Source organism: Pseudomonas sp. 2024-210 (assembly GCF_045062345.1).
GTDB lineage: Bacteria > Pseudomonadota > Gammaproteobacteria > Pseudomonadales > Pseudomonadaceae > Aquipseudomonas.
Map to the genome: position 1 here is coordinate 1 of NZ_JBJGEJ010000001.1, position 230,686 is coordinate 230,686.

The window sequence follows — 230,686 nt, forward strand, 5'->3', positions numbered from 1 at the left end:
CCGCCGAACCGGCTGACAAAACCTGCACCCAGGGCTGCCCGGTGTCGATGGTCACCGGCGAAGAACTGCTGACCCTCACCGACACCGTGCTCGATGGCGTGCTGCCCTTCGAATGGACGCGCCTGTACCGCACCAGCGCCGTCGAAAGCCAAAGCAGCCTGGGTTTCGGCTGGAGCCACAGCCTGAACCATCGCCTGCAAGAAGACGGCGACGAACTGCTGTGGACCGATCACGAAAACCGCCAGACCCGCTTCCCGCGCCCCACCGCGCAACGCCCGGCCATCACCAACAGCCTGGCCCGCGCCGCAATTTACCTGGGGGAAAAAGACGGCGAACTGATCCTCGCCCAAGCGGGCAAAACCCGCCGTTTCTACCACTTTCAGCACTTCAAACTGATCGCCATAAGCGACGCCTACGGCAACCGCCTGACCATCACCCATCGTGACGGCCGCCTGCACCGCATCGAAGACAAGTTCGAACGCGCCCTGATGCTGCGCTACCACAACAACCGACTGTGCGCCGTCGACTACCAGTACTACGACCACAGCCGCGAATTCATCGAACGCTCCGACGAGCACTACGCCAAACACCGCGTGCGCCTTGAACGCTGGACCACCCTGCACACCGCCGTCTCCTACACCTACAACGACGCAGGCCAACTGATCGGCGCTGCCAACGCCCTGCAAGAAACCGAGCACTACCGCTACGACGCCGACCACGTCATCCAGGAACGGCAACTGGCCGGTGGCGCGACGTTTTACTGGGAGTGGCAACACCGCGGCAAACAGGCCCGCTGCATCCGCCACTGGAACAACTTCGGGCAAATGCACGCCCGCTACGAATGGGACGACGCCGGCACCGTCACGGTCCACCATCAGGACGGCAGCCGACACATCTACGCACACGACAGCAACGCCCGCCTCGTCAGCCAGACCGACCCGGACGGCGCCACCCATCAAAAAATCTATGACGAACAAGGCCGCCTGATCGCCGAAAAAGACCCGCTCGGCGCGGTGACCGAATACCAGTACAACGAAAGCGGACGCCTCACCGCCCTGATCCCGCCCCAGGACGAACCCACCTACTACAGCTACCTCGACGGCCACGTGCGCAAAATCAGGCGTGGCTTGGCCCAGTGGTATTACGAGCGCAACGCCCAGGGCGACATCACCCGCCAGACCGACCCCGATGGCCACATCACCCGCTACACCTACAGCCCGCAAGGCAAAATCACGCTCATCCAGCACCCCGACGACAGCTACCACAAACTGACTTGGAACACCCTCGGCCAACTGACCGGCGAACGACTCCCCGACGGCAGCCAGCGCCACTACGCCTACGACGCCCAAGGTCGCAAAACCACCCAGCAGGAACCCGACGGCGCCCTCACCCACTACAAATGGGACGCCGCAGGCCGCCTGAGCCAAATCACCCTGCCCGGTGGTAAAACCCGCGCCTGGAGCTACAACGCCTACGGCAAAGTCACCGCCGAACGCGATGAACGCGGCCACATCACCCGCTACGAATACGCCGACCACCTGCACCTCGTCAGCCGTCGCATCAACCCCGACGGCAGCCAGCTCAACTACCGCTACGACAACGCCCGCCTGCTGCTCACTGGCATCGAAAACGAACACAACGAGCACTACCAACTCGACTACCACCCCAACGGCCTGCTGCGACAGGAAATCGGCTTTGACGGCAGCAAAACCGCCTACGCCTACGACCTCAACGGCCACCTGCTGGAAAAAACCGAATACCCCGACACCCTCTCCAGCGACACCCCACCGCTGAAAACCGCCTACCAGCGTGACAGTGCCGGACGCCTGCTGATCAAAACCCTGCCCGACGGCAGTGAAATCACCTACACCTACGACAGCCTCGGCCGCCTCACCGAAGTCGACGACGGCAAGTGGCCACTCGCCTACGAATACGACCTGCAAGACCGCCTCATCACCGAGCATCAGGGCTGGGCCACCCTGCGCTACCGCTACGACGCCCTCGGCCAACTCAGCCACTGCACACTGCCCGACGGCAACCGCCTGCACTACCTCTACCACCCCGGTGGCGCGCTAAAAACCATCAACCTCAACGGCCAGCGCCTCACCGGCCACCGCTTCGAACACGGGCGCGAAATCATGCGCCAACAAGGCTCGGTGCTCAGCGAATACCACTACGACGAACAACAGCGCCTCAAGGAACACCGCGTCCACCCGCTCGACCACAACGACGAAGTCAGCGGCCACTACCACTACCGGCGCACTTACCAATACGACGCCAACAGCAACCTGAGGCTGCTCACCGACAGCCGCAAAGGCCAAAAAAGCTACGCCTACGATCCGCTCGACCGCCTCACCGAAGTGCTCGGCAACGCCAACAATGTCGAGCACTTCGCCCACGACCCGGCGGGCAACCTCCTCGCCCAAAGCTACAACGGCCAGGGCCGCAGCCACGGCAAAATCAGAGGCAACCGCCTACTCATGCAAGGCGACTGCCACTTCGACTACGACGCCTACGGCAACCTCCTCCGCGAACGACGCGGCGCCGGCCAGCGTCTGGTCCGCCATTACCGCTACGACAGCCAACACCGTCTGATCGGCATCACCCTGCCCGACGGCAGCGACGTCGCCTACCGCTACGATGCCTTCGGCCGACGCATCGCCAAAGACATGGACGGCAAGACCACCCAATTTATCTGGCAAGGCGACCGGCTGATCGCCGAAAACATCTACCAAAAAGGCGTCTACGGCTGGCCGCTGTACCGCAGCTACGTGTACGAACCCGGCACCTTCAAACCGATGGCCCTGCTAAAAGGCCACGGCACGACCAACGAGGTTTATTACTACCAACTCGACCACTTGGGCACCCCACAAGAACTCACCGACGCAGGTGGGAAAATCGTCTGGTCGGCGTATTACCGGGCGTACGGCAACGTCATCAAATTCGACATCAGCGAAATCAGCAACCCGTTGCGATTTAAGGGGCAGTATTACGACGAAGAAAGCGGACTACACTACAACCGCCATCGCTACTACAATCCCAACACCGGCCGCTACCTGACCCCCGACCCGATCAAACTGGCGGGTGGACTCAACAGCTACCAGTACGTACCCAACCCAACGGGGTGGGTGGATCCGTTGGGGTTGATGAGTGTTGAGGGGGATTGTCCGGGCGAAAGAGGAGTGGTAATTAACCCTAGAAAGTTTGATTACTTATTTGGTCGTGTTACTAGCAACGCTCATAATGCAGCCCGTTCGAATCAGCTTGCGCTGGAAATGAAAAGACTCGGCGTCCCAGACAATGCAGAAGGACATCAGATGTTGATTCACCACTTAACTCTATCGACCAAAACTAACGGGAATGTGCTAGAAAACTTCTCCAACCAACATGGAATATTTGAAGTCAGGGAGTCTTTTTTCATCGGGCCATCAGGAAAAGCGGCTAATTTTCAGAGCACATTTCTAGTTCTGAAAAACGGAACCAGAAAACTAAGCACAATCATACCCCGTCACTGAGGACGTAATATTGATTTTTCCAAGCGAACTTGATTTCCTAGAAGCATTCGGTCTCGATCCTGTAGAGACGGATACAAGCATTGGAATGTGTCGATATATCCAAAATTCTAAGACGTCAGGCATTGAAATTGATATTTCTTTTAGTGCTGTAATGAAGTCATTTCAAGTTGCCTTGAGGCTTTTCAAGCATGAAATAGCCACTATCTCTTCAGAAAATGTTTCATCAATAGAAATAGTAAACGACGCACAAGGCGAAGGTATTCACATAATTTTTGACATCTGCGATTCAATTTCAGAAGCAAGAGTAACTTTATATCCTGAAATAACATGCAGATGGTGGACGCTTCGCAACAATTAGCTCCTACCGCAGACACACCTTGACACTCAAGCCATGGAAGTTCCAAAAGCCACGCCGGGCAGCGTTTACATTCACACACAAGAAATCATTTTCTTGAAGAGTGCTGGTGTAGAAATTCGCGAACCCAATATATGGAAAACCATAAAGATAAAAGACAGTGAGTCTATTTATATCGGGCCCGATAATTATAATCCAAAAGAAAAAACACATATTGAATTTTCCACCAACGCAATTATAGGACTCGAAAAGGGCAGCATCACTTGCATATCCCTAACACCAGAAAACCAAAATAAATAGAGGCGCTCTTATTACTCAATAAACTCCCAAGCTAAAACTCACGCGGTCTATAACGAAGAAGCTAGTCAGCGGTTTCAGAAATAAATTTCTCATCTGAGTTTCGCTTTCAGAAGATCTCCTGATCGGCATCCACCTGCCCGACGGCAGCGACGTCGCCTACCGCTACGACGCCTTAGGCCGACGCATCGCCAAAGACCTGGACGGCAAAACCATCCAATTTATCTGGCAAGGCGACCGGCTGATCGCCGTAAACATCTACCAAAAAGGCGTCTGCGGCTGGCCGCTTTACAGCAGCTACGTCTACGAACCCGGCACCTTCAAACCGATGGTCCTCGTCTGGCGACGTATTACCGGGCGTTCGGCAACATCGTCAAATTCACGGATGGACTCAACCGTTAACACCCAGTCCCCGACTGCCACTTGGGCGTCTCTCGCCCAACAGATCAAAGCGCCTTAAAGGCGCTTCGACCACAGGACACTCACTCTTTACGCTCAGTCTCTTGGGTAACGTCTTGCGGGTGAACTTCAGGCTGCGGCTCCGGTTCATCGTGCGGCTCCACGTTATCCACCATTTGATCCTGTACCACTTGTTCATCCACCCGCGGGTCAAGCGCAGCCACCAGCGGGGAGCTGGACATGCTGTCCGGCATGGCAACGTGTTGCAGCGGTGCGTCGTCGACTTGGTGCAAATTGGTCACGGCATTCGGGCGGATGCGCCACACCAGCAGCAAACCCGCCACGCTGAAGAAGGCGTAGAGCATTTGGCTGCCCATGACTTTCATCAGTACACCCGCCAGCAGCGGCCCGATGCTGGCACCGATGCCGTAGGTCACCAGCAGCATGGCGGTCAAGGACACGCGCCGCTCAGGTTCGATGTGGTCATTGGCAAAGGCAACGGCCAGCGGGTAGATGCAGAACTGCAACAGCGCGCTGAGAAAGCCTGCGGCAAACAGCACTTCAACAGGCACCGACGGTAAAAGCGCCAGCGGCAATGACGCCAGGGCCAGCAAGAACGCCAGGATGCGGATCAGCAGCGGCCGGTCGTAGCGATCAGACAACCATCCCAGCGGCCATTGCACCAACAGGCCGGCGAAGATGCAGCAACCCATGTACAGGCCGACCAGTTCGGTGGACAGCCCTTGTTGGGAGGCGTACAGCGGCGCCAAGCCGTAGAACGACCCGACCAGACAGCCCGCACCCAGTACGGCGATCAATGATTGCGGTACGCGCTGGATAAAGAACTTGGGGTCCATCGGTGCCGGGTGCAAGGGCGCCGGGTGAATGCGTCGGGTCATGGCCACGGGCACCAGGCACAAGGCAAAACACATGGCGACCAGCATCAGCAATTCAAGACCGAGCTGGGGGTGGATGACCAGTATCAGTTGACCCAGTACCAGCCCCAGGTAGGAGGCGATCATGTACAGGCTAAAGACCACGCCACGCTGTTTGGCCTCGGCCTGCTCGTTCAACCAGCTTTCGATCACCATGTATTGGCACATCATGCCCAGGCCAACGATGACCCGTAGCAGCAGCCACATGGGCAGCCAGTCGGTCAGGCCGTGGCACAGCACCGCAGCGCCGACAATGCCGGCACAGGTGGCGTAGGCGCGGATATGCCCCACTCGGGCAATCAACCGGTGACCGATTTTGCCGCCCAGTACCAGACCAAAATAGTTGGCGGCCATCAAGGCGCCGACCCACAAGCCGTCGACATTGTCGGCGGCCAGACGCAGCGCCAGGTAGGTGCTTAACAGGCCCGAGCCAATCAACATCATCAGCGAAGCAAAATACAACGCGCGAAAAGATTTCCAGATTTGATGCATGGCGTTCCTTGCGACTCCTGCTTAAGCCTGAGCCGCCAATACACGGCGTTCCCAGGGAGTGATTTCATCGTAGAAGCTGGTGAGCTCCAGAGTCTTGGACGCGATGTAGCCTTCGATGAACTCAGTGCCGAACAGTTCAATCGCCAAACCACTGCGCTTGAGCCGCTCCAGAGCGGCATGCAAGGTACAGGGCAATAACAAGGCATCCGGCACCTCGAATTGGCCCTGGATGGCAGGGGTCGGCGCAAGCTTATGTTCGATGCCATGCAAACCGGCAGCCAGACTGGCGGCAATGGCCAGATAAGGGTTCGCATCTGCCCCCGGCAAGCGGTTTTCGACGCGCCGTGCCACGGGAGCACTGGCCGGAATGCGCAACCCGGCGGAGCGGTTATCCAGTGACCAGCAGGCATTGTTCGGCGATGCATACGGGTGACACAAACGCTGATACGAGTTGACGTTCGGCGCAAACAGCGCCGTGAAGTCGGCCATGCACGCTTGCTGCCCGCCGATAAAGTGGCGAAACATCGCGGTGGGTTGCCCCGCCTCATCGCTGAACACATTAAGCCCGCTGCCCTGCTCCACCACGCTTTGGTGGATATGCATCGAGCTGCCCGCCGTGTGCGCCAGCGGCTTGGCCATACACACCACGTTCAGGCCGTGCTTGAGCGCGACTTCCTTGAGCAGGTGTTTGAATAAAAACGTATGATCGGCCAGCAGCAATGGATCACCGTGCAGCAGGTTGATCTCAAACTGACTGACGCCCATCTCATGCATAACGGTGTCACGTGGCAACCCCAGCGCTGCCATGCTCGCATACACCTCGCTGAAGAAAGGTCGCAGGCCGTTGTTGGAACTGACGCTGAACGCAGAACTGCCGTCTTCGCGGCGGCCATCCAGGCCAACGGGCGGGCGAAAGGGTTGAGTCGGGTCGGGATTGGGCGCAAAGACAAAAAACTCCAGTTCCGTCGCCACCACCGGCGCCAGCCCAAGCGCTGCGTAACGGGCAATCACCGCCTTGAGCTGAGAACGGGTCGACAGGGATGAAGGGCCACCCGAGAGTTCATTCGCATCGCAGATGGCCAACGCTCGTGGCTGTGCACTCCAGGGCAAACGATGAAGGTGCGCAGGGTCTGGCACCAGCACCAGATCACCGTCTTCGCCGCCATAAAAATGAGCTTCAGGGTAGCCGCCCATGATGCATTGCAGCAGCACGCCTCGGGCCATTTGCAGACGCCGCCCATCAAGGAACCCCGCCCCCGTCATGACTTTGCCACGCGGGACGCCATTAAGGTCCGGGGTCACACATTCAACTTCGTCGATGCCAGCCAATAGCTGCATGAGTGGAGCCTGACAATGGGTGGACATGACGCTTTCCTTGTTGAGCACGCCGCGAGGGGCAATGGGCACAAAATACGCAGCACTGACTGGGGATTTCAAGCAATGGCCGCAGGATCCTGGTAATTGGCCCCTGCGCAGTCGTTGACTCACCGAAAACGCTGGAACAAAGGCTGCACAGGTTTTGCGGTAGGTGAACCGTTTGCGTCTAGACTCACCGCGCAATGGTGTCCAGGATGACCAAAAGGAAAACCGATGAAAGCGTTTATCCCTCTCTGCACAGGCCTGTTGCTGGCCAGTACGCTCAGCCCGGCAGCCGTTGCTCAGACCCCGACCCGTGATGGTTATGTACTGGATAAAGTCGTTCAGATCAGCCGTCATGGTGTTCGCCCGCCTACAGCCTCCAATGAAAAACTGCTGACCAAGGTCACAGAGCGCCACTGGCCCGTGTGGCTGGTGCCTTTTGGCAACCTGACCGGCCACGGCTATACCGGCGCCGTCGAAATGGGCCGCTACCGCGCCGAGGTGTTGCGCAGTGCAGGTCTGATCCCCAAAGGCTGCCCAGACGCCAAGCAATTGCTGACCCATGCAAGCCCCATGCAGCGCACCAAAGCCACCGCACAAGCCTTGCTCGACGGGATGTTTCCCGGCTGCGGCTTTCAACCCACCTACGTCAGCGGCAATCAGGACCCGTTGTTCCAGGCCAATGAAATGCCCTTTGCTGCCCTCGACCCCGAAAAAGCCCGCGCGCAAATCCTGCAAGCATTGGGCGGCAGCGTTGAAGCCGCGCAAGCCCACTACAAACCCTACGAAGAACAGCTCAAGGAAGTCGCCTGCCTGCCCGGTGCCGACTGCCCTTACGGTAAGGAAAAGTGGACGCTGGAACAAAACGCCAAAGGCCGCTTTTCGATCAAGGGCCTGAGCGCCGGTGCCAATATGGGTGAAGTATTCCGCCTGGAATACAGCCAGGGACTGCCGCTGGATAAAGTCGCCTTTGGCCATGCGCGCACCGCAGCTGAAATTTCCAGCCTGATGGTGCTGACCAAAGCCAAATACGATTTTCTCAATGACATTCCCTACATCGCCAGTCGCGGAGCCTCCGAGCTGATGAACCAGATTTCTCTGGAACTCAAACAAGGCACCTCACTGGCCGGCAAAGCCGAAGAAAGCACGCCACCTGACGTCCGGCTGATGCTGCTGGTGGCCCACGACACCAATATTGCCTACCTGCGCACCATGCTCGGCTTTGGCTGGAAGCTCGGTGACTACATTGAAAACAACATCCCGCCCGTGGGCACGTTGCAGTTTGAACGCTACAAGGAAGTGAAAACCGGCGAGTACTTTCTGCGTATAGCCTTTGAAGCGCAGTCAATGGATCAAATTCGCAGCCTGGCTCAACTGACCGGTACTGAAAAACCCCTCAAGGCTGATTTCGAAAGCGCCAAAGACTGCCGAAAAACCAGTGTCGGTCTGCTGTGTCCGCTCAAAGAAGCCATGAGTAAAGTCGATCAAAACATCGACCCGACGGCGCTGAAGCCTTACACCTTTGAATAGACGAAACCAGGGCGGTACTGGCCGACGGGGTGCCCAATAGGCACTTAGCCATAAACCCTGGGTAGAAACCCCCGGTGCACGTGAGCTACATTGGGGGCAGCCTCAAATAACAACACGCACAGGGGGAACCGTGAATACACATCAAAAAATGCGAACCTTCGACCGGATCCGCGATGCCGTGCTGTCGGAATATCGCGAGCGGGTGTCTGAATACTTAGTGCTTTACGAGGACGTTCTAAACGACCCGACCGCCAGCCAAGAAGCCGTGCGCTCTACTGCTCTTCAGCTACGCGGCTACCTGCGCGGATTGAACACAACGCGGGTATTGGGCATGGCCGAACTGGAAGATTTGGACAGCCGCATCATTGAGTCCTGGCTGTAGCTGTCTTCCCTCACCCCAACCCTCTCCCAAAGGGAGAGGGGGCTGATTGGGGGGCATTGGAGATTTGTGACTGACTGGAAGGGATACCCGAACCTCTATTTCTATTTGACGCGGTCGTCTTGCTCAATGAGCATCCAGCAACAACACGATCAGCCCCCTTTCCATCAGGGCATAGGTATCTACCCATCTTTTATGAATGACGAATATCTCGCCTGAGAGCTGCCGCAGCTGCAAGCTTTTGATGTTGCTTTGGCTTTGGCTTTTGATCTTAGGCGCCCCATTAAATCACGCTGGCCGAACACAGGTAGGGCGCAGTAGGTAACCCGGCAGGACGCCGGGTTAGCCGCGACACGGCCATGGATGGCCGATCGCGGCGGCCTACGGAGCAATGCCTGGGTGAGGGCATGCCGAGCCAAAGCGAGGCACCGAGTGGTAGGGGCAAGAGCGTTTGGTTACTTTGCGCTTCTCAAAGTGACGCGGCGTAAGGCCGCAACCCTGAGTGGCCGTTACCGCAGCAATGGATGTACACCCAATAACACCGATCGCAGCCTTCGTTCCTCGTCAGCGACAAGAGCTGCGGCCACTCAGCCCTTAACCCGCATCCGCCATATCCCGTTGTGGCGCAAATCAATCATCGACAACGGTTCGATATCAATCGTGTGAAACGCCGACGGCGGACATTGCAGTACGTTCATCAGTGCCGCACGCATAACCAACGGATGTGTCACCGCAACGATATGGCCACTCCCCGTCAGCGCTGCCATCCACTCCCTCGTGCGCTGACACAGTTGCTCAACAGACTCGCCCCCGTGCGGTACGGCCTGCCAGTCAGCCATCCACACACCCAGCGCTTCGGGCTCAATGTCATCGAGCAAACACCCCTTCCACCGCCCAAAATCACAATCGCGCAAGCCGTGATCTATCTGTGCATCCGCTGAAAAGAGTGCCGCTGTCTCTCTCGCCCGCGCTTCCGGCCCACACAGGTAACGTGTCGTGCGGGATGAAAATGGATGACGTGAATAAGCCTGCGCCTGCCAGTCCATTTCCACGGACTCATCTGCCGCAAACCGCGCTTTTTTCTGCGCAATCGTGCGGGCATGGGCGATCAACGTTAAGCGTAAAGCCATTAAGTAATTCCAGATCCTGAGACACGCACTGGCGAGCTGACAGGCTATGTTACAAGGAAAAGCGCCTAGACCACTGCAGGCAGGGCCTCCAGACGCATCACCGGGGCTGCCGGTTCTTTGAGCAGTGCAAAGTAGGCAAAAGCTGAGCACGCCGCGACCACGGCACTGATCACAAAGGCTGAGGAGAACGAGCCACTCTGCTGCACGCTGAAGCCGGTCAGAATCGGGGCGATGGAACCGGCCAGATAACCGCCAAAGTTCTGGATCGAGCCAAAAGATGCCACCCGCTCTGACGGTACGATGGTGTTGACGATCATCCAGGCCGTGGCACTGGAAATATTGATAAAGAACATGGTCAGGCACAGCAACACAACACAGGCCACCACGTTGGTGGTAAAGGCCACGATCAGGGTAAACAAGGCCCCGCCGAGCAGCCCCAGAATGACCATCAGTTTGCGGCTGGCCAGCACACGCATGCCACGCGCCACCAGACGGTCACAGCATTTACCCGCAACGATGGTGCCCAAGGCGCCAAACAGATACGCCAGCGATACCACCCACGCAGTGCGATACAGATCAAGGCCGTGCTCGCGTTCGAAGTAGCCGGGCAGCCAGGTGAGGTTGAGCCAGATCATGTAGATCACGCCCATAAACCCGAGAAACGCCCCCCAGGTATTGCGGTCTTTGAACAATGAAGTCCAGGGCACTTTAGGCCCCTTGGCTTGCTGAACAGGCACCGGTTCTGCACGCCCGGTCTCAGACATGTATTGCGCTTTGCTTTTGTAGAACTTGAACCAGCACACCGCCAGCAACAAGCCCAATACACCGGTCAGGATAAACATCCCGCGCCAGCCCAGATGCACCATGAAGACAGTCAACAAAGGGGGCGCCAAACACGGACCAATACAGGTCGACGACCATACCCAGCCGGTGGCCGTGCCACGTTCCTGCGTGTCGAACCATTCGGACAAGGCCTTGGCCGCCGAGGGAAAAACCGGCGCTTCGCCAATCCCCAGCAGCACCCGCAACCCCACCAGATGGCCGTAGCTGCTGAACAAGCCAAACGCCGCTTGCGCCACCGACCACACCACCAGTGAACCGCCCAGCGCGAGTTTGCTGCCCAGTTTGTCGATCAGGGCGCCGAGAGGGAGTTGCGAGAACGCATAGGCAATGGAAAAAGCCGACAGCATCACCCCCATTTGCATCGGGCTGATGGCCAAGTCGGTCTGGATCGTGGTGTTGGCGATGGACAGGGCACTGCGGTCCAGGTAGTTGACCACGCCAATCAGGAACAGAAAGAAGATGGTCAGCGTTTTGTAGTTTTTTATTGTTTTCATGCGCGCCTCTAGTGAGCGGTTTTTTATCCTCTTCTTTATAGTTGCCAATAGGGACGGTGCCCAATCACAAGATTCCATCGGTTGATAACCCTGCGTTATCAACCTGTCTGCTGAGCGCCACGTAAGGCATCAGGCCCCGTCAACAGCGCGTCGATAAAGGCTTTGGCCGACCACTGCGGCGGTTCATTGCGCCGGGTGATCACCCCATAGTCCGCCAGCACCAATGGAAACGGCAACGCCAAGCGCACCAGCCGCCCTGCCTGAATTTCCGGCTCGACCATGGATTCGGCCAGCATCGCCACCACCGGCGTGGTTTGCAGCAATTGCATGGTGGTGTGCAGGGATACCGTTTCGACGGTGTTTTCCGGGGTTTGCATGCCCGCCTCGACAAAGGCCTTTTCGACCCGTGCGCGCATCGGTGTGCCCGTCGGGTAGATCACCCACGGCCAACTGCCCAGATCGCTTAACGGCACTTCGGTGGCCCCGGCCAACGGGTGCTGGCTGCCCGTGACCAGACACAGTGGCTCCGGGGCCAGGGCTTGAAAATCGAACAATTCACGATGACGGTCGAGGGTGAAACGGGCGACCACCAGATCCAGTTCTTTATGCTCAAGCAAGGTCAGCATGTTGGCGCTGGTGCCCTCCAGCACTTGTACCGTCAACAGCGGCCAGTCCTGCTTGACCCGCACAATCGCTGCGGGCACCGCCACCGCCGTGGCGGCATAGATGGTGCCGACTTTGAGCAGGCCATGCCCGCCCTGACGCAGATGGTTGATCTGGCCGACAAACTGCTGGGTATCGTTCAAGGCGATCTGGGCGAAACGGGCCACGTGGCTGCCCAGATCCGTGAGGGTCATGCTGCGCGGTAAACGGGCGAACACCTCAAAGCCCAATTGATGCTCTATCTCGCGCAGCATCTTGCTCACGGCGGGCTGGCTGATGCTCATTTCCTGTGCAGTGGCGTGCATGTTTTGCGTGCGCGCCAGCGTGTTGATCAGCACCAAATGGCGAAACCGCAGCCAGTTGCACAGTTGATTAAACGCCACATCGGCCATTCGATAACCTCCGGTTATTAAGGCTTGAGAATATCTCATTGGCGCTTATCGCCACGCAACATTAGGGTGAGTTCATTGAGCCCAATAAAAATAAGGGTCTGCCCATGAACCTCGCTAACAAACGCGTACTGATCACTGCCGCGGCCCAAGGCATTGGTCGTGCTTCGGTACTGGCCCTGCGCGATGCTGGTGCCCGGGTGATCGCCACCGACCTGCACATCGAAGCGCTGCTGGACATCCCCGGCATTCAAGCCCTGCCACTGGACGTGACGCGGGCCGCGGACATCGACGCCCTCAGCCGCCAAGTGGGCACCCTCGACGTGCTGTTCAACTGCGCAGGCTACGTGCACAGCGGCGCCTTGCTGGAATGCGACGAGCACGCGTGGCAGTTTTCTTTCGACCTCAATGTCACCGCCATGTACCGGATGATCCGCGCGTTTCTGCCGGGCATGCTGGCAGCAGGCGGTGGCAGCATCATCAACATGGCGTCGGTGGCTTCCAGCGTTAAAGGCGTGCCCAACCGGTTTGCCTACACCGCCAGCAAAGCCGCCGTTATCGGCCTGACCAAATCCGTGGCCGCCGACTATGTGGGTCAGGGCATTCGCTGCAACGCGATTTGCCCCGGCACCGTTGACTCCCCTTCGCTGCGCCAACGCATTGCCGAACAGGCTCGCGAACAAGGGCGCAGCGAAGCCGAGGTGTATCAGGCGTTTGTCGACCGTCAGCCCATGGGCCGCATCGGCACCCCGCAAGAAATCGCCGGGCTGGTGCTGTATCTGGCCAGCGACGCCAGCGCCTACACCACGGGCACTGCCCAGATTATTGATGGCGGCATGAGTAACTGAATAAAGGAGCGTGTATGAAACTGCTGCGTTACGGCGAAAAAGGCCAGGAAAAACCCGGACTGCTGGATGCTCAAGGCAATATCCGCGATGTGTCCGCGCATATCTCAGACGTCGCAGGCACGGCACTCGACCCCGCCCGCCTCGCCCTGCTGAGCAAGATTGACCCTTCAAGCCTGCCCTTGGTCAGCGGCTCACCGCGCTTGGGCGCCTGTGTCGGCCAGGTCGGAAAATTTATCTGCATCGGCCTCAATTACGCCGACCACGCCGCCGAATCAGGCATGGCCGTGCCGACCGAGCCGGTGCTGTTCAACAAATGGACCAGCGCCATCTGCGGCCCCAATGACGATGTGCAAATTCCTCGCCATTCGACCAAGACCGACTGGGAAGTCGAGCTGGGCGTGGTGATCGGCAAAGCCGGTCGCTACATCGATGAAAGCAACGCCCTGGAACACGTGGCCGGTTATTGCGTGATCAACGATGTGTCCGAGCGCGAATGGCAGCTGGAGCGCGGCGGTACCTGGGACAAGGGCAAAGGGTTCGACACCTTTGGCCCCCTTGGCCCATGGCTGGTCACCCGCGATGAAATTCCCGATCCGCATCAGCTCAACCTGTGGCTTGAGGTTGACGGGCATCGCTATCAAAACGGCAACACCCGCACCATGGTGTTCCAGATCCCGGCTTTAATTGCTTACCTGAGCCGCTGCATGTCGCTGCAACCGGGCGACGTCATTTCCACGGGCACGCCGCCGGGGGTGGGTCTTGGCATCAAGCCAGAACCGGTATTTTTGCGTGCGGGGCAGGTCATGCGCTTGGGCATTGAAGGCCTGGGTGAACAGCGCCAACGCACGGTGCAGGCTGACTGATTAACAACCCAAGCACCCCATAACGATAAGAAACAGGAGCATCCATGCGCATTTTGATCACTGGCGGTACCGGCTTTATCGGCAAGCAACTGGCCCAGCGCCTGCTGGATTTGAACACGCTGACCCTGGAAGGTCAGGCGCCCCGCCCAATTGAGCGCATCGTATTGTTTGACGCCTTCGCGGGCGAAGACGTGCCCAACGACCCGCGTATCGAGCTGGTGACCGGCGACGTCGCCGACCCTGACGTCATTGCCCGCGTGACCGATGGCGTGGATGTTGTGTGGCATTTGGCCGCCGTGGTCAGCTCGGCGGCCGAGGCCGATTTTGATCTGGGCATGCAGGTCAATTTGCACGGCCTGATGCTGCTGCTCGAAACCTTGCGCAAACAAGGCAACGCGCCGCGCTTTGTCTACGCCAGCGGCTTTGCCGTGTTTGGCGGCACACTGCCGGACGTGGTCAATGACGACACCGCCCTCACCCCGCAATCGTCTTACGGCATGCAAAAAGCCGTGGGCGAATTACTGGTCGCTGACTATGCACGCAAAGGCTTTGTCGATGGTCGCGTGCTGCGTCTGCCGACCGTGGCGGTACGCCCCGGCAAACCGAACAAAGCCGCTTCGACCTTCTTCAGCTCGATCATTCGCGAACCGCTGACGGGCTTGTCGGCGGTGTGCCCAGTGCGCCCGGACACGCAGGTATACCTCACTTCGCCACGGCGCATCATTGAATCGATGCTGCTGGGCATGACCCTGTCACCGCAGACACTGGGCAGCCAACGGATCATTCCGCTGCCGGGAGTAACCACCACCGTGGCCGACATGGTCTCGGCGCTGCAACGCGTGGCCGGCGATGAGGCGGTCAATCTGATTCGCTGGGAGCCGGACGCGACCATCCAGCGCATCGTTGAAAGCTGGCCGAGCACCGTAGAAGCCCCCCGCGCCCGCGCCCTGGGCTTCACCGCTGACCCCGACTTCGACGCCATCGTGCGCGCCCATATCGAGGACACCGCCCCGCGCCGTAGCAGCTGAGGAGCGCAGCGAGGCTGCGTCCGGTTGCGAAGCAGCCGTAAATTCTGGAAACCAGGTTTTACTGACACTCTGCAGGTCAATGGTTTAGCGACTGCTTCGCAGCCGGACGCAGCCTCGCTGAGCTCGTCAGCTGCTACGAGCAGTATTTGAAGTCCTTACATAACAATAAAAAACTGAGGTCGTGCGACATGACTATCCCGCTCACGGATGTCTCGGACATCGAACAACAAACCATCAAGCGTGTGACCAAACGCCTGATCCCCTTTCTGGTCCTGCTGTTCGTCGTCGCTTTTCTGGACCGCAACAACGTCGGTTTTGCCGCCCTGCGAATGAACGCCGACATCGGTATCAGCCAGACCATTTATGGTTTGGGCGCAGGGATTTTCTTCCTCGGCTATTTCATGTTCGAAGTGCCGAGTAACATCCTGTTGCACCGCTACGGCGCGCGAGTGTGGATCGCACGCATCATGGTGACGTGGGGCATCATCGCCGGGGCCATGGGCTTTTTGCAGACACCGGTGCACTTTATCTCCCTGCGCGTGCTGCTGGGCATTGCCGAGGCCGGGTTCTTCCCGGGGGTCATCTACTTGCTGTCGCTGTGGTTCCCGAGCCGTTACCGCGCCCGCATGATCGCGTCCTTTTACCTCGGTGTACCCATCGCTCAAATCGTTGGCGCGCCGCTGTCGGTGGGCCTGATGGAACTGGGCGACGCGTGGGGCTTTGTCGGCTGGCGCCTGATGTACATCGTCGAAGCGGTGCCTGCGGTCATCCTCGGCGTGGTCTGCTTCTTCTACCTCACCGACCGCCCGGCCGATGCCCATTGGCTGACCGATGAACAACGCCTCTGGCTGATCAACACCCTCGAACAGGAAGAACGCAGCAAGCCGCTGGTGGTGGGTGTGCAGCCGACCAAAGGGCAGATGATCCGCAAGGCCTTGTCCAGCCGCCAAGTGTGGATGCTGGCGCTGGTGTATTTCGGCATTACCTCCGGCTCCAATGCGATGAACTTCTTTATGCCCACCGTGCTGGCCTCGTTCCGGGAGTCGTTCGGTCTGGAAATCGGCCTGATGCAAAACGGCCTGATCACCGCCGTGCCTTACGCGGTCGCGGCCGTGGCGATGATCTGGTGGAGCCGTCGCTCTGATCGCCTGCAAGAGCGCCACTGGCATGCCGGTGGCGCTGCCATGCTGGCGGCTATCGCCATCGCGCTGGCCCTGCTGATCAACCAACCGTGGATCATCGTGCTGGGCTTTATCTTCCTGGCGATGGGCGTTTACAGCGCCATTAACGTGTTCTGGGCGGTGCCCGGCCAAGTGCTGACCGGCGTTGGCGCGGCCGTGGGGATTGGCCTGATCAACTCCATCGGCAACCTCAGCGGGTTTGTCGGTCCGTACCTGACAGGTTTTCTGTTCAACGTGACCGGCAGTTACACGCCGGGCTTTCTGGTGATTGCGGTACTGGTCGGGCTGGGCGGCCTGGGCATGGTCTTGATGCCGCGCAATAAAGTCTCGTCCCTTGATGCAGAACTGCCACCGGCAGTCGTGATTGGAGGTAAAGCATGAACTTGCCCACCGTCGCCTTTATAGGCACTGGGATCATGGGCCAGCCGATGGCCCGCAACCTGCTGCACGCCGGTTTCCCGGTGCGGGCATGGAACCGTTCAGCGGCCAAAGCCCTGGAACTCTCAGCCCACGGCGCCGACGTCGTCAGCAGCCCCGCGCAGGCCGCCACCGGGGCGCAGGTGCTGATTTGCATGCTCAGCGACGGCCCCACCTGCGACGCCGTGTTGTTTGGTGAAGACGGTGCGGCGCTGGCGCTGGCACCGGGTTCGCTGGTGATCGTGATGAGTTCCATCCCGGTCGACACGGCGGTGGAACAGGCGCGATTGTGCGCCGAGCACGGTCTGCGCTACCTCGACGCCCCGGTGTCGGGGGGCGAACGCGGGGCGCGGGACGCCAGCCTGGCGATCATGGTCGGTGGTGAAAATGCGGCCTTCGAACAAGGCCGCGAGGTCTTGAGCGCGATGGGCCGCCCGGTGCATGTCGGCCCGGCGGGCACCGGCGAGCTGGCCAAGCTGGTCAATCAACTGATCGTCGCCAGCACCATCGCCACCGTCGCAGAAGGTCTGTTGCTGGCCGAACGCGGCGGCGCCGACCCGGCCAAAGTCCACGAAGCACTGTTGGGCGGCTTTGTTGATTCGCCGATCTGGCGCCAGCACGGCCAACGCATGCTCAACAATGACTTCACCCCCGGCGGCCCGGCCAAGTGGCAACTCAAAGACACCCGCACCGCCCTCACCCACGCACAAAAACTCGGCCTGTCGCTGCCGGTCGGCAGTCTGGTCGACAGCCTGTTTGCCGCGATGGTCGAGGCCGGTGACGGCGAACTCGATCACGCGGGGCTGATTCGTCAGTTGCGCCGCAACAACCCCTTACCCGAATAATTTGCTGGAGCCTGCCATGACCGATTCAACCCCACGCCGCCTGCGCAGCCAGCTGTGGTTTGACGACCCGAGCCACGCTGACCTTACCGCGCTGTACGTGGAGCGCTACATGAACCAGGGCCTGACCCGGGCCGAACTGCAATCGGGGCGGCCGATTATCGGCATCGCCCAGACCGGCAGCGACCTCACGCCTTGCAACCGCCATCACATCGAGCTGGCCAAACGGGTCAAGGACGGCATTCGCGATGCGGGCGGCATTCCGATGGAGTTTCCAGTGCACCCGATTGCCGAGCAATCACGCCGCCCCACCGCGGCACTGGATCGCAACCTGGCCTATTTAGGTCTGGTTGAGGTGCTGCACGGCTACCCGCTCGACGGCGTGGTACTGACCACCGGCTGCGACAAAACCACCCCGGCCTGTTTGATGGCGGCCGCCACCACCGACCTGCCCTCCATCGTGCTGTCAGGCGGGCCAATGCTCGACGGTTGGCACAAAGGTCAGCGCATCGGCTCCGGCACGGTGCTGTGGCATGCGCGCAACCTGCTCAGTGCAGGCGAGATTGATTACGAAGGCTTTATGACCCTCACCACCGCGTCATCACCGTCAGTGGGCCACTGCAACACCATGGGCACCGCGCTGTCGATGAATGCGCTGGCCGAAGCCCTGGGGATGTCATTGCCCGGTTGCGCCAGCATTCCCGCGCCGTACCGCGAGCGCGGGCAAATGGCGTACGCAACGGGCATGCGGATTGTCGATCTGGTGCGCGAAGACGTGCGCCCGTCGCAGATCATGACCCACGCCGCGTTTGAAAATGCCATCGCTGTGGCCTCGGCACTCGGCGCTTCAACCAATTGCCCACCGCACCTGATCGCCATCGCCCGTCACAGCGGCATCGACCTGTCACTGGAAGACTGGCAGCGTGTCGGCGAGGACGTGCCTCTGCTGGTCAACTGCATGCCGGCCGGTGAATACCTGGGCGAAAGTTTCCACCGCGCAGGCGGCGTACCGGCCGTCATGCACGAGCTGGACAAGGTCGGCTTGCTGCACCGCGACTGCCGCACCGTGAGTGGCCGCAGCATCGGTGAGGTTGTGGCCGACTGCGTGACCGGTGACCGTGACGTTATCCGCCCGTTCGAAGACCCGCTGATGCACCGCGCCGGGTTTATCGTGCTCAGCGGCAACTTCTTCGACAGCGCCATCATGAAAATGTCGGTGGTGGGCGAGGCGTTCCGCAGCACCTACCTCAGCGACCCGCTGCAACCCAACAGCTTTGAAGCGCGGGCGATTGTGTTTGAAGGGCCGGAAGACTATCAAGCGCGCATCAACGACCCGGCGCTGGACATCGACGAGCGTTGCATTCTGGTGATTCGTGGCTGCGGCACGGTGGGTTTCCCAGGCAGCGGCGAGGTGGTCAACATGACCCCGCCCTCGGCCATGATCAAAGCCGGTATCGACTCGCTGCCATGCATGGGCGATGGCCGCCAAAGCGGCACCTCGGCCAGCCCGTCCATTCTCAATATGTCTCCGGAATCGGCGGTCGGCGGCGGCCTGTCACTGCTGCGCACGGGCGACCGCCTGCGGGTGGACCTCAATGCGCGCAGCGTCAACTTGCTGGTGGATGACAGCGTGCTCAATGAGCGCCGCCAGGAACCGCTGCCGCCGCTGGCACCGTCGCAAACCCCTTGGCAGGAGTTGTACCGCCAACTGGTCGGCCAACTGTCCACCGGCGGCTGCCTGGAACCGGCGACCCTGTACTGGCGCGTGATCCCGGAAAACGGCCCGCCCCGCCACTCTCACTAAGCCATTGAGTCGTCGCTGGCGCAGGGTCATCGCAGCCTCGTACCTCGTCAGCGACGACGGGAAATGAATCGGTAAAAAGGATCGTCTCTATGCAAACGCTAACGTTGAACGCTGAAAACTCCCTGCCCCACGACTGGCAGCGCGCCACACTGGTGGGTCGCGTCTGGCTGCCGGGCGAGAACGGTGGCCCGGCCGTGGTGGTGATTCGCGACGCCGAGGTGATCGATTGCACCGCTCACTTTGCGACCCTGAGCCTGTTGCTCGACAGCGACAACCCGCTGCAAGCCGTGCGCGAAATTCGGGGTTCTTCACTGGGATCGATCCACGCGCTGCTGGCCAACAGTGGCGAACAGCGCGATTTGAATAAACCTTTCCTGCTGGCCCCCGCCGACCTGCACGTGATCAAGGCGGCAGGGGTGACGTTTGCCGCCAGCATGATCGAACGGGTCATTGAAGAAAAAGCCGGCGGCGATGCCCTACGCGCTCAAGAAATCCGCGCACTGGTGCAGGACGTGATTGGCGATAACTTACGCGATCTACGGCCCGGCTCGCCCGAGGCCATGCGCCTTAAGCAGGTGCTGATCGAACAGAACATGTGGTCGCAATACCTCGAAGTCGGCATTGGCCCTGATGCAGAAATTTTCACCAAGGCGCCCATCCTCGCTGCGGTGGGAAGCGGCAACGCCATTGGCGTTCACCCCGGTTCAAGCTGGAACAACCCCGAGCCTGAGGTGGTGTTGGCCGTGGACAGTCAGGGACGAATCCACGGTGCAACTTTGGGTAATGACGTCAACCTGCGCGACTTTGAAGGGCGCAGCGCCCTGCTGCTGAGCAAGGCTAAGGACAACAACGCATCCTGCGCGCTAGGGCCGTTTATTCGTTTGTTTGACGAACATTTCAACCTCGACCATGTGCGTCAGTGCGAAGTGACCCTGCGGGTGGAGGGGGTGGACGGCTATGTGCTGAACGGCAAAAGCTCGATGAACCAGATCAGCCGCGACCCGGCGGATCTGGCGCAGCAGACCCTCAATGAAAATCACCAGTACCCGGACGGCTTTGTGCTGTTTCTCGGCACCCTGTTCGCCCCCACAGACGACCGCGATCAGCCGGGGCAAGGGTTCACCCACAAGGCCGATGATGTGGTGAGCATTTCATCGCCCACCTTGGGCGCCTTGCACAACCGGGTGACAGGCAGCGATCAGGCGCCGCAATGGGCGTTTGGGGTGGGCGCGCTGATGAAGAATCTGGCAGTGCGCGGGCTGCTGGCTTAGGGCCTTGCAGGATGTCAGGCGCAAGGCCCTCTGTGGGCCGTGCGCCTGACACGACCACTGGTCACACGAGCGTTCAAAAAGGTTGAACTTCATCACTTAAACCTCTCTCTGCTGTTAACACAGGCCAATCAGTCAGAGGAGTACACGCATGAGAGCACTCACTTACCACGGCGCTCATAACGTCAAAGTCGATACCGTGCCGGACCCGGTCATTGAAGAAAATGACGACCTCATTCTGAGGGTGACTGCCACGGCCATTTGTGGCTCTGACTTGCACCTGTACCGCGGCAAAATCCCCAAGACCGAACACGGTGACATTTTCGGCCATGAATTCATGGGCGTCGTGGAAGAAACCGGCTCGGCCGTGACGGCGGTACAACCCGGTGACCGCGTGGTGATCCCGTTCGTGATTGCGTGCGGCAGCTGCTTTTTCTGCAACCTGGATCTGTTTGCTGCCTGTGAAACCACCAACACTGGCCGTGGCGCAATCATCAACAAAAAAGCCATCCCCTCGGGGGCGGCCTTGTTTGGTTTCAGCCATCTGTATGGCGGAATACCGGGCGGACAAGCCGAATATGTGCGCGTGCCCAAAGCCAACACCGGGCCTTTCAAAGTGCCAGGGACATTGGCTGACGAGAAAGTGTTGTTTCTGTCAGACATTCTGCCCACGGCTTATCAGGCCGTGACCAATGCCGGTATTGGTCAAGGTTCCAGCGTGGCCATTTATGGCGCAGGCCCCGTGGGCTTGATGAGCGCAGCCTGCGCCCGAATGCTGGGTGCCGACCAAATTTTCATGGTTGATCACCATCAGTACCGACTGGACTTCGCGCAAAAAACCTATGGCGTGATCCCCATCAACTTCGATGATGACAACGATCCAGCCGACACCATCATTCGCCAGACCAAAGGCATGCGCGGTGTTGACGGTGTGGTCGATGCGGTGGGGTTTGAGGCCAAAGGCAGCACCACTGAAACGGTACTGGCCACCCTCAAGCTTGAAGGCAGCAGCGGCAAAGCGTTGCGACAGTGCATTGCCGCGGTTCGTCGTGGCGGCGTGGTGAGCGTGCCTGGGGTCTATTCCGGATTCATTCACGGCTTCATGTTTGGCGATGCGTTCGACAAGGGGCTGACGTTCAAAATGGGCCAGACCCATGTGCAGCGTTTTCTGCCAGAGCTTTTGGGCCATATCGAGACCGGTCGTCTTGCCCCCGAAGTGATCATTAGCCACCGCATGAACCTGGAACAGGCCGCCGAAGGCTATAAGATGTTTGATAAAAAAGAAGATCAATGCCGCAAGGTTATTCTGACGCCAGGTAATAACAAGACGGGTATTACAGAGCCTTTGGTTGAACCCGAGGGCGCTTTTAATCCACGGCCTTTGGCAGAATAAACAACCTATCGGCGAACTGTGGGAGACTGCCGTTCGCCGGTTATACCGTTATCCCAGCCTGCTTATTTCTTTTATACACGTACTTATATAACCGACATAAATAACCCCGGCCGGAGCCGGGGTTATTTACTTTCACAATTTACTTCTTGCCAGCATGACTTTTGTCATCGGCCTTTTTCCCTGTGTCGTGCGCTTTGTCTTTATCGTGGGCACCTTGGGTGGTTTTTTTATCGTCCGAATGTGCGCCTTTTTTATCCGTGGCTTTATCGGAAGAATGGTCTGATTTATTTCCGCCAGTCGTCATTTTGTATACCTTCCTGTGGTTAACGTTTACGAACTCCAGGGCTCGTATCATTCCGATACTTCGCTGCTCAGAAAGTTTTAAACAGTATTGTTTATCGGACGAGCGGATGAAAACATTATTAAGTCGACCGATGACCAGTCCCCTCTCCCCTGCAACAGCTGGATAAGTTCACGATATAAACAGGGAGAGGGCTAGGGTGAGGGAAAAGTTTTATTCGATTTGAACGGTGTACATATCCATTCGGCCTCCCGCAGGGCGGCAGTTCAAATCAAAAACCAGATCAAAACGGGGCGAAGGCCGGATCAAATCGCCAACTTAAGAAAATCAAAGGCCACCCGCCGGCCACTCTCCAAATGCGGTATCGCGTCCAGCAAGGCCACCGTATAGGGATGCTGCGGATGATCAAACACCTCGCGCACCGGGCCACTTTCCACCGCCACGCCGTCTTTCATGACCAGCACGTCGTCGCTCACGTGGTTGATCACGCCCAGGTCGTGGGAGATAAACAAGCACGCCAGCCCCAGTCGCCGCTTGAGGTCGTCCAGCAGTTCAAGAATCTGCGCTTGTACCGAAACGTCCAGCGCGGACACCGGTTCATCACACACCAGAATCTTCGGTTCCGCCGCCAACGCACGGGCTATCGCAATGCGCTGGCGCTGGCCGCCCGAGAGTTCGATGGGACGGCGCTCCAGCAGGTTGGCATCGAGGTGCACCAGCCTGAGCAGTTCTTCTGCACGTCGTGGCCATTCGCCGCGCTGATTCCCGGCTACCTGTAAGGCTTCAAACAGCACCTTGCGCACGCTGTAACGCGGGTCAAAGGAGCTGAGCGGGTCCTGAAACACCACTTGGATGCTGCGCCGCACTTGACGTTTTTGCGCCGCAGACAAGGTTAGCCAAGGCTGGCCATTGATCTGAATGTCGCCACTGTCGGGTGTTTCCAAGCCGAGGATCATGCGCGTCAAGGTGGTTTTACCGGAGCCGGATTCGCCCACGATGCCCAGGGTCTTGCCACGGCGCAGTTGCAAAGACACTTGATTGACCACTGTGCGCCGTTGCCCGTCAGGGCCTTTGAAGGCTTTACTCAGCGCGTTCACGTGCAGCAGCGGCGCCTCTTGCTGGGTCGGCACAAAGGCCAAGGGTGGCCGCGCAGCCCCCGGCGTGCGGCGAAAGTGCACCGCCCTGCCCGCGTGCAACAGGTATTGGGTATAGGGATGTTGCGGGTCGTGCAGCACTTGGTCGACGCTGCCTTGTTCGACGATCACACCGTTGTGCAGAACAGCCACCCTATTGGCCAGACGCGAGACCACGGCCAAATCATGGCTGACGATCAGCATCGCGGTGCTGTCGCCCCGCAGTGATTCAAGCAAGGTCAGTACTTGCGCTTGCACCGTGGTGTCGAGCGCGGTGGTCGGTTCGTCAGCGATCAGCAAGCGCGGGTTGCAGGCAATCGCCGAGGCGATCAAGGCCCGTTGGCGCAAACCGCCCGAGAGTTGATGCGGGTATTGACGGGCGCGCAACGCGGGCTCCGGCACACCCACGGCGCGCAGCAGTTCAATCACCTTCGCCTCGCGCTGCGCCCGATTCAGCTCGGTATGCAAGAGCAGAGGCTCGACAATTTCCTTGCCGACCGGGCGCAAGGGGTCGAGCGACCCCAGTGCGTCCTGCATCACAAAGCCTATCTGCGCGCCACGCACCTGACGCCAGCTGCGTTCATCGAACTGGCGCAGATCGCGCCCGGCAAACGCCAGTCGCCGGGCCTGAATGATGGCGTTCGCACCGGTCAGCCCCGCCAGGGTGCGCGAGGTCACGCTTTTGCCCGAGCCGGACTCGCCCACCAGCGCCAGGCATTCTCCCGCCTGTAGCTCAAAACTGATGCCTTTGAGGGTCGGTGCAGCCTGTGCACCAAAGCGAACGTGCAGGTCTTGCACCTCGATCAGGGGGACGTTAATCATGGGCGTTTTCCTTCGCTGCGGCGCAACAGCTCACGGCCGATCGCGCTGATTGAAACCACGGTCAAGGTGATGGCTAACGCGGGCCATGCCACGAGCCACCCGGCGTTCGCCAAATAGTTGCGGCCCATCGCGAGCATGCCGCCCCACTCCGGCGCTGGCGGCGGCGCGCCAAAGCCCAGAAAACTCAGCGCGGCACCGTTGACGATGTTGCCGCCAATGCCGATGGTGGCCAAAATCAGCACCGGTTTGATCGCATTGGGCAGGATGTGCCGAACAATCACTGCCGCTCGGCTCAAGCCCAAGGTAGTGGCCGCTTCAACATACCCGGCACTGCGTACCCCCAAGGTTTGCGCACGCACCAGACGGGCGTAACGCGGCACGCTGGCGATGCCCACGGCCAGGATCAAGTTGAGCTGGCCTTGGCCGAAGAAGGTGATGATCACCAGTGCCAGTAACAGATCAGGAAACGCCAGCAACACATCCACCGTGCGCATGACGGCGCCGTCCAGCCAGCGCGGCCCCAACCCCGCCGCCAACCCGAACACGGTGCCCACCAGCAGACCGATGGCCGTGGCGCTCACGCCCAGCACCAGTGACGGGCGCACCGCGTACACCAGCCGGGTAAGGATGTCTCGACCATTTTCGTCAGTGCCCAGCCAATACAGGCTGTCTGGGGCACGAAAGGCCTCTCGGGCGCTGGCCTGCAGTGGATCGCCGCTCACCAGCAAAGCGGGCTGGAACGCGGCAATCAGCAAAAACAGTACGAACACTGCGGCCAACGCCAGCCCCGGACGCACCGTCCAGCGCCGTGAGCGCACCCCGTGGGCCGCGAACACGGGCGCGACGTCGATCAGGCCAAAGCGTGCGGTGTGATTGACGGGCGGATTCATGGCTACGACTCCTGAGGGGTGGGATCAAACCGCACTGGCTTCATCACGGGTGGCAGCGTTTGCGCCGTCTTGCTCATGCAGTGCACGCCACGCAGCGCCGGGGCTGATGCCGTTGAGGTAGTAATTGCCCAGCGCCCGCTCGCGGTAGATCGCCGGGTTGTGCGAGGCCAGTGTGCGGGCATTGCGCCAATGGCGATCAAGGCGCCGCGCCTGACTGGTGGCAGAAGCACCGCCCACCTCGAACAGCAGCGTGGTGGCTTCCAGCACCTGTTCAAGCACCACTTGCTGGGCCTGGAAGGTACGGATGTCGGCTTCAACGTAATCCGCCTCCTCTGCACGGCCCTCAAGTTCGCGCTGGTGGACGGCCTCAAGCACTTCGGCAGTCGCCAGCACCAGTGTTTCGCTGGCGTAGGCCAGGCTCGACAGGCGACCGATGACCCGTTGCACCAGCGGGTCATTCTTGGGGCTGGATTGACCCGGCACGCCGAAGGCGCGGGTGCGTCCTTGCACAAACGCAGTGGCGTCGCGCAGGGCCGCACGGGCGATACCGGCCAGCGTGGCGAGGTGGAACAGTTGGTAGAACGATGAAAGATACGATTCGGCCCGCAGTTCACCCGGTTTGAAACGCCGCAGGATGTGCGCGTGCGGTACGTCTACCTGATCAAAACGGGTGGTGCCGCTGCCGCTCAGGCGCTGGCCAAAACCGTCCCAGTCGTCTTCGCGGGTGACGCCGGGGGCGTCCACTGCCACGACCACGCTGACAAAGTCCTCGTCGTGCATGGCCACCGCGGCCACCCAATCGGCATAAATGGTGCCCGTGCAGTAATACTTTTCACCGTTCAAACGCCAACCATTGCCCTGCGCGTGAAGACTGACCGAGTTGGTACTGCTGTCGCTGCGTTCCGCCATCGCCGCGCCCCACAATTGCCCTGCCGCCACTTTGGCAAACCAGTAATCCTGCGAGGCCGCATCTCGGCTGGACAAGCGTCCTTCGACAAAGCCGAAGTGCGCCCGCACGATCTGCGGCAGGTTTGAGTCGGCTTCAGCCAGATCAATCAACAGGCCAAACAGCACCGGCAGGCTGACACCGGCACCGCCGTGCGCCTGGGGCACACGCAGGGCGCTGAAGCCGCTGGTGCGTAATGCGTTGACCGCCTCGAAGGCCAATTGGCGATGCTGTTCACGCTCGACGGCGCCCGCGCCGATCTGCTCGAACAGCGGCTGGAAACGCGCCTTGAGCGCGCGGTATGAAGTGAGATCAGTCATGGCAGTTCCTTGCTTGGGAGTGGCATCACACGGCGGTGGCTCGCGGGTCCACCCAATGGTTGATCAGGTCGACGAACAGGTTCACGACCGCGTAAATGGTTGCCGCCAGCAAGGTGATTCCCAGCAGCAGCGGCACATCCTTGGACACGGCCGAGTCAAGCATCAGACGGCCAATACCCTGACGGGAAAACAACAATTCGATCACCACGGCACCGCCCAGCAAGCTGGCGAATACGAAGCCGGACAACGTGACCAACGGCACCAGCGCATGGCGCAACGCGTGCTTGAGGCGCACGCCGGTTTCGGACATGCCACGCGCACGCGCCATTGCGATAAAGGGTTGTTCGAGGATATCTTCAAGGGCCTGGCGCAGCACTTGGCTCAACACGGCCGCCACCGGCAAGGCCAGCGCCACACTGGGCAGGATCAACGCCTGCCAGCCGTGGGAGCCGGACGGCGGCAACAGGTGCCAGCCGAAGGCAAATACCAATAGCAGTCCCAGCCCGATCACAAAGGACGGCGCCGAGGCCACCACCAGTTCGGTGCCCGACACCAGCGAGCGAATCCACGGCGCCCGATGGGCACTCAGCACCGCGACCAGCACGGCCAGCAGCACAGCCAAGGCTGCGGCGCTGAGCGACAGTTGCACAGTGGCGCCCAATTGCCCGGCAATCACTGTGCCGACCGGCGTGCCCAGACGGTAGGAATCGCCTAAATCACCCTTAACCAAGCGCCCCAAATAATGGCCGTATTGCACGACCAGCGATTGGTCCAGGCCATATTCGGCGCGCACCTTAGCAATCAGTTCAGCCGTGGGCATAGCACCGGGGCCGCCGAGGATGGCCAGCGCCGGGTCGCCGGCACTCAGGCTCATGGCTAAAAACGTGAGGGTGGCAGCGCCCCATAACACCCCAATGCCGGACAACACCCGACGCACAAGCAAGCGCAACAGATTCATGGGGCCTCCTGATCGAGCCAGACCGTGGTGAACACCGGGGTGTTGTGCGAAGTATCAAAGATCAATCCCTTGACCGCTTTGCGGTAGGCCACCAGCACATAACTCTCGAACACCGGCACCGCTGGGACGTTCTCCACCAGTTGCTGCTGGGCAATCCGATACAGGTGGGTCAGCGCTACCGGGTCGCTGGTCTGGCGCGCCGCCGTCAAGGCCGCGTCCAGCGTGGCATCTCGAAAACCACCGACGTTTTGCCCGATAAACGTGGGGGTACTGACAGCATTGCTGTGGTAAAGGATGTAAAGCCCGTCCGGGGTGTTGGTGTGCCAATAACCACCGCCCAAGAGCTGGAAATTACCGGCGTATCGCCGTTCAGTCAGCTGTGCCAGTGGCAACATGTCAATGGTCAGTTCGAAGCCGACTTTTTTCAGGTCGGCCTGTATGGCCACCGCCACGCTGCTGGGATAAGCACCGGACTCATAAGTCGCCAACCGCGCCGCCAGACGCTGGCCGTCCTTGATCCGATAACCTTCGCCATCACGCTGCTGCCAACCGGCGCTGTCGAGCAGACGATTGGCTTCCCTCACGTCGTAGGCCAGTACGTCTTTGAAGTCCGGGGTGTAGTAACGGGTGTTGGCGGCCAGAAAATCGCCTTTGGGCTGGTATTCACCAAACCCGGTGATCCAGGCCAGCCCGTCACGATCAATCGCCTTGGCCACCGCCCGGCGTACCACCACGTCTTGAAACGGAAATTTCTCAACGTTGTACGTCAGGCTGCGAAACGGATTGCCCTTGCGAATGCGGGTGTGCATCTGCAACTGCGGGTTGTTGCGAATGGCCTGCGCATTTTGTGCGGGGGCATCGACGGTAAAATCCGACTGCCCCGATTCCAGGGCGCTAAAGCGGATCATCGGCTCGGGAATAATGCTCACCTCCAGACGATCGAGGTAGGCCTCGCCCTGATGCCGGGTGACCGCAGGCGCCCAGTGATAGCCCTTGCGCTTGACGAAGGTGAGGCCTTGATCGCGAGTGTAACTTTCGAGCACAAACGGCCCCGTACCGATGGCATGCTCGGCAATGGATTTAGGCGCTTGAGTCATCTGGCGCGGCGACAACATGCTCAGGTAAGACTGCGCCAGCACGTCGAGAAAAGGTGAATAGGGTTCGCGCAGATGGGCTTCGAAGGTGTACTCATCGACGATTCGCCCGTCTACATAAGGCGCGATATAGGCAGCTGCCAACGGCGACTTGGTCGCCGGGTCGCGCATTTGTTCAAGGTTGACTTGCACCGCACGAGCGTCGAATTTCTCGCCGTCGCTGAAGGTCACGTCGTCGCGCAAGTGGAAGGTGTAGGTTTTGCCGTCAGGCGAGATGTCCCAGGACTTGGCCAGCCAGGGCGAAATATTCCCGTGCTCGTCCTGGTACACCAGACAGTCGAACAGAATGCGCCCCAGCCACTGCGTGTTGCCGTGTGAAATGGAGTGAACGTCCAGGGTGGTGGTGTCAGACGAGGTCGACAGCCGCAGCGTTCCACCCGGCTTGCCGAGGCTAACTTCGCGATAATCATCAGGCGCGTCGCTGATGCTGGCGGCGTTCGCAACCCCTGCACGGGGCGCTTCGTTGGCCGGTTTACAAGCACCCAGCGCCAGCACACTGGCGAGTGCCGCTAGCTGAGCGAGCCGTGTGATCAGGATCATGTGCGTTCTCCACCCGGGCCGCATGGCTTAGAAGTTGTAAGTAATACCGGTGAAGGCACCAAAGCCGTCGCCCGGATACAGCGCCGCAACGTCCTTGCCCTGCGCGTTGTAGACCGGCGATACGGCGGTGACGTAATCCTTGTCGGTGAGGTTTTTCAGGTCCAGGTACACCTGCCAGGTTTTGCCCGGATCGTCATAGCCCATGCGCGCGCCCCACAAGGTGTAGGACGGTGCGTAGAAGGTGTTGGCGTAATCGACTGCCGTACTCGATACGGAGCGCACGTTGACCCCGGCATAGAAGCCGCTGGCAAACTGGTACTGCAACTCGCCTTGATACACGTGCTTGGGCAAGCCGGGCAGTTCGTTCTTGTTGAACAGCGGGTCGTTTTCGTAATGGAAGTTGTTGAGGGTGTAAGCCTGACGCCACGTCAGGGTGTCGCCATTGCTGCCTTCCCACAGTCGCGTGCTCAAGCCCGCTTCAATGCCCTGGTGAATGGTCGGGGTGGCATTGGAGGTGGAGACCACCGCCGCCGAGGTGGTCGTGGCCGGTAGCACTTCAACGCTCAGCAGCTCGTTTTTAATCCACGATTTATAGAACGCCAGACTGCCATCGAAAATGCCCGACTGACCCTTGATGCCGAATTCCACGGTGTTGGCCGCTTGCGGCACCAGCGGCTTGGCGTAGTTGCTGGTGACCCCGGAACCGGAAATGGACCACGAGCTTGGCGGGTCGATGGAGCGGCTGACGTTACCGAACAACTGCACGTCCGGGGCGATGTAGTAACGCAGGCCAATGCGCGGCGCGAGCTTCCACTCGTCGTAGTCGTAATGGTTGGGCAAGCCGCTGGTGTTGGCGCGGTCGCTGAAGGTCACGTTCACATCGCGTTTGATCTGGATCGCCGAAACACCGGTGGCCAGGTACAGGTTATCGGTCAGGCCCAAGTCATTGCCGAGGCTGAACACGTGGTCGAACGAACCGTCGTACTTGACCTGTTTTTGCAGGATGTCGAGGTCTTTATCGCCCTGATACGTGCGCACTCCGGCACGAACGTGCTCGGTACTGCTCCAGCCTGCCGTGCTGGTGCTGGACAGGCCGAACACTTCGTCATTGCGGGTGTATTTGAGCGAGTAGTTGATGTCACGCCAGTCCCAGTAGTTGGGGTTGACCGTGCTTTTGCGGCTGAGAATCTGCGGGTAATTGTGGTAGACCAGCCCGGCTTCCAGCGTGGCGTCATCGTCAAAGGTGTAGGTGGTTTTGCTGCCCACCCAGGTTGAGCCGGGCTTGGTCGAATCGCCACGGGTGTCGCGGGTCGCAATGTTGGTCTGGCGGGAGTCCTTTTTCAACTGCTCCAGTGTCAGCAAACCGGCGTTTTCGTGATATTCCTCGCGGTAGCGAATGATCAGGCGGGTCTCCAGCTTGGGGTTGAAGCGGTAGCCGAAGTTACCAACCACACCTTGGGCCTTGGCCAAGGTGAAATCCTGATAACCGTCGCGACGTGAGTTATCGACGCTGACAAAATAATCGCCGTCCCCCACTACCCCACCGGTGCTCAGCGTCTGCTTCTGCCAGCCAAAACTGCCGCCTTCAAGCTTGACCCGATTGCCCGGCGCGGTCAGCCCGGACTGGGTGACAAAGTTGATCGCCCCACCCAACGACAAGGCGCCGTACTCAAAAGCATTGGCACCGCGCAGAACTTCGGTGTAGTTCAGGCCTTGGGTATCGAGCAGCTCATAAGGTGTGCCGCCCGCACCGGTCAGCGCGAGCCCGTCGAAGAGAAATTTGGTGCCTTCACGAAAATAACCGGGCGAGGTATTGGCCCCGGAACCGCGGATCGAAATCTTGATCGCGTCGTTACCGCCAGCCGCCTGCGCATAGACACCCGGCTGATAGGCCAATGTATCTTCAAGGGTGGCCGAGCGACCTTTTTCGACTTCAGCCTGAGTCACCAGACTGGTGCCGCCAGCGACTTCGTCGAGCTTGGCCTGAGCGGCCTGCACATCACTCTGTTTGGCGGCTTGCACGGTGACCGTACTTAAGCGCTTTTCGGCATTGGGGTTCACATCATCAGCCGAGACAAAGGGGGCCAAGGTTAATAAAGCGCTGCTGACAGCGAATAAAGATGAATGTCGGAATACTGCCGAAGTTACCAATTGCGCGCGGTTCAAAGTCTTGCTCCCCACCTGAATTAAGAGATAGGCGAGTTTCTATGGGCATAGTCAATCTCACGATGACTGAGCCATTGCAGCGAGCGTGCCAACTGGCCAAGTGCCTGTTTTCAGGAGGGTTAAGGGCAAGTTACAAGACGTGGTTGTGTTGCAATGGCCGTCGAATGTTCAGCCAGTGTTGGCTGAGCAACAGTGCTGAAATGCAAAAAGGCCTCGCCTGATGATTTCAGTACGAGGCCATTGAGGCAGTGCGCAGACTGATGTGAATGTTCATCAACCGTCGACGATTATGGCTGGGTTGTTTTCTCCGACGCCAAGGCTTGAGTCAGTGCTTCATTCGCGCGATCCGCTACAGCCTTATCCACACGCTCGGTGAGCACCCGGGTGACCTGGCGCAATTGTTCAGCCGTCAAACCGACCCGCAGACTGGCCAGCATGTGGGCGTGCAGTTGAGGCTCCGCACCGGGTGTCGCGGCCAAGGCACCTACGGTGGCCAGCTCACGGCTTTGCCAGTCAAGGTTGTCACGCTCAAAAATGTCGCCGAACAAATGGGTTTGCAGGTATTGATTGATGACCGGCGCGAACTCGAACAGCGGCCCCTTCACCACACCACCCGAAATGCGGGTTTGATTGGCAATCCCTGCCTCAAGCAAGGCATCACCTGTGGGGATTTCCCGTACCGGGTCACGCCCCTGTGCGTCCTCGATACCGCGCTGTTTACGCGCCTCCAGCACCTTCATCAGCTCGCCGAGTGCGTTGAGGCTGCGCGGAAACCCCGCATAGGCATACAACTGCACCAGAATTTCATTGGTTTCACTGACGGTCAGCCCCGCATCCAACCCTTGGTTCAAGGCCTGATTAAGCCGTGGAAGGTCACTGGACGCCATAAACGCGGCGATCACAGGAATGGCCAGCTGTTTGTTCGACAGCGTGCCGCTGGCAGACGTTGTACTCATTGAAGTGGAAGATGCCGCCATCAGTGTCAAGGCAACCAGTGGTGCGATAAAAGGTCTCATCAACGCGACTCCTGTCAAAGAACATCCAGCGACTGCGCGGGTGCAATCGCGTACCGCCTCGAATATCGACGCGTGTGCATGACGTATCGCCCTGTCAGCGCGGGATCGCCATAGCGCGATAGCGAACAGTCAGGCTCAGAGCCACCCGGCGGATAGCTGTGCGCTGCAACGTCGCGAAGAACGTTAGACGATAAAGTGGATTGAGAGTAGGCGGGAAAACGACAAGGCCTTATGAAAAAGGCTCATCAATACGGCGAGATTCAAGCAACCTCGTTCACGGCTTAAAGAGGATTAAAACCGGCAAGCGAGAAAATATGGTGTCCCAGGCGGGGTTCGAACCTGCAACCTTCCCCTTAGGAGGGGGATGCTCTATCCAATTGAGCTACTGAGACAAATAACGGCGTGCATGGTAACGGGCATCCCTTAATTTGTCATGTCGTCCTTGGGCTTTTTAACTGTCAGGCGTTGCGCGACAAGGCCACCCCTCCTGTGCATCCTGCAGCCAATATCGATACGGACAATAAATCACACTCCACTCACATCGTGCAATTTGCACTGCAGCCAAATGCCATCATTGCAATTTGCAATCCAAGAGCGCCTAAAACTAACCGTAAGACACTGTATTTAAAGGCTTTTATCGACTTTCAAAGTTGGCACGAAGACTGCTCTATTAACCGTATTCCGTCCATGCCCTCAGAGGTGGCAGCCATGAACAGCACCCTGATTCTATTAAACGCCGTCGCTCTAGTCGTGCTGGTTGTTTTTCACTTTCAACCCGTGACGACCTCGTCCGAGCAGATAGCCGATGTGGCTGGCACTTACGAAAAACCTCTCAAGGTTCTGCCCCAACGCGCAGTGATGTCAGGCAATGCCCACCTATCGCCGCAACTGGCCGCCGAACAGGCGGCTGCCATTCAGAACAGCCAAGATGAGCGCTGGGCCTTTTAAAGAGAGCGTAAATATTCATGTCAAAAATTGCTTGGGGATTGTTGTTAATGGCGTTGCTCAGCCTGGCGTTTGATGTCGTCACTCAGGGCGCGTTTGGCAATGCGCCCTTAATTGCGGCAATCGTATTTTTTGCGAGCTGGCTGGTTGCACGCATTATCGGACACCGGATCAAGTTCGACCCTCAGCTACGCTAACCCTCTTGTGCCCTCATCGATGATGGCCAGAAGTCTTTGCACTGCACTCGACAAGGCTGCCGAGTTATCCAGCAGGTGAATTCGCTCACCGCGCATCGCCTGCGTCGTGTCAAGAAATGAACGATTACGCTCAAGTCGAGCGAGGATTTCTTCTCGCGTCTCCCGACCCCGCGCCAACAGGCGCTGATGCAATACCGGGGTATCAACTCGCAACATAATGGGCAGCAAGTCAGGATAACGTTCCCGCGCACGCTTCAAGTGCCCCCGCGACCCGTTGACCAATACATGGCGACCCGCCCTCAACCACTCATCAAGCTGCACGGGAATGCCGTATTCCAGCCCATTGGCTTGCCAATGCAAGGCAAACGCCCCCTGCGCTTTGAGCATTTGAAAATCATCGAAAGAGACACCGCGCGCCTCCTCCCCTACCGCCTCCCTGGAGCGAGTGATGACACGCTGAATGACTTCACAGCCGCGCCGCGCCAGATAAGGCCGAACCGCGTCAATCAGGCTATCCTTGCCGGAGCCCGAAGGGCCCATCAAATATATCAATTTGCCTGACATGCTTTGGATCTCCGGGGGCTTGACCGCCCGTTAAACTGCGCCCAACTTCTTTCTTTTGATCAGGTAAGGGGCCGGGTACAGGCTTTCAAGCGCTTGATGTCGTGCAGACCTGTTCAAACGGATATTTTTTAAAGAAAAATGAAGAAGTACACCTCAATTCAGCGCATATTTTGATAATGGCTACTGGCATAAAGCCTCTATCCGGTTCAATATTTGTCACAGAATTGACGCCAGGGAAGTGGCTGATATGAGGCATGATGCGCGCCTCTTAACAATTCAGGTTGAACATTTGGTCAAAACGATGGTCATAAGTGCCATCCTGCGGCCAATTCCGAGAACCGCTCCCCTGAACTAACCGGTTAACTATAATGCGCCCATTGAAACAGGCAATTTACTCAAGCCGTACGGCTGACAAGTTCGTCGTACGCCTGCCAGACGGAATGCGCGAGCGTATTGCCGAAGTGGCTCGCGAACATCACCGCAGCATGAACTCAGAAATCATTGCTCGATTGGAGCAAAGTCTTATTCAGGAAGGATCCCTGGGTGATGATCTGAGCATGCGCCTGGACAGCCCAGAGCTTTCCCTGCATGAACGCGAATTGCTGCAACGCTTTCGCCAGCTGTCGCACCGTCAACAAAATGCGCTGGTCTCTCTGATCGCTCACGATGCTGAAGCAGCCTCCAAAGCGTCCTGATCGACCCGCCATAAAAAAAGCCAGCTCAGCTGGCTTTTTTTATGGGCGTCATTTGCGCCTGAAGTGGATCAAAGCAAGAAGATCGTTGCCAACCCAAGGAAGATAAAGAACCCACCACTGTCCGTCATGGCGGTGATCATGACACTGGCACCCATTGCCGGGTCACGCCCCATTTTGGCCAACGTCATGGGGATCAGCACACCCATAAGCGCGGCCAGCAACAGATTGAGGGTCATTGCCGCCGTCATCACTACCCCCAGCGACCAACTGCCATACAACATATAGGCAACTACGCCAATCACACCGCCCCACACCAAACCGTTAATCAGGCCTACGGCCAGTTCCTTGCGCATCAAACGCGAAGTGCTGCCGGTGTTGACCTGATCAAGCGCCATGGCCCGTACGATCATGGTGATGGTCTGGTTACCGGAGTTGCCGCCAATCCCTGCAACAATGGGCATCAGCGCGGCCAGCGCCACCAGCTTTTCAATGGAACCTTCAAACAGCCCGATAACGCGCGAAGCGATAAATGCCGTCACCAGATTGACCGCCAACCAGGCCCAACGGTTACGCAGGGACTTCCAGACTGACGCGAAAATGTCTTCTTCTTCGCGCAAACCCGCCATATTGAGGACTTCGCTTTCGCTTTCCTCACGAATCAGATCGACCATTTCATCGATGGTCAAACGACCGATCAGCTTGCCGTTCTTGTCGACCACGGGTGCCGAGATCAAGTCATAACGCTCGAAGGCTTGCGCAGCATCATAGGCGTCTTCATCTGGCTGGAAACTGACCGGATCGCTGGCCATCACATCGACCACTTGCTTTTCGGGATCATTGACCAACAAACGCTTGATCGGCAGCACGCCCTTGAGCACGCCGTCATAATCGACCACAAACAGTTTATCGGTATGGCCAGGCAACTCTTTAAGCCGGCGCAGGTAGCGCAATACCACTTCAAGGCTGACATCCTCACGGATTGTCACCATCTCGAAGTCCATTAAGGCGCCGACCTGGTTCTCGTTATACGACAGCGCGGAGCGAACACGCTCACGCTGCTGGGCATCGAGGGTCTCCATCAGCTCATGGACAACGTCTCGCGGCAGCTCAGGGGCCAGGTCAGCGAGTTCGTCAGCGTCCATCTCCTTGGCAGCGGCCAGGAGCTCATGATCGTCCATGTCGGCGATCAAGGTTTCACGTACGGAGTCAGACACTTCAAGCAGGATGTCGCCATCACGGTCAGCCTTGACCAGCTGCCAGACCGTTAAACGGTCTTCCAGGGGCAATGCTTCCAGAATGTAGGCAACGTCTGCGGAGTGCAGGTCTTCCAGTTTGCGCTGGAGTTCAACAAGATTTTGCCGATGGACCAGGTTTTCAACCCGGTCATGGTGATGGCCTTCCTGACGGTGAGTCAGGTCTTCGACCACACGCTGGCGATTGAGCAGCTCAATTACTTGAGCAAGACGGCTTTGCAGGCTGTCTTGGGTTTTCTTTACTTCAACTTCGGTCATAGGCGAGCTCCACTCCCAGCAGCAGGGCACGCCGGAAGGATCAATCAGTCAATTCATGATTGGAAAAACAGGATGCTGAGTAACTACTGGGTAAGTCCATGGAGGTATTCCACAAGCCCCGGCGGGGCTGACGGGCGCAATCATACACGGCTTAAAAATTAAAGACGCTAAAAATCTCGGCGATAACAGACGCTTGCGAGGCGTTTTTAGTATTTACCTTGAAAGCTCACTCTGCGACGAACGCCAAGCGGCGTAGAGCACATACCCAAGGACTCTCCAGTGGCCTGCGATACAGGCAACCCATCCTTTATTGACAACGACCCTACGCAAAACACCCACACGAGATAAATGCCCAAGGCATGGTCTCTATCGGACATCGCTCTGGCAGGTTAATTCAGGAGCAGTTGCTGCTCGTGAAGTTTCTTAAATCGCAGACAGCAAAAAGCCCGCACAATGTGCAGGCTTTTTGGTGTTTGGTGCACTCGACAGGATTCGAACCTGTGACCGCTCGGTTCGTAGCCGAGTACTCTATCCAGCTGAGCTACGAGTGCAAGTTGTGTTTGTTAAACCAGACCACCCTGGTTGAAGCAAAGTTAACCGCAGAAGCAACTAACTCTTAATTGGTGCACTCGACAGGATTCGAACCTGTGACCGCTCGGTTCGTAGCCGAGTACTCTATCCAGCTGAGCTACGAGTGCAAGTTGTGTTTGTTAGACCAGACCACCCTGGTTGAAGCAAAGTTAACTACCGAAGCAACTAACTCTTAAATGGTGCACTCGACAGGATTCGAACCTGTGACCGCTCGGTTCGTAGCCGAGTACTCTATCCAGCTGAGCTACGAGTGCATTTGAAGCTGCGTATTATAGACCGTTAAATCTCTCTGCCAAGCTTTTTTTTCAATAATTTCAACAACTTACTGAAACCGGCTAGATTTGAACGTGCTACATAAATAATGGCGGAGAAGGGGGGATTCGAACCCCCGACACCCTTTTGAGATGTACTCCCTTAGCAGGGGAGCGCCTTCGGCCACTCGGCCACCTCTCCGCAACACGGGGCGTATAATAACCAGCCTTTTCCCCGTATGCAACTAAAAACTTAAATAAAATTAGAGACTTGGTTCTTCGTCCTTTTCCTTCTTGATCCTCAGGTAGATTTCCTCACGGTGCACAGCCACTTCCTTGGGGGCATTCACACCAATACGCACTTGGTTTCCTTTAACCCCAAGCACGGTCACCGTAATCTCACCATCGCCTATGATCAGGCTTTCCGCGCACCGGCGAGTCAAAATCAGCATACGTTTCTCCTCACGCTATTCAATTCAGGGACAACAGTCTGCAAAAAAAAGGGGCTTGGGACTACTAGCTAAACAGCTATAGCCCACCGCCCCCAGTATTGACCAGCTTGACGGAGTGCGTTCACGCGGATCAAAAAAACAAAGGGCGCGGATCAACCTCGCCCTTGGCAACTCTTACTCGCCCTGACGGGCAGGTGCATCCAGTTCAAAAGCGGTGTGCAGGGAACGCACGGCCAGCTCCAGATACTTCTCTTCGATCACCACCGACACTTTGATCTCGGACGTCGAGATCATCAGGATGTTGATGTTCTCTTTAGCCAACGATTCAAACATGCGGCTGGCAACACCCGCGTGAGAACGCATGCCCACGCCGACAATCGAGACCTTGGCAATGTTGGTGTCGCCCACCACTTCGCGCGCACCGATCTCTTTAGAGGTGTTTTCAAGCACCTGATAAGCCGCCTGGTAGTCATTGCGGTGCACAGTGAAGGTGAAGTCGGTGGTGTTATCGTGCGCAACGTTCTGCACGATCATGTCGACTTCAATGTTGGCCGCGCTGATAGGCCCGAGAATCTTGAACGCCACGCCCGGGGTGTCTGGCACACCACGGATGGTCAGCTTGGCTTCGTCGCGGTTGAAAGCGATGCCAGAAATGATCGGCTGCTCCATGGATTCCTCTTCATCAATAGTAATGAGGGTGCCCGGCCCCTCTTTGAAGCTGTGCAATACGCGCAGCGGAACGTTGTACTTGCCTGCGAACTCGACAGCGCGAATCTGCAACACCTTGGAGCCAAGGCTGGCCATTTCGAGCATTTCTTCGAAGGTGATCTTTTCGAGACGCTGCGCCTTGGCCACCACACGCGGGTCAGTGGTGTAAACACCATCAACATCGGTGTAGATCTGGCATTCGTCAGCTTTCAAGGCTGCCGCCAAGGCCACACCGGTGGTGTCAGAGCCACCACGCCCCAAGGTTGTGATGTTGCCGTGCTCATCGACCCCCTGGAAACCCGCCACCACGACAACGCGCCCGGCGCTGAGATCGGCGCGGATCTTTTCATCGTCAATCTTCAGGATGCGGGCTTTGGTGTGCGAACTGTCGGTGAGAATACGCACCTGGCTGCCGGTGTAAGACACCGCGGGCACGCCACGCTTGTTCAGTGCCATCGCCAGCAAGCCAATGGTCACCTGCTCGCCTGTGGACACAATCACATCCAGCTCACGGGGCAACGGCTGATCGCTGATCTGTTTGGCCAGTTCGATCAGGCGATTGGTCTCGCCACTCATCGCAGAGAGCACAATCACCAGATCGTTGCCGGCTTCGCGAAACTTCTTAACTTTATCGGCGACCTGCTCGATTCTCTCGACAGTGCCGACCGAGGTGCCTCCAAATTTTTGTACGATCAAAGCCATTTCAAAGCAGCCTCAGCCCATAAAGGGCGCCCATTTATCATTCAAACGACGCGCGGCCACTAGACGACCGCGCGTACTGGACCTCAGATACCCTGTTCGACAAATGGCGCAGTCAGGGCCAGCGCGGCATCCAGAGCGGCGGCATCAACACCACCACCCTGCGCCATGTCAGGACGACCACCGCCCTTCCCGCCCACTGCCGCAGCGGCCTGTTTCATCAAATCACCGGCTTTGAGTTGGCCAGTCAGGTCTTTGGTTACGCCTGCAACCAATACAACCTTGTCTTCATGAACACTGCCCAGCAGGATCACTGCACGGCCGAGTTTGTTCTTCAGCTGATCAACCAGCGCCAGCAGCGCTTTACCGTCTTGACCGTCCAGGCGGGCAGCCAACACTTTTACGCCTTTTACATCCACTGCAGACGATGACAGGTCATCGCCTGCCGCGCTTGCGGCCTTGGCCTGCAATTGTTCGAGTTGCTTTTCCAACTGGCGATTACGCTCAAGCACGGCCGACAGTTTGTCGATCAAGTTCTCGCGCGAACCTTTGATCAGGCTGGCGGCTTCTTTTAGCTGCTCTTCAGCGGCATTCAGATACGCCAGTGCTGCTGCGCCTGTCACCGCCTCAATACGACGAATGCCCGAGGCGACACCGCTTTCGCTGGTGATTTTGAACAGACCGATATCGCCGGTACGGCTGGCATGGATGCCGCCGCACAACTCAACCGAGAAATCCCCGCCCATGCTCAGTACGCGAACGCTGTCGCCGTACTTCTCGCCAAACAGTGCCATGGCACCTTTTTGCTTGGCGGTTTCGATGTCGGTTTCTTCCATCTCAACCGGTGTGTTATTGCGAATCTCGGTGTTGACGATGTCTTCCAGCGCCTTGATTTGCTCAGGCTTGATGGATTCGAAGTGACTGAAGTCAAAACGCAGGCGCTGACTGTCGACCAACGAACCTTTCTGCTGCACGTGCTCACCCAGCACTTGGCGCAAGGCCGCGTGCAACAAATGAGTGGCCGAGTGATTCAATGCCGTAGCGTGACGTACATCCGCATCAACCTCAGTCGTAACGGTTTCGCCGACCTTCAAGGCACCGGCTACCACAGCGCCGTGATGCAGGAATGCGCCACCCGTTTTAGTGGTGTCGCGCACATCGAAGCGGGCTGCGCCGGCTTGCAGGTAACCGCAATCACCGACCTGTCCGCCCGACTCGGCGTAGAACGGCGTCTGATCGAGAACCACCACGCCTTCGTCGCCTTCATTAAGGAAGTCGACCGATTTGCCTTCTTTATAGAGAGCAATCACTTTGGCCGAACCTTGTGTGGCGTGGTAACCGATGAACTCGGTTGGCACGTCCACTTTGACCAATGTGTTGTAGTCCAGACCGAACGAGCTGGCCGAGCGCGCCCGCACCCGCTGGGCTTCCATCTCGCGCTCAAAACCGGCTTCATCCACGGTCAGATTACGTTCACGGGCAATGTCTGCGGTCAGGTCCATCGGGAAACCGTAGGTGTCGTACAGTTTGAACACCACGTCGCCCGGCACAACGGTACCCTTCAGTTCAGCCAGATCCTGTTCAAGGATCTTCAGGCCTTGCTCCAGGGTCTTGGAGAATTGCTCTTCTTCGGCTTTAAGCACGCGCTCGATGTTGGCCTGTTCGCGCACCAGCTCCGGAAAGCTCGCGCCCATCTCTGCCACCAGGGCCGCGACGATCTTGTAGAAGAAATTGCCAGTTGCGCCCAGTTTATTGCCGTGACGGCAGGCGCGACGAATGATGCGGCGCAGCACGTAGCCACGACCTTCGTTGGAAGGCAGCACGCCGTCAGCAATCAGGAAGCTGCACGAACGAATATGGTCGGCCACGACTTTAAGCGAGGCCTGACCTTCGTTGGCGCAACCAATCGCTTGGGCAGCGGCTTTCAGCAGGCTCTGGAACAGGTCGATGTCGTAGTTGGAGTTAACGTGCTGCATCACCGCACTGATCCGCTCCAGGCCCATGCCGGTGTCTACCGACGGCGCTGGCAACGGATGCAACACACCATCGGCGGTGCGGTTGAACTGCATGAAAACGTTGTTCCAGATTTCGATGTAACGGTCACCGTCTTCATCTGGCGAACCCGGTGGGCCACCCCAGATTTCAGGGCCATGATCGTAGAAAATCTCGGTGCACGGGCCGCACGGGCCGGTATCGCCCATGGTCCAGAAGTTATCGGACGCGTACGGAGCACCCTTGTTGTCGCCGATACGGATCATGCGCTCAGGCGGCACGCCCACATCTTTGGTCCAGATGTCATAGGCTTCGTCATCACTGGCGTAAACCGTTACCCACAGTTTGTCCTTTGGCAGCTTCAAAACGCCGGTCAGGAACGTCCAGGCGAAGTTGATCGCATCCTTCTTGAAATAGTCGCCAAAGCTGAAGTTGCCGAGCATTTCGAAAAAAGTGTGGTGACGTGCGGTGTAACCGACGTTTTCCAGATCGCTGTTCTTGCCACCGGCACGCACGCATTTCTGGCTGCTGGTTGCACGGGTGTAGGCACGTTTTTCCTGACCCAGGAAGCAGTCCTTGAACTGATTCATCCCCGCGTTGGTGAACAGCAGGGTTGGGTCGTTATTCGGCACCAAGGAGCTGGAAGGGACACGGGTGTGACCTTGCTCCTCGAAGAAGCGAAGGAAGGCTTCACGGATTTCTGCGCTTTTCATAGGTTCTTCCACGGAGGCTGCGGCCAGAGGCAAGTCAATCATGTCCAACGACAATGCGACTCGCAAAGGGCCGCATTATATCGGCCCTTCGCCTTGGGTACAGCGTGTTTATACGATAGGCGCAAGCAATTGGACGGCCTGCGCACTCATTGACGGTTAAATTCAGTGAAAACGTCAATCACTCGCTCAATTTGCCCGCGACTGACATCCATATGCGTCACCATACGCAAGCGCGGTGCGGCCGTCAGCTTGATGCTGTGTTCGCCAGCCATGGCCTTCAAGGCTTGCGAACGGTCGCCCAACTGCACGTACACCATATTGGTCTGTACCGGCTCAACCTCGTAACCCGCCGCCCGCAACCCTTCGGCCAGCCGTTGAGCATTGTCATGGTCATGCGCCAGACGCTCGACCTGGTGGTCCAGTGCATACAGTCCCGCAGCCGCTAACTGGCCAGCTTGGCGCATGCCGCCGCCGACCATCTTGCGCAACCGCCGCGCCTTACCGATCAACTCGCCACTACCACACAGCACTGAACCCACCGGCGCACCCAGCCCTTTGGACAGGCACACCGAGACCGAATCAAAATGGCGTGTTATGTCGGCGGCATCGACGCCCAGTTTAATGGCCGCGTTGTACAACCGGGCGCCATCCAGGTGCAACGCAAGGCCACGTTCGCGGGTCAGACGGCTTGCCGCGGCCAGATATTCAACCGGTAACACCTTGCCTTGCATGGTATTTTCCAGCGCCAGCAGGCGCGTGCGGGCGAAATGAAAGTCGTCCGGCTTGATCGCCGCCGCTACTTGATTCAGATCCAGACTGCCATCTGCCTGGTTCTCCAACGGCTGGGGCTGGATTGAGCCCAGTACCGCCGCCCCGCCCCCTTCATATTTATAGGTATGAGCCTGCTGCCCCACGATGTACTCGTCGCCCCGCCCACAATGCGCCATCAGTGCCAACAAGTTACTCATCGTGCCCGAGGGCACAAAGAGCGCCTGAGCGAAGCCAAGACGCAAGGCCAGTTCGGTCTCAAGCGTATTCACCGCTGGGTCTTCGCCATAGACATCGTCCCCCAGCGGCGCACTTGCCATGGCTTCGCGCATGCCGGCACTGGGTTGGGTCACGGTGTCACTACGAAGATCGATAACAGTCATTGAACAAGCCTCGGCAAAGTGAGATCAGCACAGGATGCCAATCGGAGAATTCCATTTCGGATAGGGGTACAGCCGGCACGACTACGCACACTCAAGCACTAATATTAGGAATGGCTCGATAAAACAATCGGGAATTTTGATGGCTATTAGCAAAAAGCATCAATGCATCCTTGAAACAGATGTGATACAAAATGTCCGCCGCCAGAAAGGCTGGCGGCAACGTTCTCAGGGCGGGGTGCAACTCCCCACCGGCGGTAATTGCGCGCAATGCGTATAGCCCGCGAGCGCTTGGCAGACCCGACAGCTTTGGCTTCGGAACGGTCAAGGTCAGCAGACCCGGTGTGATCCCGGGGCCGACGGTCATAGTCCGGATGAAGAGAGAACGGGATTGGCGCCAAAGGGCCGTCAACCAGGCGGGTTTGCACAGTACTTATTGCACACTGCAACCCGTCTGAACGTACCCTTTAATCCCATTCGATTCATATGCCCTGTTTTTCACACAAACAGGAATCTGAACATGCAACCCACAGCAATTCACCACAACGAGCGTGTCGCGTTTATCCAGGCTTCCTGGCACAAAGAGATTGTCGACCAGAGCCGTAAAGGCTTTCTGGCTGAAATGCTGGTGCAGGGCTATCAGGAAAGCGACATCGATTTCTTTGAAGTCGGTGGCGCCTTTGAAATTCCGCTGCACGCCAAACTACTGGCCAAGACCGGTCGTTACGCCGGGATTGTCGGCGCAGCGCTGGTTGTCGACGGTGGTATCTATCGCCACGATTTCGTTGCCCAGTCGGTCGTCAGTGGCCTGATGCAAGTGCAGCTCGAGACCGAAGTACCGGTGTTCTCGGTCAGCCTGACCCCACACCACTTCCACGCGGGCGAAGAGCATCAGAAGTTTTTCTTCGACCACTTCGTGCACAAAGGTCAGGAAGCAGCGAAAACCTGCGTAGATACCCTGCAAAAAATCCGTGCCATCAAGCGCCTGGATACCCAGCAAAAACGCGCGATGTAAGTGATGTGATCTCGACTGGCCCGTCCTCGGGCCCGTCGAGGTAGGCTGCATAGCTATGTAACGCACACTCAAAAGGACAAAGAGGTTCAATCGCCAGTCATGAGCGCAAACGCTCGCGATTGTTGACTACCACTCTTTGGAATTCAGTGTATGTGTCCAACTCCCCCTTCTGCTACGTCTTCCCCTGCCCCTCATCATTTTGAGCTCGATGGCAGCGCTAAAGCCGCACCTGAGCGAACTCATGTTGAGGTGTCCAGGCCTTTGCCCGGTGTCTCAGAGACCACCACACGCAGCATCCTTCACCTGGGCGACCACGCCACCATCGTGCGCCACGTGACCGAAGGCGCTCTGTATCCCACACCGATTGATCGACTTGTTTTCACCGCCTCATCGTCGCGCGCGTCGATTTTCGTCACTAAAGGCGATCAGGACACGCTTTTGATCGACCTGAACCACGAGCGCTATCAAATAAAACCGGCCAGCGCTAAACAAATTATTGAGATACATACCGGCCATGAGGACGACACGGTCTATATCGTCGACAGCTTTAAAAATCCGTTCCATATTGAAACCGGCGCCGGTAATGACTCCGTCGTCAGTAACGCTGAGGAAACCACGGTTATTACCGGCCAGGGCAATGACAGGGTCATGACAGGCGCAGGGAATTCCTATGTCAACACAGGAGACGGCAACGACATTGTCAACGCCAACGGCTCAGGCACAACGGTTGCGTATACCGGCAAGGGGGAGGACTTCATTAGAGCTGGCACTGGCATGGCATTTATCGATGCAGGCGAAGGCAATGATGTCGCGGTTGGCGGCCAGGGTCACACTGTCTTGTGGGGTAACGAGGGCGACGACTTGCTCACCGCAGGCTCCGGATCTAACGTTATCTATGCGGGCAAAGGCCAAGACATCCTTGATGGCGTGAAGGGTAGTGACACAATTTTTACTGCCAGTGATCCTGCCTTTATTACTGAGGGCAAGATCGACTTTAGCCAAACCATGAAAACCCCATCACGCCGCCCAAACACAAACATTATAAAAGTCACCTCAGAACCCCTGTCAGAGTCAGGTCTCATTGTTCAAGGTAACGAGGCGTTCATTGAACGGGTTCAAGATGATTTAAGGCTGCTACTCAGTTCTGAAGCGGGGCATCAACTGATCTCAGCATTGACCAACAGTATCCGCAAAAGCCAAAAGCCCATCACCATTGCCGAACTCAAACATATTAAGAACGGCCTTTACATACCGAATATTGGCGACGGGAGGTCTTTTATTCAGGTGGGTCAGTCGGGCATTCCAGATTTTGGCGGCACGGTCTATTACAACCCGGCATTTTCGACCAAAAACTCATTGCCGATTGCGGCGCTCTACCATGAACTGTGTCACGCCTATAACCATGTGACGGGCACACGGTTTATGGGCGCGAGCCCAGACGGGCCTAGCGGCGTCAAACAAGCCCCGCAGGTCAACAATATTGAGCTTCAAGCCGTAGGCCTGCCTTGCAACGTAGAGCCTTTTGACTTTGATGGTGATCCCACCACCCCTGCCAGCACGACCAACCCCAAGCCCTATAGCGAAAACGGAATACGCGAGGAGCTTGGACTGCCTCTGCGCAAAACCTATATTTATTATTCAGATGTCTAATCGAGGTTTTTCAGGGTGGCAGGCTCAATGATCATCCCGGCGCGCAAGCCATTCTTGACCTTGGGATTGGGAAATATAATTCGGGCACCCTGCTCTTCAATCACCCAGCGCGCATGCCCCGGATCATCGGCCAGCACATAGCCTTTGGGCAGTTCAGAAAAGTTTTCGACATGAAGCGGCAAATGCAGCATAAATCTGTCGCTGTGCTTGATCACTTCACGGGCTACGCGAAACAGCGCCAGACCATCAATGGAATCTTCAAACGGTTCAGTGCCCTCAATGATGTGTTTCAAGCGCCGCTCAAGAGGTTGCAGGTTCAACCCCTCGTTCTGACCAAAAGGCCGTGCCTTACCCAGTTCGAGGGTAAACGCCTCAACCTGCAGCTGTTCGTAGGTAAACGCACTGAATACGATGGAAGGCTTGTTTTGCAGCAAAACGGCCTGCATACCGGCGGCACGTAGCCTTGCAAGCTCACGAAGGGAATGCGGGCGGCCTTCTTTAAAGGGATAAAGTGCGAATTGTTCGATCATGGAGCCACGAATGGCAGTGTGCAGATCGTAGTGCAGCCGGGTACGCTGGGGCACACTGAAGAACGTTGTCGCCAACCGCTCCAGCTCATGGGCACGCATGGCCTCATAACCGCTGCTACTTTCGTGACGACCGTTGAACAATCGGTTGAGGTCTTCTTCAACGAATCGGGCACCCGTGCGCATGGCGGCCGGGTTACCAAACAAAAACAAAATACGGACACGGGGTTTTATAACGCCCCCTGCGATGTCGTGTAACAAACGATCAAGCAATTCAATGGGCGCTGTTTCATTGCCGTGAACACCCGCCGACAACAGCAAGTCCATTCCGCTGTCCCGGGCTTCAGGAGGGCGCACCTCAAGTGCCCCCTCGGCCAGCCAGCGCATACGCACGCCATCGACAGTCAGTTGAGTTTTCTCGGCCGGTTCACGTCCGGCCAGGGTCAGATCAAGCAGTTTGCCGAGAGCGAGCATAGAGCACCTTTAATCAGTGATTGCAGTCTGGACCATGCACGTGACCTTCTTCGTCATCGCTCGGATCAGCCGGTTCCATTTCGAGTTGCAGGCTGACCAGGTTAGTGGCCAACGGACGTAGCAACAGGTTGGCGTATTCAGCGTCACCTTCTTCCACATCCACACCGATCAGCAACTGGCCGCGGCCGTCTTGTTGAATCCAGACTTCCTTGCCCTGCCAGATGATCGCCACGCGCGTGCATGAGGTTTCAAGCTGTGTGCCGTCAGTGTCTTCAAGAATCAGTTGCAGGGAATCGCTCATAATTTCGCTCTCATCTTTAGTAATGTCGCCTGCCTGCGGTCTACGCCGCGAGCACACGTTTGATCAATTGATCTGAAAAGGATAAACCGAACCCAAATCCAGAATCTGCGTCAGTTCATCCAGCGCCGTGCGGCATTCGTTCAACAACTGAGGGTCGGCCAAATCGTTTTCGCGCAAGGCGTCACGGTAATGCTTGCTCACCCACTGAGTCAGTGTTTCGTACAGCGCTGGCGTCATGATAACGCCCGGATTGACCGCCGACAGTTCCTTTTCATTTAACGCTACCCGCAGACGCAGGCAGGCTGGGCCGCCGCCATTCTGCATGCTCTGCTTGAGGTCAAACACCTTGACCTCGGCAATCGGCCCGGCCGAGGCGATCAATCCTTGCAGATACTGCCAGACACGAGGGTTGGCACGACACTCTTCGGGAACAATCAGTAACATTGAGCCGTTGGCACGGGTCAGTAACTGGCTGTTAAACAAATAAGAGCGCACCGCATCCTCAACCGCGACCTGATCACGAGGCACGCTGATTGACTGGAAGTTCGCGCCACGTGCCGCCAATTTGCCGTGCAGTTCAGCGAGTGTTTGCTCGGTATTCAAAAAAGCATCTTGGTGATGGAACAACAACTCTGCGTTGCCCACCGCGATCACGTCGTTATGAAACACGCCCTGATCGATGACCGCCGGGTTTTGCTGAGCAAAGACTACGCCCTCTTCGCTCAGGCCATGGAGCCGGGCCACGGCTTGAGATGCTTCCAGTGTCTGACGCGCCGGATACTTTTGCGGTGCCGGGTAGCGGCTGTCGAACGCGCTGCGGCCGAATACAAAAAACTCAACGCCTGCCTCACCATAATCACGACAGAAACGCGTGTGGTTGGCTGCACCCTCATCGCCAAACTGAGCCACCGCAGGCAAGGCGGCGTGGTGGGCAAAGTGGTCTTGATTGGCAAACATCGCGCTGAGCACACGGCTGGTAGTCGGGTGCTCGATGCTGCGGTGAAACTTGCAGTTCAAATTGGCCGCGGTGAAATGCACGCGGCCATCGGCCGTGTCCGCGCTGGGGCTGACCGTCGCCGCATTGGCCACCCACATGCTGGATGCCGAGCAACTGGCCACCAGCAAGGGCATGGCCTCTTTGGCCGCCCGCTCAATCACTTGAGCATCCGAACCGCAAAACCCCACGCTGCGTAATGCCGCCACATCCGGCCTTTCTTGCGGTGCAAGTACGCCCTGGACAAACCCCATGTCCATCAGCGCTTTCATTTTTTCCAGGCCTTGCAGCGCGGCCTCCTTGGGATTCGAAGCCTGCTGACTGTTGCTCTGGGACGCGACGTTGCCAAACGACAAGCCGCCATAGTTATGGGTCGGCCCCACTAAACCGTCAAAATTGACTTCAAAGGACTTCATCGGTGAGGCTCCAACAAACTGTTCTAAAAAAGACGCTACAAGAATACGTCTGGGGTCGCAGCCTTCGGCAGCGACCCCAGGGCTCTTGTCAGGACAAACGCACGCCGGGGGTCAATGTGGCGGGCACCGTCAGGGTCGCGGTTTCTAGCGACGCCACCGGATAGGCGCAATAGTCGGCCGCGTAATACGCACTGGCGCGGTGATTACCCGACGCGCCAATACCACCAAAGGGCGCACTGCTGGCCGCCCCCGTCAGCTGCTTGTTCCAGTTGACGATGCCTGCCCGGCTTTCCAGCCAGAATTGCTGGTAGCGCGCCTGGGAATCAGACAACAGTCCCGCCGCCAAACCAAAGGCGGTGTTGTTGGCCTCGGCTATCGCCGCATCAAAGTCCGCGTAGCGAATCACTTGCAACAATGGGCCGAACAGTTCTTCGTCCGAACGCTCACTGACTTCGGTCACATCGATGATGCCCGGGGTCAACAGGGCCGACGTGGTGGTGGGTTGCGTCATGCGCAGAAGGACCTTCGCGCCACTGTCGATCAACAGCGTCTGCGCCGACATCAAATCACGCGCCGCTGAAAGGGAAATGACCGAGCCCATAAACGGCGCGGGTTGCTGGTCAAAAGCACCGACCTCGATGCTTTTGCTGACCTCAACCAGACGCTCCAGCAAGCTGTCTCCCCATGCGCCTTGAGGCACGAGCAATCGACGCGCACAGGTGCAGCGCTGCCCTGCCGAGATAAATGCTGACTGAATGATGGTGTAAACGGCAGCGTCCAGATCAGCCACCTGATCGACCACCAGCGGGTTGTTACCCCCCATTTCCAGCGCCAGGATCTTGTCTGGGCGACCGGCAAATTGCTGGTGAAGGCTGTTCCCGGTACGGCTGGAGCCGGTAAAGAATAATCCGTCGATTCCCGCGTGAGCCGCCAAAGCCACACCCGTCTTGCGCGCTCCTTGCAGCAGGTTCAACACGCCGGCTGGTAACCCGGCTTCGACCCAGCACTTGACCGTCAATTCAGCGACTTTCGGGGTCAGTTCACTTGGCTTGAATACCACGCAGTTGCCTGCCAACAACGCCGGGACTATGTGCCCATTCGGCAAGTGGCCCGGAAAGTTATACGGCCCGAAGACTGCGACTACACCGTGGGGCTTGTGGCGCAGAACGGCAGTGGCATCGCCCAGCGGTGCACTTTTTTCACCGGTGCGCTCGCGATAACTTTGTACTGAAATCCCCACCTTGTTGATCATGCTGGTGACTTCGGTTGCCGATTCCCACAACGGCTTACCGGTTTCCTCACCAATGCAATGAGCCAGCTCATCGGCGTGGGTTTTCAGGCTCGCAGCGAAGGCTTCAAGGATCGTCAGGCGTTCTTCAAACGTTCGCTTGGCCCACGCGGGAAAAGCCTGACGGGCAGCCTTAACCGCTTCACTCACCTGTTCGGCATTAGCGCTATTGCCTGCCCACACAACCTGCTGTGTCACCGGGTTCAGCGATTCAATGGCCTCGCCCAGGCCGTTCTGCCAAGCGCCTGCAATATACAACGTGCTCATTATTTCGACTCCCTGGGGGCTACTGGTTGTGCCGACAACGCCACAGCGCGCACTTGATCGCCTGCTGTCAGTTGCAGGCGCTTGGCTGTCAGCGGATCGACCACTAGCGTGCCCGCCGCCAAGCGTGCGGGGGCAGCCGTAATTCGGCAATCTTCACGCTTGCGGTTGTGAATCAGATAAGGCGTGGCATCGTCTCCCGGCGTGCCAATAGCCAGCACCAACGCTTCGCTGTCACGCACCGCACGGATTTTGCTGGTTTCGCACTCCACCGCCGGGCCGGCATCAAAAATATCGACGTAACCCTGATAGCTGAAGCCTTCGCTTTTGAGCATGTTCAAGGCTGGCTCAGTGTCGGTGTGCACCTTGCCGATGACCGCACGGGCATCCTCTGACAGGAAGCACGTATACACCGGGAACTTGGGCATCAACTCGGCGATAAACGCTTTGTTGCCCACACCGGTGAGGTAATCGGCCTGACTGAACTCCATCTTGAAGAAATGCCGCCCCAGACTTTCCCAGAACGGTGAACGCCCGGCGTCATCAGACATACCGCGCATTTCAGCAATGATCTTGTTACCAAACAGTTCCGGGAACTCGGCGATAAACAGCATCCGGGCCTTGGCCAACAAACGACCATTAAGGCCTGTACGGTCATCGGCGCTGAGGAACAACGAGCACAGCTCGGAGTTGCCCGTCAGGTCATTGGCCAGAAACAGCGTCGGAATTTCCCGATAAATGTTCAGTTCCTGGGAGGCACTGACCGTCAGCCCCACGCGAAAGTTGTACCACGGCTCACGCAGGCCAACGGCACCGGCGATGGCGGAAATACCCACCACTTTGCCTTCATCGTTTTCAAGCACAAAAAGGTAGTCGGCGTCGCCACGCGACGCTTCGCCACGAAAGGTTTTTTCTGCCCAGGTCACCCGGTGCAATAAGCGCTCTTCGTTGGCGGGCAGCGTCGTCAAGCCAGTGCCGGTGCTGCGGGCCAGTTCAATCAGGGCCGGTAAATCGCTGTTACGTACAGGACGAACGATCATGCTATCTCCTCAATCAGGGTTCGCTGACGAACCCCGTGAATCTCGCTCAAAGGCTTCAAACCGCGACGACTCGCACGCTGGCACCTTCACCAACGCCCAACGCCTCGGCCGCTTCCAGATCCAGCGTGACCGGTTTACCCGGTGCCCAATCGAGCTCCAGCAATACCGCTCGGTAATCCTGCAACTGGGCGTTGGCGACCAGATACTGGCGCCCCCCCCCTGTACTCAGCTCACCGATTCTGACAGGCACTACACGGCTTTGAGCGATCGAGCGAATACCGGATACCCGCGCATGCAACGTAGGGCCGCCGTCAAAGATATCGATGTAATGATCCGTCTCGAAGCCTTCACGCATCAAGATGTCGAAGGTGATCTGCGCACGCGGATGAACCTGCCCCATTGCCTCTTGGGCAGTGTCAGGCAATAGAGGCACATAGATCGGGTAATGCGGCATCAGTTCAGCGAGGAACGTACGGCTTTTCAGCCCGCACAGGCGCTCGGCGGCAGCGTAATTCAAGTCGAAAAAGTTGCGCCCAATGGCATCCCAGAACGGCGAGTCACCGTTTTCATCGCTGTAACCGACTATCTCGGTCACCACCGAATCTGCAAAGCGTTCCGGATGATTCGCCACAAACAGCAGTCGGCCGCGGGAGTTGAGTTCAGCCCACGCAGAACCTACCAATTCAGGCACGACATAAAAACTGGTCAACAGGCTGTTGCCCGTCAGGTCATGGCACTGGGACAAGACATGAATCTTGTTGTGAATTTTCAACTCGCGGGAGGCGTGCACGAAGGTCTCGTTCCGGAAGCTGTAGAACGGCTCCGAATAACCCGCCGAAGCGACGATGGCCGAACACCCCACCAGCTTTCCAGTGGCACTGTCTTCAAGCACAAAAAAATAACTCTCTTCACCGTTAAAGCTGACTTCCGCGGCAAACGAGGTTTCGGACGCGGCGATCTTGTCGCGCAAGCGACCCACATCGTCGGGCAATGATGTGACACCAATCGGGCTGTCCGCAGCCAGACGCTGTACTTCGTCCAGGTCAGCCATTTGCGCGGGGCGCATCACCAGCATGGTGTCACTCCTTAATCAAAAAAATAAAAGGGGAAGCGTTGAGCCTGCGCACGCAGAACATGGCGCACAGGCTCGACACATAAAAAACGACGCTTGATCGCTCAAGCGTCGAAGTCACACTCAGGCTTGTGTCAGTGTTTTTACCGCGCGCTCGAAGCGGTTCAAGCCTTCTTCGATATCAGCCTCTTCAACGACCAGGCTTGGCGCGAAGCGCACCACATCCGGGCCAGCCTGCAGAATCATCAAATTTTCTTTTTCGCAGGCATTGAAAATGTCTTTCGCTTTACCCTTCCAGGCATCGCTCAACACACAGCCAATCAACAGGCCCAAACCACGCACTTCTGTAAACAGGCCGTATTGCTGGCCGATGCTTTCGAGGCGGGTCTTGAACAGGTCGTGCTTGGCTTTCACGCCATTCAACACTTCAGGGGTATTGACCACATCGATCACGGCATTGCCGACCGCGCACGCCAGCGGGTTACCGCCGTACGTAGTGCCGTGTGTGCCAACCACTAAATGTTTGGCCAACGCTTCAGTGGTCAACATGGCCGCGATCGGGAAACCACCGCCCAGACTTTTAGCGCTGGTCAGAATGTCAGGCGTGACGCCGTAATGCTGATAGGCAAACAGGTGGCCGGTACGGCCCATACCAGTTTGCACTTCGTCGAACACCAGCAACGCATTGTGTTGATTGCACAGCTCGCGGGCACCTTGCAGGTAGTCCAGCTCACCAGGCAGCACGCCACCCTCACCTTGGATCGGCTCCAGCACCACGGCACAGGTCTTGTCAGAAATGGCGGCTTTCAACGCTTCAAGATCGTTGAACGGCACATGGGTGATGCCGGTAATCTTCGGACCGAAACCGTCGGAGTACTTCGATTGCCCGCCTACGTTCACAGTAAACAGCGTGCGGCCATGAAAGCTGTTGAGTGCGGCAATGATCTCGTACTTTTCTGCACCAAAACGATCGAAGGCTACGCGACGGGCCAACTTGAAGGCGGCTTCGTTGGCTTCAGCGCCCGAGTTACAAAAAAACACGCGCTCTGCAAACGTGGCGTCAACCAACTTTTTGGCCAGACGCAATGCTGGCTCGTTGGTGAATACGTTCGAGACATGCCACAGGGTGTTCGCTTGCTCAGTCAATGCACCTACCAGTGCCGGATGCGCGTGGCCCAGCACATTAACGGCAATACCGCCCGCGAAGTCGATCAACTCTCGGCCTGACTGATCCCACACGCGGGAACCGGCACCCCGGACAGGAATAAAGGCCGCAGGGGCATAGTTGGGCACCATGACCTGATCGAAATCGGCGCGTTGCACCGGGGCTTGCTCAACGGACATCGGAGTCTCCTGAAGAGGAACGCCTGCCTGAACTGGCGAGCGTTGGAGGGATTGTAAGGACACATGAGGGTCGAGCCTTGCCGCCAAGCGACAACTTCTTATAGCGCTCAACCCCATTTTTCGAAGGTTTTCGACAATGCGACATATTCCGTCACAAAGGCGCAGTTTAAACGCTGCGCCTCGTGTTCGGCAGGGTAAAAACAAATTGATTTTTCGTAAGGCAAGCCGCGACTGCGGTTGCGCACTCATCATTGAGGATAGCCTTACGCGCATTAAGCCCTGGCTTACGGTCAACTGCGCTCGCAGGGCAGCGGCTTAATGGGCGGGAATTGAATCCGCCGACGGTTGCAAACAATAAGTATATTCAACCAATAAAACTACATATGTATATAAACCCAACAGCACATTCAACTTATCAAAAACGCTCGCCACTCTAAACTGACACCACCTTTATCTCTAAAGAAAATAATCATGAGTACATCATCCTCTTTCATTCCTGACCCTGCCAGCCACACCCAAAAACTTGCGCACTTCAACCTTATTAAAAATGCGCTCCCCTCCTGGGCACTATCATTACCTTCAGACACTTTAACCACTTTAAAAAAAACCAGCCCAACACTCCACACCTCATTAAAAAACATTACTTCCGCGCAAAATAACGATTTCAAAAAAGTACTTTATCAGCGCCAGACTGCCCATCAGAACCTCGAAACAGAACTGGCAAACAGCCGGAGCGTACTCGCGTTTGCAGAGCCTTTGCTCAAGCAGCATATCCTGACTCACTTCAAACTTGATTTGAATGTGAATGATATTTTTATCAACCTGTACGCACCCTCTACCCTGCCCATCGTTGGTTTGCCCGACAGTGGGGCACATACCTGGCGAGTCTCCCTACTTCAAGCGGCCCTGCATAACTTCGAACTCGCAGAAAGCGTACCCGATGCCTACCTTCCCGAATCAGGGTTTATCAGCCGCCCGGATGAGCTTGGCCGCTTTACGGCTCGCGATGATATAAACAAAAAAATACCGGTTTGGGAATTTATCCTCTTATGCCGCTCACTCGACTTAGGGGCACGTTACACGGCCTACCTTAAAGAACTGTTAGGGCTTAATGATCGAGGTAAACAATTACGCCTTAAAGAAAAAATACGCGATAGCCATATTGCCAACCTTAAGGCGGGTTTGGCTCATGGACTTCTGACGCAACACACTACGACTGCCGTCCATGAATCGCTCACGGCTTATATTTCAAACCTGAATCAGGCTTGGCAAACCTACACCTTTTCATTATTTTCGATGGCGATTGACGGTGTACTTATTTTTATACCCGAGCATCAGCGGTCGATTGTGGTATCGATCCCCAATGACCCCCTGCACCCGATCAAGGAGTATGCATCGGTGGGCAGTTTTATCGAGCACCTTACAACCCGCTTGAAGTCCGTAGCCTATCAGCAATTTTTTAGCCGACTGGTGGATCACGATCAATTGGCGGCGTTCTTTTCGGCACTCAAACACACCTACTTCACCGTGATCACTGACAAACCGAACGCCCCTGATTTTGCGCTACGAGACTTTGGCTACGTCGAAGAACTCGTCCCCATCAGTCATCCATCACTTGCGTATGCAACGTCCCGCGTGGAGCACGATGTATGGGAAATCCTTTACAGCAAAAAACTGGCGAAAATATTCAAGGATGCCAAAACACTGGCCGTTTCCACCGACGCTGAAGACCGCAAAACCCGACAAGACCGATGGAACCGCTTCAAACGTATTGGCATGGCGCTGCTCAATGCAGCGCTGTTTGTGGTCGCGCCCTTTGTGCCTGTCATTGGCGAAATAATGTTGTTGCAAATGGCTTATCAATTGCTCGAAGACGTGTATGAAGGGGTTCACGACTGGGTGGAGGGCAAAGCACTCGAAGCCTATGAACATCTGTTTTCAATACTGGAAAGCGCCGTTCAAATTGGACTGTTCGCAGCGGGTGCAAAAATAATCGGCGACTTGCTGCCCAAATCCTCCACGTTCGTACAAGACCTGAAACCTGTTCAAAGCAGCGATGGCGTGACCCGCTTATGGCAACCCGACCTCAAACCTTATGAACATCCCAACCATGCGCTACCCAATCTTCAACCCAACAGCAAGGGTCTGCATCGTTACAACGATTCAGAGTTTTTAGCCGTCGACAACACAACCTATCAAGTGCAAGAAGGTGGCCGCCCTCCTCATTACCGGATAAAACATCCTCTTCGGCCCCAGACTTACTCCCCCCGTCTACGGCATAACAGCAGCGGGGCTTGGTCAACAGAAACGGAAACGCCCCTGCAATGGACTGATGCGCAACTTTTCAGACGCCTGGGCCCGGCCTATGCCGCCTTTAGCGAAGAAGAAGCCGCGAATATATTAGCCATCACCCGCACGGACACTGCCGTATTACGTAACATCCACGACAATGCCCTTCCCGCCCCGGCACAGCTGGCCGACACCGTTCAGCGTTTTAAAATCGATAAAGACATTGAGCAATTTATCGCCCAAATGGAAAGCCCGGACCGGGCCGTACGCCTCAATGCTGACCCCTACACTCAATTGCAACTGCTCATCGACAATGAACACTGGTCAGCAGCCAAAGGTTTAAGGGTGCTGGATCAAGAGGGGTGGGTGATTGTTCAATATCCTCCGGATACTGCCAGCGCGTCTTACGTCGACATCCTTGAATCGCAAATCAAGGAAGGCGAATTACTGAGCACCGTGCTTGAGGAGTTGAACGAACCTGAGAGCCGTCTATTACTGGGAGAAAGCCCTGCATTGGGTGATGAGCTACCCAACCTCCAGGTAAAAATTGACAAGTTGTGCAGCAACTTGGCGCGCCAAGCGCGTCTTAAGCGAGTTCAGCTGTTCAATTCGCGCTACACCACGCTGGAGCGGCGCGGCAATGCAGAATCAGCACTGTTGCAAAAAGCTTTCCCGGGCCTTTCGAGCACTGGCGCACAAGAACTGATCTGGCATGCCCGGGGCGATGAAGTGCTGGAACTGCTCAATCAAAAAACCATTCCGATACGTTTACAGGAAGAGGCGCGATGGCAAGTCATAGAGTCGAGAGTCTGCCGGGCGTATGAAGGTCTGTACCTGGATTGCGTCATCAATCCTGACAGTGAGTGGCTGACCCTTAAAACCATTGAGACTCTGCCGGGCTGGTCCAAAGCAGTGCGTCTTGAGATCCGCGACGAGGACTTTGAAGGCCCGTTGCTCAATAGCCTTGGCGACGAGGCCGCGCCGATTCGCAAGGTGTTGATCAAGTCCGCAAACCGTTACAGCGCGCGCGACACGCTCAACCTTGAGTTGCACGGCCCGGACGATTTGTACAGCGCCCTGCTGCACGCCTTGCCCGACCAGGAGCGCGTTGAACTTGGCTTTCCCCATGTAGGTCTTGGTAATGCGCTAAAAAGCGCAGTACGCAAGCAGCCCTTATTACCGCGTCTGCCCGTCAGCCTGTATCTGGAGCAGCCACCGGTCGCGCAAGATTTCAAATCCCCGATGCAACTGGCACATGGCCGGGCCAGTTATCCTCTACTGGGAGCTGATGCACCCCACCTCCCGCTCTCAAACATAGAACGCCAGCTGCAGCAGCTCTATCCCAGCCTGAACGCACGAGAAAGAGCACGCCTCATGGTCAGCTTGCCCAACACTGAAGAACTGGCTCAACCGGTGCTTGGCGCTCTACATACAGAGCTGCAAACACTGCGCGATGATCTGGAGTTGTGGACGCTCAATGCCCCTTCAGTGAACCAAAGAACAGGCGAGATGATTTCGCCCCATTCAAGAGTGGCAAGCGTTCAAGAACGACGGGCATTCAGCAATGAGTTAGAAAGATGCTGGCGCAGGCAAACGGCCTTCGACAACCATTACGCAGACCCGACCCGCGATGGCTTCGAACTCACGGTTGTACGAACGATAGTGGAGGATATGCCGCAGATCAGTGCTGATTTCAGTCACGTCACTTATCTGTCTTTAACCGGGCTGGGGCCGGTGGTCGGGGTTAACGAGTTTCTTCTACGTTTCCCCAGGTTACGCGTATTGCAGCTTCAGGGCTTTGAACTCGATCTTTTACCCGAGGCTATTTTTTCGATGCCGAACTTGACGGAGTTACGCCTTGAGAGCAGCGCGATTACCTTGACAGCCGAAAGCGCAGCAGGCTTGGCCGGGCTTGAACGTCTGGAATATATCGATCTGGATTACAACCCACTTAACATCACGCCGGACTTTGGCAACATGCCAAATTTAAACACTTTGCACCTGAGAGCCACTGAACTCAGGGCGTTCCCTGCCTCTATCCTGGGCCTTTCTGAATTAGAAGTGGTTGATTTGAGCGAAAACCTGATCACTGAGTTACCGAACGATCTTTTCATTGCCCCGACCTACATAACCGAGGCACTCGACCTGGAGGACAACCCACTCTCGCATGAGAGCCTGGATCGTGTGCGCGAATACTTCACTCAAACCGGCATTGACCTGAATGTCGAATTCGAGGCCCAGCCGGATGAAGAGCCTGTCATCGTCAGCGATGCAGAGGAGTAAGCGTCAACCGCGCTCGGCGGGCGCCGAGGATAATTCAAAAGGGCTGCTGCTACGTCGCTGATTACGGTCTTCACGAGGCGTTGCGCCAAAGAAGTTTCGATAAGCACTGGAAAAATGGGGCCCGGACGAGAACCCGCACGACAAGCCAATCTGAATGATCGACTTGCTGGTTTGCATCAACATTTGCCGGGCCTTGTTCAGGCGCAGCTCCAAGTAGTACTGACTCGGCACACGATTGAGGTACTGCTTGAAAATACGTTCTAACTGCCGACGGGATACGCACACATGCTGGGCGATTTCGTCGGTGGTCAGCGGCTCTTCGATGTTGGCTTCCATCAGCAAGACGGCCTGGGTCAGTTTGGGATGGCTGGACCCCAGACGATTTTGCAGCGGAATACGCTGGCGCTCACCGCCTTCACGAATGCGCTCCACCACCAGCTCTTCGGACACAGCACCGGCAAGTTCTGCACCGTGGTCACGGGCTAAAACAGCCAGCAGCAGATCCAGCACTGACAACCCACCGCATGCGCTCAAACGGTCGCGATCCCAGTCAAACAAATGACTGGTGGCAATCACCTTAGGAAAGCGCTCGGCGAAATCATCCTGCCAACGCCAATGCACAGCCGCACGATAACCATCGAGCAGGCCCAATTGCGCAAGTGGGTAAACCCCGGCCGACAGCCCTCCGATCACACACCCGGCACGCACCAATTGCTTAAGTGCGCTGCTCAAGGCCGGTGCTATAGCGATTGGCGGTTCATCCGCCAGCAAAAACAGCTTTTGGTAACCTTCGAGCTTGCCCGCCCACGGCTCGCCGGGCAGTTGCCATGCGCCCTCGGCGGGAGCCTCAGCCTGCAAAAAAGACAATTCGTAAACGACTTCTGGATGCACGCGCTGAGCAACACGCAACGCTTCCTCTGCCAGCGCCAGAGTCAGGGCTTTGGTGCTGGACCAAATGAGAAAGCCAATTCGATGGGCGGTCATAGCGTGCTATCCGGAACGAAAACAGGATTAAAAACCAAAGGCGCCAGGCATGTTTCGCAAGGAGCGAAGCATGCCCTATATGAGTGCATAGCGGCAGTCTTAAAATTGATTACTTCAGGCTGCCCGACAGAAACTGCTGCAAACGCTCGCATTGCGGATTAACCAGCACTTCGCGCGGGTTGCCGCTTTCTTCAACAATACCTTTGTGCAGGAACACCAGTTGGTTAGACACTTCACGGGCAAAGCCCATTTCGTGAGTAACGACCACCATGGTGCGCCCTTCCAGTGCCAAATCCTGCATGACCTTCAGTACATCACCCACCAACTCGGGGTCGAGCGCTGATGTCGGCTCGTCAAACAGCATGACTTCAGGCTCCATTGCCAGCGCCCGGGCGATGGCCACACGCTGCTGCTCGCCGCCAGACATATGACCGGGGTAAGCGTCCTTGCGATGAGAAACACCCACCTTGTTCAAGTAATGCTCGGCTTTTTCCCGCGCATCGGCTTTAGACATGCCCAGTACATGCACGGGCGCTTCCATGATGTTTTCCAGCGCTGTCATGTGCGACCACAGGTTGAAATGCTGAAACACCATCGACAGACGCGAGCGCATGCGTTGCAGTTGCTTGGGATCAGCGGCCTTGAGCCCACCGTCCTTGTTGGCGATCAGCTTCAGCTCTTCGCCATTGAGCAAGATTTTGCCAGCATGCGGCTGCTCAAGCAGGTTGATGCAGCGCAAAAAGGTACTTTTACCCGAACCGCTGGAACCAATAATGCTGATCACGTCGCCCGCTTTGGCAGCCAGTGAAACGCCTTTGAGCACCTCGTGAGCGCCATAGCGTTTATGCAGGTCTTGGACTTCAAGTTTGTACATGCTGTCGGTTCTCACAAAAACAGTCAGTCGTTGAGCAGGCGCCCGTGACGCAAAGGCTCGCGCCCCGCCACTTTGGCCAGCCAGAAACCGGGTTGGGCATAACGCAGTCGCTCAACGGCGAATAATACGCCGGCCGTACCTGCGCATACCGTACTGACCCGGTCAGATAAAGGATCAATCACTTCGAACACCGGCTCCCCGGTTTCTACCCAGGCGCCCGCCGGACGTAAAAAGCTCACCACACCAGGGTGCGGCGCAAACAGTAATTCGGTGCCCTCAAAGGGCATGCCTTCGCACGGCTCATGCTGCGCGCTCGGCCACTCACCCGTGATCAGGCCTTGCTCAGCGAGAAACGCCAGAATGCCCTCGGCATACGCTTGTGCTTCCTCACGCCCGGTGTCGGCCTGACCGCCCAGCTCAAGCGTGGTGGCCATACACGCCAAAGGTAGCTGTGCTTCGCCAAACTGACGCTGCAATCTGAGCCAAGGTAAAGAACACGCCTCATCAAACGAACTGCCACCCGAATCTTCGGCCAGCAATCCGACCCGCATATTCAAATGCGCCGCCAATGACCGCCATTTGGGCCAATGCTGAGGCAATGCATACATGTGCAGCGCAGCCTCGGCATCGCAATGCAGGTCCAGCACAATATCGGCATTGCAAGCGTGGCTCAGCAGCACTCGCTGCATCCCTTGCAATTGAGTGATGGGGGCCGGCAATTCAGTCAGCACTTCAAGCATCGTCTGACGAATCATACGAATATTGGCATGCGGATCATCGCCCAAACGCCCTGCCAACTTCTGCGCTACAGGCGCACTCAACTCGACGAAGTCGCGGTTGAAATTCTTGCCGCTGCCGTACTCAAAGCGCCCCTGATGATTACCTTGCAGCAGTTGTCCAAGGCCCAGAGGATTGGCCACCGGCACCAACTCGATCACACCGTTCAGGAAGCCTTGTGCCTCAAGTTCAGTCAGCCTTTTTTTCAGTTCCCAAGCGCAGCGCATACCCGGCAACTCGTCGGCATGCAAGCTGGCCTGGATATAAGCCTTGCGCTCGCCAGCACCGAAACGAAACACCGTGATCTGGCGCTCACTGCCTAGGCTGCTCCACGGCAATACATGATCAATACGTTCCATGGATCAAGCCTTGCGTGGGGCCATGTAGCCCAGCCAGCGGCGCTCGGCCAGTTTGAACAGGCGCACCAGAATAAAGGTCAGGCCCAGGTAGAAAATGCCTGCCGTGATATAGGCCTCAAATGGCAAGTAGTACTGCGCATTGACGGTACGTGCGGCACCCGTGATGTCGATCAGGGTGACGATGGACGCCAGACTGGTGGTTTGCAGCATCATGATCACTTCGTTGCTGTACTGCGGCAGCGCCCGGCGCAGGGCCGAAGGCAGCAAGATGCGGCGGTACATTTTGGAACGCGACATGCCCATCGCCTTGGCCGCTTCAATCTCGCCATGAGGCGTGGCCTTGAGGCTGCCGGCAATGATCTCGGCCGTGTAGGCGCTGGTATTGATGGCAAACGCCAGGCACGCGCAGAAGGTCGCGCTCGACAGCAGCGGCCACATAAAACTCTCGCGCACCGCTTCGAACTGAGCCAAGCCGTAGTAGACCAAGAACAGCTGCACCAGCATGGGCGTGCCACGTATCACATAGGTGTAAAGCCATGCCGGGAAATTAACCCAGGGCTGTTTGGAGACACGCATCAGCCCTAGCGGAACCGCTACCAACAGACCAAAAAACAGGGAAATCCCCAACAGCTTGAGGGTTTCCAGCAAACCACTCAGGTACAGCGGCAGGTTGTCCCAAATCACGGTGTAATCGAAGATCATAGATCAGCCGCCTTTACGCCTACCGAGTAGCGCTTCTCAAGTTGTCGCAACGCCAGCAGCGAAACGCTGGTCAACACCAAGTACATCGCGGCAACGGCCAGAAAGAAAGTGAACGGCTCGCGCGTGGCATCGGCTGCCTGCTTGGCCCTGAACATCATGTCTTGCAGACCCACGACTGAAATCAGCGCTGTGGCCTTGGTCAACACCAGCCAGTTGTTGGTGAAACCCGGGATCGCCAAGCGAATCATTTGCGGGACCAACACCCGAAAAAACACTTGAAAGCTGCTCATGCCGTAAGCCATGCCGGCTTCTGCCTGACCCTTGGGTATGGCCATAAAGGCGCCGCGAAACGTCTCGGAGAGGTACGCGCCAAAGATAAAGCCCAACGTGGCGATGCCGGCTGCTAACGGATTCAGATCAATGTAATCGTCGTGCCCGAGCATGGGCGCCACGCTGTTAAGCAAGTTCTGACCGCCGTAAAAAATCAACAGGATCAGTACCAGATCGGGAATCCCGCGGATGACCGTTGAATACAGATCACCCAACCAGGCCAGCCAGCGCACCGGAGACAGGCGCAACGAAACACCGATCAAACCTAGAACAATGGCCAGAGCCATGGACGACAAGGCGAGTTGAAGCGTCAGCCAAGCACCATCGAGGATGACAGCCCCGTAGCCTTTCAACATGATTCCGGCCCTCGAAAAATTAGCTCGAAAATTAGGATGAAAAAATGGCGCAAACTTCAGAAATTCTGTTGCTTGCGCCATTTCAGACAAATTGCAGCGATGAATTACTTCGCGTCAGCGCCGTAAATATCGAAGTCGAAATATTTGTCTTGAATTTGCTTGTACTTGCCGTTTGCACGGATGGCAGTGATCGCTTCGTCGATCTTGCCTTTAAGCGCGTCGCCTTTACGAACAGCGATGCCTACGCCATCACCAAAGTATTTAACGTCGGTGAACTGTGGGCCCACAAACGCATAGCCTTTGCCTGCATCGGTTTTCAGGAAACCGTCTTGCAACAACGTGGCATCGGCCACGGTGCCGTCGAGGCGACCTGCCTGTACATCCAGGTAGATTTCATTCTGCGAGCTGTAAGGAACAACCGTGGCACCTTTAGGGGCCAGCACTTCCTTGGCGAAACGGTCATGGATCGAACCGCGCTGCACGCCGATTTTCTTGCCTTTGAGCTCGTCGAGGTTGTCGCTGACGACCGTGCCTTCTTTCATCACCAGACGTGCTGGCGTCAGGTAGTAGCGCGTGGTGAAGTCGACCGATTTTTTGCGGTCGTCGGTGATGGACATCGAAGACAGAATCGCGTCGATCTTGCGCACTTTGAGTGCTGGAATCAGGCCGTCGAACTCTTGCTCAACCCACACACACTTGACTTGCATCTGCTCACACAGAGCGTTACCGATGTCGTAGTCGAAGCCAACGATGCTGCCATCCGGCGCCTTGGAGGCAAACGGAGGGTACGCTGCTTCAATACCAATTTTCAGAGGTTTTTCATCTGCGAAAGCCTGCAGGGACAGCACGGACAGTGCCAAGGCGCCAAGAAGCACGAGTTTCTTCATCTTAGGACTCCATCGGTAAAGGGCAATAAAGGCAGAGTGAGCGCGAGCCCAATATGCAGAGGTTAAACCGGGAATGCGGCGCCACGTCCTACTGGCGTTGTGCTGAGGTCAGCCCAACATAGACGAGCGGGTGAGGGGCATTCTAACGACAGGCTTCAAGCCGTTATTTCTTCAATGCGACAACAAATTACAGATGCACCGAAAAAGGCGACTCTAGCAATTGACAGCTCTTCAAATTCATGCAAGAGCAAAAAACATACAACCTAAGTGATTTGCAAATAGCGGGCCTATTATTCGCAAAGCCTTCTATTCCGGCAAGTGTAGCGTTTCATCTTATCTCCCATCGCCCCTCAAACCGCTCTAAAACAGGGCTTTTGGTGTCTCTATGCCACACATTGGCGCAGCCGGTTACACCGACAGGTAACATCCTGCACACCTTTAACCCCCACAATCCCCAAAAAAAAGCCCCGCCAGGCTGTGCCGGGAGGGGCTTGATCAGACAAAAAAGGACGTTACGCGACCTTCATGCCTTTATGGGTATCAATCAAGTGCTGCACCACACCCGGATCAGCCAAGGTGGAAATATCACCCAAACCGTCGTACTCACCGGTTGCAATCTTGCGCAAAATTCGGCGCATGATTTTGCCCGAGCGGGTTTTTGGCAAACCCGGCGCCCATTGAATAACATCCGGCGAAGCGATCGGACCGATTTCCTTGCGTACCCAGTTTTTCAACTCAAGACGCAAGGCTTCGCTGGGTTCTTCGCCGCCGTTAAGGGTGACGTAGACGTAGATGCCCTGCCCTTTAATGTCGTGAGGTACACCGACGACGGCCGCCTCGGCGACTTTAGGATGAGCCACCATTGCGCTTTCGATTTCCGCCGTGCCCATACGGTGGCCGGAGACGTTCAGCACATCATCCACACGACCGGTAATCCAGTAATAGCCATCTTCGTCGCGGCGGGCGCCATCACCGGTGAAATACATGCCGCTGAACGTCTTGAAGTAGGTGTCGACGAAGCGATCGTGATCACCATACAAGGTGCGCGCCTGACCCGGCCATGAATCCAGAATGACCAGATTGCCCTCGGCCGCGCCTTCAATAAGATTGCCCAGGTTATCGACAAGCCCCGGAACTACCCCGAAGAAAGGACGCGCCGCAGAACCCGGCTTTAGTGCGTGAGCCCCAGGTAACGGGCTCATCATGCAAGCGCCGGTTTCGGTCTGCCACCAAGTGTCCACGATCGGGCAGCGCTCTTTACCCACGGTGGTGTAGTACCAGTTCCAGGCCTCAGGGTTGATCGGTTCACCCACTGAACCCAGCAAGCGCAAACTGGAACCGTCCGCGTCTTTAACGGCGGCCTGCCCCTCGGCCATCATCGCGCGAATGGCGGTTGGCGCCGTATAGAGGATATTGACCTTGTGTTTGTCGACGATTTTCGACACACGGGTGATGTCCGGATAGTTCGGCACGCCCTCAAACAGCAGCGTGGTCGCACCATTGGCCAAGGGGCCGTAAACAATATAGGTGTGTCCGGTGACCCAGCCTACGTCCGCCGTGCACCAATACACTTCGCCCGGACGGTAATCGAAAACCCGCTCGTGGGTCAGCGCCGCATAAAGCAGGTAGCCGCCTGTGGTGTGTTGTACGCCTTTGGGCTTGCCCGTGGAGCCGGAGGTATAAAGGATAAACAGCGCTTCTTCAGCGCCCATTTCTTTAGGGGCGCAGTGTGTCGAGGCCACCGCCATCAAATCGTGGTACCAGATGTCACGGTGCTTGTACCAGGCAATGTCGCCACCGGTACGCTTGAACACGATGATTTTCTGCACGCTTGAGGTATCAGGGTTGGTCAATGCCACATCGACGTTGGCTTTGAGCGCTGTACGCTTGCCGCCACGCACACCTTCATCGGCGGTGATCACCACTTTGGATTTGCAGTCAATGATGCGGCCAGCCAAGGCTTCTGGCGAGAAGCCGCCGAAGACGACCGAATGAATAGCGCCGATGCGGGTACAGGCCAACATGGCCACCACGGCTTCGGGCACCATCGGCATATAGATCGTCACCACGTCACCACGGTGCACATCCTGTCCCCGCAACGCGTTGGCCAGTTTGCAGACTTCTTCGTGCAGTTCACGGTAGGTGACATTACGCTGCTCGGAAGGGTCGTCGCCCTCCCAAATAATTGCGATTTCATCACCGCGCTCGGCAAGGTGGCGATCGAGGCAGTTGTAAGAAACGTTGAGAGTGCCGTCCGCAAACCATTTGATATCGACATGGTGGTCGTCAAAAGAGGTTTGCTTGACGGTCGTGAACGGCTTAATCCAGTCGAGACGCTTGGCTTGCTCGCGCCAGAACCCGTCGGGGTTGACGACGGACTGCTGATACATCGCCTTGTAAGTCGCCTCGTCGGTCAGCGTATTGGCGGCAACATCCGGGCGTACGGGGTACAGGGAAGCGGCACTCATGTCTCATACCTCAATGTTTGTAGTTGTTGTTTTCCCTTGTTGTAGCCGGGGCGTGGCGCGACTTCCATTCGACGTTGGTAGTAAGCAATCGGTAGAAAACCCATAGCTTTTGCAGCGACCGCTCAAGGACAGTACTTACAGCCGTATCACCCTCAGTGCATGTCATGAAAAACATGCCGGACAAAAGGCTGCCCGACCTGATTATTGCAAGATCTGTCAACAGTCTTTATCAAAAGTCCCTCTATATACCCGTACGGCACAGGCATAAAATTCATCTCGCCCACCAAGGCACTGCGATTAACGCAAGTTACTGCCCCCACGAAGGTAAGTTTAGTCGCTCTTTATGACTTAGTTTTACACGCAGCCTCACAAGGGTTGCGTGACCCTACTCGACCAAATTAAAGGTATCGATCAATGAAAGCGTTGTTAGTTCTGGCCCTCAGCAGTGTGTGTTTTACCGCCATGGCTGATGAAGTTAACACTCCAGTTTCCAGCCAGCCACCGGCTGTTGAGCACTACTCTTACTCTTCCGAACTGGACATTGCCAAAGTGATTTCCATGAGCGAAATCCCCAATGTCTGTGAAGTCGTGCCGGCGCAAATGGTCTACGAAGACTCCCAGGGCATGAAACATACCCTTGAATACCGCGTCATGGGTAATGGTTGCTCCAACGGTTAATACCAACTTTGTAGACTGCAACTAATAGTTTTTTATATACATCACTCGGGCGAACTCATCATTAAACGCCCCCTGTCAGGACATCGATAAATGGATCGCTCACTGGTATTGGCCATAGGCATATCGGTATTGGCAAGTGCGTCTTTCGCGGCGCAAAGTTACGAAAGCTTACAGCACGTGACGGTTTCAAAAGAGGGTGTGGAGAACTCCCACTCTGTCTTTTATGTTGAAGACGGTTATGACAGCACACGCTCTGCCGCCTTTGCAGAGGATGGTTATGACCGCACGAACGGTCATCGTTTAGGCTGATACCGCATCGACTTAACGCCCGGTTTCGACCGGGCTTAGTCAGCCTGATGTAAAACTCGCTCCACTCCTACTCCACTTCTCCCCTGCTTCCTGCGCACAACCCTTGTGCCGCCTGCCCCACGCCTTGAACTTTCTGCAGACCGAATCTCGTCCAGCCCCAGCCCTGCCGAAGCCCAGCCTGAAATTAGGTCATTTCGTCGCATCCTAGCAAAAAAAACTGGCTGAAATACCCTGTACAAAAGCCGTATACTGGCGCCTTCCTAAGGGGCAGCAATATCCCTTAAGCGGGTTGTAAGCCACGCGCGCCCGGCCTTGTGGGCCGAGGTGAGATGCAACACATACCGCATCCCCTCAGCGGCAGCGGGACAACCCCCGAATAAATTCATGTTTTTGCGTGCGTACATCGCTACTGCAGCAACATTTCTTAGATCCAAGTGGCCTATGGCCGTGTGACAACCAAACATTCAGTGTTACCACACGGGCGCAGGCCCTCACGCAGGAGACGACACGTCATGCTGAGCTGGGACGAATTCGATAAAGAAGACGGCGAAGTAGCCGCCAAAGGCGCCAATGCTGGTCACGCCACAGAAGCCAACATGGACCGTCTGGACACTGCTGGCGGCGTTGCGGCTCAGGAAGCCCGTGTCGTCACTGCAACTGACTCCGAAGCGATCAAACGCGCCAAGGCTGCACTGGACGACCTGGACATCGCTGAAGGCCTGGCGGAACTCGAAGGCGCCAGTGCCCGTGTAGCCGTTGACGAAAAGATGATGATCAACTGCCGCGCTGACCTTAACCAGCTTGTACCGTTCAAGTACGACTGGGCCTGGCAGAAATACCTGGACGGTTGCGCAAACCATTGGATGCCGCAAGAAGTCAACATGACCGCCGATATCGCCCTCTGGAAAAACCCAGAAGGCCTGACCGACGACGAGCGCCGCATCGTAATGCGTAACTTGGGCTTCTTCTCCACTGCCGACTCCCTGGTTGCCAACAACCTGGTGCTGGCCGTGTATCGCCTGATTACCAACCCGGAATGCCGCCAGTACATCCTGCGTCAGGCGTTCGAAGAAGCGATCCACACCCACGCTTACCAGTACTGCATCGAATCGTTGGCCATGGATGAAGGCGAGATCTTCAACATGTATCACGAGATTCCATCGGTTGCTAAAAAAGCCACCTGGGGCCTGAAGTACACCCGCTCCATCTCCGACCCGAAATTCGAAACCGGCACCGTCGAAACCGACAAAGAGTTGTTGCGTAACCTGATTGCTTACTACTGCGTGCTGGAAGGTATCTTCTTCTACTGCGGCTTTACCCAGATCCTTTCGATGGGTCGTCGCAACAAGATGACCGGCGTTGCAGAACAGTTCCAGTACATCCTGCGCGACGAATCCATGCACCTGAACTTCGGCATCGACGTGATCAACCAGATCAAAATCGAAAACCCGCACCTGTGGGACGCCGAAATGAAGGAAGAAGCTTCGCAGATGATTCTGCAAGGCACTCAACTGGAAATCGAATACGCACGTGACACCATGCCACGCGGTGTATTGGGCATGAACGCTGCGATGATGGAGGACTACCTCAAATTCATCGCCAACCGCCGCCTGTCGCAAATCGGCCTGAAAGAAGAGTATCCAGGCACCACCAACCCATTCCCATGGATGAGCGAGATCATGGACTTGAAGAAAGAGAAAAACTTCTTCGAGACACGGGTTATCGAGTACCAGACTGGCGGCGCATTGAGCTGGGATTGATCCCTGACTCGCTGTTCGTCAACGTTTAAAAGGGTCGCCTCAGGGCGGCCCTTTTTATTGCACGCGGTTTATCGAAAACATTAATCGAAAATTTAGACCATGACTCGGACTGTACTCCGCCTGAACCGGGCCACGGGCCATGATTCTCCCTCAGCATCGATCAGAAAAATGAGTTTGATGGCCGCACAAAACAACTGTATAAAAACACAGTGTATTTTCAAGCATCGACTCAGCCCGGAGAATCCCCATGCCCAACTCAGCCATGCGCAGCACATTTGAGCGCATCATCATTAATCAATTTACTGCACTGCACTGCGCGCAAGCCCGTGAAATGCTCGGTTGGAGCCTCGAACAACTGAGTCAGCAATCAAAGGTTTCAGTTCCCGCCATTCAACGCTTTGAGGCCGGAGAGGCAATACGCGATGTCACGCGCCTGGCGTTGGCATACAGCCTGGAAGCACAAGGTCTGGTCTTCTTTCCAGGGTTCGCACCTGGCCGGGGCGGCAACATTCGGGGTACAACCCCAGACCCGATTGGCCGCGAAGACTTCGCCCTGATCGAGTAACGCCTCCCCCAACACTGCCCATTGTGCCTACTTGTGCGAGGGAACTGCCTGGGCCTGCGCATCAAGCCACCAGGCACGCCCCTTGTGCGGCTTAAACAGATTGAAGGCCTCACCCATCACTGGCGTTGTAATGAGCACATTACGTTGCTCTGCCAACGCCACGATACGATCAAATGGCTCATGCCAGGCATGGAAAGCCAAATCAAAGGTGCCGTTGTGAATCGGCAACAACCAGCGGCCTTTGAGGTCAATGTGAGCCTGCAAACTCTGCTCAGGCTGCATGTGTACGTCGGGCCAGTCGAGGTTGTAGGCACCCGTTTCAATCAAGGTCAGGTCAAAGGGACCAAACCGTTCGCCTATTTGTTTGAAACCGTCGAAATAACCCGAATCCCCGCTGAAAAATATCCGCACATCATTGATGATCATCACCCAGGACACCCACAAGGTCTGGTTGTGGTCAAACAGTCCTCGCCCCGAAAAGTGTTGGCTCGGTGTCGCGATAAAGCGAATACCTTCGAGCTGCGTCTCCTGCCACCAGTTCAATTGCTGAATTTTTTCATGCGCCACTCCCCACTTCACGAGCAGGTCACCTACACCCAGCGGCGCCAGAAAATGTCGAGTTTTGGCTGCTAACTGCAACACTGTTTTTTGATCGAGATGGTCGTAATGGTTGTGCGAAAGAATCACAGCATGCAAAGGGGGCAGCTCTTCCAGACTTATGGGCGGAGCATGGAATCGCTTGGGACCAGCCCACTGAAAAGGTGACGCACGTTCGGCGTACACCGGGTCCGTCAGCCAAAACTTGCCATTGAGTTTCAACAACATCGTTGAATGGCCAAGACGGTAAACGCTGTGGTCCGCAGCCGCTTCAAGCTCTTGACGGGTTAACGGCCTGACAGGAATAACATCGGCTGGTCGGGTATTGGCGGGTTTATGAAACAACAACTTCCAAAAAATAGCCACGGTTTTGAAGAGACTGAACGCGGGCGTGACTCGCTCATTTTGAAAGCGCCCTTGATGCTCCTTAGCAGGCTTAAGGTCCTCATTATCAGACGCGTTAAATGGCATATGGCTACTACCCCTCGACGGAAAAATATAATTGCGCTTGCTTTTAACACCCGGGAGCGTCAAAGGTGATTTCATTCCACCGGGCTGGTGCAGTAGTGGGCATAGCCAGGCTTTGTGCCTAAACATATTGCGCAGATAACTATGGATAATCAAAGAGGCAAAGGCTTGTCGTTCGCACGGCGGATCTATGCACCTAGGGCCATTGGCTCGGGGTTTGGCGGACTCGCACTCATCGCTTTTCTCTACCCGCTAGACATCCCGCTATGGACGTGGGTGCTGCTGCTGGCCAATGCGTTGATATGGCCGCACCTGGCTTTTCAGTTGTCATCCCGTTCGGCTTACCCTTACAAAGCTGAGCGCCGTAATATTTTGCTCGACTCATTGGGCGGGGGATTTTGGGCGGCAAGCAGTCAGTTCAACCCCCTTCTCACTGTCATCATCGTATCGATGATGATGATGCACAACGTCGCCGCAGGAGGCCCCAAACTGCTGCTGCGTGGAGTAGTGGCACAAGTCATCGGCGCGCTTGTTTCCTGCCTGCTTTTTGGTGCCACTTTGAACACCCACACCTCTAACCTTCAAGTCTATGCCTGCCTGCCTGTGCTGATCCTTTATCCCTTTTCAGTCGGTATGGTCAGTTATGGGCTGGCGATCAAACTGGCAGAGCACAAAAGCACACTTAGAGCGTTGAGTCGCACCGACAGCCTCACCGGGCTGCTCAATCACGGCTCATGGAAAGACCTCTTGCAGCTGAAATTCCTAAAGTGCCAGCAAAACCAATCCACTGCCACACTTGCACTGATTGATATCGACCATTTCAAACTCATCAATGACACGTTTGGGCATCTGGTGGGCGACGGTGTGCTGCGCCAGTTGAGCAAGGAGCTTCAGCAAAACCTGCGCGTTGAAGACTTGGCCGGACGCTACGGCGGGGATGAATTTTGCATCATTCTGCCCAATCGCTCGCTGCACCAGGCCAAGGAAATAATGGAGCGAGTGAGCCAGGTATTCTGTGACTTCAGGCTCCCCGAGGAACCCGAACTGCGGGTGAGTCTTAGCGTTGGCCTGGCGTCCTATCGACTTGAATATGAAGACGCGTCTGCGTGGCTCAATGAAGCCGACAAAGCGTTGTACATTGCGAAAAAAACAGGCCGCAACAAGATCAGCACCGGTGCCGCAGACATGCTTTTGAATTCAGCACCGATTGATCCTTTAAGCACTTGAAGCGAGACTCAACGCGTATGAACACTTCCCACGCTGACATAACGAATACAGCTCAGACAGGCAAGAAGGTTGATCATTTGCGCTTCCATCGCGCCCACGCGCATCTGGAGCCCACATTTGGCAATGACACCTTTGCCTTGAAAGCCGAGGCCTTTGCCCGTTTTTTTGGCACACCCACCTTCCTCGGGGCTCAAACCCTGATCGTTGTGATCTGGGTTTGCCTGAACCTGTTTGGCGTGACGCACTTTGATATCTACCCCTTCATCCTTTTGAACCTGGCCTTCAGCCTGCAATCAGCTTATGCAGCCCCCTTGATACTGCTTGCGCAAACCCGTCAGGCGGCACGGGACAAAGCTCAGTCGGATGCCGACGCCCAACACCGTGAAGCGCTGGCCGTGGCCAATACAGAGCGACAAGCCGCCGCCGCACAAACCACGGAAAAAATAATGGAATTGCTGGAGCAAAATACTCGTTTAACCGAAATAACCAAACAGCTCACCGAGCGAATAGAGAGCCTGACCTCGCAAATGCATCAGCACTTTGTGCGCAAGGCTCCATAGGGTCTGAACTAAATGTTTTGGAGTGGAGGTACGGCCAGGTCGCGCGCAAGCCTATTTCAATGCTGCATTACCGACCGCCGATACATTTCGAACCGAGCCCACTGCAACCCGCCCCCCTTGAAAGTTAAAGATAAGGCTCAAAATTAAGGATGAATTAAGTTGCGACGGTTAACCTGAGCCCACTTAAACAACTCACCCAAGAGGGTCAAACATGAAAGCACTTAATGTACTGTTCGCCGCAATGACGTTGACACTGGCTGCAGGCGTTGCTCAAGCCGATGTGCGCCCTGACAAGATTCCGGACTTGCTCCAATCGAAACAAATCAAGCCTTTTGAACAACTTAATCAAATTGCTATTCAGCAACACCCCGGCGCAACCATTACCGACACTGAACTGGACAAAAAGCTGGGCAAACTTGTCTATGAAGTTGAACTGCGCGACAGCAAAAATATCGAGTGGGATGTAAAAATCGACGCAGCGACTGGCGAAGTTCTAGAGAACAAACAAGACACTTGAGATCCCTCGATGCCCGCCGCCTTGTTCTTCATGAACAAGGCGGTTTTTTTATGCTCAGTGCTCAGAGAACCTGGACTGACCGATGGGAATATCTGTATTTAGCACCCCGATGAGTAGACACTAGCGTTTATTTCTCTAGGTCATTGTCTTTTGCCTCTGACTGCCCATCGTTTCTCGACAGAACCCTGCGCATGAACACCCGCCTCTGTGCCTACGATCTCCTGACACCCGAGCAACGCGTGCAATTGCATGAAGTTAAGGTTCATGCCGAACAAATTGCTTTCTGCGGCACGGTCGAATCCGCACTGCACTCTCTTCTACGCCAACCTCATCCCGCCATTACAGCTTTTGTATTACTGGTCGATGATCGGCCCGTCGCCTTTTTGCTGCTCAAGCGCTACCCCTTTTTAGCGCATTGGGCTGACGCTGACAGTGCCACTTTGCATGCACTCCAGGTCGACGAACGCTTACAGGGTCATGGGTTGGGTAAAATCTGTCTGCATGCCCTCCCCGACGCGGTGCGCCAAATCTGGCCGGAGATACGCCAGCTGATGCTTTCGGTCAGCCCCTTCAACGCCTGCGCGCTGGCCTTTTACCTGAGCCAGGGCTGGGTCGAGTCCGGCGACGCCTATCGCGGTGAACGGCGTCTGATTTTTACACTGCCCCCAGTTCCGGGTGAACATCAACAGGCAAGCTAAACGCGTGGTTTCACCCTTGGGGTCGCTGCAAAACTATCGCAACTAGACAAAAAGCCATCATTGCCCTTATTGTTTTCCCCAGACCACCGCAGTGGTCGCGTCGCTCGGACGGTTCCGGGCGCTTACGTATCTGAGGCACTTATGGCAGACCAAGGTTCGCCGCGACGCTTTGCGCGCATCGATCGACTCCCCCCTTATGTTTTCAATATTACGGCCGAGCTGAAAATGGCTGCACGGCGCCGTGGTGAGGACATTATCGACTTCAGCATGGGCAACCCTGACGGCCCGACCCCGCCGCATATTGTCGAAAAGCTCTGCACCGTCGCCCAGCGTGAGGACACGCACGGCTACTCCACTTCACGAGGCATCCCGCGCCTGCGGCGAGCGATTTCTCGTTGGTACGCCGACCGATACAACGTTGAAATTGACCCGGAACAGGAAGCCATCGTCACCATTGGTTCCAAGGAAGGTTTGGCGCACTTGATGCTGGCCACTCTGGATCAGGGTGACACCGTGCTGGTACCAAACCCCAGCTATCCGATTCATATTTACGGCGCCGTGATTGCCGGCGCCCAAGTACGCTCGGTGCCGCTGATCCCGGGCGTCGACTTCTTTGCCGAACTGGAAAAAGCCATTCGGGGCTCGATCCCCAAGCCTAAAATGATGATTCTGGGGTTTCCGTCCAACCCGACGGCGCAGTGTGTCGAGCTGGATTTTTTCGAACGCGTGGTGGCGCTGGCCAAACAGTACGATGTGCTGGTGGTACACGACTTGGCCTACGCCGACATTGTGTATGACGGTTGGAAAGCCCCTTCAATCATGCAAGTTCCGGGCGCCAAAGACATTGCGGTGGAGTTCTTCACTCTGTCCAAAAGCTACAACATGGCAGGCTGGCGTATTGGCTTTATGGTGGGTAACGCCGAGCTGGTCAACGCATTGGCACGTATCAAGAGTTACCACGACTACGGCACCTTCACCCCGCTGCAAGTGGCGGCGATTGCGGCATTGGAAGGCGACCAACAGTGCGTCAAGGATATTGCCGAACAATACCGTCAGCGCCGTAACGTACTGGTCAAAGGGCTGCATGAGTTGGGCTGGATGGTCGAGAACCCTAAGGCGTCGATGTATGTCTGGGCCAAGATTCCAGAGGCCTACGCACACTTGGGCTCACTGGAATTTGCCAAAAAACTGCTCGCCGAGGCCAAGGTCTGTGTCTCACCCGGCGTAGGCTTTGGCGAATATGGTGACGATCACGTGCGCTTTGCCCTGATTGAAAACCAGGATCGAATTCGTCAGGCCGTGAGGGGGATTCGCGCCATGTTCCGCGCAGATGGCGTGAGCGCCGGTTAAACAGACTGCAGGAGCGGCTTGCTGGCCAAGCGCGCTCCTGCAGGTCTACGGTGGTTAGACCACCAAAGACAGCAGCAAGATAAAGATCAAACCTACCACCGACAGAATGGTTTCCATCGCAGTCCAGGTTTTGAAGGTTTCGGCCACGGTCATGTTGAAGTACTGCTTGACCAGCCAGAACCCCGCATCGTTAACGTGAGACAAAATCAACGACCCTGCCCCTGTCGCCAACACCAGCAGTTCGCGATTCACGCCCGGAATCATGTCCACCACCGGCAACACGATACCTGCACCCGTAATGGTCGCCACGGTGGCAGAACCGGTCGCAATACGAATGACCGCCGCCACGAGCCATGCCAGCAGAATCGGCGAAATTTGCGCGTTTACCGCCATATGGCCGATGACGTCACCCACCCCGCTGGCGACCAGCATCTGCTTGAAACCACCGCCCGCACCAATGATCAAAATAATCGCGGCAGTCGGGGCCAAACTGGCGTCAAGCAGCTTGAGAATGCGCTTGGAGTCGATCCCTTGACGCGCACCAAAGGTGTAGAGCGCCAACAGCAACGCCAGCAACAGAGCACTGATCGGGTGACCGATCATGTCCATCCAGACCCGGAAAAAGTTGCCATCCGGCAAAGCAACGTCCGCGAACGTCTTGAGCAACATCAGAAACACTGGCAACAGCACGGTGATCAAGGTGATCGAAAAGCTTGGCAGCGTGCTGGATTCGGGCTCACTGGCCAGCTGATCCATCAACTCCTGAGAGGCATGGCCCGGGATGTACTTGGCGATAAATGTGCCATAAATCGGCCCGGCAATGATCGCCGTAGGCAACGCCACGATCAGTCCGTAAAGGATGGTCTTGCCAATATCAGCACCGAACACGCCAATGGCCAGCAATGGGCCTGGATGCGGCGGCACCAGGCCATGCACTGCCGACAAGCCGGCGAGCAACGGGATACCAATTTTGATGATCGACACACCGGTACGGCGCGCAACAATAAAGACCAGCGGAATCAGCAACACAAAGCCAATTTCGAAAAACAGCGGGATACCAACCAGAAAGGCCGCAAACATCATGGCCCACTGCACTTTATCTTTGCCGAAGGCACGGATCAGGGTTCGCGCGATTTGATCAGCGCCGCCTGAGTCGGCCATCATTTTGCCCAGCATGGTACCCAGCGCCAGGATGATACCGACAAAACCCAGCACGCCACCAAAGCCGTCCTGGAACGATTTGATAATCAGATTGGCCGGCATGCCTGCTGTCAGCCCCAGAAACGCGGACGCGATGATCAAGGCAATAAACGGGTGCAACTTGAATCGGGTGATCAAAACGATCAGGCCGATGATGGTGACCACTGCATCTAACAGCAGAAAGGTATTGTGAGACATGCCTAACATGGGGCTTCTCCTGACTTGTTCTTGTTATTTAGGGCGAATGTACAGCCGTAGCTGAGTCGGATAGCGCTATCTATTTGAAACAACTTCATGAGGTTGCCGGTACTCTGTGTTTATCCCACCAAGAGGCGGCAGTCTTCGCCAACTCGTCGATGTCCATTTTCGTCGCGTCCAATGTCAAGACAAGGGGTTCACCCGTTGGCGACTCCAGCGTGGCGAACTGACTGTCAATCAACGTCGAAGGCATAAAGTGCCCTGGACGATGACTCACGCGCTCTGCAGCAACCTGAGGGGTGAGTTCCAGAAACACGAAACCCAAACCATCGACAGCGTTACGCAAACGCTCGCGATAACGCAATTTGAGTGCCGAACAGGTCAGAACTGGACGCTCACCGCTCTCAACGGCACGACGAAGTTCTACGCACAGGCTGTCAAGCCAGCCGGCGCGGTCTTCGTCGGTAAGGGGAATGCCGGCACTCATTTTTTCAATGTTGGCCGCAGGGTGAAATGAATCACCTTCAATCTGGATGGCGCCATTGCGATTACATAACGCCTCGCTCACGCTGGATTTGCCGCAGCCGGCAACTCCCATGATGACCAGGGCAGTGATAGGTTGACTCATGAAACACCTCAGTCCGTAGACAGCGCTGTCTTTATTCATGCGTTCAATACTTGAAAGCAAAGCACAAAGCACAGGCTACCGACGTCTAATTCTCATTTTTATGGGGAGACGCGGTATCGCTCTCGACATACAAAGCTGGGGTAGTAAGCCTGCACGCAATCAGGCAATTGCGGGCACGCGCGGACAGCGCTACCTTAGTGACTTGTTTTTTGTTTGGCAAGCCACCCCGATGACCTCCTCTAAAAACGATAAAAACACCCGAACCACGGGGCGCCCCACCCTTAATGAAGTGGCCCGGCTCGCAGGCGTCAGTCCGATCACGGCATCGCGTGCCTTGCGCGGAATCAGTAGCGTGGCCACTGAGCTGGCCGAAAAAGTACGCAAGGCGGCGAGCGAACTCAATTATGTGGTCAATCCCGCAGCCCGGGCGCTCGCCTCGGCGCAAAGTCATTCCGTCGTGGTGTTGGTGCCATCTTTGTCCAACCTACTGTTTATCGACACCCTCGAAGCCATTCATGACGTGTTGCGACCCAAGGGCTTTGAAGTGTTGATCGGTAACTTTCACTACTCCCGCGATGAAGAAGAAAACCTGCTGCGCAACTATATGGCTTACCAGCCTCGCGGCTTATTGCTGACCGGCTTCGATCGCTCTGAAAGCTCACGCCGCATGATTGAAAGCAGTAATGTGCCCTGCGTGTACATGATGGAACTGGACGCCGGGGCAGGGCTAAATTGCGTGGGGTTTTCCCAGATCAAGGCGGGTGAGACCGCGGCACGGCATTTGATTTCACGTGGCCGTCGGCGCCTGGCGTACATTGGCGCGCAACTTGATCAGCGCACTCTGCTGCGTGGCGAAGGCTACCGTCGCGCGTTGCAGGAGGCCGATTTATATAACCCTGATCTCGAAATCCTGACACCACGCCCCTCCTCTGTCGGCTTGGGTGGCGAGTTGTTTTTGCAGTTGCTGGCCAGCCAGCCTCAAGTAGATGCAATCTTTTTCGGCAATGACGACCTTGCCCAAGGTGCCTTGCTGGAAGCCGCCCGGATCGGCCTTAAAATCCCTGAGCAAATCGCCATCTTGGGCTTCAACGACTTGCCCTCATCAGAGTTTATGGTGCCGCGACTCAGCAGTATTCGCACGCCCCGCGAAGCAATAGGCCGCCGGGCAGCAGAACAGATGCTGGTGCTGATGGCCGGTAATAAAGTGCCCGTTCCGGTGCAGGACATGGGCTTTGAATTGATGGTGCGCGAAAGCAGCTAAAGGCTTGCGCTGGCGAGCCAGGCCATTATTGCAACTGCAAGGTTGAATTGAACTGGCTGATGGCATCGACCACATGCCTGCTGCCTTGCTGGATTTCCAGGATCGCCTCACCCGCTTCGTTTGCCAGTGAAACCCCCAGTCCAGTTCGGCTCAAGCTGGACTGCATGCTGGTAACGGCGCTCAGCGACAAATCATGGTTTTTGCGTACCACTTCGACAATCTCTACGGTTGCCGCGCTGGTGCGCGCCGCCAGGCTTCTGACCTCGTCGGCCACGACCGCAAAGCCGCGCCCATGCTCACCCGCCCGCGCCGCTTCAATGGCCGCATTGAGCGCCAGCAGGTTGGTTTGGTCGGCAATGCCGCGAATGGTCTGCACTATTTTGCCGATGATGTCGGATTGTTTGCTGACAGCGTCAATGCTTTGCGCGGCCTCATTCAGGTCTTTGGAGATCGCCTCAATCACCTGCACCGTTTGCTGCACCACGTGCGAGCCTTTCTGTGCACAGGCGTCGTTTTGCACCGACGTGCTATGGGCTGATTCTGCCGCGGCTTGCAGATGGGTGACCTGAGCGGTTATGTCGCTGGCAAATTTGACGACTTTATACAAACGGCCCTTGGCATCGAAAATCGGGTTGTAGGACGCTTCCAGAAACACCGTATGACCGTACTTGTCGATCCGCTCAAAACGTCTGGAGTGGTATTCACCGCGATTGAGTGAGGCCCAAAAAGCTCGGTACTCGGCCGACTCACTCTCGGTTTGTCGACAGAACAGGCTGTGGTGCTGACCAACAATTTCGGTCAGGGAGTAATGCACGGTGTCGAGAAAGTTTTGATTGGCATGAATGACCCGACCATCGGGTGAGAATTCGATCATAGCCATAGAGCGACTCAGCGCATTCACAATGCTCTGGTTTTCGTGTTCTTTATTCACCCGCTGAGTGATATCCGAGGCGACTTTGATCACTGAAACGACCTGACCCGTGGCGTCCAATATCGGCATATAACTGGCTTCCAGCCAGACTTCGCGGCGAGATTTGTCGAGACGCAAGTAGGTGCCGCTCATCGGCTGACCGCCCGCCAGGTCACGCCAGAAGGCTGCGTATTCGGTGGTTCGTGTATAGGGCTCTTCGCAGAAGATACGGTGATGCTTGCCGCGAATCTCGTCGAGGGCGTAGCCCGTCACCCGGCAAAAATGATCGTTGGCATCCAGAATGGTGCCATCCGGGGCAAATTCGATCATGGCCATTGAGCGACTGATCGCCAGAATCTTGGCCTGCATTTGATCGAGCGAGCAGCTAAGACGTCTGTTTTCGATGAGGTCGGCTTTGCGATGAAAATCAAACATGGCTCAATCCCTAGGGGTGCTGTCTATTGATAATTCACACCATTCAAAACACAACAAACCGCCTGCGCACTCGGCTCTCATAGGCAGAGATTACGCCTCTCGGGGATTTAAGCACGCTTGATCCAGCCCCCGCAGACGTTGAGCATAGCCAGCCTGAGCAGAGCCGCAAGCAAAATGCCATCAGCCTGTGATGCAGCCCTCAACCCCTGAAAACGCCTCTGCGTGACGCTCAACGAATCAAGCGTTCTCTTTGTATATACTGCGCACGCCTTTGAGCCACGATTCCGGACTTATGACCGCCATTGCTTACGCCCAACTTGACGCGCCTTTATGGCCTTTAATGAACAAGTTTTACCGCACCCATCAGTCCTCGATGAAAGCGAGTAAAGACGCGCAACTGTGGGTAGCCCGAGAGCAGGAAGTCGTCGCAGCCTTGTGTTTGCGGCCAGCCGCCCATGGCTACTGGTTGACGGGGTTGTTTGTCGCACCGGATGTGCGAGGGCGCGGTATCGCCCGCTCGTTGGTCGATGCCGCAGTGTCATCGACCGAAGGGGCGCCGGTATGGTTGTTCTGCGACCCTGAACTGCAAAGCTTCTACGAAGGGATTGGATTCTGTATGGCCGAAGACTTGCCGCACGTGTTGTTCGAGCGCCTGATTCGCTATCAACGCAATAAAGCGATGATAGCGATGGGCATTACTCGTCCGTACCTGATACCAACTCCGGAAACAGCACCTCAGTAAAGCCGAACTTGTTGAAGTCCTTGATGCGCGATGGGTACAGACGACCGATCAGATGATCGCATTCATGCTGAACCACCCGAGCATGAAAACCGTCGGCTACGCGTACGATCGGCTCGCCTTTGGGATCGAAGCCTTCGTAACGAATGTGCTGATGACGTTCTACTGCGCCGCGCAGACCCGGTACTGACAAACAGCCTTCCCAGTCTTCTTCGAGGGCCGGGGTGAGGGGCGTGATCAGGGGATTAAGCAAGATAGTTTGCGGCACGGGCTCAGCATCGGGGTAGCGCTCGCTGTGCTCAAATCCGAAAATAACCATTTGCAGGTCAACCCCAATTTGCGGCGCAGCCAGGCCGACCCCGCCCGCATGCTCCATCGTCTGCAACATGTCGTCGATCAACTGCCAGAGTTCAGGTGTGTCGAACATGTGTGCAGGCACGGGCTTGGCTACACGCAGCAGGCGTTCGTCACCCATTTTCAAGATTTCACGAATCATAATCAGGCTTCATCTGAAGTGGAGGGAAGGGAGTGGTCGCGGCCCAGTCCGGAGACATGCTGTTTTGGATCAGGATCTTCGGACTCATCGAAGGTTTTCTCTCCGGGATCCTTGCCTTCGGCAGACATGTGTTCGATAACAGCGTTCATCTCAGCGCCGAGCAGCAAGACGGCAGCGGAAATATAGAAGTACAAAAGCAACACGATGATTGCACCGATACTGCCATACATGGCGTTGTAATCAGCGAAGGTTTTGACATAAAACGCAAAGCCCAGCGAAGCCACAATCCACACCACCACGGCCAGCACCGAACCCGGCGTAATGAAACGGAATTTCTGCTCCACATCCGGCATCACGTAATACATCACCGCGACGGCCACCATTAGCAGCAAAATGATCACCGGCCAACGCAGGATGGTCCACAGCGTGACCACAAAGTCCTCCAGCCCCACCTGCCCTGCCAGCCAGCTCATGACCTGTGGCCCTAGCACCATCAGTGCCGCGGCAGCCAAGAGCATGCCGGCAATCCCGATGGTGTAAAAAATCGACAGCGGCAGACGCTTCCAGAGCGGACGCCCTTCTACTACGTCATACGCTGCATTCATCGCGCTCATCATCAACCGCACGCCGGCAGAAGCGGTCCAGAGCGCAATGACGATACCGATCGAGACCAATCCACCTTTGGATTGCTGCAACTGATCGATCACCGGATTGACCGATTCGAGGGCTTGGGGGGGTAATACCAGCTCTGACTGCAACCGCAACCAGCTGAAGAAGTCGGGCAAATGCAGAAAGCCAATCAGCGCGATCAAAAACAGAATGAAAGGAAACAGCGAAAAAAGCATCTGATAGGCCAGCGCCGACGCATACGTCGACATCTCGTCGTCAATAAACTCTTTGACCGTACGAACCAGAACTTTGCCCAAAGGCAGGCCTTTCAAGACCGGAAATAACATAGCGTCTCCTTTCGCCGCTTAAATAATTAATGTGTAAGTCAGACAAATATTCAAGGTAAGGGTTTTACCTCAAAAGTAGCTGAATTGGCGACATTGGAAACACGTGTGCAAAAACGGCCATCACGAGGATGGCCGTTTTAGCGTGCAGCCGATGCCCGACGCACCGGCTGCAAGGGTGTAATCAGGCCTTGTCGACGGTGTTCTTGACCGCGTCCTTGGCTTTGCCTACGGCTTGCTGACCTTCACCTTTGATTTCCTGCGCTTTGCCTTCGGCACGCAGCTTGTCATTGTCAGTCGCTTTACCGACGGTTTGTTTGACATTACCTACAGCTTCGTTCGCTTTGCCTTTGATCTTATCGCCAGTGCTGCTCATGGGATTTCTCCTGCTGAAATGTTGGTTGTCATTACCTCGACATAAGAGTTGACCCACTGTGTTCGCGTAGAGTTTCATTTATTTGTGTCGAACATTTCGTCGCTCCACGCAGGTTGGGCTTTATGTTTGCCCGCGAACCCCCGAGAATGCGCGACGTATTCAGGCTACGGCGCTGAAGAACCAAAATTGTAGGAAGGTTATGAAACTCGATAAAAAGCAGGCCATTGCCCGCAGAAATCAGGAATTGGGTGGCGCGGTATTGGGCGTTAACAACTGCCATTTCGCTACGCTCAACACCAATAAAAATATTTGGTGGTTTGATATTCCACTGGCTCGTCTGGCCGTCGGTCAGTACGAATGGGTTCACCTGTTGTTGCATAACCCGAGCACCGACGAATTGCTTCACCTGAAGGTAACCACCGCATTCTTGCGCGAAAAACGCGAAGGCATGGTGGTACGGGCGACGCACAAACGGACGCCGACCATGAGCCTGGAGTTGAGCGCGGACAAAGATTCCTTCCTGCAGGACGTGCGCCCTACTGGCACCGGCGTGAACTTCGCCCAGTTCTTGCAAAAGTAAGACGTGGTGATGGGCTTAAACGCCCAACCCCTGCTAAACAGCAGCGGGCTCCACGAAAAAGCCCCGCATTGAGTCAATGCGGGGCTTTTTTATTTCCAGGCAGCTTACTTTTTCAAGCCCAGCTTTCTCAGCTCTTCGTCACGCAGCTCCCGGCGCAAGATTTTGCCTACGTTGGTCGTTGGCAAACTGTCACGGAACTCGACAATTTTGGGGGATTTATACGCGGTCAGGTTGGCGCGCATATGAACCATAACCTGATCTTTGGTCAGGGTCATACCGGGCTTGACCACGATAAAGACCTTGATCAGCTCACCGGTTTTCTCATCTGGAATACCGATCGCCGCCGATTGCAGCACACCCGACAACGACGCCATGACATCTTCGAGTTCATTGGGGTAAACATTGAAGCCCGACACCAGAATCATGTCTTTCTTGCGATCAACAATGCGCATATACCCGTCAGGCTGAATGATCGCGATGTCTCCGGACTTCAACCAGCCTTCGCTGTCCAGGATCTCGGCGGTGGCGTCAGGTCGCTCCCAATACCCTTTCATCACTTGCGGACCTTTGATGCACAGCTCGCCAACTTCACCCAGTGGCAGTTCTTCACCGGCATCATTGATCACTTTGCACAACGTCGATGGCATCGGGATACCGATCGTACCGATCTGGATTTTCTGAATAGGGTTGACCGACACCACGGGGCTGGTTTCGGTCATGCCGTAACCTTCGCAGATCTCGCAACCGGTCACCGTCTTCCAGCGCTCCGCCACTGACAACTGCAAGGCCATCCCGCCCGACAAGGTTACTTTGAGCGACGAGAAGTCCAGCTTGCGGAACGCTTCGTTATTGCACAGCGCCACAAACAAGGTATTGAGGCCTACAAACCCGGTGAACTTCCACTTGGACAGTTCTTTAACCATCGCCGGCAAATCACGCGGGTTGCTGATCAAAATGTTGTGATTGCCCAGCAACATCATTGCCATGCAATGAAAAGTGAACGCGTAGATGTGGTAAAGCGGCAGAGGTGTGATCAGGATTTCGCAACCTTCGTTCAGGTTGGAGCCCATCAACGCCTTGCACTGCAACATGTTGGCGATCAGGTTGCGATGGGTCAGCATCGCGCCTTTGGCCACACCTGTAGTGCCACCGGTGTATTGCAGTACGGCAACATCGTTGCTGAGCGGGTTGGCTTCATTGACGCGCTGCCCCTGCCCCTTGCTCAACACATCGTTGAACTTGATGGCATTGGGCAGGTGATACGCCGGAACCATCTTTTTCACGTATTTGATGACGCTGTTGATCAGCACTCGCTTGAAGGGCGACAGCAGGTCGGCCACTTCGGTGACAATCACATGCTTGATCGAGGTCTGCGGCACGACCTTCTCGGCCAGGTGCGCCATGTTCGCCAGACACACCAGCGCTTTGGCGCCGGAGTCATTGAATTGATGTTCCATTTCCCGCGCGGTGTACAGCGGGTTGGTGTTCACCACGATCAAGCCGGCGCGGATGGCTCCGAACACAGCGATCGGGTATTGCAGAAGATTGGGCAACTGCACAGCGATACGGTCGCCGGGTTGCAAGTCGGTGTGCTGTTGCAGGTAGGCAGCAAAGGCGCCGGACTGTTCATAAAGCTCGCCGTAGGTGAGCGTTTTACCCAGATTGCTGAACGCGGGCTTATCTGCGAAGCGCTCGCAGGACTGGCGCAACACCGATTGAACATTCGGGTATTGGTCCGGGTTGATTTCGGCAGCAATCCCGGCTGGGTACTTATCCTTCCAAAAGCTTTCAATCATGGAAGCCCACTCCTCAGCGTTGCGAATTCTTCACCGCATTTTTTGCGGTTATTATTTGTTTGATTTTTGTAGTTGAAAACCGTGGCTTTTACTTACCGAGAAGTCACAAAGCGCGCCGAGAGTAGCAGCTTTGCCAGAAGGCGACTAGAGCCAAAAATGGCCTCAACGTCACCAACCTGACTGTAGGACAATCCTAAGTCATCATTAGTGCAACTACTCTATAAATGCTTTCAACTCTGTCCAGCCCGAATATTTACGCCGTAAAAATGAGTATTGCCCGATGTCTTATAGCCAAAAAAATCGCCCACGTGCTTGAAGCAGGTGAGCGATGGCTGCAACCACAGAGGCATCAGGTGATATCGCGCAGCTCTCGACGCAGGATTTTGCCCACCGGGGTCATGGGCAAACTGTCGCGAAGCACAATCTGTTTTGGGACTTTGTAGCCGGTGAAATTGTCTTTGCAGTAGGCTTTGAGTTCTTCAACACTGACCCCACCAGCGCGCGCGACCACAAACAATTTCACGGCCTCGCCCGTGCGCTCATCCGGCACGCCAATCACCGCGCAACTCGCCACCTTGGGGTGGGCCATGACAATGTCTTCGATTTCGTTGGGGTAGACATTGAAGCCTGAAACAATGATCAGGTCTTTTTTACGATCAACAATTCGCACAAAACCATCAGGGTCAATGACGGCGATGTCCCCCGTCTTAAACCAGCCTTCAGCATCCAGAACTTCAGCGGTCGCTTCGGGGTTTTGCCAATAGCCTTTCATGACTTGCGGGCCTTTGATGCATAGCTCGCCGCGCTCGCCAAGGCCCAGATCGGTGCCCGCGTCGTCGATGACTTTCATGGCCGTCCCGGGAACCGGAGTACCCACCGTTCCACTTCTGGCCAGAGCCCCACAAGGGTTGCAGCTGGCGGCAGGCGAGGTTTCTGTCAATCCGTAGGCTTCAACAATGCGGCATCCGGTGAGCTGTTCCCAGCGATCCGCTGTCGCTTTGACCAGAGCCGTGCCACCCGAGTTGGTGATTTTAAGCTTGGAGAAATCCAGTGTTTTGAAATCCGGATGATCCATCAGCGCCACAAACAAGGTGTTAAGCCCCAGAAACGCGGTAAACCGCCAGTTCTTCAGCTCCTTGATAAACCCTTTGATGTCCCGCGGGTTGGTGATCAAAACGTTGTGGTTGCCTGTGACCATCATGCCCATGCAATTGGCCGTGAATGCATAGATATGGTAAAGCGGCAGCGGCGCTACCATGATCTCGCAGCCTTCCTGAAGAATCGGTTGACCCTGTGCGTCATGCTGGGACAGACAGGCCCGTATCTGCTGCATGTTGGCGACCAGATTGCCATGCGTCAGCATCGCCCCTTTAGGCAACCCGGTGGTTCCCCCCGTATATTGCAGGACGGCGGTGTCCTCCAGTGTGACCGGAACGGGACGAAGAACCTGCCCGCTTCCCTCATGCAAAACGCTTTTAAAGCCAATGGCCTGGGGCAGTTGATAGGCCGGTACCAGCTTTTTGAGCTTGTCGACCACCAGGTTTGTGATCCAGCCTTTGGCCGCTGGCATCATGTCGCCCATTTTGGCTTCAATCAGGTAGTCGATCGGAGTAGTGCCCAACACGTCCTGAACACGCTTACCGAACATATTCAAATACACCAGCGCACGCACACCCGCACTTTTAAACTGATGCTGCATTTCGCGCGAGGTGTACAGCGGATTGGTGTTGACCACGATCAGCCCCGCGCGCAGGGCGCCAAATACGGCAATCGGGTATTGCAACACGTTGGGCATTTGCACGGCGATACGGTCGCCAGGCTTCAGGTCGGTGTGGTTTTGCAGGTAGCCGGCAAAGGCCGCGCTGTGACGTTCCAGATCGCCATAGGTTATCGTCACGCCCAAGTTACTGAACGCTGGGCGATCTGCGAACTTTTTACAGGAGCGCTCAAACACATCAACGACCGATGCAAAGGCCGTCATATCAATGTCCTGGGGTACACCGGCAGGACGTTTGTCATTCCAGAAATCAGGTTCCATTATTTTTATCCTCTTACCTGAGCGTGTCTGGCCATATAGCACATGCACTAAAAGCGGAGCTAATGGACGGTATCAGTAATCCCGGAGCTGGCAAATACAGCGAACTTCACCATTTACATCTTGAATCGTATTACTGCGCCAGCACCTGTTCAGGCGCTTGAGCGATACACTGTCTAAGACGTGTGCAAAGGAAGCACCATGAACCATAAACAGTTCTGGCTGGATGCAAGTGACCGAACCACTCTCTTCGTTAATCAGTGGCTGCCAGCGGGCGCGCCCAAAGGCATTGTGCTGCTGGCCCACGGCATGGCTGAACACAGCGGTCGCTATGGCCGACTGGGCCATGCATTGTGCGAGGCGGGATGGGGTCTATACGCGCATGACCAACGAGGTCATGGCAAAACGGCGGAACATCACACACAGGGGCATTTCGCAGATGAAGAGGGTTGGTTAGCCGTGGTCAGCGATGTGGCGACCCTCCATCAGCACATCGACCAGAACCACCCGGGCGTGCCGGTCTTTTTATTGGGCCATAGCATGGGCAGTTACATTGCCCAAGCCTATTTAATAGCTCACAGCCAGCGTTTACAGGGTGCCATTCTCAGCGGCTCAAACTTCCAACCCGTAGCGCTGTACCGCGCCGCCAGCCTGATTGCATGGTTTGAACGCAAGCGACAAGGCCCTAAAGGCCGCAGCGCGCTCATCGAGTGGTTGTCTTTTGGCTCCTTTAACAAAGTGTTCAAACCCAATCGCACCCCTTTTGATTGGCTCAGCCGCGATCCGGATGAGGTCGATGCGTATGCGCGCGACCCGTTTTGCGGGTTTCGGTGCACCAACCAACTGTGGGTAGATCTGCTCAACGGCTTGCAGCAAATCAGTAAAGCGTCCAATCTCACTCGGATCGATTCTGACTTACCGTTGCTGTTGATCGGGGGTGTTTGTGACCCGGTCAGCCAAGGCAAGCGTCTTGAAGATCTGGCCAACGCTTTACGCAGTGCGGGCAGCCAACACCTGCAACTCAATCTCTACCCTCAGGCACGGCACGAATTGTTTAATGAAATCAACCGCGATGAAGTCACCGCAGAGGTTATTCATTGGCTCGATCAAGCCCTGGGCCACTCACGCACGCCCCCGTGATTAGCCAGCTGAGGTTTTAAACAATCCACATTTTGAAATTAAACACTCGTCACAGGACATGCGCTAGATGACTCAGGTTACCAATACACCGTACGAAGCCCTCGAAGTCGGCCAGACTGCCAGCTACAGCAAAACCGTCGAAGAGCGCGATATTCAGCTGTTTGCTGCCATGTCCGGCGATCACAACCCGGTGCATCTGGACCCTGAATTTGCAGCGGCCACCATGTTCAAAGAGCGCATCGCTCATGGCATGTTCAGTGGCGCCCTGATCAGTGCTGCTGTGGCGTGCGAACTGCCCGGTCCCGGCACGATCTACGTCGGCCAGCAAATGACCTTTCAGAAGCCGGTGAAAATTGGCGACACCTTGACCGTGCGTCTTGAAATTCTGGAAAAACTGCCGAAGTTCCGCGTGCGCATTGCGACCCGAGTCTTCAATCAGCGCGAAGAAATCGTGGTGGATGGTGAAGCCGAGATCATCGCCCCTCGCAAACAACAGACGGTCAACCTGCCCGTATTGCCAGCGATCAGCATTGGCTGACAGGCGAGCATAAAAAAACGCCGGCTAGCCGGCGTTTTTTTTAATCAGGCGTGCTTCAAGAGTTAGCGCGCGCCTGATTGCGAAGCGCTTTCACTTGATCGTGATTGCGTTGCACACCATGGTATTGACGCTCTACCAAATCCTTGATGTTAACCAGATTATGTTTGGCAATTTTCTCCAACGCTTCTTTATAAGCTTTCAGCGCATGGTCTTCACCGCGCTCGGCTTCATTAAGAATGGCCGCGTCATCTTTACCTGTGAAAATCGACTTAACATCGACCCAACGGCGGTGCAGATCGCCAGCAACGCTGGTAGATGTTTCAGGGTCGCCGCCCAGTGCGCGAACTTGCGCCTGAAGCTCGGCAGCGGCTGTAGCGCAGTCAGAAGATCGCTTAGCGAAAAACGTTTTTAGCTGGGCGTCTTTAACGTCTTCAGCGCAAGATTTAAAGCCTTCCTGACCGTCTTTACTGGTTTCGATCAAATCGTTCAGGACGCTAATGGCTTCTTTATTGAGGTCAGTCATTGTTCAATTCCTTACACAGTTGAGGATCGTGCAATAGAGATTGCACGCGCTGTGCCAATTCTCATTAAAAATAAAATCCTTATAAAACAACAAGTTATATTTATATAAAAATCTGTATCCGGTTTATTTGCATGATCTGTCATTTGGCCTTCATGCAGAATGCCTGTATTTTCACTTGAATGTTTCACGTCCCCGAAGGCTGCTGCATGAACCCCGAAAAACTCGAGTTACTGGTCACCCGCCAAATGCCATTCGGTAAATACCAGGGCCGAATCATTGCCGACCTGCCCGGCCAGTACTTGAACTGGTTTGCTCGGGAGGGGTTCCCACACGGCGAACTCGGCGGCCTGCTCGCTCTGATGCAAGAGATTGATCACAACGGATTGTCGGATCTGCTCGACCCGTTACGCGCCAAACACGGAAAACCCAAACCTCGCCACTGACTGACAGAGCGCTGCCCCATGCCAAGGATTGAAGAGAACGCCCGCGACGAGAACTTCTGGCACGCCATAGCCGAGCGCTACGATCTGGCCCCAGGCCCGATCAATCTGGAAAACGGCTACTTCGGGCGCATGACCCAAGGGGTCGCACAGGACTATCAGCGCAACATCGACTTTATTAACCGCAGTAACTCGGTGCATGTCCGTCAGCAGTTCGATAACACCCAAAGCCTTGAGATTCGCAATCAACTCGCCGATCTGCTGGGCGTGGAACACGCGAGCATTGCCCTGACCAATTGCGCTTCTGACGCACTGCAATCGCTGATCCGCAACTACAACGGTTTGCAACCCGGCGACCAACTGCTGATCAGTGATCTGGAGTACCACAGCGTTGAATACGCCATGCGCTGGGTCGCACAGCAACGCGGACTCGAAATCATAGAAATAGTCCATGCGCATCCAGCCACCTTTGAAAGCCTGGTGGCCAGCTATCGCGATGCCTTTGAGCGTTACCCCCGCATAAAATTGATGGCGCTGACTCACGTGACCCATCGCACGGGGCTGGTCATGCCGGTCGAGGCGATTGTGCAGGCTGCTAAAGAGCACGGGGTTGAGGTGATTCTCGACGGCGCTCATGCCTTGGGCCAGATCGACTTTGACCTCAAGGCGCTGGGTGTCTCGTTTGCGGGTTACAACCTGCACAAATGGATAGGATCGCCGCTGACATCAGGCTTTATGTACATCGATCCCCTGCGCCTTGCCGATATTGATCCTGATATGGGCAGTGAGCGCTACCCCGAGCCCGATGTGCGCACCCGGGCGCCTTATGGCACGGGCAATATCCCGGCATGGCTGACCCTGCCCAAGGTGCTGCAAGAACATAAGGATTTGGGCGGCTCGACAGCAAAAGGCGCCCGCCTGAACTACCTGCGCGACCTGTGGGTGAATGAGGCTCGAAAGTTGCCCGGCATCGAGGTGCTGGTGCCGGATGATCCACGTTTGCAATGCGCAATTACGTCGCTGCGGTTCACCCAACTAACGGATCAACAGCCGATGGTTGAGCGCCTGCTCACGGATTACAACCTCTTTACGGTTGTGCGCGAAGGTGCAGCGTGTGGCAGTTGCATTCGGATTACGGTAGGCCTGGCCACATCGGTGGATGACGTTAACCAATTGATCAAGGCGTTGCAGGAATTGGCGCAGGGGTAAAGCCCCTCACCCTAACCCTCTCCCATAGGGAGAGGGGACTAAGAGCAATGCAAATCTGCGCAACGCCGCAATTCAGCGCCCGCTCCCTTCCTTAAGGAAAAGGGACTAGGAGCAAATGCAAATCTGCGCAACGCCACATTTCAGCCCCCTCTCCCTTCCTTAAGGAAAAGGGACTAGGAGCAAATGCAAATCTGCGCAACGCCACATTTCAGCCCCCTCTCCCTCCGGGAGAGGGTTGGGGTGAGGGCTGCTTTATATACAGGCAAAAAAAAGGTGCGCCGACCAAGCGCACCTAAAAACCGTAGAACATACAACACATCAGTACACAATTACTGATCCAGCAGCGCCAGCGCCTCAGCCGTGCATTCTTGAATGCGCGCCCAGTCACCGTTTTTGATCCACTCGCTGTCGAGCATCCAGCTGCCGCCCACACACATCACGTTTTTCAACGCCATGTAGCTGCGGATATTGGCCGGGCTCACTCCGCCGGTCGGACAGAATTTAACTTCGCCAAACGGCCCACCCAGCGCCTTGATGGCCGCCACACCGCCACTGACTTCAGCCGGGAACAATTTGAAACGGCGATAACCCAAACCGTAGCCTTCCATGATTCCGGACGCATTGCTGATACCTGGCAACAGCGGAATATCACTGGCGACACTGGCTTCGAGCAAGTCTCGGGTGATGCCTGGCGTAACAATAAACTGTGAGCCGGCTTCTTCGGCCGCCGCCAGCATGTGGCGATCCAGCACCGTACCCGCCCCGGTCACCAATTCTGGCCGCTGCTCGCGCAACACACGAATCGCCTCCAGGCCAAACTGGGAACGCAAGGTGACCTCAAGCGCGGTCAGACCACCGGCAGCCAGCGCATCGGCCAAGGGCAAGATGTCCTGCTTACGGGCGATGGTGATCACCGGAAGAATGCGTGCCTGAGCACACAGTTGGTCGATCAGGGCGACTTTATCGGCCATCGAAACGTTCGCAGTTTTTATTGTCATGGCAGCTGATCCTTGGCTCATGGGCACCAGTAAATCTCTAACGTAGGTTGCAGAAAGGCACGAATTGGCAAGGCCGCTACATCGGTGCCCGCCAGCGCGTCATTAAGGGTGTTCAATTTGGACTGTCCCTGAATCGACAGCACTGTGTGCCTGGCACTCGCCAACAGGCTACGGCTCATGCTTAAACGTTGATGCGGCACGGTCGGTGCCAGCATCGGCCAGCAACGACGCGGATTATCCACATCCAGGGCGGCAGCCAGATTCGGGCTGTTTGGAAACAGGGACGCGGTATGCCCGTCGTCGCCCATGCCCAAAATCAGCACATCAATCGGTGACAACTCTGCCAAGGCTTGATCCGCGTGCTCGGCAGCGTCTTCCAACGTATTGGCCGCGTTATACAGCCCCACAAACCGTGCTTTGGTCGCAGGGCCCTGCAGCAAATGTTTTTTAAGCAAGCCGGCATTGCTGTCGTCATGTTCAACCGGCACCCAGCGCTCATCTGCCAGACTGACGACAACCTTGGACCAATCAACAGGCTGCTTGATCAGGCTCTGGAAAAACGCTACCGGGCTGCGCCCTCCAGACACCACCAAGGTCGCCACGCCTTGACGGGCAATGGCCTCATTCAATTGAGCAGCAACCGTTTTTGCCAGTTCTTCAGCCAATTGGGCCGGTGTTTTGAACGTATGCGCGTGCACACCTTCTGGCAGCTTCAAATCAGATATCACCATACCAAGACCTCCCGTCACGGGTTATCAGTGCAATGGAGCTCATCGGCCCCCAAGAGCCAGCCGCATAGGGCTTGGGCGCATCGCCCGACTTCTTCCACCCTGCTATCAACTGGTCGCACCACTTCCATGCCGCTTCAATTTCATCTTTGCGTACAAACAGGTTCTGATTGCCGCGCATCACTTCAAGCAAGAGACGCTCATAGGCGTCAGGAACCCGCTCACTGCGATAAGTGTCGGAAAAATTCAGTTGCAGCGGACCGCTGCGCAATTGCATGCCTTTATCCAGACCTTGATCTTTAGTCATCACACGCAAGGAAATGCCTTCGTCCGGCTGCAGACGAATAATCAGCTTGTTACCGATTTGCAGGCGCTGTTCCGGCGCGAAGATGTAGTGCGACGGTTCTTTGAAGTGGATAACAATTTGCGACAGCTTTTGTGGCATGCGCTTACCTGTGCGCAGATAAAACGGCACACCTGCCCAACGCCAGTTACGAATATCGGCACGCAGGGCGACAAACGTTTCGGTGTCGCTCTGGGTATTGGAGTTTTCTTCTTCCAGATAGCCCGGCACCGACTGGCCTTCGCTGTAACCGGCAATGTACTGACCGCGTACGACCTGCGTCGTCAGCCCTTCCGGTGTGATTGGCGCCAGCGCCTTGAGCACCTTTACTTTCTCGTCACGAATGCTGTCCGCCGACAGATCCGCGGGTGGGTCCATGGCGATCAGACAGAGCAACTGCAACAAGTGGTTTTGAATCATGTCGCGCAGTTGGCCAGCCTTGTCGAAATAACCCCAGCGCCCTTCAATGCCGACTTTCTCGGCCACGGTGATTTCAACGTGAGAGATATAGCGTTGGTTCCACTGGGTTTCAAACAGGCTGTTGGCAAACCGCAACGCAATCAGGTTTTGAACCGTATCTTTGCCCAAATAATGGTCAATGCGGTAAATACGGTTTTCCGGAAAGTACTGCGCGACAGCATCGTTGACTTTGCGCGAGGACTCGAGGTCCGAGCCGATAGGCTTCTCTAGCACGACGCGGGTATTTTCAGCCAGACCGACCTTTGCCAGGTTTTCGCAAATCGCCCCGTACACAGCTGCAGGCGTAGCGAAGTAGGCAATCAGACGCTGAGCCGTGCCCGCCTGTTCCGCTAACGACACATAGTCGTGCGGATTAAGAAAGTCCACATGCAGGTAATTCAGACGCGCTAGAAAGCGGGTCAGTACGTCCTCTTCGATTTCCTTGCTGCCCACATACTGGCGCAGTTGACTGTCGATGCGCGCCAGATGCGTCAACGCGTCGCCGGGCTCACGAGCCAATGCGAGAATTCGCGTGTCGTCATGTAAAAGACCGGCACGATCCAGCTGATACAAGGCAGGAAACAGCTTGCGCAAGGCCAGATCGCCCAAGGCGCCGAACAAGGCAAAGGTGCACGGTTCAACCGTTATCGAAGGCATGATGTTGGTTCTTTTATCAAGTTAAGCTACAAATACCTTTTTTCAAGGCATCACTCAAGGAAAAATGTAGTAATAAACACAACATTTTCTCAAAATACAGAATCTTACTAGTGGTCATTACACACCATCAGTAGGATAGGCCACCTTACAGGGTCGCTTAAGTGCGGCGCTCTTTGCATCGCTGAACCTAGGATCATAAATGGACCGCGTGCGAAATTTACTCGAACAAATCAAAGGCCGCCTCGAAGAGCTGAATAAAGCTGAGCGTAAAGTGGCTGAAATCATCTTGCAGAACCCGCAGCAAGCGACCCGATTCAGCATCGCGGCGCTTGCCCAGGCAGCGTCAGTCAGTGAGCCTACGGTTAATCGCTTTTGCCGTTCATTCGGCGTCAGCGGCTATCCGGAACTGAAACTGCAACTGGCGCAAAGTCTGGCCAGTGGTGCGGCTTATGTCAGCCGCGCCGTGGAAGAAGACGACGACCCTGAAGCCTATACCCGCAAGATTTTCGGCAGCGCCATTGCGTCTCTCGACAGCGCATGCCAAGCCCTGGACCCCAACCTTATCAGTCGCGCTGTTGATTTGCTGATTCAGGCGCGTCAGATCCACTTTTTTGGTTTGGGTGCCTCGGCTCCGGTGGCGCTGGATGCCCAACACAAGTTCTTCCGGTTCAACCTCGCCGTCACGGCTCATGCTGACGTGCTGATGCAGCGCATGATTGCCTCAGTGGCGCACACGGGCGAGCTGTTCGTGATTATTTCCTACACGGGGCGGACGCGAGAGTTGGTGGAAGTGGCGCGTATTGCACGGGCCAATGGCGCATCTGTGCTGGGCCTGACTGCCGAAAACTCACCACTGGCCAAAGCCAGCACCTTGAGCCTGAACATTCCGCTGCCTGAAGACACCGACATCTATATGCCGATGACTTCGCGCATCATCCAGCTGACAGTGCTGGATGTATTGGCGACCGGCATGACCTTGCGCCGTGGCGTGGACTTTCAGCCACACCTGCGCAAAATCAAGGAAAGCCTCAATGCCAGCCGTTATCCGGTGGGCGATGAGTTTAATTAAGACGCTTCACGCACCACACAACCCCGCCCGCGCCTGCAAACTCAAATGCGCTTGTTCACCGGGAGCAAGCGCCTGGCTGTGAGTGCCACCACTGGTGGATTCGACACACACAAAGCCCATCACTTCATTCCAGCTCACGCCCAGCAGAGGGCGTTTGCCGGGATGCCACACCACAGTATTGGCAGTGTCGCCGGTGTCGATGCTCAACGCCCGTTGCCAGGCATAATCATTGAGCTGCATTTCCCCCTCTTGCTGGAACACGCGCTGGCAACCGCCCTCCACTCTTAACTCGCCTTCCTGCTGGCAGACTTGACGATTCAACTGATCATAACCCTGCGCCCCTTCGAGCCCAGACAGCGCTACCTCAGCAACGTCGCCAATGCGCCAATACGCGCGCAAGGCCTGACTCACCTGGCACGGCTCATCATCCTGATGTTCGGTGCTCAGGCGCAGGTCCATCTCCTCCCCCAGCCGCGCATGCAAATCAACCTGCCAGTCACACAACTGCAAGCGCCAGTGCAAGGAAACCCCGTCATCATCTGAACTGCTGTTCAACAGTTTCCAGTCGATCAAACGCGCCCAGCCATGGGAAGGCCACGCATTCTCGCTGGGATGACGTCCATACCAGGGCCAGAAAATGGGAACCCCCCCACGGATTGCCCCCACTTGAGGCCACTTGGCAGCACACCACAGCCAGGGCTTTTGACCGGTCGGCTGAAAGTGCAGTAATTGCGCGCCCTGACGACTGAACACGGCTTGGCAATGCGGGTGATCAATGACCAAAACATCGCGTTGCTGAAAGCGCTCCCACTGGAAGATCGGTTGCTCGCGCTTGGATTTATAAAAGCGGTGAAGTGGATTCTCATGCATGTGCCGCGGTCCTGAAATCACGCGGGTCTGCCCGCAGGAGGTGCCGTACTGAAAAAAAAACGGACAGCTAATGCTGTCCGTTCGGGCAATATCGATGCCTAGAGTAAACGACTTAGAACGCCGCTTGAATCTTCAGACCACCGACAATTGCGTTTTCTACTTGCGACACGCCGCCCGGGTGCTTGATGTACTGCACGTTAGGACGCAAGGTCAGCCAATTGGTCATGTGAAAACCATAGTTGACCTCAACGTTGTACTCCGTGTGCTGCACGGGCTGATACAACGGATTGTCGTAGTTGGATATATCGTTGTAAGCATTAAGCAGGCGCTCACCTTTGGTTACGTCGTTATTGACGTGAATGCGCGCAACACCGATACCCACATCGTCTTTTGGACGAGAATCAAAGGGGCCTTTATAAACCAGCATCAACGACTGATAGTTGTCGATCATGTTGGTGTCTTTATCATGGAACGTGGCGTTAGCCGCAAAGTTCAGACCACGCGAAGCATCACCGTTATGAGTGGTCAGTTGCTGTTGCACGACCAACCAGTAACCGTACTTGCTGTCGTGACTGCGGAAGGCGTTGCCGGAAATGACTGCATCCTGACCGTTCACGTCTTTGCGAACGTCATCCGCATCGGCGGTACTTTTGTAGTAGCCGACACGGTATTCGCCAGGCAGACCATTGACCTTGGGCGACCACACCAGCTCAACCGGAAGCACAGTACCTTTAGTACCGCTGCCGCTCAGCTTGAATGCGTTGCCGGACTCCAGTTGCGACGGGTTCATATTGTAGGCGCCGATTTGCGCATAGAACTCAGGCGTGATGTTGTACTTCACCCGCAGGGCCGCAACACTGACTGGCCAGTTATACCAAACACCGCCGTCATAATCGCCCACTTGAGAGCCACACAACGACAAGCTCTGGAAGTCACAAGGGAATGAGTTGAAGTCTTCGCCTTCACCGAAGTAACCGGCTTTAACATCCAGCTTGCCATCGAAGTACTTTTGTTTGATCCATAGCTGGGTCAAACGTACAGTTTGGCCACGGCCCCACACTTCTTGAGAAGAACTCAGTGTGCCAACGCGCGGATCGCCAATACGGTCATTGGAAATGTTATTGCCTTGACGGGCAGTAATCATTGCCTTGAACTCGGTATCTTTCCAGCCCAGGATCTTTTCAAGATCCATTTTGACACCAAGACCGTATTGATCGCTGTATCGTGCGGTGGTGTTCTTGTTGTAGCCCCCCTTCAGGTTGCTACCCATCTCACCCACGTAATCCAGTGTAAAGTCATACCCTTTTTCAAGCAGCTCGGTGCGAGTGCCGCCCCAGTCACCGAGCATCCATTTGGAGTCTGCGCTGAAGGGTTCTTCAGCAGCAAAACTGTTGCTGGCACAAAGCCCTAGCGATGCAATTGTCAAAAGCTGGAGAGCCAGTCCCGGGCGGGTCATTCGGTTGTACATCCCATATTCCTCAAATTTCTTTATTCGACTGTGTACGGGGTATAGCTCAAACAGAGCAGGCAGCAAGTTATCTGCCTAAACTCGAGACGCTTGAACTACGCCACGCATTCTTGAGGCACACACAAGGCCCTGAGACGTTCACCAGTATTAGCATCAAATAGTAACACCTTACTGGAATCGAACTGTAGGGTTAGATTTTGGCCGGAGTCAGGAGCAGAATCCGGTGTCAAACGACAGCAGACCTTAGTGTTATTGATGTTTACAAAAACCAAAGTATCAGGCCCCGTTGGCTCAACAACTTGAACTTCTGCACGCAAAGTGGGCAAGTGGGTGAGTTCATTAGACGCCAATACTATCTGCTCGGGGCGAATGCCCAAGATCAACTCTCGGTCCTCCAACCCCGCTTCGCTTAAGGCCAACGGCAACTCGCACCGTGACTGTCCGCTTTCAAGTACCGCCCGCAAACCGTCATCCTGGCGCTGCAAGCGCACCGGAATAAAGTTCATCGGCGGTGAACCAATAAAACTGGCGACAAACAGGTTGGCCGGGTCGTTATAAATCTGCTTCGGCGTACCAAACTGTTGAATGATCCCGTCTTTCATGACCGCCACTTTATCGCCCAGTGTCATGGCTTCGATCTGGTCATGCGTGACATACACGGTGGTGGTTTTAAGACGCTGGTGCATCAGTTTCATTTCAGTACGCATCTCAACCCGCAACTTCGCGTCGAGGTTGGAGAGCGGTTCGTCAAAAAGGTAAATCTTGGGGCGTCGTGCCAGCGCTCGCCCCATCGCTACGCGCTGTTGCTGGCCGCCCGACAATTGACCGGGCTTGCGCTTGAGCAAGTGTTCGATTTGCAGCAACTTGGCGACACGAGCGACTTCTTCATCAATGGCTGCAGCATTCATTTTGCGGATCTTCAGACCAAATGCGATGTTGTCGCGCACGCTCATGGTCGGGTAGAGCGCATAAGACTGAAACACCATGGCGATGTCGCGGTCTTTGGGGCTCATGCCGCTGATGTCGGCGTCGTCCACCAGAATCGAGCCGCCACTGATGCTTTCAAGTCCGGCGATGCAATTCATCAAGGTCGACTTGCCGCAGCCCGAAGGCCCCACTAGGATCAAAAACTCGCCGTCGTCGATTTTCAGTTCAATGTTTTTAAGCGTATCGGGCAAGCCCTTGCCGTAGCTTTTGTTGACGTTACGTAATTCGAGCGTTGCCATGCCTTACCCCTTGACTGCGCCGGCTGTGAGCCCGCGCACGAAATACTTGCCTGCGACCACATAGACCAGCAGGGTCGGCAGCCCGGCGATCATCGCCGCTGCCATGTCCACGTTGTATTCCTTGGCGCCTGTGCTGGTGTTGACCAGATTATTCAGGGCCACGGTAATAGGCTGCGATTCGCCGCTGGAGAACACCACACCAAACAGGAAGTCATTCCAGATCTGTGTGAACTGCCAGATCAGGCAGACCATAATGATCGGCGTCGACATGGGCAGAATGATCAACCGGAAAATAGTGAAGAAACCTGCACCGTCCATGCGGGCAGCCTTCACTAATGCATCGGGAATGCTGACGTAATAGTTACGGAAGAACAGCGTGGTAAACGCCAACCCGTAAACCACGTGGACGAATACCAACCCCGTGGTCGTGCTGGCCAGGCCCATCTTGCCCAAGGTGAAGGAAGCTGGCAGCAGCACGGTCTGAAACGGCAGAAAGCAGCCAAACAGCAACAGGCCAAAGAACAATTGTGAGCCGCGAAAGCGCCACATCGACAGTACATAGCCGTTCAACGCACCGATCGCGGTTGAAATCAGCACCGCCGGGACGGTGATTTTGATCGAGTTCCAGAAGTAGCTGTCAACGGTAGCCCACGCCTTGACCCAACCAATGCCGGTGACGACGGTAGGCCAACTGAGCAAGTTGCCGGTGCTGATGTCTTCCGGGGTCTTGAAGCTGGTCAACAACATGACCACCAACGGCACCAGATACAGCAAGACGGCGAGAATAAGCACGGCGTAAATCGCCAGGCGACTCAAGCTGACGGATGATTTACCCACGAGACTACTCATGACGCTTGGCCCTTAGCTCGGAATACAGGTAAGGCACAATGATCGCGAGAATCGCACCGAGCATCAAAATGGCGCTGGCCGATCCCACGCCCATCTGGCCGCGACTGAAGGTGAAGGAATACATAAACATGGCGGGCAGATCGGATGAGTAGCCTGGGCCACCGGCCGTCATTGCGGCCACCAGGTCAAAACTCTTGATCGCGATATGCGCCAGGATCATGACCGCACTGAAGAACACAGGCCGCAGACTGGGCAGCACCACGGTCCAGTAGATGCGCGGCAGGCTCGCGCCATCAATTTGTGCAGCACGAATGATCGATTGATCCACACCGCGCAGGCCGGCCAGGAACATGGCCATGATAAAGCCCGAGGCTTGCCACACCGCAGCGATCACCAGGCAGTACACCACGCGGTCAGGGTCAATCAGCCAGTCCAGCCGAAAGCCCTCCCAACCCCAGTCCCGCAGCAGTTTGTCCAACCCCATGCCCGGGTTGAGCAGCCATTTCCAGGCCGTACCGGTCACGATCATCGAAAGTGCCATCGGGTACAGGTAAATGGTTCGGATGAACCCTTCGCGGCGGATTCGCTGATCGAGGAACACCGCCAGTGTTACACCAATCACCAAGGTGATCGCGATAAACATGCCACCGAATACCGCCAGGTTTTTACTGGCCACCCACCAACGGTCGTTGTCGAACAAACGTTGGTATTGCGCCAGACCGACCCACTTGTAGGTCGGTAAAAAAGTCGAGTTAGTGAACGACAGCACAAACGTCCACAGGATATAGCCATAAAAGCCCACCAGAACGATGAACATGCTGGGCGCCAGTACCAGTTTGGGTAGCCAGCGCTGCAGGGCATCGAGCGGTGAGGCTTTGCTGAACACAGCAACAGAACTCATGGGAAAATCCATGCAGGGAAGAAAACGACAAGGCCATTACTGAATGAGTTATCAGCTCTGACAGGGAATGACTGACCCGCCATGCAGGCAAGCCCTCCAACAAGAGGACCTGCCGCATTAAGGATTACTTGGCTGACTTGACCGCAGCGCCGAGTTTTTTGGCGGTATCTGCAGGGTCGGCATTCGGGTCGTTGATGAAGTTAGTGACGACATCAAAGAACGCTCCCTGTACAGCCAGCGTGGTCGCCATGTTGTGCGCCATGCTCGGTTGCAGACCGCCGGACTTGGCGTCCGCCAGAAAGTCTTTGGCAGCCGTTTGAGCACAGGCGTCAAAGCCGTATTTACCCATGTCGTTCAGCATGTCGTTGCGCACCGGGATTGAGCCCTTGTTGATGCTGAAGACCTTCTGGAAGTCTTCACCCAAGGCAACCTTGGCGATGTCCTGCTGGCCAGCTGCAGTGCCTGCATCTTTCTGTTTGAACACCGCCAGTGAGTCGATGTTGTAGGTAAAGGCTTTGTCGGTGCCCGGGAAAGCAACGCATTGATAGTCCTTGCCGGCGACTTTGTTCGCGGCAGTCCACTCGCTCTTGGCCCAGTCGCCCATGATCTGCATGCCAGCCTTGCCGTTAATGACCTTGGCGGCTTCGAGGTTCCAGTCCTGACCTTTGCCATCAGGGTCCATGTAGGTAGCGACTTTCTTCAGCTCAGTCAGCGCCTTGACCATTTGCGGGCCAGTCAGCGTGTCGTTATCCAGATCGACCAGGGCTTTTTTGTAGCCATCCACCCCCATCACCGACAGCACCACGGCTTCGAAAACAGTGCTGTCCTGCCAAGGCTGACCACCGTGGGCAAGCGGAATAAAACCCGCCGCTTTGAGCTTGTCGCCCGCGGCGTAGAATTCTTCAAGCGTGGCAGGGGGTTTTTCGATGCCGGCTTTTTTGAACACTTCAGGGTTGATCCACAGCCAGTTGACGCGGTGGATGTTCACCGGCACCGCCACGTAATCACCTTCGTACTTCACCGTGTCCGAGACTTTCTTGTCGAGCAGCCCGTCCCATTTTTCGCTCTGGGCGACTTTTTTCAGTACGTCTGTGTCGAGCAAACCCGTGGACGCCCATTCCTGAATATCGGGGCCCTTGATCTGCGCCATGCCAGGTGGATTGCCCGCAACGGCACGGCTTTTGAGTACGGTCATGGCCGTGGCCCCACCACCACCGGCGACTGCGCCGTCCTTCCAGGTGAAGCCGTCTTTTTCAACTTGAGACTTGAGGACATCAACAGCGGCTTTCTCGCCACCCGACGTCCACCAATGCACCACTTCCACCGTGCCTTTGGAGTCGGCGGCGTAGGCGTTCAAAGGAAAGAGAGAGGCGAGAGAGACGAATACCGCGAGGCGGCTGAATGAATTCATGAGATGACCTTTCTTGTTGTTATAACTGAGCAAGTCTTTTGCTTGCGCTTGTTATGAGTGTATCCATCGCTAAGCCCACTCACGTAACGAACAGACGTACAAATGTCACCATCCTGTGACAGTTAAATTCAGTCTGGATTTTTTTCAATAAAAACAAGAACTCTGCCCTGACGCCACTCTAAAGATGAGCCTCCTTTGAAATAAAGCATTTTCCGCATTGCCTGTAGGACGCATCCCGAAGTCGTTTTCCCACGTTGTACTGGCAAAAAACTTCAGCGAGTCTGCTAGTCATCAACACGACGAAATGAACGGATGCCGACACTCATCAGGAGATGCTGAACATGCAAAAGCGTAATTTGACCCACCGCAATCACTGCTTTATTTACCCGCTCAAGGATGATGACGGTCGACCCTACGCCTGGAAAATCGATATTCAGCGCGCGGGTAAGGTGCACACGCAAATTTTTAACTTCGCCGACTATGTCAACGAATATGCAGCCCTGGAGGCCGCAGAAAGTGTGCGTAATCTGCTGGTATTAAAAATGCCGCAGGTGTTCACCTATGAAAACCGCCAGCGGGTGATGCCTAATAACACCAGCGGGCATCCGGGCGTGTATCGAGTGCAATCCAACCACGTGGACTACTGGCGAGCGACGACGCGGATTCATGGTTACAACCTGAGCAAGAGTTTTCGTATTGATCGTTATGGCAACGAAGGGGCTTTGCAACTGGCACTGCAAGAACGCGAGCGGCAATTGACGCTGTGCAGCGAACCTTATGACGTTGCTATGGAAAAACTCCAGCAGCATTTCAGCCAAACCAGCCGTTGCGTCCGCGAAAAACGAATCAAAGCCGCGATGGATAAAACTCACACATCAAAACCGCCCACTGAACACACACCAGACCCTAATCTGGAGCCCGTGCTGCCCATCAGTGCCGAGCAAGCGCGTGAGTCTATCAATCGGCATTTCGCGGCATGCATAAAGTAACGCGCAGACCACCGACACTCAGGTTTTTCAAACTGACCTCGCCTCCGTGGCTGTGCGCGATACTGCGCGCGATACCTAGCCCCAGGCCATAACCCTGCTGGTTTCCCGACAACCTGAAATGCGGCTCGAAAACTTGCTCAAGTCGCTGTTCAGGGACGCCAGGACCTTCGTCATCAACGATGAGCTTAAAAGCATTGTCGTTGTCTTCAATGCACAAATGGGCGATTTGCCCGTACTTGAGGGCGTTATCGATCAAGTTGCCCATACAGCGACGTAAAGCCAACGGCTTGCCTGAGTATGGTCTCAACGCTTTGCCGTGCAGGGTCACACGGCCATTTCCCTGGGGGAGCAAGTAAGGCTCGATCAAACAATCGAGCAACACATTGAGGTCGACGGGTTCGATGTTTTCGTGAATGTCGGTGTCTTTCACACATTGCAGCGCGCCTTTGACCAGCATTTCAAGCTCATCCAGATCGCGACCGAACTTATGCTGCACCTGCTCGTCCTCGAGCAGCTCCACCCGCAATCGCAAGCGGGTGATGGGCGTACGCAAGTCATGGGAGATTGCACTGAACAATTGGCTGCGCTCGGTCAAATACCGGCTGATGCGGGCACGCATGCTGTTAAACGCGCGCCCCACTTCAACGACTTCACTGCCGCCGCCTGTTTCAACCGGCTTGAACTCATCCTCCCCCAACGACATATCCCGCGCCGCGCGCGCCAGACGCTTAAGCGGACGACTTTGCCAATGCACCAGCAAACCGATGAAAAGCAACAGGAAGATACTGCTCAGGGCGATAAACCAGACCTGCACCGCTGGCAAACCTTCTTCTTCAAGGCTGGTGTAAGGCTCGGGCAGTAATGAGGCAATGTACAGCCACTCACCCGGCGCCATCTGGATTTGCGTGACCAATACGGGCGGGTTGACCGGCTCCAGAGTCAGGGCAAAGTGCGCCCAGGAGCGCGGTAGCTCTTCCAGCTTGAGACCCGCATTGAAGATGCGTAAATCATTTGGGCTGACAAATTTCACGGACACGTCCGCATCAGGGCCCAGGGATTGACGCAGCACTTGGTCCACCGCATCCAGTACCGCTTGTTTGCGGGCAGTGGGCGGTAATGTCGGCATCCCCAAAGGCTTGTCATTGAGGCTCACGAAAAAACGTGTGCCGCCCATGCTGCGCATTTGATCCAGCACCAGCGGGCGATAAGCCAAGGGCAGTGAGCGCAAGTAGGTCACGGTGGCGGTCATGGAGCGCGCAAGGCTGCGGGCACTGGTCACCAGGCCTTCCAGTTGCGTGGTGCGCAATTGTGACAACCAGATAGCACTCGACAAGGTTTGCGCCAACACAATGGCCAGCAGCGTCAGCAGCAACATGCGTCCCAACAAAGAACGCGGCACACGCACTTTACGAAAGAATTTAAAGGCCATGAACGGCTGAGACCTGCGCCGCTAATTGGTAACCACTGCCGCGAACGGTACGAATCAATCGAGGCGGCTTGTCGGTATCGCGCAGGCGTTGACGCAAGCGGCTGACCGCCATGTCGATGATCCGATCCAGCGGCATCAGCTCGCGGCCCCGGGTGGCGTTGCCGATCGTGTCGCGATCAAGGATCTGTTGGGGGTGATCCAGAAAAAGCTTGAGCAATGCAAAGTCAGCCCCGGACAGGATGACTTCTTCACCATCGGCATGAAACAGGCGATGGGTCACGGTGTTTAGACGCCACTCGTCAAACGTTAATATTTCGCTTCCCGCCGGCGCCCCGGCGCTTGCAAATTGTGCGCGGCGCAATAACGCTTTAATGCGCGCCTGAAGCTCACGGGGGCTGAAGGGTTTACCCAGATAGTCGTCAGCGCCCAGCTCAAGGCCGATGACCCGGTCCGCTTCGTCGGAACTGGCGGTCAGCATGATGATGGGGGTCTGGGCAAAGCGCGCGTGTTGGCGCACCCAGCGACACAGGCTAAATCCGTCCTCGTCGGGCAACATCACATCCAGAATCAGCAAATCACAGGGTAGTGTTTCCAGCGCCTGGCGAAAGCCTGCACCATCGCCCACGGTATGCACCACAAACCCCGCACGGCTGAGGTATTGGTCAAGCAGTTCTCGAATATCTTGATCATCATCGACCAGCAAAATGGATTTGCCATGAGCGCTCATCGTGGTGTTCCTTATTGTTATAGATGCCCCGCAGCCCCATTGAGCAGGTTGCTACACATCGTCGGCTGCGATTGGGCGCGCAGCCCACCTACAACCTGATCGCCCACTACCCCTGGCACACTAAAGTGCCTGGCTTACGACGGCAGCGCCATTGATCTCAGCTGTCAAGCAAACGCCTGTTGCAACGCCACACCCGCACCGATCAAACCGCAATACGGCGCCGTCACCAGCCATACCGGAATACCCTTGAGGTAATCACTCATGCACCCCTTGTCGGCAAAACTTCGGGTAAAGCCGCTGGCCAGAAAAATATCGGCAAAGCGCGGAATCACCCCACCCACGATATAAACCCCGCCTCGACCACCGACCGTCAGTACGTTATTACCTGCCACACGTCCCAACCAGCAACTGAAGTGTTCCAGCACTTGCAACGCAACCGGATCCCCTTCCAGCGCGGCCGCCGTGATGGCCCGGTCGCTGTCCAGCACAGGCGTATGGCCATCGACCGCGCAAATCGCACGATAGACACGGGGCAAGCCGCTGCCGCTCAAGATGGACTCGGCACTGACATGGCCGATTTCAGCGTAAATGTGTTGCCACAACTGCACTTCGCGCGGGTTGCTCATGGGAAGGTCGACGTGACCGCCCTCCCCCGGCAATGCCATAAATTCACCGCTGTCCAAACGCAGCAGCGTGCCCACTCCCAAGCCGGTGCCTGGCCCGATCACGACCGCAGGTCGCGACGGTTCGACAACGCCGGGACAGACCTGGCGCACGTCGTCAGGTTGCAAACGGGTCATGCCCAACGCCATCGCACTGAAGTCATTGATCAACAGCAGGTTATCGACCTGCAGTTGCTGGCAAAACGCCGCTCGACTCAACCGCCAATGGTTGTTGGTAAAGCGGAACTCGTCGCCACTGACCGGCCCGGCGACGGACAAGCACACCGAACCTAACGCGCCCGGCGCTAAATCCAGACCGCTCAGGTAAAGCGTGATGGCGTCCTCGGGGCATGCAAAATCAGCCGTCGCCAGAACCTGAACCGAATGCAACTGGTCGTTTTCCCATAAGGCAAACCGAGCGTTAGTACCGCCTATATCACCGACCAGCGCGAGTTTCATTTCAAGGTTTCCAGAGACGAGGTGAAGGTGCTGGCGCCCTGTTCGGCTGAACTGAAGGCCTGGCGCATGAATGCAAACAACTCGCGCCCCGTGCCGACGGCATTGCTCAGCGTGCCGACTGCTGGAGTACGTGCGGCGAATTCTGCCTCATCCACCAGCAGTTGCAACGTACCTTTCACGCCATCGACACGGATCATGTCGCCGTCACGCACTCTCGCCAACGCGCCCCCCACCGCCGCTTCGGGGCTGACATGGATGGCCGCCGGGATTTTGCCAGACGCACCGGACATCCGCCCGTCAGTAATCAGCGCGACTTTGAAGCCGCGGTCCTGCAACACGCCAAGAAACGGCGTCATTTTGTGCAGCTCAGGCATGCCGTTGGAGCGTGGCCCCTGAAAACGCATGACCGCCACAAAATCGTGCTCCAGCTCACCGGCCTTGAACGCATCGGCCAGCTCCTGTTGATCCTGAAACACCCGCGCCGGGGCTTCAACAATTTGATGCTCTGGCGCAACGGCCGAGACTTTCATCACACCGCGCCCCAGGTTGCCCTCCATCACTCGCAACCCGCCCTCGGGCGAGAAGGCACGGGCCACCGGGCGCAGGATAGTTTCATCAAGGCTTTCAATCGGACCGTCGCGCCATACCAGCTCACCGTCAACCAGGAACGGTTCGCGGGTGTAGCGGCTCAGACCAAAGCCGGCCACGGTGTTGACGTTCTCGTGCAGCAAGCCCGCTTCGAGCAGCTCACGAATCAGGAACGCCATGCCGCCTGCGGCCTGGAAGTGGTTGATATCGGCTTTACCGTTCGGGTACACGTGGGACAGGGTCGGCACCACTTCAGACAGGTCGGCCATGTCTTGCCACGTGAGCTGGATACCCGCCGCCATGGCGATGGCTGGCATATGCAGCGTGTGGTTGGTCGAACCGCCGGTAGCGTGCAGCGCCACAATAGAGTTGACCAGCGAGCGCTCGTCAACGATCTCGCCCAACGGCATGAAGTTGCCACTTTGCTTGGTCAGACGGGTGATCTGGTGGGCGGCTTCGCGAGTCAGCGCATCGCGCAACGGTGTGTAGGGGTTGACGAAAGAAGCGCCCGGCAAGTGCAGCCCCATGACTTCCATCAGCAACTGATTGGTGTTGGCCGTACCGTAAAAGGTGCAGGTGCCAGGGCTGTGGTACGACTTCATCTCCGACTCCAGCAGCTCTTCGCGACTGGCTTTGCCTTCAGCGTAGCGCTGACGAACATCGGCTTTTTCTTTATTCGAAATACCCGACGGCATAGGCCCGCCCGGCACAAAAACAGTGGGCAGATGACCAAAGCGCAGCGCCCCGATCATCAACCCCGGCACGATCTTGTCACAAATACCCAGCATCATTGCGGCATCGAACATGTTGTGCGACAGCGCGACAGCCGTCGACAGCGCAATCACTTCGCGGCTCAGCAGACTCAGCTCCATCCCCGCTTCACCTTGAGTCACGCCATCGCACATGGCCGGTGTGCCGCCGGCAAACTGCCCCACCGAGCCCATTTCACGTAGGGCTTGTTTGATTTGCTCAGGGAAATGTTCGTAAGGCTGATGCGCTGAGAGCATGTCGTTATAAGAAGAAACAATGGCCACGTTGGCCGCGTTCATCAGGCGCAGGTTGTTTTTATCATCCGTACCGCACCCGGCTACGCCGTGAGCGAAGTTGGCACATTGCAGCTTGCCGCGTTGCGGACCGTCGCTGGCCGCGCCGCGAATCAGCGTCAGATACGCCTCGCGGGTCGCTCGACTGCGGGCAATAAGACGCTCGGTGACTTCAAGAACGCGGGGATGCATGTGTTGAACTCCAGGCTAACGGATGTGGCGACCTGTACGTGTCCTATGCTGACCGAAGGCGCGGTGACGCCGACTCAATCATTCGGACCCGTTGATTCAGGTCACTCGTTGTAGATAAAACAAAATATTGCCACTTAAATGGCTTGTTTTCTATTTTTATGAGAATAATCTTGTAATTCCAACAACAAATCGAGGCAGGCGCTTCCCATGACTCTACGAATCGCAATCAATGGTTTTGGCCGTATCGGCCGCAACGTCCTGCGTGCACTGTATACCCAAGGCTACCGTCAAGACCTGCAGATCGTCGCTATCAACGATTTGGGTGACAGCTCGATTAACGCTCATCTGCTCAAATACGACACCGTTCATGGCACGTTTGACGCGACCGTAGAGCACGATCAGGAGAGCCTGACCGTCAACGGTGACCGTATTGCCGTCAGCGCCACCCGCAACCCGGCAGAACTGCCATGGGCTGCGCTGAAGGTGGACGTCGTATTTGAATGCACCGGGTTGTTCACTGAGCGCAGCAAAGCCGAAGCGCATATTAGCGCCGGCGCACGCAAAGTGATTATCTCTGCCCCGGGTAAAAATGCCGATGCGACTGTGGTCTATGGCGTTAACCACGATATTTTGCGCCAATCGCATCAAATTATTTCCAACGCCTCCTGCACCACTAACTGCCTGGCACCGGTTGCGCAGATCCTGAATCGCGAGTTCGGCATTGCCAACGGCCTGATGACCACCATCCACGCCTACACCAACGATCAGAACCTGACTGACGTCTACCACAAAGATCTCTACCGCGCGCGTTCGGCCACGCACAACATGATCCCGAGCAAAACCGGTGCCGCTGAAGCAGTAGGCCTGGTATTGCCGGAGCTGGCGGGCAAGCTGACCGGCATGGCGGTGCGCGTTCCGGTGATTAACGTGTCACTGGTCGACCTGACTATTGAGCTCAAGCGCGAAGCGACGGCAGATGAAGTCAATGCGGTCTTTAAAGAAGCCAGCCAACATTCGAAGGTACTGGGTTACAACACCTTGCCGCTGGTGTCGAGCGACTTCAACCACAACCCGCTTTCGTCGATTTTTGATGCCAATCACACCAAAGTCAGCGGCAAACTGCTGAAAGTCCTGGCGTGGTACGACAACGAATGGGGCTTCTCCAACCGCATGCTCGACAACTGCCTGGCGCTGCACAACGCGGAGTAACGCGATGATCGGCATCAGTTTCACGACGGCCACTCTGGCGACGCGCAAGCGTATCGCCCTGGTGGCCCACGATAACTGCAAGGGCTTTTTGCTGGGCTGGGCCGAACGTCACAAAACCCTGCTCAGCCAGCATGACCTGTGCGCAACAGGCACCACGGGCTTGTTGTTGGGTCAGCGCCTGGGCTTGCCGATTGAAAGCATGATCAGCGGCCCCTTGGGGGGTGATCAGCAAGTCGGCGCACGTATCGCCGAGCAGCGGGTGGATATGCTGGTGTTCTTCTGGGACCCTTTCGAGCCCCAGCCGCACGACCCGGACATCAAGGCGCTGCTGCGGGTTGCTGCGGTATGGAACATCCCCGTGGCGTGCAATGAATGCAGTGCCGACTTTTTAATCAGCAGCCCGTTGATGGGGCAGCCGCATACGCATCGCGTCCCCGACTACAGCGCGTATTTGAAGGGCCGGGTTTAGAGCGCATTGACCTTAAGCCTGCAATCACTCGTCACGACGGCCATTGCGTAGTCGCTGACGAGGCACGAAGGCGGCGAGCGTCCCGAAGGGCCTTCAATCTATCAGGGCAGCAACGCCAGCCATCGCTGCTCATCAGGCAGTGCAACTTCTGTATCCCCCCCTCTTAGCAAAACATTACTTGACCAACACTACAGATGATAAGCATTATCATTCGCTAAAAATCGGTCGGGTAGTACAGTGAGTCAGTCCCACTTCAATCAAGTCTTCCTTACTCAGCGGGAAAGTTTACTGCGCACGTTACAGCGGATGGTGAATAACCACAGTACCGCCGAGGACTTGTTGCAAGAGACCTACTTGCGCGTCGCCCGTGCCCTCAACGACCGCACCGTTGAGCACCTTGAGCCTTTTGTCTTCCAGACCGCCCGCAACCTGGCGCTCGACCATCTGCGCGCTCGCCGCATTCAATCGCGTACGGTGGTCGAAGATGTGTCCATGGAGATCATTGAAGGGGTGGCTTCTCCCCTCAGCACCCCCGAAGAAGCCCATCAAGCCGCGCAACTCCTGGAGCGTTTGAGTGTGAGCCTGAGCCAGTTAACGGCGCGTCAACAACGGATCTTTATCCTGAGCCGCCTGCATGGTTGCAGTTATCAAGAGATCGCCGAACAGCTGGATGTTTCCTTGAGCACCGTTCAAAAGGAACTCAAATTGATCATGGCGATCTGCATCGGGGTAGCCGACAGACTCAATCGGCCTTAATCTGCACAGCCGATTCTTGTAAGAAAGTTCTGAGACTGCCAAGGAACACCCGTGACGGATACGCAAAAATCTGCTCAAGACGTGCTGCGAGACAGCGCCATGGATCAGGCTCTGGACTGGCTGATCACCCTTGAGTGCGCGAGCGAAGAGCAAAAAGTCGCTTTTGATGCCTGGCTCAATGCCGATCCGTCACATGCTCAAGCGTTCGCCGAAGCCAGCGCGATTTGGAACGGACACTCTGTTCTTGCGGCCGCTCATACCCTGCACACCCAACAGACGCCAAGCCGGTTAAAGCGTATCAGCCGTCACTGGAAACACGTCGCAGCGGCGGCCGTGCTGGTATTGACGGTGGGTACCTACAGCAATATGCCCATGCGCCTGCAAGCCGATCATTTGACCGTGATCGGTGAGCGCCAGCGTCTGCAACTCGAAGACGGTTCCAAAGTACTGCTTAACACCAATTCTGCGTTTTCCAGCAAAGTCGTTAATGCACAGGCCAATGCACGCCTTTATCAGGGTGAAGCGTTTTTTGAAATTCCGGCCAACCTTGAGTTCCCCTTGCAGCTCGACGCCGGCCCAGTTCGCGTCAGCGTGCGCGATACCGCCTTTGCCGTGAGCTATCTCAACGGGGAAGCGCAGGTGCGCGTCCAGCGCGGTGATGTGGAATTACGGGTCGCCAGTGTGGGCACACAAATGCGCCTGTCTGCGGGCAACAGCGTCAGCATTGGCCCCAACGGCTTCAGCAAGACCGCGAAGCTGAATCCGCAAATCGACCTGGCCTGGGTTCAGGGCCGATTAGTCTTTGAGAACTGCCCGATGGGCAAAGTACTCGATGAAATACGCCGCTATTACCCCGGCTGGATCATCAACAACAACGAAAAGCTCGCACAGGTTGCCGTCACCGGAAATTACCGACTCGACCAGCCACTGAACATCATTCGTTCCCTTGCCAGCATCACGTCCAGCAGTGTTTCGGAATTTCCGGCACTGGTGATCCTCAATTAAACACTCAACAATTAACTATTTTTTTACGCGATAGCCGCAGGTCAAACGTCTCGTAGTAGTCAATGCAACTGATTCGCATTTTGAGTCAGCTTCGCAACTAATAAGATTCGTTCACCACGGAGCGCTATCAATGCCCACACGTTTCAACAGCCGGACCCCCTCCAACGCCAGCACTGGCGGTTTGCACCAGTGCACATTGTCGTTGTTGACCGTCGCCATGCTTTTGGCTGGTGTACAAGCGGTCCCGGCCTTTGCCGCGTCTGATACACCGCCAGCCAGTCGCTCCGTGGGCACTTACACATTTGCCATTTCGCAGCAGCCACTCGCCTCTGCCCTGAATGACTTTACGACCGTGACCGGCTGGCAAGTGGGGCTGCCGGCAGAGTTGGCGCAGGATGTTTCGTCGCCGGGTGTACGCGGTTCGCTCTCCCCCGAAAAAGCAATGGACCACCTGCTCACCGGCACTAACCTGAGTTACCGCAAGCTGAGTGCCAACAACATCGCCCTCGAAAAGCGCAGCACCACCGGCAGCACGCTGGCCCTGCAACAAGTAACCATCAGCGCCACGCGGCAGGCACAGGACGTCAACTCGGTACCCAGCACAGTCACCGTGCATGACCGTCAAGAGCTCGACCGCGACAACGTCAACACCATCAAGGATCTGGTGCGCTATGAGCCGGGTGTATCGGTAGGCGGTGCCGGTCAGCGCGGCGGCGTCAGCAACTACAACATTCGTGGTATCGACGGCGACCGGATTCTGACCCAGATCGATGGTGTCGAAATTCCCAACTCGTTCTTCAATGGCCCCTACGCCAAAACCCAGCGTAATTACGTCGATCCGGAAATCATCAAGCGCGTCGAGATTCTGCGTGGCCCGGCGTCGGTGCTCTACGGCAGCAATGCCATTGGCGGGGCGGTGAGCTATTTCACCCTCGACCCGGATGACATCATCAAGCCGGGCAAGGACGTGGGCGCTCGCCTCAAGACGGGTTACAGCTCGGCCGACCGTAGCTGGCTCAAGTCCGGCACCGTGGCAGGCCGTGCTGGCGAGTTTGACGGTTTGCTGCACCTGAGTCAGCGCGAGGGGCACGAAACCGAATCCTACGGCGATCATGGCGGCACCGGCTTGTCCCGCACAGCTGCCAACCCGCAAGACATTAAAACCACTAACGTGCTGGCCAAGGCAGGCTGGAACTACAACGATGACGACCGTCTGGCGTTTACGTACGAAAAGTACAAGGACCGCGTCTCGGTCAATGAAAAAAGTGCTGTCGGCGGGCCTTTCAACGCAGGCAAACCACTGGGCATGTACCTTTCGCGCGAGGGTAAAGACACCATCAGCCGCGAGCGTTTCGGGCTGGAAAACAGCATGGTGCTCGACACCGCGGTGACCGATCACTTCAAGTGGAGCCTGAACTATCAAGTCGCTAAAACTGATCAGGAAACGCTGGAGGATTATTTCCCTTACACCCGTCGCGTGATGCGCTCGCGCACGACCACCTACGAAGAAAAAATGTGGGTACTCGACGCTCAGGCCGATAAAGCCTTCCACCTTGGCGACACCGATCATTTGCTGACTTACGGTGCCACCGTCAAGCACCAGAAGGTCACAGGTTCACGCAGTGGCTCGGGCACATGCCTGGCTGTGGGTCGGGGTTGCACGGCGATAGGAGCCCCAAGCCCCAGTGACTATCTGGTCAAGTCTAGCGACTTCCCGGACCCGACCATCAACACCTACAGCCTGTTTGCCCAGGACCAAATCAGTTGGAACAACTGGACCTTCATGCCGGGCGTGCGTTACGACTACACCAAACTCACACCGCACATCACCCAGGAGTTCCTCAATACCGTCAACCCTGCCCAGCAAGGCACCGTGAGCGACGACGACAAAGTCTGGCATCGCCTGTCGCCCAAGTTTGGCGTGACGTATGAGTTTAACGACAACTACACCTGGTACGGCCAATACGCCGAAGGCTTCCGCACCCCAACCGCCAAGGCGCTGTATGGCCGCTTTGAAAACCTTGAGGCGGGCTACTCCGTAGAACCGAACCCGAATCTTGAGCCGGAAAAAAGCAAAAGCTACGAGACCGGCCTGCGCGGCAAATTTGATGCAGGTACCTTCGATCTGGCGATTTTCTACAACAAATACCGCGATTTCATCAACGAAGACGCCATCACGCCCGGCTACAGCGAACTCGCCTTCCAGAGCAACAACATCAAGCACGCCACCATCAAGGGCGCTGAAGTCAAAGGCCGCCTGAACCTTGACGCCTTCGGTGCGCCACAAGGTCTCTACACGCGGGGCTCGGTGGCCTATGCCCACGGTCGCAACAACGACACCGGTCAGCCGATCAACAGCGTCAATCCGCTGACCGCCGTAATGGGTCTGGGTTACGAGCAACAAAACTATGGGGCGCTGGTGAGTTGGACATTGGTTAAACGCAAAGATCAGGTCGACGACAGCACCTTCTTCTCGCCAGATGGCACCAGCTCTCAATTCAAGTCGCCGGGCTATGGCGTCGTCGATCTGACCGGTTTCTACAAGGTCACCAAGGACGTCACCGTCAACGCGGGCCTGTACAACCTCACCGACAAGAAGTACTGGAACTGGGATGACGTGCGCGGCTATGACAGCGTCGGTGAAGCAGGCGTGCTGAACCCGGCCAACATGGACCGTCTGACGGCTCCAGGCCGTAACTTCTCGGTCAATCTGGTCTGGGACATCTAATCCAGAGACCTCATTGCGTAGTTTTTACACTGCGCAGTGAGGATTTTTTACTGTGATGCGTCTTCTTGTTCGTCTAGTTACAAAGCGCATTTCATCCTCAAGGGATATTTTCATGACCACTAAAGATTCAGCTCAGCGTCCATCCGAGCGTTCCAAGCGCCTGACCCTCGCTACCCGTGAAACTCATGACACGCTGGGCGATAAAGTCATGGGACGCGACCCGTTTGGCAGTCTCGACAACTACACCCATTTCGCGACTGCGCAGTATCTGTTCCTGACTGAACTGGCGCCTCTGCACACCGATCCACGACTGACCCAACACATTGCGCATTTGCCTGAACGATGCCGTGCCTCACAGATCAAGGCAGATCTGATAGACCTGGGTGTAGAACTGCCTGCCCCGGCTCCCGGCGCAGTGACAAACCCGAGCAAGGCGCAAGCGCTGGGCTGGGTATTTGTATCGGAAGGCTCAAAACTGGGTGCCGGAGTATTGATCAAACAGGCGCGCCTGCTGGGCCTGAGCGAAACCCACGGTGCACGCCATATGGGCGAGCCCGCCGAAGGCCGTGGCCGCAACTGGAAGAGCTTCATCGAAATGCTCGACAGCATTGAGCTTACGCCTGAGGAAGATGCCGAGCTGGAGCAAGCAGCCAACGATGCGTTCAGTCGTTTCACCTTCTTGCTGGAACAGACCTACGCGAAACAACCTGAACTGGCTTAAGCTAGCAAACCCGGTTAGCGCTCGCTGACCGGGTGTCCTTATATGCGTCCTGAGCTTATGACCTGCCAAACCCGACCCTCGTCGAAAATCGCTCGTATCCTGTTCGGCTTGCTCGCTTATATAAGCCTGGGCATTGGCCTGATCGCGATCGTGATTCCCGGCCTGCCGACCACCGAATTTATTTTGCTCGCCGCATGGGCCGCGACCAAAAGCTCCCCGCGCCTGAGTGCATGGCTTGAAAATCACCGTTTGTTCGGCCCGATTCTGAGCAACTGGCGTAATGGCAAAATCATCCAGCGCAAAGCCAAAGTCAGCGCCACCATCAGCATGCTGGTGTGCGCCGGGGTGATGCTGTACGTGCTTGATCACAACTGGCCTGTATTTCTGGCCATTGCGGGCATGAGTCTGGGCAATCTGTGGATCTGGTCGCGGCCAGAACGCCTCCCCGCCCCACCTCTATCTGTAGCAGCTGCCGAAGGCTGCGTCCGGTTGCGAAGCGACCGTAAAACCTGATGGCGCGCAGTTTGCGACAGTCACCAAGATCGCGGCGTGCCCGCTACAACGTCAACGCCCCGCTGTACAACGCATAGGCCGCCACCAGCGCCGCCACCACCACACCGGCAAAGATCACTTTTTCCCAATGCTTGAATAGCACTTGGCCTTGCTCGTGTTTGGCCTTGGCAAAAAAGACGATCCCCGGCGCGTACAACAACGCGGACAGCAACAGGTACTTGGGCCCCGCTGCATACAACAGCCACACGGCATAAATCAGTGCCACCGCGCCCACCAGCAAATCCTTGAGGCGCCGCCGACTCGCCCGCTCGTAGGTCTCACCGCGCACGCACAGCAGCACGGAATAGGCAGCCGACCACAAATACGGCACTAATATCATTGATGACGCCAGATAGATCAGCGTGGTGTAAGTCCCGGCAGACACCAGTGTAATCAGCAGAAAAACCTGAATCATCACGTTAGTCAGCCACAGGGCATTGACCGGCACACGGTTCGCGTTTTCCTTTTTCAGGAACGCCGGCATGGTCTTGTCTTTGGCCGTGGCAAATAGAATTTCAGCGCACAGCAGCGCCCAGGACAACAAAGCGCCCAACAGCGAAATGGCCAACCCGATACTGATCAGGATCGCGCCCCATTCACCCACCACATGCTTGAGTACTCCGGCCATGGAGGGATTTTGCAGTTTGGCGAGTTCAGGTTGAGTCATGATCCCCAGCGATAGCACGCTGACCATCACCAGCAGTGCCAACACCCCGAGAAAACCGATCACCGTAGCCTTGCCCACGTCCGAACGCCTCTCGGCCCTGCCCGAGTACACGCTGGCCCCCTCGATACCGATAAACACAAACACCGTGACCAGCATCATATTGCGCACTTGATCCATGACGCTGCCGAGCGCCGGGGTTTGAGTGCCCCAAAAATCCATCGTGAAGATATTGGCTTTGAAAGCGACCCCCGCCAGCACGATAAACATCACGATGGGCACCAGCTTGGCAATGGTGGTGAGCTGATTGATAAAGGCGGCCTCCTTAATGCCGCGCATCACCAAAAAATGCACCCCCCACAGCAGTAGCGATGCACAGCCGATGGCCAGCGGCGTGTTGCCTTGACCAAATGCCGGGATGAAATACCCCAAAGTGCTGAACAACAACACGAAGTAACCGACATTGCCCATCCAGGCACTGATCCAGTAACCCCAGGCAGACGAAAACCCCATGTAATCGCCAAACCCCGCCTTGGCGTAAGCGTAGACACCCGAATCCAGTTCCGGTTTGCGATTGGCCAGCGTCTGGAACACAAACGCCAATGCCAGCATCCCCACAGCAGTAATCGCCCAACCGATCAGTACGGCACCACCCGCAGCGCGCTCAGCGATATTTTGCGGCAAGGAAAAGATACCACCGCCAATCATTGAGCCGACCACCAACGCAATCAGTGCATTGAGCCGAAGCTTCTGGGTCTGCTGATCCATCGACACCTCTGAGTTTAAGTTGATGATTAATGTTTAGCAGGCTACAGGCGTTCAATGACTAAATATAGACGGGCTTGAATCGTTTAATGCAGCGCGCAATAACTTCGCTTTTTTTAATCGCAACATTATCTATTGAAACCTAAAAAACAATTCACCTGTAGATGTCCGTATTGATTTTTCGGGACAGATGAAACATGAGCCGCGCATTTGCAAATCTGAAAATACTGTCTAGCTTCAATACCCACAACACCGCAGTTAAAAGCGCAATCTTCGCTACTACAGCCTCTGAATCAGGCTTTCTCAGTGTGCTCGATAATAAAGTGCGTTATCAATTGCCCCCTCTTCGCTCTGCTGACAATGGAATGTCGTAATGCCCTGACCTAAGTCAACCGACTTAAAAAACAACGGATTATTCTTTTAGACCTCATCTCTCCTCGATTGGAGTCACTACAAATGTCTGATACTCCTGGAAAACTTCGACTGGGTGCATTGGTTGCTCTGGTAGTCGGCTCGATGATTGGCGGCGGTATCTTTTCGCTGCCGCAAAATATGGCAGCCAGTGCCGATGTCGGCGCCATTCTTATCGGCTGGGCAATAACCGCAGTCGGCATGTTGACGCTGGCTTTTGTGTTCCAGACCCTGGCCAATCGCAAACCCGATCTTGACGGCGGTGTGTACGCCTATGCCAAGGCCGGTTTTGGCGATTACATGGGTTTCTCTTCCGCCTGGGGTTACTGGATCAGCGCATGGCTGGGTAACGTCGGTTATTTCGTGCTGCTGTTCAGTACCTTGGGTTACTTTTTCCCGATTTTCGGCGAAGGCAACACGCCGGCCGCCATTATCGGGGCGTCAATCCTGCTCTGGGCTGTGCACTTTCTGGTGCTGCGCGGCATCAAGGAAGCGGCGTTCATCAACCTGCTGACCACGATTGCCAAGGTCGTGCCGCTGGTGCTGTTCATTCTGATCGCCTTTTTCGCCTTCAAACTGGACATCTTCACCAGCGACATCTGGGGCGTTAAAAACCCTGATCTGGGCAGTGTGATGAATCAGGTGCGCAACATGATGCTGGTCACCGTCTGGGTGTTTATCGGCATCGAAGGCGCGAGCATTTTCTCCTCTCGGGCCGAAAAGCGCTCCGATGTGGGTAAAGCCACCGTCATCGGCTTCATCATCGTTCTTCTGTTGCTGGTGCTGGTGAACGTGCTGTCGCTGGGCATCATGACTCAGCCTGAACTGGCCAAACTGCAAAACCCTTCGATGGCGGCCGTGCTTGAGCATGTTGTCGGTCACTGGGGCGCAGTGCTGATCAGTGTGGGCCTGATCATCTCGCTGCTGGGTGCGCTGCTGTCTTGGGTGCTGCTGTGCGCCGAGATCATGTTCGCGGCCGCTAAAGACCACACCATGCCGGCGTTCCTGAAGAAAGAAAACGCGAACCACGTACCGGTCAACGCCTTGTGGCTGACCAACGCCATGGTTCAGCTGTTCCTGATCATCACGCTGTTCTCAGCCAGTACTTATCTATCGCTTATCTACTTGGCGACTTCGATGATCCTGGTGCCATACCTGTGGTCTGCAGCCTACGGCTTCCTGCTGGCGGTGCGCGCTGAGACCTACGAAAACGCCCTGGCCGAACGCAAGAAAGACCTGATCATCGGCGGTATTGCGTTGATCTATGCCATCTGGCTGATTTATGCCGGCGGCCTGAAATACCTGCTGCTCTCGGCCCTGCTGTACGCACCTGGCGCCATTCTGTTCGCCAAGGCCAAGCGTGAAAGTGGCCAACCTGTTTTCACCAGCATCGAGAAAGTTATTTTTGCGGGCGTCGTCATAGGTGCGCTCATAGCGGCCTATGGACTCTACGACGGCTTCCTGACCCTGTAACACACCTGTTTATGTTCTTTGGAGGATGACTGTAATGACCACCGAAAAAGTGAAGTACGGCGTACATTCCGAAGCCGGCAAGCTGCGCAAAGTAATGGTCTGCTCCCCAGGCCTGGCTCATCAGCGCCTGACGCCCAGCAACTGCGATGAACTGCTGTTTGATGACGTGCTGTGGGTCAACCAGGCCAAGCGCGACCACTTCGATTTCGTGACCAAGATGCGTGATCGCGGTATTGACGTACTGGAAATGCACAACCTGTTGACCGATATCGTTGCCATTCCAGAAGCGCTGGACTGGATTCTTGAACACAAAGTAACGCCCAACCAAGTGGGTGTGGGCCTGGTCAACGAGGTCAAGTCCTGGCTTAAAAGTCTGGAGCCCCGCAAAGCTGCGGAATACCTGATTGGCGGCGTGTCGGCTGACGATCTGCCCGACAGCTTTGGTGGCAAGACGATCCAAATGTTCCGCGACGTACTGGGCCACACCAGCTTTATTCTGCCGCCGCTGCCTAACACTCAGTTCACCCGTGACACCACTTGCTGGATTTACGGCGGCGTGACACTGAACCCGATGTACTGGCCTGCCCGTCGTCAAGAAACCCTACTGACCACGGCGATTTACAAGTTCCACCCTGAGTTCACCAGCGCCGACTTCCAGATCTGGTACGGCGACCCGACCGTTGACCACGGCAACGCCAGCCTGGAGGGCGGCGACGTGATGCCCATCGGTAAAGGCGTGGTACTGATCGGCATGGGCGAACGCACCTCGCGCCAGGCCATTGGCCAACTGGCGCAAAACCTGTTCAAAAATAAAGCGGTTGAACGCGTTATCGTCGCAGGCTTGCCAAAATCCCGCGCGGCAATGCACCTGGACACCGTGTTCAGCTTCTGCAACCACGACTTGGTCACCATCTTCCCTGAAGTCGTGAACCAGATCGTTGCGTTCTCCCTGTACCCCGATGAAAGCCGCAATGGCGGTATCGCCGTCGTTCAGGAGGAAGGCAGCTTCGTCGACGTAGTCGGCAAGGCGCTGGGCCTGAAAAAACTTCGCGTGGTCGAAACCGGCGGTAACGCCTTCGCCGCCGAACGTGAGCAGTGGGACGACGGCAACAACGTGGTGGCACTGGAACCCGGCGTGGTGATCGGTTACGACCGCAACACCTACACCAATACCCTCTTGCGCAAAGCCGGTGTGGAAGTGATCACCATTAGCGCATCGGAACTGGGACGCGGCCGTGGCGGCGGTCACTGCATGACCTGCCCAATCGTTCGCGACCCAATCGACTATTAATTCATTCATTGATTGCTTGCGCCTGCCCCCACAAAGGGCTGGCGCAAGCCGGTTAACCAAAAACCAAGGAGATCATCATGGCGTTTAACATGAAAGGCCGCAGCTTGCTGAGTCTGATGCACCACACTCAACGTGAGCTGCACTTTTTGCTGGATCTGTCCCGCGACCTGAAGCGCGCCAAGTACACCGGCACGGAACAGCCACACCTCAAAGGCAAAAACATTGCCTTGATCTTCGAAAAAACCTCGACCCGTACCCGTTGCGCGTTTGAAGTTGCCGCCCACGATCAGGGCGCACACGTGACTTACATCGACCCGGTTTCTTCGCAAATTGGCCACAAAGAAAGCATGAAAGACACCGCCCGCGTTCTGGGCCGTATGTTTGATGCCATCGAATACCGCGGCTTTGAACAAGCCATCGTCGAAGAACTGGCCAAGCATGCCGGTGTACCGGTGTTCAACGGCCTGACTGCTGAATTCCACCCGACACAAATGATCGCTGACGTGCTGACCATGCGCGAACACAGCGACAAGCCACTGCATGACATCAGCTACGCGTACCTGGGCGATGCCCGCAACAACATGGGTAACTCGTTGCTGCTGATCGGCGCCAAATTGGGCATGGACGTGCGTATTGGCGCACCTAAAAGCCTGTGGCCTGAAGAGTCGTTTGTAAAAGAGTGCCAGGCATTCGCCAAAGAAAGCGGCGCACGCATCACCCTGACAGAAGACCCGAAAGAAGCGGTCAAAGGCGTCGACTTTATCCACACTGACGTGTGGGTATCGATGGGCGAACCGGTTGAAGCCTGGAACGAGCGCATCAAATTGCTGCTGCCTTACCAGGTCAACTCGAACATCATCAAGGCGGCCGAAAACCCACGGGTTAAATTCATGCACTGCCTGCCAGCGTTCCACAACTGTGAAACCAAGGTCGGCAAAGACGTGGCAGAACATCACCCCAACCTCAAAGACGGCATTGAAGTGACTGAGGAAGTGTTCGAATCCCCGGTCAACATTGCCTTTGAACAAGCTGAAAACCGCATGCACACCATCAAAGCCATTCTGGTGGCAGCACTGGCTGATATCTAAGCCTCAGCGCAGGAGCGGGCCTGCCCGTTCCTGCTGTTCTAATTTGCCTTTCAATAAGGACATTATCTATGCGTATCGTCGTAGCACTGGGCGGTAACGCCCTACTGCGTCGCGGTCAGCCCATGACCGCTGAGAATCAACGCGAAAACATCCGCACCGCTGCCGCACAGATCGCCCGCATAGTTCCTGGCAACGAACTGGTCGTGGCTCACGGTAATGGCCCGCAAGTGGGACTGCTGTCGTTGCAGGCCGCCTCCTACACCGAAGTCGCCCCTTACCCGCTGGATGTGCTCGGTGCCGAAACCGAAGGCATGATCGGTTACATGATCGAGCAAGAGCTGGGTAATGTACTGCCCAAGGAAGTGCCCTTCGCTACCTTGCTGACCCAGACTGAAGTTGACCCAAAAGACCCGGCCTTCCAGAAACCGACCAAACCGATCGGCCCGGTCTATTCCGAAGAAGAGGCCAAGCGCCTTGCCGCCGAAAAAGGCTGGGTAATTGCCCCGGACGGCGACAAATTCCGTCGTGTGGTGCCCAGCCCAAAACCCAGGCACATTTTTGAAATTCGCCCGATCAAATGGCTGCTGGAAAAAGGCACCATCGTGATTTGTGCGGGGGGTGGCGGCATTCCGACCATGTACACCGAGGACGGAAAGCTGCAAGGTATTGAAGCCGTTATTGACAAAGATCTGGCCTCGTCGCTGCTGGCGCAAGAACTCAAAAGCGACTTGCTGGTCATCGCCACGGACGTGACTGCCGCCTTTATCGACTGGGGCAAACCCACGCAAAAAGGCATCTCTCATGCCCACCCGGATGAGCTGGAAAAACTCGGCTTCGCGGCCGGTTCGATGGGGCCTAAAGTAGAAGCAGCCTGCGAATTTGCCCGTAAAACCGGCCATACCGCCGTCATAGGCGCACTGGCGGATATTGAAGCAATCGTTCAAGGTAAAGCAGGCACTCGCGTCAGTACCGAGAAGCCAGGTATCACCTACTTTTGAACCAGAGGGCGGGCCGCAGGGCCTGCCCTTTACCCTTATGCCTCAAGGAGTTCCGCTATGGCTTCGTTCGAACCCGGACACTTGCACATCCATCGAGAACCGCTGCAACCTGGCGATTTCGGGTACGACATACACATTGAATACAAGGTCGTTCAAGATCCCGAAACCGGTAAAGCGATGCAATTCGATATGCATGGCCAAATCAAAGGCAAAGAGTTTAAGGAGTCATTTACCCTGCCCAAGGATCTGGCCTTCAACTTTGCGCATGATGCCTTTCAGATAGCGGTAAAACACGGCATTCCCAAGACTGCGGACATCCGCGCAATGCACGGTTTCTACGACAAAATGTTTGCTGATGTGATGGCGAAGCTCAATCACAAGCCGGGTGACCCCATTGATCTCAATCATCTCGACTGACCTGTCGGATGCCCTGCTGCTCTCGTAGTCGCTGACGAGTCATGAAGGCTTTGATCGGCGGCAACGCCGCCGAACAACCGGACACTCGCAGCAATGCATGATGCGACCGTTTCGCGCTCGATTGCAGCCTTCGGCAGCGGTTACTGGTCGATGCCAATCCAGGTTTAAAGAGCCTAACTAACCGCCACATTTCACCTATCCCCCCCTCCAAGGCATACTGGCCAACCCCGCTGGCCAAAAGTAATCACCGTTCATGCGCATCCATGTCAGTTTTATCGACCGTGTCGGCATCACCCAGGAAGTCCTGGCCTTGCTCGGCGGGAGAAACCTTAATCTGGATGCCGTGGAAATGGTTCCGCCCAACGTGTACATCGACGCCCCGACCCTGAGTCAGCGGGTCCTCGATGAGTTGCGCGATGCGCTCTTCAACATCAAGGGCGTGCAGGCTGTCACGGTGGTCGACATACTTCCGGGGCAACGCCGCCACCTACAACTCGACGCGTTGCTAGCCGCCATGACCGACCCGGTGTTGGCGCTGGACAGCGACGGCCATGTGTTACTGGCCAACCCTGCACTCGTGGCGCTATACGGTCATGAGCCAACCGGAGAAAGTATCGGTGAACTGTTCAGCGACCCCGCCTTGCTTGATGTGTTGCTGAGCAATGGCTTTCGTCTTCCCCTGCGCGAAGTCACCCTCAACGGTCACCCGCTGATGCTCGACGCCACGCCGATCACCGATGCTGGCGCCCTGCTCACGCTTTACCAGCCCAGCCGTATTGGTGAACGTCTGGCGGCCCTGCATCATGACCATGCCGAGGGCTTTGACGCCCTGCTGGGCGATTCTCCGGCCATCCGCACCCTCAAGGCCCGTGCCCAACGTGTGGCCGTGCTGGACGCACCGCTGTTGATTCAGGGCGAAACCGGAACCGGCAAAGAACTGGTGGCCCGCGCCTGTCATGCCATCAGTGATCGTTTCAACGCTCCCTTTCTCGCCTTGAACTGCGCAGCGCTGCCCGAGAACCTCGCCGAAAGCGAACTGTTCGGCTATGCCCCCGGTGCCTTTACCGGCGCCCAACGCGGCGGTAAACCGGGGCTGATGGAATTGGCCAACCACGGCACGGTGTTTCTTGATGAAATCGCCGAAATGTCACCCTACCTGCAAGCCAAATTGCTGCGTTTTTTAAACGACGGCAGCTTTCGCCGGGTCGGTGGAGAACGCGAGGTCAAGGTCAATGTACGCATCCTCAGCGCCACCCACCGCGACCTCGACAAAATGGTCAGCGAGGGCACCTTTCGCGAGGACCTGTTCTACCGCCTGAATGTACTTAACCTCGCCGTCCCCCCCTTGCGTGAACGCGGTCAGGACATTCTGCTGCTGGCGCGCACATTCATGCAGCAGGCCTGCACACAGATACAACGTCCGGTGTGCCGCCTTGCGCCAGGCACCTACCCGGCGTTGCTGAGCAATCCCTGGCCAGGCAACGTACGGCAACTGCAGAATGTCATCTTCCGCGCCGCCGCCATCTGCGAAAGCACGCTGGTCGACATTGGCGATCTGGACATCGCCGGAACCTCGGTTGCACGGCAAAGTGACGGCGAAATAGAAACCCTCGAAGGCGCTGTCGAGGCCTTCGAAAAAGCCTTGCTGACAACACTGTATGTCAGCTACCCCTCCACCCGGCAATTGGCCAGCCGCCTGCATACCTCGCATACGGCCATTGCACACCGACTGCGCAAGTACGGCATCCCCGGAAAGTCATGAATCACGACTGTATCGAAATCACTCCAGTGGAGCGATTTCGATACACAAGGGTGTAGGCTCAACAGTGCAAGGCTTTGATCCGCAAAGATTTTTTTCCAACCCGGTAACTGTATCGATTTCGCTACAGCCAGCGCAGCGTACACCCCTCGCAAAACTACTTAAGCCATTGAAATATAAAGATACTTTAAAACTGGCAACCATCTTGCATTCATCTCTTCATTAAGCTCGACCTGCGCGAGCATTAACTGTGACCACCAGACGTGTCTGGCCCTGAGGAGTTTGCATGAGCGAATTGCGTTTTACTGAAGACCACGAATGGCTGCGCGCCGAAGCTGACGGCAGCATCACCGTAGGCATTACTGCGTTTGCGCAAAACGCTCTGGGCGATGTGGTGTTTGTGCAACTCCCTGAGTTGCAGGACTACGACAAGGGCGCAGAAGCCGCTACGGTTGAATCGGTAAAAGCGGCCAGCGGTGTGTACATGCCGCTGGCCGGTACAGTGCTCGAAGTGAACCCGGCGCTCGATGACAGCCCGGAACTGGTCAACGAAGACCCGCTGGGTGAAGGCTGGTTCTTCCGCTTCCAGCCCGCCGATGCCAGCGCCGTCAGCAAACTGCTGGATCAAGATGCGTATGACCGCCTGATCAAAGCCAACGCCCAAGCCTGAGGAGCCGTCATGACCATCAATCTCAGCACTGCCAACGAATTTATCGCACGCCACATTGGCCCGCGTCATGCCGACGAACAGGCGATGCTCGCCACCCTCGGTTTTGACTCTCTGGAAGCGCTCAGCGCCAGCGTCATCCCGGACAGCATCAAGGGCACCAGTGTGCTCGACCTGCCCGCGGGCCAGAGCGAAGCCGATGCACTGGCCTCGATCAAAGCCATCGCAGCGAAAAACCAACTGTGCAAAACCTATATCGGCCAAGGCTATTACAACTGCCACACGCCTTCGCCGATTCTGCGTAACCTGCTGGAAAATCCAGCCTGGTACACCGCGTACACGCCGTACCAACCTGAAATATCCCAGGGCCGCCTCGAAGCCCTGCTCAACTTCCAAACGTTGATCAGCGACCTCAGTGGCTTGCCTATCGCCAATGCTTCGTTGCTTGATGAAGCCACCGCGGCTGCCGAAGCGATGACCTTCTGCAAACGCCTGAGCAAGAACAAAACCAGCCATCAGTTCTTTGCTTCCAGCCACTGCCACCCGCAAACCCTCGACGTATTGCGCACGCGGGCCGAGCCTTTGGGCATTGAAGTGGTCGTTGCGGACGAACGCGAACTGAATGATGTGTCGACCTTCTTCGGTGCGCTGCTGCAATACCCTGCGAGCAACGGCGATGTATTCGATTACCGCGAGTTGGTGGAACGTTTTCACGCCGCCAATGCGCTGGTTGCCGTTGCAGCTGACTTGTTGGCCTTGACCCTGCTGACGCCGCCGGGAGAATTTGGCGCGGACGTGGCCATCGGCAGTGCTCAGCGCTTTGGCGTACCACTGGGCTTTGGTGGTCCGCATGCGGCCTACTTCGCCACCCGCGACGCGTTCAAGCGCGACATGCCCGGCCGTCTGGTCGGTGTGTCGGTTGACCGTCATGGCAAGCCGGCGCTGCGTCTGGCGATGCAAACTCGCGAGCAACATATCCGTCGTGAAAAGGCCACGAGTAACATCTGCACTGCACAAGTGCTGCTGGCCAATATCGCCAGCATGTACGCCGTGTATCACGGCCCGGCGGGCCTGACCCAAATCGCTCAGCGCACTCACCAACTGACGGCCATTCTGGCCAAAGGTCTGAGCGATATGGGCCTGAAGGTCGAGACAGCACACTTTTTCGACACCTTGACCCTGAACATGGGCGATACCACTGCCGCGCTGCACGCCAAAGCCCTGACTCAGAACATCAACCTGCGCGTCATCAGCGATCAGCATCTGGGCCTGTCGCTGGATGAAACCAGCAGCCAGTCCGATGTTCGTGCGCTGTGGGCGCTGTTCGCCGCCGATGGCCAGGCCCTGCCTGACTTCGACGCGCTGGCCACTTCGGTCGTTGGCACCTTACCCACCGCGCTGATTCGTCAGTCTGCGATCCTCAGCCACCCGGTATTTAATCGCTATCACTCCGAAACCGAGCTGATGCGCTACCTGCGACGTTTGGCTGACAAGGATCTGGCACTGGATCGCACAATGATTCCGCTGGGTTCGTGCACCATGAAACTCAATGCTGCCAGCGAAATGATCCCGGTGACCTGGGCCGAGTTTGGCAACCTGCACCCGTTTGCGCCTGCCGAACAAAGTCAGGGCTACCAGCAACTGACCACCGAACTGGAAGCCATGCTCTGCGCGGCCACGGGGTATGACGCCATTTCACTGCAACCGAATGCTGGTTCGCAGGGCGAATACGCGGGCCTGCTGGCGATTCGAGCCTATCACCAGAGCCGTGGCGATGAACGCCGCGACATCTGCCTGATTCCGTCTTCGGCCCACGGCACCAACCCCGCCACCGCCAACATGGCCGGTATGCGGGTTGTCGTAACCGCGTGTGATGCACGCGGCAACGTCGACATTGAAGACCTGCGCGCCAAAGCCCTTGAACACCGTGATCATCTCGCTGCGCTGATGATCACCTACCCGTCGACTCACGGCGTGTTCGAAGAAGGTATCCGCGAAATCTGCGGCATCATTCATGACAACGGCGGTCAGGTGTACATCGACGGCGCCAACATGAACGCAATGGTTGGCTTGTGCGCGCCCGGCAAGTTCGGCGGTGATGTGTCTCACCTCAACCTGCACAAAACCTTCTGCATTCCCCACGGCGGCGGTGGCCCGGGCGTTGGCCCGATTGGCGTCAAATCGCACCTGACCCCTTTCCTGCCGGGGCACGGCACGATGGAACGCAAGGACGGCGCAGTCTGCGCGGCGCCTTTTGGCAGCGCGAGCATTTTGCCGATCACCTGGATGTACATCCGCATGATGGGGGGCGAAGGCCTCAAACGTGCATCGCAACTGGCCATCCTCAACGCCAACTACATCGCCCGCCGCCTGGAAGAGCACTACCCGGTGCTGTACTCGGGCAGCAATGGCCTGGTGGCGCACGAATGCATTCTGGACCTGCGCCCGCTCAAGGACAGCAGCGGCATCAGTGTCGACGACGTGGCCAAGCGCCTGATCGACTTTGGCTTCCACGCCCCGACTATGTCGTTCCCGGTGGCCGGCACGCTGATGATTGAGCCGACCGAAAGTGAATCCAAAGAGGAACTGGACCGCTTCTGCGAAGCGATGATCCGCATCCGCGAGGAGATTCGCGCCGTCGAAAACGGCACGCTGGACAAAGACGACAACCCGCTGAAAAACGCTCCGCACACAGCAGCTGAAATGGTTGGCGAATGGACTCACCCGTACAGCCGCGAGCAGGCCGTGTACCCGGTAGCGTCCTTGATCGAAGGTAAATACTGGCCACCGGTTGGCCGGGTCGACAACGTGTTCGGCGATCGCAACCTGGTCTGCGCCTGCCCGTCGATCGAGCTTTACGCTTAAAGCAGCGGCAAGTCTCAAGCTGCAAGCTGCAAGCTGCAAGAAAGAGTCATTAGCTTTTACTCCTAACTTGTAGCTTGCCCGTCTATCGAGCTGTATGTCTAAAGCAGCGGCAAGTTTCAAGCTACAAGCTACAAGTTCGAGCCATTCGGCTTTTACTTGTAGCTTGTAGCTTGTAGCTTGCAACTGCTCCCACCGGGAGCCCCTATGTCGTTAAGCGTGTTCGACCTGTTCAAGATTGGCATCGGCCCTTCCAGCTCCCATACCGTCGGTCCCATGCGCGCAGCCGCGCGCTTTGTCGAAGGTTTGCGCCGTGATGAGCTACTGCCAGACACCGCCTGCGTAAAAGTCGAGCTGTATGGCTCACTGGGCGCTACCGGCAAAGGGCATGGCAGCGACAAAGCCATATTGCTGGGCCTGGAAGGCGAACACCCGGACACCGTTAACACTGACACCGTGGCCGAACGTCTGGCCACGATCCGCAGCAGCGGGCGCTTGAACCTGCTGGGCGAACACCCCATCGATTTCAATGAAAAGTCGCACTTGGCGATGATTCGAAAACCGCTGCCCTACCACCCTAACGGCATGATTTTCCGCGCACTGGATGCCGCCGGTATTCAAATCCGTAGCCGCGAGTATTACTCCATCGGCGGCGGCTTTGTTGTCGATGAAGGCGCTGCCGGGGCTGATCGCATCGTCGAGGACAGTACCGAGCTGAAGTACCCGTTCAAGACCGCTAAAGACCTGCTGCGCCAATGTGTCACCCACGGCCTGTCGATCAGTCAGGTGATGATGGCCAATGAAAGTGCATGGCGCCCAGAGGCCGACACTCGAAGGGGGCTGCTCAACATTTGGCAAGTCATGCAGGACTGCGTAAGCGCGGGTTGTCGCAACGAAGGCATTTTGCCTGGAGGCTTGAAGGTCAAACGACGGGCCGCCGCCCTGCACCGTCAATTGTGCAGTAACCCCGAAGCCGCGTTGCGCGATGCCCTTTCGGTGCTCGACTGGGTGAACCTGTATGCGCTGGCGGTCAATGAAGAAAACGCCAACGGCGGGCGCGTGGTGACCGCACCCACTAATGGCGCGGCCGGGATCATTCCCGCCGTGCTGCATTACTACATGCGCTTTATTGGCGGTGCCGATGAAGACGGCGTGGTGCGCTTTATGCTCACGGCCGCTGCCATTGGCATTTTGTACAAGGAAAACGCCTCGATCTCAGGCGCCGAAGTGGGCTGCCAAGGCGAGGTTGGGGTGGCCTGTTCGATGGCTGCCGGGGCCTTGTGTGAAGTACTGGGCGGAAGCGTGCAGCAGGTTGAAAACGCGGCCGAGATTGGCATGGAGCACAACCTTGGCCTGACGTGCGACCCGATTGGCGGATTGGTGCAAGTGCCCTGTATCGAGCGCAACGCCATGGGTTCGGTCAAGGCCATCAACGCCGTGCGCATGGCGTTGCGAGGCGACGGTCAGCACTTTGTGTCATTGGACAAAGTGATCCGCACCATGCGCCAGACCGGCGCCGACATGAAAAGCAAATACAAAGAGACCGCTCGCGGCGGTCTGGCTGTCAACATTATTGAGTGCTGATTTTCAAGGAGTCTCGAATGTCCACCGAACAACTGCTTAAAACCCCTCTGCACGCACTGCACATTGAACTCGGCGCCCGCATGGTGCCCTTTGCAGGTTATGACATGCCGGTGCAATACCCGCTGGGCGTCATGAAAGAGCATCAACACACCCGTGAGCATGCCGGGTTGTTCGATGTCTCGCACATGGGCCAAATTCGTCTGACCGGTGCTGATGCTGCCCAGGCCCTGGAGGCGCTGGTGCCGGTGGACATCGTCGACTTGCCGGTGGGCATGCAGCGCTATGCCATGTTTACCAACGAACAGGGCGGCATACTGGACGACTTGATGGTCGCCAACCTGGGCAATGATCAACTGTTTCTAGTGGTCAACGCGGCGTGCAAAGAACAGGATCTGGCGCATCTGCGCAAACACTTGAGCGCCCATTGCACGATCGAACCCTTGTTTGAAGAGCGCGCTCTGCTTGCCCTGCAGGGCCCGCAGGCCGTAACTGTGCTGGCACGGCTGGCGCCTGAAGTGGCTCGCATGACCTTTATGCAATTTGCCCCGGTCACGCTGCAAGGTGTGACGTGTTATGTCAGCCGCTCGGGGTACACGGGCGAAGACGGCTTTGAAATTTCTGTCCCAGCCGAACACGCCGAGGCACTTGCGCGCCATTTGCTGGCAGAGTCCGAGGTGAAGGCGATTGGTCTGGGAGCACGGGATTCGCTGCGTCTGGAAGCCGGGCTGTGCCTGTACGGGCACGATATGAATGATAAAACGACGCCGATTGAAGCGAGCTTGCTGTGGGCTATATCCAAGGCACGCCGTGTCGATGGCCCTCGTGCTGGAGGTTTCCCCGGCGCTGAACACATTTTCACCCAACAGCAACAGGGCGTAGCGCGCAAACGCGTGGGTTTGCTGCCACAAGAACGCACCCCGGTACGTGAAGGTGCAGAGATTGTCGATGCTGACGGTACGCCTATCGGCACTGTCTGTAGCGGCGGCTTTGGCCCAACGCTGGGTGCGCCTTTGGCGATGGGTTATGTAAACACCGCCTTTACCCCATTGGACACTGAAGTCTGGGCCATTGTTCGAGGTAAACGGGTGCCGATGAAAGTGGCAAAAATGCCGTTTGTGCCCCAGCGCTATTACAGAGGTTAATCTCTGGCTTAGCAGTTGCAGGCGATAGGTACGGGCCTGCAACTGCTGTCTATGAATGGTTCTTTTCGATAGTTAAAAATCGACTTTAAACATCTATTCAATTGAACACGGCTATTAATAAGTTCTGTTTATTAAGCAGGACTCAAGCATAACAAACTGAACTCACCCGCCCTCGATACCAGGGTTGTTTTTTTAATTTCATTTTCGTAGAGTTTGCTTACTGTGTTTGCATGGGTCGCTGGAACCGTGACCTGGGCAGTAGCTTCATTGTTTGCTACAACCGGCTCTACGTCTCTTACTTCCTGCAACCCAGCACCGGTCCTCTTCCACGCGAAGAGGCTGCCATTAATTGTTAGTGTCAAGGAATTAAGAAATGTCCCAACGTCAAAGCGGTACCGTCAAGTGGTTCAACGACGAGAAAGGTTTTGGTTTTATCACCCCTGAAAACGGTCCCGATTTGTTTGTGCACTTTCGCGCCATTCAGGGCAATGGTTTCAAAAGCCTGAAAGAAGGTCAGAAAGTTACCTTCATCTCGGTTCAGGGCCAAAAAGGCCTGCAAGCTGACGAAGTGCAAGCCGAAGATTAATTTTCTGTTGCATAAAAGCCTCTGATACTGACATCAGAGGCTTTTTTATGGCCGCAATTTCGTAAGATTGCTTTTTACCTTACAGCGAGCTTGCCATGTCAAATCCACCGCTTAGCCCCCAAGGCGAATTTCCTGCCGTTGGTTTGGGCCGCCGCCTGGCAGCCATCTTCTATGACGCTTTACTGTGTACCTCTCTGCTGATTGTCACCACCTTCATTTACAAGCTGGTCATGATGGGCTTTATCGGCGAAGCCAAAATGCGCGCACTGTCAGAATCCGGTGCTTTGGATGGCGACCCCTTGCTCTCTACGATTTTATTTTTTGTTCTGTTCGCCTTCTTCGCCAAGTTCTGGACTCACTCAGGGCAAACCCTGGGCATGCAGGTTTGGGGCGTGCGGGTTCAGAATGCGGACGGCACCGCCATCAGCCTTTGGCAAGCTTTGCTGCGGTTTATCGTAGCGATTGGCTCATGGCTGTGTTTAGGGCTGGGTTTTTTTTGGTCGCTGTTTAACAAACAAAAGCGCACCTGGCATGACCTGTATTCCAACACTCAATTGGTGCGCATTCCCAAGCGGAAAAAATAGATCAAACGAAAAAAGCCCGCATCTTTCGATACGGGCTTTTCCTTGCGTAGCCTAATGCACGTGCTACGGGTTATGCATGAGCATCAACTATTCAGCCAGCTTGAAGGTAATGAAGCTGGCACGGCCCTGACGCAGAACCCGCATCGATACCGAACGGTTTTTCGGCAATGCCTTGGCAATATTAGCGAACTCCTTGGCATTGTTGATGGCTTGGTTGTTCAAGTGGGTGATCACGTCGCCCGGTTGCAGACCGATCAAGGCCGCTGGACCGTCCTGAACATCCTTGATGATGACGCCGCCCTTGATGTCGTTGGCTTTCTTCTGCTCTTCACTCAAGTCCGCCACAGACACGCCCAGACGATTGCTGCTTTGCTCGGCACCGGTGAGCGCGTTCATTTCCTTGCCTTCGTCAGGGATAGCACCCACTGTCAAGTCAAGGGTTTTACGCTTGCCGTCACGCACGACTTCAAGGCTCGCTTTGCTGCCCGCCTTGAGTGCGCCGACCAGGTGCGGCAGGTCAGCAGACATTATGATTGGCTGACCATTCATGCTCAGAATCACGTCGCCCACTTGCAGACCACCTTTAGCTGCCGGACCGTCATCAAGCACCTGAGCCACCAGCGCACCGGCCGGTTTTTCCAGACCGAATGACTCGGCCAGATCCTTGTTGACCTCCTGAATAACCACGCCCAGCCAGCCGCGGCTAACCTTGCCACCCGCCTTTAGCTGGTTGGCAACATCCATCGCAACGTCGATAGGAATCGCGAAAGACACGCCCATAAAACCACCTGAACGGGTGTAGATCTGCGAGTTGATGCCGACCACTTCGCCCGCCAGATTGAATAGAGGCCCACCCGAGTTACCCGGGTTGATTGGCACGTCTGTCTGGATAAAAGGCACATAACTTTCATTCGGCAAGCTGCGATTGATTGCGCTGATAATGCCTTGGGTCACGGTATGGTCAAAACCGAACGGAGACCCGATCGCCACGACCCATTGACCCGCTTTAAGGTCCAGAGATTTGCCCAGTTTCAGGACAGGCAAATTTTTGCCATCGATTTTCAACAAGGCAACATCGGAGCGCGGATCGGTGCCGATAACCTTGGCTTTCATTTCACTGCGATCGGACAGGCGCACGATGATTTCATCAGCATCGGCCACCACATGGTTGTTGGTCAGAATGTAACCATCCGGCGAGATGATAAATCCCGACCCCAGCGACTGTGCTTCACGCTGCCGTCCGCCCTGGCCGCCACGCGGTTGTGGGATGCTGCGCTCAAAGAAATCACGGAGGCCGGGTGGCAGACCTTCCAGGTCAGGCATTTGGCCCATGCTGGAAATACGGCGATCCGGAAGTTTTTGCGTGGTACTGATGTTCACCACCGCCGGCGAAGCTTGCTCAACCAGCTGTGTGAAGTCAGGTAGCTGTGCCTCAGCCAAGGCTGGCACTGCCTGCCCGAGCATCAGTACGGCTGCAAAAATGGGTAAATAAGATTTCAATCGAGGCATCGACATACAGCTCCCGTTATTAGCAGCAAAGTTAAGCGGCAGGCACCAAAAACCAAGGCCAAAGCATAGACCGTTTTTCAGCCCCCCGAAAACAAACAAGGCCAAAGCCTTTCAGGACTCTGACCTTCATAAAAAGATAACAGATTGGCAAACTGAAATTGTCACCTGCCATGTCTGACCGCCCTAAGGTTTGGCCTGAGCAGGCACACCGCCTGAGCGCATGGACAGCGCGATACGCTCCGCGGTGCCCATTGGAATTTCGCCTACCACGGTCGCCATCATATCGCCGTCCGGGCTGGTGAGATGCCGTGAAACGGCAACAGTTGGACCCAGTTGCAAGCGGCTGTCGGGAGCCGAAGCACCAAGTAACGGTTCAAGAAAGACCGAGAAACGGGTCAAGCCATCGTCATACAACAGGTTAGTCACTTCGGATTTGGTCTGAGGATCTCGGGTAACAGAACTACCGACCAGCTCAAAACCCGAAGGCAACCAGTCCGAATGCCAGACGTGGGATGATTTGAGCGCAGTCGCAGAGGTGTTGGAGGCAACCACGGGAAGGCATCGGCCTACAGGCTGAAGCTGGCTCTCGTCGGGTGCAGAAGGCTCAAACGTGGCGAACTGAAAGCGTTCCAGCAATTGCCCTTTGTCATTGAGCAGCAAGGACTTGAGGGTCACACCGGTTTCGCTGTCCAGATAAAGCTCAAACCCGTAACGATGCTGATCGCGCGGGGTCAAGGTGATCACTTCAACTGCCCGACCGGCAACCCGCGAGTCCCCTGTCTTGGCCACTGAATACCAATTAATCAACTTTTGCGCATCAAACTTGCGCGTTGCGGCAACACTGACATTGCCTAGTCCGGAAATCGTCTTGCCACCGACACACGCGGTGCGTCCATCACTGCGAACTACCTCCTGAGCAGCGCCATCCAGTTGCATCAACCGTTCGCGCGTTTTGCCATCCAGCACGCTGTGCCAAATACCATGGGTAGAAAAACTACCATTACGCTCGTAGACGAAAGTGCCTTGATAGCTTTGCTGTTGCTCAGCCTGCCCAAGACGTTTAAGCCAGTCCAAGGCTTCATCCGCCTGGGCAGGAACGGCAAACCAGCCGCTGAGCAGAAGAGGTAACAGAGGTAGAACGCGCATCATGTTCCTTAACGATTATCCAGGCTTGCAGCACGTGCATAAGGCAGAGGGCTTTCGGAATCTTTCATAGCAGCCTGCTGAGCGTGCTGACGCAGATAACCCGGCAGACGCTGATCTTGCCAGCCCGGCTGACCTTGCAGCACACCATTGGCCATCGGGCCGGTGCCCTGCTCGGCGCTCTCACTGTAGTTGGCCAGTACTGCTGGGCCTTTGACAGTAGGCGTAGTCACGCTTTGCGGACTGCTTTGCTGAGCAAGTTGAGCACCGACGATGTCGTCCTGGTTGTACAGGCGTACTCCCGCCAACACAGCGACGGTGACCGAAGCAGCAACGGCCAGACGGCCAATACTGCGCCACGGACCCCGCACAACTTTGGCTGGGGTATGCTCTTCGGCCAAAGCGGCCGAAACGGCAGATGCGATGTCCAGACGCGGAACTAGCAAGTCCTTGTGCATGACCGCACGGGCCACTTGGTAACGAGACCAAGTATCACGTGTTTGTGTATCGTCAAAGGCATTCAATACCCGACGTAGTTCCAGTTCGTCCGCTTCGTTATCCATCACCGCGGACAGCGATTCCTGCAGGGCTTCACGACTCATGGCGGTTCCTCTCTTGGCTGTAGCCGCTGTCTCAGTTTTCCTGCAACAACGGTTGCAGGGCTTTATCAATGGCTTCCCGAGCGCGGAAAATCCGGGAGCGCACGGTACCCACCGGGCATTGCATGACGCTCGCAATGTCCTCGTAACTCAGACCATCAAACTCACGTAAAGTTAACGCGGTTCTCAAATCTTCTGGCAGTTGCTGAATGGTGCGGTGGACCGTGCCCTCAATCTCGTCACGGAGCAAAGCGCGCTCCGGCGACTCCAGATCCTTGAGACCGTGATCCCCATCATAAAATTCAGCGTCTTCAGAACTCACATCACTATCGGGCGGACGACGACCCCGTGACACCAGGTAGTTTTTCGCCGTATTAATGGCGATGCGATAGAGCCATGTGTAAAAGGCGCTATCACCGCGAAAATTACCAAGTGCCCGGTAAGCTTTAATGAAAGCTTCTTGAGCGACGTCCTGGGCTTCATGGGTGTCGTGCACAAAACGCACGATCAACCCGAGAATTTTGTGTTGATACTTCAACACGAGCAGATCAAAAGCTCGCTTGTCGCCGCGCTGTACGCGTTCGACCAGTTGCTGATCCTCTTCCTGGGTTAGCATGAATACTCCTCATAAGACCGAGAGGAAGATTGCTTTGCTAATTGATCAGGCTTGCAAACATAGACTCGGGCTTTACACAAAAGTTCTCTCCCCCTTGGCAAGTTTCCTGCGCACTCGAATTTGGCACGCACGAAAAACACAGCTCGGGCCTGCCCGGCTGCGTCGATAATCTTGTCGCCAGCGCGTACATTTCAGGTCGAAACACAAACCTTGCTGCACTGCGGCGCTGTTTTCCTCCATGAAGGACAACCCTCTATGGAACCCTTGGCGATCAGAAAAGTTCAAAAAGTCTCGTACCAAACCCCATCTTCTAGACGTGGGGAGAAGGTCACCCGTTGATTCACCCTGTGAGACCATGCCGATTATATGTACAAATCGACATGCAGGCGCTTCCAGTCTGAGGCACACTTGCCCCCCGCTGTACTTTCGAAATGCCACCAAGGCCCGGCTATTGTGCCGATCCCCCCCTCTATATACTAGTGGGCGCTTTTTTTGCGGACGTCAGAAGAATGAGCCAACATTTTCAACATGATGTGCTGGTGATTGGCAGCGGCGCTGCTGGTTTGAGCCTGGCCCTGACATTGCCCGAACACCTGCGCATTGCTGTACTGAGCAAAGGCGATCTGGCCAATGGCTCGACGTTCTGGGCGCAAGGTGGCGTAGCTGCCGTGCTGGACGATACCGATACCGTACAGTCGCATGTCGAAGACACGCTCAACGCCGGTGGCGGACTGTGCCATGAGGATGCGGTGCGCTTCACCGTTGAGCATAGCCGAGAGGCGATTCAATGGCTGATCGATCAAGGTGTGCCGTTTACCCGTGACGAACCTGCCGACCCCGACCATCCGGGGTTTGAGTTCCATCTCACCCGCGAAGGCGGCCACAGTCATCGCCGAATTATCCACGCTGCCGATGCAACCGGCGCGGCGATCTTCAAAACCTTGCTCGATCAGGCTCGCCAGCGACCCAATATTGAGTTGCTCGAACAACGCGTGGCCGTTGACCTGATTACCGAACCGCGACTGGGTATTGAAGGCGATCGTTGCCTGGGCGCTTATGTGCTCAACCGCACGAGCGGTGAAGTGGACACGTTTGGTTCGCGCTTCACCATACTGGCCACGGGCGGCGCCGCCAAGGTGTACCTGTACACCAGCAATCCCGATGGTGCCTGCGGTGATGGCATCGCTATGGCATGGCGTTCAGGCTGCCGCGTGGCCAATCTGGAATTCAATCAGTTCCACCCAACGTGCCTGTATCACCCTCAAGCCAAAAGCTTTTTGATCACCGAAGCCCTGCGTGGCGAAGGTGCTCACCTCAAACTGCCCAACGGTGAGCGTTTTATGCACCGCTTCGATCCGCGAGGCGAATTGGCCCCACGCGATATAGTGGCCCGCGCCATCGACCACGAAATGAAACGTCTGGGCATTGACTGCGTGTACCTGGATATCAGCCATCAACCCAGTACGTTTATCAAAACCCACTTTCCGACGGTGTATGAGCGCTGCCTGGAATTCTCTATCGATATCACTCAACAGGCGATTCCAGTGGTGCCTGCGGCGCACTACACCTGTGGCGGTGTGATGGTCGACGGCTATGGCCGCACCGATGTTCCGGGTTTGTATGCCATTGGTGAAACCAGTTTCACCGGGTTGCACGGCGCCAACCGAATGGCCAGCAACTCACTGCTCGAATGCTTCGTTTACGCACGGTCTGCCGCCCAGGATATCCTTGCCCAGTTGGAACACATCGCCATCCCGTCAGCATTGCCGAGCTGGGATGCCAGCCAGGTCACCGACTCGGACGAAGACGTGATCATTGCTCACAACTGGGATGAGTTACGCCGTTTCATGTGGGATTACGTTGGCATCGTGCGAACGAATAAGCGCCTGCAGCGTGCACAGCATCGAGTGCGCCTGTTACTGGACGAAATTGACGAGTTTTACAGCAACTACAAAGTCAGCCGCGACCTGATCGAGTTGCGTAATTTGGCACAAGTTGCTGAGTTGATGATCCGCAGCGCAATGGCGAGGAAAGAGTCACGAGGCCTTCACTACACACTCGACTACCCGCAGATGCTGCCCGATGCGCTCGATACTATTCTGGTGCCAACCACCTACGCCGGCTGAACTTGAGTCGTACGCGCAAACGCCGGTGCTGATCCGGCGCCAGCGCGTTATTGGGAATACACACAGCCCGAACACGCCACTCGCCGCTCAATCTGAAGCGCACAATCACCACAAAAGGCAACGCAAGGCTGTCGCGACGCAGTTGCATGGTTTGCCAACCCGCGCCACGACTCCACAATTGCCAACCCTGTGCATCGCAACGCATTGCACTGAACGCCTTTGAGTGGGTCAGCGTGATATGTCTGGGCACCGTCCAAAGCCCATGCGCCAAACACAAAAGGGCTGTGAGCATGTGCGCCCAGACGGGAATAGCAAGAAGGCAATTTGCGATCAGCGCCAGCGACTGGGCTGCAAGATACGCCGCCAGCAACTGCCCGGAGGCCTGCCAGCGGCATTCGAAATAATTACTTGGGCTGGACACGGTCCAAAATCATGCGAACCATGCGCTGCAACTCCGGATCTTCAGACTCCGAGCGTTCCATAAACCAGCCGAACATGTCCTGGTCTTCGCACTCAAGCAGCTTGCGATAGCCTTCGCGGTCGACATCATTAAGGGTGGCATACACTTCCTTGACGAAAGGCACCAGCAGAACGTCAAGTTCGAGCATGCCGCGGCGGCTGTGCCAGTAGAGACGATTGAGTTCAACATCTTCGACCATGGAGCGTTCCTCAACAAATAGAACGCAAGTATACAGGCCGATCCACTCTAGAACAGTCGGCTTTGGTCGCTCATCGTTGATCCTTGTGAACTACCCATTTGCGGATCGCCCCTCTATGATGTGTCCCAGACTTTATTACCTGCGATGACTCATGGCCGACTCTGCTTTTTTCTGCACCCTGTCTCACGAAGGCGTTCTCGCTGTTATCGGCAACGACGCCAGCAAGTTCTTGCAGGGCCAATTGACCTGTAACCTCAATTACCTGAGTGAAACCCGCTCAAGCCTGGGTGCCCGGTGCACGCAAAAAGGCCGGATGCAGTCCAGCTTTCGCATCGTCCTTGAGCCTGAGGGCTGCCTGTTGGCAATGGCGCGCGAGCTGGTTGAGCCTCAGCTGGCAGACCTGAAAAAATACGCGGTATTCTCTAAATCAAAACTGACCGATGACAGTGCCCGCTGGACGCGTTTCGGCCTCTACAAAGCTGACGCAGCACTGAGCAGCCTGGGAATACATCTGCCAGCCGAGACTGACAGTGTGGTCCGGGCCAACGGTCTGATTGCCATTCGTGCCTCTCATGAACGGGCTGAATTATGGGCACCGGCCGAACAGTCCGAAGACCTTTCACAGCGCCTCAAAACGCAACTGACTGAAGCCGATCTCAATCAATGGCTGCTCGGGCAGATTCGCGCCGGCATCGGTCAGGTCATGGCTGAAACCCGCGAACTGTTCATTCCACAAATGCTCAACCTGCAAGCAGTGGGCGGCGTCAGCTTCAAAAAAGGCTGTTACACCGGCCAGGAAATCGTCGCGCGCATGCAGTACCTGGGCAAACTCAAGCGTCGCATGTACCGCCTGTCGCTCGGCTCCACTGAGCTACCGCCCCCTGGAACGCCCCTTTTTGCCCCTGATCACAACAGTGCGGTAGGCGAAGTGGTGGTTGGCGCCTACGCAGAAGAAGGCATTGAATTACTCGCCGTTCTGACCGCTGATGCCGTTGAAGCAGGCGAGATTCATGTGGGTGAGGCGCAAGGTCCAAAGCTGACGGTGCTTGACTTGCCTTACACCCTGGACCGCGATCGAGAGATCCAGCGCTAATTGCCACACTTTGAATCGCGGTACGGTAGAGAACAGAAATGAGCATGTTGGCGCACAAAGTCCAAATGGACTTGATTAAGGCCATCGATAAGGATGACCTGGTTTTGCCGACGCTACCGGAAGTGGCGTTAAACATCCGCAAGGCAGCAGAAAATCCTGAAATCAGCGTCAGTCATCTGAGTAAAGTCATCGGTCGTGATACCGCATTGACTGCGCGCCTGATTAAAGTCGTCAACAGTCCCCTGTTAAGATCGCTTTATGAGGTGACTGACCTGCACACTGCCATCACTCGCCTGGGCATCAACTACAGCAGCAATTTGGCAATCGGGCTGGTCATGGAGCAAATCTTCCATGCCCGCTCGGAAGTGGTCGAACAAAAAATGCGTGAAGTCTGGCGCGAAAGCCTGGAAGTTGCTGGTATCTGCTACACCCTGTGCCGGCGCTATACCTCACTTAAACCCGACCAGGCAGCACTGGGCGGATTGGTTCATCAAATCGGTGTGCTGCCGATCCTGACTTATGCCGAAGACCACAACGAATTGCTTTCGGATCCGGTTTCACTCAATCACGTCATTGAATGCATCCACCCGTTGATTGGTGACAAATTGCTCGCCGTCTGGGAGTTTCCGGAAATGCTGGTAAAGCTGCCGGGTCAATACCTCGATTTCAGTCGAAATTCAGAACACCTCGACTATATCGACTTGGTGCAAATCGCGACGCTTCTGTGTTCGCAACGGTGCGAGACCGTACTTAGACGCGAACTGAGCGTCCTGCCTGCCTTTTTAAAATTGGGGATAGACGCTGACAGCCCTCAGTTGCTGAGCGAATTAAACACCGCGCGCGCAATGTTTATTTAAGGCAGGCCGCAAGGTCTACCTTCCTTCATCTGCCTCGCCGCCCCGCGCACCGTTCGTTTGGACAAAACTGACGCGTACTTTCAACCCGCCTTGCTCTCCATCATGCAAGCTGATGCGTGCCCTGTGTGCGCGACAAATCTCACCCACAATCGCCAACCCGAGGCCCGATCCAGCCACGTGCTGGTTGCGTCGATAAAACCGCTCAAACACCCGTTCGCGGTCTTCAAAGGGAATCCCTGCCCCGTCATCCTCGACCTCCAGCACCGCTTGCGGTGTGACTCGCAAGATCACATTGCCGCCTGTGGGCGTATGCGCCATCGCGTTATCGAGCAAATTATTCAATAACTCACTGAGCAATGTCGGCTCGCCACGCAGCCAGACCGGATGATCGGCCTCCAGTGCCAACGCAACCCCCCGGGCATGCGCCAAAGGGGCCATGGCCATGCCCAGCTCCCGGGCCAGTTGGCTGAGGTCGAGCCTCTGAGCGCCCCCTTCGGCTATCGCTCGCGCACCATTCTCGATTCGAGCCAGTGACAGTAATTGATTGGCCAAGTGGGTCAATCGGTCTGTCCCTTCCACGGCCTGCTCCAGCGTACTACGCCAGGTCGCAGGATCATGGGCGCGCAAACCCAACTCAAGGCGGGCCTTGATGACGGCTAAAGGCGTACGCAACTCGTGTGCCGCGTCCGCAATAAATTGCGACTGACGTTCAAACTGCCCACGTAAACGCTCGGTAAAGTGGTTGAGCGCTTGCACCAAAGGTCGCAACTCACGCTGCACCGCCACTTGCGGCAACGGCGTGAGGTCATCCGGCTCACGCTCTTCAACGGCACGCCGCAAGCGTTCCAGCGGTCGTAAAGCGGCACTGACGGCCAGCCATACCACCAGTAATGCGCCCAACCCCAACATACCCAAACACAGTAACGTGTCAGCCATCAAGCTGCGAGCCATCGCAACACGCGCCTCATCGGTTTCGGCCACCCGAATTTCCGCCATGCCATTCATGTTTGGCTCACTCACCGCCTTGAGCAGACTCACCACACGCACGTTCTGGCCTTGATACTGGCCATTGTAAAAACGCGCCAAGGCCGGATAGTCATCCGTGCGGGGCGTACCGGAGGGTGGCGCGGGCAAATTTTCATAGCCAGAAATAAGGCGCTGATGAATATCATTGACCTGATAGTAGATACGGCCCGCACTGTCGTAGGCAAACGTGTCGAGGGCAACATAGGGAACATCGGCGCTCAAGCTGCCATCGCGCTGCGAAAGGCCAGCAGCAATGGTGCGGGCTGATGCCAGCAACGTTCGGTCATACGCCGTATCGGCAGCCTCTCGGCCGTTGTAATACGCACTCAAACTGCTGGCCAGCATCAACACCACCAGCATCAATGTCAGGTTCCACAGCAAGCGCCAGCGCAAGCTGTCGAGCTTAAGCATCGCGACTTTCCAGTAAATAACCCAACCCCCGGAATGTCACAATCGCCACGCAATGACCATCAAGCTTTTTTCGCAACCGGTGTACATAAATCTCGATGGCGTCAGCACTCGCTGCTTCATCCAGGCCAAAGACCTGCGCGGCTAATTGTTCTTTGCTCATCACTCTGCCGGGCCTTGCGATCAAGGCTTCCAGCACGGCCTGCTCACGAGAAGTGAGATTGAGCATTTCATCACCCAGGCTAAAACGCCGCGTACTCAGGTCGTAGACCAGCGCCCCACATTCCTGCAGACGCTCGCCCCCCATCACGCTGCGCCGCAACAAGGCTTTGACCCGTGCCTCCAGCTCCGTCAACTCAAACGGCTTGGCCAAATAATCATCGGCGCCCAGATTCAACCCGTGAACGCGGTCACGTACGTCGCTGCGCGCTGTCAGCATCAATACAGGGAGGTTCTTGCCACGCGCCCGCATACGTGCAAGTACCTCAAACCCGTCCATACGTGGCAGTCCGACATCAAGGATCACCACGGCATATTCTTCACTGCTCAACGCCAGGTCGGCAGCCACCCCATCGTGCAGCACATCGACGTTCAAACCCTGTGTTTTCAGGGCTTGAGCCACACTCTCGGCCAACTGCAACTGATCTTCGACCAAAAGAACACGCATGAAAATTGCCTCATTATTTTTGTGCGGAGTTTACAGACGCTGAGACGCTTGTGAAGGGCAAAAAACAGTGCCTGCCCACTGAAAGGTTAGCGAAAGGTTGGGGGATTAGGATCAAGAAACCAACAGTAACAATTTCACACGCTGTAAGTGTTACGGTCAGAAAAACGCCTCGAAGCGTTTTCGACGAATAAAAATAATAACGGAGCACCTCATATGTTAAAGCCTGCTTTCAGCGCCAAAGCCTTCCCCCCCTCTTGCTCAATCGCTCCTATCTCCCTGACGTTGCCCTCTTGAATGAGCGAAACCTGACGCAAGCGTTTTTGGCTGACGAATAACGTCATTGCCCCCTAAAAACAATAACTCCTGTGGAGACAACATGAATCTTTCATTGCGCTCTGTAGCACTTGCTGCCAGCTGCATGCTGCTCGCTGGCCAATTAATGGCTGAACCTAACCGCCCGGAATGTATCGCTCCGGCTTCACCCGGCGGTGGTTTTGACTTGACCTGCAAGTTGGCGCAAAGCGCGCTGGTCAGTGAAAAACTGCTCAGCAAACCAATGCGCGTGACTTACATGCCCGGAGGCGTGGGAGCAGTGGCCTATAACGCCGTCGTGGCGCAACGCCCCGGTGATGCGGGCACAATCGTGGCGTGGTCAAGTGGCTCTCTGCTTAACCTTGCCCAAGGCAAGTTCGGGCGTTTCGATGAAAACGCCGTCCGCTGGCTAGCGGCCGTCGGCACGAGCTACGGAGCCATTGCAGTTAAAAGCGACTCCCCCTACAAGAATCTCGATGATCTGGTTCAAGCCCTGAAAAAAGACCCTGGCAAGGTGGTTATAGGTTCCGGCGGCACCGTGGGCAGTCAAGACTGGATGCAAACGGCATTGATTGCCAAAGCAGCCGGCATCAACCCTCGCGACTTGCGTTACGTGGCCCTCGAAGGGGGCGGCGAAATCGCCACGGCGTTGCTAGGCGGCCACATTCAGGTAGGCAGCACTGACATCTCCGACTCCATGCCCCATATCCAGAGCGGTGATATGCGCATCTTGGCAGTGTTCTCGCAGGACCGTCTGGATGAGCCGGACATGAAAGACATTCCCACTGCTAAAGAACAAGGCTACGACATTGTGTGGCCGGTGGTGCGCGGTTTCTATCTCGGGCCAAAAGTCAGTGATGAAGACTACGCGTGGTGGAAAGCCTCTTTCGACACCCTGTTGGCCTCAGAAGACTTCGCCAAACTGCGCGATCAGCGCGAACTGTTTCCCTTTGCCATGACCGGCCCCGAGCTGGATACCTACATAAAGAAACAGGTCGCAGATTACAAAACGCTGGCCAAAGAATTCGGCCTGATTCAGTAACCTTCGCTGATCGCAGGCTGCGCTCATTATTCAATGTGGCGCAGCCCTGGAGTGCACCATGCTCTTACAACGCATTTTTGCTGCGGCGCTGCTGCTCGTCTGCATGGGACTGGCAGCGATGGCATGGCCCTATCAGGCCGCCTTTTCTTACGAACCTGTAGGGCCCCGGGCCTTCCCCTTACTGATGCTTGCCCTGATGGGAGTTGGCTTGATCTACATGATCTTTCGCCCATCTCCTGTGGTGCATAGCGAAGAAGACCCGAAACTCGATCGCCAAACCCTGACCAAGATTGCTCTATGTGTCTTACTGCTGCTGGTGTTCGCCGGCACTTTCGAACCCCTGGGTTTTATCCTGAGCAGCATCCTCATCGGCATCCCCATGGCACGCCTGTATGGCGGCCGGTGGTTACCCAGCATCGTGGTCGTCAGCTTGATCAGCATCGGCCTTTATCTGCTGTTCGATAAAGCAATGGAAGTTCAGCTGCCGCTGGGTTTGCTCGACATTCTGGAGAACTGATATGGATACTTTCAGCTATTTAGGTCAAGGCTTCGGGGTCGCGCTCAGCCCTTACAACCTGATCACCGCGCTGTGTGGGACATTAATCGGCACCGTCGTCGGATTACTGCCAGGGCTTGGGCCCATCAACGGCGTCGCGCTGCTGATTCCAATCGCTTTTGCTCTGGGCTTACCCCCCGAGTCCGCCCTGATTTTGCTGGCTGCCGTGTATCTGGGGTGTGAATACGGCGGTCGCATAAGCTCAATCTTGCTGAACATACCGGGCGAAGCCTCGACTGTCATGACCACCCTCGACGGTTATCCAATGGCCCGTAAAGGGTTGGCAGGTGTGGCGCTTTCGCTTTCAGCCTGGAGTTCCTTCATTGGCGCCTTTATTGCGACCTGCGGGATGGTGCTCTTTGCGCCCCTACTGGCCAAATGGGCGATAGCCTTCGGCCCGGCCGAATATTTCGTACTCATGGTATTTGCCATTGTCTGTTTAGGCGGCATGGCGGGAGATCGTCCACTTAAAACATTTATCGCCGCGCTGATCGGATTGTTCTTGTCGGCAGTGGGTATCGATGCGAACAGCGGCGTCTACCGTTTTACAGGGGACAATATCCATTTGACTGACGGCATTCAGTTTGTCGTGCTGGTACTGGGCTTGTTCTCGATCAGTGAAATTCTGTTGCTGCTGGAAAAAACCCACCGCGGACAGGAAGCCGTAAAAGCGACAGGTCGCATGCTGTTCAACTTCAAGGAAGCGTCTTCTGTCTTTGTCGTGAACATACGTTGCGGTTTGCTCGGGTTCATCATGGGTGTACTGCCGGGCGCAGGAGCCACCCTGGCAAGTGCCGTAGCCTATATGACTGAAAAACGTCTGGCCGGAACATCAGGCACCTTTGGTCAAGGCGACATGCGCGGCTTGGCGGCACCCGAAACCGCCATTGGCGCTTCGGCGTGCGGCGCGCTCGTACCGATGCTGACATTAGGTGTGCCGGGGTCTGGTACTACGGCGGTGATGATTGGCGCACTGTCGCTGTACAACATCACCCCTGGCCCGCTGTTGTTTCAACAGCAACCCGACATCGTATGGGGCCTTATCGCGTCCTTGTTCATTGCCAATATTATGCTGGTGATCCTCAACATCCCGATGATTCGTTTATTCACCCGCATCCTGTCCGTTCCCAATTGGGCGCTGGTTCCTGTGATTGCGATCATCACGGCAATTGGTGTCTATGCCGTGCATGCAACCACGTTCGATCTATTCCTGATGATCGGTATTGGCATCTTTGGATACATCCTGCGTAAGCTCGATTTCCCGCTTTCCCCCGTACTGCTGGGCTTTATTCTGGGCGGCTTGATGGAACAGAACCTGCGCCGCGCATTGTCCATTTCCAACGGTGCGCTGGAAATCTTGTGGGCCAGCCCTATCACTATGGGCGTGTGGGGGCTGACCATCATCATGTTATTGATGCCTTTACTCCGTATCTGGCGTAAACACAGTGCGCAACGTCGTGCTTTGAATCATGCCTGAACACGGGCTCAAGCACTGGTGGGGGACGCCGCTGACCGGATTGGCCGGCGGCTATCTCGCCAGCCTGATCGGTTGGCCACTGCCTTGGATGGTCGGTTCCTTACTCGCCATCATCCTCGTACGCTGCCTGACGCCCTGGCAGTTGGAGGAAATTCCAGGCGGCCGTAAATGCGGACAATGGATTATCGGCATCGCTATTGGCTTGCACTTTACCCCCATGGTCATGGAGCAAGTGCTGGCGCATTTTGGACTGATCTTTATCGGCGCGCTGCTCACAAGCGCGTCGAGCATTATTGGTGTGTGGCTGATGCGCAAAAGTGGTGAAGACCGTGCAACTGCATTCTTCTCCAGCATGCCCGGTGGCTCGGGCGAAATGGTTAATCTCGGTGCGCGCAATGGCGCCGTTTTAAGCCGTGTTGCCGCAGGACAGAGTCTGAGAGTACTGACTGTAGTGCTCTGTATTCCAGCCGCCTTCAAGTACTGGCTCGGCGATGGAGCCATTGCCCTGCAAACCGCGCCGGTCAATGTCTACTGGTTAGCCCTGTTGTTTCCTGCTGGTGCGTTCATGGCCTGGATATGGCAGCGCTTGCGTCAACCCAATCCCTGGTTATTCGGCCCACTCTTGGTCAGCGCCAGTGTAAGCATTGCGTGGGATTTACATATCGGCCTGCCCGAGGGGAGCAGCCAAATGGCTCAGTGGCTGATAGGCAGCGGGCTGGGTTGCCACTTCAACAGGGCTTTTTTCCGTCGAGCACCTTCATTCATAGGCCGCACTTTATTGGGTACCGCGATGACCATGCTGATCGCGGGTCTGTGCGCAGTGGGTTTAAGCAGCCTGACCCAACTGGATTTGCGCTCCATGACACTCGGCATGATGCCCGGTGGCATCGCAGAAATGAGCCTGACTGCAGAGATGCTGCAACTTTCAGTTCCTTTGGTCACAGCCTTGCAAGTCATGCGTTTGCTCTTCGTCTTATTTCTGGCGGAGCCCTTATTTAAATACTGGGTGCGGGCCGATTCTCGGTAAGCTTATCTCCCAACTTATCGTAGGAAAATTCACAACATGTGAATGACGTTCCTACAACCTTGTTTCGTTGTTGACGTGGCATAAGAGCGATTATTTTTAAAGCTCCAGAGCTTTCTTGCTCTACACAACAGCTGAAGCAAAGGACACCTATGAAATACTTCTCACACCCTAAGTCCGGTAGCACGTCTATAGCCGACACTCCCCAATCATTAATGCCAAGGCTCACTCAAAAAGAACAGGAAATACTGGGCTGGTGCGCCTTGGGTAAAACCAGCGCTGAAATGGCAATCATATTGAATCGCTCTGAAACAACGATCAATTTTCACATTGCCAACTTGCGGGTCAAATTTGGCGTTACGTCGCGCCATGCTGCCGTATTAAAAGCCATTAAATTCGGCATGCCTCTACTGCCCTGACCGGGACTTGCAAACCTAGCCAAAGGACATTGTCATGACCCTACATACAGCTGTCACGCCCTCCTCTCACTACCGCGGTGATGATACGTTTTGGCCGGCCATTGATTTGGCAGAGTTACGGCGAGTACTCACATTAAGCTCTGCCATTAGTGAGGCACGGCTTAAAGTAGCCATGATGGGTGCGACATCAAAAATTCATCGACTGCTGGCCGCCTGGCGATTCAAATTACGCCAACAAGGCTTTGTGCATTTAAATGACGTACCCGCACCCACGTTCAACAATTGTTCAATACTCGTCACTCATTACCTCAATGCGGTTGAAATAGCCACGGCGACTGAGCTCTACCATTTAGTTAGAGTGGCAGAATGCGGAAGAACTTGCGCGCCAGATCCGTTTAGAAAAAAGAGCCTTTCAACGGGTGAGGCGCGACATTATGACGATTGAAATAGTTGACCTCACTCATCACTGGTTGTTCGATGCGACACTGAACATCTTCGTCACTATCATCGATAACGAAGTGATATTTGGAGCCTGTCTGGGATCCTGGGTAGCAACGGGCACACGTCGAGACATGAAAGCCTGGAAACAACTCGGGTCATTTCTTCTGAGCGCCTGTGTAGGCTATTTATTTACACCTGTGGCGCTGCCTCACCTGACGGGTTTTTCAGCAGGTGCTACCGCCTTTTTTTGCGCACTGGTCGTTATCCCCATCAGCATAAAAATAATGAAATGGGTTATCGTAACCGACGTAGCAGATATCTTACGTCGTTTCAAGGGCCCTAGATAAGTCACGCGTGACTTATCAAAATTTCCAGGCGCGCAGATAACTCCTCAACACGATTAGTTAACTCTTGAAGGTGGCGCTTATCCTCAACAAGTTTATAAATATTGCGCTGATCCGAAGCTTCCAGAACACGAAACATTACCAACATTTTTTGTTCATGAGCCGCGAGGGTGTGGGTGCAAGTGAAAGGGTCTGAATGTAATGGCAACAACATTTCTCCTCGTCCAGCCAACAGCCAATCAAGAGAAATACCACGCTCCCGGGCTAATTCTATGCATATGGAATAGGGAATGCTGTCACGCCCTTTCCAGCTACTGAGTGTCTGCGGGCTAACGCCAAGGGCTTCAGAAAGACCCGCATCTGTCTTTACCTGAATTATTTTTTTCAATCTTCCGAGTATTTCAATAGATTTTTTGTTACTCACTTTGAATTATTCCAATTTGACTTTACTGAGTTTTTCGGCAGAATTTACGCTTAATGAATACTTTTAAGACCGTCGATATGCAACTTAATACGTCAGAAATAAAAAGTCGGAAAAAAAATACAACTAGGAAAACATCCAAGAATCTTAAAATACGCGAAGAATTCGCTCAACCATTTCTATTTTCCTTACACACGAAGTAAAAAAGGCGCACTTTTCACGTAAAGCTATCCAAAACCTACATACACCTGAACCGAGGCAGGATCAACGGATTGGTCTTTTTTTGAAATTAATTTGCTTGTTTAAAAGAGCACTCAACGCTAGTTCAATTGGAGTCAATCATGAGTACCTACAAAATGGTTTGTCCGCACTGCCTAAGCAAAATGCGTATTCGTACCAGCGAGGGTCGGCATATTTTCTTACGTGTGGCCTATTTACAATGCACCACAGAAGCCTGCGGCTGGTCTGTCAGGGCCGAATTTGAAATGACCCATGAGCTCTCTCCAAGTGGTATGCCAAACCCCAATGTTCATCTTCCCTGCGTTAACAGGGAACTGCGCCAAGCTGCACTGCCCACTAAACAACCGGCCGAAGAAGCCGTAGGGGTTAGGTTATGACATTTAACCATTCAGACATTAATACACATAAACATATTCAACAGTCTGCACTTATGTTTCTAAAGCGCCACCATGCTCGACACATAGGGAATGACCAGAAACTTTTTCACACCACAGTTAATCATTTAATTTCAAGTTATGGGCTCAGCCGTTCTATTGCGGAAAAACTGACCAGCCTTGCTGACAGTGATTTGCAAATCGCCCATCAGCGTCGACGCCTGGAATTAAGCGCCAGTAGCGACAAGCTTGCAATGATCACTGATCCTGATAGCAGTATGAAGTGGGCAGTCCCAGTTACTGTTATTGCAGAACAGGTGAGAGATGCTCTGGATAATAGTCGACTGCGACTTGTTTGATTTATAAAACGCCCCCTCACACCAGGCAGCCTTACCTGGTGTGCAAAAAGCCAAGGACTTTGGCTTACCTGCATACAACGGATGCCGATGGTATCTCGCATTTAATCGACAGGCAGTTTCCAGTCGATAGGGGCCAACCCATTGTGCTCTAGAAACTTGTTAGTTCGACTAAAGTGCCCATTCCCTATAAAACCGCGGTACGCGGAAAGCGGCGATGGATGCACTGACGTGAGCACTAGATGCTTGGTTGCATCTATCAGTTTCTGTTTGCTTTGCGCATGGGCGCCCCATAGCAAAAAGACCAACTTTTCCTGGTGCTCGCTCACCACCTTAATAATTTGATCTGTAAAATGCTCCCAGCCTTTTTTCGCGTGCGAAGCCGCATTCGCGCGCTCGACAGTCATCGTCGTATTGAGCAATAAAACCCCCTGCTTTGCCCAACTCTCCAAGCAACCATGGGGGGCAATATCTATATTCAGATCACGCTTGAGCTCTTTATAAATATTGACCAGCGAAGGCGGTACTGGAACACCCGCCTGAACTGAAAAACACAGCCCGTGCGCCTGTCCTGGCCCGTGATAGGGATCCTGCCCAAGAATGACTACTTTGACGCCATCCAGAGGCGTTAAATTAAGCGCATTGAAAATAAGCGGCCCTGGGGGATAAATTTCCTTACCGGCAGCATGCTCTTGACGCAAAAACTCGCGCAACGAGGCCATATAGGGCTTTTCAAATTCATCACGCAAAGCCTGTTTCCAGCCTGGCTCAAGTTTTATACGGTCATCCGACATCATGGCAACACCCTGAGAATCAATGGAGCGGACACTAAAAAAGCTCAACACGCTTGTCAATTGATCTGTACGGAAATGGGCTATGAATAAGCACATGGCTCATCGCCCCGGCGTGCCAATAAAATCATGCTGCAACCTGCCTGATCTCAAAGATCTTGACGCACACACGACACACGACGCTTACAATTAAACGTATTCACGCAAATTGACCACCGGACTGACTGCCATGATTTCACCCTCCCTTTGCCCCGTATGCGGAGCGCGCAATGATTGCGCACTGGCAAGCCCCGAACTGGCTGCTCACCCCTGTTGGTGCTACAACGTCAGCATCAATCCGGAACGCTTAAAAGCGTTGCGAGTCGAGCAACTAGACCTCACATGCCTTTGCCCGCGCTGTGCAGAGGTAGAAAAGCAATTACCTTCAGCGCAACCTCAAGGCCTCGCGTAAGATACCCGCTTGAATCTCAAGTGATTGATCGCTATGCGTGTAGACCGCTTTCTGAGCAACTTGCCCCAGTTCAATCGCGCGCAAGCTCGGCTGGCACTTGCAGAAAAACGTATCAAAGTCGACGGGCGCATCGTTAGCGATCCTCAGCATGAGATCAGACCTTTCTGTTGTATCGAGTTCGACGGTCATACCTTGCAAGCTGGCAAGTCAGCGCGTTACTTCATGCTGCACAAGCCGCCCGGCTGTGTCAGCGCAACGCAAGACCCTGAGCATTCAACCGTTCTGGATCTGTTCAATGAGCCTGACAAGCATGAGCTGCATATTGCCGGCCGACTGGATTTTAATACCAGTGGGTTGATGCTGATTACCAATGACGGGCATTGGTCGCGACGCCTGACCCAACCCGAAACTAAAATGCCCAAGGTTTACTACGTCGAAACCGAGCAGCCTATAGGCGTCGAGTACATTGCGAAGTTCAATGAGGGCGTTTATTTCGCTTATGAAGATCAAACCACCCTACCCGCGCGGCTTGAATTGCTAGGGGCGCACAGTGCTCGTTTGAGCATCGTTGAGGGACGTTACCATCAGGTCAAACGGATGTTTGGTTTTTTCAATAACAAAGTCGTGCATCTGCACCGTGAAAGCATAGGGCCTTTGGTACTGGACAGCCGACTTGCGCCAGGCCAATACCGCGCACTTACCGCTGAAGAGATCGCACAGTTTTAAACCCGAACGAAGGCTGTTCCAGGAGACAGATCTGCCGATCTGTGGTCAATTTGATCAAGCCAATGTTGGACGCGACGCTCTCGCAATGACTGCAAATGACTCATTCCAAGAATAAAAACTTCTCATCTGCTCTGACTTCTGGTACAAAGTCAGCCGCTTCAAGCGGGTATAGTTTAGTGGCAAAACGAAAGCTTCCCAAGCTTTAGTTGAGGGTTCGATTCCCTCTACCCGCTCCACTTCTTTATGGCTCAAACCTCCAAGTAACCTTTAGTGGTTGGCCCCAGCAACATCCCGCTTCCATTGCCAGACCTGCCTGATCAACGCCTCATCTTTTTATCCCTGTACATCGCCGTGTCTGCATGACACAGCAGTTGCCGGGAGTGCTCGCCATGCTCTGGATATACCGCCCACCCAATACTGAGAAAAATGCTGAGTGTTTGCCCTTCAACCAATAATGGCTGACTAAGCTGTTGGCGTATTTTGTCGGCGACCATCAGCGCGTCCTCAGATTGCCTGAGGCTTTCCAGTATCAAAACAAACTCATCGCCGCTCATCCTTGCCACCGTGTCACTTTCCCGAACGCTCTGCTTCAAGCGATGGGCAATCTGTTGCAATAACGCATCACCGACAGCATGCCCATAGTTATCATTGACGGCTTTGAAGTGATCCAGATCGATAAAAAGTACCGCCAGACACGTCTGCTCCCTCTGCGCTCGAGCTAGCGCACTCTTCAGGCGCTCATAAAAAAACTCTCGATTTGGCAATTGAGTCAATGCATCGTATTGAGCCAAGAACTGCAGCCTGTCAATGAGCTGTTTTCGCTCAATCGCGGCTGCCACTTGGGTCGATACGAACTGCAAAAGCTCTTTGTGCGATTCACTGTAGCGTTCATCGCCCAAGGAGCTTTTGACGACCAACGCCCCAATAATACGGTTGGGGCTTACCAGTGGCACACATAACCAAGAACAGGAGGCTTCACTGCAGCGCAACACAGCCTGACCACTGCTAATGACTTCACCACTCAACTGCCGTACTTCGGTCAGTTGCGAGTGAGCATGATCATCAACGTGGTAAGGGAAACTTATCGCGCCCTCCTCTTGATCGCAGAGTGCTACTGAAAAATTCAAGGCCGGTAACCACTGCCCGATGAGCAAATGCACGCGCTTGAACAGTTCGAGCATGTCTTGAGCCCCGTGAGCAGCTTCTGAAATCGCGAAAATAGCCTGCTGACGTAACTCGGCATTCTTGCGCTCAGTAATATCGCGAGCCACTGCCACGCGTATCTGATAGGTCTGCGACCAGCGTGCAGACCACGAAATATGCACCACTTGACCATCCTTGCGCATATATCGGTTTTCAAAGTTGAACTTGGGTTCACCGGCCATGATTTCATCTGCCGCCTGCAACGTGCGTTCACGATCAGCCGGTAGTACAAGCTCCATCATGGGCTGCCCAATCAGCTCATGTTGCTCATAACCAAAAATGCGTTCGCAAGCAGCACTGACATACACAAAGCGACCATTACGGTCGACCACGCAGATGGCATCGAGTAACAGGTCAATGAAACTGACTTGAGACAGGTATCCTTTTATGTCCATAGCCAACTAGGCGCCTCAAGATTTGACGTGGTTAACTTCCTGTTCTTCAACCCGGCCACAAACCTGACCGCGTATCACCGAATCACGTGCAACAAGCCGGGCAACGCATTCATCAATGCACTGATGGCAAACCCGATAAACATAACCCCGCACAATCGGGTAATCAGCAACTCATGACGCTGATACACCGCACGGACGTGCGCGGCACCTACAACACCGATCAAAATCAGATAAGCAGCAGCGCCGCCCACAAAACTCAAGGCAATCAGCCACGGCAACATGTCCCAAGTCAACAGTTGTGCGCGACTGGAAAGCAGCGCAGTAAAGGTTGCGACTGCAACCGGATAGGCTTTAGGGTTGGTCAGCCCAAAGACCACGCCGTGGGCAAAGGGCTGACGAGAAGGACCTTGCTGGCCATCACTGCTGCGTTGAGCACGCACTGCACGCAGTCCTAACCAAAATAGATAAAGACCACTGATCAAACCGAGCACATTGAAAGTGGTATTGCCAAATTCACGCGCGCCCACGATGGCAATCAGTGCGGTACTGCACCACAACACATCCCCCAGCAAATGCCCGCATAAAAAACCGGCTCCGGCACGACGACCACGAGCGGCTCCGATACCAAAGACGGCCAAAACTCCAGGCCCGGGAGTGATGCCATAAATAAAGCCTGACGCCAGTACAGCCATTAATAACGACGCAGTCATGCAAAGTGCTCCTTGAGATCATCCCTGCCCCTCTCCAGCGCTTGCAAGGTGCGCTCGATTTTGCACGCTCTGCCAAACGCTGCAACTGGAGCCTGAATAAATATCTGCGTGGATTTCTAAAAAGAGGCCAGACCACGTACCAAGCTTATTGTCGACGACCCAGAATATTCACCACCAGACGATCCACCCAGCCCCAAATCCGCTGTTTGACGCGCCCCCAAAGCGGCCTTGTTTGCCAGTCTTGCAGACTGATTGGCAGGCTTTGACTAAAGTCGTTCATAAAACTGACGACCACGGCCTGCGTCAATACAGGATCGAGTGCTTCAAGGTTGGCTTCAAGGTTAAAGCGCAAATTCCAATGATCGAAATTGCAAGAGCCCAGACTGACCCAGTCGTCGACCAAGACCATCTTCAAATGCAAAAAACACGGCTGATATTCGTATATTTGTACGCCTGACTTCAGTAGCCGCGGGTAATAGCGGTGTCCCGCGTAACGTACAGACGGATGATCGGTGCGCGGACCGGTCAATAACAGCCGCACATCCACCCCTCGATGCGCTGCTCGTCGCAGAGCACGGCGCACGCCCCATGTAGGCAAAAAATACGGAGTCGCCAACCAGATGCGCTCCTTTGCACCGTTGATGGCCTGTATCAGCGATTGCAGGATATCGCGGTGCTGATGCGCATCGGCATAGGTCACACGTCCCATGCCCTCGCGCTCCAGAGGTGCGCTCGGCAAACGCGGCAACCCAAAGTGAGTGGCGGGCCGCCACGCCTTACGGCTTATATTGGCGCGCCATTGACGATCAAACAGCATTTGCCAGTCTTGAACCAAGGGCCCCTTAATCGCAACCATTACCTCATGCCACTCGCACGTATTGTCATCAGGCTGCCAGAATTCATCTGTAACGCCTGTGCCACCGACCACCGCCAACTTCTGGTCTACCAGCAACAACTTGCGATGATCGCGATAGAGGTTATTGCCCCCCCGACGCCAGCTCAGCGGATTGTAAAACCGCAGTTCTACACCGGCATCCGTCAAGCGACGACGCAGCCCCATGGTAAACGCCAGGCAGCCATAGCCATCGAATAAGCAGCGCACCCTCACTTCACGCCGGGCGGCCTGCTCCAGCGCTTCAACGATGGCTTCTGCGCAACGACCTGCCTCTACCAGATACAGCTCCAGATCCACGTGTGCTTGCGCCTGATCAATAGCGGCCAACATTCGAGGAAAAAATTCAGAGCCGTCAATCAGCAATTCAAATTGATTGGCACCGCGCCACGGGAACACTGCGCCCGCCATGTCAGCGCGCCGTAAAAATCAGTACCGCACCCACCGGTACCGAAAAACTGATGGCCGACAAACCCGCTATTTTGCGCAACGCCTCAAGCTCTGGTTGTAAACCAAAATCCTCAGCCTGAAGCATCAACGGCTCAAGGGTTACCACTTGAAAGCGGCGCTCATCGAGACGGGTAGCCAGCAATTGGGCTTCATAGGTGTGTTGTTTGCCTCGCAAGCTGACCGTGACAGGCAGGTGCAACTCCAGTTGCGCCCCGTTGGCCAAGTCATTGATAGGTTGCAAATCAATCTGAGCGGTGACCTGGGCTTCAGGGAAGTGCTTGAAATCAAATAACACGTCGCGCATGCGCTCATCGCGCAAAGGCACTGCGCTGTTGACCGAATCCATTTCGATACGCAATTGCGCACGGCCATTGCGCTCCACTTTGCCGTGCAACACTAGAAAACGATGAATATTCGAAACATTCGCATTGTGCGTCGTAATGAAAGACAGCCGTGACGACTCTCCGTCAAGGTACCAGTTGGCCTGGGCCGACAGGCTCACACCAAGCGTCAGCATCAAGGCACAAACAGAAGATAGGAGCGTTTTAAACATAAAAACTCATCGGCAGATAAACGTAGGCGAACATTACCCTGAGATCACAGTATGGGCAGGATTTTCTTACATTTCCCTATGACGTTGACGCAGATCCACAGTTCCGCTTGCACCAGTCCACGCAACCTCTGTCATACAAGCGTCATCCCGCCGTCATGCTGATGACATTGCGCCTGCCTAGCTTGAAGTTGCACACCTCAGTCGCTTGGCAGAAACCCAAAGCTGGCAAATAGCCTGCACGGAGATTCGCAATGTCTCAGATCGCCCGTATTCGCGCCGCGTCCCCAGAACGATGCTTGCAGGCAGAACGCTTGACCACTTCCAACGCTGTGCGTGAAGCTCAAGCCCTGCGCTTTCGTGTATTTAGCGGGGAATTGAAGGCGACCCTCAAAAGTGCCGTTCCTGGGTTGGACATCGACACTTACGACGCTCATTGCGCCCACATCGGTGTGCGCGACCTCAATAGCGGCCAATTGGTCGCCACCACTCGCTTGCTGGATCATGAAGCAGCAAAGCGTGTGGGCCACTTTTACAGTGAGCAAGAGTTCAGCCTGAACGGTCTTGCCCGCTTAAAAGGATCAGTGCTCGAGATTGGTCGAACCTGTGTCGATCCTGCTTACCGCAATGGTGGCACCATCGCCGTGCTCTGGGGGGAACTGGCTGAAGTCCTCAACCAAGGTGACTATCACTACCTGATGGGCTGCGCCAGCATCCCGATGCAGGACGGCGGCATCCAAGCCCAGGCCATCATGCAACGCTTGCGCGAGCGATATTTATGCACCGAGCATTTGCACGCTCAGCCGAAAAAACCGTTGCCGCCACTGGACATACCGGCCAACGTGATCACCCAAATGCCTCCCTTGCTCAAAGCCTACATGCGTCTGGGCGCAAAGATATGCGGCGAACCCTGCTGGGATGAAGACTTCCAGGTCGCCGATGTCTTTATTCTGCTTAAGCGTGATGAGCTGTGCCCGCGTTACGCGCGTCACTTCAAGGCGGCGATGTGATGAAGCGCCTGCGCCAATACACTCGGTTGGCACGTGCTCTGGGCGTAGTAGCGCTGGGGTTGGGCATGGCTTGCGTCTTTGGGCTGCTGGCGCATGTGCGGCCGAGCAAGACGCCGGCGCTGCGGCAACGGTGGTCACAGTTCTTTATGGCTCGCCTGAGCAATGCCCTGCCCTTTCGCATCACGGTAGTGGGCGAGCTGCCCGCAACGCCCATGCTATGGGTCAGCAACCACGTGTCGTGGACCGACATTGCGCTGCTTGGGCAACTGACGCCACTGTCTTTTTTATCCAAGGCAGAAGTGCGCGCATGGCCCGTGGCAGGATGGCTGGCGGTAAAGGCCGGGAGCCTTTTTATTCGTAGAGGTGCAGGCGAGAGTCATCACATACGCGATCAGATGAAGCGCCATCTGCAACAACAGCTTCCCCTGTTGATATTTCCCGAAGGCACCACCACCGACGGGCGTTCGGTGCGTACGTTTCATGGTCGATTGTTGTCGGCAGCCACTGAAAGCCAAGTGCACATACAACCTGTCGCCATTCGCTATTTACGCAATGACGAGACTGATGGGCTTGCACCCTTTGTGGGTGATGACGACTTGCTGTCCCACCTGCTGCGGTTGTTCGCGCACGATCGGGCCAATGTAGAAATCCACCTGCTTGAACCGATCGATAGCCATCAACACTCACGAGCAGTGCTCGCCCATAGGGCACAAGAAGCCATCAAACAGGCCTTAACAGGATCGACACGCTCTTGTGCGACAGAGTCTCAGGATGATGGACTTACCCTTCAGAACGCTTGAAAGACTCGCCTGCATTGCCAGCAGGCTCACATTTACCGCTCATTTGAGAGGCGGAAAAAGCCTGCAGTTGAGGGTAAAACGCTCGAAAATCCTCACTAAGCGGTTCATACAAAACCCGCAAATCCTGCATGGCCCCCGCCAGCTCCTCAGGCTTCGACAGACGCTGCGCAATTCCCTTGAACACTCGCTCCAGAACCGAAAACTGCCGATACGAACCCAGCCAGTCATGCGCAGCCATATGTGGCGCGATAGCAGCCAAGCGTTTGGGCAATTGCGGTTGCGCCTCAAGCACTCGGTAAAAGCCCGCAGTAAAACGCTCTAATGGGATCTGGGCGTATAACGTCCAGTCCCGCGCCAGGCAATGATCGAAAAAAACATCCAGCACAATACCCGCATAACGCCTACGGGTATGGCTAAAGCGTGACAGGGAGCGCTCTACCAAAGGATGAGCGTCTGTGAATACATCAATGCTTCGGTGCAGCTGTATCGCTGATTCGATGACAGGGCTGTACTCACCTTGCAGCCGGCCTTTGACGAAGTCGCCATAAAGACTACCGAGCAATTCTTCAGGCCGCTGGCCGCCGAGGTGCAGATGTGCGAGATAATTCATGCCGCGCAGTTTAGCACTGCCACTCCAATATCGTTATAACCCGATATACCGATTTGAGCTGACCTCAGATCGATTTCATATTTGTATATCGCGATATAACGATTTAAAGTTCGCCTCATCGCGATATAACGCTGCACTTAATTGAGCACTGCCACCATGCCGATCGACCTCGACGAAATAATAAAAGCGCTGGCACACCCAGTACGCCGAGAAATCATCCGTTTACTCAAAGACCCTAAAACCGAATTTCCGGACCAGCTTCACAGCACCGAACACGGTGTCTGCGCCGGGCAGTTCGACCAATGCCTAAGCCTGTCGCAATCCACGGTTTCCGCCCACCTTGCCACCCTCCAGCGCGCTGGCCTGATCAGCAGCCAGAAGGTAGGCCAGTGGCATTTTTTTAAACGTAACGAAGAAACCATTCAAGCGTTTCTCGCCACATTGAGCCAAGAGCTTTAACAAGGATACTCATGCCCCTCTCGCTACTTATTCTGGCGCTCAGCGCTTTTGCCATCGGCACCACTGAATTCGTCATCATGGGTTTGCTGCCCGATGTCGCAGCGGATCTTGGCGTCTCTATTCCGGGAGCGGGCTGGCTGGTCACCGGTTATGCGCTGGGCGTAGCCATAGGTGCTCCCTTCATGGCCCTGGCGACAGCAAAACTGCCGCGCAAGGCCGCCCTTGTTGCATTAATGGTGATTTTCATCATTGGCAACCTGCTTTGCGCACTGGCCAGTGATTACAACGTGCTCATGTTTGCACGCGTAGTCACCGCTCTGTGCCACGGTGCGTTTTTCGGGATTGGTTCCGTGGTCGCCGCTGGCCTGGTGCCCGCCAACAAACGCGCTTCCGCTGTGGCATTGATGTTTACCGGCCTGACCTTAGCCAACGTACTGGGCGTGCCGTTGGGTACTGCGCTGGGGCAAGCAGCCGGCTGGCGATCGACCTTCTTTGCAGTGACCGTCATTGGTGTTGTTGCGTTAATCGGCCTGATTCGCTTTTTGCCTGCCAAGCGCGACGAAGAGAAGCTCGACATGCGTGCTGAATTGGCGGCGCTCAGGGGCGCTGGGATCTGGCTTTCGCTGAGTATGACCGCGTTGTTTTCTGCGTCGATGTTCACCCTGTTCACCTATGTCGCCCCCTTGCTTGGCGATGTGACAGGCGTGTCGCCTAAAGGCGTGACCTGGACGTTGCTGTTGATCGGCCTGGGCCTGACGGTGGGTAACATCATCGGTGGCAAGTTGGCAGACAAGCGCTTGGCTGCGACCTTGATCGGCGTATTTATCGCAATGGCGGTCATATCAACCGCATTGAGCTGGACCGCCGTTGCCGTGATCCCGACCGAGATCACGCTGTTCCTCTGGGCTACGGCCTCGTTTGCTGCCGTGCCTGCTTTGCAAGTGAACGTAGTCACTTTCGGCAAAGCCGCACCCAATTTGGTATCAACCCTGAACATTGGCGCCTTCAACATTGGCAACGCACTGGGTGCCTGGGTCGGGGGCAGCGTCATTGCACACGGCTTTGGCCTCACCAGCGTGCCACTCGCAGCGGCTGCCCTGGCGGTACTCGCGCTGCTGATCACACTGATTACATTTCGCCAGACCGGCAATCCCGAGCTGGCGACCGTCACACATTGACTCTTGAGAGGGCTGCATTAATGACCACGATTTTCGATCCGATCAAGCTGGGCGACCTTGAACTGCCCAACCGCATCATCATGGCACCATTGACCCGTTGCCGAGCTGACGAAGGACGCGTACCCAATGCGCTCATGGCGGAGTATTACGTTCAACGCGCATCGGCCGGTCTGATTCTCAGCGAAGCCACTTCGGTAACGCCCATGGGCGTCGGCTACCCGGATACACCCGGCATCTGGTCTGACGATCAGGTACGCGGCTGGACCAACATCACCAAGGCCATTCATGCTGCCGGCGGCCGCATCATGATGCAGCTGTGGCACGTTGGCCGGATCTCGCACCCGATGTATCTGAACGGTGAGGCCCCTGTAGCACCGAGCGCCATTGCAGCCAAGGGTCATGTGAGCCTGGTTCGCCCAAAGGTTGATTTCCCGGTACCACGCGCTCTGGAAACCGCCGAAATAGCCGAGATTGTAGAGGCTTATCGCACAGGCGCCGAAAACGCCAAAGCGGCCGGATTTGACGGCGTGGAAATTCATGGCGCCAACGGCTACCTGCTTGATCAATTCCTGCAAAGCAGCACTAACAAGCGTACCGACCAATACGGAGGCAGCTTGGAAAATCGCGCGCGCCTGCTGCTTGAAGTCACCGATGCCGCCATTGAAGTCTGGGGCGCAGGTCGGGTTGGTGTGCACCTGTCGCCACGTGCCGACTTGCACGATATGGGTGATGACAACTTGGCTGAGACCTTCAGCTATGTGGCCAGTGAATTGGGAAAACGCGGGATCGCATTTATTTGCTCGCGTGAAAAAGAAGGCCCTGACAGCCTCGGCCCTCAGCTTAAAGCTGCTTTTGGCGGGCCTTACATCATCAATGAACAGTTCACCAAAGAAAGCGCAAATGCGTGGATAGCGGCGGGTAAAGCGGACGCTGTCGCGTTCGGTGTACCTTTTATCGCCAACCCTGACTTGCCTGCGCGCTTGAAGGCCGATGCTCCTCTGAACGAGGCGCACCCTGAAACGTTTTATGCCAAAGGCCCAGTCGGTTACATCGACTATCCAACGCTGTAAGGCGGCATAAAGGCTACACCAGAGAGCCTTTGAACGCGCTCAACGCAAAACGCCCAAGACTTTAGTCTTGGGCGTTTTGCTTTAATTCTGGCAAAAAAAAGGGGCGGTTTGACCCGCCCACATTTTTTCCCTAGTCCCTTTTTTCCTTCTCATCATCCTGATGAATCGCGTCCTGCGATGTCCTCTGACGTTCATCCTTGAGCGCCGTATCAATCCGTCGACACAGTTAAGATATTAAAGTTTTATAAAATTGACGCAAGCGCATCAGCTACAGGTTCTTATTAGTAATCGCTCACTTATAAAAAATAAAAACTTTTAAAATCAATAAGATAAAAAACCTAATTATCAAACAACATCTTTATGACACTTTTTTAAGCCCTTCACTTACATCAGTTGTAAGTAAAGGCTTACACCCCACTACAGAAAAGGCCCGTTTAACACCTAACCAGCTTGGCCAGCCTAAGCGGCTCAAGGGTCACAGAAACACGGCATGAGCCTGCACTTAGGATTATTACTGTTTCTCCAACACTGCTTTCCAGTCTTTGGGATTTATTCAAAACGCCATCCGCCTAAAATGGACACAGCTTCCAAACAAAGCCACGAAACGCCAGCCTGTCAGGGTCCAAGCAAACCACCCACCCACGTTTCGTAGTGCCTTCGGCCTAATTACTCCGACTGAAGACGACATTCGTTTGCACCGTTGGGACATAGATAATGAAACTGTTTAAAACGTTGGTTGCCGCTTCTTTCGTCATGCTGGGCAGCCAAATGGCCTTTGCCGATCAACCCGCTGCAGAGCAATACACGTACAGCTCTAATCTGGACATTGCCAAAGTGATACACATGGAACCCGTTCCTGCAGATGTCTGCGGCGTAGTTTCCCTGCAAATGACTTACCTTGACCACCAGGGCCAACAGCACACCATGCAATACAGCGCGATGGGTAACGGCTGCTCAAATAGCTAGGGCCGAGTCCCAACGAGGGTTAGCGAACATAAAAAAATGCCCTGAGCCGTCAGCTCAGGGCATTTCAGTGGCATCAAAAACAGGTTTTACTGAAACAGCGACTCACTGGAAAGACCATTGCGCTCAAGGATCTCTCGCAGACGCTTAAGCCCCTCTACTTGAATCTGGCGTACACGTTCACGTGTCAGGCCAATCTCAAGACCAACGTCTTCCAGTGTGCTGCTTTCATGGCCGCGCAAACCGAAGCGGCGAATCACCACTTCACGTTGCTTGTCGGTGAGCTCAGATAACCACTGATCAATACTTTGCGACAAATCATCATCCTGTAGCAGATCACACGGATCTGTAGGACGGTCATCGGTAAGGGTATCAAGCAGCGTTTTATCCGAATCAGGTCCCAAGGATACGTCAACAGATGATACCCGCTCGTTGAGTCCAAGCATGCGCTTGACCTCTGAGACAGGTTTTTCGAGCAGATTGGCGATTTCTTCAGGAGAGGGTTCGTGATCGAGTTTTTGTGTCAGTTCGCGAGCGGCTCGCAGGTAGACATTAAGCTCTTTGACAACGTGGATTGGCAAACGAATGGTACGGGTCTGGTTCATAATGGCCCGTTCAATTGTTTGACGGATCCACCAAGTGGCATACGTCGAAAAACGAAACCCACGTTCCGGGTCAAACTTTTCGACAGCCCGAATCAGCCCCAGATTGCCCTCTTCAATCAGATCGAGCAGCGATAAGCCACGATTGACATAACGCCTGGCGATTTTCACCACCAGCCGCAGGTTACTTTCAATCATGCGCTTTCGACCGGCAGGGTCTCCACTTTGCGACAAGCGAGCGAAGTGGACTTCTTCGGCAGGAGAGAGCAGCGGGGAAAATCCAATTTCATTGAGGTACAACTGAGTCGCATCAAGCGCCCGGGTGTAATCAATGTATTTGTGCTGTTTAACGGCTGCTGTTTTTTTTGACTTGGTGCGGGATGCAGGGGTTGAATCGTCTTCTTCTGACATCAAGTCATTGTCGATGTCGGCGTCCATAAGGAGCACCTCATCGTCGATGTCAAACCCCGGCACTTCTTTATTGAGAGCCATTGATATAGTCCTTTGATGAGTTCGACCTCAAGCTCAAGCACCGCCTTAATCCTTGGCAATGCTGGAACCTGCTCCTTAGCTACATCAGGAACAGGCTGGTAAGCGATCAACGTCGTGGAAGGAATTGCAGTGGATCTACAGGTTTACCCTGGCGGCGAATCTCAAAGTGAAGTTTCACCCGGTCTGTACCAGTTGACCCCATTTCGGCAATTGTCTGTCCGACCTTGACCTGCTGCCCCTCCCGAACCAACAACCTGCGGTTATGACCGTAGGCACTGACGTAGGTATCACTGTGTTTGATGATGACTAATTCGCCGTAGCCCCTCAATCCACTCCCGGCGTAAACCACTGACCCATCAGACGCAGCCAAAACAGGCTGTCCCAAATCTCCGGCGATATCAATACCTTTATTCAAACTACCGTTTGAAGAAAATTTACCGATCAAAATGCCATCAGAAGGCCATCCCCAGCCTTTGGGAGCAGGGCCCGCGGGCAACGGGGCTGGCGCCACAGCCGATTTGGTTGGGTTGGCCGCGCGCTTGATAACCGTGGTTTTAGTGCCTGAAGATGAGGACACCACCGTCGTTGTGGTCCCACCGGAAGGCACGGTTCCCGCACGACCATCGAAGCGGATGGTCTGGCCAGGGACAATGGTAAAGGGCGGATCAATCTTGTTGCGCGCGGCTAAAGCTTTCCAGTCCCAGCCGTAACGGAAGGCAATCGAAAACAGCGTATCGCCGCGTCGAACGACGTACTGGCCGGTCGTTACGGCAGGACGCTGAGCAACGCCATTGCGATCAACAACCCGCACGCCGTTTTTAGGTGTGCTGGAGCACGCTGCCAACACCAGCAGTGTCGAACTCAGGAGCAGACCGACCACCAGCTTCTGATAGCTTTTGATATCCATACGCTGCGCAATGACTGTGAGACTCACCCGCCGCTCCCTTTTAGATGGTGGTTAAATATTAGAGTGCCAGTACTGGCTTCGTTCAACCGCAAGTATAACTGGCTGTACAGCTTTGCTAAGAGCAAAGCCGCACCTTAAACAGAGCGTTTATGCGCATAAACACGCACTCAGCAGGGCCGGCCAATGGCCTTTAAGACCTGCGGCCCACCCTATAATTCACTTGGCTCAAATAAAGGCTAGGCCAATGGCCCATTGAGTAACGGCACAAAACGGACATTGCCAATCACTCGCCGGGCGAAACCGTGCTCTTCGCGCACGATCAGCATCAACTGCTGAACCTCGCCAGCGCCTACCGGAATGACCAGCCGCCCGCCTGGGGCCAACTGATCCAGCAATGCCTGAGGAACATCGGTCGCCACAGCGGTCACGATAATGCCGTTGTAGGGAGCCAAAGCCGGCCAGCCTTCCCAACCATCCCCCCAACGAAACACAACATTACGCAGGTTCAGTTCGAGCAGACGCTCTTTGGCACGATCCTGAAGCACCTTGATCCGCTCGACGGAAAAGATCCGCTCCACCAGCTGCGACAAGATCGCTGTTTGATAGCCCGAACCCGTACCGATTTCCATCACCTTGTCCAGCGGCCCATCCTCCAGCAGAAGCTCGCTCATGCGCGCCACCATGTAAGGCTGGGAGATGGTCTGGTTATTCCCGATCGGCAGTGCGGTGTCTTCGTAGGCACGATGCGCCAGCGCTTCATCGACAAACAGATGACGCGGTGTGCGACGAATGGCCTCTAATACGTTGCGGTTAACGATACCTTCTTCAAGTAAGCGCTGAATCAGACGCTCACGAGTACGTTCCGAGGTCATTCCGATGCCTCGGTGCATCAGACCATCTTGCTCACGCCCCTTCAACCCAAACCCTCCAACCAGCCGGCAAGGCTTTTGAAACCATCGCCAAACGTACGGTCCAGTTGCAGCGGGGTGATAGAAACATACCCCTGCATCACTGCATGGAAATCCGTGCCTTCGCCGCCATCCTCAACATCCCCGGCCGCTGCAATCCAGTAGCCCGCCTTGCCCCGTGGATCGACAACCTGTACCGGCGCGGATGCACGGGCACGGTGCCCCAAACGGGTGAGCTGAATACCGCGAATCTTCTCAAGAGGCAAATTCGGGATGTTGACGTTGAGGACAGTACGGGGCGGTAAATTCAGCGATGCATGGGCTTCAACTAACTTGCGGGCGAAATAAGCCGCCGTTGGCAAGTTGTCGACCTGACGAGACACCAACGAGAAGGCAAACGAGGGAAGGTCGAGAAAGCGCCCTTCGAGTGCTGCCGCTACAGTGCCGGAATACAGCACGTCATCACCCAGATTGGCGCCCAGATTGATGCCCGACACCACCATATCCGGTTGCTGTTTGAGCAAGCCATGAATGCCGAGATGGACGCAATCGGTGGGCGTCCCGTTAATGCTGATAAAGCCATTATCCAGGGTGTGCGGGTGCAACGGCCGATCAAGCGTCAATGAGCTGCTCGCACCGCTTTTATCTTGATCAGGGGCAATCACCACACATTCGCAATAATCGACAAGCGCGCCATGAAGCGCAGCCAAGCCTGGAGCGGTGACCCCATCATCATTAGAAATCAGAATACGCATAAGTTGTCCGTTTGACCCAAAGGCACCAGATCAACAAGTTCGCGCACCAGAACAGTGGCGAAGCATCCGGCCGGCAAAACAAATTCGAGTTGCAGAATGTCAGGCTCCGGATAATGCCACGTCAACCGCCCAATGGGCAGTCGCAAGATACGTCGCTCATGGCTCATGCCGGCGCGAACCAGCCAGTCACGCAGGTCTGCCTCACGTGCGGCGATAGACTGCTCCAATTCATGGGTCGCGTGCGTGGTTGCAGACTCACCCTCGCCCCATAGAGGGCCAGTTGGGTGAAGGTCAAGAATCGCCAGTCGCGGATCGTTGCACTCGGCTTCGCCCGCGGGGAAGAAACTTCGACTGTCGGTAAAAGCCAGCAAATCACCGACCTGAGCACGCTGCCAGGAGCCGTCGGCCACCCGCGCGGCCAACACCTGATTGAACAGGTAGCTGCGGGCCGTGGACAGCAGACGCGAACGGACATTGCGCTGTTCAGGCAACGCCTTGCGGGCCGCATAATCGCGTGCCTCGCCCAGATTTCCGCCCTGCCAGCCAAAACGCTGGCTGCCAAAATAGTTCGGCACACCTTGTTGGCTAATCACTTCCAGACGCTGCTGCAACGCCTCCTTGTCGGCATCCAGCTTCGTCAGACGCAGGGTAAAACCGTTGGCCGCATGGGCGCCGCGCTGTAATTTGCGTTTGTGCCGGGAGGTTTTGAGTATTTTCAGCATGTCATTTTCTGCGGCTGACAAGTCAGGATCAGCCTTGCCTGGCAACTGCACGCTGAACCATTGACGCGTCAGTGCCTGGCGGTCTTTGAGGCCCGCATAGCTTACTGTCCGCAAGGGGACACCGGCCGCCTTGGCAATACGCCGTGCCGCTTCTTCGGTGTTCAGCCCCCGCTTTTCAACCCACAACCAGAGGTGCTCGCCGTCTCCGGACAGAGGAATGTCCAGCACTTCATCGACCTGAAAATCTTCAGCCGTGGCTTTAAGCACTGCCGAGCCTAAAGGCTCGCCGTAAGCCAGCGGCCCCAGCAGATCAAACTCGTTCATGCGCGAACCAACAAAGCAATGGCGTGCACGGCAATACCTTCTTCACGCCCCACAAAGCCCAGTTTTTCAGTGGTTGTGGCTTTTACGTTTACCTGGTCCAAATCAACCTCTAGATCCGCGGCAATCAACGCACGCATGGTTTCAATATGCGGCGCCATTTTTGGCGCCTGAGCAATGATGGTGTTATCGACATTACCGACCTTCCAGCCCTTGGCGTGGATAAGTCCTACGACATTGCGCAACAAGGCGCGACTGTCAGCGCCCTTGAACTGCGGGTCGGTGTCCGGGAAATGCTTGCCGATGTCGCCCAGTGCCGCAGCACCCAGCAAAGCATCGCTGAGTGCATGCAACAGCACGTCGCCATCGGAGTGGGCCAACAGCCCGAATTTATGGGGGATTCGTACACCGCCCAAGGTTATAAAGTCGCCCTCAGCAAAACAGTGCACATCATAGCCGTGGCCAATACGCATAAAAAAACGCCCCGATTAAGTCAGGGCGTGATTCTACCTACTATTAGGCACTTAGTGCGCTTGCGTGGTGACGCAAGTGGTCGTCAATGAAACTGGCAATGAAAAAATAGCTGTGGTCATAGCCGGGTTGCAGACGCAAGGTCAGCGGATGATTGGCCAACTTTGCGGCTTGTTGAAGTGCTTCTGGCTTGAGTTGCACCGTTAGAAAGTCATCACGATCGCCCTGATCCACCAGCAGCGGCAACTTTTCCTTGGCTTCGCTTATCAACACGCAGGCATCCCATTCACGCCAGCGTGCATGCTCTTCACCCAAGTAGTGGGAAAAAGCTTTTTGCCCCCAAGGACAATCCATCGGGTTGCTGATCGGCGCAAAAGCCGACACCGATTGATAGCGCCCTGGATTACGCAATGCACACACCAAAGCACCATGCCCACCCATCGAATGGCCGCTGATGCCACGCTTTTGCGAGGCTGGAAAGTAGGTTTCAACCAATGCAGGCAACTCATGCACCACATAATCGTGCATCTGATAATGCTGGGCCCACGGCTGCTGGGTCGCGTTCAGGTAAAAACCGGCCCCCAGGCCGAAATCCCACGCGCCCTGCGGATCATCCGGCACGCCTTCACCACGAGGGCTGGTGTCCGGCGCAACAATGATCAGCCCTAATTCAGCCGCCATCTTCATTGCACCGGCCTTGTGCATGAAGTTCTCGTCGGTGCAGGTCAGACCCGACAACCAATACAGCACAGGTAACTGTGCGCCCTGCTCCGCTTGGGGTGGCAAGTACACGGCAAACACCATGTCGCAACCCAGAACCTCAGATCGGTGCTTGTAACGCTTGTGCCAACCACCAAAGCTTTTCTGGCAGGAGATATTTGTTAAAGGCATAAGGAGCAGCTCCAAGTTTCAAGCTGCAAGCTTCACGTTAAAAGCAGGCGGGGTGTATCTCCCACTTATAGCTTGAGGCTTGCAACTTGCGGCAATTCGTCAGAAGTGAATAACCGTGCGAATGCTTTTGCCTTCGTGCATCAGGTCGAAAGCCTTGTTGATGTCTTCCAGACCCATGGTGTGGGTAATGAACGTATCCAACGGGATCTCGCCGCTCTGTGCCATGTCCACATAGCTTGGCAACTCGCTGCGACCACGTACGCCACCAAATGCCGAACCACGCCAGACGCGACCCGTGACCAATTGGAACGGACGGGTCGAAATTTCCTGGCCAGCACCGGCCACGCCGATGATGACGGACTCGCCCCAGCCCTTGTGGCAGCACTCCAGCGCCGCACGCATCAATTGCACATTGCCGATGCATTCAAAGGAGAAATCAACGCCGCCATCTGTCATGTCAACGATCACTTCCTGAATCGGACGATCAAAATCTTTTGGATTCACGCAGTCGGTGGCGCCCAACTGCCGGGCAATTTCAAATTTGGCCGGGTTGATATCAATGGCGATGATCCGCGCCGCCTTGGCTTTGACCGCACCGATAACGGCTGACAGGCCAATACCGCCCAGACCGAAAATGGCCACGGTGTCACCCGGCTTGACCTTGGCTGTGTTGAGTACGGCGCCAATCCCGGTGGTCACGCCACAACCGAGCAGGCATACCTTCTCAAGCGGGGCCTCTTTTTGAATCTTGGCCACCGAGATTTCGGGCACCACAGTGTACTCAGAAAATGTCGAGGTTCCCATGTAATGGAAAATCGGCTGACCTTTATAGGAGAAACGCGTGGTGCCGTCAGGCATCAGGCCTTTACCTTGTGTCGCACGAATGGCCTGACACAAGTTGGTCTTGCCTGACAGGCAGAATTTGCACTTGCCGCACTCAGGCGTGTAAAGCGGGATCACATGATCGCCGACCGCAACAGAGGTAACGCCCTCGCCAACAGCCTCAACAATAGCACCGCCTTCGTGGCCTAGAATCGAGGGGAAAATGCCTTCCGGGTCAGCGCCCGACAACGTGTATGCGTCGGTATGACAGACACCTGAGGCAACAACTCGCAGCAATACTTCGCCAGCCTTGGGCATGGCAACATCAACTTCTACGATCTCTAACGGTTTTTTGGCTTCGAAGGCTACAGCAGCACGGGACTTGATCATCAAGCGTCTCCAACAAAATGCAAACAAGACAGACAGTGTAGTTCAGAGCTGATTGATTAATAATCCAGCCAAAAGCAAAACATTATTGCTAGACAGGGACAATAGGCGTGAATGAAAACCGCTGGGAAGGTATTGATGAGTTTGTGGCGGTGGCTGAATGCGGACAATTCACCGCAGCGGCCGAGCGACTTGGCGTGTCCTCATCCCACATCAGCCGTCAGGTGGCGCGTCTCGAAGAGCGTTTACAAACCCGATTGTTTTATCGCAGTACGCGACGGGTCACGCTGACGGAGGCTGGCCAGACTTTTTTGCAGCACTGCCAGCGTTTGCAAGACGGTCGCGAAGAAGCGCTACGCGCTGTGGGCGACTTGGCCAGCGAACCCAAAGGCCTGCTACGCATGACCTGTGCGGTGGCTTATGGGGAGCGTTTCATTGTGCCGTTGGTCACGCGCTTTATGGGAATGTACCCACAGTTACGGGTGGACATCGAGTTAAGCAACCGCCCACTGGATCTGGTACATGAGAGTCTCGATCTCGCCATTCGACTGGGTCGTTTGCAAGACTCCAGATTGGTGGCCACCCGGCTTGCGCCCAGACGCATGTACGTGTGCGCTGCGCCTTCCTACCTGGAGCATTACGGAAGGCCCCATAGCGTGTCGGAATTGAGCCGTCATAATTGCTTGATTGGCAGTTCTGATCAGTGGCAATTGCAGCAGGAGGGTCGCGAATTCTCGCAGCGTGTACAGGGAAATTGGCGGTGTAACAGTGGCCAGGCGGTACTGGACGCGGCGCTACTCGGCGTAGGTCTTTGCCAGTTGCCAGACTATTACGTGCTGGAGCATTTAAAGGCCGGTGCTCTGGTGTCCTTGCTGGAGACCCATCAACCGCCTAACACCGCCGTTTGGGCGCTGTATCCCCAGCAGCGACACTTGTCACCCAAAGTCAGAAAACTGGTGGACTACTTAAAAGAAGGATTGGCCAAGCGGGTGGAATACACCGACCTGTAGCAGCTGCCGAAGGCTGCGTCCGGCTGCGAAGCGGCCGTGAACTCAGATTGGGCGGAGTGTCAGGTAGGTTAGATTCTCAGGGTTTACGACTGCTTCGCAGCCGGACGCAGCCTTCGGCAGCTGCTACAAAGCGATCGCGAATTATAGGTCCGATCAGCGGGTTGCCCAACGCAACCGAAGCCATTCGAGGTCTTCGGGGCGGGTGACCTTGATGTTGTCCGAACGGCCTTCGATCAGGCGCGGGGCCAAACCTGCCCACTCCATTGCGGACGATTCATCCGTAATGTTCGCGTCCGCCACCAGACTGTCAGCCAAGGCTCGATGCAATGCACCCAGTCGGAACATCTGCGGTGTATAAGCCTGCCAGATCAAACTACGATCCACCGTCGCAACGGCTCGCCCCTGTTTATTCACCTTTTTAAGGGTGTCGCGTGCAGGCACGGCAAGCAGGCCGCCTACTGGGTCATCAGCCAACTCACCCAGCAGTTTATCGAGGTCTTCGCGAGATAGATTCGGTCTCGCTGCATCGTGAACCAATACCCAATCGTCATCACACGCACCCTGCGCGTGCAAATGCAAAAGCGCATTGAGTACCGAGTCGGCACGTTCGCGACCACCGTCAACCCGCACCACGCGCGGATCAGCAGCACACGGCAAGGACGGCCAGAAGGGATCATCAGAAGCAATGCTGACCACCAGCCCTTTAAGGCCTGGATGATCGAGAAAACAGCCAAGGCTGTGTTCCAGAATAGTGCGCCCGCCCAATTGCAAATACTGCTTGGGACGGTCTGCGGCCATACGGGCACCGACGCCCGCGGCAGGAATCACGGCCCAGAAGGCCGGTGCTGGAAAGCTCATTGGGCCAACTGGTAGAGGGTTTCGCCCTCCTTGACCATACCCAATTCATGGCGGGCCCGTTCTTCAACGGTCTCCATGCCTTTTTTCAATTCAAGCACTTCCGCATCCAGCACGCGGTTGCGCTCAAGCAATACTTCATTTTCAGCATGCTGATCAGCGATTTGCTGTGTCAGGTCGGTAACCTGCGCCAAACTGCCATTTCCCACCCACAGACGATACTGTAGGCCAGCCAGCAGCAAGAGCAAGATGAGAAACAACCAATTGGGACTGCGCATCGAATATCAGGTATCCAGTGAAAAGACAGCCATGCCGAAAAACGTAAACAACGAACAGTACAAAGCCTGGACGAACCAGGCTTGGTATACAGAAGCATCAGACTAGTGTCAAAAAACCCTATTTGGCGAATTTTCGGACACTATCTGACGACTTTTTACCATCTACCGCTTAGCCGCGAAACTCACTGCGACCGTTGTACTTGGCTTTCGCCCCCAACTGCTCTTCGATACGCAGCAATTGGTTGTACTTGGAAACGCGATCGGAGCGGCACAGAGAGCCAGTCTTGATCTGCCCCGCCGACGTACCCACTGCCAGATCGGCAATGGTGGAGTCTTCGGTTTCGCCCGAACGGTGGGAGATCACCGCCGTGTAACCCGCAGCCTTGGCCATCTGGATAGCTTCCAGTGTTTCGGTCAGGGTGCCGATCTGGTTGAACTTGATCAGGATCGAGTTGGCGATCTTTTTATCGATGCCTTCTTTCAGAATCTTGGTGTTGGTCACGAACAGGTCATCACCGACCAACTGAACCTTCTCACCAATTTTGTCGGTCAGAATTTTCCAGCCATCCCAGTCAGACTCGTCCAGACCGTCTTCAATGGAGATGATCGGGTAACGCTGAGTCAGACCTTTCAGGTATTCGGCAAAGCCTTCGGAATCGAACACTTGGCCTTCGCCCGACAGATTGTACTTGCCGTCTTCGTAGAATTCGCTGGCAGCGCAATCCAGCGCCAGCGTCACGTCTGTGCCGAGAGTGTAACCGGCATTGGCGATGGCTTCGGAGATCACTTTCAGTGCTTCTTCGTTCGACGCCAGGTCAGGCGCAAAACCACCTTCATCGCCCACGGCAGTGTTCAGGCCACGGGCCTTGAGCACAGCTTTGAGGTGATGGAAGATTTCAGTGCCCATACGCAGCGCGTCGGAAAAAGTCTTGGCGCCTACTGGCTGCACCATGAACTCTTGAATGTCGACGTTGTTATCGGCGTGCTCGCCACCGTTGATGATGTTCATCATCGGCACCGGCATCGAGTACACACCCGGCGTGCCGTTCAGGTTGGCAATGTGGGCGTACAGCGGCAGGTCCTGATCCTGAGCAGCAGCCTTGGCCGCAGCCAGGGATACGGCGAGGATGGCATTGGCGCCCAGTGAACCTTTGTTTTCAGTGCCGTCCAGCGCGATCATCGCGTGATCCAGCGCTTTTTGATCAACCGGGTCTTTACCCAGCAGCAAATCACGAATAGGGCCGTTAATGTTGGCAACGGCTTTCAGCACGCCTTTGCCCAAGTAACGGCTCTTGTCGCCATCACGCAGCTCCAATGCTTCACGGGAACCGGTGGAAGCACCGGACGGCGCGCACGCGCTGCCGATGATGCCGTTGTCGAGAAGCACGTCCGCTTCCACAGTGGGATTACCACGGGAGTCGAGAACTTCACGACCTTTGATGTCGACGATCTTTGCCATTGTTGTAAATACTCCAAAGTTGACGAAAACACGCAGCTGAGGGAAATTTTGTTATCGGCGGCAAGGGGATAAATGACAGGCAACCTTGCGGACGATAAGGCTCGGGCCCTGAGGCCCGAGAAATCGTGCGGTACTTTACCGGAGAAACGAGGTTTACGCGGTTTCTATTGTCGGAAAACTCTTCACCAACTCATCCAACGCTTTCAACTGGGCCAGGAAAGGCTCCAGTTTGTCCAGACGCAAGGCACAAGGGCCGTCACATTTGGCGTTGTCTGGATCCGGGTGTGCTTCAAGGAACAAACCTGCAAGGCTTTGGCTGATGCCAGCCTTGGCCAGATCGGTGACTTGAGCACGACGACCACCGGCCGAATCGGCACGACCACCGGGCATTTGCAGCGCGTGGGTCACGTCGAAAAACACCGGGTATTCGAACTGTTTCATGATGCCGAAGCCCAGCATGTCGACTACAAGGTTGTTGTAGCCAAAGCTGGAACCACGCTCACAGAGAATCAACTGATCATTGCCGGCTTCTTCGCATTTGCTCAGGATATGTTTCATTTCCTGAGGTGCGAGGAACTGGGCTTTCTTGATGTTGATCACAGCACCGGTCTTGGCCATGGCCACGACCAGATCAGTTTGGCGCGACAGGAAAGCCGGCAACTGGATGATGTCGCACACTTGCGCGACCACGGCTGCTTGCGCAGGCTCGTGGACGTCGGTAATCACCGGCACGCCAAAGGCGGCCTTGATATCCTGGAAAATCCGCATGCCTTCTTCGAGGCCGGGGCCACGGTACGAGCTGACAGATGAGCGGTTGGCCTTATCGAAACTGGCCTTGAATACATAAGGAATACCGAGCTTTTCGGTAACCCGCACGTACTCTTCACACACCTGCATGGCCATATCACGGCTTTCCAGCACGTTCATGCCACCGAACAAGACCATTGGCTTGTCGTTGGCAATTTCGATATTGCCTACACGGATAATCTTTTGCGCCATGCTGTTTATGCCTTCTTCTCGTGTTGCGCCAGTGCTGCTTTGACGAAACCTGTGAACAATGGATGGCCATCACGTGGCGTCGAGGTGAACTCCGGGTGGAACTGGCAAGCGACGAACCAAGGATGATCCGGTGCTTCTACCACTTCTACCAACGCGCCGTCACCGGAGCGACCAGTGACTTTCAGGCCCGCTTCCATCAGTTGAGGGAGCAGGTTGTTGTTCACTTCGTAGCGGTGACGGTGACGTTCAACGATCACGTCTTTGGCATAGCAATCGTGCACCTTGGAACCGGGTGCCAGCTGGCAATCCTGTGCGCCCAGACGCATGGTGCCGCCCAAGTCGGACGTTTCGGTACGGGTTTCGACTGCACCGGTGGCGTCTTCCCACTCTGTGATCAGACCCACAACCGGATGGCCGCTGTTGCGATCAAACTCGGTAGAGTTGGCGTCTTTCCAGCCCAGCACATTACGTGCGAACTCGATAACCGCTACCTGCATGCCCAGGCAGATACCCAAGTAGGGCACCTTGTTTTCACGTGCATATTGAACCGCAGTGATCTTGCCTTCGACGCCGCGCAGACCGAAGCCGCCCGGAACCAGAATGGCATCGCACCCTTCAAGCAGTTCAGTGCCTTTATTTTCGATGTCTTCGGAGTCGATATAACGCAGGTTGACCTTGGTACGGTTGGAAATACCGGCGTGGCTCATCGCTTCAATCAGCGATTTGTACGCGTCCAGCAGCTCCATGTACTTGCCCACCATCGCGATGGTGACTTCGTGCTCCGGGTTCAGCTTGGCGTCGACCACTTTGTCCCATTCGGACAGGTCAGCGCTGTTGCATTCCAGACCGAAACGCTCAACGACGAAATCATCCAGGCCCTGAGCGTGCAGCATGCCCGGGATCTTGTAGATGGTGTCGGCGTCTTCCAGCGAAATAACGGCGCGCTCTTCTACGTTGGTGAACAGCGCAATCTTGCGACGCGATGACACATCAACATGGTGATCGGAACGGCAGATCAGAACATCTGGCTGCAAGCCGATCGAACGCAGCTCTTTAACCGAGTGCTGTGTAGGTTTGGTTTTCGTTTCGCCTGCGGTGGCGATGTACGGAACCAGTGTCAGGTGCATCAGCATGGCGCGCTTGGCGCCTACTTCGATGCGCAACTGACGGATTGCTTCGAGGAACGGTTGCGACTCAATGTCACCCACAGTGCCGCCAATCTCAACCATCGCTACGTCGGCATCGCCGGCGCCCTTGATGATCCGACGTTTGATTTCGTCGGTGATGTGCGGAATTACCTGAATGGTTGCACCCAAGTAATCACCACGGCGCTCCTTGCGCAGAACGTGTTCGTAAACACGGCCCGTGGTGAAGTTGTTGTTCTGGGTCATCGTCGTGCGGATAAACCGCTCGTAGTGACCCAAGTCCAGGTCGGTTTCTGCGCCGTCGTGTGTGACGAACACTTCACCGTGCTGGAACGGGCTCATGGTGCCCGGATCAACGTTGATGTAGGGGTCCAGCTTCAGCATGGTGACCTTAAGTCCCCGCGCCTCCAGGATGGCTGCCAATGAAGCCGAGGCAATGCCTTTCCCCAATGAAGAAACAACACCGCCCGTGACGAAGATGTAGCGCGTCATGAAAAACCCTAGAAGTCTGCGTTAAAGCGGTCAGAGCCGCCGGGGAAAGCGAAGGAAGGCCGAGGCCCCCAATCACCAGCATTAGTCACAGTGCACCTTTTGAAAAACTGCTGCGTTGGAACAGACCGATGGCAACCACCGGTTCGATACAAGCCACACATTTTTTTAAAATCGCCCAGCAAAGACTGCTTGGTAATCGGCAACATCTGTAATTCTGGTGAATCTACAGAAGTTGTATCAAGAAGGGAGCGTAGTCTACCGGAAAGCCCCTTTCAGCTCAAACCTTGATCGCTGGAAGTTGGCAGCCACTGTAATTTCCAACGCCCACAGGGGCTGGAGTCCAGTCCGGGCACGTTTGCCACCGCCAATAGCTGCTCATTTGCATACACAAGCGGCAATCTGCCACGGGCAAACAGCGGTACACCGCGCTCGTTCAACAGCCGTTTCAGGTCGCGACGCCCCCGTTGTGCCAACACCATGAATTCGCCGCCTTGACGATAGCTCACTTGCAGAGGGCCATCAGGAATATCACCGTGCAGGCTTAACAGGCCGTTGCCCGGCAAGACGAGCGGTTGCTCCGGCTGCATCCACACAACCGGAGCAGCAGGCGGCTTTAGCCAATCACCGGACAACCACCAGATGCGCCCGCCTGCCCGATGGAGCTCGCCATCGGCCAGACGCCAAATCGGCTGCGCATCGTCACGGGCATCACGTAGCGCTTCCCAACCCGCCCAATGTTCAGTGTCCGGCAAGCGACTCAACGCCTTCAACCAATGACGCAAGGCGTTACGCTGGCGTGCAGGCGACAAGCGGGCCAGCGGGGCCAATTCAAGTGACGGCAAACCGAGCCAGCCAAACACGGATGTCGATGCTGCGGCCTGCAAATCCTGCTCAGCCAATTCGTCCAGTAAACCTTGAGCTTCAGCGCAATGATCTGCGCTGCGTGCAAGAGTCGCGTTCGCTTGAGGCCAGCGACGCTCAAGGGTCGGAAGCACTTCATGGCGCAAATAATTGCGGGAGAAGTGTGTCTGGCAGTTGGAGGGATCTTCAATCCATGTCAGGCCTTTGTCATGGGCGTAAGCCGCTAACTCGGCTCGAGACACATCCAGCAAAGGCCGACTCAGTGAACCTTGCCCCAAACTGCGTTGGCGCGGCATGCCCGCCAAACCATTCACCCCAGCGCCACGCAACAGACGAAACAGCACGGTTTCAGCCTGATCATCACGGTGCTGCCCAGTGAGTAACACCTCATCGACGAGCGTGCAGGCGACAAACGCCTGATAGCGCGCATCCCGCGCTGCGCGCTCAAGGCTTGCACCCGGTTGCACCTGTACGCGAATGACCTGCAATGGGACATCCAATTCATCACACAGCGCCTGACAATGGGCTGGCCACGCGTCAGCTGCCGCCTGTAAACCATGATGAACATGGACAGCGGTGAGAGATGGGAGTGAATGGGATTGGCGCAGTTGTATGAGAAGGTGCAGCAGTACGGTTGAATCGAGACCGCCAGAGAGCGCGACGCGCCATGCCTTGGCGTTGCGCCAGGGTTGCAAGGCTTGAAGGAGCTGGATTGAGAGGCTGGACATCACACAATCCCGTGGGAAAAAGCCATCAAGATCAAAAGCCCCTCACCCTACCCCTCTCCCGGAGGGAGAGGGAACTGACCGCATATGTACTCAAGATGACTTGTCAGCCCCTTTCACTGCGGTGATAGAACTGACCGCATGCGCCCTCAAGAACACCACCAATCAGCCCTTTTCCCTGCGGGGGAGAGAACTGACCGCCTGCGCCCTCAAGAACACCACCAATCAGCCCCCTCTCCCTTTGGGAGAGGGTTGGGGTGAGGGTCAGTCGTAATTTAGAGACCGTAGCTCATCAAGCGATCATAACGACGCTTGAGCAGCGTTTCGTGATCCAGCTTGTTCAGCATGTCGAGCTGGGAAATAAGATCAGCACGAATAGTGGCAGACGCCGCAGCCGGGTCACGGTGCGCGCCGCCCAAAGGCTCGCCAATCACCTTGTCCACGATGCCCAAGCCTTTCAAACGCTCAGCCGTAATGCCCATCGCCTCAGCAGCGTCCGGCGCCTTTTCGGCCGTTTTCCACAGAATCGAAGCACAGCCCTCAGGCGAGATAACCGCGTACGTCGAATACTGCAACATGTTCAACTGATCGCATACACCGATCGCCAACGCACCGCCAGAACCGCCTTCACCAATAACTGTGGCGATAATCGGTGTTTTCAGACGGGACATGACGCGCAGGTTCCAGGCAATGGCTTCGCTCTGGTTGCGCTCTTCAGCGTCAATCCCAGGGTAGGCACCCGGCGTATCGATAAAGGTCAGGATCGGCATTTTGAAGCGTTCGGCCATTTCCATCAGTCGGCAGGCCTTGCGGTAGCCTTCTGGTCGCGGCATGCCGAAGTTGCGGCGAACCTTTTCGCGCACTTCACGCCCCTTCTGGTGACCAATCACCATCACGGGCTGATCGTCCAGGCGGGCAATACCACCCACAATTGCCGCATCGTCCGAGAAGTGGCGATCGCCGTGCAGCTCATCGAATTCAGTGAAGATGTGATCGATGTAGTCCAAGGTGTAAGGACGACGCGGGTGACGGGCCAGACGGGCAATCTGCCAGCTGGTCAGTTTGCCGAAAATATCTTCAGTCAGCGTTTTGCTTTTGTCTTGCAGACGAGAGATTTCATCGCTGATATTCAGCGAATTATCATTACCAACCAAGCGCAACTCTTCGATTTTGGCTTGCAGGTCAGCAATCGGCTGTTCGAAATCAAGAAAATTCGGGTTCATAAGCATCCGTCTTGGGTCGGCGGCAAAGCATGCCAGAAAGACTAAAACCCAGCATTTGCTGGTGTGTATAGCCTCACTGGGGCAGCCGGTTGATCTGTATCGCGCCTACCTTAAGGGACAGGCGCTCTCAGGTCGAGATTAAAAATTCAGGTCAAGGTCAGGACGCAGCTATCGCCCCTGACCATCAACGGTATTGGAGGAAGACGTTGTCTCGCCCAAACTGGTCACGCAAGGCTTGAATCAAGCTATCCGCCGGATCAATTCGCCAGGTCTCGCCAAACTGCAACATGGCCTTGGCCCCTTCTCCGGTGTACTCCATCGTAATCGGGCACGCGCCGCGGTGTTTCTTGAACAATTCGCCCAGCCAACGCAACTGATCGCCCTTGAGCGCCGCTTGCGCCACTTTCAATCGCAAGCTTTCGGCCAGATTGGTACGCGCATCTTCCATGCTCATCACACGCTTGACCCGCAGGCGCAAGCCACCAGAGAAGTCGTCATTGCTGACTTCGCCCTCGACTACCACCATCGCATCCGTCTGCAACAACGATTGAGCAGAATGAAATGCCTCAGCAAAGAGCGAGGCTTCGATCCGGCCCGAGCGGTCATCAAGGGTGATAAAGCCCATCTTGTCGCCCTTTTTGTTCTTCATCACCCGCAAGGCGATAATCATGCCCGCCACAGTCTGAGTATCGCGAGCCGGCTTCAAGTCGATGATACGCTGACGGGCGAAGCGTCGAATTTCACCTTCGTATTCGTCGATCGGGTGCCCGGTCAGGTAGAGGCCAAGGGTGTCCTTCTCCCCTTTGAGACGCTCCTTGAGCGTCAGTTCCTTCGCCTTGCGGTGATTGGCATAGACATCGGCGTCCTCCTCGACAAACAGACCGCCAAACAGGTCGGCATGCCCGCTGTCATGCGTACGCGCCGTTTGCTCAGCGGCCTTGATGGCCTCTTCCATGGCCGCCAGCAACACAGCGCGGTTCTGGTCAATGCTCGCTTGCCAAGCTTTGGGCTCATCATGAAAAAACGGCCCAAGACGGTCCAACGCACCACTGCGGATAAGACCGTCAAGGGTACGTTTATTGATCCGTTTGAGGTCAACCCGTGCACAGAAATCGAACAAATCCGTAAACGGGCCATTTTGACGCGCCTCGGTAATCGCCTCTACCGGGCCTTCACCGACCCCCTTGATCGCGCCGAGGCCGTAAATAATCCGACCTTCATCGTTCACCGTGAACTTGAACTCCGAAGCATTCACATCCGGCGCGTCCAGACGCAGCTTCATGGTGCGAATTTCTTCGATCAAGGTCACGACCTTGTCGGTGTTATGCATATCCGCCGACAGTACCGCAGCCATGAAAGGCGCCGGGTAATGGGTTTTCAGCCACGCGGTCTGGTAGGACACCAGGCCATAGGCTGCGGAGTGAGACTTGTTGAAGCCGTAGCCGGCAAATTTCTCTACCAGGTCGAAAATGTTACCGGCCAGATCGGCATCAATATTGTTGTTGGCGCAACCTTCAATAAAGCCGCCACGCTGCTTGGCCATTTCTTCGGGCTTTTTCTTACCCATCGCCCGACGCAGCATGTCCGCGCCGCCCAGCGTGTAACCCGCCATGACCTGAGCAATCTGCATCACCTGTTCTTGATACAGAATGATGCCGTAGGTCGGCGCCAAGACAGGCTTCAAGCCTTCGTATTGATAATCGGAGTGCGGGTAAGCCAGCTCGGCACGGCCGTGCTTACGGTTGATGAAGTCATCCACCATGCCGGACTGCAAAGGGCCCGGACGGAACAAGGCCACCAGTGCGATCAAATCTTCCAGGCAGTCGGGCTTGAGCTTTTTGATCAGCTCTTTCATGCCGCGCGACTCTAGCTGGAACACCGCAGTGGTTTCAGCTTTTTGCAGCAGCTGATACGTCGGCTTGTCGTCCAGCGGGATAAAGGCGATATCCAGCGGCGGCTCATCGACCTTAGCGCGATCGCGGTTGATGGTTTTCAGCGCCCAATCGATAACCGTCAAGGTTCTCAGGCCGAGGAAGTCGAACTTCACCAGACCCGCAGATTCAACGTCATCCTTGTCGAACTGGGTGACCAGGCCGCCACCCTCTTCATCGCAATAAATCGGCGAAAAGTCGGTGAGTTTGGTTGGCGCGATTACCACACCACCGGCGTGCTTACCGACGTTACGCACAACGCCTTCAAGCTTTCGAGCCATTTCCCAGATTTCTGCCGCTTCCTCATCAACCTTGATGAAATCGCGCAGAATCTCTTCTTGCTCGTAGGCTTTTTCCAGCGTCATGCCCACTTCAAACGGAATCATCTTCGACAGACGATCCGCCAGACCGTAGGACTTGCCCTGAACCCGTGCCACGTCTCGAATAACCGCTTTCGCAGCCATCGAACCGAAGGTAATGATCTGGCTTACAGCATTGCGGCCGTACTTGTCAGCCACGTATTCAATGACCCGATCGCGACCATCCATGCAGAAGTCGACGTCGAAGTCGGGCATCGATACCCGTTCCGGGTTAAGGAAACGTTCGAACAGCAGATCGTATTCCAGCGGATCGAGGTCAGTAATCTTCTGCACATAGGCCACCAGCGACCCAGCACCCGACCCCCGGCCCGGACCTACTGGCACGCCGTTGCTTTTAGCCCACTGGATAAAGTCCATTACGATCAGGAAGTAGCCGGGGAATCCCATCTGGATAATGATATCCAGCTCAAAATTCAGGCGGTCGACATACACCTGACGCTTGGCGTCGTAGTCTTCGGTGGTGTCTTGGGGCAGCAGAACACTCAAGCGTTCTTCAAGCCCCTCAAACGACACCTTGCGGAAATATTCGTCAATGGTCATGCCATCGGGAATCGGGAAGTTGGGCAAAAAGTGAGTGCCCAGCTTCACGTCGATATTGCAGCGCTTGGCGATTTCAACCGAGTTTGCCAGCGCCTCAGGCAAGTCACTGAACAGCTCAGCCATTTCATCGGCGCTTTTCAGGTACTGCTGATCGCTGTAGTTCTTGGAGCGGCGCGGGTCATCAAGGGCCCGGCCTTCACCAATGCATACGCGGGTTTCATGAGCTTCGAAATCCTGCTGGCGCAAGAACCGCACATCGTTGGTGGCCACCAGTGGAACGCCGAGTTTGTCCGCCAGTGCGACGGCACCGTGCAAGTGCTCCTCATCATTGGGGCGCTTGGTACGCTGTACCTCAAGGTAGAAGCGATCCGGAAATACTGACATCCACTCACGCGTCAGCATTTCGGCTTCTTGAGTATTACCACTGATCAGCGCGACACCAATCTCACCCTCTTTGGCCGCTGACAGCATGATCAAACCTTCAGCCGCTTCAGCGACCCACTCTCGCTCGATGATCACCTGACCATTACGTTGGCCTTCGATGTAACCCCGGGAGATAAGCTCGGTCAGGTTGCGATAGCCCAAAGGGTTCATCGCCAACAGGCTGATACGGCTTAGCGGGTTTTCCGGGTCTTTGTTCGACAGCCACAGATCCGCACCGCTAATCGGCTTGATCCCGCCGCCCATGGCGGCTTTGTAGAACTTGACCAAAGAACACATATTGTTCTGGTCAGTCACCGCCACAGCAGGCATGTTCATGCCGGCCAGCGTTTTGATCAGCGGCTTGATCCGCACCAGGCCATCGACCAGTGAGTATTCGGTGTGCAGGCGCAGGTGAACGAATGAAGCCGGCATGGTGATCCTGTCTATAAGCTTTGAAAAACAACAAGGCCCGGATTGTACCGGGCCTTGGCAAAAACATCAGCCTCGCGGCTAAACCTTGGCGAATCCTTCGCGGGCTTCGTAAGCACGACGCACCGGACCAAACGAACGCCGGTGAATCGGTGTCGGCCCCAGACGCTCTAACGCCTCAAGGTGCACAGAGGTTGGATAGCCTTTGTGGCCACCAATCCCGTAGCCCGGGTATTGCAATTCAAACGCAGCCATTTCACGGTCGCGACTGACCTTGGCCAAAATCGAAGCGGCTGCAATCGCTGGCACTTTACTGTCGCCTTTGACCACAGCTTCAGACGGCATCGTCAATACAGGGCAGCGATTACCGTCAATCATGGCCAGATTGGGGGTAATGCTAAGCCCTTCAACGGCGCGCTGCATGGCCAACATCGTGGCGTGCAGGATATTGAGTTGATCAATTTCCTCGACTTCCGCACGGGCGATATGCCAGCTCAGCGCCTTCTCACAAATTTCGTCAAACAGCTTTTCACGGCGTGCTTCTGTGAGTTTTTTCGAGTCATTGAGGCCAAGAATAGGACGATTAGGGTCAAGAATGACCGCCGCTGTGACGACCGCGCCGCATAGCGGACCACGGCCAACTTCATCAACACCGGCCACGAGCTCTTCGACCAGATTGAAATCCAATCCGATTTGCATAGACACTTTACTCATTAAGGTTTTGCTATCAGGTCCAGTACCGCATGGGCGGCCTGATTGGACGCGTCGAGACGCAACATTCGATGGATCTCGTCAAAGCTGCGAGTTTGCTCTTCACCGCCATCCAGTAAAGGCAACATTGCGTGGGCCAATGCCTCTGGCGTGGCATCGTCCTGTAAAAGCTCAGGAACCAGCATCCGCTGGGCAAGCAGGTTGGGCAGCGATACGTAAGGGCTTTTGACCAAGCGCTTGAGAATCCAGAAAGTCAGACGCGCCAAGCGATAAGCCACGACCATAGGGCGTTTGTACAGAAGCGCTTCGAGTGTCGCAGTACCTGAAGCAATCAGCACGGCATCGCAGGCCGCCAGAGCCAGATGCGAACGCCCGTCCAGCAGCGTCAGCGGCAGATCACGTCCCACCAGCATCTGCTCGATCTGCTCACGTCGCGCAGCATTGGCACAAGGCAACACAAAGCGAACGTCTGGACGAGACTGGCGAATAATCTGCGCAGCATCGAGAAACAGCCCACCGAGTTTAGCGACTTCTCCACCCCGACTGCCGGGCATCAACGCGACCAGCGGCCCATCAGACAAGCCCAGTTCGGCGCGGGCGGCGACCTTATCGGCCTCAAGCGGAATGGTATCGGCGAGTGAGTGTCCGACAAAACGCACCGGCACACCCTGCTCTTCGTAAAATTTAGCTTCAAACGGTAAAAGCGTGAGCATCAAATCGCAGCTTTCGCGAATTTTCAGCACCCGTTTTTGACGCCACGCCCAGACGGACGGGCTGACATAATGCACGGTCTTGATGCCAGCACGACGTAATTGAAGCTCAATATTCAGGGTGAAGTCCGGGGCATCAATACCGATGAATACATCAGGCTTTTCAGCGATCAGGGTCTGTACCAGATCTTTGCGCCGTTTGAGCAGTTCTCGCAAACGGCCCAGCACTTCAACAAGGCCCATGACCGACAGGCGTTCCATCGGGAAGTAAGAGGTCATGCCCTCTGCTTCCATCAATGGGCCACCCACACCGATAAATTCGATATCCGAATGCTTAGCCTTGAGCGCTCGCATCAACCCCGAACCCAAAATATCGCCCGAGGCCTCGCCCGCCACCAATGCTATGCGCAATCTTGCCATAATTAGCGGATAATGCCACGGGTTGAGGAACGGATGGACTCAACAAAAACAGCCACTTCCGGGAACTGTGCAGCAGGTTCGGCCAATTCAACCAAGGCTTGCTCAACGGTCAGGCCCTGACGGTAAACCACTTTATAGGCGCGACGCAGCGCATGAATGGCATCATCGCTAAAACCACGGCGACGCATGCCTTCGAAGTTCATGCTGCGCGCTTTGGCCGGACTGCCAAACACCGTCACAAACGCAGGTACATCCTTGCCAATCGCCGTACCCATGCCCGAAAAGCTGTGCGCACCGATATGACAAAACTGATGAACCAGGGTGAAGCCCGACAGTATCGCCCAGTCGCCCATATGCACATGGCCCGCCAGTGCGGCGTTATTGACCAGAATGCAGTGGTTACCGATCACACTGTCATGGCCGATATGGGCATAGGCCATGACCAGATTGTGATCACCCAAGGTCGTTTCGGCGCGATCCTGAATCGTACCGCGGTGAATGGTGACCCCCTCACGAATAACGTTGTGGTCACCAATTACCAAACGGGTGTCTTCACCCTTGTACTTGAGATCAGGCGTGTCCTCGCCTACCGAAGAAAACTGGTAGATGCGATTGTGCTTACCGATCCTGGTTGAGCCCTTGATGATTACATGCGGCCCAATCACAGTCCCCTCGCCGATTTCCACACCTGCGCCGATGATCGACCAAGGGCCGACCTCGACGTCGTCGGCCAGTACGGCCGTCGGATCGATGATTGCGCGAGGGTCAATCAAACTCATAGTTTGCGTTCCGCGCAGATAATTTCAGCCGAACAGACAGGCTTGCCATCCACCGTGGCCTGACATTCGAATTTCCAGATAGAACGTTTGCTGCTCAGAAACTTGGCTTCCAGGATCAATTGATCGCCTGGCAACACAGGCTGACGGAAACGCAGTTTGTCAGAGCCTACGAAATAATAGAGTGTGCCGTCAGACGGTTTCAGATCCATCATCTTGAAACCCAGAATGCCAGCAGCCTGAGCCATCGCTTCAATGATCAGAACACCCGGCATGATTGGATGCGCCGGGAAATGACCGTTGAAAAAAGGTTCATTGATGCTGACATTCTTGTAGGCACGAATGCGCTTGTTCTCGACATCCAGATCCACCACTCGGTCCACCAGCAGGAACGGGTAACGGTGGGGCAGATATTCGCGAATCTCGTTGATGTCCATCATTTCGTGGGGAAGCCTGTAATAAAGATTGGGCGCGCGCAACTAAGGCGCGCTCCTCTAGCAAATCAAGGAGCAAACCAGTGGCTATGCACTCTTGATATGGAAAATGTACTAGCCCTCTGAAGAAGCTTTGCTGTTCGGGGTCACTTCCCCTACGCGCTTCTCCAGATGTTTTAGCCGTCGGGCAATATCGTCAAGCTGACGAATCCGTGCAGCACTCTTGCGCCACTCGGCTGCTGGCTGCATGGCTGTGCCTGAAGAATAGGCGCCCGGCTCGGTAATCGAGTGGGTCACCATCGTCATGCCGGTTAAAAATACGTTGTCGCAGATTTCAATGTGCCCGACCAAACCCACACCACCGGCCAACATGCAATGTTTGCCAATTTTAGTACTACCGGAAATTCCGACACAGGCGGCCATCGCCGTATGGTCACCGATATGAACGTTGTGCGCGATCTGTATCTGGTTATCGAGTTTGACGCCATTGCCTATGACCGTATCAGCCAAAGCACCCCGATCGATTGCCGTATTGACGCCAATTTCGACATCATCACCCACGGTAACACCACCGATTTGGGCGATTTTTTGCCAGACACCTTTCTCGTTGGCAAAGCCAAAGCCTTCACCCCCGAGCACAGCGCCCGATTGAATGACCACCCGCTTGCCGATGCGTACATCGTGATACAACGTCACACGAGGTGCCAGCCAGCCGTTTTCACCAATCTCACAGCGCGCGCCGATGAAACAGTGAGCACCGACCGTGACCCCGGGCGCTATGCGCGCGCCGCTTTCGATCACAGCAAAAGCACCAATGCTTGCGCCAGGGTCAACCTGGGCATCCGCAGCAATTACCGCTGTCGGATGAACACCGGCAGACGCTTTCGGCTTGGGATCAAACAGGTGTGAAATTCGGGCATAAGCCAAATAAGGGTCGGGCACAACCAGCGCATCACCGACATATTCTTCAGCGTCAGCGGCCTTGAGCAGTACGGCTCCGGCATGGCAGTCGACCAAAAATTTTCGGTACTGAGGGTTGGCCAGAAAGCTCAACTGAGCTGGGCCAGCCTCTTGCAAAGTGGCTAGCCCAGTGATTTCTTTCTCCGCGGAGCCACGTAACGTGGCACCTAGGAACTCGGCCAATTGGCCGAGTTTTATAGTCGCAGTCATAATTACTTCAGCTGGTTCATGCGCTCGATAACCTGGCGAGTGATGTCGTACTGAGGTTTGACATCAATCACAGCACCACGCTCGAACACCAGGTCAAAAGCACCTTTCTTGATGACTTCTTCAACAGCGCTGTCCAGTTTTGGCTTGAGCTGTTTCAGCATTTCACGGTCAGCAACGGCTTTGGCTTCGTTCAGCTCCTTGGACTGGAACTGGAAGTCACGAGCCTTTTGCTTGAATTCAAGCTCCAGACGCTCACGCTCGCCTTGGGCCATTTTGTCGCCGCCTTTTACCAAACGGTCCTGAATACCTTTGGCGCTGCTTTCCAGGCTTTTAAGCTTGGTCAGTTGCGGGCCGAATTTCTTCTCGGCATCAACGGCATAACGCTTGGCTGCGTCAGATTCGAGCAATGCCATCTGATAGTTCAGAACGGCAATTTTCATGTCGGCGAATGCCGGGCCAGCCACTAAAAGCGAAGCCAGGAGAACCAATTGAGTCAACTTACGCACGATGCACTCCTAAAAAATCCGTTATCTGTCGCTAAGGTCAGGCTTTTAGAAAGTCTGGCCGAGGGAAAACTGGAACACTTGGGTTTCAGCATCATCAGGCTTCTTGATCGGCATGGCCAAGCTGAAGCTCAGCGGACCCAGAGCCGTCACCCACGTCACACCAAGACCCACAGAGCTGGCCATGTTGCTGAAGCTGATGTCGCAATCCTGAGTGTCGCCTTTGCAGTTAGTGTCGAACACGTTACCCACATCCCAGAATACCGAGGTACGCAGGGAGCGCTGATCTTTCACGAACGGCATCGGGAACAGGACTTCAACACCACCCTGGATCAGCACGTTACCACCAAATGGTAGCGGATCTTGATCCGGGTCAGCGATGGTGCCAGGGTTTCTACCCGAGCTAGGCGTACTGCGCGGGCCCAAGGTGCTGTCTTTGAAACCACGTACCGAGTTGAAACCACCGGCGTAGTAGTTCTCGTAGAACGGCAGCCCCGAGGTTGAACCGTAACCGTCGCCATAACCCAGCTCAGTGTGCAGACGCATGGTGTAGGTGTCGCTCAATGGTTGGAACAACTGAGCACGGTAATCAAGCTTGTAGAACTGCAAGTCGCTGCCCGGGATAGTCGATTCAAGCACCAGGCTCTGCGAAGTACCACGTGTTGGCAATACGCCCTTGTTCAGGGTCGACTCAGACCAGCCTACCGACGCCTTAAAGTTGAGGTACTTGTCGCCTTCACGGTTTACGAAGTCGAAAATCTCGTCAACGGTGTACTGACCGGTGCTGATTTCATCTTGCTGCACGCTCAAGCCGTAGGTCAGACGCGAGGTGTCACTGATCGGATAACCCATCGTGATACCGGCACCCAAGCTGTCAACGGAGTAGTTGGCAACGTCAACGTCCAGCTCTTTGTAGTCGGTGGTGCGGTAGAACACGTTGTAGCCCAGGCTCACACCGTCCGCAGTCCAGTACGGGTCAACGTAACTGAAGTTGTAACGGCTTTGGTATTCGCTGCGCGTCAGGCCAAGGCTGACCTTGTTACCTGTACCCAGGAAGTTGTTCTGTGTGATCGAGCCACCCAGAATCAAACCGGCGCTCTGTGCAAAACCAACGCTGGCGGTAATGGAACCCGACGCTTGTTCTTCTACGGCGTAGTTCACGTCTACCTGGTCATCAGTGCCAGGCACTGCCGGGGTTTCAACGTTCACTTCCTTGAAGAAGCCCAGACGCTCAAGGCGTACCTTGGACTGGTCAATCAGGTAAGTCGATGCCCAGCCACCTTCCATCTGGCGCATTTCACGGCGCAGCACTTCGTCTTCCGACTTGGTATTGCCGCGGTAGTTGATACGGTTAACGTAAGCACGCTTGCCCGGATCGACTACGAACGTAATGGCGACGGTGTGATTCTCAGGATCGGGTTGTGGTACGGCGTTCACGTTAGCGAACGTGTAGCCCTCGTTACCCAGGCGGCGAGTAATCAGTTCGGACGTGGTGGTCATCAGCTTGCGCGAGAAGACCTGGCCCGGTTGTACCAGCAACAGCGACTTGATCTGATCTTCCGGAACCTTTAGGTCACCGCTCAGCTTCACTTCGCCGACATTGTATTTTTCGCCTTCGTTCACGTTGACCGTGATGTAGACGTTTTTCTTGTCAGGTGTGATCGATACCTGAGTCGAAGCAATATCCATATTGATATAGCCACGATCAAGGTAGTAAGAGCGCAGACGCTCAAGGTCACCCGACAGTTTTTCACGTGCATATTTGTCGTCGTTCTTGAAGAACGACAACCAGTTCGTGGTTTTCAGTTCGAACAGGTCAACCAGATCGTCTTCAGGGAAGACGGTATTACCCACCACGTTAATGTGCTGGATAGAGGCAACCGTGCCCTCGTTGATATTGACCTTCAAGGCAACACGGTTACGTGGTTCAGGCACCACTTCGGTGTCTACGGTAGCCGAGTAACGACCTTGGGCAACGTATTGACGTTGCAGCTCGTTACGTACGCCCTCAAGGGTCGCACGCTGGAAGATTTCACCTTCGGCCAGACCAGACTGTTTTAGACCTTTCATCAGATCATCAGTGGAAATGGCCTTGTTACCGTCAATGGTGATGCTGGAGACGGAAGGACGCTCGACAACCGTAATGACAAGCACATTGCCATCACGACCCAGTTGGATATCCTGAAAGAACCCGGTTTTGAACAACGCACGAGTGGATTCCACCAAACGGCGGTCATCCGCTACTTCACCCACGTTCAGCGGTAACGCACCAAACACGCTGCCGGCGGAAACCCGCTGCAGCCCGTTGACACGGATATCAGAGACAGTGAAGGACTCGGCGTGAACTTCGGTGATCATCAGTACGGCGAGAACCGCAGTTAGCAGCAGACGTTTCATGAAGTCCTTTCTTATTTCCAACTGGCAATAAACAAACTGCCGCAAAATGCGGCAGATTCGCAATTCAGCGAAGTGTTTACAGACGGCCCAAATCGTTGACCAGAGCAAGAAGCATCACCCCAATCACCAAACTGATGCCGATCTGCATCCCCCAACCCTGCACCCGATCTGACAAGGGACGACCACGCGCCCACTCGATCAGATAAAACAACAAATGCCCCCCATCCAGTACCGGAATGGGCAACAAGTTCAGAACCCCAAGGCTAATACTCAGATAAGCCAAGAAATTCAGGAAATCCGCGACACCCGACTGGGCAGAAGCGCCCGCCACTTTAGCAATGGTTATCGGTCCACTCAAGTTTTTTACCGAGAGCTCGCCGAACAACATTTTCTTCAGCGAATCGAGCGTCAATACGCTCATGGTCCAAGTCCGTTTTACCCCCTCGCCGATAGCGGCAACCGGACCATAACTGACCTCTCGAATCATTGCTGGCGGCCAGTCGATACCTTTCACACCTGCGCCCAGATAACCCGCAGCGTCCTTACCTTCGCCGCGAGAAGCAAGCGTGACCGGTACGTCGACAGGAACACCCTCACGTTCGACCCGCAATACAATGCGGGCATCCGGACGCACACGCACCCAGTCCACCACTTGTTGCCAGTCCTTGACGGGCTGATCATTCATGGACAAAAGCTTGTCGCCGGTTTTAAGGCCCGCCGCTTGCGCCGGGCCTTTCGGGTCAAGCTCAGCCAGTACGGCCGGCAATTCAGGACGCCACGGGCGAATACCCAGCGACTTGATGGGGTCTGGCTCGTTTGCATTCTTGAGCCAGTCGTGAAGCGTCAGCTGATGGGTAGATTCCACCTCTGAGTCAGGGCCACGCACTGCAACCTTTATGGAGCCGCTTTCACCGAGACGACGCACCAGTTGCAGATTCACATTCGACCAACCTGCGGTGGGCTCGCCATCAATGGAAACAATTTCCTGACCCGCTACTAAACCGGCCTGCGCAGCCAGGCTGCCGCTTTCAACTGCGCCAATGACGGGGCGCACTTGCTGGCTGCCCATCATGGCCAATATCCAGAAGAACACGATGGCCAGCAGAAAGTTGGCAACCGGCCCGGCCGCTACAATGGCAATGCGCTGCCCGACTGTCTTGCGGTTGAAAGACTGGTCTCGCAGCTCCAAAGGCACTTCACCTTCGCGCTCGTCGAGCATTTTGACGTAGCCGCCCAACGGGATGGCAGCGATTACAAACTCAGTACCCTGGCGATCATGCCAACGAACCAAAGGCGTGCCGAAGCCCACAGAAAAACGCAGAACCTTGACGCCGCACCGGCGCGCCACCCAAAAGTGGCCGAATTCATGAAAAGTGACCAGCACCCCCAATGCCACCAGGGTGCCAACAATCATATAGAGCGCACTCATCTACTTTTCTCCGCATTCACGTCCGGTTTCGGTAAGCACCACCTATTAGCCGTTACGGCTCAACCACTGTTCAGCCCGCAGCCTCGCTTTGGTATCAGCGCTAAATACCGCATCCAGCTCGTCTACGGCAACCACAGGCTCACTGCTCAGGACATCTTCAATCAACCCGGCAATCTGCGGGTAACGGATTTGCCCTTTGAGAAAAGCCGCTACTGCCACTTCATTCGCTGCATTGAGCATCGCCGGTGCGCTGTTCCCTTCCTCTGCGGCTTCGCGAGCCAAACGCAGACAAGGAAAGCGCTGTTCGTCAGGGCGCTGGAAATCCAGGCGCGCAATTTCAAACAGATCCAGCGGCGCAACTCCCGAGTCAATTCGCAGGGGCCATGCCAATGCATTGGCAATAGGCGTGCGCATATCGGGATTCCCGAGCTGCGCCAGTACCGAACCATCTACATAGTCGACCAACGAATGAATCACGCTTTGCGGATGAATGACCACTTCGACCTGACTCGGCCTTGCATCAAACAACCAACAGGCCTCAATCAACTCAAGGCCCTTATTCATCATGCTGGCGGAGTCAACGGAGATTTTGCGCCCCATTGACCAGTTCGGATGAGCACACGCCTGATCGGGCGTCACATTTTCAAGCGCTGCCAACGGTGTTTCTCGAAAAGGACCGCCGGACGCCGTCAACAGAATTCGACGCACCCCGACAGCCCCCAAGCCGCGAGCATAATCTTGCGGCAAACACTGGAAAATAGCGTTGTGCTCACTGTCGATAGGCAGCAGCACTGAGCCACTGCGCCGCACGGCCTGCATAAACAGAGCGCCCGTCATGACCAGCGCTTCTTTATTGGCCAACAGAATTTTTTTGCCTGCATCGACCGCAGCCAATGTCGGGCGCAAGCCCGCTGCGCCGACGATGGCGGCCATAACAGCATCAACCTCTGGTGCAGAGGCGGCTTGGCACAAGCCCTCTTCCCCCACCAACACCTCGGTGGCAAGACCCGCTGCACGCAGATCAGCCTGCAACCGGGTAGCAGCTTGATCATCCGGCACCACTGCCACCCGCGGCTTGTGCTTTACGCACAAAGCAAACAGCTCAGCAAGCCGGCTGTAACCGCTCAAGGCAAACACCTGATAACGATCCGGATGGCGCGCTATCACGTCCAGGGTGCTAAGACCTATCGAGCCTGTAGCCCCCAAAACCGTAATATTTTGCACATGACTCATGAGGCAGCCATCCACAGCAACACCGCAAATACCGGAATAGCGGCTGTCAGGCTGTCAATACGATCCAGAACACCGCCATGACCTGGCAGTAAATTACTGCTGTCTTTAATGCCGGATTGACGCTTGAACATGCTTTCAGTGAGATCACCCACCACCGAAATCAACACAATAAGGGCTGCGCCTGCCAAGGCTGCGAACATCTGGCTCGCACTCCAACCACGCACCGCACCCACTACCGCAGTGATTAACAAGCTCAATAACAAGCCACCCAATACGCCCTCCCAGCTTTTGCCCGGACTGACCTTAGGGGCGAGTTTGCGCTTGCCAAATTTACGTCCTGAAAAGTAAGCACCTATATCAGCGCCCCAAACCAGAACCATCACCGCCATGATCAGCCAGTTGCCCAACGGCATGGCCTTGATCAACACCAAGCCTTGCCAGGCTGGCAGCAGGATCAACAAGCCGATCAGTAATTTGGTTGCCGTAGTTGACCAATGAACCGCAGATTGCGGAAAGGTCAGCACCAAATACGTCGCCACCGCCCACCACAAAACCGCTGCACCCAGCACCCAAGGCGCCAGGTCAGGAAAAATGTGCAGTCCGAACAAGAGCACAGCAACAACGGCCGCAAACCCGACGCGAGCGATCTGATCGTTAAAACCAGCCAAGCGCGCCCATTCCCAGGCGCCCAAGGTCACGACCAGGCCGATAAACAGCGCAAAGCCGGACCCCTCAAGCAGGAAAAAACCGCACAAGGCGATGGGCAGCAGAATAAGCGCTGTAATGATTCGTTGTTTAAGCATTAAACCCGGGCTCCAGCCTCAACCTGCTCGCTTGTTTTACCGAAGCGACGCTGGCGAGAAGCGAAATCAGCCAATGCATTACGCATGGCCTCGTGTTTGAAGTCCGGCCAGAACAGGTCGGAAAAATACAACTCGGAGTAGGCTAGCTGCCACAGCAAGAAATTGCTGATGCGATGCTCTCCCCCCGTACGAATGCACAGGTCCGGCAAAGGCAGATCACCGGTTACAAGACAGGTTTGAAGCAACCCCGGCGTGATGTCCTCAGGCTGCAGATGACCCGCCTGAACCTCCCGGGCCAAACGCTGCGCAGCCTGCGCAATGTCCCACTGACCACCATAGTTGGCGGCAATCTGCAGAACAAAACGCCCGGCACCCGCTGTGATCTGCTCCGCCTCACGCATCGCCACCTGCAAATCAGGATGGAAACGTGTGCGGTCGCCAATGATCCGCAGGCTGATGTTGTTTTCGTTGAGGCGCTTGGCCTCTCGACGCAGCGCCCTGAAGAACAAATCCATCAAGGCGCTGACTTCAGCGGCCGGACGCTGCCAGTTTTCACTGGAAAACGCGAACAAAGTAAGCACTTCGACCTTGGCCTCGGCGCATACCTCAATGACTGCGCGAACAGCATCGACACCCGCTTTATGCCCGGCTACACCCGGCATAAAGCGTTTTTTCGCCCAGCGATTATTGCCATCCATGATGATCGCGACATGACGCGGCACCGATGATGGTTCAGCCTGCTTGGTCTTTTCCATAAAACGCCCAGGCCCTTATACGGCCATCAGGTCCGCTTCTTTCTGCTTGGTAGCTGCATCGATATCGGCTTCGGCTTTATCCGTCAGCTTTTGAATATCAGCTGCAGCACGACGCTCTTCGTCTTCGCTGATGGCCTTGTCTTTAACCAGCTTTTTAAGCTCGCCCAACGCATCGCGACGAATGTTACGTACAGCAACACGTGCGTCTTCAGCGGCGCTACGCGCTTGCTTGGTGAAACCCTTACGAGTCTCTTCAGTCAGCGCCGGCATGGAAATCAGCAACAACTCGCCGAGGTTAGTCGGGTTGAGGTTCAGACCTGCACTTTGAATGGCCTTGTCGACAGCCGCCAGCATGTTGCGCTCGAACGCCACCACTTGCAGAGTGCGCGAATCTTTAACCGTCACGTTGGCAACGCTGCTCAATGGCGTATCAGCACCGTAGTACGGCACCATCACGCTACCCAGAATGCTTGGGTGCGCTTTGCCAGTACGGATTTGGCCAAATGCATGGTGCAGGGAGTCAAGCGACTTCTGCATGCGCGCTTGAGCGTCTTTTTTGATTTCGTTGATCATTGTTGACCTTCCTCGATCAGAGTGCCTTCAGCGCCGCCATGGACAATATTAAGCAAGGCGCCGGGCTTGTTCATATTAAATACACGCAGTGGCATTTTATGGTCACGGCACAGGCAGATGGCCGTCAGATCCATTACGCCCAGCTTGCGATCCAGCACTTCATCGTAAGTCAGATGATCGAACTTCTCGGCATGCGGGTCTTTGAATGGATCAGCGGTATACACACCGTCAACCTTGGTTGCCTTGAGCACCACATCAGCGTCAATTTCAATGGCACGCAGGCAAGCAGCCGAATCCGTGGTAAAGAACGGATTACCCGTACCTGCCGCAAAAATCACCACATCTTTTGCGTTCAAGTGGCGCATGGCTTTACGACGGTCGTAGTGATCCGTCACGCCCACCATGGAAATGGCCGACATTACGATGGCGGAGATATTCGCACGTTCCAGCGCATCGCGCATCGCCAGGGCGTTCATTACGGTTGCCAGCATACCCATATGATCGCCTGTAACGCGATCCATACCGGCAGCACTCAGCGCAGCACCACGGAACAGGTTGCCACCACCAATCACCAACCCGACCTGAACGCCAATGCCGACCAATTGGCCAACTTCCAGCGCCATGCGGTCGAGCACCTTGGGATCGATCCCGAACTCTTCAGAGCCCATCAGGGCTTCGCCGCTTAGCTTGAGTAGAATGCGTTTATAGCGAGCTTGATAACCACTGCCCTGCTGAGCCATTGCGAATCTCTCCTGCCGCGTTTTATAAAAAATCTGTGCGAGGCCATGTGCGACCTGCGCTTACTCTAGCGTGGCACTGCACAGCAGCACCATCGGAACACGACGTTAGCGGTCGGTTCCGCAAGGACAGGCACAAGCCTCTCCCATTTGAAAAGAGGCTGCGCGCGTGAGCGGGCAGCCTCTTCGGGTCGACAGTTTAAAACCGTCTTATTGCTTGGCTGCAGCCAGCTGTGCAGCAACTTCTTCAGCGAAGTTATCAACTGGCTTCTCGATGCCTTCGCCTACTTTGAAGTAGGTGAAAGAAACGATTTCAGCGCCGGCTTTTTTGGCCAGATCGCCGACTTTGATTTCCGGGTTCTTAACGAACGCTTGCTCAACCAGGCTGGCTTCAGCCAGGAACTTGCTGATACGACCGGCAACCATTTTCTCAACGATTTCTGCTGGCTTGCCTTTGATCTTGTCTTCGTTGAGGCTCATGAACACAGCTTTTTCGCGTTCGATGGCATCAGCGGAAACTTGCGATGGCAGCAGGAATTCCGGGTTGCTTGCAGCGACGTGCATAGCGATGTCGCGAGCCAGCTCAGCGTTGCCGCCTTTAAGAGCAACCACAACACCGATTTTGTTGCCGTGCAGGTAAGCATCAACAACGTCGCCTTCAACACGCACCAGACGGCGAATATTGACGTTCTCGCCCACTTTACCGACCAGTGTTTCACGTGCGGATTCTTGAGCGGCGATCAGCGGAGCTGCGTCGGTCATTTTGTCAGCAAATGCTTTTTCTACGCTGGCAGCAACGAATTGCTTAAAGTCGTCTTGCAGAGCCAGGAAGTCGGTTTGCGAGTTGACTTCAAGGATAACGGCCGACTTGTTGTCGTCCGCAACTTTAACTGCGATAGCGCCTTCAGCAGCAACGTTGCCTGCTTTTTTGGCAGCCTTGATGGCGCCCGAAGCACGCATGTCATCAATGGCTTTTTCGATGTCGCCGCCAGCCTTGGTCAAGGCTTTCTTGCAATCCATCATGCCTTCGCCGGTACGCTCACGCAGTTCTTTAACCAACGCTGCAGTAATCTCTGCCATTTCAAAATTCCTCTTGGATAGGTTTTCAACCATTCCACCCGACCGAACGGGCGTTCAATTCGTTTGAAGCGCACCTCGATACAACATTGCCAGGCGCTATCTGATACAGATACGACGAGCATAGTTACAACAAATGGATTTCGAGGTGGCAAAAAGGGGGCCAAGCCCCCTTTTTGCGTACTGAGTAAACGCTAGGCGTTAATGACTCAGCCTTCAACTACCGCTGCAGCTGGAGCTTCTTCGACGAAAGTGTCGGTGCCGCCAGCAACGTGGTTACGACCACGGATAACAGCATCAGCCATCGCACCCATGTACAGCTGGATGGCGCGGATTGCGTCATCGTTGCCTGGGATGATGTAGTCAACGCCTTCCGGGCTGCTGTTGGTATCGACAACGCCGATAACCGGGATACCCAACTTGTTAGCTTCGGTGATCGCGATACGCTCGTGGTCAACGTCGATAACGAACAGTGCGTCTGGCAGACCGCCCATGTCCTTGATACCACCCAGGCTACGGTCCAGCTTTTCCAGATCGCGAGTACGCATCAGCGCCTCTTTCTTGGTCAGCTTGGCGAACGTACCGTCTTCGGCTTGAATTTCAAGGTCACGCAGACGCTTGATGGAAGCACGGATGGTTTTGAAGTTGGTGAGCATGCCGCCCAACCAGCGGTGATCCACGTACGGCGAACCGCAACGTGCTGCTTCTTCAGCAACGATCTTGCCAGCGGAACGCTTGGTGCCGACGAACAGAATCTTGTTTTTGCCCTGGGCCAGACGCTCTACGAAAGTCAGAGCTTCGTTGAACATTGGCAGGGTTTTTTCAAGGTTGATGATGTGAATCTTGTTACGCGCGCCAAAGATGTATTTACCCATCTTCGGGTTCCAGTAACGGGTTTGGTGACCGAAGTGCACACCGGCCTTCAGCATATCGCGCATGTTGACTTGGGACATGGTAGTTCCTTAGTAAGTCGGGTTAGGCCTCCACGTATCCCAACGACCAACCAGCAGCTTCGAGCTGAAGGCACCCAGGTCATCGTGTCGATACGTGTGTGGGTTTGTGCTCTGCGGGCTATACCCGCAAAGCGGCGCATTTTATACCACAAGACGCGCAAAAAACGAAGCGTGGTTTTGGATTTTATTGCTAACTCGTTGCCCTACAAGAGTTTACGCCTCCCCTGAACGTTGAAGCCCCAAGTTTTTCGCTTGTCGCTTGTCGCTTGTCGCTTGCCACTTGCCGCTTGCCTCTTGCCTCTTGCCTCTTGCCGCTTGCCTCTTGCCGCTTGCCGCTTGCCGCTTGCCTCTTGCCTCTTGCCTCTTGCCTCTTGCCTCTTGCCGTCCAATGCTACTGCCGCCACCGAAATGTTCCAGACAACACTGAGGCCCATCACAGGAGGCTGAACGCAGGTGCTGTTATGGGGGTGGCGAGGCAGGACGCCGAGCCAGCCGCGATCGGGCCAAGGATGGCCCGTCGCGGCGGGCCCCCATAACAGTGCCTTCGTTCTGGCACCGGGCGAGCCTAGGCGAGCTCGGCCGTATGGTAGGGCGCAGACCTTTTGGTTCCTTTTGGGGCGTCTGCCAAAAGGAACTCGCCGTAAGGGCGAAACCCGTAGAAAGGTTTAATACATCTAATGGATATGTACGCTGGCCAATTAAAAGCTTCGAGTACATATCCATTATTGGCGTCTAGCTGAAGTAATGGTTACGCCCTTACGGCGTGTCACTTTGCAAAAGCGGCAAAGTAACCAAAACGCTTCCGCCCCCGCGTACGGCCCTCGCTGCGCTCAGGTTCCCTCGCTCCGGTCCCGCTCCGTGGGCACGCCGTGACGGGCCATCCTTGGCCCAACACGGCTCTCCCGGCATCCATGCCGGTCGACCCACTCCGCGAAACCTCCACTCAGCCTCCCGAAAGGGCGGCAGATCAAGATCAAACACCAGATCACAAGCAGATCACAAGCAGATCACAAGCAGATCACAAGCAAGTCACAAGCAGCGCTTGTGGCTTGCCCCCTTTTGCACAGGGCTTGGAATAGCGCCAGAATGCCCCACTCTATTAGTAGAAGCGATGGCGCAAGGCTCATGTGTAACGCCGACCGTCTGTTAGAATCGCGTTTTTATGGCGGTGTGAAGCTGTAATGTCTTGTCACACACCCGCAATCCCGTTGATGAGCGCCTACGCGCGAAGAGAGCCTGTATGACCGTCACCCTCAAAACCCCCGAGGACATCGCAAAAATGCGTGTCGCCGGCAAACTGGCCGCCGAAGTGCTGGAAATGATTGCCGAGTACGTCAAGCCGGGCGTCACCACTGAAGAGCTGGATCGCATTTGCCATGACTATATCGTCAATGTGCAAAAGGCCATCCCTGCCCCGCTCAACTATAAGGGCTTCCCGAAGTCGATCTGTACGTCGATCAATCACGTGGTTTGCCACGGCATACCCGGCGACAAGGCCCTGAAAGACGGCGACACCCTGAACATTGATGTCACCGTAATCAAAGAGGGTTACCACGGCGACACCAGCCGCATGTTCCACGTTGGCAAGGTGCCGGTCTGGGCTGAGCGTCTGTCGCAGGTGACCCAGGAATGCATGTACAAGGCCATCGAAATCGTTAAACCCGGCTGCCGCCTGGGCGATATTGGTGAAGTGATTCAGAAGCACGCTGAAAAGAACGGTTTTTCGGTGGTTCGTGAGTTCTGTGGCCACGGCATAGGCAAAGTATTCCACGAAGAACCGCAAATCCTGCACTACGGCCGCGCAGGCACAGGCATGGAATTGAAAGCCGGCATGACGTTTACCATCGAGCCGATGATCAACCAGGGCAAGGCCGACACCAAAGTGCTGGGCGATGGCTGGACCGCTATTACCAAGGACCGCAAGCTGTCAGCGCAGTGGGAACACACCCTGCTGGTGACCGAAACGGGCTATGAAATTTTCACGTTGCGCAGCGATGACACGATCCCCCGCGTTTCCGGCTGATCCGCAGTTGCACTGACACGCGCCTCTATAAACGAACGTATTTATCCCAAGGAAAGCCAATCGATGCCGCAGGTGGATCCCGAACTTTTTGACCGCGGCCAGTTCCAGGCCGAACTGGCGTTGAAGGCAAGTCCCATTGCCGCATTCAAAAAGGCGATCCGCCAGGCACACGAGGTGCTCGATGAACGCTTTCGTAAAGGGCGCGATATTCGACGTTTGATCGAAGATCGGGCCTGGTTCGTCGACAATATCTTGCAACAGGCGTGGAGTCAGTTCACCTGGAGCGATCAGGCCGATATCGCACTGGTGGCCGTCGGTGGCTATGGCCGTGGCGAACTCCACCCCTACTCCGATATCGACCTGCTGATCCTGCTCGAGAACGACGATCACGAGATTTTTCGTGATTCCATTGAGCGCTTTCTGACACTGCTTTGGGATATTGGCCTGGAAGTCGGCCAGAGTGTGCGCTCGGTGAACGAGTGCGCCGAGCAGGCCCGCGCCGACCTGACTGTCATCACCAACTTGATGGAAAGCCGTACCGTGGCCGGCCCTGAACGGCTGCGCCAGCGCATGCTGGAGGTCACCAGCACCGCCCATATGTGGCCCAGCAAGGAGTTCTTTCTGGCCAAACGTGCCGAGCAAAAAGCTCGCCACCACAAATACAACGACACCGAGTACAACCTGGAACCCAACGTAAAAGGTTCACCCGGTGGCCTGCGCGATATTCAGACTATTTTGTGGGTAGCCCGCCGCCAATACGGCACGCTCAACCTGCGCGCCCTGGCCAATGAAGGTTTTCTGGTCGAAAGCGAGCACGCGCTGCTCGCCTCTTCGCAAGAGTTCTTGTGGAAGGTTCGTTATGCCCTGCACATGCTGGCCGGGCGAGCCGAAGACCGCCTTTTGTTTGACTATCAACGCAGTATCGCCGAGCTGCTCGGCTATACGGGCGAAGACACCAAACAGACCATCGAAAACTTCATGCAGCAGTACTACCGCGTGGTCATGAGCATTGCGCAACTGAGTGACTTGATCATCCAGCACTTCGAAGAAGTCATCCTGGCTCCCGATGATGAAGCGCCACCCACGCCGATCAACTCGCGCTTCCAGCTACACGACGGTTATATAGAAGCCACCAGCGATCATGTCTTCAAACGCACGCCGTTTGCGATGCTCGAAGTTTTCCTGCTGATGGCCCAACACCCGGAAATCAAAGGCGTACGCGCTGACACCATTCGCTTGCTGCGCGAACACCGCTATTTGATCGACGACGATTTTCGCAACGACATTCGCAACACCAGCCTGTTTATCGAGCTGTTCAAATGCAAGATCGGCATCCACCGCAATCTGCGGCGCATGAATCGCTACGGCATTCTGGGACGTTACCTGCCCGAGTTCGGTTTTATCGTTGGGCAGATGCAGCACGACTTGTTCCACATCTATACGGTCGATGCCCACACCCTTAACCTGATCAAGCACCTGCGCAAGTTGCAGTACACCCAGGTCTCGGAGAAATTTCCGCTGGCCAGCAAGTTGATGGCCAAGCTGCCCAAACCCGAGCTGATTTACCTCGCTGGGCTGTATCACGACATCGGCAAAGGCCGTCACGGCGACCACTCCGAAATTGGTGCAGTGGATGCCGAAGCGTTCTGCATTCGTCACCACTTGCCTCAGTGGGACACTCGCCTGATTGTCTGGCTGGTGCAAAACCATCTGATCATGTCCACCACGGCTCAGCGCAAAGACTTGTCGGACCCTCAGGTCATCCACGACTTCGCCCAGTTTGTAGGCGACGAAACTCATCTGGACTACCTGTATGTATTGACCGTCGCCGACATTAACGCCACCAATCCGACGCTGTGGAACTCGTGGCGCGCCAGCCTGTTGCGCCAGCTCTACACCGAAACCAAGCGCGCCCTGCGTCGAGGCCTGGAAAACCCGGTCGACCGCGAAGAGCAGATCCGCCAGACACAGCGTGCGGCACTGGATATTCTGGTGCGCAATGGCAACGATCAGGATGACGTCGAACAACTCTGGTCACAGCTGGGCGATGACTACTTTTTGCGCCATACCTCTGCCGATGTGGCCTTGCACACCGAAGCCATCCTGCAACAACCCAGTGACGGCGGACCGCTGGTCCTGATCAAGGAAACCACCCAGCGCGAATTCGAAGGCGGGACACAGATATTCATCTATGCACCCGACCAGCATGATTTTTTCGCTGTGACCGTGGCAGCGATGGACCAGCTCAACCTGAACATTCATGACGCGCGCATCATCACCTCCAGCAGCCAGTTCACCCTCGACACCTACATCGTGCTCGACAATGATGGCGACTCGATCGGCAACAACCCCGAGCGCATCGAGAAAATCCGTAAAGGCCTGACTGAAGCCCTGCGCAACCCGGATGACTACCCCAACATCATTCAACGCCGAGTGCCGCGCCAGCTCAAACACTTCGCTTTCCCGCCACAAGTGACCATTCACAATGATGCGCAACGTCCGGTTACCGTGCTGGAACTCAGCGCACCTGATCGACCCGGACTGCTGGCGCGTATTGGCATGATCTTTTTGGAATTCGACCTGTCGCTGCAAAACGCCAAGATCGCCACGCTGGGCGAGCGCGTTGAAGACGTCTTTTTTATTACCGACGAAAACAATCAGCCCTTGTCTGACCCGCAACTGTGCATGCGTTTGCAGGAAGCCATCGTTGAACAGCTGACCGTCGACAAAAACTCATCCCCTGAAGCCTGGCGCCTGAGTATCTGACCGCCGCTGTGTGAGACCCGTACCCGATGAACAATGCTCTAAATCAGTTACAGCCTTACCCGTTCGAAAAGCTGCGTGCCTTGCTTGGCAGCGTGCAGCCCAACGCCGACAAACGCCCGATTGCGCTGTCGATTGGCGAACCTAAACACCGTTCACCCGAGTTCGTCGCCAAAGCCTTGGCCGACAACCTTGACCAGATGGCGGTTTACCCGACCACTCTGGGCATTCCAGCCCTGCGTGAAGCCATCGCTGGCTGGGCAGAGCGCCGCTTTAACGTGCCTAAAGGTTGGCTCGATCCAGCGCGTAACATCTTGCCGGTCAACGGCACACGCGAAGCGCTGTTCGCTTTCACGCAAACCGTGGTCAACCGCGAGGATGACGGGCTGGTGGTCAGCCCGAACCCGTTTTACCAGATCTACGAAGGCGCAGCGTTTTTAGCCGGTGCTACCCCGCACTACCTGCCTTGCTTGGCAGAACACGGCTTCAACCCGGACTTCGATGCCGTATCGACCGAGACCTGGAAGCGCTGCCAGATTTTATTCCTGTGCTCGCCGGGCAACCCGACCGGTGCATTGATCCCGCTGGACACGCTTAAAAAGCTGATCGCACTGGCCGATGAACATGACTTTGTAATCGCCGCAGACGAATGCTATAGCGAGCTGTATTTCGACGAGCAAACACCGCCTGTTGGCCTGCTCAGCGCCTGTGTGGCGTTGGGCCGCGAAGATTTCAAACGGTGCGTGGTGTTCCATAGTCTGTCCAAACGCTCCAACTTGCCGGGCTTGCGCTCAGGGTTTGTAGCGGGTGATGCCGAAATCCTCAAGGCCTTCTTGCTGTACCGGACCTACCACGGCTGCGCAATGCCAGTCCAAACCCAGCTGGCCAGCATTGCCGCCTGGAACGACGAAGCCCACGTGCGCACCAACCGTGATCTTTATCGCGAGAAGTTTGATGCAGTGCTCAAGATTTTGACGCCCGTGATGGATGTACAGCGCCCCGATGGCGGTTTTTATCTGTGGCCCAAGGTTGAAGGTGACGATGCCGAGTTTTGCCGCGACCTGTTCGCGCAAGAACACGTGACGGTGGTGCCGGGTTCTTACCTGTCCCGTGACGTTGAAGGCTTCAACCCCGGTGCTGGTCGAGTGCGTATGGCGCTGGTGGCACCGTTGGCAGAATGCGTCGAAGCTGCTGAGCGGATTCGCGACTTCATCCTGCGTCGTCGCTAGTTAATCCGCGCCCCATAGCAACTGGCGCAGGCTGCGTTCGGCGACGAATTCGTCGTAATACGCAGCCTGCGCCAGCGTGCTACCCAGACAGGGGGCTATCCCCTACTTCACCGCCCCCAGATTCGCTTCGCTCAAGTCCAGATCACGCAGAATCTCGCCCAGCACTTCATCGCCAATTTCGTGATGGCGACGCATGCTATACAGCTCAAGTCGCTGCGCCCGAAGCGCCTTGAGACGCAGACGCCCCTCCAGCTCATCCATTTTCGACGCCAAAGCCTGTGCTTCCGCAGAGTCATTGAACACGTCGAGCTGATGACGGTACTCAGACATGATCTGCGCCTTCAACTCAGACGCCAACGCGGCCTGAGCCGCATCCGGGTGTTCGTTGGGATCAACCACCTCTTCAGTTTCCAGGGCATGAATGGCCGCCTCGGCCGTACGGCGCCAAGCCTCACGCACTTCGTTATGCTTCGAATCATCTGAGGTTTTGGAAATGCCGCGCAGCAAAAGCGGTAACGCGATGCAGGCCACGATCAACGACAACAGAATCACACCTGCCGCAATAAAGATCAGCAATTCACGCTCAGGGAAGTCGATACCTTCGTTAATCAACAAAGGGATCGACATCACGCCCGCCAGCGTGACCGCGCCGCGCACGCCGCCCACGGTCAAGATCCAGCAAGAGCGTGCTGTCGGCACCATGGTCAGCTCTTGCTTGCCGCGCCAGCGGCGCAGTAGACCGGACAAGCGCCAAATGCTCTGCACCCAGATAAAGCGCAACGCAATCAACACCAGGAAGATGACCACCACATCAAAGCAGCGATACATCAGCGTCGGCCACAGATGGGTTTCCAGATGGACAACTGCCTTGATGATGTCGGGCAGTTGCAGGCCCAGCAGCAAAAAGATCAGACCGTTAAAGGCAAATTCCAGAAGCGCCCATACACTGCGGTTCAGCAATCGCGTACTGGTCTGACGCGGCAACAAATCCAGCCAACTCTGCATCATCCCCGCCGCAACGGCGGACAAAATGCCTGAAGCGCCCAGACGCTCAGCCAGTACATACGCCGCGAAAGGCAGCAGCAACATGAATACGACGTGGGTGGCCGGGTCATCCCAGCCGCGGGCAATCATCCACGAACGCATACGCCCCACGACCCAGCTCAACGCAACCCCGATGGCCAGACCGCCGCAGGCTACCAGCAGGAAAGTGACACTGGCATTGGCCAGCGAAAAAACGCCGGTAATGGCGGCAACCAATGCGAATTTGAACGTCACCAGGCCGGTCGCATCATTCATTAACGCTTCGCCTTGCAGCATATGCATCAACGGCGCCGGCAATCGGCTTTGCGCAATCGCCGAGACGGCCACGGCATCGGTTGGCGACAACACGGCCGCCAGCGCAAAAGCCACAGGCAAGGGTATGGTCGGCAACAACCAATGAATAAAGTAGCCTGCGCCCACCACCGTAAACAGCACCAGCCCCACCGCCAGCGTCAAAATCGGCCCGCGCAAGCGCCAGAACTCACGCTTGGGAATGCGCCAACCATCCGAAAACAGCAAAGGCGGCAAAAACAGAAACAGAAACAACTCTGGGTCCAGCGCCACGTGCAGCCCAAGGGTTGGCCAGGCCAGCGCGGCCCCGGCAGCAATCTGGACCAGCGGCAATGGCAGCGGGATGACACGCCCCAATAAACGCGAGACTCCCACCAACATCAATAAGATGAGGACGGTATAGGCGGTTTGCATATCAACAGGTTTCCCAAACAATCAGCGTTCAACTAGACACAGCTAGCAACATTTTGGCATTGCAGGCCATAGTAGCGTTTTACGGAACAACCCGACCCTGAACAAAAGTAGCAGTGCGACGACATGTCACAAGTACGTGCCAAGCTTGCAGCCGAGCACGCCCAAGGCCGTTGCTCATGGCATAATCCGCCACCGCTCATTTCAGGCATCTCCAAAGGAGGGGCAATTTCAGTGACCGAATCAGAAAAAACCTTGCACCTTTTCGGCATCAAAGCCTGCGACACCATGAAAAAGGCTCGCACTTGGCTGGATGAACATGCTGTGGGTTACGACTTTCACGATTACAAGAGTAGCGGCATAGACCGTGAACACCTCACCCGGTGGTGCAATGAGCACGGCTGGCAAGTGGTGCTCAATCGCGCTGGCACGACCTTTCGCAAACTCGACGACGAACAAAAAGCCGATCTCGACCAAGCGAAAGCGATTGAACTGATGCTCGCCCAACCCTCGATGATCAAGCGCCCGGTGCTTGAACTCGGTGACAAAACCCTGATTGGCTTCAAGCCAGATCTTTATGCGGCGGCCCTTCTTTAACCTTTGAGTCAAAGCCGCCCATTATTTTTGTAAAGAGGTAATTGCATGTCTACTACCCTGTTCAGCGCAGCCTTCGGCGTCGGCACCCAGAACCGTCAAGGCGCTTGGCTGGAAGTGTTCTACGCACACCCCCTGATCACCCCGTCGGCCGAGCTGATTGAAGCCATCGCCCCTATTTTGGGCTACACCGGCGGCAATCAGGCAATCACCTTCACCACCGCTCAGGCCGCGCAATTGGCTGAAGCGGTGAAACCGGTCGACGCCGCCCAAGCAGCGCTGCTGACCCGCCTGGCTGAAAGCCACAAGCCGCTGGTCGCTACGTTGCTGGCCGAAGACGCGGCGCTGACATCGACGCCTGAGGCCTACCTCAAGCTGCACTTGCTGTCCCATCGTTTGGTCAAGCCACACGGCCTGAGCCTGGCGGGTGTGTTCCCGCTGCTGCCCAACGTGGCCTGGACCAGCCAGGGTGCAATCGACCTGAGCGAGCTGGCCGAGCGCCAACTCGAAGCCCGTCTGCGTGGCGATTTGCTCGAAGTGTTCTCCGTCGACAAATTCCCGAAGATGACCGACTACGTTGTTCCGGCGGGTGTGCGTATCGCAGACAGCGCACGTATTCGTCTGGGCGCTTACATTGGCGAAGGCACCACCGTCATGCACGAAGGGTTCGTTAACTTCAACGCTGGCACTGAAGGCCCGGGCATGATCGAAGGCCGCGTTTCGGCGGGCGTGTTTGTTGGCAAAGGTTCGGACCTGGGCGGCGGTTGCTCGACCATGGGCACCCTGTCGGGTGGCGGCAACATTGTCATCAAAGTGGGCGAAGGCTGCCTGATTGGCGCCAATGCCGGTATCGGCATTCCCCTGGGCGACCGCAACACCGTAGAGTCGGGTCTGTACGTGACCGCTGGCACCAAAGTGGCCCTGCTTGATGAAAACAACCAACTGGTTAAAGTAGTCAAAGCCCGTGAGTTGGCTGGCCAGCCTGACCTGTTGTTCCGTCGTAACTCGGAAACCGGCGCTGTGGAATGCAAAACCCACAAATCGGCCATCGAGCTGAACGAAGCGCTGCACGCTCACAACTAAGCGTCTTTCTGCCACTGACGGGGTTGCGTGCAGCCCCGTCATCAGAGCCCGGAACCCATGCTTTTGCCTTCCCCCTGGCGCGCTGACTTTCCAGCCATCGCCGCCATGCAACGTCAGGACCAGACCTATCTGGACAACGCTGCAACCTCGCAAAAACCCCAAGCCCTGCTCGACGCACTGATGCACTACTACGCCAATGGCGCAGCCAATGTGCACCGGGCCCAACACCTGCCGGGTGCTCTGGCGACCCAGGCCTTTGAAAACACCCGCCATAAGGTGGCGCGATGGCTTAATGCTGGCGACAGCGGACAGGTTGTTTTCACCAGCGGTGCTACATCAGCCCTCAATCTTCTGGCCTATGGCCTGGAGCACCTTTTCAATCCGGGCGATGAGATCGTTATCAGCGCCCTGGAGCACCATGCCAACCTGCTGCCGTGGCAACAACTGGCACTGCGTAAAGGGTTGGCGCTGGTGGTTTTACCACTGGACAGCGACGGCACCATTGACATTGAGGCCGCTGCACGACTGATCACCTCACGCACCCGCGTACTCGCCGTTAGCCAATTGTCCAACGTGCTCGGCGTGTGGCAGCCACTGCACGCATTGCTGGCACTGGCCAAAGCGCATAACGCAATCACCGTCGTCGATGGCGCACAAGGCATCGTCCACGGCCGCCATGACGTGCAAGCGCTAGGGTGTGATTTTTATGTATTTTCCAGCCACAAACTGTACGGCCCCGACGGGCTGGGCGTGCTGTTTGGCCGACATGACGCATTGAGTCGTTTGAAGCATTGGCAATATGGCGGCGAGATGGTGCAAGACGCCGACTACCAGCACGCGACCTTTCGTCCGGCCCCGCTGGGCTTTGAAGCGGGTACACCGCCCATTGCCAGCGTTATTGGTTTGGGGGCGACCTTAAGTTACCTGGACAGCCTCAATCCAATCGCCGTTGAAGCCCATGAAGCCGCCCTGCACACCTTGCTGCTCGATGGCTTGAAACAGCGCAAAGGCATTCGTTTGCTCGGCTCTGCGCACGTCGCACTGGTGAGTTTTGTCGTTGAGGGCGTACACAATGCTGACGTTGCCCACCTGCTGACAGAGCAAGGTATTGCCGTGCGGGCTGGACATCACTGCGCCATGCCGCTACTGAAAAGCCTGGGGCTGGCCGGGGCTATACGTGTCTCACTGGCGCTGTACAACGACTCAAGCGACGTGGAGCGCTTCTTTGATGCACTCGACAAAGCGCTGGAGCTGCTGCAATGACGTTGCCTGCCCAAGCCCAAGCGGCGCTGGACAGCTTTGCAAGCTGCACCAGTTGGGAGCAACGTGCACGCCTGCTGATGCAATGGGGCCAGCGTTTACCGGAACTTGATGAGCGCGACAAGAACGAAGCTAACCGCGTGCATGGCTGTGAAAGCCAGGTGTGGCTGGTGGGTAAGTTCAAAGACGGCCACTGGCAGTTTGCTGCCAGTAGCGATGCCCGGCTGATTCGTGGGCTTGTGGCGCTGCTGCTGGCACGGGTCAATGGCTTGAGTACACACGAGTTGAAGCAGGTTGATTTGCCAGACTGGTTCGACCAACTGGGCTTGAGCCGCCAGCTTTCGCCTTCGCGCAGCAACGGGCTGAATGCCGTTTTGCAGCGGATGCGGGAATTGGCATTGAGCTGAAAGCCCCTCACCCCAACCCTCTCCCAAAGGGAGAGGGGGCTGATTGGGGGATGCCGTTAATCGAAGGTCTCTCCCCTCTCCCTCCTCCCAAAGGGCATAGGAATCTACTCATCTTTGATGAATGACCAATAACTCGAGTGGGAGGGTGGCCGAGCTTTTGATTTGTTTTTGATCTAAGGCGCCCCGTTAAACCACGCTGGCCGCAGGCGGGTATTGCGCAGTGGGTAACCCGGCAGGACGCCGGGTTAGCCGCGACACGGCCATGGATGGCCGATCGCGGCGGGCCCACGGAGCAATGCCTGCGTGCGGGCATGCCGAGCCACAGCGAGGCACCGAGTGGAGGGGCAGGGACCTTTTGGTTCCTTTTGGGTCCTTCCAAAAGGGACGCGCCGTAAGGGCGCAACCTTGAGTAGGCCTTACCGCAGCAACGGATATGTACCCAGCCCCGAAGCGTTCCAATCGCGAGCAAGCACGCTCCCAGCAAGGGCTAATGCATCGCTTCAGCGTTGTGCCCAAAGTAAAAGAGGGCTAATTGAGGGGTGTTGAAAATGTATGTTCGACTCGACAGTTCAGGTCGACGAATCCGTTGGAACAACGCGGTCTGTCCCCTCTCCCTCTGGGAGAGGGTTAGGGTGAGGGCTTTGCTTGGCCTTAACCTTCTCTGATGGCCGCCGCACGCCCGCCACGATCTTGTCCACCGCCTTGGTCGCCGCGACCATGCCAAACGTAGCCGTCACCATCATCACCGCACCAAACCCGCCAGCACAGTCCAGCTTCACACCGTCCCCGACAAAACTCTTCTGCAAGCAGATACTGCCGTCCGGCTTGGGATAGCGCAGTTGCTCGGTCGAAAACACGCACGGCACGCTGTAATGTCGAGTCACCGTGCGTGAAAAACCATAATCACGGCGCAACGTTGAACGCACTTTCGAAGCCAGTGGATCATTGAACGTGCGGTTCAGGTCACACACCTGAATCAGTGTCGGGTCAATTTGCCCGCCCGCACCACCGGTCGTAATGATCTGAATCTTGCGGCGCTTGCACCAGGCAATCAGCGCTGCCTTGGCATTGACGCTGTCGATGCAGTCAATCACACAATCCATATCCGGGGTGATGTACTCAGCCATGGTCTCGCGGGTCACAAAGTCCGCCACCGCATGCACGGTGCATTCGGGATTGATCTGACGCAGACGCTCAGCCATCACTTCGACTTTGTCCCGACCAATGGTCGAGCTCAGTGCGTGCAATTGCCGATTGCTGTTGCTGACGCACACATCGTCCAGATCAAACAGCGAAATTTCGCCAACGCCGCAACGGGCTATCGCTTCAGCCGCCCACGACCCAACGCCGCCTACACCCACGATCGCGACATGCGCGGCTTTCAAGCGTGCCAGGCCTTCAATGCCATATAACCGGGCTACACCGGCAAACCTCGGATCTTCTGTACTCATGCGCATCACCCTAAAACCGGCGCGCATTATAGGGGGACTACATAGCATTGAGTACTTTTCCTACGAAGCCTGCTTTAATAACCCTCAAAGTTAAAAGAAAAAAGCTACAAGCAGTCGACTGAGATGTTTAGGCAGCTTCGATAACCCTCTCTGGGTCAGACTCCACGTGCTGTACGCTGGGTCAAAGCGCAGTGTAGGATGCGCGCCGCTTGGTCTTTGCCGAACGATCTTCGTTCCACTCCCTTTGGAACCCGAAATAGTTATGTCATCGCGTAAATTTGGACTCAACCTAGTGGTGGTGCTTGCCATCGCTGCACTCTTCACGGGCTTCTGGGCGCTGATCAATCGCCCGGTTTCAGCGCCCAACTGGCCCGATCAGATCTCCGGTTTTTCGTACTCGCCATTCCAGCAAGGCCAGTACCCACAGAAAGACCAATACCCATCCGACGAGGAGATGCGTCGTGACCTGGAGATCATGAGCAAACTCACCGATAACATTCGTACCTACTCGGTAGACGGCACCTTGGGTGATATTCCCAAACTGGCCGAAGAGTTCGGTTTACGGGTGACTATTGGTATTTGGATCAGTCCGGATAAAGAACGCAACGAGCGCGAAATTCAGAAGGCCATTGAACTCGCCAACAACTCACGCAGCGTGGTGCGAGTTGTGGTCGGTAACGAAGCGTTGTTCCGTGAAGAAATCACGCCAGAAGAGCTGATCGAGGTGCTGGATCGTGTGCGGGCCGCCGTCAAAGTCCCCGTGACCACCTCCGAGCAATGGCACATCTGGGAAAAATACCCGCAGCTGGCCAATCACGTTGACCTCATTGCCGCGCACATCCTGCCGTACTGGGAATTTATTCCCATGGAAGAAGCAGGCGAGTTCGTCTTGGACCGGGCGCGCGACTTGAAAAAAATGTTCCCGAAAAAACCACTGCTTCTTTCGGAGGTTGGCTGGCCAAGCAATGGCCGCATGCGCGGTGGTGCAGATGCGACCCAGGCCGACCAGGCCATTTATCTGCGCACACTGGTCAACACACTGAACCGTCGTGGCTACAACTACTTCGTGATCGAAGCCTTTGACCAACCCTGGAAGGCCAGTGATGAAGGCTCCGTGGGCGCTTACTGGGGCGTATACAACGCAGCACGCCAGCAAAAATTCAATTTTGAAGGCCCGGTGGTCGCTATTCCACAATGGCGAGTACTGGCGATTGGCTCGGCCGTTATGGGCCTGTTATCTCTGGCCTTGCTACTGATCGACGGTTCTGCACTGCGCCAGCGTGGCCGTACCTTCCTGACCTTCACCGCCTTTCTGTGCGGCTCGGCATTGGTCTGGATTGCGTACGACTACAGCCAGCAATACAGCACATGGTTCAGCTTGACGGTGGGTATCCTGCTGGGTCTAGGGGCATTCGGGGTGTTTATCGTCTTGCTGACAGAGGCCCACGAACTGGCTGAAGCGGTATGGATTCGCAAGCGTCGCCGAGAGTTTCTACCCGTCGAAAGCGACGACGCTTATCGCCCGAAAGTCTCGATCCACGTGCCGTGCTACAACGAGCCGCCGGAAATGGTCAAACAGACCCTGGATGCACTGGCGAACCTCGATTATCCGGACTTCGAAGTGTTGATTATCGACAACAACACGAAAGACCCGGCCGTGTGGGAACCGGTGCGCGACTACTGCGCCACACTGGGCCCGCGTTTCAAGTTCTTCCATGTGGCACCCCTGGCTGGTTTCAAGGGCGGCGCGCTGAACTACCTGATCCCGCACACCGCGCCAGACGCCGAAGTGATTGCCGTGATCGACTCAGACTACTGCGTTGATCGCAACTGGCTCAAGCACATGGTGCCGCACTTCGCGGACCCGAAAATCGCCATTGTGCAATCGCCTCAGGACTATCGCGATCACAACGAAAGCACGTTTAAAAAGCTGTGCTATTCGGAATACCGAGGCTTTTTCCATATTGGTATGGTGACCCGCAACGACCGCGACGCGATTATTCAACACGGCACCATGACCATGACCCGTCGCTCTGTGCTTGAAGAGCTTGGCTGGGCGGACTGGTGCATCTGTGAAGACGCCGAATTGGGTCTGCGCGTCTTTGAAAAAGGCTATTCCGCTGCCTATTCCCACAATAGCTACGGCAAAGGGTTGATGCCCGATACCTTTATCGACTTCAAGAAGCAGCGTTTCCGCTGGGCCTACGGTGCTATTCAGATCATCAAGCGACACACCTCCAGCCTCATATTCGGTAAAGATTCCGAACTGACACGAGGCCAGCGCTACCACTTCCTCGCGGGCTGGCTACCGTGGATTGCTGACGGCATGAATATCTTCTTCACCATAGGTGCCTTACTGTGGTCAGCGGCCATGATCATCGTGCCAACGCGGGTAGATCCGCCGTTGCTGATCTTTGCAATTCCGCCTTTGGCGCTGTTTGTCTTCAAGGTCGGCAAGATCATCTTCCTGTACCGTCGCGCTGTAGGGGTTAACCTCAAAGACGCGTTTGCAGCGGCACTGGCAGGGCTCGCGTTGTCGCATACCATCGCCAAAGCCGTTCTGTATGGCTTCTTCACCAGCAGCATTCCGTTCTTTCGCACACCCAAGAACGCCGATAACCACGGCTTTTGGGTTGCCATTTCGGAAGCCCGCGAAGAAGTGTTCATCATGCTCTTGCTGTGGGGCGCGGCCTTGGGGATCTTCTTCGTCCAAGGTCTGCCGAGCAATGACATGCGCTTCTGGGTGGTGATGCTGCTGGTGCAATCGCTGCCGTATCTGGCCGCGCTGATCATGGCCTTTATGTCGTCGTTGCCCAAACCGGTGGAAGCACCTGAGCAGCACCCCGCGACATAAATTGACCGCAACCACTAAACGGCGGCCTGTGGCCGCCGTTTTGCTTTAAGATAACCGCCCTTTTGTGCCCTGCCCGCCCGCACTTGACCCGCTTCGGAGCTCATACCATGACGGCCCACGCCGACCTTTCGCCGACCCTGCAACTTGCCTGCGATCTGATCCGTCGCCCTTCAGTGACGCCCATCGACGCCGATTGCCAGAAGCTGATGATGCAGCGTCTGGGTGATGCAGGCTTTAAGCTGGAGCCCATGCGCATTGAAGACGTCGATAATTTTTGGGCCACCCACGGCAAGCACGACGGCCCTGTACTGTGCTTCGCAGGCCACACCGACGTGGTACCAACCGGCCCGGTTCAAGCCTGGCAGAACGACCCGTTTGACGCGCTGATCGACGAAAACGGCATGCTCTGTGGCCGTGGGGCCGCCGACATGAAAGGCAGCTTGGCGGCCATGCTGGTCGCCGCAGAACGGTTCGTCGCTGATTACCCGGACCACAAAGGTTCGGTCGCGTTTCTGATTACCAGCGACGAAGAAGGCCCGGCGCATCACGGCACAAAAGCCGTGGTCGAACGCTTTGCTGCGCGCAACGAGCGTCTGGACTGGTGCATCGTCGGCGAACCCTCGAGCACCACCCTGGTGGGCGACGTGGTCAAAAACGGCCGCCGTGGTTCCCTGGGCGCCAAGCTCACCGTTCGTGGCATTCAGGGCCATGTGGCCTACCCGCACCTGGCCAAAAACCCGATTCATCTGGCGGCTCCTGCGCTGGCCGAACTGGCTGCCGAGCATTGGGACAACGGCAATGCGTTCTTCCCGCCGACCAGCTTCCAGATATCCAACCTTAACTCCGGCACGGGCGCGACCAATGTCATTCCCGGCGACCTGGTGGCAGTGTTCAACTTCCGCTTCTCGACCGAATCCACCGTTGAAGGCTTACAACAGCGTGTCGCTGACATCCTCGACAAGCACGGTCTGGACTGGCACATCGAGTGGGCGCTGTCTGGCCTGCCCTTTCTAACCGAGCCGGGTGCCCTGCTGGACGCGGTTTCGCAGAGCATCAAGCAGGTCACGGGCCGCGAAACCCAGGCCTCCACCAGTGGCGGCACCTCAGACGGGCGCTTTATCGCAACCTTAGGCACGCAAGTGGTAGAGCTGGGGCCTGTCAATGCCACCATCCACCAAGTCAACGAGCGGGTGCTGGCCAGCGATCTCGATGTGCTGACCGAGATCTATTACCAAACCCTGATCAAGTTGCTCGCCTGATGCTTGCCTGTCCCATTTGCAGTGAGCCTCTGAGCGCGGTGGAAAACGGCGTTGTCTGCCGGGCCGGCCATCGCTTTGACCGTGCGCGTCAGGGTTACCTGAACCTGTTGCCGGTGCAGCACAAAAACAGCCGCGATCCGGGCGATAACCAGGCGATGGTCGAAGCCCGTCGCGACTTCCTCAACGCGGGCCATTACGCCCCGGTGGCCAAGCGCCTGGCCGAACTGGCCGCCGAGCGCGCACCCCAGCGCTGGCTTGATATCGGGTGTGGCGAAGGGTATTACACCGCTCAAGTGGCCCAAGCCTTGCCCAACGCCGATGGCTACGCACTGGATATTTCCCGCGAGGCGGTCAAACGTGCCTGCAAGCGCAACCCGCACCTGACCTGGTTGATCGCCAGTATGGCCCGAGTGCCTTTGGCGGATGCCAGTTGCCAGTTTCTGGCCAGTGTTTTCAGCCCGCTGGACTGGCTCGAAGCCAAGCGCTTGCTCAGCACCGGTGGCGGTTTGATGCGTGTAGGCCCGACTCGCGGTCACTTGATGGAATTGCGCGAGCGTTTGTACGACGAAGTACGTGAGTACGCCGATGACAAGCACTTGGCGTTAGTCCCCGAAGGCATGCAGTTGCAACACAGCGAAACACTGGAGTTCACGCTGAGCTTGAGCGAACCTCAGGATCGCGCCAACCTGCTGGCCATGACGCCACACGGCTGGCGTGCCAGCGCAGAACGTCGCGCGCAAGTGATCGAACACCCGCAGCCTTTAGTGGTGACGGTCTCGATGCGCTACGATTACTTCGTTCTTCAATAACCTATTTACGGCCTGCGGCACACGCCGCAGACCCGACGAATCCGCGAATGGATTTTTCAGACACGCAGTGAGGACATCCATGCGCCAGCCCGATATCGAGATTTACCTGAAAGAGGCTAAGTCTGGTCACGAACACGTTGTTAAATGGCTTTCTGAGGCCCTCGGCCCTTGTAAACCCTGGGAGAAAAAGGGGCAGGTGTGGAAATGCACCGCAGGCGGCATACCGGTTACCTGGATGCCCAACGCCGTGGGCAAATGGAACAGTTTGTACCTGGAAAGTGACCAAACGCCTTGGGACGATGACATCGCCTGCGCTCAAGCTGCATTCAAAGCGCTAAACGTCGAAGTGCGTTGTGCACCGGGCACATGGGAAGAGGAGCAAGGTGAAGCAGACGCCGATCGCTGGATCCGCATCAGCGAGGATGGCCAGGAAGAAATCACCTGGAAAACCAATTCCTGAGAGGTCACCCATTCTGTAGTCGCTGCCACAGGCTGCGAAAGGACCAAAGGCCTTCATAGGGCTGCTTCGCCCCTTTCGCAGCCTGAGGCAACGACTAGAGGTTTTGCTTACAGCCCTACCACATCATCCGCTTGCAAACCTTTTTCACCCGTCACCTGGGTGTACTCCACCTGCTGACCTTCAGCCAGAGAACGATGGCCTTCGCCGCGAATAGCACGGTAATGCACGAACACATCGCCGCCACTTTCGCCCTGAATAAACCCGTAGCCCTTGGCGTCATTGAACCATTTCACACTGCCTGTCAAACGCGTAGCCATAGATCACTTCCCCCTTTTTGTTATTAATTGGGCGCATTAATGGCCCGTTAAGAACTTTCGCTAGAACTTACCTTTTTCAAATCAGGTCTTACACTGCATAGCGAAAGAGCTTCGAGTATAAGTCAGCCCGAAAAACACTCAATCAATATTACTTCGCTGCTTTTTTGCCGATTTTCCAGAGATACGGCACACTACCGGGCCGAGTCAATGCTCGTAAAATCCACTCACGCAGAAGCCGTATGACCCGTTCCCCTTTCCGCCGCCTTGTATTTGGCGCTCTGCGTCGCTTGCTGTACCTGTGGGTGCGCTCAGAGACGATCAATCAATCGTCCTTGTCCCTCAATCTGGATCGCAGCCGGCCCGTTTTCTACGTCTTGCAATCACCCTCCATCACGGAGCTGGCAGTGGTCGACACCGAGTGCACCAAAGTCGGTTTACCGCGTCCGGTACTGCCCGTTTCCGTTGGCCCGATGATGGAGCCCGCTGCGTTCTTTTACCTGACCCCCGAACCCGATTGGGTGGGACGTCAAGACAAGCGCGGAGCCCCGCCCACTCTGACCCGCCTGGTCGATGGCCTGACCCAGAACCCGGCCGAAGATGCGCAAATCATCCCGGTCAGTGTGTTCTGGGGCCAATCGCCCGACAGCGAGTCCAGCCCGTGGAAATTGCTGTTTGCCGACAGTTGGGCCGTCACCGGGCGTCTGCGTCGCTTGCTGCGCATTCTGATTCTGGGTCGAAAAACCCGTGTGCAGTTTTCAGCGCCCATTCATTTGCGCGAGCTGGTCGACCTCAATAAAGGCCACGAGCGCACCGTGCGCATGGCCCAACGTATTTTGCGGGTGCACTTTCGCAACCTCAAAACCGCCACCATCGGGCCCGACCTGTCTCATCGCCGCAATCTGGTCAAAGGGTTGATCAACGAACCCTCAGTGCGCCAGGCGATTCTCGATGAGGCCCAGCGCGAGAACATTTCGCCTGAAAAAGCCCGCGCCCAGGCACTGCGCTACGCCAATGAAATTGCCTCGGACTACACCTACACCGCCATCCGATTTTTTGAAGTGGTGCTGAGCTGGTTCTGGAACAAGATTTACGACGGGGTCAAGCTCAACCACATCGAGGGCGTACAGAATGTCGCTCAAGGCCACGAAATCGTCTATGTGCCCTGCCACCGCAGCCATATCGACTACCTGCTGCTGTCCTACCTGCTTTTTCGCAACGGCCTGACCCCGCCGCATATCGCCGCGGGGATCAACCTGAACATGCCCGTCGTGGGGCCTTTGCTACGCCGCGGCGGAGCGTTTTTCATGCGCCGCACATTCAAGGGCAATCCGCTGTACACCTCGGTGTTCAACGAATACATGCATACCCTGTTCACCAAAGGCTTTCCGGTGGAGTACTTCGTCGAAGGCGGCAGGTCGCGCACAGGTCGAATGCTGCAACCCAAAACCGGCATGCTGGCGATCACCGTGCGCAGTTACTTGCGCTCGTCGCGCATGCCCATTGTCTTTGTGCCGGTCTATATCGGGTATGAGCGCGTGCTCGAAGGTCGCACGTATCTGGGCGAACTACGCGGAGCAAGCAAGAAGAAAGAATCGATATTCGACATGTTCAAGGTCCTCGGCGCACTCAAACAAAAGTTTGGTCAGGTCGCCGTCAACTTTGGCGAGCCGATCAAGCTCGCCGATTTCCTGGACAACGAGCAGCCGGACTGGCGCCAGCAGGAACTTGCCCCGCTGTATCGCCCGCAGTGGTTGAACGCCACCACCCATCGTCTGGGTGAGAAAGTTGCACAAAAGCTCAACGAAGCCGCCGCTATCAACCCGGTCAATCTGGTGGCACTGGCATTGCTGTCCACCAGTAAACTGGCACTTGATGACCGGGCCATGGCGCGCGTTCTGGATCTATACCTGGCCCTCTTGCGTCGCGTACCTTACTCGCCATACACCACATTGCCTGAAGGCGATGGCCGGGCGCTGATTGAACACGTAAAAGGCATGGACTTGCTCTCGGAACAGAGCGATGCACTGGGCAAGATCCTGTATCTGGATGAGCAAAACGCGGTTCTGATGACCTATTACCGCAACAACGTGCTGCATATCTTTGCCTTGCCATCGTTGCTCTCAAGCTTCTTCCAGAGCGCATCGCGCATGACCCGCGAACAAATCCTGCGCTACACCCATGCGCTGTACCCGTACCTGCAATCGGAGCTGTTTATTCGCTGGTCGCGCGAGGAGCTTGATGGTGTGGTCGATCAATGGTTAGAAGCCTTTGTCGAACAAGGGTTGTTACGTTTTGAAGGCGAGGTCTACCTGCGCCCCGCACCAAGCTCACGCCATTTCGTGTTGCTGACGCTGCTGTCTAAAAGCATTGCTCAAACCCTGCAACGCTTCTACATGGCCATCTCGCTGTTGCTCAACAGCGGCCAAAACACCTTGAGTGCTGAAGAGCTGGAAGACCTGTGCACGATGATGGCCCAGCGCTTGTCGATCCTGCACGGCCTCAATGCGCCCGAGTTCTTCGATAAAAGCCTGTTCCGGCACTTTATCGAAACATTGCTTGAAGAGGATGTGTTGCGTCGTGATGCCAACGGTAAGTTGAGTTACCACGAGATGTTGGGGGAGTTGGCCGAAGGGGCTGCCAAACGTGTACTGCCTGCCGAGATTCGCCTGTCGATCCGTCAAGTGGCCTTGCACCGCAGCGAAGATGCGGCGGACCAACCTGAAAACGTCGGATAAGGAGCCAGTCTACATTCGGACAAATCTGCAAAGACGCATGGAAGCGTCTCTTGCTGATTTACCCTTCCAAACAGTCGCTAGTCTTGAATGCATGCCGGTTGTATTGGCATACATCCATTTGATTAATAGAGATAAGGACATCTTTCATGACCCAACAAAACAATTCTGGCGTGCACGCTGGCAACAACATCAAGCCAGACGCTGACAACGGCGGCGTCCATGGTGGCAACGGCATCAAGCCAGACATCAGCAACGATGGCATTCACGGCGGCAACAGCATCAAGCCAGCATCTGGCAGCTTTGGCACTTTGACCGCCACTTCCCAAAAACAGGCTATCGATAATCCGGTAATCACCATCAGCATTGGTGAAATCAAACTGTCGGTATTCGCCACCGCCTGACCCACCCATAAATCGGAGCACGTCAAATGGGCAGCGCCCTTTGGCTTGTTGATGTATTTATCCTCATACCAATCGTCAATGACGGTGCTGACAGAACTTCATGGTAAAAACCTTTTCTGAATAAAGTGCACACTATCTGCGCCAGAAAACGGAGAAGTAGATCCCATGAAAAAAATTCTTTTGCTCGGACTGACGGTATTGCTCGGAGCTTGTAGCACGATGAACACGTCTCCCCACGCCACACTGGATGGCGAAGTGTATTACCTGGAACGTATTGGCCTGCCGACTACAGCCACCCTGGAAGTAAGCCTTCAGGATGTCTCTCTGGCCGATGCACCTGCGGTGACGCTGGCCAAGCAAAGCGGCCAGATAAAAGGCCAGATCCCGCTACCCTTCCACCTGACCTATGACCCTGCCGAAATCAAGCCGGGCCATCGATATGCGATCAGCGCACGAATCGAAAACAATGGCCGCCTGTTGTTTATCAACACCGAACACAACGGTGTCGATCTCAATGCCAAGTCATTGCAACCGATTCGGGTGCGCGTCAATCCAGTCGCCAACTGACTGCACCTGGGCTCCCTCACCCCAACCCTCTCCCAAAGGGAGAGGGGGCCTGATCTCGGAAGTGGCGCAAATCTGCTTTCAGCTTTAGACCCCTCTCCCTCCGGGGAGGGAGCTTGATCTCAGGTGAACTATTAATCTGCTTTTGCTTTCATCCCCTCTCCCTCCGGGAGAGGGCTAGGGTGAGGGGGCGTTTTCTCTAAAGCTTCTTCACTCTGAACCACGCCGCGTACAGCGCTGGCAAAAACAGCAACGTCAGCGCTGTCGCCACGATCAACCCCCCCATAATTGCCACCGCCATCGGCCCGAAGAATACGCTGCGTGACAACGGAATCATCGCCAGCACCGCCGCCAGTGCGGTCAGCACTATCGGCCGGAATCGGCGCACCGTCGCTTCGATAATAGCTTGCCAGGTATCCAGTCCCGCGGCTTTATCCTGCTCGATCTGGTCAACCAGAATCACCGAGTTGCGCATGATCATTCCCGACAGGGCAATGGTGCCTAGCATCGCGACAAAGCCAAAGGGCTTATCGAACAGCAACAGGAACAACGTCACCCCGATCAAGCCTAATGGAGCGGTTAGAAACACCATGACCATGCGCGAGAAGCTGCGCAGTTGCACCATCAACAAGGTCAGCACCACCACGATAAACAACGGCACGCCCGCTTTTACCGAGTCCTGCCCCCGCGTGGAATCTTCAACCGTGCCACCCACTTCGAGCAAATAGCCATCAGGCAGTTCGGCACGCACGTCTTCAAGGGTTGGCAATATTTGCGCGACCAGTGTCGCCGGCTGCTCCTTGCCATAAATATCGGCGCGCACGGTCACCGTAGGCAGCCGATTGCGGTGCCAGATAACGCCGTCTTCAAAACCATATTCCAGTGTCGCAATTTGCGATAACGCTACGCTCTGCCCATTGTCGGTCGGCACCGACAGACTCGGCAGTAACGACAACTCCGTGCGCTCATGAGCCGTGCCGCGCAACAAAATCTCGATCAACTCGTTATCTTCCCGGTACTGGCTGACCCTAGAGCCAAGCAGCGTGCTTTGCAGGAAACTCGATACCTGTTGCGTACTCACGCCCAAGGCTCGCGCCCGATCCTGATCGATATTGAGGTACACCACCTTGCTCGGCTCTTCCCAGTCCAGGTGCACATTGACCACATGCGGGTTCTTACGGACGTTGACCGCCACCTTGCGCGCCAAGGCCCGCACCTCCTCGATATGCTCACCCGTGACCCGAAACTGAACCGGGTAACCCACAGGCGGACCATTTTCCAGACGTGTCACGCGCGAACGAACACCCGGGAATTGCTCGTTCAGGGTTTCAATCAACCAGGTGCGCAGACTTTCTCGGTCTTCAATAGTCTTGGCCAGCACCACAAACTGGGCAAAGCTGGCCGCCGGCAATTGCTGATCCAGCGGCAGGTAATACCGGGGTGAGCCGGTGCCCGCATAGGCCACGTAGTTGACGATACCGGGATGGTCTTTGAGAAGACGTTCAAGGTGCTTGACCTGCTCCGTGGTGTGACTCAATGAGGCGCCTTCGGCCAGCTTCAAATCCACCATCAGTTCCAGTCGGCTCGACGCCGGGAAGAACTGCTGCGGGACTAACTTGAACAGCATCACCGAGCCCATAAACAAGCACACGGTCAGCACTATCACCGTCTTGCGCCGCCGTACACACCATTCCACCAGCCGTCGAATACGCTGGTAAAACGGCGTCGTGTACGGGTCTGGAAGGCCCGCCCCCGTCCCGTGTTTTTGTGCATGCTGCTTGGCCAGATCAGGCAACAACAGAGCGCCCAGATACGGCACAAACACCACGGCGGCAATCCACGATGCCAACAGCGCAATGGTCACTACCTGGAAAATCGAACGCGTGTACTCGCCAGTGCTCGATTGCGCCATTGCAATCGGCAAAAAGCCCGCCGCCGTGATCAGCGTGCCGGTCAGCATCGGGAACGCCGTGCTGGTCCATGCAAAGCTTGCCGCCTTGAGCCGGTCGTAGCCCTGCTCCATTTTGATCGCCATCATTTCAACCGCAATGATCGCGTCATCGACCAACAAGCCCAGCGCCAGCACCAGCGCACCCAACGAAATTTTGTGCAAGCCAATGCCAAAATAATGCATCGTGGCAAAGGTCATCGCCAACACCAACGGGATGGTCAGCGCAACCACCATGCCCGTGCGTACACCCAACGAGAAAAAACTCACCAGCAAAACAATGGCCAGTGCTTCCACCAGCACCTGAACGAATTCACTCACACTGGTTTTCACCGCTGCCGGCTGATCCGACACTTTGCTCAACACCATCCCGGCCGGCAAGTGTCTCTTGACCCGTTCAAACTCGGCTTCCAGCGCCTTGCCCAGCACCAGAATATCGCCACCGTCTTTCATCGCCACGGCCAGGCCGATGGCGTCATTGCCCATAAAGCGCATGCGCGGTGCCGGTGGATCAGTGAAACCACGACGCACATCGGCCACGTCACTGATGCGCAGCGTTCGCTCACCCACGCGAATCGGGAAACGCTCGATCTCCTCTACTGTTTTGAAATTGCCGCTGACCCGCAATTGCACGCGATCGGTTGGCGTCTCAAAAAAACCCGCTGTTGATACGGCGTTCTGCTCTTCTAGGGCTTTTTGAACGGCTGCTAACGGCACACCCAACGTCGCGAGCTTAAGGTTGGACAGCTCGACCCATATTTTTTCGTCTTGCAGCCCCAGTAGCTCTACCTTGCCAACGTCCTTGACCCGTTGCAGCTGGATCTGGATACGCTCGGCATAGTCTTTGAGCACTGCATAGTCATAGCCTTCACCACTCAAGCTGTAGAGGTTGCCGAACGTAGTACCGAATTCATCATTGAAAAATGGCCCCTGGATATCCGGCGGCAAGGTCTGACGGATATCACTGATTTTTTTGCGTAGTTGGTACCAGAGCGTTGGTACCTCGCCCGCGTGCATTGAATCGCGGGCGATAAAGGTGACTTGCGACTCACCAGGGCGCGAGAACGACACGATGTGCTGGTACTCGCCCGTCTCCATCAGCTTCTTTTCAATGCGTTCAGTGACTTGCCGTGAGACTTCCTCTGCCGTGGCTCCGGGCCATAGCGTACGAATGACCATGGCTTTGAACGTGAACGGAGGGTCTTCGCTTTGGCCTAGTTTGGTATAGGAAATGCCGCCGACAATGGCCAACAACAGCATCAGAAACAGCACGATCTGGCGATTGCGCAGCGCCCAGGCGGAGAGGTTGAAACCCATCAGGCTTACTCCTTGGCCGCCACGTTGATCGTTCGGTTGGAGCGATCAATCGGTCGCACCTCCTGCCCTGGGTGCAACACATGCACACCTGCAGCCACGATCCAGTCGTCAGCATTGATACCTTTGAGCACCGGTACACGCTTCTCGCCAAACGGCCCGACCTGTACCGGCACCTGCTCCAGCGTATTGCCCTTGGTGATACGCCAGACATACGTCGCGCCATTTTCCGCACTCAAGGCAGACAACGGCACCGATAAAGCGCTGGCCCCTTCGCCCTGTATGTAGACACGGGCACTTTGCCCCAGCTCAGCAGGTACTTTGCCTGCCTGGAAGGCGATACGAGCGGCAAATGTTCTCGATCTAGGATCTGCCGAAGGTGACAGCTCACGAATACGGCCACTGAAATTCTGGCCGGGCTGAGACCACAGTTCTACAGAAACAGGCATCCCTAGTTTGAAGCGTGCGAAATCCTGCTCAGGCAAGCTGATCAGTACCTCACGCTCACCATCGGCCGCCAAGGTAAACACGGTCTGCCCGGCGGCCACCACCTGCCCGACTTCGACCTGACGCTGTGCGATGACGCCATCTTGAGGGGCGCGCAACACGGCATAACTGGCCTGATTGCTGGCCACATCCTGTTCAGCCCTGAGCTGCTGGAGCTTGGCTTCACCGGATCGGTAAAGGTTTTCGGCGTTGTCGAACTGCGACCGGCTGACCATCTGACGATCGAGCAAGGTCTTGTAACGATCACGCTCTGCACGCACCAGATTCAAATTGGCCTGACCCGCCGCAACCTGCGCGCGGGTCGCTTGCAACTGCAAGCGCACATCTTGCGGGTCCAGTTCTGCCAAGGGTTGATCAGCCTTGACCCGCTCCCCCTCGTCGACCAGTCGCCGGGTGACTTTACCGCCGATGCGAAAAGCCAATTGCGGGTCGAAACGTGCGCGCACCTCGCCGGGATAGCTTTGACTGGCCAATGCTGAAGGTTGCGGTTGCACCACCAACACCGGGCTGATGCTGACGTGAACTGGCTCCTCTTGCCCGCACGCGGTTAACAGAAACACCAAAAAGACAGGCACGGCGCGGAGCAAGGCGTGGCGCAACATGGGGATGACCTTTCGCAAATAGGGCTTGGAATATTTATACTGCGCGGCATGTTATTAATACCAAACTCACCAGTCCACTAATAAACAGAAATGTCTGACAATCCTTTATCCCCCAGTGCAGCCGGGCGCCCCAAGGACATGGCAAAACGCCAGTTAATCCTTGAAGCGGCTAAATCTCTCTTCCTGAGCAAAGGCTTTGCCAGCACCAGCATGGACGCGGTCGCTGGCCTTGCGGGGGTTTCAAAACTCACGGTGTACAGCCATTTCTCCGACAAGGAGACGCTGTTCTCGGCGGCGATCATGGCCAAGTGTTCTGAGCAGTTACCGGAGTTGTTTTTTGAGTTACCTGCAGGTGCGCCGATTGAATCAGCGCTGTTAAACATTGGCCGCGGGTTTTACACACTGATCAACAGTGAGGATTCACTGAACCTGCATCGGCTGATGATGACCCTGGGCAGTCAAGACCCGAAGCTGTCACACATTTTCTTTGAAGCCGGGCCTGAGCGGGTCGTGCTTGAGATGGAGCGTTTGCTGAGCAAGATTCACCTGACGGGTGAGTTGCAGATTGAAAAGCCCCTCAATGCGGCGGAGCATTTCTTTTGCCTGATCAAAGGCGGCCCAAACTTTCGCCTGCTGTATGGCCATGGTGAACCTTTAAGCGCAGAGGCTGGCGAGGCGCATGTGCGGGATGTGGTGGGGATGTTTATGCGGGCTTATCGACCGGTTTGAAACCGCATCGTGCGCGGCCCTCACCCCAGCCCTCTCCCAGAGGGAGAGGGGGCTTATCCACGATGATCGTTCGGCCGCGTGCGGTCAGTCCCCTCTCCCTCCGGGAGAGGGAGCTGATTGGCGGAGTTGCGAAGACCTGCTCTTGCCTTTAGTCCCCTCTCCCTCCGGGAGAGGGCTAGGGTGAGGGGCTTTAAGGCTTCAGCGCTTTTTTCGGGTAAATATCGTAACGACTCGATTTACCATCCAGTGCATGGCTCGGCTTGGGCCCGGCAATACACGGCGCCTTGCGCGGTCGTTTCACCACAACCCGATGACTCGCCAAGGCCAATGCAGCCTCAAGCAACGCCGGCGCATCGTTGTCATCCCCCACCAAGGGCCTGAACAGACGCATTTCTTTCTTCACCAATGCCGTTTTCTCACGGTGCGGAAACATTGGGTCAAGGTAGATCACCTGGGGCGGCTCGCCTTCCCAGTTGCGCATCACGTCAATCGAGTTGCCTTTGAGCAAATGCATGCGCGACACAATCGGCGCCACCTCTCTGTCATCCAGCCCGCGCGCCAGGCCATCCTCCAGCAACGCACCGATCAAGGGCTGACGCTCAATCAGGCTCATCTCGCAGCCCAGACTGGCCAACACAAAAGCGTCTTTACCCAAGCCCGCTGTGGCGTCCAGCACCCGCGGGCGAACGCCTTGCTGAATACCCACAGCTTTGGCAATCATTTGCCCGGTGCCGCCGCCAAACAATCGACGATGAGCCGCACCGCCTTCGACAAAATCGACCCGCACCGGGCCCGGCGCATCGGGGCCCAGTTGTTGCAACTGCAAACCTTGCTCCCCGACCTGCAACGCAAAGTCGGCGTGCGCCTCGTCCAAGGGCAGAACCAGACGTTCAGCCCACTGCTCGGCCAAGGCCTGATACGCCTCGCCCAATGCTTCGACTTTGATGCGACAGCCCGCTGCTTGCTCAATCATCTAAAAACACGCTCAAAAATTTAATGATCGGCAAACGCTGCCGATAAATGAAATATCCGGCATTTTGCCAGAGCTGGGCGTCGACCGAGAGCTATGTCAGACATTCATTGCACTTCTATTGGCTTTATCGCCCCGATTGGCGACTTTGGCCGGCACAATTCGCAAATCACGGGCAGCGTCAATCACCTGTGGAGAGACTTCTACGCCCAGGCGATGGCCGAGCACGGGACTGTCCAAGATGGAGCGGCGACGGGCAACGAACCATTGGCCGCGGACGACAACGTTGAGCCTAAGGGCGGCAGTGAGGTGCTGGGCACTATCGTGACCCAGCGTCAGTGCGAGGTGCAGGACACAGAGCTGCAACCACCTGAAGCCTTGTTTTTACCCATCGCTGAGCTTGAGCTGGATTTGTTACCACCACCTGCCACGCCCTGGCCACCCGAAGACATTATCGAGCAACAACGTCAGCAGGATTTCACCACTACCTGGGTACGCCCCATCGTAATGGCTTTCGGTCATCCTCTGCCTGATCCCGGCCCGGCTCCTGAGCCTCGTCCGTTACACCTGCCCATTGCCGAGTTCGAGCTGGATTTACTCGACAAAGCCGCCGAGCCGTTCGACCCACTGACCCTGATCGAACAGCAACGGGCAATGGACTTCGATATGGGCTGGGCACGCCCCTTGATCATCAACAACCTGCGTTTGGCGGCCTAAAGCAGCCCCAACTGCTCGCTCGTTTGCGGTGGGGACAATTGGGGTAACGCGGGCAACCCGGGTAATCGATCGCTCAACTGCTGATGGAAACGTCGCGCCAACTCCGGTGCCCGTTGATTATCGGGGGTGTGCAGAAATACGTAAGGGGTACGCCCCTCTTCAATCCAGCCCGCTACTTTTTCAACCCATGGGATTAAATACGGATCATTGGCCTCCAGCTCCGGCCGACCAATAAAGCGCACTTGCGGAAAATTCGTGAAAGCGGCCGGACGTGGCGGCACTCTGGGTTTTTTCGCTTGGGCGTGAAGCACGGCGGGGTCGGCTGAAGTGCAACTGAACAGCGCCCGTGGATCAAGGCAAATGCGTTCGACCCCACGCTCCATCAGCAATCGGTTAAGCCGCTTTTCGGCCTCGCCCCTGGCAAAGAACTCCGGGTGACGCACTTCAATGGCCAAGGGTCGCTCAAGAGCGTCTATAAAGCTCACCAGCTCGGCCAACCGCTGCGGCCCGAAACTGGCCGGGAGCTGTAGCCAAAGTGGCGCTACACGCTCTCCCAAGGGCTGCAACAACTGAAGGAAATCTTGCGCGGCATGAAGGTGCTGGCGTAAGTCACCCCCATGGCTGATATCCCGGGGGAATTTTGCGGTAAACCGAAAGTGCTCCGGCACGCTTTGCACCCAACGCGCCACCGTGGCAGGTGCAGGACGGGCATAGAAGGTCGTGTTGCCTTCCACCGCATTGAAGACTTGCGCGTACAGACTTAAAAAATCGGCTGGGCGGGCATTGTGCGGGTAAAGGCCTTCGCGCCAGGCGTTTTCACTCCAGGACGGGCAACCGAGGTAATAAGGCAGATGGGCATCATTCATGCGTTCAAATGTACAGGTCCAACCCCAGCACTTCTATTTCCCAATCGACAAAACCTGCCGTCGTCAGGTAGCTGGCCAATGCGCTGGCCGCATTTTTGCTCATGCCGCGCTGGAAAATCATGTCTTGTGAGCGCACGGGGAGCTGACTGGCACGCTCGCCCGAAGCTGACGACCGAGTGGCCTGGGGTGCACTTTCAACCGCCGTGTCTGGGTCGTCCACCGGCTCATCAATCAGCGTTTGGCCTGTACGCGGCTTGCGCTTGATGGGGTAAGACTGAGAGGAAAAGCCGTCTATGCGCATGACTGCATGCTCGGGAGCGATAACGGCAATTTAGCGGCGTTGGCTGAAGTTAGCAAATACGCCGCACTGGCACAGGAGCGAATTCGATCGTGTAGGGCGAGTTACGGCCGGGCTTTGGGGGTCGCTACCTTGTCGCGCAGATACACAGGTTGCGCGTCATCTGCGCGAATCGCTTCTCCACGCGCCCAGGCAAAACGCGCCAAGGCCAGCAGGTCTTCGGCGTGAGGCAACATGCCTGCATCCATCGCATAAGGCTTGAGACTCAAGCGCTCGGCATACCCCCAGCCGGTGCCCGCGCCATACCATTCACCATTGGCATCAGCAGGCAATGCAGCCACCTCGGGCGGCAATACCGCTTCGACTCCGGCCAGGCGCATTTCACCGGCTTGCTCGCGATAGCAGCCCCAGTACACTTCGTCCATGCGCGCATCAATGGCAGACGCCACCTGAGTCGCGCCATGCTCACGAAAGGCCCGCTGGGCCAGTACCGCCAGGTTGGAGATCGGCAACACCGGACGCTCCAGTGCGAAGGCCAGGCCCTGCACCACGCCGATGGCGATCCGTACCCCGGTGAAGGCGCCCGGCCCACGACCAAAGGCAATCGCATCGACCGCTGACAATTCGACACCGGCTTCGGCCAGCAGGTCTTTGATCATCGGCAACAGCTTTTGCGCATGCAGGCGCGGGATCACCTCGTAGTGGCTCGTGACCTTGCCATCGTGCAGCAAGGCAACAGAGCAAGCTTCAGTCGCGGTATCCAGGGCCAGCAAGGTGCTCATCGGTGTTCCCGTCAAAATCAAAAGTGGAAAAAGTGCAGCAGTATAAACAACAACAGCCCGCAAGCGGGCTGTTGTCACAAAGCAAAACCGACTTATCAGCTCAGGGCTTCAAGCACCTTGGCCGTGATGGCCTCTACTGAACCAACACCTTCGATGTGGCTGTACTTGGGCTTGCCTTGGGCAGCCGAAAGCTTTTGATAGAAATCTACCAGCGGCTTGGTCTGCGAATGGTAAACAGACAGACGATGGCGAACGGTTTCTTCGGTGTCGTCTTTACGCTGTACCAGCGCTTCGCCCGTCACGTCGTCCTTGCCTTCTGCTTTAGGCGGATTGTAGATCGTGTGATAAACACGACCCGACGCTTCGTGAACGCGACGACCGGCAATACGCTGAACGATTTCTTCGTCTTCGACTGCGATTTCTACCACGTGATCCAGTTCAACGCCCGCTTTGACCAGCGCCTCAGCTTGCGGAATGGTGCGTGGGAAACCGTCGAACAGGAAACCGTTTTTGCAGTCGTCCTGAGCAATACGTTCCTTGACCAGATTGATGATCAGGTCATCGGAAACCAGAGCACCGCTGTCCATTACGCTTTTAGCGATCAGGCCCAGTTCGGTTCCGGCTTTAACGGCTGCACGTAACATGTCGCCGGTAGAGATTTGCGGGATGCCAAATTTTTCAGTGATGAACTTTGCCTGAGTACCTTTACCGGCCCCGGGAGCTCCCAGCAGAATTACGCGCATCGATATGCTCCTCAATTTTTTATTTAAGTGACAGCAGACTCGCCTCTTTGGGCCAATCTCAAAATCGGATTATGGTCGTCAAAACGGCCAAGGGCTGACCAAGATACACAGCCGTCCCGGCCCACACAAGCAGGCCAAAGTAGGAAAAAACACTAGAAAATGCACCCTTGCGGCTTGGTGTCACAGGGTACAACCCGCAATAGAGGATCGCGCCGGCGCAGGAAACAGCCGCAAAACCGCACGGGGCTCCTGCGCACAGACGCAACTGCGCGGCTTAACCCGTATTGCGCAGGCCCGCAGCAATACCGGCCACAGTGACCAGCAACGCTTGTTCCAGAGGGCTGTCCTGAGTGGCTTCCTGGCGTCGCGAGCGGGCCAGAAGTTCCGCCTGCAACAGATGAAGAGGGTCAAGGTAGGTATTGCGCAAACGGATAAATTCCAGTGTCTCGGGGCTATGCGCCATTAACTGAGACTGGCCGGTCAAACCCAATACCACGGAACACGCCTGCGACAATAAGTCGCGTAGCTGCACACCCAATGGCAGCAACTCGGCAGACACCAGACGCTCGTCATAGAGCCGCGCAATATCAGCGTCTGCTTTTGCCAACACCATTTCCAGCATGTCGATACGCGTGCGAAAGAACGGCCACTGCTCACGCATGCGCGCCAACTGCTCACCTTCGCCCCGTGCCAAGGCCTGACTTAACGCTGTTTCCCAGCCCAGCCAGGCGGGCAACATCAGACGGGTCTGGGTCCAGCCAAATATCCACGGGATGGCGCGCAGGCTTTCAATGCCCCCTGCACGACGCTTGGCGGGGCGACTGCCCAGCGGCAAGCGGCCCAACTCCTGCTCCGGAGTGGACTGGCGGAAGTACTCGACGAACTGCGGATTATCGCGCACGACGCCACGGTAAGCCTTGACCCCGTCGGCCGCCAACTCGTCCATCAACGTCCGCCAACCTGGCTCTGGCAGAGGCGGCGGGAGCAAGTTGGCTTCGAGCACTGCCGCCAGATACAGGTTGAGGTTTTGCTCGGCAATGTCCGGCAGGCCGAACTTGAAACGGATCATTTCGCCCTGTTCGGTGGTGCGGAAGCGCCCCGCCACCGAGCCCGGCGGCTGCGACAGAATGGCCGCGTGTGCAGGGCCGCCACCACGCCCCACGGTGCCCCCCCGACCATGGAACAGCAGCAATTCAACACCTTGCTCGTGACAGATATTGACCAGCGCTTCCTGCGCCCGGTATTGCGCCCAGGCGGCCGCCGTGGTGCCTGCATCCTTGGCCGAATCGGAGTAACCGATCATCACTTCTTGTGGCCCTTGCAGGTGCGCCCGATAACCCGGCAACAGCAACAGACGCTCAATGACAGGCCCGGCATTGTCGAGGTCGGCCAGCGTTTCAAACAACGGAACAACGCGCATCGGACGCTCAAGTCCCGCCTCTTTGAGCAGCAGTTGAACTGCCAGAACATCCGAGGCCGAGCCTGCCATCGATATCACATAAGAGCCTAAAGAGGCGGCCGGGGCAGCCGCCACTTCACGGCAGGTGGCCAGCACCTCTGCGGTATCTGCACTGGGCTTGAAGTAACCGGGTAACAGCGGGCGGCGGTTGCTTAATTCGCGCAACAGGAAAATAAGACGTGCATCCTCATCCCAGTCTTCATAGCCTCCCAGACCGAGATAATCGGTAATTTCTGTCATGGCCGAGGCGTGCCGTGCTGCATCCTGACGGACATCGAGACGCACCAGAAACAGGCCGAAGGTCACGGCACGGCGCAAACAATCGAGTAACGGGCCGTCAGCAATCACGCCCATGCCGCAGGCGTGCAGCGACTGATAGCAAAGCTGCAAAGGCGCCAACAGGTCGCGATTGTCGAGTAGCACCTCTGGCCCTGCGTCCTGCGTGCTGTTCAACGCGTTATGCGCCCAGTTGCGGGTGGCCCGCAAGCGTTCGCGCAGTTGTTTCAAGACCGCCCGATACGGCTCGGCACTCTCCCCCGCCTGCGCCAGCAATTGCGGCGTAGCTTGTTGCATCGACAGGTCGGCCGCCAATTTGTTGATGTCGCGCAGGTATAAATCAGCGGCCATCCAGCGAGCCAGTAACAGCACCTCGCGGGTTACGGTGGCGGTGACATTCGGATTGCCATCGCGGTCGCCGCCCATCCAGGAAGCAAAGCGGATCGGTGCTGCCTCCAGTGGCAAATGCAAACCGGTGGCCGCATGCAGCGCTTTATCGGCCTTGCGCAACATATGGGGGACGGCGTGCCAGAGTGAATGCTCGATCACCGCAAAGCCCCACTTGGCTTCATCGATCGGCGTTGGCCGGGTACGACGAATTTCCTCGGTGTGCCACGCCTCGGCGATTAGCCGCTGCAAGCGTTGTTCAATCTCTGATTTTTCGGCAAGGGTCAGATCACGGTGATCCTGAGCGGCCAGCTGTTCGGCAATCGCGTCGTACTTTTGGATCAACGTACGCCGGGTCACTTCGGTGGGATGCGCCGTCAGCACCAGCTCAATTTCAAGACGACTGACGTGCCGAGCCAGCGCTTCGGGTTTATGCCCTTCAGCCAGCAGACGATTGAGCAACTGAGGCAAAACCAGTGCTTCAAAGGGCTGGGCTTGACCTTCTTCACGCCGATGGATGAGTTCGTATTGCTCGGCGATATTGGCCAGGTTCAAAAACTGGTTGAACGCCCGCGCCACAGGCAGCACTTCCTCGTCGCTTAAGGCGCCCAGAATTTCACTCAACTCCTCACCGGTCGTGCCGCGCCGGTCGGCCTTGGCGCCTTGGCGGATCCGCTCGATCTTGGCGAGAAATGCGTCGCCGTATTGGTCACGAATCGTGTGGCCCAACAGTTCACCTAAAAGATGAACATCATCGCGCAAGCGTGCATCAATATCGGTCATCAGCAAATTCTCCGGCAGTGTGCGGGGATGTTCGTGCTTCAAGAGTCGTTGCAAAGGTTGCTTTTGACAAGACGCGGAGGCGGCAAATGGGGATTAAATGCCTGACCGATCAGTCAGGAATTTTTTAGGCCAATTGCCACCTTTTATTTTGAACTATTCAAAAACCGCTCGGGTCACACCCATTAACCATCACTGCTGGAACGTGTGTTCCAACTCACTCGGCAACGCCTCTGGTGTGATGGATTCGATGTTTATTAGGAGCTTCCCAATGGAGTTGAAGACCATGATGACCCGCACTGTCAAAACCACCTCACCTCGCCTGCGCGGTCTGAAACTGGCTGCCCTGGCAATCGGTACCAGCTTCGTTCTGGCCGGTTGCGCGGGTAACCCACCGACAGAGCAATACGCCGTCACTCAGTCCGCTGTGAATAACGCCGTGAGTGCTGGGGCTACCGAATACGCCCCGGTAGAAATGAAAGCAGCCCAGGACAAGCTCAAAGAAGCTGAGCTGGCCATGCACGACAAGAACTACGAAGACGCCCGTCGCCTGTCAGAACAGGCTGAGTGGGATGCTCGCGTAGCAGAACGCAAAGCGCAGGCTGCTAAAGCCGAGAAAGCTGCACAGGATGCTCAAAAAGCCGTTCAGCAACTGCGTCAAGAAGGCATGCGCGGCCTTAAGTAATCGCCGCCCTTTTTTGACTGCACCTGACGCCCCAGCATTCCTAATTGATAGAAAGGACTAAACATTATGCGCAATAAAGTCATGATTCCTGCCCTGTTGGCCCTGAGCGTTGGTCTGGCCGCGTGCTCGCACCAGCCAAACGTCAACCTGGAAAATGCCAAGACCAACTTCTCGGCC

208 protein-coding genes, 6 tRNA genes, 3 pseudogenes and 1 riboswitch (1 of these 218 cut by a window edge) are annotated in these 230,686 nt (G+C 56.0%); of the genes and pseudogenes, 96 read left to right on the top strand and 121 right to left on the bottom strand.

What is annotated here, in order from left to right; all coding sequences use genetic code 11:
- The 3 genes and pseudogenes from ACI7MX_RS00005 to ACI7MX_RS00015 all read left to right on the top strand — a co-directional run.
- A pseudogene (locus tag ACI7MX_RS00005) lies at positions 1-3,173 on the top strand (RHS repeat-associated core domain-containing protein); the annotation flags it as partial.
- A gap of 352 nt (positions 3,174-3,525) precedes the next feature.
- Positions 3,526-3,873 carry a hypothetical protein gene (locus ACI7MX_RS00010; protein ID WP_405586495.1) on the top strand — a complete coding sequence of 116 codons (348 nt, stop codon included), beginning with the start codon at positions 3,526-3,528 and terminating at the stop codon, positions 3,871-3,873.
- 33 nt (positions 3,874-3,906) lie between these two features.
- Positions 3,907-4,170 carry a hypothetical protein gene (locus ACI7MX_RS00015; protein ID WP_405586493.1) on the top strand — a complete coding sequence of 88 codons (264 nt, stop codon included), beginning with the start codon at positions 3,907-3,909 and terminating at the stop codon, positions 4,168-4,170.
- A gap of 479 nt (positions 4,171-4,649) precedes the next feature.
- Here the strand turns inward: ACI7MX_RS00015 and ACI7MX_RS00020 are convergent, their stop codons facing one another.
- Together ACI7MX_RS00020 and ACI7MX_RS00025 are read right to left on the bottom strand one after the other, a co-directional pair.
- Positions 4,650-5,993, bottom strand: a complete 1,344-nt coding sequence (locus tag ACI7MX_RS00020; protein WP_314487062.1) for an MFS transporter — start codon at positions 5,991-5,993, stop codon at positions 4,650-4,652.
- Between the two features lie 21 nt (positions 5,994-6,014).
- On the bottom strand, positions 6,015-7,256 hold the full coding sequence (locus ACI7MX_RS00025; protein WP_405586521.1) for a glutamine synthetase family protein: 1,242 nt from the start codon (positions 7,254-7,256) through the stop codon (positions 6,015-6,017).
- Positions 7,257-7,583: 327 nt separating this feature from the next.
- On the opposite strand from ACI7MX_RS00025, the gene ACI7MX_RS00030 reads away from it, so the two are divergent.
- Positions 7,584-8,882 (top strand): histidine-type phosphatase, encoded by a 1,299-nt coding sequence (locus ACI7MX_RS00030; protein WP_405586489.1) that lies wholly within the window; start codon positions 7,584-7,586, stop codon positions 8,880-8,882.
- Positions 8,883-9,012: 130 nt separating this feature from the next.
- A complete protein-coding gene (locus ACI7MX_RS00035) occupies positions 9,013-9,264 on the top strand; it encodes a hypothetical protein (protein ID WP_314487056.1) in 252 nt (83 codons plus the stop codon).
- 584 nt (positions 9,265-9,848) lie between these two features.
- Here the strand turns inward: ACI7MX_RS00035 and ACI7MX_RS00040 are convergent.
- The 3 genes from ACI7MX_RS00040 to ACI7MX_RS00050 all read right to left on the bottom strand — a co-directional run bounded on the left by ACI7MX_RS00040 (position 9,849) and on the right by ACI7MX_RS00050 (position 12,783).
- Positions 9,849-10,391, bottom strand: coding sequence for a histidine phosphatase family protein (locus ACI7MX_RS00040; protein ID WP_314487054.1), 543 nt, complete (start codon positions 10,389-10,391; stop codon positions 9,849-9,851).
- A 65-nt stretch (positions 10,392-10,456) separates the two neighbouring features.
- Positions 10,457-11,728: an MFS transporter gene (locus ACI7MX_RS00045; RefSeq protein ID WP_314487051.1), complete on the bottom strand. Its 1,272-nt coding sequence runs from the start codon at positions 11,726-11,728 to the stop codon at positions 10,457-10,459.
- A gap of 98 nt (positions 11,729-11,826) precedes the next feature.
- Positions 11,827-12,783, bottom strand: a complete 957-nt coding sequence (locus ACI7MX_RS00050) for a LysR family transcriptional regulator (RefSeq protein WP_314487047.1) — start codon at positions 12,781-12,783, stop codon at positions 11,827-11,829.
- Positions 12,784-12,887: 104 nt separating this feature from the next.
- Between ACI7MX_RS00050 and ACI7MX_RS00055 the strand changes: the two genes are divergently transcribed.
- The 8 genes from ACI7MX_RS00055 to ACI7MX_RS00090 all read left to right on the top strand — a co-directional run bounded on the left by ACI7MX_RS00055 (position 12,888) and on the right by ACI7MX_RS00090 (position 22,424).
- Positions 12,888-13,628 carry an SDR family oxidoreductase gene (locus ACI7MX_RS00055; RefSeq protein ID WP_314487044.1) on the top strand — a complete coding sequence of 247 codons (741 nt, stop codon included), beginning with the start codon at positions 12,888-12,890 and terminating at the stop codon, positions 13,626-13,628.
- A gap of 14 nt (positions 13,629-13,642) precedes the next feature.
- A complete protein-coding gene (locus ACI7MX_RS00060; protein WP_314487041.1) occupies positions 13,643-14,491 on the top strand; it encodes an ureidoglycolate lyase in 849 nt (282 codons plus the stop codon).
- Between the two features lie 44 nt (positions 14,492-14,535).
- Entirely contained in the window at positions 14,536-15,519 is a 984-nt protein-coding gene (denD, locus tag ACI7MX_RS00065) for a D-erythronate dehydrogenase (RefSeq protein ID WP_405586482.1), read from the top strand.
- 188 nt (positions 15,520-15,707) lie between these two features.
- Complete coding sequence (locus ACI7MX_RS00070; RefSeq protein ID WP_314487036.1) at positions 15,708-17,081, top strand: MFS transporter; 1,374 nt, start codon at positions 15,708-15,710, stop codon at positions 17,079-17,081.
- Complete coding sequence (locus ACI7MX_RS00075; protein ID WP_405586478.1) at positions 17,078-17,962, top strand: NAD(P)-dependent oxidoreductase; 885 nt, start codon at positions 17,078-17,080, stop codon at positions 17,960-17,962. Before ACI7MX_RS00070 ends, ACI7MX_RS00075 begins: the two co-directional genes overlap by 4 nt.
- A gap of 16 nt (positions 17,963-17,978) precedes the next feature.
- The gene (locus tag ACI7MX_RS00080; protein ID WP_339407414.1) at positions 17,979-19,763 is read left to right on the top strand and encodes an IlvD/Edd family dehydratase; all 1,785 of its coding nucleotides are present in this window, start codon (positions 17,979-17,981) and stop codon (positions 19,761-19,763) included.
- 89 nt (positions 19,764-19,852) lie between these two features.
- A complete protein-coding gene (locus ACI7MX_RS00085) occupies positions 19,853-21,034 on the top strand; it encodes a fumarylacetoacetate hydrolase family protein (protein ID WP_314487026.1) in 1,182 nt (393 codons plus the stop codon).
- Between the two features lie 148 nt (positions 21,035-21,182).
- A complete protein-coding gene (locus tag ACI7MX_RS00090; protein ID WP_314487022.1) occupies positions 21,183-22,424 on the top strand; it encodes a zinc-dependent alcohol dehydrogenase in 1,242 nt (413 codons plus the stop codon).
- Positions 22,425-22,563: 139 nt separating this feature from the next.
- Here the strand turns inward: ACI7MX_RS00090 and ACI7MX_RS00095 are convergent, their stop codons facing one another.
- From ACI7MX_RS00095 to ACI7MX_RS00135, 9 genes are all read right to left on the bottom strand, one after another.
- On the bottom strand, positions 22,564-22,728 hold the full coding sequence (locus tag ACI7MX_RS00095) for a hypothetical protein (RefSeq protein WP_314487019.1): 165 nt from the start codon (positions 22,726-22,728) through the stop codon (positions 22,564-22,566).
- Between the two features lie 302 nt (positions 22,729-23,030).
- Positions 23,031-24,680, bottom strand: a complete 1,650-nt coding sequence (locus ACI7MX_RS00100) for a dipeptide ABC transporter ATP-binding protein (protein ID WP_405586473.1) — start codon at positions 24,678-24,680, stop codon at positions 23,031-23,033.
- Positions 24,677-25,570, bottom strand: coding sequence for an ABC transporter permease (locus ACI7MX_RS00105; protein WP_405586470.1), 894 nt, complete (start codon positions 25,568-25,570; stop codon positions 24,677-24,679). Before ACI7MX_RS00105 ends, ACI7MX_RS00100 begins: the two co-directional genes overlap by 4 nt.
- Positions 25,571-25,594: 24 nt before the next feature.
- Positions 25,595-26,836 (bottom strand): acyl-CoA dehydrogenase family protein, encoded by a 1,242-nt coding sequence (locus ACI7MX_RS00110; RefSeq protein ID WP_405586467.1) that lies wholly within the window; start codon positions 26,834-26,836, stop codon positions 25,595-25,597.
- A gap of 25 nt (positions 26,837-26,861) precedes the next feature.
- Positions 26,862-27,794 carry an ABC transporter permease gene (locus ACI7MX_RS00115; protein WP_405586464.1) on the bottom strand — a complete coding sequence of 311 codons (933 nt, stop codon included), beginning with the start codon at positions 27,792-27,794 and terminating at the stop codon, positions 26,862-26,864.
- Positions 27,791-29,488: an ABC transporter substrate-binding protein gene (locus ACI7MX_RS00120; RefSeq protein ID WP_405586461.1), complete on the bottom strand. Its 1,698-nt coding sequence runs from the start codon at positions 29,486-29,488 to the stop codon at positions 27,791-27,793. Before ACI7MX_RS00120 ends, ACI7MX_RS00115 begins: the two co-directional genes overlap by 4 nt.
- 27 nt (positions 29,489-29,515) lie before the next feature.
- Entirely contained in the window at positions 29,516-31,654 is a 2,139-nt protein-coding gene (locus ACI7MX_RS00125) for a TonB-dependent receptor family protein (RefSeq protein ID WP_405586458.1), read from the bottom strand.
- A gap of 287 nt (positions 31,655-31,941) precedes the next feature.
- Positions 31,942-32,631 (bottom strand): carboxymuconolactone decarboxylase family protein, encoded by a 690-nt coding sequence (locus tag ACI7MX_RS00130; protein ID WP_405586518.1) that lies wholly within the window; start codon positions 32,629-32,631, stop codon positions 31,942-31,944.
- Between the two features lie 354 nt (positions 32,632-32,985).
- A tRNA-Arg gene (locus ACI7MX_RS00135) sits at positions 32,986-33,062 on the bottom strand.
- A gap of 316 nt (positions 33,063-33,378) precedes the next feature.
- Here ACI7MX_RS00135 and ACI7MX_RS00140 point away from each other — a divergent pair.
- On the top strand, positions 33,379-33,618 hold the full coding sequence (locus tag ACI7MX_RS00140; protein ID WP_314486932.1) for a hypothetical protein: 240 nt from the start codon (positions 33,379-33,381) through the stop codon (positions 33,616-33,618).
- Positions 33,619-33,635: 17 nt separating this feature from the next.
- The gene (locus ACI7MX_RS00145) at positions 33,636-33,812 is read left to right on the top strand and encodes a PA3371 family protein (protein ID WP_314486929.1); all 177 of its coding nucleotides are present in this window, start codon (positions 33,636-33,638) and stop codon (positions 33,810-33,812) included.
- On the opposite strand, the gene phnN is transcribed toward ACI7MX_RS00145, so the two are convergent.
- Positions 33,804-34,376 (bottom strand): phosphonate metabolism protein/1,5-bisphosphokinase (PRPP-forming) PhnN, encoded by a 573-nt coding sequence (gene phnN / locus ACI7MX_RS00150; protein ID WP_405586455.1) that lies wholly within the window; start codon positions 34,374-34,376, stop codon positions 33,804-33,806. The genes ACI7MX_RS00145 and phnN overlap by 9 nt on opposite strands.
- 368 nt (positions 34,377-34,744) lie before the next feature.
- On the opposite strand from phnN, the gene ACI7MX_RS00155 reads away from it, so the two are divergent.
- Positions 34,745-35,071 (top strand): Arc family DNA-binding protein, encoded by a 327-nt coding sequence (locus ACI7MX_RS00155; protein ID WP_153382837.1) that lies wholly within the window; start codon positions 34,745-34,747, stop codon positions 35,069-35,071.
- Between the two features lie 68 nt (positions 35,072-35,139).
- Here the strand turns inward: ACI7MX_RS00155 and mgtE are convergent, their stop codons facing one another.
- The 9 genes from mgtE to ltaE form a co-directional block, all read right to left on the bottom strand.
- Entirely contained in the window at positions 35,140-36,582 is a 1,443-nt protein-coding gene (gene mgtE / locus ACI7MX_RS00160) for a magnesium transporter (RefSeq protein ID WP_405586451.1), read from the bottom strand.
- A 474-nt stretch (positions 36,583-37,056) separates the two neighbouring features.
- A tRNA-Arg gene (locus tag ACI7MX_RS00165) sits at positions 37,057-37,133 on the bottom strand.
- A gap of 70 nt (positions 37,134-37,203) precedes the next feature.
- Positions 37,204-37,280, bottom strand: a tRNA-Arg gene (locus ACI7MX_RS00170).
- A gap of 70 nt (positions 37,281-37,350) precedes the next feature.
- Positions 37,351-37,427, bottom strand: a tRNA-Arg gene (locus ACI7MX_RS00175).
- A 108-nt stretch (positions 37,428-37,535) separates the two neighbouring features.
- Positions 37,536-37,626, bottom strand: a tRNA-Ser gene (locus tag ACI7MX_RS00180).
- A 61-nt stretch (positions 37,627-37,687) separates the two neighbouring features.
- Positions 37,688-37,876 (bottom strand): carbon storage regulator CsrA, encoded by a 189-nt coding sequence (gene csrA, locus ACI7MX_RS00185; protein ID WP_003175645.1) that lies wholly within the window; start codon positions 37,874-37,876, stop codon positions 37,688-37,690.
- Between the two features lie 174 nt (positions 37,877-38,050).
- Positions 38,051-39,286, bottom strand: a complete 1,236-nt coding sequence (locus tag ACI7MX_RS00190; RefSeq protein ID WP_314487912.1) for an aspartate kinase — start codon at positions 39,284-39,286, stop codon at positions 38,051-38,053.
- Positions 39,287-39,369: 83 nt separating this feature from the next.
- The gene (alaS, locus tag ACI7MX_RS00195) at positions 39,370-41,988 is read right to left on the bottom strand and encodes an alanine--tRNA ligase (protein ID WP_405586446.1); all 2,619 of its coding nucleotides are present in this window, start codon (positions 41,986-41,988) and stop codon (positions 39,370-39,372) included.
- 146 nt (positions 41,989-42,134) lie between these two features.
- Positions 42,135-43,139, bottom strand: a complete 1,005-nt coding sequence (ltaE, locus tag ACI7MX_RS00200; RefSeq protein ID WP_405586443.1) for a low-specificity L-threonine aldolase — start codon at positions 43,137-43,139, stop codon at positions 42,135-42,137.
- 217 nt (positions 43,140-43,356) lie between these two features.
- Positions 43,357-43,527: riboswitch (FMN riboswitch) on the top strand.
- A gap of 129 nt (positions 43,528-43,656) precedes the next feature.
- Here ltaE and ACI7MX_RS00205 point away from each other — a divergent pair.
- Both ACI7MX_RS00205 and ACI7MX_RS00210 read left to right on the top strand, forming a co-directional pair.
- The gene (locus ACI7MX_RS00205; RefSeq protein WP_122783394.1) at positions 43,657-44,151 is read left to right on the top strand and encodes a 6,7-dimethyl-8-ribityllumazine synthase; all 495 of its coding nucleotides are present in this window, start codon (positions 43,657-43,659) and stop codon (positions 44,149-44,151) included.
- A gap of 261 nt (positions 44,152-44,412) precedes the next feature.
- Positions 44,413-45,801 (top strand): M91 family zinc metallopeptidase, encoded by a 1,389-nt coding sequence (locus ACI7MX_RS00210; RefSeq protein ID WP_405586439.1) that lies wholly within the window; start codon positions 44,413-44,415, stop codon positions 45,799-45,801.
- Here ACI7MX_RS00210 and astE read toward each other — a convergent pair.
- From astE to ACI7MX_RS00250, 8 genes are all read right to left on the bottom strand, one after another.
- Positions 45,798-46,802, bottom strand: coding sequence for a succinylglutamate desuccinylase (astE, locus tag ACI7MX_RS00215; RefSeq protein ID WP_405586436.1), 1,005 nt, complete (start codon positions 46,800-46,802; stop codon positions 45,798-45,800). The genes ACI7MX_RS00210 and astE overlap by 4 nt on opposite strands.
- Positions 46,803-46,815: 13 nt before the next feature.
- A complete protein-coding gene (locus ACI7MX_RS00220) occupies positions 46,816-47,103 on the bottom strand; it encodes a topoisomerase II (RefSeq protein WP_122783397.1) in 288 nt (95 codons plus the stop codon).
- Positions 47,104-47,166: 63 nt separating this feature from the next.
- Positions 47,167-48,513 (bottom strand): N-succinylarginine dihydrolase, encoded by a 1,347-nt coding sequence (gene astB, locus ACI7MX_RS00225; protein WP_405586433.1) that lies wholly within the window; start codon positions 48,511-48,513, stop codon positions 47,167-47,169.
- An 88-nt stretch (positions 48,514-48,601) separates the two neighbouring features.
- Positions 48,602-50,071: a succinylglutamate-semialdehyde dehydrogenase gene (gene astD, locus ACI7MX_RS00230; RefSeq protein ID WP_405586515.1), complete on the bottom strand. Its 1,470-nt coding sequence runs from the start codon at positions 50,069-50,071 to the stop codon at positions 48,602-48,604.
- The gene (gene astA, locus ACI7MX_RS00235) at positions 50,068-51,105 is read right to left on the bottom strand and encodes an arginine N-succinyltransferase (RefSeq protein ID WP_314487895.1); all 1,038 of its coding nucleotides are present in this window, start codon (positions 51,103-51,105) and stop codon (positions 50,068-50,070) included. The genes astD and astA overlap by 4 nt, the downstream gene beginning before the upstream one ends.
- Before the next feature lie 55 nt (positions 51,106-51,160).
- Complete coding sequence (gene aruF / locus ACI7MX_RS00240) at positions 51,161-52,180, bottom strand: arginine/ornithine succinyltransferase subunit alpha (protein ID WP_314487893.1); 1,020 nt, start codon at positions 52,178-52,180, stop codon at positions 51,161-51,163.
- 120 nt (positions 52,181-52,300) lie between these two features.
- The gene (locus tag ACI7MX_RS00245; RefSeq protein ID WP_314487890.1) at positions 52,301-53,521 is read right to left on the bottom strand and encodes an aspartate aminotransferase family protein; all 1,221 of its coding nucleotides are present in this window, start codon (positions 53,519-53,521) and stop codon (positions 52,301-52,303) included.
- A 407-nt stretch (positions 53,522-53,928) separates the two neighbouring features.
- Positions 53,929-54,189, bottom strand: a complete 261-nt coding sequence (locus ACI7MX_RS00250; protein WP_405586524.1) for a hypothetical protein — start codon at positions 54,187-54,189, stop codon at positions 53,929-53,931.
- 49 nt (positions 54,190-54,238) lie between these two features.
- Here ACI7MX_RS00250 and ACI7MX_RS00255 point away from each other — a divergent pair, with 49 nt between their 5' ends.
- A complete protein-coding gene (locus ACI7MX_RS00255) occupies positions 54,239-58,093 on the top strand; it encodes a dermonecrotic toxin domain-containing protein (protein ID WP_405595977.1) in 3,855 nt (1,284 codons plus the stop codon).
- Between the two features lie 3 nt (positions 58,094-58,096).
- Here ACI7MX_RS00255 and argR read toward each other — a convergent pair whose 3' ends face one another.
- From argR to acs, 7 genes are all read right to left on the bottom strand, one after another.
- Positions 58,097-59,077 carry a transcriptional regulator ArgR gene (gene argR / locus ACI7MX_RS00260; RefSeq protein WP_405586428.1) on the bottom strand — a complete coding sequence of 327 codons (981 nt, stop codon included), beginning with the start codon at positions 59,075-59,077 and terminating at the stop codon, positions 58,097-58,099.
- A gap of 109 nt (positions 59,078-59,186) precedes the next feature.
- On the bottom strand, positions 59,187-59,951 hold the full coding sequence (locus tag ACI7MX_RS00265) for an ABC transporter ATP-binding protein (RefSeq protein ID WP_153378437.1): 765 nt from the start codon (positions 59,949-59,951) through the stop codon (positions 59,187-59,189).
- 23 nt (positions 59,952-59,974) lie between these two features.
- Complete coding sequence (locus ACI7MX_RS00270) at positions 59,975-61,087, bottom strand: succinylglutamate desuccinylase/aspartoacylase family protein (RefSeq protein WP_405586424.1); 1,113 nt, start codon at positions 61,085-61,087, stop codon at positions 59,975-59,977.
- Positions 61,088-61,090: 3 nt separating this feature from the next.
- Positions 61,091-61,789, bottom strand: coding sequence for an ABC transporter permease (locus ACI7MX_RS00275; RefSeq protein ID WP_314487881.1), 699 nt, complete (start codon positions 61,787-61,789; stop codon positions 61,091-61,093).
- Complete coding sequence (locus ACI7MX_RS00280) at positions 61,786-62,475, bottom strand: ABC transporter permease (protein ID WP_314487878.1); 690 nt, start codon at positions 62,473-62,475, stop codon at positions 61,786-61,788. Before ACI7MX_RS00280 ends, ACI7MX_RS00275 begins: the two co-directional genes overlap by 4 nt.
- A 104-nt stretch (positions 62,476-62,579) precedes the next feature.
- Entirely contained in the window at positions 62,580-63,362 is a 783-nt protein-coding gene (locus tag ACI7MX_RS00285) for an ABC transporter substrate-binding protein (RefSeq protein WP_314487875.1), read from the bottom strand.
- A 512-nt stretch (positions 63,363-63,874) separates the two neighbouring features.
- Positions 63,875-65,830: an acetate--CoA ligase gene (acs, locus tag ACI7MX_RS00290; RefSeq protein ID WP_314487852.1), complete on the bottom strand. Its 1,956-nt coding sequence runs from the start codon at positions 65,828-65,830 to the stop codon at positions 63,875-63,877.
- Positions 65,831-66,244: 414 nt separating this feature from the next.
- On the opposite strand from acs, the gene ACI7MX_RS00295 reads away from it, so the two are divergent.
- From ACI7MX_RS00295 to ACI7MX_RS00310, 4 genes are all read left to right on the top strand, one after another.
- Complete coding sequence (locus tag ACI7MX_RS00295; RefSeq protein WP_314487849.1) at positions 66,245-66,508, top strand: DUF2790 domain-containing protein; 264 nt, start codon at positions 66,245-66,247, stop codon at positions 66,506-66,508.
- A 90-nt stretch (positions 66,509-66,598) separates the two neighbouring features.
- On the top strand, positions 66,599-66,817 hold the full coding sequence (locus tag ACI7MX_RS00300) for a heme utilization protein (protein WP_314487846.1): 219 nt from the start codon (positions 66,599-66,601) through the stop codon (positions 66,815-66,817).
- Between the two features lie 512 nt (positions 66,818-67,329).
- The gene (locus ACI7MX_RS00305; RefSeq protein ID WP_405586418.1) at positions 67,330-68,577 is read left to right on the top strand and encodes a ribonucleotide-diphosphate reductase subunit beta; all 1,248 of its coding nucleotides are present in this window, start codon (positions 67,330-67,332) and stop codon (positions 68,575-68,577) included.
- Positions 68,578-68,824: 247 nt separating this feature from the next.
- Positions 68,825-69,142: a helix-turn-helix transcriptional regulator gene (locus ACI7MX_RS00310; RefSeq protein WP_314484742.1), complete on the top strand. Its 318-nt coding sequence runs from the start codon at positions 68,825-68,827 to the stop codon at positions 69,140-69,142.
- A gap of 27 nt (positions 69,143-69,169) precedes the next feature.
- Here ACI7MX_RS00310 and ACI7MX_RS00315 read toward each other — a convergent pair whose 3' ends face one another.
- Positions 69,170-70,210: an MBL fold metallo-hydrolase gene (locus tag ACI7MX_RS00315; protein WP_314484745.1), complete on the bottom strand. Its 1,041-nt coding sequence runs from the start codon at positions 70,208-70,210 to the stop codon at positions 69,170-69,172.
- Between the two features lie 141 nt (positions 70,211-70,351).
- Here ACI7MX_RS00315 and ACI7MX_RS00320 point away from each other — a divergent pair, with 141 nt between their 5' ends.
- The 5 genes from ACI7MX_RS00320 (at position 70,352) to alaC (ending at position 74,559) form a co-directional block, all read left to right on the top strand.
- Positions 70,352-71,434 (top strand): diguanylate cyclase, encoded by a 1,083-nt coding sequence (locus tag ACI7MX_RS00320; protein ID WP_405586415.1) that lies wholly within the window; start codon positions 70,352-70,354, stop codon positions 71,432-71,434.
- Positions 71,435-71,451: 17 nt separating this feature from the next.
- Entirely contained in the window at positions 71,452-71,994 is a 543-nt protein-coding gene (locus ACI7MX_RS00325; RefSeq protein ID WP_314484751.1) for a DUF1003 domain-containing protein, read from the top strand.
- Positions 71,995-72,205: 211 nt separating this feature from the next.
- A complete protein-coding gene (locus ACI7MX_RS00330) occupies positions 72,206-72,511 on the top strand; it encodes a PepSY domain-containing protein (protein WP_314484754.1) in 306 nt (101 codons plus the stop codon).
- 191 nt (positions 72,512-72,702) lie between these two features.
- Positions 72,703-73,209, top strand: coding sequence for a GNAT family N-acetyltransferase (locus ACI7MX_RS00335; protein ID WP_405586413.1), 507 nt, complete (start codon positions 72,703-72,705; stop codon positions 73,207-73,209).
- Between the two features lie 141 nt (positions 73,210-73,350).
- Positions 73,351-74,559, top strand: coding sequence for an alanine transaminase (alaC, locus tag ACI7MX_RS00340; RefSeq protein WP_314484760.1), 1,209 nt, complete (start codon positions 73,351-73,353; stop codon positions 74,557-74,559).
- Between the two features lie 54 nt (positions 74,560-74,613).
- Here the strand turns inward: alaC and ACI7MX_RS00345 are convergent, their stop codons facing one another.
- Both ACI7MX_RS00345 and ACI7MX_RS00350 read right to left on the bottom strand, forming a co-directional pair.
- Positions 74,614-75,966 (bottom strand): GntP family permease, encoded by a 1,353-nt coding sequence (locus tag ACI7MX_RS00345; RefSeq protein ID WP_314484763.1) that lies wholly within the window; start codon positions 75,964-75,966, stop codon positions 74,614-74,616.
- A gap of 85 nt (positions 75,967-76,051) precedes the next feature.
- The gene (locus ACI7MX_RS00350; protein WP_405586410.1) at positions 76,052-76,585 is read right to left on the bottom strand and encodes a gluconokinase; all 534 of its coding nucleotides are present in this window, start codon (positions 76,583-76,585) and stop codon (positions 76,052-76,054) included.
- 229 nt (positions 76,586-76,814) lie between these two features.
- Between ACI7MX_RS00350 and ACI7MX_RS00355 the strand changes: the two genes are divergently transcribed.
- The gene (locus tag ACI7MX_RS00355; RefSeq protein WP_314484767.1) at positions 76,815-77,846 is read left to right on the top strand and encodes a LacI family DNA-binding transcriptional regulator; all 1,032 of its coding nucleotides are present in this window, start codon (positions 76,815-76,817) and stop codon (positions 77,844-77,846) included.
- Between the two features lie 25 nt (positions 77,847-77,871).
- Here ACI7MX_RS00355 and ACI7MX_RS00360 read toward each other — a convergent pair whose 3' ends face one another.
- Both ACI7MX_RS00360 and ACI7MX_RS00365 read right to left on the bottom strand, forming a co-directional pair.
- Complete coding sequence (locus ACI7MX_RS00360; RefSeq protein WP_405595979.1) at positions 77,872-78,366, bottom strand: methyl-accepting chemotaxis protein; 495 nt, start codon at positions 78,364-78,366, stop codon at positions 77,872-77,874.
- Positions 78,367-78,417: 51 nt separating this feature from the next.
- Positions 78,418-79,191: pseudogene (locus tag ACI7MX_RS00365) on the bottom strand (PAS domain-containing protein); the annotation flags it as partial.
- Between the two features lie 292 nt (positions 79,192-79,483).
- Between ACI7MX_RS00365 and ACI7MX_RS00370 the strand changes: the two are divergent.
- Positions 79,484-79,933, top strand: coding sequence for a GNAT family N-acetyltransferase (locus ACI7MX_RS00370; protein ID WP_405586407.1), 450 nt, complete (start codon positions 79,484-79,486; stop codon positions 79,931-79,933).
- On the opposite strand, the gene def is transcribed toward ACI7MX_RS00370, so the two are convergent.
- The 3 genes from def to ACI7MX_RS00385 form a co-directional block, all read right to left on the bottom strand.
- The gene (gene def / locus ACI7MX_RS00375; protein ID WP_405586404.1) at positions 79,887-80,426 is read right to left on the bottom strand and encodes a peptide deformylase; all 540 of its coding nucleotides are present in this window, start codon (positions 80,424-80,426) and stop codon (positions 79,887-79,889) included. The two genes, ACI7MX_RS00370 and def, sit on opposite strands and share 47 nt — an antisense overlap.
- A gap of 2 nt (positions 80,427-80,428) precedes the next feature.
- Positions 80,429-81,382, bottom strand: a complete 954-nt coding sequence (locus ACI7MX_RS00380) for a YihY/virulence factor BrkB family protein (protein ID WP_314484778.1) — start codon at positions 81,380-81,382, stop codon at positions 80,429-80,431.
- 181 nt (positions 81,383-81,563) lie between these two features.
- On the bottom strand, positions 81,564-81,755 hold the full coding sequence (locus ACI7MX_RS00385; protein WP_314484782.1) for a CsbD family protein: 192 nt from the start codon (positions 81,753-81,755) through the stop codon (positions 81,564-81,566).
- Positions 81,756-81,954: 199 nt separating this feature from the next.
- Between ACI7MX_RS00385 and ACI7MX_RS00390 the strand changes: the two genes are divergently transcribed.
- Positions 81,955-82,335, top strand: coding sequence for a hypothetical protein (locus tag ACI7MX_RS00390; RefSeq protein WP_122783432.1), 381 nt, complete (start codon positions 81,955-81,957; stop codon positions 82,333-82,335).
- 104 nt (positions 82,336-82,439) lie between these two features.
- Here ACI7MX_RS00390 and fadD1 read toward each other — a convergent pair whose 3' ends face one another.
- The gene (gene fadD1 / locus ACI7MX_RS00395; RefSeq protein ID WP_314484786.1) at positions 82,440-84,131 is read right to left on the bottom strand and encodes a long-chain-fatty-acid--CoA ligase FadD1; all 1,692 of its coding nucleotides are present in this window, start codon (positions 84,129-84,131) and stop codon (positions 82,440-82,442) included.
- A 349-nt stretch (positions 84,132-84,480) separates the two neighbouring features.
- Positions 84,481-86,169: a long-chain-fatty-acid--CoA ligase FadD2 gene (fadD2, locus tag ACI7MX_RS00400; protein WP_405586399.1), complete on the bottom strand. Its 1,689-nt coding sequence runs from the start codon at positions 86,167-86,169 to the stop codon at positions 84,481-84,483.
- Between the two features lie 198 nt (positions 86,170-86,367).
- Here fadD2 and ACI7MX_RS00405 point away from each other — a divergent pair, with 198 nt between their 5' ends.
- Complete coding sequence (locus ACI7MX_RS00405; protein WP_405586396.1) at positions 86,368-87,306, top strand: alpha/beta hydrolase; 939 nt, start codon at positions 86,368-86,370, stop codon at positions 87,304-87,306.
- A 67-nt stretch (positions 87,307-87,373) separates the two neighbouring features.
- Positions 87,374-87,844 carry a MaoC family dehydratase gene (locus ACI7MX_RS00410; RefSeq protein ID WP_123749777.1) on the top strand — a complete coding sequence of 157 codons (471 nt, stop codon included), beginning with the start codon at positions 87,374-87,376 and terminating at the stop codon, positions 87,842-87,844.
- A 55-nt stretch (positions 87,845-87,899) separates the two neighbouring features.
- On the opposite strand, the gene ACI7MX_RS00415 is transcribed toward ACI7MX_RS00410, so the two are convergent.
- Complete coding sequence (locus ACI7MX_RS00415) at positions 87,900-88,367, bottom strand: PA2169 family four-helix-bundle protein (RefSeq protein ID WP_405586392.1); 468 nt, start codon at positions 88,365-88,367, stop codon at positions 87,900-87,902.
- Between the two features lie 206 nt (positions 88,368-88,573).
- Here ACI7MX_RS00415 and ACI7MX_RS00420 point away from each other — a divergent pair, with 206 nt between their 5' ends.
- On the top strand, positions 88,574-88,810 hold the full coding sequence (locus tag ACI7MX_RS00420; protein WP_122783438.1) for a DUF3820 family protein: 237 nt from the start codon (positions 88,574-88,576) through the stop codon (positions 88,808-88,810).
- Between the two features lie 18 nt (positions 88,811-88,828).
- Positions 88,829-90,016 (top strand): aminotransferase class V-fold PLP-dependent enzyme, encoded by a 1,188-nt coding sequence (locus ACI7MX_RS00425; RefSeq protein ID WP_314484803.1) that lies wholly within the window; start codon positions 88,829-88,831, stop codon positions 90,014-90,016.
- Positions 90,017-90,345: 329 nt separating this feature from the next.
- On the opposite strand, the gene ACI7MX_RS00430 is transcribed toward ACI7MX_RS00425, so the two are convergent.
- From ACI7MX_RS00430 to zwf, 3 genes are read right to left on the bottom strand one after another with little or no spacing between them, the layout of a single operon-like run.
- Positions 90,346-91,035, bottom strand: coding sequence for a bifunctional 4-hydroxy-2-oxoglutarate aldolase/2-dehydro-3-deoxy-phosphogluconate aldolase (locus ACI7MX_RS00430; RefSeq protein ID WP_199750895.1), 690 nt, complete (start codon positions 91,033-91,035; stop codon positions 90,346-90,348).
- A complete protein-coding gene (gene pgl, locus ACI7MX_RS00435; protein WP_314484809.1) occupies positions 91,032-91,745 on the bottom strand; it encodes a 6-phosphogluconolactonase in 714 nt (237 codons plus the stop codon). Before pgl ends, ACI7MX_RS00430 begins: the two co-directional genes overlap by 4 nt.
- Complete coding sequence (gene zwf / locus ACI7MX_RS00440; RefSeq protein WP_314484812.1) at positions 91,732-93,201, bottom strand: glucose-6-phosphate dehydrogenase; 1,470 nt, start codon at positions 93,199-93,201, stop codon at positions 91,732-91,734. Before zwf ends, pgl begins: the two co-directional genes overlap by 14 nt.
- Positions 93,202-93,409: 208 nt before the next feature.
- On the opposite strand from zwf, the gene ACI7MX_RS00445 reads away from it, so the two are divergent.
- Positions 93,410-94,270 carry a MurR/RpiR family transcriptional regulator gene (locus ACI7MX_RS00445; RefSeq protein WP_314484914.1) on the top strand — a complete coding sequence of 287 codons (861 nt, stop codon included), beginning with the start codon at positions 93,410-93,412 and terminating at the stop codon, positions 94,268-94,270.
- 6 nt (positions 94,271-94,276) lie between these two features.
- On the opposite strand, the gene ACI7MX_RS00450 is transcribed toward ACI7MX_RS00445, so the two are convergent.
- The 6 genes from ACI7MX_RS00450 to ACI7MX_RS00475 all read right to left on the bottom strand — a co-directional run bounded on the left by ACI7MX_RS00450 (position 94,277) and on the right by ACI7MX_RS00475 (position 100,995).
- The gene (locus tag ACI7MX_RS00450) at positions 94,277-95,140 is read right to left on the bottom strand and encodes a D-hexose-6-phosphate mutarotase (protein WP_314484815.1); all 864 of its coding nucleotides are present in this window, start codon (positions 95,138-95,140) and stop codon (positions 94,277-94,279) included.
- 112 nt (positions 95,141-95,252) lie between these two features.
- A complete protein-coding gene (locus ACI7MX_RS00455) occupies positions 95,253-96,608 on the bottom strand; it encodes a carbohydrate porin (protein ID WP_314484819.1) in 1,356 nt (451 codons plus the stop codon).
- 95 nt (positions 96,609-96,703) lie between these two features.
- The gene (locus tag ACI7MX_RS00460) at positions 96,704-97,834 is read right to left on the bottom strand and encodes an ABC transporter ATP-binding protein (protein WP_405586387.1); all 1,131 of its coding nucleotides are present in this window, start codon (positions 97,832-97,834) and stop codon (positions 96,704-96,706) included.
- A 3-nt stretch (positions 97,835-97,837) separates the two neighbouring features.
- Positions 97,838-98,683 (bottom strand): carbohydrate ABC transporter permease, encoded by an 846-nt coding sequence (locus tag ACI7MX_RS00465; RefSeq protein WP_314484825.1) that lies wholly within the window; start codon positions 98,681-98,683, stop codon positions 97,838-97,840.
- Positions 98,676-99,584 (bottom strand): sugar ABC transporter permease, encoded by a 909-nt coding sequence (locus tag ACI7MX_RS00470; protein ID WP_314484828.1) that lies wholly within the window; start codon positions 99,582-99,584, stop codon positions 98,676-98,678. The genes ACI7MX_RS00465 and ACI7MX_RS00470 overlap by 8 nt, the downstream gene beginning before the upstream one ends.
- 124 nt (positions 99,585-99,708) lie before the next feature.
- Positions 99,709-100,995, bottom strand: a complete 1,287-nt coding sequence (locus tag ACI7MX_RS00475; protein WP_314484831.1) for an ABC transporter substrate-binding protein — start codon at positions 100,993-100,995, stop codon at positions 99,709-99,711.
- Positions 100,996-101,336: 341 nt separating this feature from the next.
- Here ACI7MX_RS00475 and ACI7MX_RS00480 point away from each other — a divergent pair, with 341 nt between their 5' ends.
- A complete protein-coding gene (locus ACI7MX_RS00480; protein WP_314484835.1) occupies positions 101,337-101,984 on the top strand; it encodes an AP2 domain-containing protein in 648 nt (215 codons plus the stop codon).
- Here ACI7MX_RS00480 and ACI7MX_RS00485 read toward each other — a convergent pair.
- The 4 genes from ACI7MX_RS00485 to edd form a co-directional block, all read right to left on the bottom strand.
- On the bottom strand, positions 101,953-103,413 hold the full coding sequence (locus ACI7MX_RS00485) for an ATP-binding protein (RefSeq protein WP_405586381.1): 1,461 nt from the start codon (positions 103,411-103,413) through the stop codon (positions 101,953-101,955). The two genes, ACI7MX_RS00480 and ACI7MX_RS00485, sit on opposite strands and share 32 nt — an antisense overlap.
- Positions 103,403-104,140, bottom strand: a complete 738-nt coding sequence (locus tag ACI7MX_RS00490; RefSeq protein WP_314484841.1) for a response regulator — start codon at positions 104,138-104,140, stop codon at positions 103,403-103,405. The genes ACI7MX_RS00485 and ACI7MX_RS00490 overlap by 11 nt, the downstream gene beginning before the upstream one ends.
- 164 nt (positions 104,141-104,304) lie before the next feature.
- On the bottom strand, positions 104,305-105,261 hold the full coding sequence (locus ACI7MX_RS00495; protein WP_405586377.1) for a glucokinase: 957 nt from the start codon (positions 105,259-105,261) through the stop codon (positions 104,305-104,307).
- On the bottom strand, positions 105,258-107,084 hold the full coding sequence (edd, locus tag ACI7MX_RS00500) for a phosphogluconate dehydratase (protein WP_314484846.1): 1,827 nt from the start codon (positions 107,082-107,084) through the stop codon (positions 105,258-105,260). Before edd ends, ACI7MX_RS00495 begins: the two co-directional genes overlap by 4 nt.
- Before the next feature lie 207 nt (positions 107,085-107,291).
- Between edd and gap the strand changes: the two genes are divergently transcribed.
- From gap to ACI7MX_RS00535, 7 genes are all read left to right on the top strand, one after another.
- A complete protein-coding gene (gene gap / locus ACI7MX_RS00505) occupies positions 107,292-108,293 on the top strand; it encodes a type I glyceraldehyde-3-phosphate dehydrogenase (protein ID WP_314484849.1) in 1,002 nt (333 codons plus the stop codon).
- Positions 108,294-108,297: 4 nt separating this feature from the next.
- Positions 108,298-108,762 carry a methylglyoxal synthase gene (locus ACI7MX_RS00510; protein ID WP_314484852.1) on the top strand — a complete coding sequence of 155 codons (465 nt, stop codon included), beginning with the start codon at positions 108,298-108,300 and terminating at the stop codon, positions 108,760-108,762.
- Positions 108,763-108,999: 237 nt separating this feature from the next.
- Complete coding sequence (locus ACI7MX_RS00515) at positions 109,000-109,518, top strand: sigma-70 family RNA polymerase sigma factor (RefSeq protein WP_314484855.1); 519 nt, start codon at positions 109,000-109,002, stop codon at positions 109,516-109,518.
- Between the two features lie 51 nt (positions 109,519-109,569).
- Positions 109,570-110,523 (top strand): FecR family protein, encoded by a 954-nt coding sequence (locus ACI7MX_RS00520; RefSeq protein ID WP_405586372.1) that lies wholly within the window; start codon positions 109,570-109,572, stop codon positions 110,521-110,523.
- 130 nt (positions 110,524-110,653) lie between these two features.
- On the top strand, positions 110,654-113,251 hold the full coding sequence (locus ACI7MX_RS00525; protein ID WP_405586369.1) for a TonB-dependent receptor: 2,598 nt from the start codon (positions 110,654-110,656) through the stop codon (positions 113,249-113,251).
- Between the two features lie 112 nt (positions 113,252-113,363).
- On the top strand, positions 113,364-113,972 hold the full coding sequence (locus tag ACI7MX_RS00530) for a biliverdin-producing heme oxygenase (protein WP_405586366.1): 609 nt from the start codon (positions 113,364-113,366) through the stop codon (positions 113,970-113,972).
- Positions 113,973-114,029: 57 nt separating this feature from the next.
- Positions 114,030-114,485, top strand: a complete 456-nt coding sequence (locus ACI7MX_RS00535; protein WP_314484918.1) for a YbaN family protein — start codon at positions 114,030-114,032, stop codon at positions 114,483-114,485.
- Positions 114,486-114,528: 43 nt separating this feature from the next.
- Here the strand turns inward: ACI7MX_RS00535 and arcD (ACI7MX_RS00540) are convergent, their stop codons facing one another.
- Complete coding sequence (arcD, locus tag ACI7MX_RS00540) at positions 114,529-115,956, bottom strand: arginine-ornithine antiporter (protein ID WP_314484863.1); 1,428 nt, start codon at positions 115,954-115,956, stop codon at positions 114,529-114,531.
- 453 nt (positions 115,957-116,409) lie between these two features.
- Between arcD (ACI7MX_RS00540) and arcD (ACI7MX_RS00545) the strand changes: the two genes are divergently transcribed.
- From arcD (ACI7MX_RS00545) to ACI7MX_RS00600, 12 genes are all read left to right on the top strand, one after another.
- Positions 116,410-117,837, top strand: coding sequence for an arginine-ornithine antiporter (gene arcD / locus ACI7MX_RS00545; protein ID WP_405586363.1), 1,428 nt, complete (start codon positions 116,410-116,412; stop codon positions 117,835-117,837).
- Between the two features lie 34 nt (positions 117,838-117,871).
- Entirely contained in the window at positions 117,872-119,128 is a 1,257-nt protein-coding gene (arcA, locus tag ACI7MX_RS00550) for an arginine deiminase (RefSeq protein WP_314484867.1), read from the top strand.
- Between the two features lie 77 nt (positions 119,129-119,205).
- Complete coding sequence (locus ACI7MX_RS00555) at positions 119,206-120,216, top strand: ornithine carbamoyltransferase (protein ID WP_314484870.1); 1,011 nt, start codon at positions 119,206-119,208, stop codon at positions 120,214-120,216.
- Positions 120,217-120,284: 68 nt separating this feature from the next.
- Positions 120,285-121,214 carry a carbamate kinase gene (arcC, locus tag ACI7MX_RS00560; protein ID WP_405586358.1) on the top strand — a complete coding sequence of 310 codons (930 nt, stop codon included), beginning with the start codon at positions 120,285-120,287 and terminating at the stop codon, positions 121,212-121,214.
- 57 nt (positions 121,215-121,271) lie between these two features.
- Positions 121,272-121,631: a DUF5064 family protein gene (locus ACI7MX_RS00565; protein WP_405586355.1), complete on the top strand. Its 360-nt coding sequence runs from the start codon at positions 121,272-121,274 to the stop codon at positions 121,629-121,631.
- 253 nt (positions 121,632-121,884) lie between these two features.
- Positions 121,885-123,393 (top strand): sigma-54-dependent transcriptional regulator, encoded by a 1,509-nt coding sequence (locus tag ACI7MX_RS00570; RefSeq protein WP_405586352.1) that lies wholly within the window; start codon positions 121,885-121,887, stop codon positions 123,391-123,393.
- A gap of 283 nt (positions 123,394-123,676) precedes the next feature.
- Positions 123,677-124,060, top strand: coding sequence for a glycine cleavage system protein GcvH (gene gcvH, locus ACI7MX_RS00575; RefSeq protein WP_405586349.1), 384 nt, complete (start codon positions 123,677-123,679; stop codon positions 124,058-124,060).
- A 9-nt stretch (positions 124,061-124,069) separates the two neighbouring features.
- Positions 124,070-126,922: an aminomethyl-transferring glycine dehydrogenase gene (gene gcvP / locus ACI7MX_RS00580; RefSeq protein WP_405586346.1), complete on the top strand. Its 2,853-nt coding sequence runs from the start codon at positions 124,070-124,072 to the stop codon at positions 126,920-126,922.
- 204 nt (positions 126,923-127,126) lie between these two features.
- Positions 127,127-128,503 carry an L-serine ammonia-lyase gene (locus ACI7MX_RS00585; protein WP_405586343.1) on the top strand — a complete coding sequence of 459 codons (1,377 nt, stop codon included), beginning with the start codon at positions 127,127-127,129 and terminating at the stop codon, positions 128,501-128,503.
- A gap of 17 nt (positions 128,504-128,520) precedes the next feature.
- Entirely contained in the window at positions 128,521-129,645 is a 1,125-nt protein-coding gene (gene gcvT / locus ACI7MX_RS00590; RefSeq protein WP_405586340.1) for a glycine cleavage system aminomethyltransferase GcvT, read from the top strand.
- A gap of 373 nt (positions 129,646-130,018) precedes the next feature.
- On the top strand, positions 130,019-130,231 hold the full coding sequence (locus ACI7MX_RS00595; protein WP_314484893.1) for a cold-shock protein: 213 nt from the start codon (positions 130,019-130,021) through the stop codon (positions 130,229-130,231).
- 95 nt (positions 130,232-130,326) lie between these two features.
- Positions 130,327-130,815, top strand: coding sequence for an RDD family protein (locus ACI7MX_RS00600; RefSeq protein ID WP_314484896.1), 489 nt, complete (start codon positions 130,327-130,329; stop codon positions 130,813-130,815).
- Positions 130,816-130,902: 87 nt separating this feature from the next.
- Here ACI7MX_RS00600 and ACI7MX_RS00605 read toward each other — a convergent pair whose 3' ends face one another.
- From ACI7MX_RS00605 to rpoE, 4 genes are all read right to left on the bottom strand, one after another.
- The gene (locus tag ACI7MX_RS00605; protein WP_405586337.1) at positions 130,903-132,330 is read right to left on the bottom strand and encodes a DegQ family serine endoprotease; all 1,428 of its coding nucleotides are present in this window, start codon (positions 132,328-132,330) and stop codon (positions 130,903-130,905) included.
- Between the two features lie 177 nt (positions 132,331-132,507).
- The gene (locus ACI7MX_RS00610; protein WP_405586334.1) at positions 132,508-133,470 is read right to left on the bottom strand and encodes a MucB/RseB C-terminal domain-containing protein; all 963 of its coding nucleotides are present in this window, start codon (positions 133,468-133,470) and stop codon (positions 132,508-132,510) included.
- Between the two features lie 8 nt (positions 133,471-133,478).
- The gene (locus ACI7MX_RS00615; RefSeq protein ID WP_314484903.1) at positions 133,479-134,069 is read right to left on the bottom strand and encodes an RseA family anti-sigma factor; all 591 of its coding nucleotides are present in this window, start codon (positions 134,067-134,069) and stop codon (positions 133,479-133,481) included.
- A 31-nt stretch (positions 134,070-134,100) separates the two neighbouring features.
- Positions 134,101-134,682 (bottom strand): RNA polymerase sigma factor RpoE, encoded by a 582-nt coding sequence (gene rpoE, locus ACI7MX_RS00620; protein ID WP_003172477.1) that lies wholly within the window; start codon positions 134,680-134,682, stop codon positions 134,101-134,103.
- A gap of 509 nt (positions 134,683-135,191) precedes the next feature.
- On the opposite strand from rpoE, the gene nadB reads away from it, so the two are divergent.
- Positions 135,192-136,808 (top strand): L-aspartate oxidase, encoded by a 1,617-nt coding sequence (nadB, locus tag ACI7MX_RS00625; protein WP_314484905.1) that lies wholly within the window; start codon positions 135,192-135,194, stop codon positions 136,806-136,808.
- Here the strand turns inward: nadB and ACI7MX_RS00630 are convergent.
- Positions 136,777-137,229, bottom strand: coding sequence for a protein YgfX (locus ACI7MX_RS00630; protein WP_405586329.1), 453 nt, complete (start codon positions 137,227-137,229; stop codon positions 136,777-136,779). The genes nadB and ACI7MX_RS00630 overlap by 32 nt on opposite strands.
- Positions 137,213-137,467 (bottom strand): succinate dehydrogenase assembly factor 2, encoded by a 255-nt coding sequence (locus ACI7MX_RS00635; protein ID WP_314484911.1) that lies wholly within the window; start codon positions 137,465-137,467, stop codon positions 137,213-137,215. The genes ACI7MX_RS00630 and ACI7MX_RS00635 overlap by 17 nt, the downstream gene beginning before the upstream one ends.
- Before the next feature lie 151 nt (positions 137,468-137,618).
- Here ACI7MX_RS00635 and ACI7MX_RS00640 point away from each other — a divergent pair, with 151 nt between their 5' ends.
- Both ACI7MX_RS00640 and ACI7MX_RS00645 read left to right on the top strand, forming a co-directional pair.
- The gene (locus ACI7MX_RS00640; protein WP_405586326.1) at positions 137,619-138,560 is read left to right on the top strand and encodes a YgfZ/GcvT domain-containing protein; all 942 of its coding nucleotides are present in this window, start codon (positions 137,619-137,621) and stop codon (positions 138,558-138,560) included.
- Between the two features lie 38 nt (positions 138,561-138,598).
- Positions 138,599-139,417, top strand: coding sequence for an HDOD domain-containing protein (locus ACI7MX_RS00645; RefSeq protein WP_314489387.1), 819 nt, complete (start codon positions 138,599-138,601; stop codon positions 139,415-139,417).
- Between the two features lie 15 nt (positions 139,418-139,432).
- On the opposite strand, the gene ACI7MX_RS00650 is transcribed toward ACI7MX_RS00645, so the two are convergent.
- Complete coding sequence (locus tag ACI7MX_RS00650; protein WP_405586323.1) at positions 139,433-140,854, bottom strand: sensor histidine kinase N-terminal domain-containing protein; 1,422 nt, start codon at positions 140,852-140,854, stop codon at positions 139,433-139,435.
- Positions 140,847-141,518, bottom strand: a complete 672-nt coding sequence (locus ACI7MX_RS00655; protein WP_314489395.1) for a response regulator — start codon at positions 141,516-141,518, stop codon at positions 140,847-140,849. Before ACI7MX_RS00655 ends, ACI7MX_RS00650 begins: the two co-directional genes overlap by 8 nt.
- 376 nt (positions 141,519-141,894) lie before the next feature.
- Here ACI7MX_RS00655 and ACI7MX_RS00660 point away from each other — a divergent pair, with 376 nt between their 5' ends.
- The 7 genes from ACI7MX_RS00660 (at position 141,895) to ACI7MX_RS00690 (ending at position 147,136) form a co-directional block, all read left to right on the top strand.
- Positions 141,895-142,872: a Bug family tripartite tricarboxylate transporter substrate binding protein gene (locus ACI7MX_RS00660; protein ID WP_405586321.1), complete on the top strand. Its 978-nt coding sequence runs from the start codon at positions 141,895-141,897 to the stop codon at positions 142,870-142,872.
- Positions 142,873-142,930: 58 nt separating this feature from the next.
- The gene (locus ACI7MX_RS00665) at positions 142,931-143,389 is read left to right on the top strand and encodes a tripartite tricarboxylate transporter TctB family protein (protein ID WP_314489400.1); all 459 of its coding nucleotides are present in this window, start codon (positions 142,931-142,933) and stop codon (positions 143,387-143,389) included.
- Between the two features lies 1 nt (position 143,390).
- A complete protein-coding gene (locus ACI7MX_RS00670) occupies positions 143,391-144,905 on the top strand; it encodes a tripartite tricarboxylate transporter permease (RefSeq protein WP_314489403.1) in 1,515 nt (504 codons plus the stop codon).
- A complete protein-coding gene (locus tag ACI7MX_RS00675; RefSeq protein ID WP_405586317.1) occupies positions 144,898-145,932 on the top strand; it encodes an AbrB family transcriptional regulator in 1,035 nt (344 codons plus the stop codon). The genes ACI7MX_RS00670 and ACI7MX_RS00675 overlap by 8 nt, the downstream gene beginning before the upstream one ends.
- 149 nt (positions 145,933-146,081) lie before the next feature.
- Positions 146,082-146,348, top strand: a complete 267-nt coding sequence (locus ACI7MX_RS00680; RefSeq protein WP_314489406.1) for a helix-turn-helix domain-containing protein — start codon at positions 146,082-146,084, stop codon at positions 146,346-146,348.
- A 34-nt stretch (positions 146,349-146,382) separates the two neighbouring features.
- Positions 146,383-146,793, top strand: a complete 411-nt coding sequence (locus tag ACI7MX_RS00685) for a head completion/stabilization protein (protein WP_405586314.1) — start codon at positions 146,383-146,385, stop codon at positions 146,791-146,793.
- Positions 146,783-147,136, top strand: a complete 354-nt coding sequence (locus ACI7MX_RS00690) for a putative holin (RefSeq protein WP_314489411.1) — start codon at positions 146,783-146,785, stop codon at positions 147,134-147,136. The genes ACI7MX_RS00685 and ACI7MX_RS00690 overlap by 11 nt, the downstream gene beginning before the upstream one ends.
- A gap of 1 nt (position 147,137) precedes the next feature.
- Here ACI7MX_RS00690 and ACI7MX_RS00695 read toward each other — a convergent pair whose 3' ends face one another.
- Positions 147,138-147,557, bottom strand: a complete 420-nt coding sequence (locus tag ACI7MX_RS00695; protein ID WP_314489414.1) for a helix-turn-helix domain-containing protein — start codon at positions 147,555-147,557, stop codon at positions 147,138-147,140.
- Between the two features lie 338 nt (positions 147,558-147,895).
- Here ACI7MX_RS00695 and ACI7MX_RS00700 point away from each other — a divergent pair, with 338 nt between their 5' ends.
- Both ACI7MX_RS00700 and ACI7MX_RS00705 read left to right on the top strand, forming a co-directional pair.
- Entirely contained in the window at positions 147,896-148,171 is a 276-nt protein-coding gene (locus tag ACI7MX_RS00700; protein ID WP_314489416.1) for an ogr/Delta-like zinc finger family protein, read from the top strand.
- A complete protein-coding gene (locus ACI7MX_RS00705; protein ID WP_405586310.1) occupies positions 148,168-148,527 on the top strand; it encodes a hypothetical protein in 360 nt (119 codons plus the stop codon). Before ACI7MX_RS00700 ends, ACI7MX_RS00705 begins: the two co-directional genes overlap by 4 nt.
- Positions 148,528-148,628: 101 nt before the next feature.
- Here ACI7MX_RS00705 and ung read toward each other — a convergent pair whose 3' ends face one another.
- Positions 148,629-149,321, bottom strand: a complete 693-nt coding sequence (gene ung, locus ACI7MX_RS00710) for a uracil-DNA glycosylase (protein ID WP_405586307.1) — start codon at positions 149,319-149,321, stop codon at positions 148,629-148,631.
- A 223-nt stretch (positions 149,322-149,544) separates the two neighbouring features.
- Between ung and ACI7MX_RS00715 the strand changes: the two genes are divergently transcribed.
- The 3 genes from ACI7MX_RS00715 (at position 149,545) to ACI7MX_RS00725 (ending at position 150,728) form a co-directional block, all read left to right on the top strand.
- On the top strand, positions 149,545-149,766 hold the full coding sequence (locus ACI7MX_RS00715; protein WP_314489426.1) for a cysteine-rich CWC family protein: 222 nt from the start codon (positions 149,545-149,547) through the stop codon (positions 149,764-149,766).
- A 33-nt stretch (positions 149,767-149,799) separates the two neighbouring features.
- Complete coding sequence (locus tag ACI7MX_RS00720; protein ID WP_405586304.1) at positions 149,800-150,492, top strand: pseudouridine synthase; 693 nt, start codon at positions 149,800-149,802, stop codon at positions 150,490-150,492.
- Between the two features lie 162 nt (positions 150,493-150,654).
- A tRNA-Gly gene (locus ACI7MX_RS00725) sits at positions 150,655-150,728 on the top strand.
- A gap of 81 nt (positions 150,729-150,809) precedes the next feature.
- Here ACI7MX_RS00725 and ACI7MX_RS00730 read toward each other — a convergent pair.
- From ACI7MX_RS00730 to ACI7MX_RS00745, 4 genes are all read right to left on the bottom strand, one after another.
- Complete coding sequence (locus ACI7MX_RS00730) at positions 150,810-152,090, bottom strand: diguanylate cyclase domain-containing protein (RefSeq protein WP_405586301.1); 1,281 nt, start codon at positions 152,088-152,090, stop codon at positions 150,810-150,812.
- Between the two features lie 74 nt (positions 152,091-152,164).
- The gene (locus ACI7MX_RS00735; RefSeq protein WP_314489435.1) at positions 152,165-152,800 is read right to left on the bottom strand and encodes a LysE family transporter; all 636 of its coding nucleotides are present in this window, start codon (positions 152,798-152,800) and stop codon (positions 152,165-152,167) included.
- Between the two features lie 145 nt (positions 152,801-152,945).
- Positions 152,946-154,103 carry a phospholipase D-like domain-containing protein gene (locus tag ACI7MX_RS00740; RefSeq protein WP_405586298.1) on the bottom strand — a complete coding sequence of 386 codons (1,158 nt, stop codon included), beginning with the start codon at positions 154,101-154,103 and terminating at the stop codon, positions 152,946-152,948.
- A 1-nt stretch (position 154,104) separates the two neighbouring features.
- Positions 154,105-154,695 carry a YceI family protein gene (locus ACI7MX_RS00745; RefSeq protein ID WP_314489440.1) on the bottom strand — a complete coding sequence of 197 codons (591 nt, stop codon included), beginning with the start codon at positions 154,693-154,695 and terminating at the stop codon, positions 154,105-154,107.
- Positions 154,696-154,946: 251 nt separating this feature from the next.
- On the opposite strand from ACI7MX_RS00745, the gene olsB reads away from it, so the two are divergent.
- On the top strand, positions 154,947-155,702 hold the full coding sequence (gene olsB / locus ACI7MX_RS00750) for an L-ornithine N(alpha)-acyltransferase (protein ID WP_314489443.1): 756 nt from the start codon (positions 154,947-154,949) through the stop codon (positions 155,700-155,702).
- The gene (locus ACI7MX_RS00755) at positions 155,702-156,502 is read left to right on the top strand and encodes a lysophospholipid acyltransferase family protein (RefSeq protein ID WP_405586295.1); all 801 of its coding nucleotides are present in this window, start codon (positions 155,702-155,704) and stop codon (positions 156,500-156,502) included. The genes olsB and ACI7MX_RS00755 overlap by 1 nt, the downstream gene beginning before the upstream one ends.
- Here the strand turns inward: ACI7MX_RS00755 and ACI7MX_RS00760 are convergent.
- Positions 156,483-157,112, bottom strand: a complete 630-nt coding sequence (locus ACI7MX_RS00760; protein ID WP_405586292.1) for an ACP phosphodiesterase — start codon at positions 157,110-157,112, stop codon at positions 156,483-156,485. The genes ACI7MX_RS00755 and ACI7MX_RS00760 overlap by 20 nt on opposite strands.
- Positions 157,113-157,268: 156 nt before the next feature.
- Between ACI7MX_RS00760 and ACI7MX_RS00765 the strand changes: the two genes are divergently transcribed.
- The 4 genes from ACI7MX_RS00765 (at position 157,269) to ACI7MX_RS00780 (ending at position 160,785) form a co-directional block, all read left to right on the top strand.
- Positions 157,269-157,571 (top strand): helix-turn-helix transcriptional regulator, encoded by a 303-nt coding sequence (locus ACI7MX_RS00765; RefSeq protein WP_314489450.1) that lies wholly within the window; start codon positions 157,269-157,271, stop codon positions 157,569-157,571.
- Between the two features lie 11 nt (positions 157,572-157,582).
- Positions 157,583-158,749 (top strand): MFS transporter, encoded by a 1,167-nt coding sequence (locus ACI7MX_RS00770; RefSeq protein WP_314489453.1) that lies wholly within the window; start codon positions 157,583-157,585, stop codon positions 158,747-158,749.
- Positions 158,750-158,769: 20 nt separating this feature from the next.
- Entirely contained in the window at positions 158,770-159,819 is a 1,050-nt protein-coding gene (locus ACI7MX_RS00775; RefSeq protein WP_314489455.1) for an alkene reductase, read from the top strand.
- A 753-nt stretch (positions 159,820-160,572) separates the two neighbouring features.
- Positions 160,573-160,785, top strand: coding sequence for a DUF2790 domain-containing protein (locus ACI7MX_RS00780; RefSeq protein WP_405586508.1), 213 nt, complete (start codon positions 160,573-160,575; stop codon positions 160,783-160,785).
- Positions 160,786-160,871: 86 nt separating this feature from the next.
- On the opposite strand, the gene rpoS is transcribed toward ACI7MX_RS00780, so the two are convergent.
- The 8 genes from rpoS to ACI7MX_RS00820 form a co-directional block, all read right to left on the bottom strand.
- Positions 160,872-161,876: an RNA polymerase sigma factor RpoS gene (rpoS, locus tag ACI7MX_RS00785; protein ID WP_314489461.1), complete on the bottom strand. Its 1,005-nt coding sequence runs from the start codon at positions 161,874-161,876 to the stop codon at positions 160,872-160,874.
- Between the two features lie 106 nt (positions 161,877-161,982).
- Complete coding sequence (locus ACI7MX_RS00790) at positions 161,983-162,810, bottom strand: peptidoglycan DD-metalloendopeptidase family protein (protein WP_405586287.1); 828 nt, start codon at positions 162,808-162,810, stop codon at positions 161,983-161,985.
- Positions 162,811-163,019: 209 nt separating this feature from the next.
- Positions 163,020-163,655 (bottom strand): protein-L-isoaspartate(D-aspartate) O-methyltransferase, encoded by a 636-nt coding sequence (locus tag ACI7MX_RS00795; RefSeq protein ID WP_194286207.1) that lies wholly within the window; start codon positions 163,653-163,655, stop codon positions 163,020-163,022.
- 41 nt (positions 163,656-163,696) lie between these two features.
- Positions 163,697-164,446 carry a 5'/3'-nucleotidase SurE gene (surE, locus tag ACI7MX_RS00800; protein WP_314489468.1) on the bottom strand — a complete coding sequence of 250 codons (750 nt, stop codon included), beginning with the start codon at positions 164,444-164,446 and terminating at the stop codon, positions 163,697-163,699.
- Entirely contained in the window at positions 164,434-165,492 is a 1,059-nt protein-coding gene (gene truD, locus ACI7MX_RS00805) for a tRNA pseudouridine(13) synthase TruD (RefSeq protein WP_405586283.1), read from the bottom strand. Before truD ends, surE begins: the two co-directional genes overlap by 13 nt.
- Complete coding sequence (gene ispF, locus ACI7MX_RS00810) at positions 165,489-165,962, bottom strand: 2-C-methyl-D-erythritol 2,4-cyclodiphosphate synthase (RefSeq protein ID WP_405586280.1); 474 nt, start codon at positions 165,960-165,962, stop codon at positions 165,489-165,491. Before ispF ends, truD begins: the two co-directional genes overlap by 4 nt.
- A 43-nt stretch (positions 165,963-166,005) precedes the next feature.
- On the bottom strand, positions 166,006-166,851 hold the full coding sequence (gene fghA / locus ACI7MX_RS00815) for an S-formylglutathione hydrolase (RefSeq protein WP_405586277.1): 846 nt from the start codon (positions 166,849-166,851) through the stop codon (positions 166,006-166,008).
- A gap of 99 nt (positions 166,852-166,950) precedes the next feature.
- Positions 166,951-168,063 (bottom strand): S-(hydroxymethyl)glutathione dehydrogenase/class III alcohol dehydrogenase, encoded by a 1,113-nt coding sequence (locus tag ACI7MX_RS00820; RefSeq protein ID WP_314489478.1) that lies wholly within the window; start codon positions 168,061-168,063, stop codon positions 166,951-166,953.
- A 107-nt stretch (positions 168,064-168,170) separates the two neighbouring features.
- Between ACI7MX_RS00820 and ACI7MX_RS00825 the strand changes: the two genes are divergently transcribed.
- Entirely contained in the window at positions 168,171-169,070 is a 900-nt protein-coding gene (locus ACI7MX_RS00825) for a LysR substrate-binding domain-containing protein (protein WP_405586274.1), read from the top strand.
- A 153-nt stretch (positions 169,071-169,223) separates the two neighbouring features.
- On the opposite strand, the gene ispD is transcribed toward ACI7MX_RS00825, so the two are convergent.
- The 23 genes from ispD to rpsB form a co-directional block, all read right to left on the bottom strand.
- Positions 169,224-169,928, bottom strand: a complete 705-nt coding sequence (gene ispD / locus ACI7MX_RS00830) for a 2-C-methyl-D-erythritol 4-phosphate cytidylyltransferase (RefSeq protein WP_314489486.1) — start codon at positions 169,926-169,928, stop codon at positions 169,224-169,226.
- Positions 169,925-170,203, bottom strand: a complete 279-nt coding sequence (gene ftsB / locus ACI7MX_RS00835; RefSeq protein WP_003440483.1) for a cell division protein FtsB — start codon at positions 170,201-170,203, stop codon at positions 169,925-169,927. Before ftsB ends, ispD begins: the two co-directional genes overlap by 4 nt.
- Positions 170,204-170,372: 169 nt before the next feature.
- Positions 170,373-171,662 (bottom strand): phosphopyruvate hydratase, encoded by a 1,290-nt coding sequence (gene eno, locus ACI7MX_RS00840; protein ID WP_153378334.1) that lies wholly within the window; start codon positions 171,660-171,662, stop codon positions 170,373-170,375.
- A gap of 153 nt (positions 171,663-171,815) precedes the next feature.
- Positions 171,816-172,661 (bottom strand): 3-deoxy-8-phosphooctulonate synthase, encoded by an 846-nt coding sequence (gene kdsA / locus ACI7MX_RS00845; protein ID WP_405586269.1) that lies wholly within the window; start codon positions 172,659-172,661, stop codon positions 171,816-171,818.
- A gap of 5 nt (positions 172,662-172,666) precedes the next feature.
- Positions 172,667-174,298 (bottom strand): CTP synthase, encoded by a 1,632-nt coding sequence (locus ACI7MX_RS00850; RefSeq protein ID WP_122781855.1) that lies wholly within the window; start codon positions 174,296-174,298, stop codon positions 172,667-172,669.
- A gap of 272 nt (positions 174,299-174,570) precedes the next feature.
- Positions 174,571-175,887, bottom strand: coding sequence for a tRNA lysidine(34) synthetase TilS (tilS, locus tag ACI7MX_RS00855; RefSeq protein ID WP_405586266.1), 1,317 nt, complete (start codon positions 175,885-175,887; stop codon positions 174,571-174,573).
- A gap of 272 nt (positions 175,888-176,159) precedes the next feature.
- Complete coding sequence (locus ACI7MX_RS00860; RefSeq protein WP_314492484.1) at positions 176,160-177,107, bottom strand: acetyl-CoA carboxylase carboxyltransferase subunit alpha; 948 nt, start codon at positions 177,105-177,107, stop codon at positions 176,160-176,162.
- Between the two features lie 184 nt (positions 177,108-177,291).
- Positions 177,292-180,813: a DNA polymerase III subunit alpha gene (gene dnaE, locus ACI7MX_RS00865; protein ID WP_405586262.1), complete on the bottom strand. Its 3,522-nt coding sequence runs from the start codon at positions 180,811-180,813 to the stop codon at positions 177,292-177,294.
- A 78-nt stretch (positions 180,814-180,891) separates the two neighbouring features.
- Complete coding sequence (gene rnhB, locus ACI7MX_RS00870) at positions 180,892-181,509, bottom strand: ribonuclease HII (RefSeq protein ID WP_314492479.1); 618 nt, start codon at positions 181,507-181,509, stop codon at positions 180,892-180,894.
- A gap of 14 nt (positions 181,510-181,523) precedes the next feature.
- Complete coding sequence (gene lpxB, locus ACI7MX_RS00875; RefSeq protein WP_405586259.1) at positions 181,524-182,651, bottom strand: lipid-A-disaccharide synthase; 1,128 nt, start codon at positions 182,649-182,651, stop codon at positions 181,524-181,526.
- 2 nt (positions 182,652-182,653) lie between these two features.
- Complete coding sequence (gene lpxA, locus ACI7MX_RS00880; protein WP_405586256.1) at positions 182,654-183,430, bottom strand: acyl-ACP--UDP-N-acetylglucosamine O-acyltransferase; 777 nt, start codon at positions 183,428-183,430, stop codon at positions 182,654-182,656.
- A complete protein-coding gene (gene fabZ / locus ACI7MX_RS00885; RefSeq protein WP_122782414.1) occupies positions 183,427-183,867 on the bottom strand; it encodes a 3-hydroxyacyl-ACP dehydratase FabZ in 441 nt (146 codons plus the stop codon). The genes lpxA and fabZ overlap by 4 nt, the downstream gene beginning before the upstream one ends.
- Before the next feature lie 108 nt (positions 183,868-183,975).
- Positions 183,976-185,031: a UDP-3-O-(3-hydroxymyristoyl)glucosamine N-acyltransferase gene (lpxD, locus tag ACI7MX_RS00890; RefSeq protein WP_405586231.1), complete on the bottom strand. Its 1,056-nt coding sequence runs from the start codon at positions 185,029-185,031 to the stop codon at positions 183,976-183,978.
- A 2-nt stretch (positions 185,032-185,033) separates the two neighbouring features.
- Positions 185,034-185,537, bottom strand: coding sequence for an OmpH family outer membrane protein (locus ACI7MX_RS00895; RefSeq protein WP_122782416.1), 504 nt, complete (start codon positions 185,535-185,537; stop codon positions 185,034-185,036).
- Between the two features lie 45 nt (positions 185,538-185,582).
- Positions 185,583-187,931 carry an outer membrane protein assembly factor BamA gene (bamA, locus tag ACI7MX_RS00900; RefSeq protein ID WP_405586227.1) on the bottom strand — a complete coding sequence of 783 codons (2,349 nt, stop codon included), beginning with the start codon at positions 187,929-187,931 and terminating at the stop codon, positions 185,583-185,585.
- Between the two features lie 76 nt (positions 187,932-188,007).
- Positions 188,008-189,360 (bottom strand): sigma E protease regulator RseP, encoded by a 1,353-nt coding sequence (gene rseP / locus ACI7MX_RS00905; protein WP_405586224.1) that lies wholly within the window; start codon positions 189,358-189,360, stop codon positions 188,008-188,010.
- Positions 189,361-189,405: 45 nt separating this feature from the next.
- Positions 189,406-190,593 (bottom strand): 1-deoxy-D-xylulose-5-phosphate reductoisomerase, encoded by a 1,188-nt coding sequence (gene ispC, locus ACI7MX_RS00910; protein ID WP_314491782.1) that lies wholly within the window; start codon positions 190,591-190,593, stop codon positions 189,406-189,408.
- On the bottom strand, positions 190,590-191,396 hold the full coding sequence (locus ACI7MX_RS00915) for a phosphatidate cytidylyltransferase (RefSeq protein WP_314491778.1): 807 nt from the start codon (positions 191,394-191,396) through the stop codon (positions 190,590-190,592). Before ACI7MX_RS00915 ends, ispC begins: the two co-directional genes overlap by 4 nt.
- Positions 191,396-192,151, bottom strand: coding sequence for a polyprenyl diphosphate synthase (gene uppS / locus ACI7MX_RS00920; RefSeq protein WP_314491775.1), 756 nt, complete (start codon positions 192,149-192,151; stop codon positions 191,396-191,398). Before uppS ends, ACI7MX_RS00915 begins: the two co-directional genes overlap by 1 nt.
- Before the next feature lie 15 nt (positions 192,152-192,166).
- On the bottom strand, positions 192,167-192,724 hold the full coding sequence (gene frr, locus ACI7MX_RS00925) for a ribosome recycling factor (RefSeq protein ID WP_122782422.1): 558 nt from the start codon (positions 192,722-192,724) through the stop codon (positions 192,167-192,169).
- Positions 192,721-193,464 (bottom strand): UMP kinase, encoded by a 744-nt coding sequence (gene pyrH, locus ACI7MX_RS00930; protein ID WP_003440426.1) that lies wholly within the window; start codon positions 193,462-193,464, stop codon positions 192,721-192,723. The genes frr and pyrH overlap by 4 nt, the downstream gene beginning before the upstream one ends.
- Before the next feature lie 207 nt (positions 193,465-193,671).
- The gene (gene tsf / locus ACI7MX_RS00935; protein ID WP_122782423.1) at positions 193,672-194,541 is read right to left on the bottom strand and encodes a translation elongation factor Ts; all 870 of its coding nucleotides are present in this window, start codon (positions 194,539-194,541) and stop codon (positions 193,672-193,674) included.
- A 206-nt stretch (positions 194,542-194,747) separates the two neighbouring features.
- On the bottom strand, positions 194,748-195,491 hold the full coding sequence (gene rpsB, locus ACI7MX_RS00940; protein WP_122782424.1) for a 30S ribosomal protein S2: 744 nt from the start codon (positions 195,489-195,491) through the stop codon (positions 194,748-194,750).
- A 1,186-nt stretch (positions 195,492-196,677) separates the two neighbouring features.
- Between rpsB and map the strand changes: the two genes are divergently transcribed.
- The 3 genes from map (at position 196,678) to dapC (ending at position 201,506) form a co-directional block, all read left to right on the top strand.
- Positions 196,678-197,514 (top strand): type I methionyl aminopeptidase, encoded by an 837-nt coding sequence (map, locus tag ACI7MX_RS00945; protein ID WP_314486245.1) that lies wholly within the window; start codon positions 196,678-196,680, stop codon positions 197,512-197,514.
- 63 nt (positions 197,515-197,577) lie between these two features.
- The gene (locus ACI7MX_RS00950) at positions 197,578-200,280 is read left to right on the top strand and encodes a [protein-PII] uridylyltransferase (RefSeq protein WP_405586216.1); all 2,703 of its coding nucleotides are present in this window, start codon (positions 197,578-197,580) and stop codon (positions 200,278-200,280) included.
- A 26-nt stretch (positions 200,281-200,306) separates the two neighbouring features.
- Complete coding sequence (dapC, locus tag ACI7MX_RS00955; RefSeq protein WP_405586213.1) at positions 200,307-201,506, top strand: succinyldiaminopimelate transaminase; 1,200 nt, start codon at positions 200,307-200,309, stop codon at positions 201,504-201,506.
- Between the two features lie 102 nt (positions 201,507-201,608).
- Here dapC and ACI7MX_RS00960 read toward each other — a convergent pair whose 3' ends face one another.
- Entirely contained in the window at positions 201,609-203,255 is a 1,647-nt protein-coding gene (locus tag ACI7MX_RS00960) for a Na+/H+ antiporter (RefSeq protein WP_314486251.1), read from the bottom strand.
- Positions 203,256-203,486: 231 nt separating this feature from the next.
- On the opposite strand from ACI7MX_RS00960, the gene ACI7MX_RS00965 reads away from it, so the two are divergent.
- The 4 genes from ACI7MX_RS00965 to ACI7MX_RS00980 are packed head-to-tail and all read left to right on the top strand — an operon-like array spanning position 203,487 to position 206,596.
- Positions 203,487-203,849, top strand: a complete 363-nt coding sequence (locus ACI7MX_RS00965; RefSeq protein ID WP_405586209.1) for an ArsC family reductase — start codon at positions 203,487-203,489, stop codon at positions 203,847-203,849.
- Between the two features lie 45 nt (positions 203,850-203,894).
- Positions 203,895-204,929, top strand: coding sequence for a 2,3,4,5-tetrahydropyridine-2,6-dicarboxylate N-succinyltransferase (gene dapD / locus ACI7MX_RS00970; RefSeq protein ID WP_405586206.1), 1,035 nt, complete (start codon positions 203,895-203,897; stop codon positions 204,927-204,929).
- Between the two features lie 57 nt (positions 204,930-204,986).
- The gene (locus tag ACI7MX_RS00975) at positions 204,987-206,192 is read left to right on the top strand and encodes an aminotransferase class V-fold PLP-dependent enzyme (protein ID WP_405586203.1); all 1,206 of its coding nucleotides are present in this window, start codon (positions 204,987-204,989) and stop codon (positions 206,190-206,192) included.
- Positions 206,189-206,596, top strand: coding sequence for a SufE family protein (locus ACI7MX_RS00980; protein ID WP_314486259.1), 408 nt, complete (start codon positions 206,189-206,191; stop codon positions 206,594-206,596). Before ACI7MX_RS00975 ends, ACI7MX_RS00980 begins: the two co-directional genes overlap by 4 nt.
- 650 nt (positions 206,597-207,246) lie before the next feature.
- On the opposite strand, the pseudogene tcdA reads toward ACI7MX_RS00980, so the two are convergent.
- Positions 207,247-208,047 (bottom strand): annotated as a pseudogene (gene tcdA / locus ACI7MX_RS00985) (tRNA cyclic N6-threonylcarbamoyladenosine(37) synthase TcdA); the annotation flags it as partial.
- A gap of 262 nt (positions 208,048-208,309) precedes the next feature.
- On the opposite strand from tcdA, the gene ACI7MX_RS00990 reads away from it, so the two are divergent.
- The 4 genes from ACI7MX_RS00990 to ACI7MX_RS01005 all read left to right on the top strand — a co-directional run bounded on the left by ACI7MX_RS00990 (position 208,310) and on the right by ACI7MX_RS01005 (position 213,429).
- Positions 208,310-210,901 (top strand): glycosyltransferase, encoded by a 2,592-nt coding sequence (locus ACI7MX_RS00990; RefSeq protein WP_405586199.1) that lies wholly within the window; start codon positions 208,310-208,312, stop codon positions 210,899-210,901.
- A gap of 107 nt (positions 210,902-211,008) precedes the next feature.
- Positions 211,009-212,160 (top strand): succinyl-diaminopimelate desuccinylase, encoded by a 1,152-nt coding sequence (dapE, locus tag ACI7MX_RS00995; protein WP_122782434.1) that lies wholly within the window; start codon positions 211,009-211,011, stop codon positions 212,158-212,160.
- Positions 212,160-212,969 carry a putative RNA methyltransferase gene (locus ACI7MX_RS01000; RefSeq protein WP_405586195.1) on the top strand — a complete coding sequence of 270 codons (810 nt, stop codon included), beginning with the start codon at positions 212,160-212,162 and terminating at the stop codon, positions 212,967-212,969. The genes dapE and ACI7MX_RS01000 overlap by 1 nt, the downstream gene beginning before the upstream one ends.
- A 79-nt stretch (positions 212,970-213,048) precedes the next feature.
- Positions 213,049-213,429 (top strand): hypothetical protein, encoded by a 381-nt coding sequence (locus tag ACI7MX_RS01005; RefSeq protein WP_314486268.1) that lies wholly within the window; start codon positions 213,049-213,051, stop codon positions 213,427-213,429.
- Positions 213,430-213,536: 107 nt separating this feature from the next.
- On the opposite strand, the gene ACI7MX_RS01010 is transcribed toward ACI7MX_RS01005, so the two are convergent.
- A complete protein-coding gene (locus tag ACI7MX_RS01010; protein ID WP_122782437.1) occupies positions 213,537-213,746 on the bottom strand; it encodes a cold-shock protein in 210 nt (69 codons plus the stop codon).
- Positions 213,747-213,985: 239 nt separating this feature from the next.
- On the opposite strand from ACI7MX_RS01010, the gene plsB reads away from it, so the two are divergent.
- The 3 genes from plsB to ACI7MX_RS01025 all read left to right on the top strand — a co-directional run bounded on the left by plsB (position 213,986) and on the right by ACI7MX_RS01025 (position 217,449).
- Positions 213,986-216,481: a glycerol-3-phosphate 1-O-acyltransferase PlsB gene (gene plsB / locus ACI7MX_RS01015; protein WP_314486271.1), complete on the top strand. Its 2,496-nt coding sequence runs from the start codon at positions 213,986-213,988 to the stop codon at positions 216,479-216,481.
- Positions 216,482-216,627: 146 nt separating this feature from the next.
- A complete protein-coding gene (locus ACI7MX_RS01020) occupies positions 216,628-216,882 on the top strand; it encodes a hypothetical protein (protein WP_405586190.1) in 255 nt (84 codons plus the stop codon).
- A gap of 165 nt (positions 216,883-217,047) precedes the next feature.
- Positions 217,048-217,449, top strand: a complete 402-nt coding sequence (locus tag ACI7MX_RS01025) for a YbaY family lipoprotein (protein WP_314486273.1) — start codon at positions 217,048-217,050, stop codon at positions 217,447-217,449.
- A gap of 196 nt (positions 217,450-217,645) precedes the next feature.
- Here the strand turns inward: ACI7MX_RS01025 and ACI7MX_RS01030 are convergent, their stop codons facing one another.
- Both ACI7MX_RS01030 and ACI7MX_RS01035 read right to left on the bottom strand, forming a co-directional pair.
- Positions 217,646-220,711: an efflux RND transporter permease subunit gene (locus ACI7MX_RS01030; RefSeq protein WP_405586187.1), complete on the bottom strand. Its 3,066-nt coding sequence runs from the start codon at positions 220,709-220,711 to the stop codon at positions 217,646-217,648.
- Positions 220,712-220,716: 5 nt separating this feature from the next.
- Complete coding sequence (locus ACI7MX_RS01035; RefSeq protein ID WP_405586184.1) at positions 220,717-221,817, bottom strand: efflux RND transporter periplasmic adaptor subunit; 1,101 nt, start codon at positions 221,815-221,817, stop codon at positions 220,717-220,719.
- A gap of 90 nt (positions 221,818-221,907) precedes the next feature.
- Here ACI7MX_RS01035 and ACI7MX_RS01040 point away from each other — a divergent pair, with 90 nt between their 5' ends.
- Complete coding sequence (locus ACI7MX_RS01040; RefSeq protein ID WP_314486277.1) at positions 221,908-222,546, top strand: TetR/AcrR family transcriptional regulator; 639 nt, start codon at positions 221,908-221,910, stop codon at positions 222,544-222,546.
- A gap of 190 nt (positions 222,547-222,736) precedes the next feature.
- Here ACI7MX_RS01040 and ACI7MX_RS01045 read toward each other — a convergent pair whose 3' ends face one another.
- Positions 222,737-223,519: a class I SAM-dependent methyltransferase gene (locus ACI7MX_RS01045; RefSeq protein ID WP_314486279.1), complete on the bottom strand. Its 783-nt coding sequence runs from the start codon at positions 223,517-223,519 to the stop codon at positions 222,737-222,739.
- Positions 223,520-223,612: 93 nt separating this feature from the next.
- On the opposite strand from ACI7MX_RS01045, the gene ACI7MX_RS01050 reads away from it, so the two are divergent.
- Positions 223,613-224,233 carry an energy transducer TonB gene (locus tag ACI7MX_RS01050; RefSeq protein ID WP_314486281.1) on the top strand — a complete coding sequence of 207 codons (621 nt, stop codon included), beginning with the start codon at positions 223,613-223,615 and terminating at the stop codon, positions 224,231-224,233.
- Here ACI7MX_RS01050 and ACI7MX_RS01055 read toward each other — a convergent pair.
- From ACI7MX_RS01055 to ppc, 5 genes are all read right to left on the bottom strand, one after another.
- Positions 224,230-225,099 carry a DUF72 domain-containing protein gene (locus tag ACI7MX_RS01055; RefSeq protein WP_314486283.1) on the bottom strand — a complete coding sequence of 290 codons (870 nt, stop codon included), beginning with the start codon at positions 225,097-225,099 and terminating at the stop codon, positions 224,230-224,232. The genes ACI7MX_RS01050 and ACI7MX_RS01055 overlap by 4 nt on opposite strands.
- A gap of 4 nt (positions 225,100-225,103) precedes the next feature.
- Positions 225,104-225,400, bottom strand: a complete 297-nt coding sequence (locus ACI7MX_RS01060) for a hypothetical protein (RefSeq protein WP_405586179.1) — start codon at positions 225,398-225,400, stop codon at positions 225,104-225,106.
- Between the two features lie 101 nt (positions 225,401-225,501).
- Positions 225,502-226,179: a tRNA (adenosine(37)-N6)-threonylcarbamoyltransferase complex dimerization subunit type 1 TsaB gene (tsaB, locus tag ACI7MX_RS01065; RefSeq protein WP_314486287.1), complete on the bottom strand. Its 678-nt coding sequence runs from the start codon at positions 226,177-226,179 to the stop codon at positions 225,502-225,504.
- 95 nt (positions 226,180-226,274) lie between these two features.
- Positions 226,275-226,922 (bottom strand): adenylate kinase, encoded by a 648-nt coding sequence (adk, locus tag ACI7MX_RS01070; RefSeq protein WP_405586176.1) that lies wholly within the window; start codon positions 226,920-226,922, stop codon positions 226,275-226,277.
- A 274-nt stretch (positions 226,923-227,196) separates the two neighbouring features.
- Positions 227,197-229,827, bottom strand: coding sequence for a phosphoenolpyruvate carboxylase (gene ppc, locus ACI7MX_RS01075; protein WP_405586173.1), 2,631 nt, complete (start codon positions 229,825-229,827; stop codon positions 227,197-227,199).
- Positions 229,828-230,095: 268 nt separating this feature from the next.
- Here ppc and ACI7MX_RS01080 point away from each other — a divergent pair, with 268 nt between their 5' ends.
- Both ACI7MX_RS01080 and ACI7MX_RS01085 read left to right on the top strand, forming a co-directional pair.
- A complete protein-coding gene (locus tag ACI7MX_RS01080) occupies positions 230,096-230,509 on the top strand; it encodes a DUF4398 domain-containing protein (protein WP_405586170.1) in 414 nt (137 codons plus the stop codon).
- A gap of 66 nt (positions 230,510-230,575) precedes the next feature.
- On the top strand, positions 230,576-230,686 hold the start of the coding sequence (locus tag ACI7MX_RS01085) for an OmpA family protein (RefSeq protein WP_314486291.1). It continues 669 nt past the right edge of the window; the window shows 111 of its 780 coding nt (coding positions 1-111); its start codon is at positions 230,576-230,578; its stop codon lies off the right edge, out of view.

Excerpts from the sequence above, each read along its gene's own strand:
- edd (WP_314484846.1), bottom strand. The coding sequence starts at position 107,084 with ATGCATCCCCGCGTTCTTGAAGTCACCGAGCGTCTTATTGCCCGCAGT.
- ACI7MX_RS00115 (WP_405586464.1), bottom strand. The coding sequence starts at position 27,794 with ATGAATCTGTTGCGCTTGCTTGTGCGTCGGGTGTTGTCCGGCATTGGG.
- ispD (WP_314489486.1), bottom strand. The coding sequence starts at position 169,928 with ATGAGCTTTCCAGCACCGGCCTTCTGGGCCGTGATTCCTGCCGCGGGC.
- ACI7MX_RS01000 (WP_405586195.1), top strand. The coding sequence starts at position 212,160 with ATGCTTGCCTGTCCCATTTGCAGTGAGCCTCTGAGCGCGGTGGAAAAC.
- gcvP (WP_405586346.1), top strand. The coding sequence starts at position 124,070 with ATGACCATCAATCTCAGCACTGCCAACGAATTTATCGCACGCCACATT.
- ACI7MX_RS00130 (WP_405586518.1), bottom strand. The coding sequence starts at position 32,631 with ATGGCGGCATCTTCCACTTCAATGAGTACAACGTCTGCCAGCGGCACG.
- ACI7MX_RS01040 (WP_314486277.1), top strand. The coding sequence starts at position 221,908 with ATGTCTGACAATCCTTTATCCCCCAGTGCAGCCGGGCGCCCCAAGGAC.
- ACI7MX_RS00960 (WP_314486251.1), bottom strand. The coding sequence starts at position 203,255 with ATGCAAACCGCCTATACCGTCCTCATCTTATTGATGTTGGTGGGAGTC.
- ltaE (WP_405586443.1), bottom strand. The coding sequence starts at position 43,139 with ATGACTGTTATCGATCTTCGTAGTGACACCGTGACCCAACCCAGTGCC.
- ACI7MX_RS00755 (WP_405586295.1), top strand. The coding sequence starts at position 155,702 with ATGAAGCGCCTGCGCCAATACACTCGGTTGGCACGTGCTCTGGGCGTA.
- pyrH (WP_003440426.1), bottom strand. The coding sequence starts at position 193,464 with ATGGCTCAGCAGGGCAGTGGTTATCAAGCTCGCTATAAACGCATTCTA.
- ACI7MX_RS00645 (WP_314489387.1), top strand. The coding sequence starts at position 138,599 with ATGAGCATGTTGGCGCACAAAGTCCAAATGGACTTGATTAAGGCCATC.
- ACI7MX_RS00485 (WP_405586381.1), bottom strand. The coding sequence starts at position 103,413 with ATGGCCTTTAAATTCTTTCGTAAAGTGCGTGTGCCGCGTTCTTTGTTG.
- ACI7MX_RS00690 (WP_314489411.1), top strand. The coding sequence starts at position 146,783 with ATGACGATTGAAATAGTTGACCTCACTCATCACTGGTTGTTCGATGCG.
- ACI7MX_RS00105 (WP_405586470.1), bottom strand. The coding sequence starts at position 25,570 with ATGAATCCGCCCGTCAATCACACCGCACGCTTTGGCCTGATCGACGTC.
- ACI7MX_RS00285 (WP_314487875.1), bottom strand. The coding sequence starts at position 63,362 with ATGAAGAAACTCGTGCTTCTTGGCGCCTTGGCACTGTCCGTGCTGTCC.
- ACI7MX_RS00315 (WP_314484745.1), bottom strand. The coding sequence starts at position 70,210 with ATGCCATTTAACGCGTCTGATAATGAGGACCTTAAGCCTGCTAAGGAG.
- ACI7MX_RS00430 (WP_199750895.1), bottom strand. The coding sequence starts at position 91,035 with ATGAGCCAAGGATCAGCTGCCATGACAATAAAAACTGCGAACGTTTCG.
- olsB (WP_314489443.1), top strand. The coding sequence starts at position 154,947 with ATGTCTCAGATCGCCCGTATTCGCGCCGCGTCCCCAGAACGATGCTTG.
- ACI7MX_RS00040 (WP_314487054.1), bottom strand. The coding sequence starts at position 10,391 with ATGGCTTTACGCTTAACGTTGATCGCCCATGCCCGCACGATTGCGCAG.
- ACI7MX_RS00795 (WP_194286207.1), bottom strand. The coding sequence starts at position 163,655 with ATGACCTCGGAACGTACTCGTGAGCGTCTGATTCAGCGCTTACTTGAA.
- ACI7MX_RS00595 (WP_314484893.1), top strand. The coding sequence starts at position 130,019 with ATGTCCCAACGTCAAAGCGGTACCGTCAAGTGGTTCAACGACGAGAAA.
- ACI7MX_RS00670 (WP_314489403.1), top strand. The coding sequence starts at position 143,391 with ATGGATACTTTCAGCTATTTAGGTCAAGGCTTCGGGGTCGCGCTCAGC.
- arcD (WP_405586363.1), top strand. The coding sequence starts at position 116,410 with ATGTCTGATACTCCTGGAAAACTTCGACTGGGTGCATTGGTTGCTCTG.
- csrA (WP_003175645.1), bottom strand. The coding sequence starts at position 37,876 with ATGCTGATTTTGACTCGCCGGTGCGCGGAAAGCCTGATCATAGGCGAT.
- ACI7MX_RS00330 (WP_314484754.1), top strand. The coding sequence starts at position 72,206 with ATGAAAGCACTTAATGTACTGTTCGCCGCAATGACGTTGACACTGGCT.
- aruF (WP_314487893.1), bottom strand. The coding sequence starts at position 52,180 with ATGCTGGTGATGCGCCCCGCGCAAATGGCTGACCTGGACGAAGTACAG.
- ACI7MX_RS00600 (WP_314484896.1), top strand. The coding sequence starts at position 130,327 with ATGTCAAATCCACCGCTTAGCCCCCAAGGCGAATTTCCTGCCGTTGGT.
- astB (WP_405586433.1), bottom strand. The coding sequence starts at position 48,513 with ATGAAGTCCTTTGAAGTCAATTTTGACGGTTTAGTGGGGCCGACCCAT.
- ACI7MX_RS00055 (WP_314487044.1), top strand. The coding sequence starts at position 12,888 with ATGAACCTCGCTAACAAACGCGTACTGATCACTGCCGCGGCCCAAGGC.
- ACI7MX_RS00525 (WP_405586369.1), top strand. The coding sequence starts at position 110,654 with ATGCCCACACGTTTCAACAGCCGGACCCCCTCCAACGCCAGCACTGGC.
- ACI7MX_RS00420 (WP_122783438.1), top strand. The coding sequence starts at position 88,574 with ATGAACCCCGAAAAACTCGAGTTACTGGTCACCCGCCAAATGCCATTC.
- gcvH (WP_405586349.1), top strand. The coding sequence starts at position 123,677 with ATGAGCGAATTGCGTTTTACTGAAGACCACGAATGGCTGCGCGCCGAA.
- ACI7MX_RS00355 (WP_314484767.1), top strand. The coding sequence starts at position 76,815 with ATGACCTCCTCTAAAAACGATAAAAACACCCGAACCACGGGGCGCCCC.
- dapE (WP_122782434.1), top strand. The coding sequence starts at position 211,009 with ATGACGGCCCACGCCGACCTTTCGCCGACCCTGCAACTTGCCTGCGAT.
- fghA (WP_405586277.1), bottom strand. The coding sequence starts at position 166,851 with ATGCCTTTAACAAATATCTCCTGCCAGAAAAGCTTTGGTGGTTGGCAC.
- ACI7MX_RS00570 (WP_405586352.1), top strand. The coding sequence starts at position 121,885 with ATGCGCATCCATGTCAGTTTTATCGACCGTGTCGGCATCACCCAGGAA.
- ACI7MX_RS00070 (WP_314487036.1), top strand. The coding sequence starts at position 15,708 with ATGACTATCCCGCTCACGGATGTCTCGGACATCGAACAACAAACCATC.
- fabZ (WP_122782414.1), bottom strand. The coding sequence starts at position 183,867 with ATGATGGACATCAACGAGATTCGCGAATATCTGCCCCACCGTTACCCG.
- ACI7MX_RS00140 (WP_314486932.1), top strand. The coding sequence starts at position 33,379 with ATGAACAGCACCCTGATTCTATTAAACGCCGTCGCTCTAGTCGTGCTG.
- plsB (WP_314486271.1), top strand. The coding sequence starts at position 213,986 with ATGACCCGTTCCCCTTTCCGCCGCCTTGTATTTGGCGCTCTGCGTCGC.
- ACI7MX_RS00325 (WP_314484751.1), top strand. The coding sequence starts at position 71,452 with ATGAACACTTCCCACGCTGACATAACGAATACAGCTCAGACAGGCAAG.
- kdsA (WP_405586269.1), bottom strand. The coding sequence starts at position 172,661 with ATGGCGCAAAAGATTATCCGTGTAGGCAATATCGAAATTGCCAACGAC.
- ACI7MX_RS00145 (WP_314486929.1), top strand. The coding sequence starts at position 33,636 with ATGTCAAAAATTGCTTGGGGATTGTTGTTAATGGCGTTGCTCAGCCTG.
- ung (WP_405586307.1), bottom strand. The coding sequence starts at position 149,321 with ATGATGTCGGATGACCGTATAAAACTTGAGCCAGGCTGGAAACAGGCT.
- adk (WP_405586176.1), bottom strand. The coding sequence starts at position 226,922 with ATGCGCGTAATTCTGCTGGGAGCTCCCGGGGCCGGTAAAGGTACTCAG.
- ACI7MX_RS00405 (WP_405586396.1), top strand. The coding sequence starts at position 86,368 with ATGAACCATAAACAGTTCTGGCTGGATGCAAGTGACCGAACCACTCTC.
- ACI7MX_RS00015 (WP_405586493.1), top strand. The coding sequence starts at position 3,907 with ATGGAAGTTCCAAAAGCCACGCCGGGCAGCGTTTACATTCACACACAA.
- ACI7MX_RS00980 (WP_314486259.1), top strand. The coding sequence starts at position 206,189 with ATGACGTTGCCTGCCCAAGCCCAAGCGGCGCTGGACAGCTTTGCAAGC.
- ACI7MX_RS00320 (WP_405586415.1), top strand. The coding sequence starts at position 70,352 with ATGGATAATCAAAGAGGCAAAGGCTTGTCGTTCGCACGGCGGATCTAT.
- ACI7MX_RS00020 (WP_314487062.1), bottom strand. The coding sequence starts at position 5,993 with ATGCATCAAATCTGGAAATCTTTTCGCGCGTTGTATTTTGCTTCGCTG.
- arcA (WP_314484867.1), top strand. The coding sequence starts at position 117,872 with ATGACCACCGAAAAAGTGAAGTACGGCGTACATTCCGAAGCCGGCAAG.
- ACI7MX_RS00120 (WP_405586461.1), bottom strand. The coding sequence starts at position 29,488 with ATGATCCTGATCACACGGCTCGCTCAGCTAGCGGCACTCGCCAGTGTG.
- phnN (WP_405586455.1), bottom strand. The coding sequence starts at position 34,376 with ATGTCAGGCAAATTGATATATTTGATGGGCCCTTCGGGCTCCGGCAAG.
- ACI7MX_RS00415 (WP_405586392.1), bottom strand. The coding sequence starts at position 88,367 with ATGACTGACCTCAATAAAGAAGCCATTAGCGTCCTGAACGATTTGATC.
- ACI7MX_RS00850 (WP_122781855.1), bottom strand. The coding sequence starts at position 174,298 with ATGACGCGCTACATCTTCGTCACGGGCGGTGTTGTTTCTTCATTGGGG.
- lpxA (WP_405586256.1), bottom strand. The coding sequence starts at position 183,430 with ATGAGTTTGATTGACCCTCGCGCAATCATCGATCCGACGGCCGTACTG.
- rnhB (WP_314492479.1), bottom strand. The coding sequence starts at position 181,509 with ATGCAAATCGGATTGGATTTCAATCTGGTCGAAGAGCTCGTGGCCGGT.
- ACI7MX_RS00665 (WP_314489400.1), top strand. The coding sequence starts at position 142,931 with ATGCTCTTACAACGCATTTTTGCTGCGGCGCTGCTGCTCGTCTGCATG.
- ispC (WP_314491782.1), bottom strand. The coding sequence starts at position 190,593 with ATGAGTCATGTGCAAAATATTACGGTTTTGGGGGCTACAGGCTCGATA.
- ACI7MX_RS00610 (WP_405586334.1), bottom strand. The coding sequence starts at position 133,470 with ATGCGCGTTCTACCTCTGTTACCTCTTCTGCTCAGCGGCTGGTTTGCC.
- rseP (WP_405586224.1), bottom strand. The coding sequence starts at position 189,360 with ATGAGTGCGCTCTATATGATTGTTGGCACCCTGGTGGCATTGGGGGTG.
- ACI7MX_RS00030 (WP_405586489.1), top strand. The coding sequence starts at position 7,584 with ATGAAAGCGTTTATCCCTCTCTGCACAGGCCTGTTGCTGGCCAGTACG.
- ACI7MX_RS00345 (WP_314484763.1), bottom strand. The coding sequence starts at position 75,966 with ATGTTAGGCATGTCTCACAATACCTTTCTGCTGTTAGATGCAGTGGTC.
- ACI7MX_RS00380 (WP_314484778.1), bottom strand. The coding sequence starts at position 81,382 with ATGTTATTTCCGGTCTTGAAAGGCCTGCCTTTGGGCAAAGTTCTGGTT.
- ACI7MX_RS00650 (WP_405586323.1), bottom strand. The coding sequence starts at position 140,854 with ATGCTTAAGCTCGACAGCTTGCGCTGGCGCTTGCTGTGGAACCTGACA.
- fadD2 (WP_405586399.1), bottom strand. The coding sequence starts at position 86,169 with ATGGAACCTGATTTCTGGAATGACAAACGTCCTGCCGGTGTACCCCAG.
- ACI7MX_RS00085 (WP_314487026.1), top strand. The coding sequence starts at position 19,853 with ATGCAAACGCTAACGTTGAACGCTGAAAACTCCCTGCCCCACGACTGG.
- uppS (WP_314491775.1), bottom strand. The coding sequence starts at position 192,151 with ATGGAAAAGACCAAGCAGGCTGAACCATCATCGGTGCCGCGTCATGTC.
- rpsB (WP_122782424.1), bottom strand. The coding sequence starts at position 195,491 with ATGTCCCAAGTCAACATGCGCGATATGCTGAAGGCCGGTGTGCACTTC.
- rpoS (WP_314489461.1), bottom strand. The coding sequence starts at position 161,876 with ATGGCTCTCAATAAAGAAGTGCCGGGGTTTGACATCGACGATGAGGTG.
- ACI7MX_RS00780 (WP_405586508.1), top strand. The coding sequence starts at position 160,573 with ATGCTGGGCAGCCAAATGGCCTTTGCCGATCAACCCGCTGCAGAGCAA.
- alaC (WP_314484760.1), top strand. The coding sequence starts at position 73,351 with ATGGCAGACCAAGGTTCGCCGCGACGCTTTGCGCGCATCGATCGACTC.
- ACI7MX_RS00635 (WP_314484911.1), bottom strand. The coding sequence starts at position 137,467 with ATGGTCGAAGATGTTGAACTCAATCGTCTCTACTGGCACAGCCGCCGC.
- ACI7MX_RS00820 (WP_314489478.1), bottom strand. The coding sequence starts at position 168,063 with ATGATCAAGTCCCGTGCTGCTGTAGCCTTCGAAGCCAAAAAACCGTTA.
- arcD (WP_314484863.1), bottom strand. The coding sequence starts at position 115,956 with ATGGATCAGCAGACCCAGAAGCTTCGGCTCAATGCACTGATTGCGTTG.
- ACI7MX_RS01050 (WP_314486281.1), top strand. The coding sequence starts at position 223,613 with ATGTCAGACATTCATTGCACTTCTATTGGCTTTATCGCCCCGATTGGC.
- lpxD (WP_405586231.1), bottom strand. The coding sequence starts at position 185,031 with ATGACTGCGACTATAAAACTCGGCCAATTGGCCGAGTTCCTAGGTGCC.
- ACI7MX_RS00680 (WP_314489406.1), top strand. The coding sequence starts at position 146,082 with ATGAAATACTTCTCACACCCTAAGTCCGGTAGCACGTCTATAGCCGAC.
- alaS (WP_405586446.1), bottom strand. The coding sequence starts at position 41,988 with ATGAAAAGCGCAGAAATCCGTGAAGCCTTCCTTCGCTTCTTCGAGGAG.
- arcC (WP_405586358.1), top strand. The coding sequence starts at position 120,285 with ATGCGTATCGTCGTAGCACTGGGCGGTAACGCCCTACTGCGTCGCGGT.
- lpxB (WP_405586259.1), bottom strand. The coding sequence starts at position 182,651 with ATGGCAAGATTGCGCATAGCATTGGTGGCGGGCGAGGCCTCGGGCGAT.
- ACI7MX_RS00425 (WP_314484803.1), top strand. The coding sequence starts at position 88,829 with ATGCCAAGGATTGAAGAGAACGCCCGCGACGAGAACTTCTGGCACGCC.
- ACI7MX_RS00450 (WP_314484815.1), bottom strand. The coding sequence starts at position 95,140 with ATGCATGAGAATCCACTTCACCGCTTTTATAAATCCAAGCGCGAGCAA.
- ACI7MX_RS00300 (WP_314487846.1), top strand. The coding sequence starts at position 66,599 with ATGGATCGCTCACTGGTATTGGCCATAGGCATATCGGTATTGGCAAGT.
- ACI7MX_RS01060 (WP_405586179.1), bottom strand. The coding sequence starts at position 225,400 with ATGCGCATAGACGGCTTTTCCTCTCAGTCTTACCCCATCAAGCGCAAG.
- ACI7MX_RS00735 (WP_314489435.1), bottom strand. The coding sequence starts at position 152,800 with ATGACTGCGTCGTTATTAATGGCTGTACTGGCGTCAGGCTTTATTTAT.
- eno (WP_153378334.1), bottom strand. The coding sequence starts at position 171,662 with ATGGCAAAGATCGTCGACATCAAAGGTCGTGAAGTTCTCGACTCCCGT.
- ACI7MX_RS00535 (WP_314484918.1), top strand. The coding sequence starts at position 114,030 with ATGACCTGCCAAACCCGACCCTCGTCGAAAATCGCTCGTATCCTGTTC.
- ACI7MX_RS00675 (WP_405586317.1), top strand. The coding sequence starts at position 144,898 with ATGCCTGAACACGGGCTCAAGCACTGGTGGGGGACGCCGCTGACCGGA.
- ACI7MX_RS00700 (WP_314489416.1), top strand. The coding sequence starts at position 147,896 with ATGAGTACCTACAAAATGGTTTGTCCGCACTGCCTAAGCAAAATGCGT.
- ACI7MX_RS00075 (WP_405586478.1), top strand. The coding sequence starts at position 17,078 with ATGAACTTGCCCACCGTCGCCTTTATAGGCACTGGGATCATGGGCCAG.
- ppc (WP_405586173.1), bottom strand. The coding sequence starts at position 229,827 with ATGACCGATATTGATGCACGCTTGCGCGATGATGTTCATCTTTTAGGT.
- ACI7MX_RS00100 (WP_405586473.1), bottom strand. The coding sequence starts at position 24,680 with ATGATTAACGTCCCCCTGATCGAGGTGCAAGACCTGCACGTTCGCTTT.
- tsaB (WP_314486287.1), bottom strand. The coding sequence starts at position 226,179 with ATGAGCACCTTGCTGGCCCTGGATACCGCGACTGAAGCTTGCTCTGTT.
- ACI7MX_RS00730 (WP_405586301.1), bottom strand. The coding sequence starts at position 152,090 with ATGGACATAAAAGGATACCTGTCTCAAGTCAGTTTCATTGACCTGTTA.
- astE (WP_405586436.1), bottom strand. The coding sequence starts at position 46,802 with ATGCTCGCTCTCGGCAAACTGCTTGATCTGACCCTGGCCGGACGTGAA.
- ACI7MX_RS00455 (WP_314484819.1), bottom strand. The coding sequence starts at position 96,608 with ATGTACAACCGAATGACCCGCCCGGGACTGGCTCTCCAGCTTTTGACA.
- ACI7MX_RS00950 (WP_405586216.1), top strand. The coding sequence starts at position 197,578 with ATGCCGCAGGTGGATCCCGAACTTTTTGACCGCGGCCAGTTCCAGGCC.
- ACI7MX_RS00480 (WP_314484835.1), top strand. The coding sequence starts at position 101,337 with ATGCAAAAGCGTAATTTGACCCACCGCAATCACTGCTTTATTTACCCG.
- ACI7MX_RS00615 (WP_314484903.1), bottom strand. The coding sequence starts at position 134,069 with ATGAGTCGTGAAGCCCTGCAGGAATCGCTGTCCGCGGTGATGGATAAC.
- ACI7MX_RS00720 (WP_405586304.1), top strand. The coding sequence starts at position 149,800 with ATGCGTGTAGACCGCTTTCTGAGCAACTTGCCCCAGTTCAATCGCGCG.
- ACI7MX_RS00495 (WP_405586377.1), bottom strand. The coding sequence starts at position 105,261 with ATGAAACTCGCGCTGGTCGGTGATATAGGCGGTACTAACGCTCGGTTT.
- ACI7MX_RS00530 (WP_405586366.1), top strand. The coding sequence starts at position 113,364 with ATGACCACTAAAGATTCAGCTCAGCGTCCATCCGAGCGTTCCAAGCGC.
- acs (WP_314487852.1), bottom strand. The coding sequence starts at position 65,830 with ATGAGTGCCGCTTCCCTGTACCCCGTACGCCCGGATGTTGCCGCCAAT.
- argR (WP_405586428.1), bottom strand. The coding sequence starts at position 59,077 with ATGACCGCCCATCGAATTGGCTTTCTCATTTGGTCCAGCACCAAAGCC.
- ACI7MX_RS00765 (WP_314489450.1), top strand. The coding sequence starts at position 157,269 with ATGCCGATCGACCTCGACGAAATAATAAAAGCGCTGGCACACCCAGTA.
- ACI7MX_RS00975 (WP_405586203.1), top strand. The coding sequence starts at position 204,987 with ATGCTTTTGCCTTCCCCCTGGCGCGCTGACTTTCCAGCCATCGCCGCC.
- ACI7MX_RS00510 (WP_314484852.1), top strand. The coding sequence starts at position 108,298 with ATGATCGGCATCAGTTTCACGACGGCCACTCTGGCGACGCGCAAGCGT.
- astA (WP_314487895.1), bottom strand. The coding sequence starts at position 51,105 with ATGATCGTTCGTCCTGTACGTAACAGCGATTTACCGGCCCTGATTGAA.
- ACI7MX_RS00640 (WP_405586326.1), top strand. The coding sequence starts at position 137,619 with ATGGCCGACTCTGCTTTTTTCTGCACCCTGTCTCACGAAGGCGTTCTC.
- ACI7MX_RS01080 (WP_405586170.1), top strand. The coding sequence starts at position 230,096 with ATGGAGTTGAAGACCATGATGACCCGCACTGTCAAAACCACCTCACCT.
- ACI7MX_RS00490 (WP_314484841.1), bottom strand. The coding sequence starts at position 104,140 with ATGAGCGCTCATGGCAAATCCATTTTGCTGGTCGATGATGATCAAGAT.
- ACI7MX_RS00205 (WP_122783394.1), top strand. The coding sequence starts at position 43,657 with ATGCAACCCACAGCAATTCACCACAACGAGCGTGTCGCGTTTATCCAG.
- ACI7MX_RS00245 (WP_314487890.1), bottom strand. The coding sequence starts at position 53,521 with ATGTCCGTTGAGCAAGCCCCGGTGCAACGCGCCGATTTCGATCAGGTC.
- ACI7MX_RS01005 (WP_314486268.1), top strand. The coding sequence starts at position 213,049 with ATGCGCCAGCCCGATATCGAGATTTACCTGAAAGAGGCTAAGTCTGGT.
- ACI7MX_RS00915 (WP_314491778.1), bottom strand. The coding sequence starts at position 191,396 with ATGCTTAAACAACGAATCATTACAGCGCTTATTCTGCTGCCCATCGCC.
- ACI7MX_RS00555 (WP_314484870.1), top strand. The coding sequence starts at position 119,206 with ATGGCGTTTAACATGAAAGGCCGCAGCTTGCTGAGTCTGATGCACCAC.
- ACI7MX_RS00275 (WP_314487881.1), bottom strand. The coding sequence starts at position 61,789 with ATGATCTTCGATTACACCGTGATTTGGGACAACCTGCCGCTGTACCTG.
- ACI7MX_RS00470 (WP_314484828.1), bottom strand. The coding sequence starts at position 99,584 with ATGAGTTCTGTTGCTGTGTTCAGCAAAGCCTCACCGCTCGATGCCCTG.
- dapC (WP_405586213.1), top strand. The coding sequence starts at position 200,307 with ATGAACAATGCTCTAAATCAGTTACAGCCTTACCCGTTCGAAAAGCTG.
- ACI7MX_RS00350 (WP_405586410.1), bottom strand. The coding sequence starts at position 76,585 with ATGAGTCAACCTATCACTGCCCTGGTCATCATGGGAGTTGCCGGCTGC.
- ACI7MX_RS00760 (WP_405586292.1), bottom strand. The coding sequence starts at position 157,112 with ATGAATTATCTCGCACATCTGCACCTCGGCGGCCAGCGGCCTGAAGAA.
- ACI7MX_RS00605 (WP_405586337.1), bottom strand. The coding sequence starts at position 132,330 with ATGTCGATGCCTCGATTGAAATCTTATTTACCCATTTTTGCAGCCGTA.
- ACI7MX_RS00155 (WP_153382837.1), top strand. The coding sequence starts at position 34,745 with ATGCGCCCATTGAAACAGGCAATTTACTCAAGCCGTACGGCTGACAAG.
- ACI7MX_RS00080 (WP_339407414.1), top strand. The coding sequence starts at position 17,979 with ATGACCGATTCAACCCCACGCCGCCTGCGCAGCCAGCTGTGGTTTGAC.
- ACI7MX_RS00050 (WP_314487047.1), bottom strand. The coding sequence starts at position 12,783 with ATGGCCGATGTGGCGTTTAATCAACTGTGCAACTGGCTGCGGTTTCGC.
- ACI7MX_RS00090 (WP_314487022.1), top strand. The coding sequence starts at position 21,183 with ATGAGAGCACTCACTTACCACGGCGCTCATAACGTCAAAGTCGATACC.
- ACI7MX_RS00310 (WP_314484742.1), top strand. The coding sequence starts at position 68,825 with ATGCCCAACTCAGCCATGCGCAGCACATTTGAGCGCATCATCATTAAT.
- rpoE (WP_003172477.1), bottom strand. The coding sequence starts at position 134,682 with ATGCTAACCCAGGAAGAGGATCAGCAACTGGTCGAACGCGTACAGCGC.
- ispF (WP_405586280.1), bottom strand. The coding sequence starts at position 165,962 with ATGCGTATTGGCCACGGCTATGATGTGCACTGTTTTGCTGAGGGCGAC.
- ACI7MX_RS00475 (WP_314484831.1), bottom strand. The coding sequence starts at position 100,995 with ATGAATTCATTCAGCCGCCTCGCGGTATTCGTCTCTCTCGCCTCTCTC.
- ACI7MX_RS01030 (WP_405586187.1), bottom strand. The coding sequence starts at position 220,711 with ATGGGTTTCAACCTCTCCGCCTGGGCGCTGCGCAATCGCCAGATCGTG.
- ACI7MX_RS00265 (WP_153378437.1), bottom strand. The coding sequence starts at position 59,951 with ATGTACAAACTTGAAGTCCAAGACCTGCATAAACGCTATGGCGCTCAC.
- fadD1 (WP_314484786.1), bottom strand. The coding sequence starts at position 84,131 with ATGATTGAAAGCTTTTGGAAGGATAAGTACCCAGCCGGGATTGCTGCC.
- ACI7MX_RS00385 (WP_314484782.1), bottom strand. The coding sequence starts at position 81,755 with ATGAGCAGCACTGGCGATAAGATCAAAGGCAAAGCGAACGAAGCTGTA.
- ACI7MX_RS01045 (WP_314486279.1), bottom strand. The coding sequence starts at position 223,519 with ATGATTGAGCAAGCAGCGGGCTGTCGCATCAAAGTCGAAGCATTGGGC.
- ACI7MX_RS00060 (WP_314487041.1), top strand. The coding sequence starts at position 13,643 with ATGAAACTGCTGCGTTACGGCGAAAAAGGCCAGGAAAAACCCGGACTG.
- ACI7MX_RS00305 (WP_405586418.1), top strand. The coding sequence starts at position 67,330 with ATGCTGAGCTGGGACGAATTCGATAAAGAAGACGGCGAAGTAGCCGCC.
- ACI7MX_RS00270 (WP_405586424.1), bottom strand. The coding sequence starts at position 61,087 with ATGGAACGTATTGATCATGTATTGCCGTGGAGCAGCCTAGGCAGTGAG.
- ACI7MX_RS00655 (WP_314489395.1), bottom strand. The coding sequence starts at position 141,518 with ATGCGTGTTCTTTTGGTCGAAGATCAGTTGCAGTTGGCCGAGAGTGTG.
- ftsB (WP_003440483.1), bottom strand. The coding sequence starts at position 170,203 with ATGCGCAGTCCCAATTGGTTGTTTCTCATCTTGCTCTTGCTGCTGGCT.
- pgl (WP_314484809.1), bottom strand. The coding sequence starts at position 91,745 with ATGGTGATATCTGATTTGAAGCTGCCAGAAGGTGTGCACGCGCATACG.
- ACI7MX_RS00295 (WP_314487849.1), top strand. The coding sequence starts at position 66,245 with ATGAAAGCGTTGTTAGTTCTGGCCCTCAGCAGTGTGTGTTTTACCGCC.
- ACI7MX_RS00745 (WP_314489440.1), bottom strand. The coding sequence starts at position 154,695 with ATGTTTAAAACGCTCCTATCTTCTGTTTGTGCCTTGATGCTGACGCTT.
- gap (WP_314484849.1), top strand. The coding sequence starts at position 107,292 with ATGACTCTACGAATCGCAATCAATGGTTTTGGCCGTATCGGCCGCAAC.
- ACI7MX_RS00110 (WP_405586467.1), bottom strand. The coding sequence starts at position 26,836 with ATGACTGATCTCACTTCATACCGCGCGCTCAAGGCGCGTTTCCAGCCG.
- ACI7MX_RS00390 (WP_122783432.1), top strand. The coding sequence starts at position 81,955 with ATGAAACTCGATAAAAAGCAGGCCATTGCCCGCAGAAATCAGGAATTG.
- tilS (WP_405586266.1), bottom strand. The coding sequence starts at position 175,887 with ATGTCCAGCCTCTCAATCCAGCTCCTTCAAGCCTTGCAACCCTGGCGC.
- ACI7MX_RS00860 (WP_314492484.1), bottom strand. The coding sequence starts at position 177,107 with ATGAACCCGAATTTTCTTGATTTCGAACAGCCGATTGCTGACCTGCAA.
- def (WP_405586404.1), bottom strand. The coding sequence starts at position 80,426 with ATGATTCGTGAAATCTTGAAAATGGGTGACGAACGCCTGCTGCGTGTA.
- ACI7MX_RS00660 (WP_405586321.1), top strand. The coding sequence starts at position 141,895 with ATGAATCTTTCATTGCGCTCTGTAGCACTTGCTGCCAGCTGCATGCTG.
- ACI7MX_RS00335 (WP_405586413.1), top strand. The coding sequence starts at position 72,703 with ATGAACACCCGCCTCTGTGCCTACGATCTCCTGACACCCGAGCAACGC.
- ACI7MX_RS01055 (WP_314486283.1), bottom strand. The coding sequence starts at position 225,099 with ATGAATGATGCCCATCTGCCTTATTACCTCGGTTGCCCGTCCTGGAGT.
- zwf (WP_314484812.1), bottom strand. The coding sequence starts at position 93,201 with ATGCCTTCGATAACGGTTGAACCGTGCACCTTTGCCTTGTTCGGCGCC.
- ACI7MX_RS00565 (WP_405586355.1), top strand. The coding sequence starts at position 121,272 with ATGGCTTCGTTCGAACCCGGACACTTGCACATCCATCGAGAACCGCTG.
- mgtE (WP_405586451.1), bottom strand. The coding sequence starts at position 36,582 with ATGACCGAAGTTGAAGTAAAGAAAACCCAAGACAGCCTGCAAAGCCGT.
- ACI7MX_RS00460 (WP_405586387.1), bottom strand. The coding sequence starts at position 97,834 with ATGGCAACGCTCGAATTACGTAACGTCAACAAAAGCTACGGCAAGGGC.
- ACI7MX_RS00025 (WP_405586521.1), bottom strand. The coding sequence starts at position 7,256 with ATGACGGGGGCGGGGTTCCTTGATGGGCGGCGTCTGCAAATGGCCCGA.
- gcvT (WP_405586340.1), top strand. The coding sequence starts at position 128,521 with ATGTCCACCGAACAACTGCTTAAAACCCCTCTGCACGCACTGCACATT.
- ACI7MX_RS00685 (WP_405586314.1), top strand. The coding sequence starts at position 146,383 with ATGACCCTACATACAGCTGTCACGCCCTCCTCTCACTACCGCGGTGAT.
- ACI7MX_RS01025 (WP_314486273.1), top strand. The coding sequence starts at position 217,048 with ATGAAAAAAATTCTTTTGCTCGGACTGACGGTATTGCTCGGAGCTTGT.
- denD (WP_405586482.1), top strand. The coding sequence starts at position 14,536 with ATGCGCATTTTGATCACTGGCGGTACCGGCTTTATCGGCAAGCAACTG.
- ACI7MX_RS00220 (WP_122783397.1), bottom strand. The coding sequence starts at position 47,103 with ATGAGCGATTCCCTGCAACTGATTCTTGAAGACACTGACGGCACACAG.
- ACI7MX_RS00370 (WP_405586407.1), top strand. The coding sequence starts at position 79,484 with ATGACCGCCATTGCTTACGCCCAACTTGACGCGCCTTTATGGCCTTTA.
- ACI7MX_RS01035 (WP_405586184.1), bottom strand. The coding sequence starts at position 221,817 with ATGTTGCGCCACGCCTTGCTCCGCGCCGTGCCTGTCTTTTTGGTGTTT.
- ACI7MX_RS00740 (WP_405586298.1), bottom strand. The coding sequence starts at position 154,103 with ATGGCGGGCGCAGTGTTCCCGTGGCGCGGTGCCAATCAATTTGAATTG.
- ACI7MX_RS00190 (WP_314487912.1), bottom strand. The coding sequence starts at position 39,286 with ATGGCTTTGATCGTACAAAAATTTGGAGGCACCTCGGTCGGCACTGTC.
- ACI7MX_RS00280 (WP_314487878.1), bottom strand. The coding sequence starts at position 62,475 with ATGTTGAAAGGCTACGGGGCTGTCATCCTCGATGGTGCTTGGCTGACG.
- truD (WP_405586283.1), bottom strand. The coding sequence starts at position 165,492 with ATGAACGAGTTTGATCTGCTGGGGCCGCTGGCTTACGGCGAGCCTTTA.
- nadB (WP_314484905.1), top strand. The coding sequence starts at position 135,192 with ATGAGCCAACATTTTCAACATGATGTGCTGGTGATTGGCAGCGGCGCT.
- dapD (WP_405586206.1), top strand. The coding sequence starts at position 203,895 with ATGTCTACTACCCTGTTCAGCGCAGCCTTCGGCGTCGGCACCCAGAAC.
- bamA (WP_405586227.1), bottom strand. The coding sequence starts at position 187,931 with ATGAAACGTCTGCTGCTAACTGCGGTTCTCGCCGTACTGATGATCACC.
- ACI7MX_RS00465 (WP_314484825.1), bottom strand. The coding sequence starts at position 98,683 with ATGAGTAGTCTCGTGGGTAAATCATCCGTCAGCTTGAGTCGCCTGGCG.
- ACI7MX_RS00705 (WP_405586310.1), top strand. The coding sequence starts at position 148,168 with ATGACATTTAACCATTCAGACATTAATACACATAAACATATTCAACAG.
- ACI7MX_RS01010 (WP_122782437.1), bottom strand. The coding sequence starts at position 213,746 with ATGGCTACGCGTTTGACAGGCAGTGTGAAATGGTTCAATGACGCCAAG.
- frr (WP_122782422.1), bottom strand. The coding sequence starts at position 192,724 with ATGATCAACGAAATCAAAAAAGACGCTCAAGCGCGCATGCAGAAGTCG.
- ACI7MX_RS00410 (WP_123749777.1), top strand. The coding sequence starts at position 87,374 with ATGACTCAGGTTACCAATACACCGTACGAAGCCCTCGAAGTCGGCCAG.
- ACI7MX_RS00585 (WP_405586343.1), top strand. The coding sequence starts at position 127,127 with ATGTCGTTAAGCGTGTTCGACCTGTTCAAGATTGGCATCGGCCCTTCC.
- ACI7MX_RS01020 (WP_405586190.1), top strand. The coding sequence starts at position 216,628 with ATGACCCAACAAAACAATTCTGGCGTGCACGCTGGCAACAACATCAAG.
- ACI7MX_RS00990 (WP_405586199.1), top strand. The coding sequence starts at position 208,310 with ATGTCATCGCGTAAATTTGGACTCAACCTAGTGGTGGTGCTTGCCATC.
- surE (WP_314489468.1), bottom strand. The coding sequence starts at position 164,446 with ATGCGTATTCTGATTTCTAATGATGATGGGGTCACCGCTCCAGGCTTG.
- ACI7MX_RS00095 (WP_314487019.1), bottom strand. The coding sequence starts at position 22,728 with ATGACGACTGGCGGAAATAAATCAGACCATTCTTCCGATAAAGCCACG.
- tsf (WP_122782423.1), bottom strand. The coding sequence starts at position 194,541 with ATGGCAGAGATTACTGCAGCGTTGGTTAAAGAACTGCGTGAGCGTACC.
- ACI7MX_RS00715 (WP_314489426.1), top strand. The coding sequence starts at position 149,545 with ATGATTTCACCCTCCCTTTGCCCCGTATGCGGAGCGCGCAATGATTGC.
- ACI7MX_RS00045 (WP_314487051.1), bottom strand. The coding sequence starts at position 11,728 with ATGAAAACAATAAAAAACTACAAAACGCTGACCATCTTCTTTCTGTTC.
- ACI7MX_RS00775 (WP_314489455.1), top strand. The coding sequence starts at position 158,770 with ATGACCACGATTTTCGATCCGATCAAGCTGGGCGACCTTGAACTGCCC.
- dnaE (WP_405586262.1), bottom strand. The coding sequence starts at position 180,813 with ATGCCGGCTTCATTCGTTCACCTGCGCCTGCACACCGAATACTCACTG.
- ACI7MX_RS00770 (WP_314489453.1), top strand. The coding sequence starts at position 157,583 with ATGCCCCTCTCGCTACTTATTCTGGCGCTCAGCGCTTTTGCCATCGGC.